Origin of the sequence: Sphingobacterium sp. Lzh-3, from assembly GCF_046764375.1 — a bacterium.
Taxonomy (GTDB): Bacteria; Bacteroidota; Bacteroidia; order Sphingobacteriales; family Sphingobacteriaceae; genus Sphingobacterium.
On the sequence record NZ_CP177226.1, the window covers coordinates 5475985 to 5706670 of the forward strand.

Annotated in this window: 152 protein-coding genes and 5 tRNA genes (1 of these 157 cut by a window edge); 54 read left to right on the forward strand and 103 right to left on the reverse strand. The window is 40.6% G+C overall.

The features are described 5' to 3' along the window. Positions 1-567 precede the first annotated feature (567 nt). The 18 genes from ACLCDV_RS23145 to ACLCDV_RS23230 form a co-directional block, all read right to left on the reverse strand. Complete coding sequence (locus ACLCDV_RS23145; RefSeq protein ID WP_411972342.1) at positions 568-1572, reverse strand: hypothetical protein; 1005 nt, start codon at positions 1570-1572, stop codon at positions 568-570. 42 nt (positions 1573-1614) lie between these two features. After that, entirely contained in the window at positions 1615-2145 is a 531-nt protein-coding gene (locus tag ACLCDV_RS23150) for a hypothetical protein (RefSeq protein ID WP_411972343.1), read from the reverse strand. A 477-nt stretch (positions 2146-2622) separates the two neighbouring features. Then, positions 2623-3285, reverse strand: a complete 663-nt coding sequence (locus ACLCDV_RS23155) for a hypothetical protein (protein WP_317669444.1) — start codon at positions 3283-3285, stop codon at positions 2623-2625. Between the two features lie 193 nt (positions 3286-3478). Beyond that, positions 3479-4342: a DUF4302 domain-containing protein gene (locus ACLCDV_RS23160; protein WP_341831223.1), complete on the reverse strand. Its 864-nt coding sequence runs from the start codon at positions 4340-4342 to the stop codon at positions 3479-3481. Positions 4343-4348: 6 nt separating this feature from the next. Further along, on the reverse strand, positions 4349-5263 hold the full coding sequence (locus ACLCDV_RS23165; RefSeq protein ID WP_313185170.1) for a putative zinc-binding metallopeptidase: 915 nt from the start codon (positions 5261-5263) through the stop codon (positions 4349-4351). Further along, on the reverse strand, positions 5250-6863 hold the full coding sequence (locus ACLCDV_RS23170; protein ID WP_341831222.1) for a RagB/SusD family nutrient uptake outer membrane protein: 1614 nt from the start codon (positions 6861-6863) through the stop codon (positions 5250-5252). The genes ACLCDV_RS23165 and ACLCDV_RS23170 overlap by 14 nt, the downstream gene beginning before the upstream one ends. A gap of 3 nt (positions 6864-6866) precedes the next feature. Beyond that, positions 6867-10445: a SusC/RagA family TonB-linked outer membrane protein gene (locus ACLCDV_RS23175; protein WP_411972344.1), complete on the reverse strand. Its 3579-nt coding sequence runs from the start codon at positions 10443-10445 to the stop codon at positions 6867-6869. Positions 10446-10703: 258 nt separating this feature from the next. Further along, positions 10704-11855, reverse strand: coding sequence for a FecR domain-containing protein (locus ACLCDV_RS23180; protein WP_411972345.1), 1152 nt, complete (start codon positions 11853-11855; stop codon positions 10704-10706). 46 nt (positions 11856-11901) lie between these two features. Continuing rightward, positions 11902-12429, reverse strand: coding sequence for an RNA polymerase sigma-70 factor (locus tag ACLCDV_RS23185; RefSeq protein ID WP_317669439.1), 528 nt, complete (start codon positions 12427-12429; stop codon positions 11902-11904). A gap of 493 nt (positions 12430-12922) precedes the next feature. Further along, positions 12923-13363, reverse strand: a complete 441-nt coding sequence (locus tag ACLCDV_RS23190; protein ID WP_411972346.1) for a PH domain-containing protein — start codon at positions 13361-13363, stop codon at positions 12923-12925. A 30-nt stretch (positions 13364-13393) separates the two neighbouring features. Further along, entirely contained in the window at positions 13394-14206 is an 813-nt protein-coding gene (locus tag ACLCDV_RS23195) for a hypothetical protein (RefSeq protein ID WP_411972347.1), read from the reverse strand. A 30-nt stretch (positions 14207-14236) separates the two neighbouring features. Continuing rightward, complete coding sequence (locus ACLCDV_RS23200; protein WP_411972348.1) at positions 14237-15280, reverse strand: hypothetical protein; 1044 nt, start codon at positions 15278-15280, stop codon at positions 14237-14239. A 71-nt stretch (positions 15281-15351) separates the two neighbouring features. Beyond that, positions 15352-16683, reverse strand: coding sequence for a DUF4302 domain-containing protein (locus tag ACLCDV_RS23205; protein WP_411972349.1), 1332 nt, complete (start codon positions 16681-16683; stop codon positions 15352-15354). A 3-nt stretch (positions 16684-16686) separates the two neighbouring features. Continuing rightward, positions 16687-18057 (reverse strand): substrate import-associated zinc metallohydrolase lipoprotein, encoded by a 1371-nt coding sequence (locus tag ACLCDV_RS23210; protein ID WP_317669434.1) that lies wholly within the window; start codon positions 18055-18057, stop codon positions 16687-16689. A 4-nt stretch (positions 18058-18061) separates the two neighbouring features. Then, the gene (locus ACLCDV_RS23215; RefSeq protein WP_411972350.1) at positions 18062-19534 is read right to left on the reverse strand and encodes a RagB/SusD family nutrient uptake outer membrane protein; all 1473 of its coding nucleotides are present in this window, start codon (positions 19532-19534) and stop codon (positions 18062-18064) included. Positions 19535-19545: 11 nt separating this feature from the next. Beyond that, entirely contained in the window at positions 19546-23166 is a 3621-nt protein-coding gene (locus ACLCDV_RS23220; protein ID WP_411972351.1) for a SusC/RagA family TonB-linked outer membrane protein, read from the reverse strand. A 233-nt stretch (positions 23167-23399) separates the two neighbouring features. Beyond that, entirely contained in the window at positions 23400-24551 is a 1152-nt protein-coding gene (locus tag ACLCDV_RS23225; protein ID WP_411972352.1) for a FecR family protein, read from the reverse strand. 52 nt (positions 24552-24603) lie between these two features. Further along, positions 24604-25125 (reverse strand): RNA polymerase sigma-70 factor, encoded by a 522-nt coding sequence (locus ACLCDV_RS23230; protein WP_411972353.1) that lies wholly within the window; start codon positions 25123-25125, stop codon positions 24604-24606. A gap of 412 nt (positions 25126-25537) precedes the next feature. On the opposite strand from ACLCDV_RS23230, the gene ACLCDV_RS23235 reads away from it, so the two are divergent. Genes ACLCDV_RS23235 through mnhG form a run of 7 tightly spaced genes read left to right on the forward strand, consistent with a single transcriptional unit; the run spans position 25538 to position 31280 of the window. After that, entirely contained in the window at positions 25538-27847 is a 2310-nt protein-coding gene (locus ACLCDV_RS23235) for a putative monovalent cation/H+ antiporter subunit A (RefSeq protein WP_411972354.1), read from the forward strand. A gap of 56 nt (positions 27848-27903) precedes the next feature. Beyond that, the gene (locus ACLCDV_RS23240) at positions 27904-28326 is read left to right on the forward strand and encodes a Na+/H+ antiporter subunit B (protein ID WP_046671608.1); all 423 of its coding nucleotides are present in this window, start codon (positions 27904-27906) and stop codon (positions 28324-28326) included. Further along, entirely contained in the window at positions 28326-28682 is a 357-nt protein-coding gene (locus ACLCDV_RS23245; RefSeq protein WP_046671609.1) for a Na+/H+ antiporter subunit C, read from the forward strand. Before ACLCDV_RS23240 ends, ACLCDV_RS23245 begins: the two co-directional genes overlap by 1 nt. Beyond that, the gene (locus ACLCDV_RS23250) at positions 28679-30187 is read left to right on the forward strand and encodes a proton-conducting transporter membrane subunit (protein ID WP_411972355.1); all 1509 of its coding nucleotides are present in this window, start codon (positions 28679-28681) and stop codon (positions 30185-30187) included. Before ACLCDV_RS23245 ends, ACLCDV_RS23250 begins: the two co-directional genes overlap by 4 nt. A gap of 19 nt (positions 30188-30206) precedes the next feature. Beyond that, positions 30207-30665, forward strand: coding sequence for a Na+/H+ antiporter subunit E (locus ACLCDV_RS23255; RefSeq protein ID WP_227550155.1), 459 nt, complete (start codon positions 30207-30209; stop codon positions 30663-30665). Then, entirely contained in the window at positions 30662-30937 is a 276-nt protein-coding gene (locus ACLCDV_RS23260) for a monovalent cation/H+ antiporter complex subunit F (RefSeq protein WP_046671612.1), read from the forward strand. The genes ACLCDV_RS23255 and ACLCDV_RS23260 overlap by 4 nt, the downstream gene beginning before the upstream one ends. After that, positions 30930-31280, forward strand: a complete 351-nt coding sequence (gene mnhG, locus ACLCDV_RS23265) for a monovalent cation/H(+) antiporter subunit G (protein WP_317669427.1) — start codon at positions 30930-30932, stop codon at positions 31278-31280. Before ACLCDV_RS23260 ends, mnhG begins: the two co-directional genes overlap by 8 nt. A gap of 60 nt (positions 31281-31340) precedes the next feature. On the opposite strand, the gene ACLCDV_RS23270 is transcribed toward mnhG, so the two are convergent. Beyond that, positions 31341-32432 (reverse strand): lactonase family protein, encoded by a 1092-nt coding sequence (locus tag ACLCDV_RS23270; protein ID WP_411972356.1) that lies wholly within the window; start codon positions 32430-32432, stop codon positions 31341-31343. 482 nt (positions 32433-32914) lie between these two features. Here ACLCDV_RS23270 and ACLCDV_RS23275 point away from each other — a divergent pair, with 482 nt between their 5' ends. After that, entirely contained in the window at positions 32915-34264 is a 1350-nt protein-coding gene (locus ACLCDV_RS23275) for a peptidylprolyl isomerase (protein WP_317669425.1), read from the forward strand. 78 nt (positions 34265-34342) lie between these two features. Here ACLCDV_RS23275 and ACLCDV_RS23280 read toward each other — a convergent pair whose 3' ends face one another. The 12 genes from ACLCDV_RS23280 to ACLCDV_RS23335 form a co-directional block, all read right to left on the reverse strand. Beyond that, entirely contained in the window at positions 34343-35227 is an 885-nt protein-coding gene (locus ACLCDV_RS23280; RefSeq protein WP_317669424.1) for a DUF4440 domain-containing protein, read from the reverse strand. 120 nt (positions 35228-35347) lie between these two features. Continuing rightward, positions 35348-36814 carry a cysteine--tRNA ligase gene (gene cysS, locus ACLCDV_RS23285; RefSeq protein WP_070569119.1) on the reverse strand — a complete coding sequence of 489 codons (1467 nt, stop codon included), beginning with the start codon at positions 36812-36814 and terminating at the stop codon, positions 35348-35350. A gap of 21 nt (positions 36815-36835) precedes the next feature. Continuing rightward, on the reverse strand, positions 36836-38137 hold the full coding sequence (gene der, locus ACLCDV_RS23290; RefSeq protein ID WP_070569188.1) for a ribosome biogenesis GTPase Der: 1302 nt from the start codon (positions 38135-38137) through the stop codon (positions 36836-36838). 169 nt (positions 38138-38306) lie between these two features. Next, positions 38307-40052 carry a RagB/SusD family nutrient uptake outer membrane protein gene (locus ACLCDV_RS23295; protein ID WP_411972357.1) on the reverse strand — a complete coding sequence of 582 codons (1746 nt, stop codon included), beginning with the start codon at positions 40050-40052 and terminating at the stop codon, positions 38307-38309. Between the two features lie 23 nt (positions 40053-40075). Continuing rightward, positions 40076-43165, reverse strand: a complete 3090-nt coding sequence (locus ACLCDV_RS23300; RefSeq protein WP_411972358.1) for a SusC/RagA family TonB-linked outer membrane protein — start codon at positions 43163-43165, stop codon at positions 40076-40078. A gap of 257 nt (positions 43166-43422) precedes the next feature. After that, positions 43423-45057: a RagB/SusD family nutrient uptake outer membrane protein gene (locus ACLCDV_RS23305; protein WP_411972359.1), complete on the reverse strand. Its 1635-nt coding sequence runs from the start codon at positions 45055-45057 to the stop codon at positions 43423-43425. Between the two features lie 17 nt (positions 45058-45074). After that, complete coding sequence (locus ACLCDV_RS23310) at positions 45075-48248, reverse strand: SusC/RagA family TonB-linked outer membrane protein (protein ID WP_411972360.1); 3174 nt, start codon at positions 48246-48248, stop codon at positions 45075-45077. Positions 48249-48595: 347 nt separating this feature from the next. Further along, positions 48596-48668: transfer RNA gene (locus tag ACLCDV_RS23315), tRNA-Met, on the reverse strand. Positions 48669-48723: 55 nt separating this feature from the next. Beyond that, positions 48724-48796, reverse strand: a tRNA-Met gene (locus ACLCDV_RS23320). A gap of 55 nt (positions 48797-48851) precedes the next feature. After that, positions 48852-48924: transfer RNA gene (locus tag ACLCDV_RS23325), tRNA-Met, on the reverse strand. A gap of 57 nt (positions 48925-48981) precedes the next feature. Further along, positions 48982-49054, reverse strand: a tRNA-Met gene (locus ACLCDV_RS23330). Positions 49055-49110: 56 nt separating this feature from the next. Then, positions 49111-49183: transfer RNA gene (locus tag ACLCDV_RS23335), tRNA-Met, on the reverse strand. Between the two features lie 115 nt (positions 49184-49298). On the opposite strand from ACLCDV_RS23335, the gene era reads away from it, so the two are divergent. Continuing rightward, complete coding sequence (gene era / locus ACLCDV_RS23340) at positions 49299-50177, forward strand: GTPase Era (protein ID WP_070570335.1); 879 nt, start codon at positions 49299-49301, stop codon at positions 50175-50177. A gap of 74 nt (positions 50178-50251) precedes the next feature. Here the strand turns inward: era and uvrC are convergent, their stop codons facing one another. From uvrC to ACLCDV_RS23360, 4 genes are all read right to left on the reverse strand, one after another. Beyond that, entirely contained in the window at positions 50252-52051 is a 1800-nt protein-coding gene (gene uvrC / locus ACLCDV_RS23345; protein WP_411972361.1) for an excinuclease ABC subunit UvrC, read from the reverse strand. Between the two features lie 93 nt (positions 52052-52144). After that, positions 52145-54415, reverse strand: coding sequence for a transglycosylase domain-containing protein (locus ACLCDV_RS23350; protein ID WP_120334967.1), 2271 nt, complete (start codon positions 54413-54415; stop codon positions 52145-52147). A gap of 240 nt (positions 54416-54655) precedes the next feature. Continuing rightward, complete coding sequence (gene ispF, locus ACLCDV_RS23355) at positions 54656-55135, reverse strand: 2-C-methyl-D-erythritol 2,4-cyclodiphosphate synthase (protein ID WP_411972362.1); 480 nt, start codon at positions 55133-55135, stop codon at positions 54656-54658. Between the two features lie 371 nt (positions 55136-55506). After that, positions 55507-56325 carry a glycogen/starch synthase gene (locus ACLCDV_RS23360; protein WP_333625723.1) on the reverse strand — a complete coding sequence of 273 codons (819 nt, stop codon included), beginning with the start codon at positions 56323-56325 and terminating at the stop codon, positions 55507-55509. Between the two features lie 148 nt (positions 56326-56473). On the opposite strand from ACLCDV_RS23360, the gene panC reads away from it, so the two are divergent. The 9 genes from panC (at position 56474) to ACLCDV_RS23405 (ending at position 66477) form a co-directional block, all read left to right on the forward strand. Further along, positions 56474-57334, forward strand: coding sequence for a pantoate--beta-alanine ligase (gene panC, locus ACLCDV_RS23365; protein WP_411972363.1), 861 nt, complete (start codon positions 56474-56476; stop codon positions 57332-57334). A gap of 44 nt (positions 57335-57378) precedes the next feature. Then, positions 57379-57729: an aspartate 1-decarboxylase gene (gene panD / locus ACLCDV_RS23370; protein ID WP_088163054.1), complete on the forward strand. Its 351-nt coding sequence runs from the start codon at positions 57379-57381 to the stop codon at positions 57727-57729. Positions 57730-57848: 119 nt separating this feature from the next. Next, positions 57849-58211: a hypothetical protein gene (locus ACLCDV_RS23375; protein ID WP_411972364.1), complete on the forward strand. Its 363-nt coding sequence runs from the start codon at positions 57849-57851 to the stop codon at positions 58209-58211. 376 nt (positions 58212-58587) lie between these two features. Beyond that, positions 58588-60924, forward strand: coding sequence for a TonB-dependent receptor (locus ACLCDV_RS23380; protein ID WP_411972365.1), 2337 nt, complete (start codon positions 58588-58590; stop codon positions 60922-60924). 14 nt (positions 60925-60938) lie between these two features. After that, on the forward strand, positions 60939-61406 hold the full coding sequence (locus ACLCDV_RS23385; RefSeq protein ID WP_317669413.1) for a thioredoxin family protein: 468 nt from the start codon (positions 60939-60941) through the stop codon (positions 61404-61406). Between the two features lie 75 nt (positions 61407-61481). Then, the gene (locus ACLCDV_RS23390; protein ID WP_411972366.1) at positions 61482-62168 is read left to right on the forward strand and encodes an FKBP-type peptidyl-prolyl cis-trans isomerase; all 687 of its coding nucleotides are present in this window, start codon (positions 61482-61484) and stop codon (positions 62166-62168) included. A gap of 200 nt (positions 62169-62368) precedes the next feature. Beyond that, entirely contained in the window at positions 62369-62965 is a 597-nt protein-coding gene (locus tag ACLCDV_RS23395) for an FKBP-type peptidyl-prolyl cis-trans isomerase (RefSeq protein ID WP_411972367.1), read from the forward strand. 1014 nt (positions 62966-63979) lie between these two features. Beyond that, the gene (locus tag ACLCDV_RS23400; protein ID WP_286850870.1) at positions 63980-65623 is read left to right on the forward strand and encodes an NAD+ synthase; all 1644 of its coding nucleotides are present in this window, start codon (positions 63980-63982) and stop codon (positions 65621-65623) included. Positions 65624-65904: 281 nt separating this feature from the next. Next, positions 65905-66477, forward strand: coding sequence for a DUF4136 domain-containing protein (locus tag ACLCDV_RS23405; protein ID WP_317669409.1), 573 nt, complete (start codon positions 65905-65907; stop codon positions 66475-66477). 198 nt (positions 66478-66675) lie between these two features. Here the strand turns inward: ACLCDV_RS23405 and ACLCDV_RS23410 are convergent, their stop codons facing one another. The 18 genes from ACLCDV_RS23410 to ACLCDV_RS23495 form a co-directional block, all read right to left on the reverse strand. After that, on the reverse strand, positions 66676-67713 hold the full coding sequence (locus ACLCDV_RS23410) for a GntR family transcriptional regulator (RefSeq protein WP_317669408.1): 1038 nt from the start codon (positions 67711-67713) through the stop codon (positions 66676-66678). Between the two features lie 252 nt (positions 67714-67965). Beyond that, positions 67966-70122, reverse strand: coding sequence for a hypothetical protein (locus tag ACLCDV_RS23415; protein ID WP_411972368.1), 2157 nt, complete (start codon positions 70120-70122; stop codon positions 67966-67968). A 76-nt stretch (positions 70123-70198) separates the two neighbouring features. Next, positions 70199-73786, reverse strand: a complete 3588-nt coding sequence (locus tag ACLCDV_RS23420) for a DUF4450 domain-containing protein (protein ID WP_411972369.1) — start codon at positions 73784-73786, stop codon at positions 70199-70201. A 117-nt stretch (positions 73787-73903) separates the two neighbouring features. Then, positions 73904-75304: a glycoside hydrolase family 28 protein gene (locus ACLCDV_RS23425; RefSeq protein ID WP_411972370.1), complete on the reverse strand. Its 1401-nt coding sequence runs from the start codon at positions 75302-75304 to the stop codon at positions 73904-73906. Positions 75305-75436: 132 nt separating this feature from the next. After that, positions 75437-76498, reverse strand: a complete 1062-nt coding sequence (locus tag ACLCDV_RS23430; RefSeq protein ID WP_411972371.1) for a glycoside hydrolase family protein — start codon at positions 76496-76498, stop codon at positions 75437-75439. Between the two features lie 198 nt (positions 76499-76696). After that, positions 76697-78775 carry a RagB/SusD family nutrient uptake outer membrane protein gene (locus ACLCDV_RS23435; protein WP_411972372.1) on the reverse strand — a complete coding sequence of 693 codons (2079 nt, stop codon included), beginning with the start codon at positions 78773-78775 and terminating at the stop codon, positions 76697-76699. Positions 78776-78805: 30 nt separating this feature from the next. Then, positions 78806-81934: a SusC/RagA family TonB-linked outer membrane protein gene (locus ACLCDV_RS23440; RefSeq protein WP_411972373.1), complete on the reverse strand. Its 3129-nt coding sequence runs from the start codon at positions 81932-81934 to the stop codon at positions 78806-78808. A gap of 284 nt (positions 81935-82218) precedes the next feature. After that, positions 82219-83724 (reverse strand): RagB/SusD family nutrient uptake outer membrane protein, encoded by a 1506-nt coding sequence (locus tag ACLCDV_RS23445; RefSeq protein WP_411972374.1) that lies wholly within the window; start codon positions 83722-83724, stop codon positions 82219-82221. Between the two features lie 4 nt (positions 83725-83728). Then, complete coding sequence (locus ACLCDV_RS23450) at positions 83729-86902, reverse strand: SusC/RagA family TonB-linked outer membrane protein (RefSeq protein WP_411972375.1); 3174 nt, start codon at positions 86900-86902, stop codon at positions 83729-83731. Positions 86903-87130: 228 nt separating this feature from the next. Continuing rightward, on the reverse strand, positions 87131-89872 hold the full coding sequence (locus ACLCDV_RS23455; protein WP_411972376.1) for a glycosyl hydrolase: 2742 nt from the start codon (positions 89870-89872) through the stop codon (positions 87131-87133). Between the two features lie 12 nt (positions 89873-89884). Beyond that, positions 89885-90196 carry an L-rhamnose mutarotase gene (gene rhaM / locus ACLCDV_RS23460; RefSeq protein ID WP_159727303.1) on the reverse strand — a complete coding sequence of 104 codons (312 nt, stop codon included), beginning with the start codon at positions 90194-90196 and terminating at the stop codon, positions 89885-89887. A gap of 41 nt (positions 90197-90237) precedes the next feature. Then, positions 90238-93195 carry a glycoside hydrolase family 2 protein gene (locus ACLCDV_RS23465; protein ID WP_411972377.1) on the reverse strand — a complete coding sequence of 986 codons (2958 nt, stop codon included), beginning with the start codon at positions 93193-93195 and terminating at the stop codon, positions 90238-90240. A gap of 1 nt (position 93196) precedes the next feature. Beyond that, a complete protein-coding gene (locus ACLCDV_RS23470; protein WP_317669397.1) occupies positions 93197-94351 on the reverse strand; it encodes a glycoside hydrolase family 88 protein in 1155 nt (384 codons plus the stop codon). A gap of 118 nt (positions 94352-94469) precedes the next feature. Continuing rightward, a complete protein-coding gene (locus ACLCDV_RS23475) occupies positions 94470-96065 on the reverse strand; it encodes an arylsulfatase (protein ID WP_411972378.1) in 1596 nt (531 codons plus the stop codon). A gap of 1 nt (position 96066) precedes the next feature. Beyond that, the gene (locus ACLCDV_RS23480; protein ID WP_411972379.1) at positions 96067-96846 is read right to left on the reverse strand and encodes a rhamnogalacturonan acetylesterase; all 780 of its coding nucleotides are present in this window, start codon (positions 96844-96846) and stop codon (positions 96067-96069) included. A gap of 8 nt (positions 96847-96854) precedes the next feature. Continuing rightward, complete coding sequence (locus ACLCDV_RS23485) at positions 96855-97625, reverse strand: rhamnogalacturonan acetylesterase (RefSeq protein WP_159727312.1); 771 nt, start codon at positions 97623-97625, stop codon at positions 96855-96857. A gap of 55 nt (positions 97626-97680) precedes the next feature. Continuing rightward, on the reverse strand, positions 97681-99528 hold the full coding sequence (locus ACLCDV_RS23490; RefSeq protein WP_411972380.1) for a rhamnogalacturonan lyase: 1848 nt from the start codon (positions 99526-99528) through the stop codon (positions 97681-97683). A 41-nt stretch (positions 99529-99569) separates the two neighbouring features. Then, positions 99570-100895 carry a glycoside hydrolase family 28 protein gene (locus tag ACLCDV_RS23495; RefSeq protein WP_411972381.1) on the reverse strand — a complete coding sequence of 442 codons (1326 nt, stop codon included), beginning with the start codon at positions 100893-100895 and terminating at the stop codon, positions 99570-99572. A gap of 623 nt (positions 100896-101518) precedes the next feature. Between ACLCDV_RS23495 and ACLCDV_RS23500 the strand changes: the two genes are divergently transcribed. Next, positions 101519-102904 (forward strand): glycoside hydrolase family 28 protein, encoded by a 1386-nt coding sequence (locus tag ACLCDV_RS23500; protein WP_411972382.1) that lies wholly within the window; start codon positions 101519-101521, stop codon positions 102902-102904. Positions 102905-103032: 128 nt separating this feature from the next. Here ACLCDV_RS23500 and ACLCDV_RS23505 read toward each other — a convergent pair whose 3' ends face one another. The 17 genes from ACLCDV_RS23505 to rhaT all read right to left on the reverse strand — a co-directional run bounded on the left by ACLCDV_RS23505 (position 103033) and on the right by rhaT (position 137482). Continuing rightward, positions 103033-105822 carry a glycoside hydrolase family 2 protein gene (locus ACLCDV_RS23505; RefSeq protein ID WP_411972383.1) on the reverse strand — a complete coding sequence of 930 codons (2790 nt, stop codon included), beginning with the start codon at positions 105820-105822 and terminating at the stop codon, positions 103033-103035. A gap of 508 nt (positions 105823-106330) precedes the next feature. Continuing rightward, a complete protein-coding gene (locus ACLCDV_RS23510; protein ID WP_411972384.1) occupies positions 106331-107755 on the reverse strand; it encodes a sialate O-acetylesterase in 1425 nt (474 codons plus the stop codon). A gap of 237 nt (positions 107756-107992) precedes the next feature. Then, entirely contained in the window at positions 107993-108931 is a 939-nt protein-coding gene (locus tag ACLCDV_RS23515) for a glycoside hydrolase family 43 protein (RefSeq protein ID WP_088163783.1), read from the reverse strand. Positions 108932-108992: 61 nt separating this feature from the next. Further along, entirely contained in the window at positions 108993-111407 is a 2415-nt protein-coding gene (locus tag ACLCDV_RS23520) for a glycosyl hydrolase 115 family protein (protein ID WP_411972385.1), read from the reverse strand. A 15-nt stretch (positions 111408-111422) separates the two neighbouring features. Then, complete coding sequence (locus ACLCDV_RS23525; RefSeq protein WP_411972386.1) at positions 111423-113951, reverse strand: alpha-L-arabinofuranosidase C-terminal domain-containing protein; 2529 nt, start codon at positions 113949-113951, stop codon at positions 111423-111425. A 313-nt stretch (positions 113952-114264) separates the two neighbouring features. Beyond that, positions 114265-116100, reverse strand: coding sequence for a RagB/SusD family nutrient uptake outer membrane protein (locus ACLCDV_RS23530; RefSeq protein WP_411972387.1), 1836 nt, complete (start codon positions 116098-116100; stop codon positions 114265-114267). A 14-nt stretch (positions 116101-116114) separates the two neighbouring features. Then, complete coding sequence (locus ACLCDV_RS23535; RefSeq protein WP_411972388.1) at positions 116115-119300, reverse strand: SusC/RagA family TonB-linked outer membrane protein; 3186 nt, start codon at positions 119298-119300, stop codon at positions 116115-116117. Between the two features lie 14 nt (positions 119301-119314). Continuing rightward, positions 119315-120781, reverse strand: coding sequence for a fasciclin domain-containing protein (locus ACLCDV_RS23540; RefSeq protein ID WP_411972389.1), 1467 nt, complete (start codon positions 120779-120781; stop codon positions 119315-119317). 14 nt (positions 120782-120795) lie between these two features. Then, positions 120796-122601 (reverse strand): fasciclin domain-containing protein, encoded by a 1806-nt coding sequence (locus ACLCDV_RS23545; protein WP_333577136.1) that lies wholly within the window; start codon positions 122599-122601, stop codon positions 120796-120798. A gap of 6 nt (positions 122602-122607) precedes the next feature. Continuing rightward, entirely contained in the window at positions 122608-124065 is a 1458-nt protein-coding gene (locus ACLCDV_RS23550; RefSeq protein ID WP_145327541.1) for a RagB/SusD family nutrient uptake outer membrane protein, read from the reverse strand. Between the two features lie 9 nt (positions 124066-124074). Beyond that, positions 124075-127335: a SusC/RagA family TonB-linked outer membrane protein gene (locus ACLCDV_RS23555; RefSeq protein WP_317669383.1), complete on the reverse strand. Its 3261-nt coding sequence runs from the start codon at positions 127333-127335 to the stop codon at positions 124075-124077. A gap of 13 nt (positions 127336-127348) precedes the next feature. After that, positions 127349-129562: a fasciclin domain-containing protein gene (locus ACLCDV_RS23560; RefSeq protein WP_088163086.1), complete on the reverse strand. Its 2214-nt coding sequence runs from the start codon at positions 129560-129562 to the stop codon at positions 127349-127351. 240 nt (positions 129563-129802) lie between these two features. Next, positions 129803-131113: a rhamnogalacturonan acetylesterase gene (locus ACLCDV_RS23565; RefSeq protein ID WP_411972390.1), complete on the reverse strand. Its 1311-nt coding sequence runs from the start codon at positions 131111-131113 to the stop codon at positions 129803-129805. Positions 131114-131535: 422 nt separating this feature from the next. Further along, positions 131536-132903 carry an FGGY-family carbohydrate kinase gene (locus ACLCDV_RS23570; RefSeq protein ID WP_145327539.1) on the reverse strand — a complete coding sequence of 456 codons (1368 nt, stop codon included), beginning with the start codon at positions 132901-132903 and terminating at the stop codon, positions 131536-131538. Between the two features lie 12 nt (positions 132904-132915). After that, positions 132916-134190 (reverse strand): TIM barrel protein, encoded by a 1275-nt coding sequence (locus ACLCDV_RS23575; protein ID WP_317669380.1) that lies wholly within the window; start codon positions 134188-134190, stop codon positions 132916-132918. Between the two features lie 84 nt (positions 134191-134274). Continuing rightward, positions 134275-136383: a bifunctional aldolase/short-chain dehydrogenase gene (locus ACLCDV_RS23580; protein WP_088163090.1), complete on the reverse strand. Its 2109-nt coding sequence runs from the start codon at positions 136381-136383 to the stop codon at positions 134275-134277. A gap of 22 nt (positions 136384-136405) precedes the next feature. Beyond that, entirely contained in the window at positions 136406-137482 is a 1077-nt protein-coding gene (gene rhaT / locus ACLCDV_RS23585) for an L-rhamnose/proton symporter RhaT (RefSeq protein ID WP_411972391.1), read from the reverse strand. Between the two features lie 177 nt (positions 137483-137659). Between rhaT and ACLCDV_RS23590 the strand changes: the two genes are divergently transcribed. Both ACLCDV_RS23590 and ACLCDV_RS23595 read left to right on the forward strand, forming a co-directional pair. Next, a complete protein-coding gene (locus ACLCDV_RS23590) occupies positions 137660-138280 on the forward strand; it encodes a 3'-5' exonuclease (protein ID WP_157698585.1) in 621 nt (206 codons plus the stop codon). 10 nt (positions 138281-138290) lie between these two features. After that, on the forward strand, positions 138291-140204 hold the full coding sequence (locus ACLCDV_RS23595) for a DUF294 nucleotidyltransferase-like domain-containing protein (RefSeq protein ID WP_088163093.1): 1914 nt from the start codon (positions 138291-138293) through the stop codon (positions 140202-140204). 9 nt (positions 140205-140213) lie between these two features. Here the strand turns inward: ACLCDV_RS23595 and ACLCDV_RS23600 are convergent, their stop codons facing one another. The 8 genes from ACLCDV_RS23600 to ACLCDV_RS23635 form a co-directional block, all read right to left on the reverse strand. Beyond that, a complete protein-coding gene (locus ACLCDV_RS23600; protein ID WP_411972392.1) occupies positions 140214-142133 on the reverse strand; it encodes a family 43 glycosylhydrolase in 1920 nt (639 codons plus the stop codon). Between the two features lie 158 nt (positions 142134-142291). Beyond that, the gene (locus ACLCDV_RS23605) at positions 142292-144253 is read right to left on the reverse strand and encodes an alpha-L-arabinofuranosidase C-terminal domain-containing protein (protein ID WP_411972393.1); all 1962 of its coding nucleotides are present in this window, start codon (positions 144251-144253) and stop codon (positions 142292-142294) included. 106 nt (positions 144254-144359) lie between these two features. Next, on the reverse strand, positions 144360-145904 hold the full coding sequence (locus tag ACLCDV_RS23610) for an alpha-N-arabinofuranosidase (protein WP_411972394.1): 1545 nt from the start codon (positions 145902-145904) through the stop codon (positions 144360-144362). A gap of 10 nt (positions 145905-145914) precedes the next feature. Then, the gene (locus ACLCDV_RS23615; RefSeq protein ID WP_411972395.1) at positions 145915-147063 is read right to left on the reverse strand and encodes an aldose epimerase family protein; all 1149 of its coding nucleotides are present in this window, start codon (positions 147061-147063) and stop codon (positions 145915-145917) included. Positions 147064-147158: 95 nt separating this feature from the next. Next, positions 147159-148859, reverse strand: a complete 1701-nt coding sequence (locus tag ACLCDV_RS23620; RefSeq protein WP_112374965.1) for a sodium:solute symporter family transporter — start codon at positions 148857-148859, stop codon at positions 147159-147161. A 68-nt stretch (positions 148860-148927) separates the two neighbouring features. Further along, positions 148928-150430, reverse strand: coding sequence for an L-arabinose isomerase (gene araA / locus ACLCDV_RS23625; protein WP_317669373.1), 1503 nt, complete (start codon positions 150428-150430; stop codon positions 148928-148930). A 43-nt stretch (positions 150431-150473) separates the two neighbouring features. Further along, complete coding sequence (locus ACLCDV_RS23630; RefSeq protein ID WP_411972396.1) at positions 150474-151166, reverse strand: L-ribulose-5-phosphate 4-epimerase; 693 nt, start codon at positions 151164-151166, stop codon at positions 150474-150476. Between the two features lie 17 nt (positions 151167-151183). Then, positions 151184-152872, reverse strand: a complete 1689-nt coding sequence (locus ACLCDV_RS23635) for a ribulokinase (protein ID WP_411972397.1) — start codon at positions 152870-152872, stop codon at positions 151184-151186. A gap of 333 nt (positions 152873-153205) precedes the next feature. On the opposite strand from ACLCDV_RS23635, the gene ACLCDV_RS23640 reads away from it, so the two are divergent. From ACLCDV_RS23640 to ACLCDV_RS23720, 17 genes are all read left to right on the forward strand, one after another. Beyond that, positions 153206-153910 (forward strand): NUDIX hydrolase, encoded by a 705-nt coding sequence (locus ACLCDV_RS23640; RefSeq protein ID WP_201669665.1) that lies wholly within the window; start codon positions 153206-153208, stop codon positions 153908-153910. Positions 153911-154057: 147 nt separating this feature from the next. Next, on the forward strand, positions 154058-154708 hold the full coding sequence (locus ACLCDV_RS23645) for a hypothetical protein (protein ID WP_088163102.1): 651 nt from the start codon (positions 154058-154060) through the stop codon (positions 154706-154708). A 367-nt stretch (positions 154709-155075) separates the two neighbouring features. Next, complete coding sequence (atpD, locus tag ACLCDV_RS23650) at positions 155076-156578, forward strand: F0F1 ATP synthase subunit beta (RefSeq protein WP_201669666.1); 1503 nt, start codon at positions 155076-155078, stop codon at positions 156576-156578. 21 nt (positions 156579-156599) lie between these two features. Beyond that, the gene (gene atpC / locus ACLCDV_RS23655; RefSeq protein ID WP_120335003.1) at positions 156600-156848 is read left to right on the forward strand and encodes an ATP synthase F1 subunit epsilon; all 249 of its coding nucleotides are present in this window, start codon (positions 156600-156602) and stop codon (positions 156846-156848) included. 398 nt (positions 156849-157246) lie between these two features. Beyond that, positions 157247-158137, forward strand: coding sequence for a branched-chain amino acid transaminase (locus ACLCDV_RS23660; RefSeq protein ID WP_333577140.1), 891 nt, complete (start codon positions 157247-157249; stop codon positions 158135-158137). Then, positions 158121-159821, forward strand: a complete 1701-nt coding sequence (ilvD, locus tag ACLCDV_RS23665) for a dihydroxy-acid dehydratase (protein ID WP_088163104.1) — start codon at positions 158121-158123, stop codon at positions 159819-159821. The genes ACLCDV_RS23660 and ilvD overlap by 17 nt, the downstream gene beginning before the upstream one ends. A gap of 117 nt (positions 159822-159938) precedes the next feature. Beyond that, on the forward strand, positions 159939-161681 hold the full coding sequence (gene ilvB, locus ACLCDV_RS23670; RefSeq protein ID WP_411972398.1) for a biosynthetic-type acetolactate synthase large subunit: 1743 nt from the start codon (positions 159939-159941) through the stop codon (positions 161679-161681). Positions 161682-161689: 8 nt separating this feature from the next. Beyond that, entirely contained in the window at positions 161690-162280 is a 591-nt protein-coding gene (ilvN, locus tag ACLCDV_RS23675; protein WP_070570155.1) for an acetolactate synthase small subunit, read from the forward strand. A 14-nt stretch (positions 162281-162294) separates the two neighbouring features. Continuing rightward, a complete protein-coding gene (locus ACLCDV_RS23680; protein ID WP_317669366.1) occupies positions 162295-162759 on the forward strand; it encodes a DinB family protein in 465 nt (154 codons plus the stop codon). Between the two features lie 45 nt (positions 162760-162804). Further along, on the forward strand, positions 162805-164286 hold the full coding sequence (gene ilvC, locus ACLCDV_RS23685; protein WP_201669670.1) for a ketol-acid reductoisomerase: 1482 nt from the start codon (positions 162805-162807) through the stop codon (positions 164284-164286). A 134-nt stretch (positions 164287-164420) separates the two neighbouring features. Further along, positions 164421-165818 (forward strand): 3-isopropylmalate dehydratase large subunit, encoded by a 1398-nt coding sequence (leuC, locus tag ACLCDV_RS23690; protein WP_313267485.1) that lies wholly within the window; start codon positions 164421-164423, stop codon positions 165816-165818. A gap of 10 nt (positions 165819-165828) precedes the next feature. Then, positions 165829-166419 carry a 3-isopropylmalate dehydratase small subunit gene (leuD, locus tag ACLCDV_RS23695; protein ID WP_333625789.1) on the forward strand — a complete coding sequence of 197 codons (591 nt, stop codon included), beginning with the start codon at positions 165829-165831 and terminating at the stop codon, positions 166417-166419. Beyond that, the gene (locus ACLCDV_RS23700; protein WP_411972399.1) at positions 166413-167891 is read left to right on the forward strand and encodes an ATP-binding cassette domain-containing protein; all 1479 of its coding nucleotides are present in this window, start codon (positions 166413-166415) and stop codon (positions 167889-167891) included. The genes leuD and ACLCDV_RS23700 overlap by 7 nt, the downstream gene beginning before the upstream one ends. Positions 167892-168068: 177 nt before the next feature. Beyond that, complete coding sequence (gene leuB, locus ACLCDV_RS23705) at positions 168069-169142, forward strand: 3-isopropylmalate dehydrogenase (RefSeq protein WP_088163110.1); 1074 nt, start codon at positions 168069-168071, stop codon at positions 169140-169142. A gap of 41 nt (positions 169143-169183) precedes the next feature. Further along, positions 169184-170347, forward strand: coding sequence for a 2-isopropylmalate synthase (locus tag ACLCDV_RS23710; RefSeq protein ID WP_286832229.1), 1164 nt, complete (start codon positions 169184-169186; stop codon positions 170345-170347). 213 nt (positions 170348-170560) lie between these two features. Further along, positions 170561-171808, forward strand: coding sequence for a threonine ammonia-lyase IlvA (gene ilvA / locus ACLCDV_RS23715; protein ID WP_075994373.1), 1248 nt, complete (start codon positions 170561-170563; stop codon positions 171806-171808). A gap of 153 nt (positions 171809-171961) precedes the next feature. Then, on the forward strand, positions 171962-172477 hold the full coding sequence (locus ACLCDV_RS23720) for a DUF2911 domain-containing protein (RefSeq protein WP_317669363.1): 516 nt from the start codon (positions 171962-171964) through the stop codon (positions 172475-172477). A 131-nt stretch (positions 172478-172608) separates the two neighbouring features. Here the strand turns inward: ACLCDV_RS23720 and ACLCDV_RS23725 are convergent, their stop codons facing one another. From ACLCDV_RS23725 to ACLCDV_RS23765, 9 genes are all read right to left on the reverse strand, one after another. Beyond that, the gene (locus tag ACLCDV_RS23725) at positions 172609-174492 is read right to left on the reverse strand and encodes a sodium:solute symporter family protein (RefSeq protein ID WP_411972400.1); all 1884 of its coding nucleotides are present in this window, start codon (positions 174490-174492) and stop codon (positions 172609-172611) included. 42 nt (positions 174493-174534) lie between these two features. Continuing rightward, on the reverse strand, positions 174535-175434 hold the full coding sequence (locus ACLCDV_RS23730) for an endonuclease/exonuclease/phosphatase family protein (protein ID WP_411972401.1): 900 nt from the start codon (positions 175432-175434) through the stop codon (positions 174535-174537). Between the two features lie 113 nt (positions 175435-175547). Next, complete coding sequence (locus ACLCDV_RS23735) at positions 175548-176762, reverse strand: glycosidase (RefSeq protein WP_411972402.1); 1215 nt, start codon at positions 176760-176762, stop codon at positions 175548-175550. A gap of 31 nt (positions 176763-176793) precedes the next feature. Then, a complete protein-coding gene (locus ACLCDV_RS23740; protein WP_317669359.1) occupies positions 176794-178614 on the reverse strand; it encodes an aryl-sulfate sulfotransferase in 1821 nt (606 codons plus the stop codon). A gap of 139 nt (positions 178615-178753) precedes the next feature. Next, a complete protein-coding gene (locus ACLCDV_RS23745) occupies positions 178754-180382 on the reverse strand; it encodes a RagB/SusD family nutrient uptake outer membrane protein (protein ID WP_317669358.1) in 1629 nt (542 codons plus the stop codon). Between the two features lie 41 nt (positions 180383-180423). After that, positions 180424-183438: a TonB-dependent receptor gene (locus ACLCDV_RS23750; RefSeq protein ID WP_317669357.1), complete on the reverse strand. Its 3015-nt coding sequence runs from the start codon at positions 183436-183438 to the stop codon at positions 180424-180426. A 388-nt stretch (positions 183439-183826) separates the two neighbouring features. Then, positions 183827-184867: an RNA ligase family protein gene (locus ACLCDV_RS23755; protein ID WP_411972403.1), complete on the reverse strand. Its 1041-nt coding sequence runs from the start codon at positions 184865-184867 to the stop codon at positions 183827-183829. A gap of 53 nt (positions 184868-184920) precedes the next feature. Continuing rightward, positions 184921-185790 (reverse strand): AraC family transcriptional regulator, encoded by an 870-nt coding sequence (locus ACLCDV_RS23760; protein ID WP_317669355.1) that lies wholly within the window; start codon positions 185788-185790, stop codon positions 184921-184923. 244 nt (positions 185791-186034) lie between these two features. Then, positions 186035-188437 carry a prolyl oligopeptidase family serine peptidase gene (locus ACLCDV_RS23765; protein WP_317669354.1) on the reverse strand — a complete coding sequence of 801 codons (2403 nt, stop codon included), beginning with the start codon at positions 188435-188437 and terminating at the stop codon, positions 186035-186037. 460 nt (positions 188438-188897) lie between these two features. On the opposite strand from ACLCDV_RS23765, the gene ACLCDV_RS23770 reads away from it, so the two are divergent. From ACLCDV_RS23770 to nrdF, 4 genes are all read left to right on the forward strand, one after another. Continuing rightward, the gene (locus ACLCDV_RS23770; protein WP_046673718.1) at positions 188898-189131 is read left to right on the forward strand and encodes a thioredoxin family protein; all 234 of its coding nucleotides are present in this window, start codon (positions 188898-188900) and stop codon (positions 189129-189131) included. Positions 189132-189165: 34 nt separating this feature from the next. Then, entirely contained in the window at positions 189166-189573 is a 408-nt protein-coding gene (gene nrdI / locus ACLCDV_RS23775) for a class Ib ribonucleoside-diphosphate reductase assembly flavoprotein NrdI (RefSeq protein WP_317669353.1), read from the forward strand. Beyond that, positions 189533-191638 carry a class 1b ribonucleoside-diphosphate reductase subunit alpha gene (gene nrdE / locus ACLCDV_RS23780; protein WP_070570178.1) on the forward strand — a complete coding sequence of 702 codons (2106 nt, stop codon included), beginning with the start codon at positions 189533-189535 and terminating at the stop codon, positions 191636-191638. Before nrdI ends, nrdE begins: the two co-directional genes overlap by 41 nt. 132 nt (positions 191639-191770) lie before the next feature. Continuing rightward, entirely contained in the window at positions 191771-192757 is a 987-nt protein-coding gene (nrdF, locus tag ACLCDV_RS23785) for a class 1b ribonucleoside-diphosphate reductase subunit beta (protein WP_286769100.1), read from the forward strand. 73 nt (positions 192758-192830) lie between these two features. On the opposite strand, the gene ACLCDV_RS23790 is transcribed toward nrdF, so the two are convergent. The 7 genes from ACLCDV_RS23790 to ACLCDV_RS23820 form a co-directional block, all read right to left on the reverse strand. Beyond that, positions 192831-193724: an alkaline phosphatase gene (locus ACLCDV_RS23790; RefSeq protein WP_411972404.1), complete on the reverse strand. Its 894-nt coding sequence runs from the start codon at positions 193722-193724 to the stop codon at positions 192831-192833. 512 nt (positions 193725-194236) lie between these two features. Next, on the reverse strand, positions 194237-195799 hold the full coding sequence (locus ACLCDV_RS23795; RefSeq protein ID WP_411972405.1) for a RagB/SusD family nutrient uptake outer membrane protein: 1563 nt from the start codon (positions 195797-195799) through the stop codon (positions 194237-194239). A gap of 18 nt (positions 195800-195817) precedes the next feature. Continuing rightward, on the reverse strand, positions 195818-198964 hold the full coding sequence (locus ACLCDV_RS23800; protein ID WP_333577159.1) for a TonB-dependent receptor: 3147 nt from the start codon (positions 198962-198964) through the stop codon (positions 195818-195820). A 422-nt stretch (positions 198965-199386) separates the two neighbouring features. Further along, on the reverse strand, positions 199387-201102 hold the full coding sequence (locus tag ACLCDV_RS23805; protein WP_088163121.1) for a GMC oxidoreductase: 1716 nt from the start codon (positions 201100-201102) through the stop codon (positions 199387-199389). 7 nt (positions 201103-201109) lie between these two features. After that, entirely contained in the window at positions 201110-201598 is a 489-nt protein-coding gene (locus ACLCDV_RS23810; RefSeq protein WP_317669348.1) for a gluconate 2-dehydrogenase subunit 3 family protein, read from the reverse strand. A gap of 87 nt (positions 201599-201685) precedes the next feature. Next, the gene (locus ACLCDV_RS23815) at positions 201686-202345 is read right to left on the reverse strand and encodes an HAD family hydrolase (RefSeq protein ID WP_411972406.1); all 660 of its coding nucleotides are present in this window, start codon (positions 202343-202345) and stop codon (positions 201686-201688) included. A 36-nt stretch (positions 202346-202381) separates the two neighbouring features. Continuing rightward, positions 202382-203017 carry a DUF6266 family protein gene (locus ACLCDV_RS23820; protein ID WP_411972407.1) on the reverse strand — a complete coding sequence of 212 codons (636 nt, stop codon included), beginning with the start codon at positions 203015-203017 and terminating at the stop codon, positions 202382-202384. Positions 203018-203513: 496 nt separating this feature from the next. Between ACLCDV_RS23820 and ACLCDV_RS23825 the strand changes: the two genes are divergently transcribed. The 4 genes from ACLCDV_RS23825 to ACLCDV_RS23840 all read left to right on the forward strand — a co-directional run bounded on the left by ACLCDV_RS23825 (position 203514) and on the right by ACLCDV_RS23840 (position 207902). Beyond that, a complete protein-coding gene (locus tag ACLCDV_RS23825; protein ID WP_317669346.1) occupies positions 203514-204125 on the forward strand; it encodes a fumarylacetoacetate hydrolase family protein in 612 nt (203 codons plus the stop codon). Positions 204126-204138: 13 nt separating this feature from the next. Next, the gene (locus ACLCDV_RS23830; protein WP_411972408.1) at positions 204139-205863 is read left to right on the forward strand and encodes a M23 family metallopeptidase; all 1725 of its coding nucleotides are present in this window, start codon (positions 204139-204141) and stop codon (positions 205861-205863) included. Positions 205864-205938: 75 nt separating this feature from the next. Continuing rightward, positions 205939-206400: a thioredoxin-dependent thiol peroxidase gene (bcp, locus tag ACLCDV_RS23835; RefSeq protein ID WP_411972409.1), complete on the forward strand. Its 462-nt coding sequence runs from the start codon at positions 205939-205941 to the stop codon at positions 206398-206400. A 32-nt stretch (positions 206401-206432) separates the two neighbouring features. Continuing rightward, positions 206433-207902: a glycine--tRNA ligase gene (locus tag ACLCDV_RS23840; RefSeq protein WP_201640057.1), complete on the forward strand. Its 1470-nt coding sequence runs from the start codon at positions 206433-206435 to the stop codon at positions 207900-207902. 94 nt (positions 207903-207996) lie between these two features. Here the strand turns inward: ACLCDV_RS23840 and ACLCDV_RS23845 are convergent, their stop codons facing one another. The 6 genes from ACLCDV_RS23845 to ACLCDV_RS23870 all read right to left on the reverse strand — a co-directional run bounded on the left by ACLCDV_RS23845 (position 207997) and on the right by ACLCDV_RS23870 (position 217774). Beyond that, positions 207997-209436 carry a hypothetical protein gene (locus tag ACLCDV_RS23845; protein WP_411972410.1) on the reverse strand — a complete coding sequence of 480 codons (1440 nt, stop codon included), beginning with the start codon at positions 209434-209436 and terminating at the stop codon, positions 207997-207999. A gap of 75 nt (positions 209437-209511) precedes the next feature. Further along, the gene (locus tag ACLCDV_RS23850; protein ID WP_411972411.1) at positions 209512-211230 is read right to left on the reverse strand and encodes a M64 family metallopeptidase; all 1719 of its coding nucleotides are present in this window, start codon (positions 211228-211230) and stop codon (positions 209512-209514) included. A 216-nt stretch (positions 211231-211446) separates the two neighbouring features. Then, positions 211447-212307, reverse strand: coding sequence for an AraC family transcriptional regulator (locus ACLCDV_RS23855; RefSeq protein WP_317669340.1), 861 nt, complete (start codon positions 212305-212307; stop codon positions 211447-211449). Between the two features lie 65 nt (positions 212308-212372). Next, the gene (locus ACLCDV_RS23860) at positions 212373-213575 is read right to left on the reverse strand and encodes a DUF4369 domain-containing protein (protein ID WP_411972412.1); all 1203 of its coding nucleotides are present in this window, start codon (positions 213573-213575) and stop codon (positions 212373-212375) included. Next, positions 213562-215901: a glycosyl hydrolase family 95 catalytic domain-containing protein gene (locus ACLCDV_RS23865; RefSeq protein ID WP_411972413.1), complete on the reverse strand. Its 2340-nt coding sequence runs from the start codon at positions 215899-215901 to the stop codon at positions 213562-213564. The genes ACLCDV_RS23860 and ACLCDV_RS23865 overlap by 14 nt, the downstream gene beginning before the upstream one ends. Then, positions 215891-217774: an alpha-L-fucosidase gene (locus ACLCDV_RS23870; protein WP_333577167.1), complete on the reverse strand. Its 1884-nt coding sequence runs from the start codon at positions 217772-217774 to the stop codon at positions 215891-215893. The genes ACLCDV_RS23865 and ACLCDV_RS23870 overlap by 11 nt, the downstream gene beginning before the upstream one ends. Before the next feature lie 644 nt (positions 217775-218418). Between ACLCDV_RS23870 and ACLCDV_RS23875 the strand changes: the two genes are divergently transcribed. Continuing rightward, on the forward strand, positions 218419-218907 hold the full coding sequence (locus ACLCDV_RS23875; RefSeq protein ID WP_046673701.1) for an META domain-containing protein: 489 nt from the start codon (positions 218419-218421) through the stop codon (positions 218905-218907). Positions 218908-219134: 227 nt separating this feature from the next. After that, on the forward strand, positions 219135-220307 hold the full coding sequence (locus ACLCDV_RS23880) for a trans-sulfuration enzyme family protein (RefSeq protein WP_309365703.1): 1173 nt from the start codon (positions 219135-219137) through the stop codon (positions 220305-220307). Between the two features lie 88 nt (positions 220308-220395). Here the strand turns inward: ACLCDV_RS23880 and tpx are convergent, their stop codons facing one another. Next, positions 220396-220896 carry a thiol peroxidase gene (tpx, locus tag ACLCDV_RS23885; RefSeq protein ID WP_333577169.1) on the reverse strand — a complete coding sequence of 167 codons (501 nt, stop codon included), beginning with the start codon at positions 220894-220896 and terminating at the stop codon, positions 220396-220398. 148 nt (positions 220897-221044) lie between these two features. Between tpx and ACLCDV_RS23890 the strand changes: the two genes are divergently transcribed. The 3 genes from ACLCDV_RS23890 to ACLCDV_RS23900 all read left to right on the forward strand — a co-directional run bounded on the left by ACLCDV_RS23890 (position 221045) and on the right by ACLCDV_RS23900 (position 224208). Then, positions 221045-222271, forward strand: a complete 1227-nt coding sequence (locus ACLCDV_RS23890; RefSeq protein ID WP_411972414.1) for an OmpP1/FadL family transporter — start codon at positions 221045-221047, stop codon at positions 222269-222271. A gap of 22 nt (positions 222272-222293) precedes the next feature. Next, a complete protein-coding gene (locus ACLCDV_RS23895) occupies positions 222294-223622 on the forward strand; it encodes an SGNH/GDSL hydrolase family protein (RefSeq protein WP_317669333.1) in 1329 nt (442 codons plus the stop codon). A 169-nt stretch (positions 223623-223791) separates the two neighbouring features. Then, positions 223792-224208, forward strand: coding sequence for an OsmC family protein (locus ACLCDV_RS23900; protein WP_070570243.1), 417 nt, complete (start codon positions 223792-223794; stop codon positions 224206-224208). Positions 224209-224361: 153 nt separating this feature from the next. On the opposite strand, the gene ACLCDV_RS23905 is transcribed toward ACLCDV_RS23900, so the two are convergent. Continuing rightward, the gene (locus ACLCDV_RS23905) at positions 224362-226734 is read right to left on the reverse strand and encodes an outer membrane beta-barrel family protein (protein ID WP_411972415.1); all 2373 of its coding nucleotides are present in this window, start codon (positions 226732-226734) and stop codon (positions 224362-224364) included. A gap of 242 nt (positions 226735-226976) precedes the next feature. Here ACLCDV_RS23905 and ACLCDV_RS23910 point away from each other — a divergent pair, with 242 nt between their 5' ends. Both ACLCDV_RS23910 and ACLCDV_RS23915 read left to right on the forward strand, forming a co-directional pair. Next, positions 226977-228320: a sensor histidine kinase gene (locus tag ACLCDV_RS23910; protein ID WP_411972416.1), complete on the forward strand. Its 1344-nt coding sequence runs from the start codon at positions 226977-226979 to the stop codon at positions 228318-228320. Between the two features lie 71 nt (positions 228321-228391). Next, a complete protein-coding gene (locus ACLCDV_RS23915) occupies positions 228392-229066 on the forward strand; it encodes a response regulator transcription factor (RefSeq protein ID WP_333577173.1) in 675 nt (224 codons plus the stop codon). Positions 229067-229069: 3 nt separating this feature from the next. Here ACLCDV_RS23915 and ACLCDV_RS23920 read toward each other — a convergent pair whose 3' ends face one another. Next, entirely contained in the window at positions 229070-230125 is a 1056-nt protein-coding gene (locus tag ACLCDV_RS23920) for a DUF2157 domain-containing protein (RefSeq protein WP_411972417.1), read from the reverse strand. Between the two features lie 157 nt (positions 230126-230282). On the opposite strand from ACLCDV_RS23920, the gene uvrA reads away from it, so the two are divergent. After that, on the forward strand, positions 230283-230686 hold the start of the coding sequence (gene uvrA / locus ACLCDV_RS23925) for an excinuclease ABC subunit UvrA (RefSeq protein WP_411972418.1). Its footprint extends 2437 nt past the window's final position; the window shows 404 of its 2841 coding nt (coding positions 1-404); it begins with the start codon at positions 230283-230285; its stop codon lies off the right edge, out of view.

The following is a 230686-nucleotide window of genomic DNA, read 5'->3' on the forward strand; positions in this document are numbered from 1 at the left end:
CAAACAGGATGTCTGTACAGTGAAGGCACCCTTAAAAGGTGGACTCAACGTGGACTCACTGTGCACACAAGGCGGTTACAGTACGGAGTTGACCACTAGTTGGTATGGAGTTGGTGCCAAGAAAATATAATTATTTACGTCGAGCGGCTGTGTTAAACTTTGAGAATAATGTAATCACGATAGAGCTTGATATAGACGCCACGAACAAGGAATCGGGAATAGACGATTTCTCATCCAAGAAATAGTATACAGCAGCTGCTATGGAGAAGCAGACGATGAAGGACAATATTAAAACAAGTATAAATTTGGTTTTCATTAGTCAAGGGTTAATATATTGCATTTAATATACATGATTATTTAATAAATAAAGAATAAATAATTTATAGCGTCAATACATTTCAGCAACAAAGAACCTGTTTCACAACTCTGGAGTAACAACGTTTTCCACAATGTTATTAACAAATTATGGAAAACTGCGAACGCATCAAATTTTACACAAAATATAAGACGATATACTAGATTCGACCAAAAGTTTTTTACGATGTAAATAAGAGATACATATTATCTTTAATTCAGCATTCGAATAAAGCTACCATTTGCATAGTCGAGTTTCTGCGTATAGTAATTTGTTTCAGGGCCTGCTACCAACACACCTCCTATTGCACCTAGCAACACCGAAGCTACAACAACATTGGTTGCAGATGCAGTTTCCACAACGGGGCCCACAAAAATAAAATCATCATCTTCCTTGATTAAAGCATAAAACTGATCCTGACTTGAAATAAAAGGATTACCAGCATGCACTACTGCATAATAATCTTTCGGGTTTACCTTTTTCAGTTTCCCTTTTTCATTCTCCTTAAAGAAGCCTAAGTTTAAATCGCCCTCTCTTAATTGGGCCTGCCCTCCTGATGGTGTTTGAAGGGCAAATTCTTCGTAGGTCAGATATAACCCATCTTTATATGTTTCCGTGTTATAAAGTGCCAATTGTTTCTTTTGAATATCGTCGTAATGTTCGATTTCACTGAGACTATAGCTCTTTGTGGTATCACCGTTTTTGGTTAATGCATCAAAGATCAGGTTATTGACAACATCGCTGGCACGTGCCAAAGTCGCTTTGGTTACATCCATCCCTTTAACAACGATAGCTGTATCAGCTCGGGCTAGCTGTAAATATTCTCCATTAGCCTCTTTTGAGAATAAGATTGCTCTAAAATCCAAAAATCCCTTTTCAGAAAAAGCTCCCGTCAATTCCGCTATGCAGAATTTTTCCAACCGAATCAGCAATTCACCATTGCCTTTACGACCGGTTATTTGTTCCAATTGGCTCTGTAACTGTTTTTCCAATGATGGCTCCGCCACCAACAACCGGTTTGCGTTCATCATACCTACTTGTATGACACCCAGATTATCTTTTATCTCCCTTGCGTCGTATAGGCTTATTTTACCAAACTTCGCATGTTCAACTACTTGATTTGGTTTCTTAAATTGAAATGGTCTCGTCTTTGGCTGCGCTTGCACGGCAACTTTATTTATAAGAATAATGAATAGGAGGAAAATAATCCGTTTCATGGTAAATAAATTTCAGAAAATAGGTTACGCTAAGTTATCGCATTATTTGCTTTTCTGCAATGTCCATACTTCTTTATGGATCACAGGCCTTCCTTCCAGCTCACTTTCTAGATCTTTTACAGTAAGTTCAAGAAAACCATTTACAAAAGCATAACGATAAGTTAACTTCTGTGAGAATGGTAATGGTTCCAATTGAAGAGTGATGGTATTGCCATCGACCTTATAGCTCGCTCTTATCCTATCGGCCGTTTTGCTTTCGCTATCAGGTTTGTCCGGATCCTCATATAGGTGCCCATCATCGTTGGGCAGCGCGAATATCTCCGATGTTATCAATGCGGCACTATCAACAGCATAAAACAGCAGTCCTTTATAGGTCGATGGGGAATAGCCATTCTTTGCCAAAAATGTTTTCACGTCCGTTGTTTCCTCTTTTAGTCCAGCAACCGGGTCGGTATACCTTGTATAGATGGTCTTGATTTCCCATTCTCCTAAGAAAGGATTAGCATCGTCTTTTTCTTTCTTACATTCTAGAAAGAAAACAACAAAGGGAATAATAAACAATAATCTTTTCATAACTTATTTTAGCTTAATAAGCGGCTTTTCTACATTTCCCTAAATGTAACTTCTTGCAGTCAGATCAGATAATTAGAGATTCTTTAATTTACTTAAGCTTTTTAGTCTTTATTTCCACAAATGTAAGTATCCATGCTCCAACAATTAGATACACAACTACTCTAATTATTCTATCCGCAGTGAATTCCACTGCTTCACCCCGAAAGTGAACGTCTATAAGTTGCTGACTTAATATAATCACTAGCATAATAAGGCAGTAAAGAAAAAATAACTTGCGGTGTGTTTTAAAAATTTCCATAAACGGCATATGACATGATCACTAGTAATTTGGTTAAAGAAACTTAAATAAAATTAATAAAAATATAATAAAAAATTACACCTGAGGTAGCTTAATATCAAGAAAATTAATAAAACTAAAAAGAAATCAATTAAAGAATGTCGATATTTTGGAGCACTATAAACCTTGATATCGCATTATTATCGTCCAATACCCCAAGCTAACTGAACATAAAAATGTCCCAGTCTGTCCTTCGGACCATTTGCAACGGCAGCATTCACTACTTTCCATTCATTCTGTGTAATAGAAGATTTATAACCTATTCTACATTCGGGGCGAAAGCTCGTTCGTTCGGAATTGGATGTTTTCAACGTAACACTTAAATCGACAATAGCAGCATCATGCTCCATTTTAGTTTGGTTGGACTGCGTGGTCAAAAAGTCTCTAAATTCTCCATTCAGATTTTTCTTTTGAACCGTAAAAGTAGTAGACTGCGTACCGACTCCCAGCTGCGGACTAAAGATCAATCTGCCTGTACGTATCGCATTGGTAGATACATAAACCGTAAAATCTCCTGTGTTCATCGTATTGTCGTTTTTACTGCTTGTCGACAGGCTAAAATTCACGCCAATAAGGGTTTGTTTCGTCCTGTATGCCAGTCCGGCGCCTGCATTCCAACCAAACCCAGGCACCTTTCCGGAATCATATTCTTTCAAAATCCTATTCAGATTGCTGGCGTTGTTAAATTGAACACCGGCAAAATAGATCGTCTCAAATGGCAGATGTTTCGTCTGATTGGTTTTTTGTTGCGCAAATAACTGAGCTGCAAAAACAAGTAAAAGGGCACTAAAAAAATACTTCATAAAATTTACACTTTGGTTTATATCAATTAAACTAACTATGGCAAAGGCCTACATCATTATGACAACTAAATCAATAGATCCATTACATGGAAAAAAATATTTGCAAAAAAGCCCCTCCAAAAAATATTCTGAAAGGGCCACTAAATAAACATATGAAACTTTCTCCCTGATTTCGCAGGGAGAAAATTGCTTTTTAACTTTGTGGGACTAACTTGATCGTTCCTGCATCGTTGGTAAAATAACCTTTGGTATACGCTCCTGTTGGTTCTACATACTTCAATTCTCTAAACTTCACTCCATTTACGTCATATTCCGTATAAAATTCAAGTCCAGTAGGCGTATAACGATAAGCATATGGTTTAGTATTACCTGCAATCAATAATGCTCGTTTCGTTGCTGCGGTTGAAAATGTTGCTGCGAAGGATTCTGTCCCAACTTCAAATTTGTAATTTGAAAATGCATGGAATTTTGTAAGCGCAGCGCGGTAGGTCGCTATAATTGTAGAAGCCTCTGAAGATTTAATCGGGACCATCACAACCTTATTGTACGATTTTCTACCTTCCATGACAATGGAATCAGCTGATGCCTTTGTTACCAAGAAATCATTTTCACCTTTCATCCCCTCGTTACTCGCACCAATTGATGCTGTAAGGAAACCGGGTAATTGATATGCAGGCTCTCTATTAAAGACTGCAGGCAATGCAAAATAATGAAATATGCGATTATAGGTATCGAAGGTCAAAATTGCGCCAGCACCAGGTGCGACAGTATAAGTACTTACCTGTGCAGCAAGTGTTGTAAAATCACCTTCAATGCTAACGTCAGTGGTATTATTAAATTTGGCAAATAAGGTATATCCTCCAAATTCTAATCCGCTGCTTGGAAAATACTTGATTATCCAGCCATCTTTATTCGCTTGTAAAGTAGAATATACATTAGCCACGCTCGCGTTTAGACGGTCACTCGGACTGTCTTCAAAAATACGATCCATCTTCTTCTCACAACTTGCGCCCAAAGACAAAATGGTTATTCCTAAAATAAATAGTTTAAATTTCATTTTTTCTTAATTTAAAGTTGTTTGATCAAATGTGCTAAGATTAGGATAACGAGCAAGAATATTGGCTCTTAAGAGATCCATATCAATTCCCCACTCAGATTTCATATAGTTTTTCACAATTGCTAATTTTGAAAGGATCAAAGCCCTTCCCGCTGCCGTAGAATTTTCAACATTCAGCATGGCATCAAAATCAGCTTGACTCCGCGTAACATAGAACGAATACAGTTCAGCAAAATCCTCAGTATCGGCCTTAGAAGCATACGGTGAGATAAAGCCTGCTGCGATCGCGGCTCCTATACCTGTAGCATTGGCAGGATATTTCGCATTCCAGTCATCCTCCACGTAACTAGTACCTGTGATCTCCTTAAAATTACTTGGATAAGGCTTATTCTGATTTAGAATATGTTGAAACTCATGGTGAACTGTTTTGAAAAATCGGCCCGTCAGAAAAGCCGGGTTTTTACCATTGGTTTCATTTAATTCCAACAAATTATACAAAGATACTTTTGTACCTGATTCTGCTGTTCCCAAAATCATGACACCGTTTGTTTGAATTGGAGCTGAACCAGTAAACGTAATTAATTTTGGAAAGTTGTTTTTAAGGAACTCCTTCCCTCCAGTCACTTCTGAATATGGCTCCATAACAAGATAAAGCATAAGCTTGGACAATCTTATAGAAGATTCAAAAGGTGCAGGTACCAATCGATAGCTCATATCAGATTCTTTATCGACGTACTTGTACAGTATCTCGACATTGTAGGGTAGAATATAGTTTTTATAGAGGTAATTGTCCAAAGCGTTCTTTGGTATTGTTGAATCTACAAAAACACTATTGGGATTTAATTTATCCTCTTTGTTACATGCAGAAAACAACACTCCGCATGAAGCTAATAACATAAATAGTTTATTACTTAATTTCATTTGATCTAGGATTTGGTGTTAAACCTGCACTTACTACATCTTGAGGTAATTGAATTGCACGACGAGGATCTCGGATCGATAGCGTATTATCGGTAACCGTAAAAGTCATCGTTCCATTGTTGACCGCAGGAGCGACCCTTCTGGTTATTTCAATGCCATAACGTTTTACATCGAACCATCTTAAGCCAGTATGAAGAAACTGAAGGCGTTTAAGCGATAATACTGCATGGATCATATTTTCCTGTGTACCGCTTTCAATCTGAAAATCTGGGTTCAATTTCTTTTTCGGTGTTGGAGCTGTAGGAGTAAAATATGTAAATGAATTCGCCCAATTGTTAATCGAAGCTTCACTTATTGTCCCAGGCTTGCTAATGGTATTGTTATTAATATGGATTTGCATATCAGTAATGGCTGCCGCATAATTCTTAAGATGAATATTTGCTTCCGCCCTATTCAATAAAGCTTCTTCCGACGTGATCGGCGTATAGACTCCTCGTGAAAATCCAATTCCCGCAACTTGATCAGTATACTCAAAAATGTAGGCAACATGTGGAAAAATCACTTTATTTGCCGTCGTACTCGTATAGGAAAATGCACGAATTCTATAATCCGTTGATGTCGTAGCTTTCCCAAAAGGCTGAGCAGCAAACGCTGTCTCCGTCATTGCAATAGATCCACCGTGACTGATTCTGTTGTTGGTTGAATACCCCCCAAAAGTTGTCCCCATCGCCGAATAAGCCGTAGCTACTAAGAAATTAGCTTTCACTGAGCTCGCATTATACTCTCTCGTTGTATTATTGATCGCAGCAGAAAAAGAGGCAATCGTTGCATAATCACGTAAAGTCGCTGTTGGATTGTTTCCTAACGCTTCGGTGGAATACTCCACTGCCTTTGTCCAATCTTCCATAAATAATGCAACACGCGATGCAAAGGTATAAGCTGCCGCTCGGTTAAAGTGATATTTTGCAACACTAGAGTTGGCGTAAGAAGCGTCATTGATTAATGGTAAACCTTCTTCTATATCCTTTTTAATAAAATCGTAAACTTCCTGAACAGTATTACGTTCATATTTTGGATTTAGGGTAGTTTCTCCTTTCGTCATATAAGTAACACCCAAATCTGTTGTTGAATACTTTTTCGAATAATTCTGTGCAAACATATTTACAAGAATCCAATGGTTATAAGCCCGTGCCAACAACGCTTCACCACGCTGTGCTTTTAAGCTCGCTGGATTCCCCTGTTCATCAATAGCTTGCAATGCAGCATTTGCATTAGCAATCGCTCCATAACACGCTCCCCAAATACGATCGATTCCATCATTACTCGTTTCAGTAATATCTTGCCATTTGTATATTTGTTCTATGAAGCGTGCGTAGTTTAAGTAAACTGGCCCAACATCATCCACATTGTCAGAAGATAACTCAGCTACCATAACATAAGCATTCTCTGGATAAGCCCCAACGAGCATTTTCCCAATTTTGTCTGTTGTATTTAGTTCAGCCCTATTATCGGGCAATTCATCCAAATATTTCTTACAGGAAGAAAAGCTTGTCGCTATTATTCCCGCTGCAATTAATATATATGATAATCTCTTTTTCATATGCTAGAATCCCATTTTTAAGGTTAATGTATATTGTTTCGCAATTGGTAATGCCACACCTCCTGAATTAACAAATTCTGGATCTTGCCCATTAAGGCGCTTATCCGCATAAATTAACCAAGGATTGATCACATTGAACCGTACACCAAGATTACTCATCTTAAGAGATTGCACAAAATATTTTGGCAGCTCATAAGACAAGGAAATGTCCTTCAAACGAATAAAATCACCTTTTGCAACAGTTTCCGTTGAATAATTGTAGGCATTATAAGCATAATCGTATTGACTATTGTTTCGGATAAAACGTCTATCCAAAATCACAGGAATATTCGTAAATGCTTCCTCTCCAGGAACAGTCCAGGCATCCCAAAATTCCCTTGGTGTAGCATTTAAGTCGGAATAACCTGTTTTGTATGCTGGATCCAATCGAACTACATTTCCAAAAGAATAGGTGATAAATACATTGAGCTTAAAATTCTTATATGAAAATACGTTCCCAAAACTTCCCATATCGGTCGGTTCAGTTGGCCCCTCATACTTCAACCAGTCAATTTGCTTGCGTTCCTGAAAATAAACCCCCGTTGTTGTCTCTGCTCCATCGATGTAATTGTAGACGGGCAGACCATTCGGAAGAAGTCTATTAAATGGAATGGAAAATAGCGGTCTTACGGGATAACCAACCCGTCCATATCCGCCAGCAGCAATTAAGTCTGCAACTCGACTATTGTTTTCCAAAGCCGTAATCTTGTTTTTCGCTTTGGTGTAAATAAAGCTAGAAACCCACGAAAAATCTTGCTTTTTCAATATTGTTGCGGAAAGACTAAATTCCAATCCATGAGATTCCATATTGGCAACATTCCCGTACTTTGAAATCTCGCCACCAAGTCCCTGTGTATTGACAATACCGATTAAGTCGAAGTTCTTACGTTTATAGTAATCAACATCCAATGCGATCTTGTTCTTAAATAAACCAATGGAAGTACCTATATTTAACTCATGTTTCTTTTCATAGGTAAGTTCCGAATTTTCTAAATCAGAAATATTAAGACCTGTTTCTTTATCTGCGGTATTAGGACGCCATGGGTTATAACTTTGAATAATAATCTTCGAATTGGTAACGAAATCCGGCCCTCTATCTGCCGTTAAGCTATAAGACCCCTTAAAACTTAAATTCGAAAATGGCGTATTCAATTTTTTAAAGAAATCTTCTTCCATGACATTCCACATTCCTGAAACGTTCCATGTAGGCATCCAACGTGCAGAGGTTGTACGACCTAAACGGTTGGTCCCTTCGTAGCGTAATGTACCATTAATAGTATATCGGTTGTCAAACGTATAATTTGCGGTTCCATAAAATGCTACTTGTCTGTTACGAGCAGGAGCTATATCACCATTTTTTCTTCTATCAATAGAATAATAATCAGCATTTTCTTCCTGGCTTTTCTTAAACAGCTTATAATCTATAAATGGAATTTCCCCTAAATCATATTGCAAACCCCAACCTCTAAACCAGTTCTGATTTCGATCCACAGAATTCGTTTCAGCACCGGCAAATGCGTATATCTTATGGATCTCTTTAAAAGTTTTGTCGAAAGCTGCTGTAAAACGGAAATCCTTTGTCAACATCTTATTGTCTGTACGATTATAGATACCGCCATATGGTAAGACAGAAACTGGCACTGCATAAGGATCACTCGGATCAGTATATAAGAAAGGATTCGCATCACGAATAAACGTAGTAGGCATCCAACGATAAGCTAATGCCTGATTTGACTGATCTTTAATATAGTGCTGTTGCGATGTTTGCTGATATCTTGTAGCGGCCAATAACCCCAATTCCAATGCCTTGATCGGCTTCCATCGCAATTCTCCTTGAAATTTAATATCGGCAGCATTTATATCCATGTAATTGTTATCCAATTCATGCAGGATATTAAATGGTGCATAATTCCGTGTATAGAATTCATTAGGGTCAAGTGTCCGTGAAGTATTTAATGCATAACTATAAGGGTTAATGTCGAAATCCCGTTTAATTTCCATGGAAACTCGATCTACAGAAGAACCTAATGTACCTGGAGCCCGCTGATCACGATAGGATCCATTTGTTCGCAAATCTAATTTAAGATTATCAAATAAATCATAGGAAGCATTAAACATCCCTGTATAGCGTTTCACATCTGATTTACGCGCCCAGCCATTATCAAAAACACCACTAATGGATGTATAATATTGTGCTCTTTCTGTACCTGATGAAAGACTGACTGAGTGGTTCTGCATGATTGTCCGGCTGAACAATTGTTTAAACCAATCTGTATTTCGGTATTCTGCTTTCCTTAAATAAGCGTTTCTCGCTTCTTGTGTATTTTCTAATTGACCTGCCTTGATTAATTCATACATTTTCCCATAGACACCCGATTCGGATCTACTTGCCACATCTGCCATTGTCAACCATCCCCTTTGTTCAAGAACTTGATTAAATGCCATCTGCTCCTGAGAATTCATGATATTGAAATTATTATAAGAAGGAATCGCTCTTGAAGTAAACTCACCCACATAATTGGCGGAGTTCCGACCAGCTTTTCCTTTCTTTGTTGTAATAACAATAACACCTCCCATAGCCCTAGCACCATATATTGAAGTCGCAGAACCATCTTTCAGTACAGTAAATGACTCAATATCATTGGCATTTAAGCCGGCGACAGCAGAACTGATTAGGGTCAATGCATCTCCCGAAGACAGATCATCTGAAGAGACGTTTGACACATCTTCTATGATAATCCCATCAATTACCCAAAGCGGTTTTGAACTACCATAAATTGACGTTGCACCACGGACTCTAATTTTTGGAGCTGTACCAAAAGTACCTGTCGTATTTTGAACCGAAACCCCAGCAACACGGCCTTCCAAAGCTCTTGATGGATCAGGAAGTCCACCAAGTTCAATATCTTTCATATCGACCTTAGATGTAGCCCCTGTAAATGTTCTTTTGTCTATTTTAGCTCCAAGTCCTGTTACAACAACTTCGTCGATTTGATTTTGGTTAGAATCCAATACGATCGCGATGGAACTTCTATTATTGACACTAACTTCAAGATTGCTATAACCCACATATCGGACAACCAATACCGCATTTCCTCCAGCATTTATCTTAAAATGTCCGTTTGCATCGGTTTGCGTGGAAATGGAAGTTCCCTTGACCGTGATTGTAGCACCGGCCAACGGATTCCCCTCAGCATTTTTAACTGTTCCAGCGATCGACTGTTGTGTCCCCTCGACAACTACGTCATTCTTTCCATTACTATTGACAGAAATTGTATTTGCAATAATTTTGTACTCGATATTTTTATCTCTTAAAATCGAGTTTAATGCCTCTTCTACAGACGCATTTTTTAGATTGACTGTAACACGAGATTTAGCGTTTAAGTTTTCGCTATAGAGAACACGCAAGTTGGATTGTTTAGAAATCGCAGAAAGCGCTTCCTCAATCCGTGCATTCCTCATTTTCAAGGTAACTTTTTGGGCTGTTCCTTTAGCATGAACACCGGTTACAAATGCGAATAAAAGGCATGTACTAATTTTCATAATACGTAAGGGTTTGCAAAACCTATGATCTTGGGGTAACAAGGACCAGGCTTTGCTAAATGGTAAGTTATTCATACATTTACATTTTGTGGTTAATTAGGTAATTAATAGTTCACTTTTAAGTTATGAGCCCTTTGATCACATTTCTGAACAGGGATGCGCCAACATTCCTGTTCTCTTTTTTTGGGGCACTTTAATGATTGGATAGTAATATTATATCATAAGCCTTGCTGAATTAGTTTTATGTTTTAAAATAAGTTAGCTTTTGTTCTCAATAATCAATTCCTTACCGTGAACCTCAAATCGAAGGTCACTGACATACGATAACATCTCCAACACTTGAGAAAGTTTTACATCGCGCTGTATACTACCGCTATATTCTTTGCTGAGTTGCACATTGCCCCTAAATTTCACATCCAGATCGTACCATCGGGACAGTTGATGAGCAATATTTACAATCGTTTCCTTTTTAAAGTAAAATTCATTGTTATGCCAAGCTAAATCCTGCTGAATATCAGCATTCCCCTTTATCAAATTATTTTTCGAAAGGGAAGCAAATTCACCTGGATTCAATTCTAATTTATTTTCCTTTTGTCGCACCTCTACTTTACCTTCAACTAGCGTTGCTCGGATATCATCGTGGTAGGCGAATACATTGAAATGCGTCCCCAAAACCTTGATTTCTCCAGCTTTTGAATCAACGTAAAAAGGCTTTTTAGCATCATGTGCCACTTCAAAATAGGCCTCTCCCTCTAAACTCACCCTTCTTTCATCTGCTGAAAATTGCGCCGGAAAATTTAATTTCGACTGTGCATTAACCCAAACTTTGGTACCATCACTCAAAGTGATTTTATAATAACTTGCACGTGGCACTATGAGCGAGTTCAGACGAGATATTTGCTGGCTTTTATCGTTTTTAACGATTAATTCCGCGCCATTTCCAACAAATGTCTTGTTTGTATGGTAGGTTTTGGACGTCTTGTTATTAAGCACAACTTTTTCACCATTGGACAACTGTAAAATAGCCCCACTCTGTGCCGGCTCGACATCCTGCTCCAAATTCAAAGTTAGATTATGTACAGCATCTTCATCTGTCTTCAAATAACTGCTCTGCCATAGATAGAAAAAAGTGGCCAATAGAAGTAACGATGCGGCAATACTGATAAACCACTTATAATTAGATCTATCATTCTTGCTGTTAAGCTTTTCCCAAGCTCTATTTGCATCCAATTGCTTAACAACAGCTAAATCTTGTTCAATATTCTTTGCTTTTCGAAATGATTCTAAAAGCCGTCTGTTTTGGTCACTAGCTTGTAGCCACTCTTCAAATTGTTTTTGTTCTATTTCGGTCAATTGACCAAATAAAAATTTTTGAAGCAGCTGAGAGATATGCCCTGAGTTTTCTTCCATATTGTACAGTAAAGAAACTTAAGGCAGGAAAAGGGGTGACAAGAATTTAAATATTTTTTAACAAAAATATAATAAGGGGTAAAAACTCAGGATTTAGTCGTTTTAAAAGCATTTTCATACCGCGCTGTTTTTGGGTTTTTACGGTATTGATGCTAATTTTCAATTCCTGGGTTATTTCAAGATTAGACAAACCATCTAAATAGCCCAGGCGAAAGACCTGTTGACAAGAGGTCGGCATCTGTTCGATAATTTTGTAAATTTCCTGAATGGCCTCACTATGAATCATATTCAATTCAAGGGCTATATTATCCTCTTCTGTAAAACCGACGACATTCCAATATCTTTGTTGTACTTTTTCGTGGCGAATATGATTATAACAGGCGAAACGAACCGAACTATACAAGTAATTTTTAACGGCAATCTCATTGTCGCTGACCTGCTCGGTGTTTTTAAAATAAGCGACAAATGAATCTTGAACTAGGTCTTCAGCCACAGCTAAATCACCAACAATTTTCCAAGCAAAGTGGCACAATCCGTTATAGTGTGTTTTAAATAATACTTCTTCCTTCTGCATCGTTAAAGATCCCGCGACTACAAATTGTACTTCGTAGCGGATATTTTAGGACATGTATGTGCACTTACATGTAAGTGCTTAATAATTGTTTGGTAAAAATGCTAAATATTTTTTATTATTCACACAAAAAAGTTACCAAGCGGAATCTCATATGCTTTTTTGCACTTATAAACTTAGAAAATCGGCAGTAAAAAAATAAAAGATAACTTCTTTAAGGGGGGTAAATATAAAAAAGAGGAACGGCTCAAAAAAAAGAACTTATTGTCAAAAAGTCAATTTTAATTGTAACAAGAGATGCCACCGTCCATATTTATTAGCGAAAATTCCAAATGAATATCGCCAATTTAATGTATAAGGAAGTCTCATATTTATTTCGAATTATCTTCTATATCAGAGGAGAACCTCCTATTGGCATAAAGTTAGAGTCGTCCAGTATAAACAACTCTAGGTTTAACAACTGAGATAGTTCTAAAAGTAGACTTAAAACTCCAGCCTATTTACCTGCTATGACATCGATATTCGGTGCAATCTGTTTTAATTTTTCGATAAACTCAGTAGGACTTTCTGGATCGACGAATATATCGTCAATCTTATTATAATGCAGTACCAATCCTTTTCTATAGGGTCTTAAAATTGTAAGTCTCATTGTACCAAGCCAGTCTACCTTATCTGTTTCTAATTTTCGTATAGAAGTAATATCAACAGATTTCGTACCGGAGACTGTCTTAATAAAAAGCTTATCACCTTCAATCCAATACCTTTTATAAAAGAATGTAAAATACCAAGTTATTGCGAATATACCAAATAACAATAGTGTCCCCAGATACAGTCCTTTTTCAAGACCTTTATAAGATAACATCACGATGAATATAGTCATCGCAACTCCCCAGATATAACTACCGAAACTTATGTGTGTTTTAAAGACTTCTCTCATAATCAATGATTTTTTAATAGTTCAATAATTTTAATTTTTTAAAGCCAGATTTTGCCTCACTTTCAATGGAAATAAGCTATATACTTCATGATATCGTTCAACGTTATCTTTATTATTTAGCTGAATTTTATAAATACGGGGAATAACCTCAGCGTCAATATTCCTTTTCATAAAATCGATTTCATCTGCTAACAATTCATTCTCCACATTCACCAACCAGTCTTTTGATAAGAGCTTTTGTATCCGACCTACTTCTTGCAAGAATTTATGATCACTATAACGTATTGCTACTTGCTGAAGACTATCTTTTTGATGTCTGTTTTTATCCTTAAAACGATCCACCAGTGTTAAGTATTCATTATATAACTTGTTGTTTTTCCCACCTGATACAACCGCCATTTTAATAGATTCGCTTTCATTTTTAGCCAACAATAGTTCTTCTAACTCGGCTTGTTTACCAGGACTTTCAAGCAAGAACTTATATTTCCCAGACTCATTGGGATCGAGCCAAAATGTAGTTGAAATATAATACTTTGGTGTACCAAGTTCAGGCTGACGGGCAAATCGCTCAATCTCCTGCGGCTTCACCACATTCCGCTCCCACGAAAAAACCAATTGATAAATCCCCTTTGGAAGCGATTTACTAGTTAAAACAAAATCTTCTTGATCTAATGTATCAGACACCATCTTTTCACCTGTCTCGAAACTATATAAATCGATATAGAAGGGAGCTGATACGGGAAGCTTTCCCATAATTTCAGTCTTTATCACATGAGTATGCCTATAACAAGCACAAAAAATAAGAACTGAAAAAAAGATAATTAGGTTAGGAATTTTTATCATAATCTTGCTCACTTGGCTTAGCCATATTATCTAGGATTTTCCAAACTGCTTATAGATCTCACCATTTTTTATTTCAACAATAAAATGATTCTTCTCATACAAACTTTGATGCTCCGCTGGCAATCTATATAAGCCATCTGGTACATATTGGGTAAGGCTGCTATTGGAGTACAGTTTATTGTTAACACTATTAAAATATATGCTAGTACTAGGCATAGGCTCTATTCGCGGATCTTGATAAATCTTTTCCCAAGTTGGTGCATATAAAGCGAAGTTAGAATTATAATTTATCTGTACAGTTTTTGGAACCTCAGGAAGAATATTTTCCTGGTTCGCCCCACCAGTGTTACCTATATATATCCAACCAATATTTTGAACAACAGGATAAACAATAGTTTCATTTGAATTACCAGCAAAATATTGATTATAGATCTGTTCGCTAATGTCTCTTGTTCCTACCAAGGTCTGTATCGCTGCTAAAAGATAAAATCCACTCCAAGGATCATAATGTGGTAAAGGATTAATATAGACATTCTCATAGCCATCATTTACGACCTGTTTAGAAAACAACAAAGTTCTTTCATTGATATCACTTACAATCGGGTTCTGAGCTATGAGAGATTTGTACGAAGAAATCAAACATTTCATTGTCGTCAAATTGGAAGAACCGATATAATGCGAAGGATTATCTAAATAAGTATAAATTACGTCAGGAGTATAATCTATATTCACGTCGATTGGCTTGGGAGTCCATGGCTGAGGTCCAACAGGTGTATTCGGTGATGTTGAAGCTGAGCATGCCAAACTTGATTGAATTAGCTGCGACATTTTCGTTGCAAAGTCGTAATTTGACACATCATGTGTACCAGCATATCTCATATATCGCATCGTAGAATCATTGTATTTTTCTGCACAAGAATTAAATTCTGTAGCTGAAACAACTACCTCCTCAATAAACTCGTTGTCTTTACTAGCAGCAAATTTTTGCGACCTATTTGGTTCTAATGAATTTTTACCACATCCCCCAATAAACAGTAATCCAAGAATTAAAATACTTTTATAAAATTCTTTCATAGCAACATCATTATAAATAGAAATATCAGTATCGACCAAGGCCATCGCCCGATCGATACTGAATTAAAATATTAATTATTTTGGCCTGTAAAATAAAAATCAGGATGCTCAACGCTCTTAAATTGGGACATGACTTCTCCGGTTTCGGAATTTACAAAGTATCCCAGTTCAAACGTATCAACATTGATCCGCTCCTGCAGTAAATAGCGAACATCGTTGTAAAGTGCTCCATCATTTCCCGTAGGTGTTCCGCTTAATGTAAATTTAAATTTACCATTTTCAATGGCGTAGGTATAGTTATACGTTAGGGTGAATGTTTTAGAACCTTCGTATGTCGTATTAAACACAATAGTCATTCTTTTATTAACAGATTGGAACTTAAAATCTATAGTCCTTAAAATAAAGAAATTAACCCCGTCAAATCCCCATCTATTAATTCCCGCTTTTGCTTGCGCTTTACGTGTCGCAAAATTTGTACTCCACCCATTATACGTGGTCACATCCGGAATTGTAATCACAGAGAAACTTGCTCCTAAAGCTGTAAGATACGGAACAACTGAAGAAGCATTAATTTTCAACGGATATTCCTTGCCATCTTTGTCAAGTCCAATAAGAGAATTCTCATCCTTCCATATGAAACGTTTTAGTTGAACATTATTTATTAGGACGCCACCAACGATTTCAAGTCCATCTATTGTATTACAGAATTCAACAAAGGAAGAAGAAAAACTTCCATCTGCATTGGCAGTAATAATAGACATCCTTTTGGTTCGAAAACCAAATGCCAATTCTGCTTCCACATTGCCCACAACAATCGAGGTTAACGGGTTTTTCTTAAAAAATGCTCTATTTTTGTTAATTACATCAAGATAGCCCTTTGAAGTATATTTTTTTGCTTCATCTTCTTTTGCTTTAACCAGAATAAGCGGTTTAATAAACTTACGTCCCTGAAAGAACAAGGTATCGCCATGAGTCTTCACGTAATCGTATTCATTGTCACTACCATGCCCTTTCCCAGCTGTTCCACCAAAAACACTAGGATCTGGATCTTGCAACATAGTAATATAGTTATACGTATCAAAAGAAAGCGTAGCATACATTATCTGACGTATGCGATAGGTGGACTCCTTTATTACGGAAGATGTATTCTCGTTCAAATCCGCAACCATCTTTAATCGATCATTTTCACCAAACTGCATATAGAAGCCATATCCCCCTTTGGATATCTCCGTGGTTGTATAAGCTTTCCACCCGTATGGTGCATCTACCAATGTCTTTTTAACATACAATAATGTATCGGAAATCCTATCATCGGGATTACCGAATATGGGATCCATTTCTTTTGGTTTGCTACAACTGAAAGCCAATAGGACCAAAAACATTAAATAAAATATCTTTTTCATAATCTAATACTTCCTCAAATTTACTTTGCCCATAAATGTTGCATTTGGATCCTTTATATCTTTTAAGATCAAAAATTGCAGATAATCGCTCGGATTGACCGACAAATCGACTTGTTTCCAGTCGGCTGAAAAACTAGTACTGCCCAAATAATCTATCAGGGGTTGCGTATCTTCTAATACCCAATCGATGGTACCGTTACCATAATTATTGCCTGTCCCTTGGGTCGCCGACTTAGCGATTTTAAATGTATTGTCTGCGTTTTTAACAATATCAAAGTCATAGGATGCCGTGTAGGTTACATTATTATCGCCAAATCCAATGTTTAATGTTGCCTTTGTAGCGGAGACAAACTGGAAGGTCATTGATTTGGTGGTCCAGCCTCCGAGCTCATCCAAAATTGCCATAAATAGTGATCTTTGCTTGCTGGAAATCGTGTTTTCTAATCCCCAGGTGTTTCGGATATCCCAGTCCAACGAACCAACATAGTCATTGCTCAATGCCGTTGTAGCGGAATAACGTGTAGATTTGTATTTTTCCGACATGACGCGCTGAAATTCAATCTGCAATTGCGTTACATCAATGTTAAAATTCTGCATCATGTAATCCCGTACAATCGCCTCCTTTTGCTTAAACTTGGGATAAGCATCCTTTCCACTATCGTAAGCAAAATCGTCATAATATAATTGACCAGCGACAATTAAATGTGATAAGACTTCGGCAAAATCTTCCCCGATCGACTTTCTCGAATAAGGTGTAATGAAGCCCAATGATCTTGCTTTTGCCTGGTCATTCTCCTGTGCAGTCCAATTCGAGTAATAATCACCTGCACATATTTTTCCAAACTCAGCAGGGATAAATCTCATCTGATTTAGGATATGGGTAAATTCATGGTGAATAACCTGAAGGTTACCGGTTACAGAATTTGAATTCGCAATGTCAAAATTATTAATCCCATACAAAGTGATCCTTCTACCTCCGTCTGCAGTTCCTCCTTTTACTGAGCCATCCACATCGTAATCACCTGATCCAAATAAAGCAAACTGTTTGGGTGTGTATGTTTTTATAAAAGGTACTCCCCCGATTTTCTTATAAACATCCAAAAATCCATTAATTACCACATCCATTTGTGGAATAACCTTGGATTCGTCTGCCGGTGCTATATTTTTATTAATATCATGCATATTTCGCTGATACCGGTAGACTACTTCAATATTATAGGGATCGGTCAGATTCTTTGTAATCCATTCGTCAATAGCTCCTGGAACAAAGGTATCGTAATTTTCAATTTTAGTATTCAGCTTCTCCTCTTTTACACAGGAATATAAACTGGCGAACAGACCGACTATTATACATGTTTTTATTATCGTTTTCATAAAATTACCTTGGATTTTGTTCAACACCTGACAACTTCGCTTCTTGTGGGATCTGGAAAACACGTCGTGGATCCTCAGGTTTTAATTCGATATAAGACTCACTCTCATCGTTGGCAATAATAAGATGTTTTACTGTTATGCCTTTACGAATAATATCGAACCAACGTAAACCCATCGACATAAATCCAACTTGTTTAAATTGTAGAACCGTTTGAATAAGTGCTTCCTTATCATCTTGAACACCAAAAAATGCTTTGGATTTTGCAGCCGTTACAGCATGGTTTGTAGGATTGTAACCATCTATTCGATTACTTGCCATTAAATTCATATCTGCAATACCAGCTGCATTATTTCCCAATTCCAAATAAGCCTCTGCCCGATTCATTAGTGCCTCATCTGTAATTAATACCGGGACCATAAGCATAGGAAATCCCGTATTTGCGGTTGCATTTGTTACATACCAAAATTCCTTCCAGATATAAGTAGTATAGTGTGGAGCACCATAGGAGACACCGAAATTATAAAACTTCGCTCCTGCAGCAGTAGTACCATTATAAATCTTTTGAAACACATTGATCCCCATAGCATAACGATTATCCCACCAGCGTTGATAACCACTATAAGTTTCATTAATCAACAAACTATAAGGTTGATCGGCCTTGGAAAAGACCGTATGTACCTCCTCGAAGGTCATTTTCTTGAATGTGGAATTATAAGGAATTAATTTTCCTGCAAAATTTCCTCCCGCAAAAATTTTGTTAGCATTGTCAACCACTTTTTGCCACTCACCAGTAAACAGATAAAAGCGTGTTGCAAAAGCATGCGCAGCAGCTGGTGTAAAATGGTATTTAGGTACATTCCATTCTGCTGGATTCCCGTCTAAAAGCGCTAATCCTTCTTCCAGATCCTTCCGAATATTATCATAAACAGACTTCACCGTTCCACGATCATATTTTTTGATCACCACGGTCTCCGGTTCTGTCACATATGGAATTCCGGGAGAGGTATTACCCTGCGGATTTTTATAGTCATAAACTTTCGCAAAGAAATTGACGAGCATAAAATGCGCATACGCCCTTGCAACCAAAGCTTCACCTTTGAATGCGGAAATTTCCTTTCCGAAATTATTTGTTTCGATTGCAGCCAAAGCATGGTTCGCAGCTGCAATAGCTTCGTAACAATTATTCCAGTAGCTATTGGGGCTATCCGTATCACTGTTGTTGATGTCTTGCCAACGATATAGGGAAGGAACTGGCTGATATAGTCCACCTACGCCTTTATCTTCCACATTATCTGAATAGGTTTCGGCCATTGCAAGATAATTACCAAAAGGGTAAGCTGACGTAATAAGTCGTTTGACTTTATCTACCGTATTGATCTCGGCGCGCATATCCGGTTGCTGATCAAGATATTTGTTACAACTGCTGAGTAGCAGCGTAGAAGAAATGAATAAATATTTAAGATGTGTAAGTTTCATAATTTAGTCGTTTAAAATCCCAATTTTACAGATAGAGTTACTTGCTTCGGAACGGGTAAGGCTACCCCTCCATTGTTATAGAACTCAGGATCGACTCCATTTAATTTTTTATCTGAATAAATCAACCATAGGTTATTCCCCACCAAATTTACTTGCGCAGTTCTAAATTTAATTTTACTGACAACAGATTTGGGAATATTATATCCCACTGAAATTTGCGATAAACGTAGGTAATCACCTTTTGCAACACGTTCTGATGAATAATTGTAAGCATTATAAGAATAAACAGATGCCGTACGGTTACCGGCAGCATTCTGGACATCAAATTCTGCTGTTAACCCATCGAGTGTAGAAGGAATTACTGTTAAATATTCGTCGCCTTTGTAAATAAAACGATTGATCAGTTCCCTTGATACATTATACATATCTAGATACACAGGAGAATAATTAGGCTGTAGACGAACCATATTGCCCAGACCAAACTTCAACAAAAAGGAAAAACTAAAGTTCTTATATTCCAATCGGTTGTAGTAACCTCCGGCAAGCGTCGGATCCACAGGACCTTCATATTTAAGAAACTCCGTTTGATTGTCCTGAAACCAGAAATAAGTTTCACCCGGAGTACCATCTGTACCGATATAAGTCGGATAACCTCCATTGGCGGCCAATTTATCAAAGTCCAGAGAATACAAACCCCTATGAGGTTTGCCGACCATTGCTCCACCCTCGCCGGAAATCAAATCCCAGATATTGCGAGTTACATTTAATTTGGTAATTTTCGTTTTGTTAAAACCAAGTGTAAGCTGTGTACGCCAAGTAAAACCATTCGGGTCTTTAAATGGATATCCGCCAACCTGAATATCAACCCCATGACCTTTCATATCAGCGTAGTTTGCTAATTTCTCAAATTGTCCACCAATCCCTGAAGTACGAATTGGCCCAATTAAATCAAATATATTACGCCTGTAATAATCAAAGTTCAGATCGATTCGATCGTTCAAGAATCCTAAATCTGTACCAATATTAAGTTCGTACATTTTCTCCCAGGTTAGCTCGGAGTTTTCTAGGCCACTTATACTAATCTTGCCTTCTTTTTCTCCGTCGTAAGGTCTATAAGTAATAGCATTATAGAAAACAGCCGAAGAATTGGAAGCATTCCCCATATTAGCAACCAGACCATAAGTTCCCCTTAACCTAGCACGTGACAAGATCTTATTATCTCTATTAAAGAAATTCTCTTGATCGATATCCCATGCTGCCGATACGTTCCAGGTCGGTAACCACCTTGCAACATTCGTCCGCCCCATTTTATTGGCTCCGTCATAACGTGTTGTAAAGTTAAATGAGTATTTATCTTTATAATTATAAGCGCCGCGCAATGCATAAGCTAATTTGCGGTCATAAGTATAGTTCATCGCAAATGGTGAATCGCCAGATTCAATCTGTTTTTTATAATACCGATAGGCAGGTAAAACCAGATTGCCATTTCCATATTCGATTCCTGGCCCATTAAAATCGTGGCTCTGCTTATCCGCATATTGGAGTTCATAGGTTCCAAACAAGTTCATGGTATGGTCATTCCACTTTTTGTTGAATTCTAAATTATGCCGCATATAATAACTAATCATATTGTTATTGGCAACATTAAAAAATCCCCCATTGGGAAGAATAACATATTTATCGGTATTTGGAAAATCGGGATCAGCATAGAGAAAGCGATTTCCGCTATTGACAGTTTGGTCTTGATTTGCCCGATAGGCTTTAGAAAGGTTGGCATTCTCCGTGATCATATGTTGCCTTTCAGAATTATAATAACGATACATTCCGGTTGCTGAATAGGTCAAAGAGGGCAAAATCTTATACGTTAAACCAGCCTGAACTTTAATATCCATCAATTTTAGTTTGATATAGTTATTATCAAGTTCATTGAAGATATTAAATGGTGCATAATCTCGCGTGAAATACTCTAAGTCACCATTTTCATCGTACGGTGTAATAATACGACTGGTATTTAGCGCATAGGAATATGGGTTAATGTCAAAGTCCCGGGAATAACTACCATAAACAGCATCGGAGTTACGATTTAGAGTTCCAGGCGTACGTTGATCACGAATATTTCCCTGAAAAATAAACTCTGTACTCAATTTATCATTGATTTTATAGTTATTACGGATATTAGCCGTAAAACGTTTTGCCTGATTACCAAGCGTATAACCGGGGTCATTCATAAAACTCGTTGAAGCATAGGTCTGTGCCTTTGCAGTCCCAGTACTCATACTCAACGAATGGTCATGTACAAAACTATTTCTAAACAATAAGTCAAACCAATCTGTATTCACGTTTGCATAACGTTGTAAAAAATTATAGCGAGAAGGAGCATCATTTCTGAGTTTGAAAGAATCGGTGTTTGGATCATACTCATACATGAGATTATACATTTTGGTAAATACCCCTCCTGTTCCTGCTCTCGAAACCTGAGAGTGATTGAGATAACCTTTGTTTTCCATATCAATTACCAACTGCATCTGCTCAGCAGAATTCATGATATCGAATTGATTATAGTTGGGTTTAATATAAGTCGTAAAGTTTCCGGAATAATTAAAATGTACCTGCCCATCTGTATTTTTACCTTTTTTTGTATTCACGACGACCACTCCATTCATCGCAGCAGCACCATACATCGCAGTTGCGGCAGCATCTTTCAAAACGGTAATCGATTCGATGTCGTCGGGATTTAGCCCAGCTACAGAAGAGCCTAAAAGTGTATTTGCGTCTCCTGTAGACAATGCTTCGTTGGAGATATTGACAGCCTCATCTAGGATGACACCATCAATTACCCATAAAGGTTTATTATCCCCAGTTAATGAGGTTGCGCCCCGTACCCGAATTTTTGGTGCTGCACCAAATGTCCCAGATACGTTTTGAACAGAGACACCCGCTGCTTGGCCTTCCAACATCCGGGAAACATCAGGAACCCCAGCTCGTTCGGCTTCTTTCGCATCAATTTTCGTGGATGCACCCGTGAAAAACTTACGATCAAGATTCTGATATCCAGTCGCAACCACGTTGACTTCGTCTAATTTTAAATCATTAGCTGTAAGTGTAATATTTACGGTTGACTTACCCTCCATAGAGACTTCCCGTGTGCCAAATCCTACATACCGTACAACCAAAACAGCCGATGTAGAAGCATTGATTTTAAAATGGCCCAAGTCGTCAGTCTGTGTTGAAATAGAGGTTCCTTTTACGGTTACTGTCGCTCCGCTCAACCCTTTTCCGTCCTGACTCTTAACAGTTCCAGAGATACCCTGTTGCAGCGCATTTCGATCCGAACGACTGCCTTCCTCGCCATTAACTGAAATCGTATTTGCTATAATCTTATAGTCTATATGATTATTGCGTAGGACAGAATTCAATGCCTCTTCTACTGAAGCATTTTTTAAGTTCACATTGACCCTCACCTTAGAATCAACATTCTCCCCATAAAATAATTGCAAATTGGATTGTTTGGAAATCGCATTCAATGCTTCTTCAATTCTTGCATTTTTCATCTTCAAAGTAACTTTCTGTGCAAGGCCATTGGCTTGAACTCCGGTCACAAAGGCGAAAAGAAGGCAGGTACTAATTTTCATAATACGTAAAGGTTTACAAAACCGTGGGTCATGAGGTATCAGTCGCCACGTTTTGCCAAATGGTAAGTTATTCATACATTTACTTTTTGTGGTTAATTGGGTTTACTTAATTCGCTTTAAAAATTTCTAGGCCTTTTGATCATTTCGGAACAGGGATGCTGCAACATTCCTGTTCTACTTTTTATGTAAGACCTTTAGGTTAGGTATTATTTTTCTTACATAAGCACTCCTTTTTATTTGTTTTCGACAATTAATTCTTTTCCTTGAAGCTCAAATTTCAAATCACAGACGTAAGTCAACATTTCCAAAACTTCGGACAGCTTAACATCGCGTTTAAAATTACCATTATACACCTTATCCAGCGCCACATCTTTTTTAAATCGAACCTGAACATCGTACCATTTAGATAGTGTAGAGGCAATCTCTACAATCGTTTCTTTCTTAAAATAAAACTGATTATTATGCCAGGAAAGATCGTGATCTAAGTCTGCCTTCCCTTTGCTGAGAAGTTCACCTTTGAGATTCGCATACTCTCCGGGCTCAAGAACAATAACATTTCCTGAATGGCTAACTTGAACCCTTCCCGAGGATAATGTCGTACGGACATTACTACTATAAGCGTTAATATTGAAATGCGTTCCCAACACCTTCACTTCGCTTCCTCTAGATTCCACAACAAAAGGACGCTCAGCTTCATGAGCGACCTCGAAGTAAGCCTCCCCCTCCAAGATAACGCGACGCTCATTTTCTTTAAACTTTACAGGAAATTTAAGCTGAGAGTTGGCATTTACCCAAACCTGAGTACCATCTTCTAAATTTAATTTATAAAAATTCCCTTTTGGAACAACCAGCGTATTAAATTGTATTCGAGTCTCAGCTTTCGGATTATTCAGTTGATCAACACTATCTTTATGTGTTAAGGCAACTATTTTCGGATCAACAGCTTTGTTAGATTTCTCCAAAGGCATAATCGATCCATCCGCCAGGACGAGTAAAGCTCCAGATTGCGCCGGTGAAATATCCCCTTTTACAGGATGTACAATTGCTACTTTCTCTAAAACTCTCCCTTTCTGCTGAAGGATATAAAAGAGCGCTGTTCCCAGCAATATCACGAGAATGGCTGCCGCACGAAGAAGTGGTCTATAATTTCTCTTTGCTTTAGCGGAAACATGTTGAATTTTATGCCAAGCACGATCTTCATCCAAATTGTCCAAAAAGATAAGATCCTCCTCAATATTTTTTGCGTCCCGAAAGCTTTCTAGCAAATCATCGTTAGTTTTGTCCGATTTCCGCCACTGCTCAATAGCATTACGCTCCGTCATGGTTTCTTGACCACGAAGTAACTTATTGATGAGTTTGGCTATGTAATTGGTATTAGCTTTCATATCCATAGGTTAGAAACCCTATAGAATCGTCAAGGGTGACAAGAAATTAAAATTATTTGAATAAAAAAATAACAAGGGGTAAAAATTCGGGATGCAGCTTATCCAGTAAAATCTTCATGCCTCGCTGTTTTTGCGTTTTAACGGTATTTACGCTGATCTGAAGTTTTTCGGTAATTTCAAGATTCGACAAGCCTTCTAAATAGCCCATCTTAAAAATTTGCTGACACGCAGTAGGCATTTCGGCGATAATTCGATAGACTTCATTGATCACTTCGGTATGAATCACGGACAGTTCAACAGAATGCGCGTCTTCTTCATTGAACTTTACTCGGGTCCAATATTTTTCTTTTACTTTTTCATGTCTTAAATGCTTCAGACAAGAAAATCGCACCGCAGTATATAAATAGTTTCGTACAAACGTTTCCGACTCATCCATTCGTTGTTGCTCCTTAAAGAATGTTATAAAAGCTTCCTGCACCAAATCTTCTGCAACGGAAGATTCTCCCACAAATTTCCATGCAAAGTGGCATAAATTTTTATAATACCTTCTAAATAACTTCTCTTCAGAGCCCATAATTCCAACGGGTATAACAAAATTGATTAGAAACAGTCCTTGGCGGCTGATTAACTACTCTAAGATAGAGTTTTTTAATATTGTTTAACAAAATTTAACATTTTTATTACATAAAATATTAATGTCTAGGCTTAAAAATTCTATTTCTCAATAAATTAACTTCTCTTGACCCTTTTTTGCAAGCTTATTCTCTCATTAAAAATTTATTCTCACGTCAAAACAAAATCCCTGTTTTTATCATTTATTCATAGGAAAAACAGCTGAAAAAACACCATTTTCCGCTTTTTTTTACTATATTGTAAACTTTCAAAAAACCTTCATCGCTATATAAGCGTTGGCAACGATGAACTGTAGAAGGTTCTTATTGACAAGTAAAACAAACACTTCAATAAAAAATTAAAACAAAGACTAAATGCTATTTACTGTTCTATCAGGATTAATAACATCGAGCCTTATTGTTCCATTTGGTCGATTCCTAAAAACCAAATGGGGTTTTATTCTCGCATTCTTACCGGTACTTCTATTTCTATACTTTACGCAATATATTGTACCAATTAGTCAAGGCTCCTATTTCGTACAGTCGACGTCATGGGTACCCTCTTTAGGTATCAATCTGGATTTTAAATTAGATGGACTATCATTACTTTTCTCCTTATTGATTACTGGAATCGGAGCTTGCATCTTTTTCTACGCCAATGCCTATCTTAAAGGGCATCGGTATATCGATCGGTTCTTTGGCTACCTCTGTCTCTTTATGTCGGCGATGCTGGGACTTGTCCTGTCGGACAATATGTTATTATTGTTTATCTTCTGGGAACTGACCTCGATCAGTTCGTTTTTTCTCATAGGATTTAACAATGACAACAAGGACTCACGAAAAAGCGCATTGACCGCGTTATCTATTACCGGTTTAGGCGGCTTTTTCCTTTTGGCAGGTTTTATTTTACTCGGTAATATTGCCGGCACCTATCATATTACGGCACTCATTGGTAAAGTATCACTCATTCAGCAGCATCCATTGTTCCCGCTGGTCTTTGGCCTGATAGCACTTGGTGCTATTACGAAATCGGCACAATTTCCTTTTCATTTTTGGCTACCCGGTGCCATGAAAGCGCCAACGCCTGTATCGGCCTACTTACATTCCGCAACCATGGTGAAGGCCGGAATCTACCTTTTGGCCCGTTTTTCACCAATACTTGGGGGCAACCCAATCTGGATGTATTCTCTCATGGCCATTGGTGTCTTCACGATGCTTTATGCCGCATTCCATTCCCTTTTCAGAACCGACTTAAAGGGAGTTCTAGCCTACTCAACGATATCCGCACTAGGTATTTTGGTTTTCTTATTGGGCCTCGGCACAAAGGACGCCATTATTGCAGCAAGTGTCTTTATACTCGTACATGCCTTATATAAAGCCGCATTATTCTTGATTACGGGGATTATAGACCATGAAACCGGAACGCGGGATCTTACAGTCTTGCGGGGGCTACGCAAGGTATTAATGCCTGTCGCTATGGCTGGTTTCCTAGCGGCACTTTCCAGTGCCGGTATTCCACTTACATTTGGATTTATTGGAAAGGATCTGATTTACGAGGCAACACTGCATGCCACACCCGATTTATTTCTCTATTTGACCGTCGCTGCAGTAATAACAAATATACTCTTGGTCTCTGCTGGATTTATGGCCGGTATCAAACCTTTTATGGGTAAGCTACCCGAGCAATTTAATACAATCCACCTGCCCTATAAAGCCATGTGGATCCCACCTTTACTTTTAGCTATATTAGGAGTTGTCTTTGGATGCATCCCAGGACTTGTCGGCGAATGGATTGCCGGACCTACCGCAACAAGTATACTCGCAAAACCCGAAACATTTCACCTGAAAATCTGGCATGGCTTTAATTTAATCCTCCTATTAAGCGCCATTACAATTGCCGCTGGTACGTTACTTTATTTCACAAACAGGCCCAGCGAGAAAAAATTGGCTTGGATTGCAAATTTCAATAAGATTTCTCCTGAATATATCATTCAATTATGTGCGCAGGAAATTGTTTTATTCTCTACTTTCTTCACCAACAAAATGCACAACGGCTATTTGCGTTCGTATCTGTTGAAAATTATCTTATTTGCCGAATTATTGATCGCCTACCAGTTATACCTGGGGGGACCACTCCATATCAAATGGGAAACCCTATCGCCAGTGAGTTTCTACGAAGTCACCACAGTCTGCATTTTGATCGGTGCCATTGTACTTACCATCCGCACCTCATCCCGTTTAACTGCGGTAGTAGCCACCAGTGTGGTAGGTTATGCCATATGTCTTATTTTCGTATTTTACAGCGCCCCAGATCTAGCGATGACGCAATTCACCATCGATACACTCACGGTGGTACTCTTCGTATTGGTACTCTTTAAGCTCCCTTCTTTTCTGAATTTGGCCAACCGACGCACCATCATTCGCGACGCCGTGGTCGCTATCGTTTTTGGCATTCTGCTATCCATGGTTGCACTGCGTGTACTCCATGAACCAACGACAACCAATATCAGTGATTTCTATGGCGATTATGCTTATGTGCTTGCTAAAGGAAAAAATGTTGTCAATGTATTGCTTGTCGATTTCAGAGGTTTTGACACCATGTTTGAAATTGTGGTATTGAGTATTGCTGCATTAGGGGTATACAGCTTATTAAAATTACGTTTAAAATCCTCGGATAAAGAATAATGATAGATAAAGGTTATGCACAAATGAGCTGATAGCTCCTTGCTAAATAGTAACAAATGAACAGTACAATATTACAGACCGCTACGCGGTATTTATTACCGATACTTTTACTTTTCTCGGTGTTCCTTCTACTCAGGGGGCATTATTACCCAGGCGGAGGTTTCGTTGGCGGCTTAGTTGCTTCGATTGCCTTTGTGCTGCATAGTTTTGCCTTTGGCCCTCAAAACACCATGAAACTGATTCAGTACAAACCGCTGTCACTTATTCCCATAGGATTGGGGATTTCGGCCATAAGCATGTTCTTACCTGCATTTTTTGGCTACCCTGTCATGACCGGGCTTTGGCTGGAAGAGAAAATTCCCGTTATCGGGATGATAGGAACCGCCTTATTTTTTGACCTTGGTGTATACTTTGTTGTCATCGGTGTCGTCCTGACGATTTTATTTACAATTGCTTTAACTACTGAAGAAGAAGAATAATGGAACTGATACTCGTGTTATTGATCGGCATCCTTTATGCTGCCGGAATATACCTCATCTTGCGTCGAAGCATGGTGAAATTGTTGCTGGGTATCATGTTACTGGGCAATGGTACCAATATATTGATCTTCTTATTGGGAAACATTATTAAAGGTAAACCACCTATCATTGGACCCGATCTGAAGGTATTCACCGATATTTATGCGGACCCGATTCCGCAAGCACTTATTTTAACGGCCATCGTGATCAGCTTTGGCCTAACCTCCTTTGCCATCGTTTTACTCAAGCGTGTATATGCATTGCTTGGTACTGATGATTTGGATGATTTGAACACGCCTGAGGAAGAAGATATATGATAGACAACCACATTATAGCCACGATCATCGTGCATTTATTTATTGCTATTGTCCAACTAATGTTTTGGCGCAAATCCACTGCACAACGTTTTCTGAGTGTCGGTGGAAGCTTGCTTGCGCTCATTCTTGCCTTTAAACTATTCTTCAAGGTTTATGATGGTGGTATTTTAACCATGAATGCGGCCAATTGGAAAGCTCCTTTTGGAATTGTCTTTGTTGCCGATCTTTTCAGCAGTACCCTTGTTCTCCTAACTTCAATCGCAGGGCTGGCGGTCTCCATCTTTTCCTGTGTCGGCGTAGGGCGCCAGCGTATTCTCTACGGTTACTTCCCGATCTTTCACTTTTTGATGATGGGGCTCAATGGGGCTTTTCTAACCGGTGACATCTTCAATCTGTATGTATGGTTTGAAGTTATTATTATTTCCTCTTTTGTATTGATGACTTTGGGGGGCAGAAAATCCCAATTGGAAGGTGCCGTAAAATATATGGCCATGAATATCCTGGCTTCCACATTTTTCTTAACAGGAATAGGTATACTTTATGGCATTTCGGGCTCGTTAAACATGGCCGACCTGGCCCTCCGTATTCCTAAAATACAAAATCAGGCATTAGTAGAAATTACAGCAACATTTTTCCTGATCGGTTTTGGGATTAAATCCGCCGTATTTCCACTCTATTTTTGGTTACCGTCCTCTTACCATACGCCACCTTCGGCCGTAGCAGCGACATTTGGAGGCTTATTGACCAAGGTTGGGATTTACGCCTTGTTCCGCGTATTTTCCTTACTATTTATTCCCAATCATTTTACCAAGGAACTGCTTATCGTCTTAGCCATATTGACTATTCTGACGGGTGCGTTTGGCGCACTGATCAAAACCAATATCCGAAGGTTGTTTTCTTATTTGATCGTTTGTCATATCGGTTTTATGATTGGTGGACTGGGCTTATATAGCAAATGGGCTTTATTAGGCGCAGTATTCTACCTGATCCATGATATCATGGTCAAAACGAACTTATTCCTCATCGCTGGTGTTATACGACAACTCCGCGGCACCATGGATATGACCAAACTGGGTGGACTTTATGCCCAATATCCAAAGATTTCATTACTTTTTGCCATTGTTCTATTTTCATTGGTGGGCATTCCACCACTATCGGGCTTCTGGCCAAAAATATATCTTTTCAAAGACGCTTTCCAGTTAGAAAAATATGCTTTCGCGGGTGCCCTGATTATCGGCAGCTTTATCACCTTGTTTGTCATCGCCAAAATGTGGGCGCAGGTATTCTGGAAAGATGCGCCTGATCCGGAAATCATTGATGATAAATTTGCGGGTATGATCGGCTATAAGAGAACAATGCTTATACTTCCAGTTGTTATTTTGGCGTCGGCGTCTCTCTATATTGGACTCAATGCCGAAGCTATCATCCATGTTGCGGATCGGATCGCGACACAATTATTGGATCCATCACCTTACATAAACGCTGTATTAGGAGGGCAGAAATGATATGATAAAACAGTTTTTAATGAACCTCATGTTATCCTTCATCTGGGTCGCATTGACGGGATCGATGTATTACACCAACTTCCTATTCGGCTTTATGCTGGGATTTGGTATCCTCTGGCTTATGAACAGGAATGAAGTAGATCAACGCTACTTTTATCGGGTCCCCAAAACCTTGAGTTTTATTCTTTTTTTCCTGTGGGAAATGATTGTCGCCAATGTGCAGGTTGCCTACGACGTGATAACCCCCAAGTTTTTTATCAAACCTGCGATTGTCAAGTATCCCATGGATGCAAAAACCGATTTGGAAATTAACCTGCTTTCAACCTTTATCTCGTTGACACCCGGCACACTTATCCTCGACGTAAGTGAAGATAAGAAAACGCTCTTTATTCACGTCATGTACATGAAAAGCAAGGAACAGTTTGTTTCTACCCTTAAAAATAATGTTGAACGAAGACTTTTAGAACTCTTAAGATGACTTTAAATAGCTATTTTGACTATGTGATCCTTCCGATCTTGACTATTTCAGTCATATTGGCTTTTATTCGGCTGTATAAGGGCCCTCAGATATTTGATCGTGTAATCGCCTTAGACCTTATTATCACCATTGGAATCGGCATTATTACCGTTTATAGTATACGAACTTCCCAGGAGGTGTTTTTAGACATTGCCATGATCTTGGCGCTTATCGCATTTCTTGGTACGATCGCATTTTCATTTTATTTAGAAAAACAAAGCAAAGATGATTGATATTACTTTAGCCATTCTCAGTACCATCGGGGCATTGGCCATACTATTTGCATCTATTGGCATCTTGCGGATGCCCGATTTTTATTTGCGCCTTTCAGTTACCGTAAAAGCAGCAACATTGGGCGTCGGGCTATTGCTCATTTGTGCAGCCATGACCTTCCCGGATGTGTCCGTAACGACCAAGGCTATAGCCATTGGATTTTTCCTAATCCTAACGGCTCCGGTTGCAGCACACATGATTGGTAGGGCGGCTTATATACAGCGGGTAAAAACATGGAAGGGAACCACCTTAAATGACCTCGAAAAGGAAGGTGAATTAGATTGCAGAAAAGAAGATTTTTAAGAAAAACGTGTACTGTTTTTCTTAAAAATCTTCTTTTCTTATTCGGATTTCTGGTCTTGATTAGAATATAACACAAACAGGCGATGGTACAGCAATTTCTTTCCCAGTATCGGTCAACAAACCCGTTTTAGCATCCCGGCTAAACAAAACAATGTTGTTGGTATACTGATTTGCTACCAAAAGGTACTTACCATCCGGAGAGAGGTTGAAATTGCGCGGTCCTTTACCTTTTACCGAAAGATTGGAAAGCTTCTTCAGTTCCCCATCCTTCTCCACCGAAAAGGTAGCAATTGTATTGGCATCGCCACGATTGGTTGCATACAGAAATTTGCCATCAGCCGACATCTTAATATCCGCACCACCATTATTCCCTTTAAAACCTTCTGGATTGATTTCAAATGTGCTTTGATACATCCATGCATCACCATCCTTCTTATACGATGCTATTTGCCCCGTCATTTCCAATACGACATATAGAAATTTCTCTTTCTTATCAAATATGATATGTCTCGGCCCCCCTCCAGCAGGCGTAAAGATATCTTCTGATTCATCTGCAAGACTATAGGCATTTCCCGTTTTACTCACCGGATAAATAGAAATCTCATCCAAACCAAGATCTTGGACGTACAACTTATCTCCTTTATTGGAGAAAAACGTAGAGTGCACATGTGGTTTTTCTTGGCGTACGGGGTCCACTCCCTTGCCCTCATGTTGGATCAATCGCGCTCTTTTGCTTAAAACACCATTACTTTCCAAATCAAACAACGCCGCAGATCCGCCTGTATAATTTGCCACGGCGAGCAAGCTACCCTTAGGATGTACCTCAACAAAACATGGCGACTCTCCTCCGGAAGGAAGTGAATTTAAAAAAGTTAAATGACCGTCCTTAAAAGAATAGGCAGAAACAGTGCCCTCTTGATTTGGAACCTCATTAACCGCATAAATAAAGTTATTATTCCGCGCCAAAAAGGATGGATCTTTACTTTCTTGCGTGCTCGACAAAGTTGTTTCACCAGTTTTAACATCAAAATTATAAATATAGATGCCTTTGCTCGCGGTTTTGCTCGTATATGTGCCCACAAACATAGGAATCTGTTGCGCAAAACTAGTCAGCGGTAAAATTGTCATCAAATAAATAAATGCTTTTTTCATTGAAATTATTTTATAAATGTAGATACTCATTTGTTGAATGAGACCATTACATCAAGTTTGTTTCTAAATTATACGGGACCCCGATTAAATTCCTCCATTCATTCCTCGTGTGAGGATCAAAAAATCCCTCCATTTTACAGGTGTAAATATCGTCAATAGACTTGTTAAATTTGGTTAAAACCGTCCTTTCTAATAGGCAAATGCGTATTTTAGCACATCAATTTTAACAATTCTAAAATCACCCATTTAAAATATTGGGAATACAAAAATATTGTTAAATAAAAGTACGAATAATTCATATAATCTGATAATTTTGTGCTGTTGTTCAAAAAAGTATATATTGAACACAATTACTACGCATACCGCCGAAGGCAGCGTGAATGCTTGTGACAAAAAAATAAATCATGAACAAATAAACGAGTGAAAGAAGTTCATTTATACAAATGAAGATCACTCATAAATATCATAAATAATTTATACGGATGAAAAAAAACATTTATATATTGTTTTTATTGCTGTTTGCATCAATTCAGGCCAGTCTTGCGCAACGTCAAGTTATTGATCGCGTTGTAGCAACGGTTGGATCGGGCATTATCTTACAGTCCGACGTGGATATGCAATATTCTCAATGGTTAGCACAAGGGAATAAACCAGATGAAAACTATAAAGATGGTATATTGGAACAGTTAATTGTCCAAAAATTATTATCTCAACAAGCCGTAATTGACTCCATCGATGTAACCGAGACGGAAGTTGATGACAACCTCAATGCACGCCTTCGCCATATGTCCCAACAGGCTGGAGGGCAAGAACGTCTTGAAAAATTCCTTAACCGCTCTTTATTGCAATACAAAGAAGAAATGCGCCCGAGTGTTTTCGAACAATTAAAAGCGCAAAAAATGAGACAAAACATCGTTTCCAAAATAGATGTAACTCCGTTGGAAGTAAAACGTTATTTTGAAGGCTTGAATAAAGACAGTCTGCCTTACTTCAATACCGAGGTAGAAATCGGTGAGATTGTCATGATGCCCAAATTGACAGATGCAGAGAAAAAAGAGCAGCGAGATAAGATTGAAGGTATCCGCAAGCAGATCATAGATGGCTCCGACTTTGGAACTATGGCACGCATATACTCTCAAGATCCCGGATCTGCCCCTTATGGTGGTGATTTAGGTTTTGGTACACGTGACAACTACGTCAAAGAATTCTCTGCCATGGCTTTTAAATTAAAACCGGGAGAAATATCACCTATTGTAGAATCCAAATATGGCTTTCATATTATTCAGGTGCTCGAAAGACGTGGCGAAGAGGTACACACACGCCATATCCTGATGAAGATCAATCCTGGGCCTGCAGCATTGGAGAGAACCAAAAATAAATTGGACAGTATCTATAAACTGGTGGTTGACAAAAAGATGGATTTCTATCATGCCGCTACAAATTTTTCAGATGCAGAGGAAAGTAAATTCAATGGGGGTATGATCCTAAATCAAGAGGGATCGAGCCGCACGACGGTAATCCCTATGGATGGTTTGGAGAAATCAGTATTTACCGCAATCGATCCGCTAAAACCAGGAGAATACTCGAAACCAGAGCAATTTACAGACAAAATGGGCGATGTTGGCTACCGTTTCAATTACTTAAAAACACGTATCCCGCCTCACAAAGCAAATTTGGACGAGGATTTCACAAAGATCAAAGAAGCCGCCGTTCAGGACAAAACCAACCGTAATCTGAGCAAATGGTTCGATGATAAATTGAAGACCACCTACATCAATATCAGTGATGACTTCGGTCACAGTGAAGGATTGAAAAAATGGAAAAAACAATAAGTGTACAACACACTTATCCTATAAAAAAGGGCTTGAATAGTTTATATTCAAGCCCTTTTTTATTTCGCTATCATTCTGTTATTTTTCAAACATCATCTCGATCAGAATATTCCAGTTCGCTTTCTTCACATCATCTTTCGCCAATTCACTCAGTTGCCAGATACGAATATAATTATACTTCACCACCTTATCCTTTTGTCGCACCGTTGCAGTTCCCTTGGTATAGGCAAAATCGCCACTATACGAACGTTTTACTTCTTCGGGCACTGTTTCTACCGTCATCCGTTGTTTTTTGAGATAAGCCATCATTTCGGCCTTTCCTTCCATCGGACTGGTCCAAGGGAACAAAAACCGGACATCCTCACTTAAAAACTCCTTATATGCGGTTGGGTTATCGGCTTTCAAAACTGTTGACATCAATTTGTCTGTCTCCAGGACAATATCTTCACGTTGATTCAATCGCACTTTAGATCGATGCTTCAGATACCACGAATCGGTAGGTTCGATATATTCAAGATCAAATTCTCCATCCTTCCCGTTGTTTTCAACTTCAGCCCGGATATCGACCAACCACTTACCCTTCTTATTGCGTTTCCACACAGTCAGGTATTCCCCATGACGCAATCTTGCACCTACTTTCTGAAAGTCCATAGACCCCGAAGTCACACCAAACTCCTGACTTTTAGCAATCAACGCAAACGTTGGCTGCCAATTTAAAACATCGGGAATATTTGGTCTATTATTAAGATAGTTATAAGCATTTACTGCCGATGGGACGTAAAACGTAGATTCCTTATCAATGATCGAAAGAAACGCCTGGTGCGGCGTAGAGGCCTTAGCCAATGCAGCAGCATCCTTATCGGCCTGCAATAGGCTTCCAACTTTCTCAGGTATCTGCGCATATAGCGTTGTACCAGCAACACTCATGAATGCGACGACGGATAGCCTATTCCAAAAATTCATATGCAAAATGATCTTTCTTTTAAAGGTTATATGGAATATTGATTGGTTTCCACGATAATGTGTTTTTCCAATAGAAATATTCCATTTTACTCCTCTTTTATAAATTCGATTTCTTATCTATCAAATCTTATTCCAAAGTGTTCCTTCTTTGCTATCTTTCAATTGAATTCCAATAGAATTAAGCTCATCACGAATACGATCTGAGGTGACGAAGTCTTTATTTGCTTTGGCTTCGTTACGTAGTTTAATGACTAGATTCATGACGTCATCGATATCATCGGATGCTGAAGTCTGATCGTTTCTAAGCCCTAGGATATCCTCAACAAATTCTTTCATGAATACTTGAAGACCTTCCAATCCTTCTGCCGTTACTTTCGCTTTACCATCATAAATCGAGTTGATGATACGTACAATTTCAAACAGTTCGGCAATGAGTACAGGGCTATTAAAGTCGTCATCCATAGCTGCGTAACACTTGCGGCGGATTTCAGCTAAATTGAATGAATCAGCACCTTTAGACACCTTCAATTTGTCTAAAAGACTGATCGCAGTCATGAGTCTTTTATATCCCTTGTCGGCCGCATCCAATGCCTCATTGGAGAAATCCAACGTACTTCTATAATGTGCCTGCAGCATAAAGAAGCGTACGGCCATCGGCGAATAACCTCTATTCAATAAGGGATGATTTCCAGTAAACAACTCGCCCGGTAAAAATCCATTTCCGGCTGATTTGGACATACGCGCACCATTTACAGTCAACATATTCGTATGCATCCAATATTTGGCAGGGCTCGTATGGTTACATGCTTCAGACTGTGCAATTTCATTGGTATGATGTGTCGCTGCCAAATCCATTCCACCGCCATGAATATCGAATTGATCACCTAAGTACTTTCTGCTCATGGCCGAACATTCAATATGCCAACCCGGAAAGCCAACGCTCCAAGGTGCAGGCCAACGCATAATCGTTTCAGGTTTTGCTTTGATCCATAAGGCAAAATCCAAACGTCCCTTTTTCTCATCCTGACCGCTCAATTCACGGGTATTATTGAGCATATCCTCCAATTTACGATTGGTCAATATCGTATAATCGTATGTTTCAACGTATTTTTCAACATCAAAATAGACTGTACCGTTCCGCTCATAGGCATAGCCATTCGCTATAATCTGTTCGATCATTTCGATCTGCTCGGAAATATGACCTGTCGCAGTAGGCTCAATACTGGGCGGCAATGTATTGAAAAGACGCAATACGTCATGAAAACCTATCGTATACTTTTGAACGATTTCCATCGGTTCCAATTGTTCCAACTTTGCTTTTTTTGCAAATTTGTCATCCCCTTCATCACGATCGCCTTCCAAGTGTCCTGCATCGGTAATATTGCGCACATAACGCACTTTATAACCAAGGTGACGCAAGTATCTAAAAATCAAATCAAAAGACACAAACGTCCGACAGTTTCCCAAATGCACATCACTGTATACTGTGGGCCCACATACGTACATACCAACGAGATTGGGATGAATAGGTTCGAATTTTTCTTTTGTTCGCGAAAGCGTATTGTATAAATAGAGATTATGGTCCATGTTTAATCGCTGCTTGGAAAGCTATTTTTGTCTGAAATATATTTGAATTGGCACACCTGTAAAGTCAAAGTTCTCACGCAATTTGTTTTCAATAAAACGTTTGTACGGATCTTTGATGTATTGTGGCAGATTACAGAAGAATGCAAACATCGGTGTCCGTCCTGGCAACTGTGTTGCATATTTAATTTTGATATATTTACCCTTTAAGGATGGCGGTGGATAATTCTCGATAATATCCAGCATCACTTCATTCAACTTGGACGTAGGGATCTTTTTGGTTTTGTTGGCATATACCTTGTCGGCAACTTCCAACACCTTAAGAACACGTTGTTTTTCGGTTACGGAAGTAAAGATAATAGGCACATCTGTAAAAGGTGCTATTTTCTCTTTGATGCGATCTTCAAAAGCCTTCATTGTTTTGTTGTCCTTTTCGATCAAATCCCACTTGTTGACAACAATTACGATACCTTTACGGTTCTTCTCGGCCAGGTTGAAAATATTAACATCCTGCGCTTCTAATCCATCCTGTGCGTCCAACATTAAAATCGTCACATCAGAATCTTCCAAGGCTTTGATGGTACGCATCACCGAATAAAACTCAATATCTTCATTTACTTTGGACTTACGACGAAGACCTGCAGTATCGATCAGTAAAAAGTTATGTCCATATTGATTGTAATGTATACGGATTGAATCACGTGTTGTCCCGGCCATTGGCGTTACAATATTGCGATCTTTACCGATCAATGCATTTGTCAGGGAAGATTTACCCACATTCGGGCGGCCCACGATGGTATATTTCGGTAAGGATTCTTCTTCTTCCTCCTCCACTTCAAAATGAGAAACCACAGCATCCAACAGTTCACCTGTACCCGATCCTGTAGCCGACGAGATATTGAAGACCTCTCCTAAACCAAAGGCATAAAACTCTGCCGATTCATGGTGCAATTTTGCGTGATCGACTTTATTGGCCACGACATACACAGGTTTGGAGCTTCTTCTCAGAATATCAGCGATTTCGTCATCCAGGTCGGTAATGCCAGTTGTGACATCCACCATGAATATAACGACTGAAGCTTCTTCAATAGCGATATAGACCTGATCGCGAATAGCCTCTTCAAAGACATCATCCGAACCATGTACAAAACCACCTGTATCAATTACTGTAAATTTCTTTCCGATCCACTCGGCTGTTTCATAATGACGGTCGCGCGTCACTCCGCTAAAGTCATCAACAATCGCCTTTCTACTTTCTGTAAGACGATTGAATAAGGTAGATTTACCAACATTTGGACGACCAACAATTGCAACAATATTTGCCATATTTATTTTATTTGATCCACCCGCTCTCACAGCAGATGGCACTTTTATGCTAAAAATATACTTAAGGGAACAAAGATACGGATTCGAAAGGGATTATCGCGACACAAAAACAAAAATGGCTTTACCGTGAAGTAAAGCCATTTATCGGGTTTAAATTATAAATATTCGTCTAATTAGACGTTGGATTCTGCGTCAATTTACCTGGATAAGAATTTATTGCGTTCTGTGGAATAAAATAAGTCACTCTAAAATCTGTTGGTAGAATATCTTCAAATTGTTTTTGTGGTCCAGGATAAGTTCTATTCAACGGTAACCCATTACGGAACACATCATAGCTGCGTTCGGCCTGATAGGCCAATTCCAACTGACGCTCTTTATCGATCAGTTTGCTTGCGTTGGCCGCATCAATCGAAGTATATCCTCCATTGACGATAGAACGATTTCTGATGGTATTCAAATCATTTAATGCAGCACCATAGTTACCTAATTTTGCATTAGCTTCGGCACGGTTTAAATAAATTTCACCCAAGCGACTGATTACAGGCGAGTGCAGTTGAGACTCCTCCCCTTCACGTGAACATTTCACAATATAGAATTGGGGATAAGCACGGTTTAAGGAAATATAGTAATCTATCATACCCGCATAGGTATTGCCATCCTCATAGGTAATTGAATAGGTCTGTTGATTAGCATTAATTGCTGTCAATGTATATTCTTTAACAACCTCCTTATCACCGACCTTTTTGACTTCTCTTGCAATAACATTATTTCCACTAATTATAACTGGAATCTGTACATAGCTCACTGTTTTAGGGTCGCCGGCCTTCGCTGGGACGTCCTGCTTGATAAATCGAATTACTGTTGAATAGTTGTCCTTATCATCTTTGGCATATGTTGGTTCAATAAATGCAGCACGTGCATCGACAATGTTGTAATGATCAGGTCTCCAATCATTACGACCAGTTTCATTCAATAGATCAATGTACTTGGCGCTGGAATACATCTCACCCCAGCCCATACCACCGATATTGGAGTACATACCACCAATACCATAATAGTGATCATCGCCCGAAAATTCAGAAGCGACACGTTTCACCGCAAAGATGGTCTCTTTGTTATCTTCTGGTCTAAAGGTATTGTATTTCATGAATTGCTCACGGGCCAACAGCACATATTTACCTGAATTAATCACCTTATCTGCATATTCAACCGAAAGACGAGCATATGTTGCATTTGGATTTTTATAGGTACCACTCATATACAGATATATACGGGAAAGCATCGCTTGCGCCGCACCTTTGGATGCATATGTAGCCCCTTTATCAAGTGTCAGTAAACCTTCTGCCTTTTTTAGATCGCTGATTGCCTGTGCATACGTATCTTTGACAGAAGAACGGTCCGGCAGATTCAAATTATTGAAAACATCATCAGGTGTACCATTGACAATAGGAACACCTAAGTTTGTTTCTGGGCTTTGATAGTATGGCTTTCCAAATGCACGACAAAGGTAAAAGTACATCATTCCACGGATGTAATAACACTCCCCCAGTTTGTTGTCCATTTCTTTGCTTTGACCTTCTGGAAACATCTTGATGACGTTCGAGGATTGTGCAATAGCTTTATAGCCGCTGTCCCAAAAATCCTGTAAACGATAATTGTTGGGAGTTCTCGCATAGGAGATAAATTCGTAAAACGCATCTGTCGATGAACCGCGGATCATCATATTATCACCAGCGTATTCACCTAAACGGTGCATAGGGTCGGACCAAGCTTTTAACTGTGCATAAGTACCGGTTACCATTGCATCAGGATTAGTTACAATATTATCTTCGTCCATTGAAGTATAAGGAAGTCGATCTATATCGCAAGAGGATACTGCCGTTGCGATTAAAAGTCCGATTAATATCTTTTTCATTATTGATTTTCTAAACGTTAAAATTAAAATGTCACACTTGCGCCGAACATGTATTTGCGAACCATAGGATATACAGAAACACCTGTAGATCTGATCATTTGACCGCCTCCACCTTTGCCATCTGGCTCAGTCAACGGAAGTTCCGGATCAACACCTGAGTAGTTCGTAATTGTAAACAAGTTCTCTCCAGCTAAGAATACGCGTAAATTTTTGATGTTATACTTTTTCAGATCGAAGTTGTAGCCAAAAGTCAACGACCTCATCTTTAAAAAATTGTTACTTTCCAAGTAGCGTGTTGACGGCGAATTACCTTTATCTTGATTATCATATTTCGCTATCGGGTGAGTAGCTACATCGCCCGGTTTTTCCCAACGACTCCATCCATCTTGTAATTTCATCTGATTACGATCTGTATATGTTCCGTCCGAATCAAATTCCTGACGTGAGTAATTATACAATTTCCCGCCCAACGAGAAACCAAAGACAGCATTTAAGTCAAACTGTTTATAATTTAAGGACGTACTGAAACCTCCAAAAAGATCTGGGTTTCCCTTCCCTACATTACGGAATGTGGCATCTGAATAATTAGATGTTGCTGTTCGCGTTTCGTTACCATCCGCATCTGTCGAATATTGATACCACATAGGTGCCCCATTATCTACGTTAACGCCAGCCCATTCTTTTAAGTAATAGGTATCTACCGGATAACCAGGTTGAAGCAGGCGTTGCGCCGATCCAGCGATTCCTGAACCATCTCCCGCTATAATTCGTTTAGATACAAGATTGCCATCAGCATCTTTTGTGGCGAAAAGTTCTGTCAGTTTATTCACATTGTGACTTAAATTAACATCCAGACTCCATTGCACATTGTCATTTCGAACGATGTCGCCACCGATGGTCAATTCAATCCCCCGGTTTTGCATCTTACCAATATTTTTCCAAATAGAGGTAACACCTGTCAGACCGCTGATGGGAACTTGATAAAGTACATTGTCAGTTTTCTTGTCGTAATAATCAACGTTAAATCTTAGTCGATTTTTTAACAAGGCTGCATCCACCCCAAAACCTGTTGTGTATGTTTTTTCCCAAGTCAGATTTTTATTACCGATTTGACTAATTAACGCCCCTGGTATACCATTATAACTTGATGATGCCGATACAGAATAAAGGCTATACTGTGGATATAATGAGCTCGGTCTATTACCGACCGATCCATATGCAACTCTCAATTTCAAGTTATCCACCCAATCAGCCTTAAACCAGTTTTCCTTATTGATATTCCAACCACCACTGACTGAAAAGAAATTTCCATATTTTGCATTCGTACCAAAATTGGATGCTCCATCACGGCGGAACGATACCTGTGCCAAATATTTATTATCGTATGCATAGTTTGCATTAGACAAAAATGATTGTACTGCCCATTCGGAAATTCCACCTCTGGTCCGCTCTGGTTTTGCAACAACATCCAATACCTCGAAACCATTTACAATACCCGTCCCATAAGCATCTAAGGTTTTTGTCCAATAGTCGTTAAATTCGTATGCAGCCAATCCATTCAGGCTATGTTTATCCCAAGTCTTGTTGAAACGTAAAATCTGGTTGGTATATCGACGGGCAAATTCCATGCGATAATCTGTCACACGACCAATTACACTTTCGCCACTGTTTGATCGTGGATCTTGATACCCGCTATCGGAATAACTATTGTAACGATAATTGTTGACTGAGGAGAAGGTCAACCAATCTGTTAATTTGACATCGAAATCTAAGTTACCCATAAATTCATAATTGGTATTGGCACTATGATTCCATTGCAAGTCATACAAGTAGTTTGTGCTCGCGTTGTTGACCCAGCCACTGTAGCGGTGTGGCACTAAATTTCCATTAGCATCGTAAGGGCTATCCCATGGTAGATTACCATACATCGCATTGACATCATATTGACGATCATCAACAGAACGTTTAGAACCGACAATTGATGGTTTAATGGTCAACCAGTCAAAAGGTTTATAATTGGTACGCAATCTAAAGTTATAACGATCATAGTCATACCCCTTTACTGCACCAGCTTCATTATAATACCCCACAGACAAATAAGATTGCAATTTATCGGTACCACCTTGAATAGAAAGATTATGATTCTGTACAAATCCAGTTTTAGTAGCCAGCTTCCACCAGTCGAAATTACTATTGCGTAAGTCCGAATTCCAACGTGGAAATTTGATATCAGCTGGATTTGAGAATGAAGCAAAGTAGTCATAAAGTTCAGCTCCATCCATCATCTTCATGTGTCCATTAGAAAGTTGGTTAACCCCCATTTTGGTAGAAAAACTAATACTGGTCTTGGAAGCTGAAGGATTTTTTGTTGTGACGACAACAACACCATTTGCACCTTGAGAACCATAAATAGATGTTGAGGCAGCATCCTTTAATATCGTTAAAGATTCAATATCGTTAGGGTTGATATCACCTGGACTTGAACCAACAATGACGCCGTCAATAACCCATAGTGGACTTGTTGTACCACTTATTGTTGCCTGACCACGAATCACAACTCCACCATTTGATCCCGGTTTACCAGCTCCTGGTGCCACATAGACACCTGCGGCCTTACCATTTAACATATTCTCGACAGACGGAGTTGTTACGTCACGCAATTTGTCACCTTTCACAGCCTGAAGAGCACCGGTCAAACTTTCTTTTTTCTGTTGTGTTCCATAACCAACTATGACAACTTCCTGGAGTGCTTCGCTATTGGACTCAAGATTAATGTTAACAACCGACCCTGTCACCGTCACTTCTTGCGCCTTATATCCAACACTTGTAATGACCAATACATCGCCATTCTTAGCATCAATGTTAAATTTTCCTGTCGCATCAGTCGATGTAGATTTAGCACTACCTTTCACACTAATGGTAGCACCTGCCAAGGGTCCGTCTACAGACCGCACTGTTCCGCTCACTTTTTGTTGATAAACAGCGCTATTCAACAATATGTTGTCGCCTGTAAATGTAAGACCATTAGCATTAGCTGAGTTATGTGTACTTGTAATGAGTAAAGCTAATGATAACAGGCTCAACTTGTGATTGTCGAGAATCTTTGAAATCATAATATTTAATAGTTAGTTTAAAAATTGATTAGCTTGCTAATCAAAATTTAGGTACATGAATGCTAAAACTAAAAGAAGATCACGCTATCTCAAAATTTAGCAGCAACGAAATCGATTGCGCCAATTAGACAAACGATTGCATAAACACATATTTATAACATTCAAAAATCCGGAGGTAATTATCTGGAAGGTGCATCCAATAAAACGGGCTCTTCAAATAATTGAGGAGCCCGTTTTCATTTGTTTTATGGGAAATACTAATAACCTTTGTTTTGGGTTAGCACACCATAAGATAAGTCAATTTGACCTTGTGGAATTGGCATCAAATATAACTTATCATTCCAAGCACGTTCTTGCGCTAATCCATTGGATACATTGTATATATTCTTCATCACATCGGGTGCTGTCTTCCAACGACGGATATCATAGTAACGTGTACCTTCTAAGATCAGTTCTATCGCCCGCTCGTTACGAATCAATTCTCTCAATTTAGCTTGAGACGCGTAAACAGTACGATCAACTTTAGGCATACCGGCTCTCTCTCGAAGTTGATCCAGTGCATCATACACAGAAGCATCCGGCCCTGACTTTTCGTTCTGCGCTTCAGCATAAGTAAGCAAGATTTCAGCATAACGTATTAGGATAATATTTGCATAGGAATCGACTTGTGCTCTACTGGATGTAGGATCAACCAGTTTTCTAAAATTGTATCCTGTTTGCGACATATTTGATTTACCACTCTGCCAAGCAAATTCATACCCACCTTCTTCTGTCAAAGCATTCCAAGGTGCTGTTTCAAACAAAACAGAAGCATAAAAACGTGGATCTCTATTTTTAAACTCTTTTACAAAATCTGATTTATCCGCTTTCGCATAATTGGCGGCCCGAGTAGCAGCCGAAACTTTTTCAACTGGCTGACCTGTTTTATAACTTGGATACAAATCAACTAGATTTTGCGTAGGCGTTAGGGAACTCCATCCACCAACACTTCCTTCCATTAAAAGAGTGTTATTGAACTGTGTTTGTGTCACAGGAATATACTGTCTGTCCAGAATGACTTCACTATTTCCTTCGTTTTCGACTTCAAATAGGCCTTCATAACTCCTTAATCCTAGTCTGAATTTAGTTTCGTCAGCTGCACTGCTAAAATCAACAAATTGACCATAGTTATCTTTTTTATCTCTTTCGGATTCACTACTTACTTTAAACAATGAATAACCTAAGCCCATAACTTCTTTTGCTGTTGAAGCTGCTTTCTCCCAATTGTTTTCATATAAATAAAGACGGGCTTTCAATGCAAGAGCTGCTCCTTTGGTGATTCTACCTTTTTCAGATGCATAGGAAGTAGGTAATTTTGTGGAGACTTCCTGTAGTTCATTGTATAAAAATTCCAACACCTCACTTTTCTTCGTACGGGGCACATTAGCATTTTCCTTTGTTAATACTGTTGTGACTAAAGGAATATCCCCGAACTTTTCTACCATAGGAATATATAAAAATGCACGGATAAATCTTACCTCAGCTTTATAGCGCTCTTTCAATTCAGCGTCCATTGTTGCCTTATCTACATTTTCCAAAAAGTAGTTACAGGAACGAATAGAGATGTAATCCCATCCCGCGTCCAAATCAGTTGCAACGGAACCGGAAGAGATATCCGTAGATGCACTTTCCCATGGATATTGAGCGTGTACTAAATCGGATGCTCCATCCATGTACATCGCGTCTGAAAGCTTTGCATAAATTGCATTTGCTGCCAATTTAACATCATTTTCGGTTTTCCAATAATCATCCTCGGCGATCTTATTCACAGGCGTGCGATCCAAAAAATCTTTGGAACATGCTCCCATTAAAAGGGTCGCTGCCAACATTGGATATAATATGTTTCTTTTCATTTCTCTTCGTTAAAAAATTAAAATTTAGCTGTCAATCCTACGGAAATAGTCTTCACCCCCGGATAACTTGCTCTTCCAGAACCTGTTTCAGGATCATAATCTCCAAGACGTTTGTCTGCCATGAACGTAAATGGATTAGTCGAAGATGCAAACAAACGCAACTGCGACATCTTCATATGACTTAATACTTCTTTAGGGAAAGTATAACCAACCGTAATTGCTCGAATTCTAAAATAGTTTCCGCTAAATAACCAGAAATCCGAGGTTCTGTAATTTTGTGGCGCATCTCCTGTCAATGTAATCCGTGGAAATGGCGCATCAGCCTTATTATTTTCCTCTGACCAGCCATTTATCCAATTCTTTTTAATATTGGCTCCGTTAAAAAATGGCGCGGAAGCCTCATTTTCCAAATATGTTTTCACCCCACCAACACCATAAGTCAAGACATCTAAATCAAAGTTCTTATAGGCCGCACGGAAGTTAAAACCATAATTGAACCAAGGAACATCATTCCCCAAAATACTACGGTCTTCAGGGCCTATCACTTTATCGCCATTGGTATCAACATATTTAATATCACCTATTTTAGTCGTTGCTCCAAGACTGCTTTGGTCAGCATGGTCATTTATTTCTGTCTGACTGGTAAATACACCCGCTGTCTTATAACCAAAATAGTCACCAACAGACCCACCTACGCGATTGATATAATATCCGTCAATAATCTCGTTCACACTACCCAACGTGATAATCTTATTTTTGATTTTTGAAATATTACCTGATAGGGAATAGGTAAATTCATCACCAATTTTCCCGTTGTAAGTCAGGGAAATCTCAATACCTTTATTTTGTGTTGTTCCCTGATTGTAATATGGAGAGTGTTTTTTATCAAATCCTCCAGTCAGTAGTGGCGCTGGTTGCAATAAGATATCCTCTGTTCTTTTAACAAAATAATCAGCAACCAAATTGAATTTTCCTCCTAAAAATGTCGCGTCAATTCCAACATTACTCATTGACACCTTTTCCCATAAAGCCAAACGATTAGCTCCGTAAAGTTGCTCCATACCATCCACAGCCGTACCATCAAAACTGTAGGCAGAAAAACGATCCAAAAGGTTATAATAGTTTCCAATCGGAACAGCATCCTGGTTACCCAATGAACCGTAAGATCCACGGAGTTTTAATAGATCAACCCATTTAACATTCTCCATAAAGGATTCTTTATTGATGTTCCAGCCAGCTGAGAACGAAGGAAAAGTCGCTTTTCTAACCTCCGATGCAAAACGCGAAGAATAGTCCATACGCAAGTTTGCTTCTAACAGATATTTATCTTTATAAGAATAATTAAAACGTCCAAAAAAGGAACGTAGTGCCCATTCGTCTTGTGTTGTACGGTTTGCTAAACCTGTATCATCCGAGCTGGGTGTTCCTGAATCACCATTAATAATCGTTGATGCATCATTGGTGACAAAATTTTTCCTTCCCAAAAATGCTTCGCGATACACATTAGACTCCTGGGATGCACCAACAGTCACTTTTCCAAAGTGGTCGCCAAATGTCCGTTCGTAGTTTACCGTACCTTGCAAGAGAAGTTCCTGACGTTTCCCCCAATATTCCTTCAATTCGTTGATCGTATTTGCGGTGGATGGCATAGGTTCCTTAGTTACGAAATTAGTAACAGGATCCGTACGGTTGATAAAATCGAAGGAGTTTGTATTCGTATATTTCAAAGACATCGCCCCATCTATCGACAGCCCTTTCAACGGTGTTAAAGATGCATTCGCGGCCAATTGCAAATAATTATCCCGATTGTTTCCTCTTCCGCCTTCGGTAATGGCACGTAATTGATTATTTTTTGCAATCGTTGCATTTGGTTTTCCATTTGAAATAGATCCCCATGAACCATCAGATTGACGAATCACCGTAAACGGCAAAGCTCTTCCCATTTCGACCCAGCTAATTGCACTCCCTTTGCGATCGAAATCCTGCTTAAGGAATGACATATTGGTATTAAATGTCAATAGATCCTTGATAACAGTGGTATTCGTATTGAGCTTCATATTAACGCGATCTTGTTTACGCCCCGGCACTAACGATTGCTGGTCAAAATAATTTAAGCCCAAGTAGTAATTGGTGATCTTGCCTGGGGCATTCACATTAAGTCCGACTTCACGCTGTGGAGCAGAGTGTCTTAGGACCTCATCGTACCAATTATTATTTGGGTAAAAATCGGGTTCAGATTGGTTCTTATATTTCTCGATAACCTCAGGAGTAAAAGTTGCGGTTTTCCCAACATTAAGCATTGCTTTGTTATACAGCTCTGCATACGTTACAGCATCGGCATATTCCGGTAAAAACGTTGCACTTTGAAATCCGTAATTTGCATTGAAACCGATAACTGCACGCTCTCCGCCCCCGCGCTTGGTTGTCACCAAAATAACGCCATTTGCTGCTCGGGATCCATACAATGAAGCCGAAGCTGCATCTTTCAATACCGACATACTCGAGATATCGTTCGGGCTTAATGCCGAGAATTCTGCGCTAGTTGCTGGTATACCATCTATAATAAACATAGGTGATGGTGATCCCAAATTTGACCTACCGCGCACGGTTATTGACCCTGCATTGGAAGCTGCTCCGGAAGAGCTTCGTCCAACCTCCGCCGGACGACTCAATACCGTAACACCAGGACTAATCCCCTGCAAAGCATTTTGAAGAGATGTAACTGGTCGATCAGCCAATTGTTTTGGTGTAATCGTTGCGACTGAACCCGTCATGTTCACTTTCTTTTGTGTCCCGTATGCGACAACAACAACCTCTTCCAAAGCCTCATTTGCAGACTCCAAGTTGATGTTGACAACTGGGCTTGTGACAACGATTTCCTGTGGCTGATAACCTATACTATTGATTAATAGCACATCTCCATTTTTAGCCTCAATACTAAATTGCCCATCGGCGCCAGACGACGTGGACTTAGCAGTCCCTTTAACACGAATGGTGACACCTGCTTTGGGACCGTCTGAAGCTGAGATTTTACCTGTTACTTTCTGCTGAAATAGTACATTGTTGAACAAAGCACTGTTTTCCGAGAAATTGAGACTGTTCGCATTAGCCATATTATGTGCACTTGTAACAAGTAGGGCTAAAGACAATAAGCTCAATTTTTGATTACCAAGAATCTTTGAAATGATCATATTTAATAGTTAGTTTAAAGATTGATTAGCGTTCTAATCAAAATTTAGGTAAATGAATGCTAAAACTAGAAGAAGATATGACGATATCAAAATATGGAATCAACGAAATCGATTGCGCAAACTAGACAAACGATTGCATAAACACACATTTTACAGTGCAATCCAATATCAAAAAAGTAGAACGATTAAATAACAGCAAAAGACAGTTTTTTAGCAACCTTACGACAATCGATAAAAAGAAATTTAGAAGAGTAGGAAAAAAGATGATCCTGAAAAACAGGCGGTATTATAGCGTAAATTAGGACACAAAAAAAGCCAAGATATTCACCTCGGCTTTTTTCTTTTAGTAGCGGGGACTAGACTCGAACTAGTGACCTTCGGGTTATGAGCCCGACGAGCTACCAACTGCTCCACCCCGCAATGTATTTTAAATTTCTTTAAAAGAACCGGTCATTGCAACCGGCTCTCCCTTTAGTAGCGGGGACCAGACTCGAACTAGTGACCTTCGGGTTATGAGCCCGACGAGCTACCAACTGCTCCACCCCGCAATGTATTTTAAATTTCTTTAAAAGAACCGATCATTGCAACCGGCTCTTTCTTTAGTAGCGGGGACCAGACTCGAACTAGTGACCTTCGGGTTATGAGCCCGACGAGCTACCAACTGCTCCACCCCGCAATGTATTTTAAATTTCTTTTAAAAGAACCGATCATTGCAACCGGCTCTTTCTTTTAGTAGCGGGGACCAGACTCGAACTAGTGACCTTCGGGTTATGAGCCCGACGAGCTACCAACTGCTCCACCCCGCAATGTATTTTAAATTTCTTGAAAAGAACCGATCATTGCAACCGGCTCTTTCTTTTAGTAGCGGGGACCAGACTCGAACTAGTGACCTTCGGGTTATGAGCCCGACGAGCTACCAACTGCTCCACCCCGCAATATATTTTTGAACAAAATTGCTTTTTTCTTTTGAAAAAACAAGATTATGATCCTTCCGAATTGGAGTACAAAGATATATTTTGTTTCTTTGTAATCCTAATAAAATTTAGAAAAATGTCACATAAAGCAGGATTCGTAAGTATCATCGGAAAGCCAAATGCTGGTAAGTCCACCCTAATGAACGCTTTAGTGGGTGAAAAAATGTCTATCATTACACCCAAAGCGCAAACGACAAGACACCGCATTATCGGTATTGTAAACGATGAAGACCATCAGATTGTGTTTTCGGACACCCCTGGTGTTATCAAACCAAACTATTCTTTGCAAGAATCCATGATGAATTTTGTCCAAGGATCGTTGATCGATGCAGACATTATTTTATTTGTGACAGATATCCACGAAAAATACGATGAGAACGATGTCCTGGAGAAATTGCGTAAAACAAATTCCCCTGTTGCCGTGCTTATCAACAAAATTGATAAATCTTCGGAAGAAGAGGTCAAGGCTAAGATTGAATTTTGGCAAGAAAAATTAAATCCGGATACCGTTTTTGCGATTTCAGCAAAATTAAATCATAATGTTGCTGCCGTGATGCACTACATTAAGGACAAGTTACCTATTCACGAAGCCTATTATGAAAAGGATGAGTTAACGGACAAATCCATGCGTTTTTTTGTCTCTGAGATGATTCGTGAAAAAGTATTCAAACTATACGATAAAGAGATTCCTTACAGTACAGAAGTAATTGTTACATCTTACAAAGAAGAAGCAAATATCACACGTATTGCTGCCGAAATTATTGTTGAGCGCGACTCTCAAAAAAATATTATCATTGGAAAAGCAGGAGCCATGATCAAAAAAGTCGGCACCTATGCGCGCCAGGATATTGAAGAGTTTATCGACGGAAAAGTATTCCTCGAGCTTTTTGTTAAGGTAATTCCTGACTGGAGAAGTAAAAAGAACTACCTTAAACGTTTCGGCTACGACGATTAATTCGCATTGAAAAGTTCGTACGGAGATCTTTTTATACCGACCTCCCCTGCACGAACTGTTCTTCCTGTAAATTTTTATTTTGCAAAATATTCACGAAGTGCTTTAATCTGTTTCAGATTAAGCACTTTTTTTAGCTCTTCATCTGAGGCTTCTTTCGCTTTTTTCACTGATTTAAATTCAGTTAATACTTTCTCAACGGTTGTTTTACCTATACCCGGAATGTTTTCCAGCTCTGAAACGAAGGTCTTCCGGCTCCGTTGATTCCTGTGGAAGGTGATTCCGAAGCGGTGTGCCTCATCCCGAAGATGTTGAATGACCTTGAGGGTTTCAGATTTTTTATCTAAATAAAGTGGATATTGATCACCAGGATAAAAAAGCTCCTCCAGTCTTTTGGCAATACCGATAACGGTTACTTTTCGCTCGATCCCCAACAAGCGCAAACTCTTTAAGGCTGCGCCTAGCTGCCCTTTTCCGCCATCGATAATGATCAACTGCGGCAAAGGTTGATCCTCATCCAATAATCGCCTATAGCGTCTAAAAACAGCCTCCTCCATCGTGGCAAAATCGTTGGGTCCCTCAACCGTTTTCACATTAAAGTGTCGGTAATCCTTCTTCGAAGGTTTTGCATCCTTAAAGACAACAATAGCCGATACGGGATAATTCCCCTGAATATTCGAGTTATCAAAACATTCAATATGCTGTGGGAGCACGTTCATGCGAAGATCTTTTTGCATCTGCTTTAAGATACGCTCGGTCCGAATGTCAGGATTAAGCTTTTCATATTGCAACAGACGCTCTTTTCTAAAAAATGCCACGTTCTTTTGAGACAGCTCCAGCAATTTTTTCTTTTCGCCCAGCTTCGGAATCGTAAATCGAATCCGTTCGTTCTCTTCAATATCTAATTCAAAGGGTACGATAATTTCCCGCGAAAGGCTCTTGAAGCGTTCCCGAATCTCCGGTATCGCCAAGGCCAAAAGCTCCTGTTCACTCTCATCCAGACGCCGCTTCATTTCGAGCGTCTGTGTCTGAATAATAACACCATTCATGACTTTCAGGTAATTGACAAAAGCGTAGCCCTCGTCTGAAGCAATACTAAATACATCCACATTTGTAATGGATGAGTTGACCACTGTAGACTTGCTCTGGTAATTGTCCAGCTTATCCAGCTTCGCCTTAATTAACTGCGCTCTTTCAAAATCCAGAGCGGCTGCTGCGGCAGCAATACTCTCCTTTAAACGATTGGTCACCACAGCAATCTTTCCGTTCAGAATATCCTTAATATCACTCAGGTTCTGATCGTAGTCGTCTTCGGACTGATACCCTTCACAGGGCCCCTTGCAATTTCCAATTTGATACTCGAGACAGATCTTAAACTTACCTTTCCGTATATTTTCCTGTGTTAGGGCCAAATTGCAGGTACGGAGGGGAAACAATTCACGGATCAGATCCAATACAATATGCATCATTCCCACGGAAGGATAGGGGCCATAATAACGGGACCCATCCTTAATATATTGTCTGGTCCAAAAAACCCGCGGAAAAGGTTCGTTCTTGATGACAATCCAGGGATAGGTTTTATCATCCTTCAACAGAACATTATACTTGGGCTTGTGTTTTTTGATCAATGAATTCTCAAGTAACCAAGCATCAATCTCCGTGTCAACGATAGTAAAAGATATGCGGTTGATCTTCCGAACCAAAACACGGGTTTTGCCATTCAGCTGATTTTCATTAACGAAATACGAGCCGACCCGGTTACGCAAATCCTTCGCTTTACCGATATAGATCAGTTCGTTATTTTTATCAAAATACTGATAGACTCCCGGTCGATGCGGTATCTTCTTTAATTCTTCTCTATAGTCAAATACGTCCATTATGTTCCAATATCAAACACCGTCAGCAAAAAAGCCAGACAACAAATCTCGAAAAAATTTATTGTCTGGCCCAATGGTATTCGTTAAAATAACTTAGAAACCTAAGCGATCATCTTTTAGTTTAGTCGCATCTTTGCCGCTTGAATCCGTAGACCCATCTTCGACATCAGAGCCACCACCGCCCCAATACTGATTACAGTCAATGACGCGGGTAAGCCCACCCTGCGGTTGCTCAAAATCACCCTTGGTGTACTTCAAATTTGAATCTTTATACACTTTCTGCATGTAGTAGGCGAATACTGGCATCGCTGCTGCGGCCCCTTGTCCATACTCCATCCTATCGAAACTAATGCCTCGATCTTCTGCACCAGTCCAAACACCTGTAACCAGTTCCGGTGTAATACCAATAAACCAGGCATCTGAGTTGTCGTTGGTTGTACCTGTTTTACCGCCAATTGGATTTGTGAGCTTATACATCCATTGAATACGTCGCGCCGTACCCTGGGATACCACCTTTTTCAGCATATCAACAATAATATAAGCCGATTCACTATTTAAGGCTTTTACGACCTTTGGTGCTTTATCATAGATTGGTGTACCATTTTTATCTTCAATACGTAAGATCGCTGTTGGCTCAATCCAAGTTCCTTGATTCACAAACGCCGAATAGGCACCCACCATATCAAAGACCGACGCTTCATAAGCCCCTAATGAGATCGATGGATAATTAGGCACATCACTTGTTATACCCATCCGTTTTGTCAATGCAGCTACTTCCGCAGCGCCAACTTCGTGTACCAGATAGGCCGTCGCATAGTTTTGCGAATAAGCCAATGCTTTCGCTAAGGTAATCGGGTTTCCACCTTGTGCATTTCCTCTTGGTGTCCATCCGTTATAAGTTTGTTGGTAATTGGGAATACTGTAACATGGTGAATAACCATTATCAATCGCCACCGCGTACGTAAATGGTTTGGCCGTTGATCCGACTTGACGTGTACCCATTTTTACCTGATCATATTTGAAGTGGTCAAAGTCTATACCTCCAACCCAGGCTTTGATATGTCCGGTCTTCGGCTCCATAGACATCATCGCATTGCGCAACATGAGTTTATTGTACTTAATGGAGTCCATTGGCGTCATCATCGTATCAACACTTCCCTTCCATGTAAATATATTCATCGGAACCTTGACATTGAAGGCCTTCTTGATCTCGTCTTCATTCAAGCCCTCTTCTTTCAAAATACGGTAACGGTCTGAGCGCTTCATTCCACTAATGAGCAGCTTTGCCTTATCCCCTTTAAAAGGATCCCTATTTTTCCATTGCGCGGCAAATTTAGACTGCAGTTGCTTCATCCACTCTTTTTGCGAATCTTCGGCATATTGCTGCATAGACATATTGATCGTCGTATAGATTTTCAATCCATCGCGATCGAGGTCATAAGGTGTGCCATCTGGTTTGGTGATGGACAATTTTGCAAATTCCTTTTTGATTTCATCCTTTAATACCGCTCTAAAATATGGCGCCAAACCCTCACCATAATTTGCGATTTTAAGTTCTAAACCAAGTGGTTTTTCTTTCGCTTTTGTAGCCTCCTCTGCCGAAATAAAATTGGCAGCAACCATATTGTTCAACACCGTATTACGGCGAGTACGTGATTTTTCGGGATACCGCACCGGAGAATAGGCTCCCGGGCCTTTAAGCATCCCCACCAAAAGGGCCGCTTGGTCTGCTGTCAGTTTATCCGGAGTCGTATTGAAATAAGTCCGCGCGGCGGATTTGATTCCGTATGTATTGTAAGCACCAAAGTCTACCGTGTTGAAATACATGGTAATAATCTCATCTTTGGTATAATTTCTTTCCAAGCGAACAGCTGTAATCCATTCCTGAAATTTCTGGATGACACGCTTCAGAAAATTCTTTTGCCGTCCATCCGAAAATAGATTAAGTGCCAGCTGCTGTGTAATTGTACTTCCCCCCTGTTTGTTACCGGTCAGCGTGTGAAAGATAACTGTAAATGTACGTGAGTAGTCGATCCCAGAGTGATCATAAAAGCGTTTATCCTCTGTCGAAACCAATGCTTTGACCAAATAAGGTGACAATTCACTATACTTTACATTGGAGCGGTTTTGGACATAATAGGTTCCCAATACCTTATGATCTTCCGTGATAACTTCGGAAGCTAAATTACTTTTGGGGTTTTCCAAATCACTGAAGGAGGGTAATTTTCCAAATACGCCAAGACGTATACTCAATATAAAGAGGAAACCTATCGCGACGATCCCGACGATAATTTTCCAAAAATTGAACGTATACCGTTTGACATCAGCCTCAGTAAGTTGATTTTTTTTTGATACTCGTTTCATCTATTTACTAAATTTCAGACGTAAATATTATTCATTGTAAAGACCACAATAGAGAGCCCGTTTTTCCAGCTACAGTTATGTTCTGCAACCTTGGATACTGCTTTATTTCGATCTTTAAAGACTTCAATTAAGACATTAATGCTCACTCTATCAGATAGTGTGCCAAGAATCCCTACTTTGGCAAAGGTATTACTAATTGGGCCAAAAGCAAGAATTTAAACGCGAAAATATTGAGGCGAACTACGCGCGTTCAATCAAACAAACCGCATAGGCGACCACCCCTTCCTGACGACCGATAAATCCCATCGTTTCATTTGTTGTTGCTTTAATAGAGATGTCGTCGATATCCAAACCCGTTGCTTCAGCCAGTTCAACTTTCATTTGTGGAATATAGGGTTTGATCTTAGGAGCTTCCAGACACAGCATCGCATCAATATTGCCAAGCGTATATCCCTTCGCAGCAATCAGCGCCATACATTCTTTTAACAACAATAAACTGCTAATGCCTTTCCAACGCATATCTGTATTTGGAAAGTGGTAGCCAATATCTTCTAAATTGGCAGCGCCCAAAATGGCATCGCATATCGCATGGACCAACACATCGGCATCAGAATGCCCAAAGGCACCAGCATGATGCTCCAATTGCACTCCACCGACAATAAATGGATGACCTTCTTTCATCTGATGGACATCAAACCCAAATCCTACCTTAATTTTCATTACACGATTATAGCTATGGTGTCTGTTCATATCCTAGAAACATGCCCAAACACCCGATTTAAATACAATAAAATACAGCCTATGTATGCTATTTGACAACCTAGCCTATTAGGTCTAGATCAAACCCGAATCATCTTTGCAGAGATCCCCAATATGAACATCTAAACACAATGACAGATTACTGCGAAGATAACAATTCGCAGCTATATTTACCGAGACAAAAGGTTTCTAGCAGGCAGCGCAACGAAAATCATTGAAATAACGGTTCGACCGGATGAAAAAAGAGACGCATAAAAAAAGGCTATCCTTGAGAATAGCCTTTTTTTATATTATTGTCTGTTTGTTTTTCGAAACGCTTCGAAAAGTAAAGCTTACGCTTCTACTTCTTCAGGCGCAAACTGATCATACACTTCTCCAAAAGCATCGTAGTCCTGATCGCCATTAGGCTCAAAAACCTGAATATCTTTTGAGCGAGCAAAGTCAACGATTTCAGTGTTGACATTTTCGTCAGCGACAACCACCATATCGGTAAAATGCAAAGCACCTTTGTAGATAGCCTCATAACTACCATCACCGTACACCTGCGCATCCGAAGCTTTAAAGGAACCTTCTGGCGCCATTTCAGCATACTTCGTACCTAATGTGCCTTTAAATTCTTCATTGAACAAAGAGTACATCACTTTTGCATCCTTGAATGTAGGATCGTCTTTATAAGTTGTCTTCACGTAAGCCGGTACCAAAGCAGAGAACCATCCATGACAGTGTACTACATCAGGGGACCATCCTAATTTCTTCACAGTTTCCAACGCTCCTTTACAGAAGAACACCGAACGCTCATTATTGTCTGCAAAGAATTCGCCATGCTCATCACTAAAAACTTTTTTACGCTGAAAGTAGTCTTCATTATCCAAGAAATACACCTGCATACGGGCCGCAGGTAATGAAGCAACTTTAATAATTAGCGGATTATCATTATTATCCACAACAATGTTCAAGCCTGAAAGACGAATAACCTCATGTAATCTATTTCTACGCTCATTGATATTCCCAAAACGCGGCATTAAGATCCGGATCTCAAAACCCTTTTCTTGCATCGCTTGCGGAAGTTGACGTGTAATTTCAGAAATTTTAGTTAATTCGAGGAAAGGCGACATCTCGTGAGTAATAAACAATATCTTCGTTTTTGCCATCTCCAGTTATTTTTATTTATTATTTTCGAACAGTAAAATCGGTCTACAAAGGTACGAAAAAAATACTTACTATGCAATTTACTATTAATCATCGTTTTATATTCCCAAAATATTATGCACCTTTGCCAACAAAAAACTAAATAGCAAAGTGGAAATTTTCAAAACGAAAGCATCTCTCCAAGCATACCTGCAAGAAGCCCGATCAACAGGTCAAAAAATCGCCCTAATCCCTACGATGGGCGCTTTACATGAAGGACATTTATCCTTATTAAATTATGCAAAACCAATCAGTGATATTCGTGTTTGCAGCATTTTTGTTAACCCCACACAATTTAACGATCCGAAAGATCTCGAAAAATATCCTCGGCCCATCGAAAACGACATCAGGTTACTGGAATCCGTCGATTGCGACATCCTTTTCTTACCAAGCGTTGATGAGATGTACCCCGACAAAAATGAGGCCTGGCATCTCGATCTCGGCGAACTGGACCAAATTTGGGAAGGTGAAAAACGCCCTGGCCATTTCCAAGGTGTCACCCAGGTCGTCTATAAATTATTTACATTGGTACAACCGGATATTGCGTGTTTCGGACAAAAAGATTTTCAACAGGTCATGGTTATCAAACGCATGATAGCCATGAAGGATCTCCCGATTCAATTGGCGATATGTCCTATCATTAGAGATCAAGACGGCCTAGCACTGAGCTCTAGAAACGCGCGCTTAAGTGAAGCTGGGAAAAGAACGGCTTTGGCACTCTCCCGTTCCCTGCAATATGTAAAAGATCATATACATGACCCTATCCCGCTAGCGGAAATAAAAGACAAAGCCCTACAGATTTTAACAGACACCGATGGGCTTAGCGTTGAATACTTTGCGCTATGTGAAAGTTCAACGTTAAAAGAAATCAACCACATCGATTTCAGCAAGCAGCATGTCGCACTTGTCACGGCCTGGGTTGAAGGTGTCCGTTTGATTGATAATATGATTCTGAATAATTTGTCAAATTAATTGACAAATCTTTCAAATTCAGCAGAAAGCCCTACCTTTGCGCCATGGTAATAGAAGTAATGAAATCCAAGATTCACCGCGTTAAAGTCACACAAGCGGAATTGAATTATGTGGGTAGTATCACAATAGATGAAGATTTGATGGATGCCGCAAATATCATCGCTAACGAGAAAGTTCAAATCGTAAACAACAATAATGGAGCCCGTCTTGAAACATACGTCATCCCAGGTCAACGTGGATCAGGTATTATCTGTTTGAATGGTGCTGCGGCTCGCCTGGTTCAAGTTGGCGATATCGTCATCATTATTTCCTACGCGACCATGGATTTCGAGGAGGCTAAGCAGTTCAAACCTTCCGTTGTATTTCCGGACGATAACAATCATCTGATTAAATAATCAGGAAGATCTGTAAACTTCACAACTAGATACTTTATATTTTTTTAATAGGTATTTCACCTATACTCAACAATAAAATCGTATTTTTGAAGCGTTACCCTAAAAAGTAGCGCTTTTTTATGTACCGAAAAACAACGAAATCCCCACGTCAGCTTATCGCATTATGCCAATTGGTATTAATGTCGCTGATTATTATTTCGGGTGTTGTTTTCATGCACAAAGAGGTAAAATCGACTGGTGAAATTGTCATGCACACCCACCCTTATGATTTTACAAAAAAACAAAAGCCGCAAGAAACAGATGACCAAATCGAATACCTCAATGTCATCTATCACAATACCTACGTACAAACTGAATTTACCGTCCTTGAACTTCCTCTTCCGCGTGAAGTAAAAGAAGAGTATTATAATTCATTTTGTCCGGAGGCGATCAGCACAACGATCGATCATTACCACTTACGTGGTCCCCCCAGCTTAGCATAAACCAAAAATCAAAGATTTCGAAAGCCTGTTTCTAGTTCCATAACGATCAAACGAACTTGGCGCAAACAAGTAGAAATTACGCATGTGCTAAATCGCTTGGCTCCAGAACGACAGCATGAAACACCGCTATCGATAATCATCTTTGATCCCATTTTTTTATTTGCCTCTACTTTGAGAATTGTCCCTGTTACAATAGCGAAAACCTTCGCTGAATACTGTCATTATGGTTTCAGTGAGCTCATTGGCATACATTAACTTGTCGGAAACAAGCTATTATCCTGCTTTCGATAAGACGCAATGCCTTGAGCGCCGTTCATAACGAGGAACAGACCATGCTATACGAGGCTTGTATTTTTAAAATTTTCATAAAATTACGATGCTAAAGCACTACACGCTATTGGCCACATTACTGGCTGGTACATCCACTATATACGCCCAATCAAAACTTGAAGGCTACTTATTCAACAAAAACCATGAGGCGGTTCCTTCTGGTACTCTGACTTTAAAAAACAGCAAGCTCGCAACTACATCTGATCCAGATGGGTACTTTAAGCTGTCTGCAATACAAACGCAAAAAGTAACCTTAAATATATCGGCAGTGGGCTATCGCTCCATCAGCAAAGTCGTCTCTTTAGACACGTTGAAGTCGCCTTTGCAAATTCAACTGGAAGAAGACAACCTCAATTTGGATGAGGTTGTTGTTTCGGCTACACGCTATGGCGTCAAACGTAAGGACGCCCCCGTGGTTGTCAATGTCATCGGTCCAAAATTATTTAATGCGACACAATCTGTTGCTATGTCGGAAACATTGAATTATCAGCCTGGTGTACGGGTAGAAAACAATTGCCAGAATTGCGGCTTTTCACAAGTCCGCCTGAATGGCCTCGAAGGCCCCTATTCACAGATATTGATCAACAGTAGAGCGGTATTTTCCGCATTAAATAGCGTGTACGGACTGGATCAGATCCCAACCAGTATGATCGATCGTATTGAGGTTGTGCGAAGCGGTGGTTCGGCATTATTTGGTGCCAATGCGATCGCTGGAACCATCAATATTATTACAAAAGATCCTGTAGAAAACGACTGGCAGGTAAAATCCACCAATTCACTCATTGGCGGCAAAAGCTGGGATAATACAGTGGATTTTAATACCTCCACCGTTTCGGAAGACCTCAAAAGAGGAGCCACATTCTACGGTATGCACCGTAATCGGGAAGCCTATGATGCCAATGGCGATGGATTTTCGGAAATAACCAAACTTCGTAACACCACCTTCGGCACAAAATTATTTTATAAACCGAGTGACCTGGATAAGATAACGGTTGATTTTAGTACCGTAAATGAGTTTCGCCGCGGTGGTGATCAACTCGATAAAGTACCGCATCTGACGCAGATTACCGAGCAATTGGAAACCAGTTCGCTTGTTGGCGGAATCACATACGATCACTATTCCACAGATTATAAGCAAAAAATATCGTTGTATGGTTCTGTGCAGAAAACTGTTCGCGACAGCTACTATGGCGGTCTTGGAGGTGGAACAACACTTGCCGACAGCACATTAGCCGCAAATGCTTATGGCAAAACAAATGATATTGCGCTAGTCGCCGGAGGACAATATACCTACAACTTTGAAAGAGATGTATTTACTGCCGGAGTGGAGTTTTCATACAACAATACCCAGGATGAAATACCGGGATATAAACGAACCATTGATCAGCAGAACAAAGGGTTAGGCAGTTATGCCCAATACGAATGGAAGCCTTTAAGCAATTTTAAAACGTTAATCGGAGCACGATATGATTATACCTACGTTGACGGTAAATATAGTCTTGCAGGTATAGACCGAAATTCGGATCAGCGCTTCGGCACTTTTAGCCCACGGTTGACCATCTTATACGATATCACAAAAGACCTTCAATTTAGAGGCGGTTATGCACGGGGCTTCCGTGCACCCCAGGCATTTAATGAGGACATGCACGTCACTTCCATTGGTGGAAACCAAGTATTTGTATTGATCGGTGAAAATCTGAAAACAGAATACTCCAATGCATATACAGGCTCTTTTAGCTACAATAAAAATTTTGGAAATGTACAAACAAGTTTGCTCGTGGAGGGATTTTACACGGATCTAAACAATCAGTTTGTCAACGTCATGGCGTCCGAAAAAGATGGATTGATTATCCAGGAAATGCAAAATGGTGAAGGAGCCAGGGTGTACGGTTCCAATATTGAAATCAATATCGCGCCATCCTCCTGGTTTTCTTTTCAAACCGGGGGGACGATCCAGCGCTCTCGCTATAAGAAAGACCAGCTCATCTATGAGGGAAAAGAAGATGGACAGGATATCCTCACTAAGAAATATGTCCGTACGCCAAATATCTATGGTTATATGAATAGCAACCTGAAAGCGACCAAGCAATTTGCAATCGATCTGACAGGGGTATACACGGGAAAGATGATTGTTCCACACATCCAAAATGATGTAATGACCCTTAAAAATGCCCGGGACTTTGTGGAGCTGAACCTCCGCTTAGGGTATACCTTTCCAATACATAAAGATTTCAGCATTGAGATTTTTGGTGGTGTACAAAACATGTTCAATGCTTTCCAAAAAGATTTTGACAAGGGAGCACTCCGCGATTCAGACTATATCTATGGTCCAACACGCCCGCGAACTTATACATTTGGCCTTCGTGTTGGTCATTTTCATTAACATGGATTTGGGATATGAAGCATTTCCAAAAAATATATGTGCTATTGATCCTATTCTTTTATCCGCTCTGTTCTCAAGGACAGGAGCGGATAAATTGGATTGATTTTACGGAACTGGACTCACTCTTGGCCGTTTCCCCTCGCGAAACACTCCTCTTTATTCATACAGATTGGTGCAGCTATTGCCGGAAAATGGAACAGGAAATCTTTACAAAAAAGGAGATTGCCCAATTAATCAACAAGCGCTATTACGCCGTTCATTTAGATGCAGAATCTATCCAAGACATTGCTTTTGACCTTAGTATATGGAAGCCCTTAAGCAAAAGAAAAAAAACAGGACAATACCATCCTTTAGCTTTGCAATTGCTACAAGGGAGAAAAATGATCTTCCCAACTCTCCTACGTTTTGATCGTGAATTCCGCCTAAAAAGTATACAACAAAAATACCTGAATTCAAAGGAGTTAGCTGTTTTTTTAGAATAATTTAACATTTACTTGTAGCGAATTCCATCATTCCTGCGTTTTGGATTTTATAATTAATACACACTTTAAGAAATTATGAAAAATATCACGAAATTATTAATGGCGTTTTTGTGTCTGGGGGTTCTTTTTACGGCTTGTAATAAAGATAATTTTGATTGGGATGCTTATTACAAACAACAAGAGGAAGCCATAAAAAAAGAAAAGGCAAGACAGGATTCTTTATACAAAGATCAAGCACCAATTTTAGAGGCATACGCAAAACAAAAATGGGGTGATGCTGCTATGCGTTCGGACTCTTCACTTTCCAAAGGGATCTGGTATAAAATAGAATATGCTAAAGAAACAGCTACACCCTATACATACGGCATTACTTTAACAAATAACGGTCCTATGATTACACCATTTTCAGCAACTTTCAACTTTAAAGGAGAGCTAATGGATGGAACAGTTTTTGATAAAAATCCAGCAGGAACACCGGCTGTTTATACAAACATATATAAAGCGATCGATATTTATAATGTTGGATGGATGAGAGCTTTTACTCCTCCAGTAATTAAACAGGACGGAAGAGATTACTACCCACACGGCTTACTTCCAAAAGGGCTTCAAAAGGGAGATAAAATCACTTTCATTGCACCTTCTTATTATACTTTTGATCAAACTGAATACACAAAAGGAAGCGAGAAAGTAACTGTACCTAAAAACACACCTGTCGTATATACAATCGAATTGTTAACTATTGGAGCCGCTACTTCCAACTAAGAAATACAAACAATGCATTCATCGAAGCCATTTTCCTCGTGAGAATGGCTTTTTTGTAAGTACACGTTCAGAAGTGTAAATTACTGTATCAAAATGTTAATTGTTATAGCGAAAACCTTTAACGAAGAAAAAATAATATACATTTGCAAAGCTACTTTCATAAAGAAAATAGCTTCCTTGAAAAACCAATAAAAAATATAATGAAAAAACTGTTATCACCACTATTCATGGGATTTGCAGCAATCGCTTTCCTTATTGTCAGCTGTAACAAAAGCGACGATGCGCCGGTTTATGATGCGAATGCACAATTTAAAACGGATTCTGTAACACTTAAAAATTATGTTAGCCAAAATTACCCTGCTGCGCAATACAACAGCGAAACGGGAATTTGGTATGAAATTCTTGCCGAAGGAACAGGAGAATATGTTTATAAACTGACTGATACATTAAATGGCAAATATTTAAAATATAAACCGACTGTAAAATATGTCGGAAAATTATTGAACGGAAATGTATTTGACAAAACTGACACAGCGATAGAATTTGAGATTAGAACAAACACAGGTTATCAATATCCATTTTATGACTCGAATATTATTCCTGCTTGGACCTTCGCATTTGCACCGCAAAAAATCGGTGACATGAAATTAGGCGGCTTAACGGAAAAAGGTCTACAAAAGGGCAGTAAAATTCACATCATGGCACCTTCCCTTTATGGATACCAAAACCAGGCTGTGGGAACTATTCCGGCAAACTCGCCATTGGATTTTGTCATTGAAGTAACGGATATCAAATAATTATCGCTCCTTTTGAAGCAATAAAGCATAAAAGCTCCTAAAATGACGTCATTTTAGGAGTTTTTAGTTTAATGAGGTTTTCAACTAAAGACCTTCACAGTATCACACATCACATCGACTCGGCCCTTCTCTACAGGGAAATATGCTCCCGCAATCTCTTCAAAATAATAAATAACGATTATATGTTCGATAGTATTAATGCTAGCAAAATGATCTAAAAACTTAAAAGTAAGTTGACAATTAAAACGGAAATATTTTAACATCCTCTTTTACCTAATAACAATTTTTAACCAATTTTTAGACAGTGATCAGTCACTAGTTGTTCAGTCTTCACTGAGCAAGCACTGAACGAGCACTGAACAAGCACTGTCTAAAGGATTAATTTGATCACTATTTAATCCTAATGTTCTGCAAAAAAAAATAAAAGAGAAAAAAGGAAAGGAGTTAGACTTATGGAACAAAAAGATCGCTGTTATGTGGCAATAGTATAATGCCTAAACAACACTTTAAATTAATTAAATACAGAAGGAAATTGATACATGACTTGAAACAGGTTGCTAGAAAAAATAAAAGCTCGAAGTGGGGAACTCCGAGCTTTACCTAACCAATTATTAACCTAAATTATGAAAAGTTCTTTATATATTGTTTTTAATATCTTTCGTTTCTTTTGATATATCAAAGGTACTACAGATCTGCTTTCATGTCAAGAAATTTAACAGCATTTAACGTTGTTAAAATTATGTTAAAACAATTTAGCACATTCAATATCTTTCACCGTTGTAAAAATATGCGTCTACAATGAGAGCAGCTCAAAAGATGAACTCAACATGGACTCACTTTGCATTCATTCCACTTACAGGCCATAGCTGGTAATACAATGTCCTTCAATTGATCGGAAGATAATTTAGCGCTTTTATTCGACTAAGGGCGGTCTGAGTATCAAAAAAAAGAAATAAATTTGTGAGAAGATCCTATAGCAATTGGTATCTTATTTAGTTAGACGATTAATAGCATATGAAAATAGCTTTAGCACAATTGAATTACCATATCGGTAATTTTGAAGCAAATACCAAAAAAATAATTAGCGCGATCCAACAGGCCAAAGAAGCAACAGCCGACCTTATTATTTTCGCCGAACTCGCCATCGGTGGTTATCCTGCCAAGGATCTTTTGCGAAGTAAGGCCTTTAAACGTCAATGCGATGAAGCTATTCATCAAATCGCTGCTCATTGTCAGGATATCGCCTGTATCATCGGAGCACCGGTCAAAAACAGTGATCCTGAGGGCAAAGAGCTTTATAATACGGCCGTATTTATTGAGCATGGGGAAGTCCGAAACATTGTTAAAAAAGGCCTCTTGCCCGATTATGATGTATTTGATGAATATCGTTATTTTGAGCCTAGCAGACGTTTTGATTGTATCGAGTTGAACGGTGTAAAAATTGCCTTAACCATTTGCGAAGATTTGTGGGATGATGACGAAGGGGGCAATTCTTACGTTGGTGACCCCATGGCAGAGTTGAGAAAAGAAAATCCAGACCTTCTCATCAACATTGCGGCATCCCCTTTTTCCTATACGCATTTTGATGAACGGATCAAGGTCCTCAGCCAACAGGTAAAAAAGTCTGGAAGACCGCTAATTTATGTCAATCAAATTGGCGCTCACATGGATATTATCTTTGACGGCCGCTCAATCGCCCTGAATAATGAAGGAACAAAAATTGCTGAGCTAAAAAGCTTTGAAGAAGATCTTCAATTTGTCACCTATCATCAACAAAATATAACCTCCACCACAGCATCTTCGAAAGAGTCTATTGCTGAGATGGCTCTTATACATGATGCATTGATCCTTGGACTACGTGATTATTTTCAAAAATCCGGTTTCAAGAAGGCGGTTTTAGGTCTGTCCGGCGGGCTAGATTCGGCCTTAGTTGCCGCTTTAGCCTGTGAAGCGCTAGGTGCTGATAATGTATTAGCCATACTGATGCCATCGGTTTACTCTTCCGACCATTCGATAAAAGATGCAATGGATCTCGTCAACAATACCGGTTGCAAACATTATATCGTTCCGATCAAAGATATTGCCAATGCCTTCGAACATAGTTTAGCTCCTCTTTTTGAAGGGCTACAGCCAGATACGACTGAAGAGAATATTCAAGCGCGCGCACGTGCGGTAATTCTGATGGCCGCTTCCAATAAATTCGGCAATATTTTACTCAATACATCCAACAAAAGTGAGGCTGCTGTAGGATATGGTACACTCTATGGTGATATGGCAGGTTCCATCTCTGTAATCGGTGATGTCTACAAATCCAAAGCCTATGATTTAGCGCGCTACATCAATCGAGAAAGGGAGATCATTCCAGTCAATACCATTGAAAAAGCGCCTTCTGCAGAACTTCGACCCGATCAGAAAGATTCGGACTCGCTACCGGAATACGATCTATTGGATCAAATCCTCTTTGAACTCATCGAAAATGAGAAAGCAGGATCTGAGGTTGTAGCAATGGGCTTTGAAAAATCGTTAGTAGAAAGGGTATGTAAATTGGTTAATAATGCTGAATTCAAACGTTTTCAAGCTCCTCCGATCCTGCGTATTAGTCCAAAAGCATTCGGTCCGGGAAGACAGATTCCGTTAGTGGCAAAATATCCCTATTAATTTTACAATTCGGATTAAACCATATTTATAGTTTTTTGTCTAAGTATTAGATTGTAAAATTAAAGCGGATGGTAGCATCCCGGACGGTGAAAAACAATTGCCATGAAGACCGTCAACTGTACTATTTTTACAATTGAAAGGTATGCGGATAAAGAATAAAAACAAATTAGTTAAATAAATATAAGTTCCATATAGGCCATGAACCATCATGAGTGTACTGCTGAATGTAGCGACAATATACTCATGGTAGATTCATCACAGTTGATAAATAAATTACTACGATGAAAAAGATTCTATTATTTTTGGTGCTTTGCGTTGCACTCGCATCATGTTCGTCTTATCAATACAATACCACTCGGGTAGAAAAGATGGATTTTACTCCTTTCAAGACCTATGCTTGGCTACCTCCGGTAGACTCGCTTTCGAAGTCTTATTTTGACAACGATATCGCTAAAACCAATATCCTGGATGCCGCGAATACTGCATTGGAGGCAAAGGGCTTACAATATTCTAAAGATAATCCTGATTTACTATTTCGATATATTACCATTGTCAATAATAAAAGCCGTCTGGTCTATGGCGGCGGTGGTTATTACGGATGGGGAGGCCCTTGGGGCTGGTACCGTCCATGGTTTTCACCATATTACTATGGCGGCGGTTATTATCCAGTTGCAAAAGAACGCTATCGCTACGGCCATTTGATCATCGAAGCCATCGATCGTAAAACAAATTCAGTAATTTGGCAGGCACGTGGTTCGGGCGATGTTGATAACCCAGAAAAAGCAATTAATAATATCAGCAAAGTTGCAAAAGGTGTTATTGATCTGTTTCCTGTGAAGACCTTAAAGAAATAAACGAAGTTTTCAATAGTAATTATACAAGCAAAAGGCTGATTTATTTAAGTAGATCAGCCTTTTGCTTTTTCTATTAGCCTGTTCCTCAAGTAAAAGAATCGTCTTTTCCGTTCACTACCGCCCGCTCGCCTGCTGAAACATGAAGAACCAATATGCGCTTCATGATCATCTGTACCTTGACATAGGAGCGCATTAGCATTAAACAGAAGGTCTTAGTTTCAAGTAGAATGGCACTTCAACGCGATCTTTAGATTTATTGATAATCAACTCAGCAGCCATTCTTCCCATCATTTCAAAATCAGTTGATATTGTTGTAATACCATTCAGGATAAACTTTTTCAATGGAGTTTCATTATAGGAAATGATACCAACATCTTTTCCTATAACCAGTTTTTTCTGAATAACCTTGTTCAACAATTTCACCAGATCATCTTCAATAATATTGATGTAACATGTTCCTTTCTCTACTTTCTCTTCATCAATGTCGGATACGAGCTCGTGTTCAAAAGCATATTGTTGACAAAACTTATAAAAGCCCTTAATAATAGCTTTTGGAAAATCACTATAGTCAGGAAATACAAGTTTTAAGTTTTTGTACTTACTCAGCACTTCATTAGCTTCCTCCAATGCGGAGTAAATATCATGTTCGTAATTTTCGTAGACTGCAGGAAAATCTCCGGGCACATCTTCGATGAACTTACCCAATAACATGAGTTTCTCTGCTGGAATCTTACGAATGATATCCGGCGCTTTGTCCCTTCCCTCTTTGAAATGGGGGAATAGAACATAGTGGTCATATGTTTTCGTTAAGCTTCCCAACAATGTATTCAGATACGATAGGTCTGAATTGTATACAAATAGATCCAGGTTGGCATAATCACTCAGCTCTTTTGCAAAGGAATCATATACTATCTTTTTATGGGCACTTAGTTTGTTTAGAAAGAGTGCTATCTTAAGTTTGGATTCGACATCCGTTTTATTCACATAATACCCCTTTCCGGGGTTAGATGCTATAATTTCATTTTTCTTAAGGTAGCGGTATGCTTTTTCTACAGTGTCACGTGATATTTCCAGATATGCACTGAGCTCATTAATAGAAGGGAGCATATCATCTCTGACCAATGTTTCATTTTTAACAGCATCGATAATTGTATTTGCTAATTGCAAATACTTAGGTGTGGCAGAAAAATCGCTAATTTCTAAAGTTTTTAAAAATTGATTTACGGAATTGGTCATTGTTAGATTTTATTAATTATAAAATTAACGATTTGTTTATAAATATTTAATAGGAAAGAGCGAATACCAAAAAACATAAATGATATATATATTCATAACAATGATCAAGCTCATGAACAAAAGCTGGGGTTATACCTGTTTATATTGGTTATTACAATACTATAAAATGTGTCCGATTTCATCATCCTGTACTGTACTGCTATTTTTCAATGGACAGTTCAATTTTAGGATGAGGGTGTTCGGTTGCCTATATTAGGGCATTTTTTTAAATCCTTCTTTTTTTATAACCCATGAGCCATCTTTTGGAAACCCTGGTAAATCACTGTTGGAAGCGTCCCACCCTTCAAGCATCATCGCTACGGTCGTGAGCACACCACCATTGCCTGGTAAATAGATCCGCAGGCGTTCATCTTGATAATTATGTCCATTTTTGAGATAGGTATTGGTTTGGACATTCATAAATAATGCATCCAGCGCTTTATGGGGAAGATTCAGACGAGCAGCATTCATAGCCGTCATGGGAAAATCCCACCCCCAGGTCTTTTCCCAATGCCATTTCTCCCAAACGACATCCAGTGTGTTTTTCATCACCGCTTTATTTAGCTTCGGTGATTCAGGAACCATCCCTAATGCACCGAGTACCGCGGGATGGTCCGTCATCCAACGATCGTACGTATAAGAATCGGGAGCAGTTTCAGTGGCCAAGTAGATGTTGTCCTTACTTGGTAAGGGGGCCAGTTTTTCAATAACTTGATCCCATTTGGTCACTCTTGGTTCTCCCAGACGCTCCTTCCATTGTTGCGCTATACGAAGTGCCCAATCCCAATAGGCGACCTCATACGTCGGGTTCATCGTCTCGGAAGCCTTGAAAACTTCTTGTGCAGGAATAACTCCCTTGCCTACATTATAGCGACCGGTTGCCTGATCATAATGTGCAAAGTCGGCCATGAAATCAGCTGTGGCAAATACGAGATCCTTATATTTTTTTAAGACAGCGAGATCCTTTTTGTCCCGATAGGCCAGTTCGGTCATATAGATAATATGTGGCTGTTGCCAAACTAAAAATGCAGCTACCGATGAGGGGCTTTCATTCCCTTCGTTATCGGACATTTTGATCCATCTAACCCCTTGATAGCCCTGTCGTTTTGCGAGTTCTCTCGCTTTTTCAAAGGTCCTAAAATAATAATCCAATGTTTTTTCCATAATTTCAGGACGTCCCCATAATGCAAAATGCACAGCATGCCACCAATGCATTTCCGTATGTGGCTTTCCATACCAACTATTAAAAGTGAGACCTGTTTCCTGGGGTGGATTACTTCCTCCGCATTGCACTTTTGTCAGATATTGAGAGAGTACAACTCTTCTTTCCAACTCACTGGCTCTTGGATCTGTGCTACCCGCAAAGTCAACCGCAGCACCACTTTCCCAAAAATGCTTCCAGGACCTTGCACTTTCACCTGCTGCATCCATATACTGGATCCTCTTCTTATCAAAGTTGTTTGTGGGCGCAAATGCAAATGAAAAATCAAACTCTTTGACCTCAGGAGCTGGTTGGTACACAAAATAGTGTGAAGCCGTATTTTTTAAAGTTCCCTGTGAGTAATCCAATTGTGTAAAGTAACTGGCTCCCTGCAACTGATGATTTATCACTGCAACATGTGCAGATTGAGCTACGATCGTTGTTTTATGATCATTCACCTGATCATAGTTGGTACCTTCATCCAAAAATTTTCCGCTTGGGTAAGGATAGTGTACAAATATTTTCAGCCTTTGCTGTGCAATCAATGGTGAAGCGACATGTACTGCAACGCGGTCACTGCTTTGATACGATGTGGTTTTTACAGAGACAGGTTCTCCTTCAATTTGAAATTCACTTGTGATAATACCCGTCCAAAGGTTCAGCTCCTGTCGAATAGCCTGGATATGTTGTGCCGTTGCCCGTTGCCCGTTTTTCAAATAAAGTTCCAAGCCCACATTACCCAATTGCAGACGGTGTTTATTTTCCCTAAAATAGTTTACAGCTTCTGCATTGCGTTCCGGTTCTTTCAATTGGATACTATATTGCGCGTTCCGCCCTTCGCTGTTAAAGTCGTAGGATTTTAATGTTTCTTCGAATTTATAGTTCTTTGTATTGGGGAAGGAATCCCATCCCCACTCTGACTGTGTTCCCAAGGAAATCCCATTTTTATAATAAATGGGAAAAGACTGCATTCCTGTAGCATCGACCGTATAGGCAAAGGTACCATTACCGACTGTGAGCGAAGCTAATGTATCCATGGTGTGATTGGAGACATTGTGCCTTTTAACGACATTTTCCCGATTAATTTTGGCTCCTTGTTGCGCTAGGACTAACATAGGACTTAAAACACTTACAAGGAAAGTGAAAATAATACTAAACTTCTTTTTCATCTATATTGGATTTTTATGCATACTATATTCGTGTTCAAGATTCCTCCGGAAATTCCGGAGTACATTCTCAATTTATCTATCGCATTAAAGTGAGACCTATCAGACCGATGACCGCATCGTTTGCTACGGCGATAAGCTCTACTGATTGAAGTTTCTTTTTATTGTTTAGAGGCAAATCCAATAATGAAGCTGCTCCACCATCAAGGGCACGATTGCTATACCCCTTGATATTGGTATAATGACTCCAGGTTCCGCCCTTATAAAGCTCTCCAGACTTCAGACTGATTCGGTAAGGAATTCGTTCATCGGGGAGTTCAAAAGCGTGATTATCATCGAGGTAATCCTGTTCGATAGGCCACCAGTTGAAAGGGTTAATGAGGTCTAACGTATCAAAAGTTCCATCAGTATAATTGACCTTAATCTTGGCGTTGATAAGCTGGGATTGCATCGGATTTGTTGAACCGGCGACCAAGAGATACATTTTGCTGGCCTGGCCGGCTAAAGGTATTTTGACGCTTTTTGGATAATTATCCCACTGACTGACAAAGACCACATTTTTGGAGTCATTTTTTAGCTGAAACGGAATACCTAGGTATATTAGATCCCCTTGCTTGCCTTTTTTCATGATTCCCCTGTCGTCAATATTTGCCGTCGTCAATGGATAACACCAATTGCCTATTCCCTGCCAAGGCAGCTGCAAGGTTGGCCCTTCCGGTCTTGGCGAAAGGTATTTCTGTTGGAAGATATCCGTCAAACGCGCGTTGTAATAACTCGATAAATTTTCCGCTAAAAAATCAGGTTTATCATCGATATTCCAATCGATATAATCTACTGTTTGGCGATAAGTTCCCACAACCAGATTAACGCGATTTGTTCCCTTTGAAAAGATATTGATGGGAAGTTCCAATTTCTTTATTTCTCCTGATCTCAAGCTGAAGGCTGTTTGAAAATCCTGATGATCAATTACCAGTTGTTGTGGCTGAGCAGAACGGTTTTCCACCGTCAAAAAATAGTTTAGCTCTTTACGCAGAATAGTTGAATTTACAGGCGGTAATAGCCGAATATCAACTGCCTGCCACCAAACCATAGCTCCCTGTTGAAGCTTCACGAAAAAGGTTCCTACCCGCTCATGCTGGACAAAAGAAAATTTGTGACCGGCTTTCTTTTGGATAATTCCTTGAGGATCGTAGCTTTCCAACAATTGGGTATTAGCAGGTAAGGGGAAAGCCCATTGATCGGTGTAAACTTGCTCCACATTTTTGGTATCCATCTTTTCGAGTTTACCATCCCCTATTATCCTGATGTCGAAATTCCGCTCAGCTTCAGATTCAACAACAATACATGCCCCATTTATAGCGGAAGATTTTAATGACCACTTGACTTCTTTTCCATTGACTTTAACAGCACTCACCTGGGTAAAATCTACGGGAACTTCCAAAGCAAGTTTTACGGGCATCGCATAACGCGTGTTAATCTGAAATGTAACAGCAGTTTTAGTTTTCTTATACGTATAACTCCATTCCGGCATTTCAATCTGTGCAAAATTCCATGTCGATGGGAAACCAGGTTTAAGAAACAATTGTTTGTCCAGTAGACGTGGATGCACGCCAAATAATCCTTCGACTAATGTACGAGATGCTACACCGATCGGGTCGGCAAAATCACGGTATAATTCGCCTCTAAATGCATCATAGTGGGAAAGCTGCTGAAAGTTGGCGGGACTGATCCCATGATACATACTTTCCATGAGGTTACTTTTCCAGAGCTGATAGGCATCATCCGCCCGACCAGATTGCCAATAGGCCAATGCTGTCTGTAGATTCTCTGCCAAAGCAACATTATTGACCGACCAAGTGTAAGGCTGCCATGTCGTCGTCGGCAATGTATACAGGTCATGCTGTTCCTGTCCTTTGACACGAATAGGAATCTTTGGCAAATAGTTAGTTACATATTGGAGATTTTGGTAGCTTTCAAAATCATCCAGGATAGCAGCGTCTGCGGCATGATAAATGGTCCACAAACCCGCATTTTCGTGTATAAGCTGATTGCCAAGCGCATCCTGGAACTCGGCAAAATGACCTTTCTTTTGCAACCAAAGTCGATCTTTTAGCGCTTTTTGAATCTTATTTGCTTCTTGTTGGTAGGGCGTCGCATCCTCACCTATTACCTTTGTGAGTTTGGCCATCATTTGATTGGCACGGTACATATAGGCGGTTGTGTGCGTGACCGCGCCACCGGAATATTGTAAACCATCACTTGCCCATATTGCACAATAGGCATCGTATAAGCCATCATTGTCCTGATCGAAATTTCGCTTTTCCCAGTTGAGATGCCGAGTCAGCGTTGGCCACATCTCTTTGATATAAGCAACATCCCCTGTATAATTAAAATGTGACAACAATTGATCGATAAAGACCAAGTTCATATCGTAGTGATGGGGTACCGTATTATTATTTGGATTCCGAGAAATGTAGCCGCTTGAAAACATAGAAGTACCCATTTTTTCCAAATGTCGAGCTAAGTGCAAAGTTGTATCCATCACCACCCGTCCAGCAGCGGGTTCTCTAACCTGCGAATTTGCATAACTCGAAAAATGTTCTTTCGCTCTGTCATGCCATCCCAATACATCTGCGGTGTAAGCTCCCCGCCAAGCATTCAAACGCATACGCCATGCCACAGCTCCATGCAAGAAAGTAGGCGATTCCCAAATTCCATCAGCAGCTGCCGAAAGCGCTGCCCCCAAATTATTGATGTATCGATCCGGTGTGTTTATTTTAACCCGACTAGCCAGCGAAACCCTTTTCTGATCCGCTAGCTCATAAATCTTTTCCAATGAGCCTTCAGAAAATTCCGCAGCAGAACGCTTCCCTTTAGCGATTTGAATATAACTTGATTTTTTAGTCAGCATAAATTTCCCGACAAGGATAGGACTACCCTTATTCTCCGTTTTCGTCAGATTAGAGAGATCATCCAAAACGGTAGCATCTGACATCCGTAGTGCTGAGAGTCCTGAAAAACTACCCTGAATAAATTGGGGCTCATTTTTCTTATTTTGATACTTAAGTCCAAAACTATTTTTTTCCAGTGTATATTGATTCTGTTCACAATATGCAGGAAGAAGATAAAACCCCGATTCTGGATCTGCGCCTATGTCGCCATTTCTACTGAATGTTTTTCCGCTAGCTCCCCCATAGACAGCGTAAAGATGTGTATCCGGTTTAGTATTCGCCGCCTGTAATTTTACGATCATCCCTTCGGCATCGGCCTGCGCCATCACAACGATATCGATATAACCATTTCCAAGTAAGGCATCTTTGATGCGATAATACATCGCTCCGGGTCGATACCTTGTCTCAATATGATCGGCATCAATCACTTTTTTTCGCTGCTGCTTATTGCTGAGAACAAACTGTAAGTTCCCTGCCATCCCCGGCATGTACAATGCAAATTCAGGTAAATCGCCTGCTTCTACTCGGGATGCCAGGTTATTACCATAAAGAGCACGATTAAATCGATATCTTCCATTCACCAGTAAGAAATCTCCTTTATCCTCGGTATAATGCAGTACACGGTCGTTATCTTGCAAATGTTTTGACTGGGCAACAGCTATCTCCAGGATAGTCCCAACTAGCAAGCCGCAAAAAATCAAATACTTTCGTATCATATCAATAATTAGTTCATGAATTAGCTATGTGCAGATCTTTTTAATGACCGGTAGCTACTTCTTAGTCACTGGAGTTTATACTTTCCATCGATGGTTACCATCGATGGTTGTGTTACGTTAATCGAAAGACTTGATTTCTTTTCCATTGACAATAACATTTTTTAGCAAGACATTCTTGAGGTAATCAACTTTAAACGCTTCTTTTACACCATCAATTTTACAATTGACCATCGTAAAATCGGTTATAGGTGAAGATTCGTATGCCGTGGAGAGCACAGCATACTTTCCACCACCTTTAACATGGAGATTTTCGACCCAGATATTGCGAATCGTTGGAATATGTTTTCCGGGTTTTTCATAAAACATATTAAATCGTACAGCCGCTTCCTTATATTGCCCCACTTCCGTGTTATAAAAAAAAACGTTCTCAATGATCCCACCTCGGCTCGAACTGGTTTTTATCCGTAGCGCCCGATCCAAATTTGGACTGTCCATGACATTGTTGAGTGCATAGATATTTCTGGCTCCGCCTGCAATTTCGCTACCGATAACGACGCCGCCATGACCATCTTTCATTTCACAATTTTCGATGATATGATTCTCCGCAGGTCGACCAATATTGCGGCCATCTTCATCTCTTCCCGATTTAATAGCTATACAGTCATCGCCGGTATCAAAATAACAATTTCTGATCCATACATTTTTACTTGCTTCAGGATCGCAGCCGTCATTATTAGGTCCATGACTCACCACTTTCACACCTTCAATCAATACATTCTCACATAGGACAGGATTAAGATTCCACATCGGAGAATTAATCAGCTTGACGTCAGCAATCCAGACATTTTTGCATAAATAAGGCTGCACAAAATTGGGGCGAAGAAAATTGCCCTCGCCAAATACTCTTTTATACGGGTCCATCTCTTCAGCCATCTGCTGATGCAAAATTGCCCGGGCAGGCTTTTGTTCTCCAGGGCGGCCTTCGTGCCATCCATATTTTCGGGCACCACACCAATACCACCAATGATCATTATCGGCATTTCCATCCAGCAATCCTTTTCCTGTGATGGCAATATTCTCTTCTTTGTACGCATAGATGAAAGGAGAAAAATTGATGCATTCCATGCCCTCCCAACGCGTGAATACTATCGGATAATCAGCACTATCACGACTAAAGCGTACGGTTGCCCCTTCGCTGACATGAAGGTTGACGTTGCTTTTCAAATAGATTGCACCGGTCAGATAGACTCCCTTCGGGACTATTACGCGCCCTCCACCCTGCCTATTGCACGTTTCAATTGCTTTTCTAAAGGCTACAGTATTTTTTGTCCTGCCATCTCCAATAGCACCGAAATCGTCGATGGAATAATCTTTCTTTTCAAATGTAGGAGCAACAATGATCTTTTTAAGCTGTTCAATTTCCTTTAAGGGTTGCTTTGCACTGGTCCAGGATGTTTGTTGCGCTTGACTTGCTACGCATGCAAAAATGACGAGGAGCATACTAAAAATCTTTTTCATTGGCTTATAATTGTTTCTGGTTGTACTTGTTTATATCAGCTGCCAAATTCAGCTCACTTGTATCGATCTTCCCAATACAGAAGCAAAACTTGCAGTTATTTTCTCAGAATAAACATGATTATGGCATTCTCTTCACACGATCTCAAATACAAAGGCTGTCGAGGTTTCGGCTGTACCACCCTGCGTTGCCCCAAAAAGAAAACGCGGTTTATCCGTTATTTCATCCATCAGGATCATAGGTCTTTCAAGCCTGCCAAAGCGCTTCAAGTTGGCTGGTGGGGGCGGTTCCTGAATATAGGTCGATAAACCTAGATAAGCCACTTGCGGTTCAGACCATTTAACGCCATCTGATGATTTTAAGATCAATCCATCTTCGTGATTGTAAAACCCCATATCCCTTGCTAATAAACAATACTGTTCATCCTGTTTCCATACGAAAGCATCTTCAAGCTGTGCATTATGCGGACGATCAGAAAAATCAATGACCGGATGCTCTGATACTTTCACATATGGTCCCAAGGGATGTTCAGCTTTGGCCAATCCATACTTTCGATTTCCTCTAACAGGACCTTTATCCCGCAGATATTCAGCAGTATTCCAAGATTTATAATACAACCAAAATTTACCATCGTTACCTTTTAGAAATGCAGGATTTGTGGTACAATGATCATCCCATGCCCCCTCCACGCCAGGCAATAAGATTGGATTATCCTGCCGTTTCCATGGTCCATCCAGGTTTTTCGCCGTTGCTACGCCTATCCTTTTGGTATCTGTCTTTCCGTTGGAATTTCCCATATAAAAAAGATAATACGTATCCGCTATCTTTTTTATCAGTGGATTATGACAGGTGGTACTATCCCAAAATCCTTCTCGAGGTTGTAGAACAACATCTTTATGTTGGAATGTTTTATAGGGAGAATCAGCAACTGCGTGCGCTATCTCGGAACCTTTGATCCAGCCACCCATCCCTTTTTCCTTTCGCCAACGTGAATAAAAAAGATGAACCTTACCATCGTCGCCCCAAATCGGAGATGAGCACCAAATAAAGTAATCTACCAATTGTAAGGATCTTCCAATCGGTTTCAATTTAAAATAAGGAGACTCCAGTATACCCTTTTTAGCTGCCGTATCTAAAGGTAACACCATCATCGCCCACAAAAATGCATTTGATTTTAAGAAGACTCTTCTATCCATGTGAACATTTCCCTTCCGTTGATCTATAATTTGGTTTATTCCGATTCCCAATGTAATGAGAATCAAACCGAAAGATACCAAAACTAGCAATATTCCCTATCCTGCGCTATCCTGCAATCGCTTACATTTTGATAAAAAAAAACCTACCCATTCCATTCAGAACAGGTAGGTCAGGTTCACGTTTATTACCATCAAAAATTAATAGCCTGGATTTTGCATAGCCTGTTTTTCTGCAGGCGTCAATGCGGCACCGCTTTCATTGGTTGTTGCATCCAAGAAAGATTGCGGAATCGGTCGATAGTAATGTGTATTTGGACTAAAGACTGTATTCCCGCGTACATAACCATCATTAAAGGCTTTCCATCTCGCTTCCAATGTTTTGGTGCGCGCCAAATCTTCCCATCTGTAAAGTTCACCGCACAATTCACGTGTGCGTTCATTCAACAAAAATGCCATCATTTTCTGTGCATTGCTTGTTGCCCCCAATTTCTCGTAGATCGGCGCATCAACTGCTGAATTATAAATGTCAGCGACAGAATTGATCAGCATCTGTGTTTCGGAAGAGGCCGTAGTTTTCGCAATATCATTATTGGATTCGTAGTATGAGTTTCCTTCCCAATAGATTGCTCCTTCCGCAGAAAAGCCGCCGCCCTTTCCAACAGCATAGGAATTATTCTTGTAGGCTTGTCCGCCGTCGACATTCTTCGCTCGGTCTTCACCATTTTTATAGCCAGCACGACTGCGCAATTTATTGATCCACTGTATAGCATTGGCATATTGGCCCTCCCCCTTGCGGATATAGGCTTCGGCCACCATTAAGACATCTTCCGCCGAGCGCGCCATAATAACATCTCGCGTACCATTGGCAGACGCTATACTAACCCGATAGCCATCTCTGAACTTCGAAAGCGCCACATAACGTGATTGAACACCAAAGTATCCGTTATTTCCATGTTGACCCACCCAAGCTTGAGGTTCTCCCTGAAAGTAACGTACAAAAGTATGCGGGTTCTGCATCACGCCATTTTTAAGAACTCCTGTTGCATCACCGGCCACTGCTTTGTAACGTGTATCACCAGCGTTGTTGACAATGTATTTAATACCCAGCTCTCCACCTTTAAATCGCTTCGTTCCAACAACAGTTCCTTCAGGCCCAAGCGATGCATTAGCTGCAGTCCAGACAGGGGCATTAGCGGTATTATTGGCACCATACATCGTAATAAAGGATTTCCAGAAACGTGAATCATTCACCCTGTCAAATACATCCAGCGTATAATTTGTGGTACGTGCATAAGAAAATTCACGGTCGCCGGAGATATCGCGGCTTGTTCCGCCTAAATCTTGATAAACAGCAGGGTAGTAAAGATGGATCTGATTTCCATAACGTCCCCAGGTTGCCTGGTCGTCCGAAAACTGTGCCGACAGAACAACCTCCGAGACTTTTTCGTTAGCACTATTGGCCTTTTGATAATCCCATAGTTTTACGTAATCATCTACCAGGGGGTGTGCCGCCACGACCTCCGTTCCATATTTGATGACAGCATCTAAGTCTTCCGCGGTATATTTTGAATTCCAAGCGGCATATAGCTCACTCGATCGAGTCAATCGTGCTTTAGCAATGTAGTGTGCTGCAGCTGATTTTGTTACACGCCCAAATTCTGTCGCCGAAGCCGGCAACAACGTATAAGCCTGCTCAAGATCCGCTATGGCCTGTGCAAAACAAGCATCTTCAGAAGCTCTAGTAAAATAGGATTCAACCTTTTCGGTCGGGGTCAATTTCAGGGGGACACCTCCAAACTGTACAATCAACTGTAAGTAGAAATATCCCCGCATAAAGTATCCCTCGCCAAGACGTGTATTATAATTGGCATTGGATTTATCATAATATAAGGGTACGTTTTGAATCAGGGTATTGGCCGATTCGATACCGCTATACATGTTATCAAACACCGGCTGAATATTTCCACCTCCATAAGTTGATTCAGCAGGATTAAGATCCATACTATAACTATTAAAGCTTGGGGAAGCATTATTTGCATCCGTAAACTCATCTACACCTAGATTGAACAGGGCCATCCCCCAGGTATAATTATATTTAAATTTCAATTTGGAGTAAACACCTGTTGCTAAATCATCTAGCCCTGCCTGAGTTTTAAAATAGTCTGTATCCGGTATGGTAATCTGCTCCTCTTTCAAAAAGTCTTTACTACAGGCGTTCAATACTAATAATCCTGCCGCACCTAACATTGAAGCAACTAATATTTTATAATTTTTCATGAGAGTCAATTTTTTAAATCCTTTTGCTGCTTAAAATCCTATGTTCACGCCGATCACAGCTCCTCTTGTGGTGATGGCGGAGCCGGCTTGCGTTGTATTATTATTATAACTTGCTAAGTCTGGATCTAGAAAATCCACTTTTGAATACAACATCGCCGGGTTCATGATCTGTGCATAAACCTTAAAATTACTGATGCCAAGTTTTTGTAATTTTGTTTTCGGAAAATTATAACCTAAACTTACATTTCTTAGTTTGATAAATGATCCGTCACGGTAATTCATGGAAGAGTTCCAAGGATCTGCCGCTTCACCATTTGAGCCTGGCTGATAATATTCAGCATCTTCATGAACGCCCGGAATAAAGTAGTCCAATTTGCGCTGCATATAACGACCATCCAAAGTAGCAGCTCCGGCGTTTATGGTCTGTCCCCAACGCGAGAAAATAAAGAAAGATAAGTCAAAGTTTTTGTAGGTGAATGTATTCATAATCCCGCCAGACCATTTTGGACGATAGGATCCCAACACTTGTCGATCATAATTGCGATCGACTTTGCCATCAGGCACACCATCGGGACCACTAATATCCTTCACACGAATCTGTCCGGGTTTAGCGCCATATTTTTTAGCCTCCTCTGCTTCTGAGGTTTTCCAAATACCATCGTAAACCACATCATAAGGGACTTGAATCTCCTGACCAACAATCCAGTTATTGGTTAAATCTTCTTTTCGTCCGTTATTTAATTCGAGTATTTTATTCTTGTCTTTGGACCAAGTTAAAGTCGTATTCCACTGGAAGTTATCATTCTTAACATTGACAGTATTGATCTGAAGGTCAATCCCCCAGCCTGAAGTCTTACCAACATTTGCCATTGTGGCCCCATAGCCTAAAACAGAGTTTAGCGTCATGGCCAATAACAGATCATTCGTCTTCGTTTTATACATGTCTAAAGCACCGCTGATTCGGTTATTTAGAAAGCCATAATCTATACCCAAATTATATTGGGTCGTACGCTCCCAGCCTAATTCTGGATTGGCCATTTTTTGCGGATTAGCAGCTGAAGGATCAGAGGCAACATATCCTGGTGTTGAATTCGTCGCGCTCCAGTTGTAAAAATTTTGGGTCAATAATCCTTTCGTTTGATAAGGTCCAATTGCGGCATTACCAACAATACCAGCTCCCAAACGCAATTTTAGTGTATTGACAAAGCGAGCGTCTTTCATAAAATTTTCTTGGTCAATGCGCCATGATGCAGCTACGGAAGGAAATGAGCTCCATTGATGCCCCGGTGCCAATACCGAAGATCCATCCCAACGCACAAAAGCAGTCAACATATAACGGTCCTTATAGCTATAATTTACACGTGCCATATAGGATTCCATTTGTCGCTCAGATAAGCCCGTTCCCCAACTGCCGATAAAACCTCCTGAATTTATATTATACCATAATTCTTCTGCGCTATACACATCCGTGGCTTTCATATTACTTGATTCAGAATTATACTTGGAAGAACTCTGCAACAAGGTTATACCAAGGTGGTGATCCGTTCCAAAATCGCGGTCGTAATAGATCAAATTGTCTAAAGTCCAAGCTAAATTGCGGTTTGTTGAATAAGTCACCGCATTATTTCCATCACCATTTATTCCCTCGGCTGCATTTGCTAAACCCAACCGGTAATATCTAAATTCAGGTCCAAATTGCACCCGATATTTTAAACCTTTCAATGGTTCATAAATCTGCCCAAAATCCAATTGGCTAAAGAAACTACCATTCGCACCAAAAGTCTGACGTTGATTGGTATTATATTCCAATTCATTAATTGGATTGATGATATTGATATCACCCGCAGCAGGATTTCTCAGATAGTTTCCGTTGTCATCATAAGGAACTGTCCAAGGTAACATACCTCGTAAAGCACTGTAATAGTCACCTGCACCTGTTACAGATTTAGAGAAATTATAGCCATAATCTTGATCGGAGAAGAATGTGTTTATTGAAGCTCCCATGGTAAACCATTTTGTTGGTGTAGCTTCAAAACTTACTTTTGAAGTATAGCGATTAAATTTCTGACCGGGTTGTGTAGCATCTTGCTTGAGATAACCAAAAGAACCATAACCTTTGGAGTTTTCCCCTCCACCTGAGACGCTTAAAGTATGTTCGGTAGATAAGGCATTTTTACGTCCAAGATCTGCCCAATCGTAATTACCGACTAAGCTTGGATCCCATACGGTATTGTTATTAGTCCAACCTTTAGCAATATTTGCCCATGAGGCAGCTACAGATCCCCATCTAGAAAAATCCTTTGCATAATCTGGTGTCGTCGTTCCGAATTTCGCCAAACGCGCATAATCCAACCACTCCGCAGCATCCATGTACTCTGTGACATCATACATTTTTTCAAATGTCGCTGTACCTGCATAATTCAACATTAGGCGACCTTTTTTACCCTGCTTGGTCGTCACCAAAACAACGCCGTTTGCACCACGCGAACCATACACAGCGGTTGCAGAAGCATCTTTTAAGACATCAATGGTCTCTATATCACTCGGATTAATATTGTCAATGCCACCGGCCTGTAATACCATCCCATCGACTACATACAGTGGTCCCTGATCTGCAGTGATCGATCGTACACCTCTTATCGTTATACTACCGGTTGTTCCCGGACGTTGGTTCGAAGTGATATCAACACCAGCCACCTTACCCTGCATTGCCTGCAATGCATCTTTCACAGGCATTGCCTTCAGTTCTTTCTCACCCACACTGGCAATTGAACCCGTCACATCCTTCTTTTTCATCGTGCCATAACCAACCACCACGACTTCGTCCATGACATCAACCTTTTGTGCAAGAACTATATTGAAGTTATTTTGACTGCCCACAGAAATTTCTTGGGATTCGAAACCAAGGCTTCTGAAGGCCAATACATCCGATGGCAGTGCATTGATGGTAAATGACCCATCGGCATTGGTCTTTGCCGTCATAGTTTTGCCTTTTACCTGTACAGTTACACCTTGGATAGGCAAACCTTTTTCATCGTTTACTTTTCCAGTCCTAGCGGTTTGAGCAAATAAATTCAAGGTGCACAGCATCGCCATAAATAGCAAAAAAGTGTACTTCTTTACATGATGATCAAACCTAATTGTTAAATAGTTTATCATTAAAGTATTATTTAGGTATTATTTTATTCTTTCCCTTGTTGATCTTCGGTAGTGAAAATCGGTTTTCATTATACGAGATAATGAAAATGTTGTATGATCTTTACTTATTGCTTTATAGGACGACTGGCTTAAAAAAATAATCAGATTTCCCCTTAGGCTTATAATGTTGGTTAAAAGTAACAGGATGATTTGTAATAACCATCCTGTTCAATCCTGTCATTAGCTGGCGCCAAAAATAAAAAAATCGCCCTTAAATGCTAAAGGCGATTAAATCAATTAAGATATTAATATCCGGGATTCTGTGTATACAAGCCCGGACTATTGTCCAGTTCTGACTGTGGCACCGGATATAGGACATAATTGACTTGAAAATCCAACATCTGCTTTGCGGCGTCCTCTTTCCTGATCCAAGCTTTCATGACCGATTCGACACTACCACTGCGGATAAGATCAAACCATCGCACCCCTTCGCCAATAAACTCTCTTCTGCGTTCATCCATCAGCTGTGATTTAGTGACATTCGTCAGCTCAGTTGTCAATCCGGCGCGTTTTCTGATTTGATTGACGACCGCATCTACATCCGTTTGAACGTTCCCAGAGGCGCCATTCAATATGCATTCCGCCTTTAACAACAGTAAATCGCTATAACGGAATACAATATAATTGATCGGCCAATCCATTCGGTTTGCAGGCACTTTGGTAAGGTCCACAAACTTCTTAACAAATGATCTTGTCTCAGCAACATTGCCATAAATATAGCCTTGCTGAATACTGAACGTCTTTCTGCTGTCACCTGTATCATACAGCTTAAGCAGGTCGTCAGATACTGGCCTGATTGTTAAGCCTCCTTGCGTAGCTAGCCCGAGTGAATTGAACCAATTATCAGGTACAAGCACCCAAGGAAATGTTGCCCCAACAACAGGATTAGCGCCACTTGAATATTCGATATTAAAAATCACCTCTTTGTTGCGCTCATTACCGTAATCAAAAATGCTATTATAGCTGGTCAGCAAACTAAATTCATTGCTGTTGATCACCTCGTTGAACTGCTCCACCGCTGTCCCCCATTCGTTGCTGTTCAAACCCGCACCTTCAACGCCCAATGTGGGCCCCGATCGTGTCATGTAGACCAAGCCAAGCAACATTCTTGCAGCGTATTTATTGACACGGCCTTTATCTGCTGCAGCGTACGCACTAGGTGCAGGTAGTGCATTAATAGCTTTGTTCAGATCTTCAATAATCAAAGCATACAACTCCTCCACGTTACTCCGACCAATGCTTTTAGCTTGGCTGGCGGATACCACCTTGTCTATCCGTGGCACTTTGCCAAAGTATCGGATCAAATCAAAATAAAAAAATGCACGTAAGAACCGGGCTTCGCCTTCCATTCTATTGCGAAGGCTTTCATCAATAATAGCCGTGGAACCATTCGCCGCAAGTTGTTCCAAATAATTGTTTACACGAAAGATGCCGTTAAAATTTGTTTGCCAAGCTTCTATCACATAGGGGTTACTGGCAATCGTTTTATGAAAACTGTTGATCCCTTCCCAATCACGCACTCCGCCGTCCGACACTGCGTACAAATTATCCGACCGTGTTTCCGAGAGATTCATCAGGCGATCAGGATATCCTCGTGTACTGTTATATATAGCGTTCAATCCTTGAATAAAATCATTTGCTGTCTTAAAGTAGGTATCTGAAGTAGCACTCGAAATTGGTTGCTGGTTCAGATCCATTTTGCAAGATCCCAATAGACCTGCTATCAAAAAAAATAGGCTCAATTTTTTCATCGTTCTAAAAATTTACGTTTAAACCAAATGTCATTGTCTTTGGAATAGCCAGGCCTCCATAATCACCTGCCTCGGGATAATCAGAGCTTCCGCTTAGATTTGTGTTTGAAGATTCCGGATTTACACCCCCGTCATATTTGTCCTTTCCCCAAAAATTCTCCAATGTCACGAATAAACGGACTAAACTAAGCTTGGACTGACTCCCCAATTTCAGGTCTTTGATATTATAACCAAGCGTGACGTTGCGTAAACGCCAATAATCCGACGAATACAGCCAATCTGTATTTTTAATCCGTCCAAACGTCGAATAAGCTTTTCCAACACGACCTTCTCCTTGATCCTCTTCTGAACGCCATCTATCCCGATAAAATCCAAGCGCATTGTCTGATGATCCTTGACCGGTGCGTCCCAAGGCACGTCCTAATAAAGAATAGATATGACCACCATTCTGGCCTTGGAACATAAAACTCAAATCAAAATTTTTATACTTAAAGTTGTTGGTTATCCCCCATACATAGCTTGGGTTTGGATGCCCCACAATCACACGGTCATTCGCATCAATCACACCATCTCCATTGGCATCCACATATTTTGGATCACCTGCCTTTTGGCTACCATACAACGCAGCCCCAGCATCAATGTCTGCTTGAGTCAATATGCCGTCTTGTTTAACGACATAAATGCTATACATCGGCTCGCCAATCCGTAGAAGACTATGCTGGATATCAAATGAGGACGGTATTAAAATCTCCTTTTGCTCACCATCAAGTTTTGTTACTTTATTGGAATTATGACTAATATTAAAAGAGGTAGACCATGAAAAATCTGCTTTTCTGACCTGATGGGAAGTGATCTCTAAATCCCAGCCTTTACTTTTAACCTCTCCTGCATTATCCAAATAGGAAGAAAAACCTGTCGAAAGCATGGAAGGAACATTTAGCAATAAATCACTGCTCTTCCGGGTATACCAGTCAAATGATCCTGTAATGCGGGAACCCAAAAGGCCAAAATCCAATCCCACATCATAAGTCCGCGATTTTTCCCATCTTAGATCCGGATTAATGATATTGCTTGGTGCCTGTCCAGAAACGGAAAGGCCATTTGACGAATAATTATAAAAGCCCAACAAGGCAATGCTACTGTAATCACCTATATTGTTATTCCCTGATTCACCATAGCTTCCGCGTAATTTCAGCTCATTGATAAAGGTAACTGGTTTCATAAAACGCTCCTGTGACAGACGCCAGCCCATGGACAACGATGGGAACCAACCCCATTTTGTATTGGATCCAAAACGCGATGAGCCGTCCCGACGAATACTTCCAGAAAGCAAATACTTACCGTCATAGGCATATTGTACACGCCCAAAATAAGAAAGCAAGACACTTTGCGTTGCGCCTGTTGAGGCAACTGTAGCAACGGCACCGTTCAAAGTTGTTATCGAACTATTGGTATAACCTCCCTGCGAGGTGATGGAAGAAGTTTCAAGTTTATCAAAATTATAGGCTTGCCCCAGCAAAGCGGTAATATCATGTTTGTCAAAATTGAGATGATAATTTAACGTATTCTCGTTTACAAAAGTTTGCTTTCGATACACACTGTTGGAGCCATAGGTTGCTTGATTCGGGTTGTTGGTTCGGTTAGCCAAAGTTCCGCCTACAGTGTAGGGCTGAAATCTATTACTTCTGCTATCGGTTTGATCCAAATTAACTGTAGTCTTAAAATTGAAGTTATCAAGAATATTGTACTGTCCGTAAACTGTCCCCAGTAAACGTGAAATTTTGTTTTCCCCGATATAATAATTCAATTTGGCAATGGGATCATTTGTTGAAGTACTCCAAGGATATTTTTCATTGTCAAAAACGTTTACTGTTCCAGCAGGATGGTCCTGAACAGGTGACATCGAATAAATCTGATGCATAATATTATCCTTTCCTTCCACTCCGGGGTCATTTCCGATAGAATAGGTAGGTGCTAGGTTTAAACCAAATGCGAATTTTTTATTCGGTTTTACTTCAACGTTAGCTCTGGCAGTATAATTTTTATAATCCAAGCCTTTCACAATACCTTGTTGATTGAGGTAATTCCCCGAGACATAATAATTGACAAATTCTGTCGCTCCCGAAGCCGCAACCTGGTAGTTTTGGATCACTCCTTTTCGATACGCTTCGTCTTGCCAATTAATAAGGTAAAGCCCGGGACGTCCGGGTTCCAACCAACGCTCATCATACATATAAGATGTATTATATGTCCCCTCGGCGAGTCCCAATATTTTCCGTCGTTCGGCATTGCTTTGGCTTGCCAGCCTTCCGGTACCCGAGGCTTCCCATTGTGCATTGATCATCTCCACCGCTCTATCTATCCACTCTTCACCATTTAACATATCCAATTTTTTATAAGCCTCGGAAATGCCTATGTATGAATTGAGACTTACTTTAGCCTGGCCGCTCTTCCCGCGTTTTGTGGTGATCAAAACAACTCCGTTTGCTGCCCGGGATCCATAAATTGCAGCTGCAGATGCATCTTTTAGGACTTCCACAGATTCAATATCGTTTGGGTTCATATTATCCAGCGGATTTCCTGAGGCATAGTTTCCCGAGCCGTTTTGTGAGGCCGTTGACAGTGGGAAACCGTCAATGACATACAAGGGTTCACTCCCAGCGGTAATAGAGCCCGATCCCCTGACCTGAACACTTAACCCTTTTCCGGGAACACCTGTAGATTGCTTAACCCGTACACCGGACATCTGTCCGATCAGGGCTTGATCAACCCGTGCAATAGGGCGCTCATCGAGATTCTCAGCATTAAACTTTGAAACCGGAGCTATAAGGTTAGTTCGTTTTTGGGATCCATAGCCAATGACGACAACCTCATCCAATGCTTCTTGTTTCGGCAACAACTCGACACGTAGAAATGCTAATGTTGATACGCGGACTTCTTTCTGCTGGTATTCCACAGAACGAAATACAATATTGTCACCAGATTTTGCATGAATACTGAAATCACCATTTTGACTGCTTGCCCCTTCATTTTTGCCATTTACCTGGATTGTAACACCACTGATCGGCTGATTTTTATTATCAACAACTTTTCCCGTCAGTGTCCCCTGTGCGTACAATACATGTGTAAAAGCCATTTGAGCCACAACAATGGCTCCATATCGCATTATGTTTTTCATGGATTGAGTTTTTTAATTATTAATCTGATTTATATTGGTAAATCAATTTAAAAGAACTCATTTGATTAACTGTCCTGAACTTACATGATAACCAAACAATTGCAAATTTTAAAAACTTAAAGCGCACTTTGTTTTGTATATTTTAACCATCAAAATTGTAAAAAGTAATGCCCCAAAAAAAGCCTCGTTTTATACGAGGCTTTCAATAGTGCTTACTGCTTTTTGCTTTTAATAACTCCAAATGGTAACAGGTCCAATCAAACCGCTTTCCATGGGTTTCCAGCCGCTTGCATCAAAATCTTTATAATTGATATTGACAAAATTGATTTCGTGATAATTTCGCCAGGCAACTTTTTTACGGTCCAAATAGCTGATTCGGTTTGCCATTAAATTGGCAACCTCTATGCGAATCTTGTTTTCACCATTTACCAACAGGGTTGTAATATCTAGCTGAAACGGAATCGACCATAACACACCGGCCTCCTTTCCGTTGACATAGACCTTTGCACTTTCAGCAACACGGCCCAATTTCAACAGATAAGATTTTGATTGATCCTTATTGATCGAAATTGTTGTTTCATAAGCTCCTGTTCCGGAAAAATTGACAGCATCTTGGTCTCCCCAATCTGTCCAGGAGGAGAGTTGATCGAGCTTTTTAGCCTTTGGTAAAACAGGTCCACCAGCCATAAAACTCACTTTCCAATCGCGATCCAATTGCGCCACCTGGTTTAACTCGTCCTGATAGCGAAAGGGTTCTCCGGCCTGTTGCGCTGAGGCAAGGACTATCCAGGAATAGCCAGATGGAATCTGCACCCGTATTTTGCCGTTAGCTGACGGCAACTGATATGTCTGCCCAGTTTGAGGATCCAACAGCGAATAATGTGAAGCCTGTGCATTTAATGTAATGCTACGATCAACAGTCTGTCCACTATGATTGACCAAATAATAATACGTGTCCTTACCAGCGGCTCTGCGTGAAAACTTCAACCCTGTTTGGTTAATCCGTTCTGCTGCGATCTCTTCTGTTTCGAGTGCCGAATTGACATCTGTCGTAAGATAGATTTTGCCTCTTCCAAAAGCTGTGTACTGATTCGCTTTATCCTTTTCGAAACCCAGCGATGCAATTAATTTATTGAACAGTGTACGGCGTTCCTCTAATTGGCTATATCCAGGAATCTCTTGCGGTAATTGCTGGAAGATGACAGTTGCGCCTTGGTTGGCCATTTCCAGGATTTTCTGCAGTGTCACTTCAGAAAAATAATGACAGGCAGGTATATAAATTGCCCGATAAGGGATCGCATCCTTTGAGGTTTGTAATTTCCCGTCGTTTACTGTAGTTCCTGCCAGAATTTTATCTGTTGCAAAATCAAAGCTATAGCCCCGTTTCTGCAGCTGAACACTTTGTTTATAAAATTGCGTCGGATGTAACCACTCGTCAACATCATGAACCTTTAATGCCTTATCCATTCCCTTGGCATTATTCCAAATATCATAAATGGGCCAATATACCAGCAGTTCGTTGTCAGCACGCGTAGATTGCAAGATAGATTGCACACGTGTAATATATTGATTCAAACCGGTAAGGTGGTCCCAGAACGAATTTTGTGGAACAAAATTAACGGAAGCATAGAACAACCATCCTGGAAAAGGGACATTTTTCGGCGAATAGGTTGTCCCATGATAGAATACATGATTCACTCCAGCAAGGAATAGTTGTTCGACTTCTGGTTTCGTTTGTGATAAAGAAGTTTTAAAATGTTCGGTCAGCCAGGTGAATGTTTCCGAAGAAGTATATTTTTTACCGTATACATTTGTCGCCGACGTCGCAAATTTCGCCATCATGGGGTCTGGATCCACATTACGGATATCAGCAGTATCCCGTCTTAATCCGGGAATACCAAAACTACTGGATCCAAAGGTTTCACACTCCGCAATATCTGTATCCGCATACAAATCAATCAGATTTCCTGGAGATCCATGGGCTTGATTTTTTGAGACTGCACTAAAACGATGGGCAAAATCCGTAAATGGGGTCAAAAAATTCTGGGCAAGCAGTATATCCACAACCTCACGATAATCCGATTTAAGGCCTGCTGTTTTAGCTTCATTCTTTCCCTTACCTACAAAATCCAGGAGATGATCCTGTAACCTATATCCCTTTATCCGGTCGAATGATTGCAAAAACTCATCCGTCCAATTCGCACCGTATACTTCGTAGCTATCGTTAAAAAAAGCACGTACATGCAATGGTTTGTCCTGAAAAGCTTCGGCAAATCTATTGAAATAAGATGCGACAGAACGCTTCCCCAGGTGATCCAACGTATATCCTTCTCCGCCCGGAGCGGCACGTTTGACTTTCTGTCCTGTTCTACCAGAAAAGACAGCTATTAAATGAATATCGGTAGGGGCTTCCCATGTTCCAGCAGTCTTTGAAATATGATCATCCAGATTAATCTCGCTATTGTCGGCTCTAAATGCCCGTAATGCCTGCAAAAAGAAATAATGTTGTTTAGGATCCTTTGGCTTTAAGGGAAAGGTGACTTTTTCACCTTTTTTTAATTCAAATTCATCTAGGATCAATTTGGTAGCGGCATCCTTTTCTTTGATTTGAGGTCCCCCAAATGGCCAACCAGTTCCCAAATTAATATCCACTCCCATGCCCAAGGCATTGGCCTTATCCGTTGTTACCCCCAACATATTCATCCATTGTGGTGAAAGAAAGTTCAGGTAGCTGGATTCAAATCCCTTAGCGCCATAAATAGGTGTTACCTCAACTCCACCAAAACCACTTTTTTCAAATAAGGTTAATTCGCGTTCGAGATTAGGTCGGTCCACAGCCGAACCGAGCCACCACCAACGCGTCCAAGGCCTCATTTCTTTGGTAACTGCTGGCCATAAATCCTGCGCCATCGTTCGACCGACAGCCAACAGATTACAGGCAAGCACTAATGATATATAAATTTTCTTCATGTTACAATTGGCCTAATCCATGTGAAATACTTTTTTCAAACTGACCGATACTGGAGAATGATCGGCATGTACTTCCATGATATCATACATATAATCCCACCATTGCTGAACAATAGCTTCCTTACCCAACTCTTGTGACGAATGTCCTGCTAAATATTGAACAGCAAATAGAGTGTCTGTCTCCTCATCCAAAAAAATGGAATAATCAGACACCCCATTTTCGCGTAATAAGGTTATTAATTCTGGCCAGATCGCGTCATGTCTCCGCTTATATTCCGCAGACATTCCCGGTTTCAATTTCATTTTAAATGCTATTTTCTCCATTTCTTTTCAGTCTTCAACTATTTTATGATCGGCAAATTTTCTTAATTGGCCACTACCTGATGTATGTCAGCTTCGATAATGCTCAAGGTGCCTTTGGCATTCACGTCATTACGGGCCACACCATCATCAAGTTTCTTGCCCCCCATTTCAACCTGATTGTTTTCCCTCGTGGTAAAAGGTGCATTTTTAAGTTTTATTGTTATTTTTTCACCTCTTGTACGCGGAAATGACAAGGTACAATAGCCTAATGTCACATCGGTATTGCCGTCGAAAACAAGTTTTTCGTCCACAAAAATCTGCAATGGATAAGATCTTGATCTAAAATTATTCAGTTTCAGGTCAACTTCATCGATATCGGATTTTTCCTGCAAAGTATATGTAATCCAGGCGGTACCTAGTTGTCCGTCATTGACCCAATCCGACAGTTCATTGTCGTCGTAAGAGTGTGATGCTTTCTCTTGATTGGCGCCAGCAGCAACTGCACGGATTTTGAGACTTTTTTTCAGCTGCACCAAGGTGGGGTTCGCAGGACTTGGTCCACGCGCTAAAAATGAAGGCAAATTTTCATTGGATTCCTTGACGAAATAATCCGCCATGGTTTTGAGCGGTTGCACCGTCCAGACGGTTGAATCTGACAGCAGACCACTTGATGTCGCCTTCAACATCACACGCCCCGATTTATCGTACTTTGTGCGAAGCAATACACGATTTACACCAGCCTCCACAGGAAGTGAGGTAGCTAAAATATAGTTATCAGGCCCCTGGGCGATACCCCCGCGCCAATCCATCGGTCCATCCAACTTAAAGTCAATCGTATTAGAAGCCAATGGGCAACGTAATCCGTTTTTGTCAAGCACTTCGACTTCTACCAATACCATATCGTTACCATCAGCAAATAAGCCATTTTTACCATGTTGCGCCGTCAAACGGATTTTGTAAGGCTCACCTGTTGTTTTTAGTTCTTTCTTATTTAACAACTTTCCATCTTTTGTGAATGATTTTGCCGTCAATACGCCGGCCTCAAAATCAACGGATGGAAATCGGTATAGGAAGTCGTATAGCTTTTCCGCTTCTTTCTGTACTTTTCCGTTCACAGCTAATTCGACCCGGTCAGCGGCCGAAACGACCAATACATCTTTTTTCGTTCCGGGCGCATAGTTCCAGTGCCCTACAAGGTACAAGCCTTTTGGATCAGGAGCGATCCAGCCATCCCACATCACCTGGTGGGCAAAGTAAGCATCTTTGGGAATACGCATGGCGTCTACTTCGCCACTTCTTCTGTAATTCTCTTTTCCCCTAAAATGGGTATTGGAATCCGAGAAAATAATATTGACACCGCCCGAATTTACGCGGTCACCAGTGCCCGGACGCATCTTCCAATATTCCCACCAACGGTGTACCGCTTCAACAACATAAGTATCTTGATTCCTGTTATAATCACTGGCATCTACACCTTTATAAAGCGGGCCTTCACCATCCTTATGAAAAGGATAACTCAATTCGTCCCAATATTTACGTAAGGCCTCATCTCGCATATATTCGGTTGCGATCATAGGATGACGCGCACTTTTATTGATATACAACATTTCCCCCCCATACTCAGCTAACTTACTATCCAGCATTTCACGTGAGCCAATTGCCCGTCCGCCAGCTGGATCGTATTGATCACGAATGGTCTTCATCTCGGCCATATGTTCCTCCGAAATCGATTCGTTTCCACATTCATAAAACAAGACACTTGGGTTATTCCGATAATAAATAATTGCATCACGCATAAGCTCCGTTCGCTGTTCCCAACGTCTACCTTGGACATCTTTTTCGGCATCTCCTGCGGGTAGCATTTGCATCAGTCCCACGCGGTCGCAGGATTCAACATCCTGTCTCCAAGGTGTTACGTGCATCCAACGAACCAAATTGGCATTGCTCTTGACCATGAGTCCATTGCTAAAATCACTTAACCAAGGTGCTACAGACAAACCAACAGCAGGCCATTCATTACTTGTACGCTGTGCATAGCCCTTCATCATCAAAACCTGATCATTCAGATAGACCATGCCGTCTTTAAAAGCCGTTTTTCGAAATCCTGTTTTCGTCTTTACAGCGTCTATAGTTTTGTTGTCCTGTACAATTTTTGTCGTAACCGTATAGAGATAGCCATAACCCCAGCTCCAAAAATTAACCTGATTCATCGTCGAGTTCATGGTCAATTGTTGTGTTTGATTGGCAGGAAGATTGAACTTTTTTGAAAATGTTTTCACTAATTTTCCTTCGGCATTATGTACTTCGGCAACAAAGTTGACCAGACGCGATTGCAGGGTTTCATTCTTTACCTCCGAAGAAACAAAAAGATCCATTGTCTTTTCAGGGATATTTATGTTTTTCGCATACACATAAACACCTGTAGTCTTCAAATTGGAATACAATGGTAAAGTCTGATAAATTTTGGAAGTAAAGTGGATCCATACATTTTTTGGAATTCCACCATAGTTTGCATTAAAGTTTTTATCGTTCCATTGATACGTGCTATTTGTTGCCTTTTCACGATAGCTCCAACTATTGTCTATACGTATAGCCAAGATATTTTCGTGATCGCGATCAATCAGGTCCGAAATATCAAGTCCTGCTGCCATAACGCCATTTTCATGACGACCAATAAATTTTCCATTGAGATAAAATTCTCCGCCAAAGCGAATCCCTTCAAATTCCAAAAAGACCTTATCGGAAGTAATTCCCTTGGGAATACTAAACTTTTTTCGATACCAAACAATAGTTGTCGAAAGGTCATGTATCGCTTTTGCGAAAGCTTCATCTTCATTCCAGGCTTGAGGCAAGGCAACCTGCTTCCATGCCCGATCATCGAAGCTCACAGCATAAGCATCGCTTACATCGCCAATATGGTAACGCCAGCCAGCGTTGAAACTAAAAGTAGTCCTCCCTGCCTGAGCATATGTACCGAATGAAAGCAGTAGGCAACAAAAAATAAACAGGGACCTTTTCATCTTATCTTGACAACATTTTATAGACTTCTGTTCCTCCTAATAAGAAACAACCCAAACCGTAATCTTCAAAATCCGGTTGACTTGAAAAACTGACGGGCTGACCATCCTTAGGTTCTTTCCCTGTTCCTTGCAAATAGCCCAAAAAACCAGAAGGGTGTACCGCTTCTGCTGTCATTGCTTTCCATGCCTTTTCTACAACAGGGCGATATATTTTAGCATCCAGGAAACCATTATTGATACCCCAGGCCATACCATAGGCAAATAATGCTGTGCCTGAAGTTTCACGTCCGCCAAAATTAGTCGGATCGTGTAGACTGACATTCCAAAATCCATCCGGTCTTTGAATAGGAACAAGCGCTTCCATCATAGCTTTATAATCCGACATGTACTCGGCACGATGTGCTTCGTTCTCCGGAATTAAATCAAGTACCCTGACCAAAGCTGCCACAACCCATCCATTGCCACGTGACCAATAGCAATCCTCACCATTCGGCTCCTTGTAGGGAGGAACAAAATCTTTATCGCGCCACCAAAGTTTATCGGCCTTGTTATACAGGCCTCCACCTTCCTGTGTTTTTGAATGATGATACATTTTATACATGTAATCAAAGTAAGTTTGATCCTTGGTCATTACTCCCAATTTAGCATAAATTGGCATGGCCATTTGTATGGCATCAATCCAGGTCCAATCGTCTACTTTTCCAGATTTGATAATGTAATCTATATTGGCTTTAATCTTTTGGATACGCTCAGGCTTTGCTTCAATCTCATAGAGATCCAGATAGGTCTGCCCACAAGCTTGGTCATCGGCATTTCGAGTTTCCAAACCGTTGCGCATACCCCAGTCATGTTTATTTCCCCAATCCACAGCATAATTGTAGTATTCGTTGTTTTTATCAATCTGATAAAGTGCCATGAGCCCTTCGTAATAAACGGCCCGGGTCCAGATATTGCTCGGCCGCCAACGGTTGGTATAGATCGGTTTACCGGTGTCTGTCCATTTGTTCATGAAATAACGATTGGTCAGCTGCAACGATCGGAGTACATCTACAGCGGTTAATTCCTGCCTCTGTTCGACAACCTTCTTCGTCGATGAACATGCTGAAAGGAAAAACGCAATCATCAAAGTGGCCGTATAAGTATTAAATATTTTCATGTTTTTCTTTATATAATTATTCATAACGGGAATTCCTTTTTTTCAGAAAGTGTCTGATCTTATTGGCCAGAGAGAACCTTCTTTTGCTTTCATTGCTGTTGGTGTGGTGCCTGCGAAATCATGAAGGTTTTTGAGCGAGCTGCTCGTAGGGTATCACACCAACCCTTTTCGCCCAGTTTTCATAGATCTTAACCATTTCTCGGTATATTTTCGGAAAAGAGGCTGATAAGTCTACTGTTTCACTTCTATCTTTTTCTATATCATATAAATACCACCTATTTTCAGGATAGGAAGAGACCAATTTCCATTTACCTTTGCGCACAGCTTTGTTACCCTCGTGCTCAAAACAAATTTCCCGATCCATATCCTTCTGTTGCTCATTCCATAGCGGAAGCAAGGAGGCCCCTTCCATCGGTTTAATCGTATTACCGGCATAATTTTCAGGATAGTTTGCTCCCGACCATTGTGCTAAGGTTGGCATGATATCGATCAAATGGGCTGGCCTATCAAACTGTTTTCCTTGCGGCAGAAACTTGGGCCCATAAGCGATAAAACTGGTTGCATTGCCACCCTCAAACTCCCAATGCTTGAACTTTTTGAAAGGCGTATTGCTCACTGCAGCGCCTTCAATTCCATAAGCTGTAAAAGAACGTGGATGACTAGCAGGAAATTCATTCGCAGCTCTAATTTCTGCTGTAAATCCCGCATTGGTTATGGTCTCATTGCTCGCCCCGTTATCAGAGAGAAAAATAAAAACAGTGTTGTCCAATTGCCCTTTTGATTGGAGATAATCAACCAGTCGGCCAACATTCTGATCCAATTCGTCTACCATCGCCGCGTAGACAGCCATCTTTTCATCCCATTTTACTTTTTCTTCCCAGCTGCAATCATTCCAATTTCGCAAGGTGGTATCCATTGGAGACAATTTGGTCGTTGGTGGCACTATCCCTAACTGCTGCTGTTTTTGAAAACGCTTTTCACGGATAGCCTCCCAGCCTTCCATATATTTACCCCGATACTTTGCAATATCCTGCGGTTTGGCATGTATAGGCCAGTGGGGCGCCTGAAAAGCGAGGTATAGAAAAAAAGGATCCTCTTTTTTCGTTTCCAAATGCTCGCCAATGAAAGCCATCGCATAATCCGTATAGGCATCCGAGCTATAGTAATCTTTTGGCGGAACGATCGTCTCATTGTCCAAAGCTATCGTCAATGTTTGTTTGGGACGATAAGGCCGGTTTTCAAAGTAGCTGTTTGCTCCATCAATTAGCCCATAGTAGCGCTGAAATCCACGCTGCCGAGGCCAATTTTCTTTTTCCTGTCCAACATGCCATTTCCCAGCCATATAAGTTCCATAACCTGCGCTTTTCAATAGTTCGGCCAATGTGACCGAGTTTCGATTTAAATAGCCCTGATAGGCAGGAAAAGGACGCTTGTTCATCATATCACCCACACCTGCCTGATGCGGATACAATCCGGTCAATAGAGAAGCACGTGATGGACAACAACGCGAAGCATTATAAAAGTTAGTCATCTTAATACCTTCCTTTGCCATTTTATCCAAATGTGGGGTCTGAATTTCGGAACCAAAACAACCTAAATCAGCATAGCCCATGTCATCGGCCAGAATCAACACAATATTGGGCCGTTGCTGTGCACGGACTATAAATACTGTGAGCAGAAAGAAGATCGCCAGCGGAAAGGTAGATTTTATCATACTACATAAATTTCTTTAGTCCGATTTTGGTTTGTGCTTTCAATTGTTCAGCAACGAGTTTAGCATTTAGCAAAGCACCTGCTTTAATTGTATGGGTCGCATCTTTAGGATCAAAAAATTCTGTTTCTACTTTCTTTTTCCCCAATGTTTCATACTGGGCTATCACTTGATCCTGCAAGGAGATAAAAAACGCATTAGCCTGTTGTGCAGCTTCTTTTGCCCATGTTGCATAATCCGATTTACGCACTTGGTTTCCTTCCCAGGCATTGCGCGGAATAGGTGAACAAATAATTGCTGTGGCTCCTTTATCTTGAATATTTTTCACAAATCGACGTAAGTAAAAACCATAACTATAGACAACTTCATGTTGCTTCAGCAATGGATTATACACTTCTTGGTAATCGTCGCCATTTCCTTTTATCGTTCCACGAGCACGTAACGTATCCACAATAGGACTTGAATCATTATGTCCAAATTGCATAAGGACAAAATCGCCCGGCTGTATGCTATCTAGTACCCTCTGCCAAAGCTTTGGATTGTTATAAAATGTCCGGGTACTTGTTCCCCCTAAAGCACGATTCTTGACATTGATCTTATCTAATTTAAAATACTGACCGATCAAACTTCCCCAGCCCCACTGTCCATTGGCCCCATTTCCCTGTCCGTTTTTTACGGTGGAATCACCAATAATAAATAAGGTCGGTTTATGCTGTTTTTCCAAAAAAGACATACTGATTACAGCGAAAAGGACCACAGCCCAAGGCAACAATTTCAATTTCATCTTCATTTTTATTTAATGTATTGTACTAATTGGCTTTTAATCCTCCGAAATCCTTCGATAACAGACAATGCATTTTCTCTTGCTCCAGCTTTATTCGTATGTGTATGGTCACCTGGAAAATAATTGGATTTTACCCGTTCAGCACCAAGCTGATCATATTTATCTGCGGTAATACTATTCAGATCCAAAAAAGGAACGCCCTGTTCTTCTGCAATCTGCCTAGCCCACAAGCCAAAGTCGTTGTCGGCCCGTTTCACCTTACCTTGATTATCCCATTGGTTGCGCGGAATCATGGATAACAAAATTGGTGTTACCCCCTTTTTCTTTGCTTCAATCACAAAACGACGCAGGTTTTCACCGTAAGTGTGTACGGTCTCCTTCTTTCCATTTCCCCAATCCAGCACAACGGAGTCCTGGCCGATGCCCCGTAGCACACCCCGATAGCCTTGTTTGCTGGTATCGGGCTTACTGCCCTCGTTATGGCCAAACTGAATCAATAAGAAATCTCCCGGCTTGAACAAAGAATCAACTTTTGCCCATCTTCCTTCTTTGACAAATGTTCGTGTACTACGCCCCGCCATCGCATGATTGTCTACACGGATTCGTGTCGTATCCAATAATTCAGGAAGCAGGGTACCCCAGCCCCAATATTCCTTATTGCTGTTCTTAACGGTCGAATCACCGATAAGATAAATCGTAGGTCTATCTTGCTGTTTCGCAAAGGATATCAAAAGAACGGCTGTCAGTGCCATCCCTATCCATTTTATTGTATGCTTCATTTGCTAACTTATCTATTTCTTTTAGTCAAAAAATCCAAATCGCGCTTCCAAATTACTATTTTTTATGGCCATACTTAACCAGCTGAATGTTCGGCTTGACTGGACGATCCATACCTGCACCGAGATAATACCCCGTATGTGGCGGTTGATTGTAAGCCACATTCTGCCATGCTATGCTCAAGCGATACTGTGGATCATGCATCAACGTATATACCCTTTGCGTTGTAGGGATCGTTGTTGTATAGATACGTAGGCTTTGGTTGTCATCTGCACGTAGGATCAATTCTTCACGCCAATCGCCAAAGATATCCGCGCTCAGGTTAGGTGTACTTTTAGTTCCATTGATCGATGATGCTCCAATCGCCGTAAAGATTCGTTCTATTTTCCCATTTTTATATTTTTCAATATAGTTACTGTTTAAAAGTTCCCGGCTCAAATCGGCATCCCACCAGATCAGAAAATTGGTCGATCTCGGCGCCGGCCCTACACGATTACCTTTGGTATCGTACATATCTCTAGATCCCAGCCACCACAGATACGCCCCTTTATGATCGGGATCTATATTTGCAGCAACACCGCGGGGAATATCTTGGTCTATTGCACTTTTAAACAATATTGCGCCAGTTTTGGCATCCAATAAAGCCACGCCGGTCCCTTTCCGCCCTCCTTTCAGTTCATGGATTCCAAAGATCTCCAGGCCGGGTCTTTCAGGATCTAGGTCACCGACATGCAGCGCATCACCATGTCCCAGTCCTGTACTGTATAGACCTTTGCCATTATCATCAATAACCATCGAACCAAACACAATTTCATCTTTGCCATCCTGGTCAACATCCGCGACCGTAAGATTATGATATCCCTGTCCGGAATAAGGATCTTTACGAACTTTGCTATCAAATACCCAGCGGTTCACTAATTTTTTATCTTTAAAGTCCCACGCTGCCAAAGCTGTCCGTTCATAATATCCCCGCGTCATCACAACACTTGGATGTACACCATCCAAATAGGCTACACAAGCTAAAAATCGATCGCTGCGATTAGCATTTGTATCTCCCCATGAACTTAGCTCTCCACGTTCTGGTAAATAATTTACAGAGCTTAGGGCTTTGCCCGTCAATCCATCAAATACGGTTAAATATTCAGGTCCTTTCAATATGCGACCAACAGTCCGCGAATTTAATACAGTATCACGCCAATCGGCCTGGGCATCACCAATGACATTTCCCAGTCCATCTTTCGTACCGTCGGCCGTTTTGCAGACCAGCTCTGCACGGCCGTCACTATCGAGGTCGTATACCATAAATTGGGTATAATGTGCTCCTTCCCGGATATTTTTACCCAAATTGATTTCCCAAAGAAAAGTACCATCTAGTTTATATGCCTGAAAAATAGGTTCCGAAGTAATCCCATTGTGTGCATTGTCATGTCCAACACCCGTCTGATGAACAATCAGTTCGTAAGTCCCGTCTCCATCCAAATCACCTACAGAAATATCACCCGGAGTGTACCCTTTGGGAGTACGTAAGGGAATATTTAAGTATTGCTGTACTTTTTGATCTTTCGATAAGGTCAATTTAGCGACTTCTTTTTCTTTACCTCCGGCTACTATATCCAAAATGTAAGTAACATCTTGATTCAAATCGACATGATCGTCCAAAAAATTAGTCCCTCCGGTCAAAGGTGAAGTATTTAGTCTTTTCTGCTTGCCATTCCCATCCTTTCTATAAATTGCAAAAGCCGTATCAAAATCGTCAGTGCCAAGCAGACGCCAGCTTAAAAAAACAGCGTTGTCCGTCGTTTTTACACCCACCATCCCCCGATCCAAAAACTCCATTTTACGTTGGCCTGAAACGGCTAGGGAACCGATCAGCGCCCCGGTCAAAAGAATAAGTTTTGTCTTCATAATTCAAGGTCTAAGCCACAGCAATATGCTGGTACATATTATTATTGCTTTTTATTATTAACAGTTACATTATTTAGGACAAAGTTTTTAATATATTCCCTGTGAATCGCTGGATCTTTGGCTGCACGGACGTGCATATTTTGAAATGTAAAATCCGACAGCACATATTGTTCCGAATTGAGGACATCGAATACGATGTCGCAGTCCAGATCTATATTGCGTAGGACAATATTTCTTGCATAGGACATTTTAATATCTTTCTCGCCCTTCAAATCAAAAAATTGGGTCCAAGGTTTAATAAACAACATGCTATTGACATTTCCCTTTACATTTTCGATCAAAATGTTTTCATATTCTTGTGGCGTATCTGGCCGCATCTTTAACTGCAACAGCTTGCGTGCTTTATCTAAGGTATTGTTCCTAAAAATCACATTATAGCTATGAATAGATTCACTACCACAAGTCAGTGCACTATGACAAAATCCAAAGAAACAGTTCTCAATAATAATATTTGAATTAGGTCCATTATTAGGATCTTTGTCGGACTTAGGCCCTTTACCTCCTTTTAATGCGATCGCATCATCGTTAACGAATAAGTAACAATCCTTAATCAATACATTGCGGCAGACATCCAAATCAATCGCATCTGAACTAGGCGCTTTCACAGGTTCCTTGGGCGCCGAGATGTGCAAACCGATCAATTTTAGATTTTCACATTTATAATAATGTGAGGTCCAAAACGGTGAATTGATCAAACGAATGCCCGATATTTGTACGTCCTTGCTATTGGAAACATAAAGTAAGCGTGGGCGCATCTCGTCCATATTTGTGCATTGTGGATTAAACTGTCTTCGAAGCCAAAAAGATCGCCAGTAGCGCAACCCGTTTCCATCGAGTGTGCCTTTGCCCGAAATTGTAAATCCATCCACCTGATCCGCATTGACAAGCGCCAAAAAATATTTCACTGTCTGACCTTCCATTCGAGTCTCCGCTAGCGCAAATTCTGCGATATCATCACTTCCTTTTAACACAGCCCCTTCTTCCAAGTGCAAGTGTGTCTTTGGTTTAAAAAATAATGAGCCACTCAGATAGATCCCTTTAGGTACGACGACAACACCGCCTCCACTTTCATATGCTTTATCAATTGCTTGTTGGATTTTGGCAGTTTGCACGATGGTGCTATCTGCGACCACACCAAAATCGGTGATGAGAAATTTCTTTCCGAGCGATCCGATCTCAGTCGATTTTACAGTCTCGAACCATTTTGAGATTGCTGTTCCGTCCGGAAACTTTCCTTGCGCATGTGCATTGGACAAGATCGCAATTGATGTAAGCAGGAGTAAAAATCGAAAGAATTTTTTCATCATATTTAGTTTTATTAAGTCTTGTTTCCCCGCTTGTCTACAGCTTATTTAAAAAGTGTAGACAATGCCTTCGAATTGATTAGCGTATTTAAGGATACTTAAATAAGTAGCTAGTTTTAAAAGTATCAACATTTTTAACAAGAGCCGTCCTGTAGTATCCTGAACAAACCAGACAATACAGTCAGAAAGTGCTCGTTTTCATGTATAATAAGGTTAAAAATAGGGATTCAACGTCATTCGTAATATATTTGTTATAGAATTCTCAACTCCAACCCCACACCAACTTATGACCAACTCCTCACTGTAACCACGTTGAGTGCACAGTGAGTCCACGTTGAGCCCACCTTTTAGAGGTTGATTCACCATGCACTCACCTTTTTAACAATCCGCTTGCAGTCAGGAGTTGATATGGATTTGGTGATACCTTATCCTTAAGAAAATATATCCAAACCACCTTGTACTGTCCTGCTTGGTAAAATTAGGTTCCCCCTTGATTGTTCCTTATTTTTAGTCTTTATTGTTTTTAACCAATTGCTTAGGACCTCCTGATGAAAAATAAACTGGATATTCCATATGGCCTTAAAAAACACAAACCGAGCTTGCGTGCTCATGAAATAATTATTAACATGAAATATAAATCAATCTTCACCCTTATTTTACTATGGATCGCTTTTACTCGATTTAGCGTCGCACAGATCAGCAAGATCAACCAAGACGATATTAAAATCAAAGCTCCTTTTGAAATCCCAGTATTTAAGGTCCCAAATTTCGAGCATTGTAAAAACTACGATATCCGCGATTTTGGTGCACGTCAGGGTGATAAGGAAAGTACTACCACAGCAATCGCGAAGGCAATTGCGCTAGCGACAACATCGGGTGGCAATATCATTATTCCTCCTGGAGAATGGTCAACAAAGGCAATACACCTAAAGAGCAATGTTAACTTACATGTCAGTGCAGGGGCAACCTTATTATTTTCGGGCGACCCGAAAGACTATTTGCCTGCTGTTCACAGTAGTTGGGAAGGACTTGAGTGCTATAATTATTCGCCATTGATCTATGCATACGAAGCGACAAATGTTGCCATTACCGGTAAGGGAACCATAAAAGCAGATCTGACTGTTTGGGAGAAATGGTTTCCGAGACCAAAGCCGCACATGGAAAGCATCAAAAATCTCTATAATTGGGCACAAGAAGGGAGGCCTGTGGAACAGCGTATCATGGTCAACGACACATCTAACCTTAGACCTCAGTTTATTCAATTTAACCGTTGCCAACATGTTAGGGTCGAAGATATCAAGATCCGAAACAGTCCTTTTTGGACCTTGCATCTCTACCTAACGAAAGATGCGCTTATCCGTGGCATCGACATCTACGCCCATGGGCATAACAATGATGGAATTGACCCAGAAATGAGTCAGAATGTATTGATTGAAAATTGTGTATTTGACCAGGGGGATGATGCTATTGCCTTGAAGTCCGGTAGAAATCCCGAAGGCTGGCGGTTGAAAACACCAACAAAGAATATTGTGATCCGCAATTGCGAGATCCGTGACGGTCATCAGCTCCTTGCCGTTGGGAGTGAACTCTCGGGAGGGATTGAAAATATTTACGTAAACAATTGCACGGTACTGCCGAATGAGAAGCTCATGCATCTACTTTTCATCAAAACCAATGAACGTATGGGCGGTTATGTCAAAAACATTTATTTTTCAAATATCAAAGCCCAAAACGTAAAGGAAGGTATACTTGGAATAGATACGGATGTGCTCTATCAATGGCGCAACCTGGTACCAACCAAAGTAAAAAAACTGACTCCAATAACGAATGTCTATCTTTCCCACATTAAAGCTGAAGAAGGGCAGTTTGTCTCGAAGATCAATGGCAATCCCGAACTTCCAATTCAGACCGTACAATTGAAGGATGTACATCTTAAAAAAACAACATCAACTGCTATTCAAAATAAATACGTCAATGATTTTTCCTACACGAATAGCGATAAAAGTGAATAAAGCACAACCTTTTTGGGTTCAAGCAACCTAAATAAGCATTATTGAAATGAATACTTACTATTAGGGTTACACCATAAAGAAGGGCTTTTCTATTAACATAGAAAAGCCCTTCTTTAAGCATTATTCTTTTAATCTGTCAACACATTAACCTTAGGCATCACAAATTGTGTATTTTCTTTTTCGCCTTTTGGGGTTCCAAAGTAAAAATAGAGTGTCCGGTTAATCCTTTTATCCATTTGATTAAGCTCACCCGCGGGTCCATTCACGGCAGCATTTCCATTAATTCCCAATGCCAGTTTTGTTCCAATAGGGGGAATAGCATCTAAAAAGGAAATATCTCCAGACGGCAATTGCGGATATCCTTTAGGACCGGAAATTCCGTAAAACTCAAACAATCGCACAAATAAATCGTCCTGATCTGTTGCGACCAAAAACTTGCCTTGCACTGTATTGAATTGTACCCAGCTTACATCGGAGAAGTAGCCTTTAAATTCAGGAAATGCCCATGGACCAATACCGGCTTTTCCATCATTGTACATTTTTTCCCATGTATTTAGGGTGACACCTTGCATCCTATTCTTCCATACGCGATACGGTCCATTACCGAGCCATTTGGCCCCAATAATATAGTTTTCAGGAAAGTTGAAGCTTACTCCGGCATAAGGCACCGTTTTTTTCATATTGTAAGCATAATCAAGTTTCAACCAGCCGTCTGGCCGCATCGTCCAACGGATAAAACTTAGATTGCCATCAAACATAAACTCAACAACTTCATTTTTTCCATCCTGCCAACGTTTAGCACTTTTCAGCTCCGACTGTCCATCAATAAGCACCGGGCCATTATTAAAAGCTAATTTCATGCTATAATCATTGGCCAGATCAACTAATAATCCTGTTTTTTTGGAGATAAAAGCTGTTATTCCGTTTGCCTTGAGGATATAATTCACACTGTCCTCTTTCGCTTCAACATCGGTAGAAGATTTTAAAGGTAGAATTTCAGCTGTAAGAGCCTGATTGGATTTTACACGCCATGTCCAAGTATAAATTTCCTCCCCATGTGAGTCAGTTGCCGTTAATATTAGTGCATCATATTGTTTCCAATCGCTCGGTAAATTCAACTGCACGTTTCCTTTTTGAGTCGGAGCCAATACAGGACTATTTATCTTTAGATTCAACACCGAGTCCACCCCCGCTTCTTCGGCATAGGGCTGTTTATAAGTAATCAATTTACCCTCAAACCTACAATCTTTTAGGTTGGTAAAGTGATAACGATTTTCCACCGGAATAGTTCCATTGAAGTCGGCAGGTAATTTCTTCATCGTAATATGTACAGGTGAATAGATTTCCCGAATAGCATAGAAACTTCCCTCTTTTTCGCGATGTGGCCCAAGGATTCCATCGGGGGCATTTACGCGGTTGACATCAATCACATTGTTGAAATCTGTACGCACGATACCTTCATCTGCAAAATCCCAAATAAATCCGCCTGCACCTAATTTGGCATTCCAGTGCAACTCCCATATATCTGCTAATCCCGCTGCTGCGTCGCCATCGTCCTGTGCATGGAGAAATTCAGTCGGCATGTAAATGTTTGGCCCTTCCAGAATTTTTTTTGTTGAATAAAAGTCTTCATAATGGTTGCAATCGATTCCATTGATGGCGTTCCCAGGTCTATGATGTGCATGGATTACCGTTCTTGCCGAAAGATCATATTTTTTATACTCATCAACAAGTTCTTTATTATGCCCGCCTTCATTGCCATTGCTCCAAAGTATAATGGAAGGATGATTGGCATCTCGAATAACCATTTCTCGCACTAGCTTTTTACCCACAACAGTGCTATATGCCTTCTGCCATCCGGCCAATTCATCCAAAACATATAAGCCCAATGAATCGCAATAGGCCAAAAACGATCTATCTGGCGGATAATGTGAACAGCGTACCGCATTCATGTTCATTTCTTTGATCAGTTTAACATCATTCAGATCCAATTGTGCGTTCACAGATCGTCCAGTTTCGGGCCACCATACATGACGGTTGACACCTTTCATCTTCACTTTTACACCATTGACATAAATACCATCTCCTTCTCGAACTTCGATCGTCCTGAAACCAAAACGATCTTGAGATTGATATCCTTTATTCTTCCCATCCCATAGGGTGTACGTGACCTGATACAAGTTTGGCGTCTCCGCTGTCCACAATAACGGTTTTTCCACTTTCATTTCGATCAATTTTACCGAATCTTTCGCCATAATCGGGAACTTCTGATTTGCGATCAGGTTGCCCTTCAGATCTTTGATCTCCACCTGTAGATTTGTGGCTTTAGACAAACTTTCTAAATGCACGTTGCTTCGAAAAGTTCCATCTGCTTTGGCGTCGATAGCTGTCCAACTGATATGCTCTTGTGGTGTCGCCTCGAGGTATACAGGTCTATAAATACCGCCTAAAATCCAATAATCTGCAAGGCGCTCCGCATTGTTAACAGATTTATCAGAAGACATTTTTGATACAGTCGCTTCCAATATATTGGCCTTGTCAAAGCTGATCTTGTCGGTGACATCGTACTTAAACTGATAGAAAGCACCTTGGTGGATATCTCCAGCCAGCTTACCGTTGATCTTAACTTCGGTATCTGTCATCGAACCTTCAAACACAAGGCTTATTTTTTTACCTTTCCAGTTTTTTGGAACAGTAAATTGATGCCGGTACAAACCTTTCTCATCGTGAAAGATGAAATTCTTGCCATAGGTCACATAGTCCCGACCATAGTTATAAGCCCCAAATCCCTGTTGTTCCCAATGACTGGGAACCGCAATCTTATCCCATTTTCCAGCCTTACGTCCCCCAGTTACCCAGAAGTCCCAATTGACCGTATGAACGTTGTCTGTTCCTGAGAGATAGTGTATTTGCTTCATCGTTTGTGCTGAGGCACTATGTGCCATCATAACGTATATCAAAGCAAAGAAGACAATTCGAATTTTAAGCATAGGTTTATTCATTGAATTAGCAAACCTCTAAAATAAAAAGTTCAGGACACTTAAGTATCCTGAACTTACCTGTATGGTTTTGTTGCCAATATCGGCATTCACCCCCTGCGATACTGTTGAGACAGAACAGCACAGGATGACAAATTCATTCGGTATACCTAAACTTGCTGTATTAAATTGGTTATTTCCCAATTTAGACGGTGCCTACTTTTGGTATGATTTAGATAAAAAAAGCTATTATAGCAAAGGAAAGCCAGTAAAATAGTATCATATTTTTTATCATAAATTTAGGATTAATTGGTTATTTTAAAGGTTTTCATTCTCCCCGTTTGAAAACCTTTTTTTATAACAATCACTTTTATTAAGATGGCAACAGCATTACAATTTGATCATTATAAAAGCGTGAATATTTCGAAAGAAAGATCTCAGAAATACACTACTCCGTTCTAAAAGGTAAAGTAGGCAATCCTTCCTTATTAAAAAAATTGGGACGCGCTGTTTCATGCCAACCAAAGCGAACCTGTTTTGGTGACCTTACCGAAGCAGCGGATACAACGACATGATCACCTTCAATTTTTGCTTCTGCAGGTACAAATTTACCATCTGCTCCAGCAACCTCAAACCAGGTCAATTGATCGCCTTTACATTGCAATCCGCTGCCAACATGCTTAAAGTTCAGGATTACGTTATTTCCGACTATCTTTTTACTTTTATATTGTGGTCCTGAAAAAACAATATTCTTTTGACCATAGTCAAATGCCAGTGGCCATAATGCCAAGCGACGTCCTACTTCCCATTTATAGGAGGGGTGTATGTCAGAAAGGTCGTCGACCAAATCAGTGACTACAGCCATTCCCGAATTTTTAATGTCCATGCATTTTGTCTGAATCTCCCAAAACCAAGGCAACGCCTCTACATTATGCTGTGTTTTATCCTTTCTTTTACTATAATAATAAGGGGCAATCTGAACATAGTAAAAAGGCATATTTTTGTCCTTCCAGTTTTTACGCCAGGTATCGATCAGCAATTTTTGTTTTGCATAGTAACGAGCATCCTCAAACATCAGATTGCTTTCACCTTGATACCAGATAAATCCTTTCATCGCAAAAGGCGCCAGTGGACGGATCATCGCTTCATACATTTCTCCGGCAACAGCATGCTCAATTTTCGTTTCCCCATTTCGGGTTTCCTGTTTAAAAGTGCTGGAGTTTTGATAGGCTTCCAAGGGTGTCCAGGGCTCTATCCTACTACCTCCCCAAGATGAACTGATCAATCCCACGGGAACGTTCAGCTGTTGTTGCAGGGTCTTTCCAAAGAAATAACCCGGAGCCGAAAATTGCGCGAGGGAATTCGGATCCGCTACTTCCCACCCTTTAGTTTCCACATCGTCCTGCTGCCCTTTCTTTTTGGCAACAAGGAATAACCGAATTTTCGGATTTCCAGGTTGTCGCAATTCTTCCTCAGCCCGATCAACTCCAACAGCAGGCTTCTTATACCCCTTATGTAACTGCATCGTATACTCCATATTAGACTGCCCCGAACATAGCCAAACTTCACCCACAACAACATTTTTCAGCAAAATGGTATTATCTCCCTTTACTTCCATAGTAAATGCATCAAAACTTGCTTTTTGAGCAGTAAAGGTAACACGCCATGCTCCTTTTTGATCGGCCACTGTTTTCCTTATCAAACCTTTCAATCTGACTTCAATCTTCTCCTGAGGATCCGCATGCCCCCATACCACCACTGGTTTTCCTTGCTGAAGGACCATATTCGACCCAAAAACATGTGGTAATGTGACTTTAGCTTGTGTGCTGAACGCAATACCTGCCAAAATAAAGGAAAAGAGGATTTTCTTCATGCTATTTTTATTGAATTGTCTATTCTTAAAACCAAGAGGAACGTTCAATCAGCGGCTTGGCATAGAAAAACCGTCATGACTATCCCTTAAATAATATTTATCTATGTCTGCATATATTCAGATTCAGTGCCGAACTCATGCAATGAAATTAAGCATCTATTTATCGATATGCAACCTGTACTTCACTGTTTCACCCTATAGCATAATACGATAGCCTGTCAATAATTAACAAGGCTATCAGTTTGCTTTTAACAGATTTGATAAAACCGTTTGATTTATCGTAAAAGCTGTTCCATGACGTACTCCCTTCGGAAAGCTCACCCGATCGGAGACATCTTCCCAGTTGATGCCGTCTTTGCTTCGTACAGCTCCATATTTGTGGTCGCGGTATTTATCAAAATATACATAGATATACTCCCCAACCTGCAGCGGAGCAGGCCCCTCCGCCCAATAATTTCCTGTAATCGGCTTAGAGACAGTCGTCGGAAATCCTTTCGCTAAACGCTTTGTTGTTGTGATCCGAATATTTTTCTCAGGTGGGTTAGAATTTTCATTTTTCAACACCATCATGTATTCCTTATTGCCTTTTTGTATAATAGCCGCATCGATGACACTAAATTCGGGATCAAAATATAACTTGGTTTTTGAAAAACGTTTAAAATCCTTTGTCGTGACGTTATACATCCGATGGTTTAAGCCTTTCTCACTGTCGCTGGTCTGTACCTCTTTATGTCGACCAGGGATCGTCGTGGCCCAAATGATATAATATTCCTTCGTCGCCTTGTCGTAAAAAAGCTCTGGAGCCCATGCATTTTTCGCATCAGGTTCATCTACCATGACTGGAATTTCTTTTTGTTCGGTCCAATGTACAAGATCTTTGGAAGAAGAATATCCGATAATTTTATCCCACCAACCCGTTGTCCATACAAGGTGAAAGGTGCCATCAGGGCCTTGGCAAATACTGGGATCACGCATCAGCCTATCTTTTCCCACCGTTGGTATTAAGAAAGGTTTTCCCTGATTCAAGGGTTCCCATTTCAGACCATCCAAACTATAAGCAAGATGCAGTCCGTCAGCACCATTACCTATAAAATAAGAGAAAAGGTAGACAGAAGATTGTGCCTTAACGAGGCAAGTTAAAATAACGAGGAGCGTGACTAGAAATTGTTTTTTCATTTTTATAATCTTATGAATAAGTCTATAACGAGTTTCCATTATAGAGCAGGAAACGAATACTTTAATCCAAATATAGTGTTACTTCATCGACCACTACGCCCTCATCAAGCGCTTTGATACGCAATATGTCCTGTTGCAATGAAGCTATCTTAAATTTAATCGTTCGAATGGCCTGGTTGCGCAAGACATTCTCTTTCCACTCCTCACTTCGTCCAATTGTTTTATAAGAAATGGCAGGCGAACGCTGTTGCCCCAAAGAAACTTCAAAACGCAAATCATCTGAAGAGACCGGGTGTGTAGGCAGTAAGTGGATGACAACGGTAACAGAATCGCCCTTGAGCCCTTTGAGCGGATAACTGGCTTCTACATCCAATGGGATAGCTCCGGCCTGCCCTTCATACCCCAAACCTTCATATCCTATTGAGCCTTTTAGATCTCTACCAGGAATCCGCTTGACGGGCTGATCATTATTGGCCAGTGGAGCAACTGCTTTCTCTTCTATAATCTTATCGAAAACGGCAAGGTTTCTGGGTTTATAATCTATTATCCCCTTCCACTTTCCTTTATTCAAGGCATTGTATTGCGCAGTTAAGGAAACGATTTTATCATACGCATCGTGGCTTTTTTGCCATTCAGCTTTGCCATGACGTGCCAACTGCGCATAAAGGTGCTTTTCATTCATCTTTGCCGCTGCAACAACCGGATACAGCACTAATTCAAAATATGCATCCTTGCGATCCAACGGGATTGAAGCCTCAATTGCGGTGGCTGCATCTTGAATATGTTTATACTGCACCAATCGCTTTTTAATCTGCTGTTCGGACCAAGGTAGGTCTTTCACAATTTTATAGGCTGGATCTTTTTCTTCCGTACGTGTATTTCCCATAAACTCAGGTTTTCGAATATGAGCCAACCGATAATGTTCCTGCATAATCGGCACGATCTTCTTCGCCAAACGATGTCCAAATTCCCGTTGCAAAAATTGATTCAGATGCTGGTAGATGCCTATTTTTTTTACCCGGTCCATATCCCAGGCCATGTCCATCAGGAGTTCAATCTGATATTCAGCAGGCTTAATATCCCCAACATTGACAATCCACATTTTTTTAACATCATGTTGATAAGCTGTATTAAGCTGCTGGTAAATCAGCGCCGGACTCATGGTCGACAACCAAAGATAATCATGTGGTCGTCCCCAATAGGAGACATGATAATACAGTCCATTACCACCCGATCTTTTTCTTTCTATCGGATTTGGGAAGTGGGTGATATAACCATAATTATCGTCACACCACATCAGTGTTGTATAGTCAGGAAGATCCATACCGGCCCTATACACGTCCAATACCTCTTTATAAGGTATAACAACCTGAGGAATCTGCGCGGGGTCTGCATTGACATATTTTTTCAACAGATCCGTTTGATCTTTAATGACCTTATTGATCGCATCTTTATAAGCTGCAGTTGTTTTGACGCCTTCCATTGCTCCATCATGTTTCCCACGCATACCCAGTGTAAATATGTTATGGGATTGCCCCAGTGTTTTGAGTCGATTGGACCAATAATCAACAATCTCATTTTTATTTGTCAAATAATTATAGGGCCCCCGACCTACGATATCCCATTCCGTCGCACTGTTTCGAGCGAGGGGTTCACAATGAGATGAGCCGATATATATTCCATATTTTTCGGCCATTTCGCGATTTCCCCGGACAAAATAGAAAGGAACAGTTACTTCATGCATTGCTGGCCAAATTGAATTAGCCCGCAGCCTTAATAACAGCTCAAAAATACGTGCATAGGTCTTAGGCCCTATCGTCGCCATTTTTTTTGTTTTGGATGGATCAATTCCTGCATCTAACTTTGCTTCGGGTTCATAGGTTTTGCTGCTCCAAGGTGTCAATCCCCAGTCCTCATCATTTAAAAAAATTCCCCGGAATTGCACTTTAGGAAATTGCTTGTCTTCAAAATCGACGGGCAGAGAAATTGTTGATTTTTTAAGGGGAACCACATCTGCCCACCAACTCCATGGAGAAACTCCCAATTTTCTAGAAATTTCCATCACTCCATATGCCGTACCTCTAGCATCAGATCCTATCACTAAAAGTGTCGGCACTTTTTCTATCGGAATCACCTTCAAACAAAACATTTCCCATTGACCTTCCATTTCAGGAAGACGGATATGATAATCTTTTATCAATTTGCCAATTATTGGATCATGCAATTCTCCAACGATAATCGCCCCAGGATCAGCATTGTCGATTCGTTTAAATGCAGATTGACCAACTTGTTGTGCATCTGCATCCAAAAGTTCCAAAGCGGTTTCAATGATAGGATTTCTTCCACCATAATAAACATCCGCAGCCCGATTATTTTTGATCAGATTGAAGCCTGAGCCGGCAAACAAGGGCCCAATTGTCAAACAGAGGTTTATAAAAACTAAAATAGACTTCTTCTGCAAAGCTGGATATATCATATGAATTGAATGAGGCTATTTTGCACCCGACTGAATTCGGATCACAGTTAACGAATAGGGCGGTAATTGTTGATTTTTAAGCTTGTCAACGGACACGGTCTTTTCTTCGGGTTTTGCCGTTTTACTGTCCAATTTCCCCGCCAACTGAGCGACAAGAGCTGTATCACCCTTCAAATGGAGTTGATCCAATTCCAATTGTATATTGACCGCAACTGGCAAAATATTAACCAGTTTTACAATGAGCGATTGATCTTTCGGATCTTTAACAATAGAAAATGCCATACGCTTATGTACCTCAACGTCAGCATTGGCATAAACTGCTTCTACTGGAATATATTCGGTTCCGTTATTACGCCCAAATAATTGCTGTACATAATAGGATGGTGTTAAATTTATATCGGTATTGCAGAAATAAATAAGATCGGGGCGCCATTGCGTATAGCCATCTTTGGCTAACAATGGCGCATAAGAAGCCATCTTAACTACGTCACCATTTCTTTCCAATGCCGTGAGATATGCCGCTTCAGCCAATGCAACTTCCAAGGTACTCGCCCGTCCATGAATATGGGCAGCGTATTCGCCCAAATACACCTGTGATTTGCTGCGATCATATTTATCATAGAAGTCTTGATTATGAATAAACCAGCCCGGTGTCTGATAATAGTGTTCGTCCATAATGGGTACATTCAATTTATCGGCAATTTTCCAACCTTCTACATAGTCTGTTCCCTCAAAAAATGGCCCTGCCGTTCCAATGACCTGTATTTCGGGATATTTTGCACGGATAGCGTTATAGATCATGGTAAAACGCTCCTCAAAAACATTCGATATTAAATCTTCGTTACCAACACCAATGTATTTTAGATGAAATGGCTTGGGGTGCCCCGCGGCAGCTCGTACCTTTCCCCAGGTACTATTTTTATCGCCATTGGCCCATTCAATCAGATTCAGTACTTCCTGGATATAGTCATCCATATCTTCCATTGGGATACCACATTGTTGTCCACCCAATGGATGACCATGAGCACCCGAATTTTGGCAGGGTACACCGGCCGCCACTACTGGAACAGCATAGGCACCTATGTCTTCACAAAATTGAAAATACTCGTAATACCCCAAGCCCACGGTTTGATGATATCCCCACAAGTTACGCTGTGGCATACGGCTTTCCAACGGCCCTACAGTATTAGACCAATGGTAGATATTTTCAATTCCATCCCCATGTGCTAAACAGCCACCCGGGAAACGGACAAAACGGGGATTCAATGCAGCTATAGCCTCGGCCAGATCCTTCCGTAATCCATTTTTTCGTCCTTTAAATGTATGCTGAGGGAATAAAGAAATCAGATCCAGATCCAATTGTTGTCGGTCTGTAAATACAAATTCCAATACGGCATCCTTACAAGTGGCATTAGATGTCAATACCAATTGATATTTTTTCCAGTTTTTACCGTCAACAATTACGGATTTCTCATCGAGGATTTTTCCGTCTTTTGTACTTATCCGGATCTTTAGTTTAGGTACTTTACCAACAGTGCCCCTTCCGAAAAACGAAAGATCATAGCGTTCGTTCTTATTCAAGGCAATGCCATCGTAGCCTATATTTCTGAGGATGCCTTCACCCTGCAATCTCGCATAATGTTTATTATTAGGATGAATTGGATTGATGCTGTCAATATGAAATTGTCCCGAGCCATCCATACGCCAAGCAGTTTTCGCGTTCCAATTTTTATCATGGCCTTGTTTATCGCTCAATTTATATTCAAAGTCTCTATTTTGAATCAATTCCGCATAAAGGCCTCCGTCTGCGGCATAATTAATATCTTCAAAAAAAACACCCACCAACATATCACTGATGGACTTGGTTTGCCCAACCTTCGGCGTTAATTTGACATCCAATGGCTTTAGGCCAGGGAAGCGGGCGTCATCGTCAACGCTTCGTTCGGACCATTGTTTTTGCTTAAGCAGCGCGAGATCATAATGCTTGATTAATTCTTTGATAACAGACCATGAAACTTTCAACTTGGTTCCACGTAAACTTTCGCCATTTATGGAGATATTCTCACGAGTCAATAAACTGTTTTTTACAAAAGATACCACTGATTTATCCAAATCATTTAAAGCAACAAAATAATCTTGTCTGCCCCAATTGAAAAAATCGGATGTAAAAGTATATGCATAAGGACCGTCACTTTCAGGACTTAATTGCCACGCACAAGACCAGCCGCCTCCGGTTCGAGGAAACAATACAGGATTTATCATCCGTTTTTCTGATCCCCAGCGTCCATAATCTGACTTTACAAAGGCAAGTTCTGTCCCGATGGAGTTCCATTGCTTACCATCCAAACTCCAGGCATATAATAGCCCTTCTCTGCCAGCATTCTTTTCTTTCGCATAAGCAAAAAAATAAGCCGAATCCGGTTCAGAAGTCCCGCTGCTATAGGCATATGCAGGGGTAGTGAAAATCCAAAATAGACAAAAAAAGCAGATCGCTTTTGCTAGGAAAAAATAATCGGCTCTTGGCTGAAAGATAGCTTGTTTCATTGGTTATAATTAATCAGAAGTACACATAAATGTAAAAATTACATTTATAAAACACAAATGGCATTATCAAAAGATTGCACTGTCATTGACATGTTACGATTCTATCCACCTCCCGTAATCAGCACTCGATTTGCATGAGGCCTTTACGGAGCAGAGCAAATATCGATTACTGTTAACAAGGAGTATCTGCTTACAATGATATCAAAGAGTTTCGAATTCACTATCCTGCTGTCTCATGGTCAACATCAAAGAAAAAGGTCTGCACAAAGCAGACCTTTAACCATTAAATCAATAATCCAAACGTATATCAGGTTTACCGCAATTTAAAAGGTAAGTACCAATTGTTCATATCCATTAACTTGCTACGTACTGCTCCAGCTTTCGGGTTATTTGCTTTCAGCAATTTCTCATAGACTTTATCGGCTAGGAAAGCGGGGTCATGACGGCGTTTTGCTATACGCATCAGATCTGACCAACGTTCGCCTTCGAAGGCTAACTCAAGAGCAGATTCTTCGACAATCTTATCCTCCAGATCAGCTTGCGGTACATTAAAAGCGGTCATCATGCTTCCGTAACCACTTACTGTACCCGGACCATATTCAATGCCTGAGAATTGCCAACGCGGCATGGTAGCCCGTCCACGGATTCCCGAATTCCGATACCAAACCCCACGTACGATACTCGCATTGTCGCGTGCATCAAAATAATAGGGCGAGGATTCGGCAAAAGTGGTCCGATTCGTCCCAAATCCTTCATAAGTTATTTCGGATTCCAATTCAAAAAAATTGCCAGGTATAATACCACCGTCTTTCGTAAAAGCGCCATAATAGAAGGTACTGATTAGCCCCCAGTTTGCCAATGCATAAGCCAAGCGTCCCTGACCATCACGATTAGCAGCTTCTGCAAAGCGAAGATGCGCCCCTGCGGCTCGATTGATATTCCAACGACCGCCTTTATTTAACAAGCTCAATAAATCCCCTGAATTATCCGTAAATTTTGTAATCACAGGATCACCATTTGCAGCAACTTCATAAGATAGCTTACTCCGGGGATCCCAGGGAATACCCGCATTATTGATCTGTGAATTCCATAAATCAATCACCTTTTGAGAGGGCTTAAGTGCATAGTTACCTGACTTAGAAAATAAATCTATAAAAGGATTTCCAGGAGCAAAAGAGTTATGGTATGGAATAGACCAGTTCCATTCGGAATTCCATTCCCGTACCGTGTTCGATAGCGCAAACATACTTCGCCACCCGGCTGTTAAGGAATTTACCAAAGATGACCCCTCCTGGGCTCTTGCAAAACTCACATTAAAGTAGCTCCAGCCAATACGGTTGAAATTGAACAGATAATCAATATTACTGTTATTGTCTTCAGCAGACAGCAATCGCTTATAACTCTTTGCCGCTTCATAGTAGTTTCCTTTCCAAAGATAAAGTTCGCCCAGGACATGAGCCTTGCTGATAAACACCTTCTGTGTGCTCGCTCCATCTGTCGTAAAAACCAATGTGCTACCTGTTGGGTAGGCATACGGATCCTGATAAGGCAGGTCTTTTGTGTCACTAATGAGAGAATCAACCAAATTATCGAAAGTTGTTTTCGGATAGTTCTCCAAACTTTTAATCTCGTCAACACTTTCAATGGTATTTTTGACATAGGGGACATTTCCAAAGTGAATCCCTAATTGTAAATACAACCATGCACGTAGCATAGCGAGGTCAGAATAACGCTGATTGAATTCGGTATTGCTCAGCTTCCCCTGCCGCTCCATCACCTTGAAGTTCTTCAAGGCATCATTACAATTGAAGATAATTTTATAAAAAGCAGATGGATCGGCATATGGATTATCTTCTGCTACTTCATGATTGGAAACTTGCTGCAAATAGGGATTTGCATTTTGTGTGACGTCCATGAGATCGGCCCTTAATTCGTTCAGGACAATATAACGTTCACCTAATCCTGCTACTTGTCCATAAATCCCAAGCACTACCGCATCAGCATCGGCAAGCGTATTGTACATTTTTGAACTGTCCAATTTATCCTCGGGCGAGAAATCCAAAGCTTTCTTACAAGATGTAAAAGAGAGGCTACAGGCCAATAAGGCCCAGAGTGAATATTTCGAATATTTTCTGTATGTGATAAACATAGTATATTAAATTTTTATAAACCGATCCTCAATCCCAGCTGCACAGAGCGAACAATGGGTTCCAACGTCACATCAATCCCCTGATGAAAAACATCAGCAGACTGTGCAAATTCAGGATCATAACCTAAATACTTACTAAAAGTCAACACGTTATTGGCAGTACCATATAGACGGACATATTTGATGATACGTTTATTTACTGGAATACCGTACTCAACGGAAAGCTGACGAAGCCGAACATATGAACCATCTTCTATCCATCGATTTGAAAATCGACTATTTCCCATTGGATCGTTGAGTGCAACGCGAGGCACATCAGTTTCCTGGCCTTCCGCCCGCCATCTATTTTGTAATAGTTCTGTCTGGTTATAAAATGTACTTCCCGACTCTAGTTGTGCCCGTGTATAGTTATAAATGTCATTGCCTACGCTGAATGTCACCAATGCACCGAATTTCCAATTTTTATAGGTCAGGCTGTTATTCAATCCGCCCACCAAATCTGGATTGGGATCCCCTATGATCATTCGATCACCATCATCAATGATCTTGTCGCCGTTACGATCGGTAAACTTCCCATCTCCTGCCTGGAAAGGTATTTTATGACCTGTTGCATCTAAAATTGCTAGTCCAGAAGCGGCAGCTTCGGCACTGGTACGATAGACACCGTTGAACTGGTACCCATAAAAGGCATTGGGGGCGCCACCTTTCTCGCTCACAAAAGTTCCACCGGCATATTGTGTATAGGATGTTTCGGGGAGATCTGTGATCGTACTTTTATAGTGACTTAGTGTCAATGAGGCATCCCATTTGACCGGACCGGTCAGAATACGTCCAAACAAGGAGAAGTCAATACCGCGCGTACGCATTGAACCATTATTATAGAGGTAGTAACTAATTCCCGAAACAGTATTCCCCGAATTATAAGCCAGCATATCACTTGTCCTATTTTGATAGATATCAACGCCTAAATTGATGCGTTCATTCAACAACGAAAGATCTGTCCCAACGTTTATTTTTTCTACTTTCTCCCATTTTAGATAAGGATTGGCAACACCATCGCGCACAAGTCCCTGGACACCTAAGAAGTTCTGGGAGATATAATTCTGCCGCGCATCATAATTTCCAATATCATCATTGCCTGTAATTCCATAACTCGCCCGAAGTTTCCATAATGAAATCGTACTATTTCCTTTTAAAAAATCCTCATTGGACAATAACCATGCAGCTCCAACTGCCGGGAATACGGCATATACCTTATCTGCAAGCTTTAAGCCTCCTTTTGCTTTTTCTCCAAAACGGGAAGATCCATCCATCGATATGGATGCATTTAAGATATAAGTATTCTTCCAGCTAAAATTACCCATAGCATAGGCCGTCATATTTGCCCATTTACCGATATGCCCTCCATAAACCCGAGATGCCGGTGTTGAGTTACCAATACTGACCAACTGATCGGTCGCCGAATTATAGCCTAGTGCATAGTCTTGTTCCGAATCATGCTTGTGGTACCGGACTCCACCAATAGCTTCCACTCGGCCCTGAGTTCCTAGATCCTGATTATATTGCAGACGCAAATCATTTGAAATCGAATAATAACGTGCCACCTGCGTACCGAGACGACTATAAACTTCCATATTATTTACCGTGTCCTTTGCGACTCCTTTTTTAGGAATAAAGAAATCCTCTTGCGCTTTATCATAGGTTACGGTAGACAGGTTACTTAACTTAAAATTTGTATTGAATGCATAGTTGAACACCAAAGAACCTAAAAACCGATAGGCCTTTTTATTATTAATCCCATTTTGTGTGATTTGCATCGGATTGGAATAGCCGAAATAATCAGCTTCAGCATAATTCGGTGAAATGCTGCCGTCTGGAGCAATATCATGCGTATTTAAAAATGGAGACTTAATCAGCGAAAGAAACAAAGGGTTGGTCTTTGGTGATAAGCCCTGATCCTTCAAGCTTTGCTGTCCATAACCCATGGAGATATTGGTCTGAGCAGTTAATTTTTTGGTCAGGTTCATGTCGCCGTTAAAACGTGCCGTATAGCGATTTTGCTTCGTGTTATCCAAAACCCCCTGTTCATTGTTATAACCTACCGACAAGGCATACCGTGCTATATTATCTCCCCCTGTAACCCGAAGAAAATAATTCTGGTCGACCGTATTATTAAGCACATCTTTCTGCCAATCCGTTTCATTATGATATTTCGCATATTCTTCGAATTTTGAATTATCATTATTGAAGGGCATATTCGCAATTTCCTCACCACTGTACGTACTCGTTGCTAACAAATCATTCAAATAACTTCGGTAAGCATAAGACTTCATGACGGGAATACGTTGCGGACGGAAATTATATCCCGTTGTTGCCTGCAAATCGATCTGTGTAGCCAACTCTTTTGAATGGTTTGTATTAATGACCACGACTCCATTGGAGGATTTGGCTCCATAAATATTAGCAGATACAGCATCTTTCAATACCGTAATATCTTGAATGTCGCGCACATCAATATGCTGCAATGCATTATTGAGATGTCCTGTCGTTATAGAAGGACTCAAATGCTCCGCATTATACACAATACCGTCTACAATATATAAGGGCTGATTATTGGAATACAGCGATTGCAAGCCGCGAATGTTGAGATTTCCGCCAATAGAAGGTGTTCCTGAATGGCGGGTTACTTGTACTCCGGCTAGCTTGCCCTGTAGATAGCTAACGACCGTCTCAGAATTCTGTTCCCAGGCATTGAGTTCCAATTTATCGACTGCGCCAGTATTGTTTAAAACTCCATTATCACCAAATACTGTCTCTGTTTTTTTATAGAAAGAACGATACCCTTCAGGGTACAGGACCACTTTCATTGATTTATCCAGCAGTACCGGTACCTGCTTAGCTATATATCCATCCAAAGAAACTTCAACAATTGCATTGGAAACCGGTAGCTCCAAGCGGAAATTTCCTTTACTATCCGTCAATTTTGCAACGTTACTGCCGTAAGTTATACGAGCACCTGCGATGGGTTTATTGGTTTGGCTGTCATAGACAGTACCTTTAACCGAATAAGCAGAAGTAACTTGTCCTTGTTGTTGTATATTGCGGGCGACAGTATCTTGTTGCGCCCAACTGCTGTGCGCTCCCAAAGTGGAAATAAACAAGATAATACCCAATTTATAATTTATGTTGATCGAACTCATTTCGTTTTGCTTAGTTATTGAATAATCGGGACGAATCGGAGATATTCTAAAATAATAGGACCAGTACCATTGCTCATAACAAGCAAAGGCAGATTCCCATATTGGTCTTGCGTCACCTCACCTAAATAAACTTCTCCGTGATTGAGCGGCTGTACATCAAATGTCATTCGCGTATCGTTTGCACCCAAGTTATTGACGACTGAACGTTTGTATAAATCCACCTCATTCACCGAGATAAGTTTCGGATCAAAAAAGTAGACATATTGGATAAACGCTGCTGTTTGCGGATCACCAGCCAATCCCATAATTGCTCGTCCGTATACTTTATATTTAGCGACGTTCATACCTGTAGCGCGATACTTTACATAAAAGGAAGTAACTTTATGATCATATACTTCAATGTCATTGTATAAATTTCCTTCATTATCTCGCTTTTCCCTGAAAAAGGTATTTGATCGCTTATCCGTTTGCTTGTAACCGATGGGCCTTGCCCCCAATACCTTGATTTCCTTGATCTGATCCGCTAGTGCAAACTCAAGTCGCTTCACACGATAAACAACTCCATTACTGGCCTTTGTCCGCGAGATAATATTTGTGGGGTCAAGACTAAATTTTGTTCCCGCTATTGAAATCAGATTATTTGTAAGTTGATCCGTTGCCAATTCCCCCTCTACAATAAAATCGCGCAACAAAGCCTTTTTAGCAAAAAACGTAGTCGTACTGTCGGGACGGAGCGTATTCCCTTCCTCATAGGCTGTCGTATAGAAAGGTCTTAACTTAGCATACTCGGTCTCAAAATTTTCGTCGTCTACGACGAAATAGGTGTGTTTCTTATTTTCAGTCGTCATATTGCGACGTACTTCCGTATACCATACCGGACTATACCTGTAATATATAATATCACCCTCTGTGGACACTGTATCAAAGGAATTTACAGCCTCAATTTGCTTGGTGTCGGCAAAAAAGGTGCGTACTAGATTAAATATATTCTGAAGAGGCTTTAGGGGACGACCTACCACATGGTACAGTCCATTGCTCGCCACCAGATTCCCCTGAAGAGGTTCAACACCGTCAAATGCGCCATGCGTAAACTCCACATATTTATTGCGAAAGTTTAATGCCTTTACGGTATCAGCTCCTGAATTCACATTATAGACCGAATTGATAATATGGTAGCCTACAAAACTCCTGATCACCGCAGTATCGGAAAAATTATATTGATCCTGTACAGCAGCAATGGCATCATTAGTTGGTACAATCAAGGTATAATTTTTCGATGCTTTCAACGATTCACCATAGCCCGATTTATTGAGTAGGTCCATAAAAGTTGAAAACTCAGCATGCTCGGAAATAATGGTGTACAAGTTTTTTTGAGCATCGGCATCACCTCCTCCAAAATGATCCTCCCAATTTTTGGAACAAGCAGACAATAAACACATGCCCAATACGACTAGGTAAATTTTATAAATTATAGCTTTCATAATTGTGTATCCTGTTATTTTGGTCTATAAAAAAGTTCACCTGAAATCTGATGAAATCTAGGGTAGTTCTGCTCAAGATCATCTGCGGGGATAAATTGGATCATATCCAGATAGACGGTATTGCTACCACACTTCTTATCTTTGATCGCTTCAAAACGGATGACATGTCGATCAGTCGTCTCGACATTGATAATACCGGCCAAACGGCCAACATTCAATGGCGCTTCACTACCCGATTTTGCCTTGAGTCCACCGGTAATATTATTTGCATTGTAATCGCCTACTGTTGCCATGTAACGTTTGTAACCCTGTGCCAGCATCAGATTATCCGCATTTGCATTCGCGAGGTCGCTAACGCCCGAAGCGGTCAGACTTTGATTCAATATGATCGTATTGGGCAGGATTTGTTCATCCCCTTTTCCAGGATTAAACGTCGCCTGAATCTCTGGGGCATCGCCATGCTGGGCATAACAGATCCAGACTTTATACCGTCCTTTTACGAGATATGGCGTCTTAAATTCAATCCATTTTGCCCGCGCACTATTGTTCGCGCAAAGCGACAGACTTAAGAGGTCTCCATTTGCATAAGGGCGCTTCGTTTCTAAGGCTTTATAATAGTAATATCCGTTCGTACCAATGGTCGAAACCGTCAAACTATTAAAGGCAAAAGAATTGGCAATGGTCGCACCATTTGCCACCAATGCCTTGGAACTATTAAAATAGGCGCTTCCCAGAGCATTGACTAATTCGGGAGAGGTCGCTATATCAAAATACACGGGCACCTGCTGGCGGACCTTAATCTTAAATGGCTGTTTCGCTTCATGCAGCACACCATTGGACGCCAATACATCGCTTTGTGATCTGTTGATTTCAGCACCCGCTTCATGAACCCCATTAAACACGTCATCATTCAATAAGATCTGCGCACCTAATAATTTGGTTGAAATAATCTCTTTTGGAGCCAAAGTATAGATCGTATTTGCGGCAACGATGTCTTCCAAGAATTTGATATCGTTGCTTAAATGGTAGGCCACATATAACCACAAACTATCCTTATGGCTTTTTACATCACCAGTCTGTGAATAGGCTGCTTTCATATCCGCATAACTTTTGATTCCCTGTAGCTGCAAAACGGAGTCTGACTCAACAATAGCGGTCTGAAAACGTTTAGCATCCGCCACAGCTACACCGCGTTGATAATATAAAGTATCATAAAACCCAGTCTCTTTTAAAGCCTCGGCAAAAATGGAATAACGAGGATTATTGCCTATCAATTCAGCAAGACTCTGTGCTGGTGGAACTAATACTTTATTTATGGAATGAATAATGCCGTTACCACAGCTAATATTGGATCTAATAATTTTTGCCGATTTATTAATTCGGTAAATCCCATTTTGCACATCTGTGTATAAATATTCGCCTAATAAGCTCGCTGTTTTGATTTTCCCATCTGTAAAACGTGTGCTGCCTACCGTATCCCTAACCACGTGATATTTGACAAAATCCAATAGCTGCGCATCTGTAAAATCATTCAATCCTGTTTTTCCATTATCTTTGATCCAGGCATTAATACTCTCATTATTGGGAGCAAACAATGTGTAGGTACCATAAGCACCTAGATAGCCCGCCGTTTTCGAGCGGTATAAGATTTCGGTCAATAAGGAATAATCAGTTTCATGTGCTTCCAAATAACCTGTAATATTCATTTCATCTGAAGTTGAAATTCGATATTTCTCTTTTTGACAGGAAAATATAAGCGCAACAGATAGGACAAACCATGTCCCTATCAGCCAATATTGTTTTCTAAAATTTCTTTTCATAACGATCTATTTTAGGTAAAATGGGTTTTGCTTCAACTGTTTGTCTTTGAAGAGTTCCGTTTCCAAAATGGGAAGATAATGGCTGTCCACATCGCGCACTTTATTAATTGCCGATTGGCGTACATTAGCGTCTACAACTTTCGTTACAAGATCTACTAGCACATTGATGTTCGCATAATTATCTTTCTTTGCCAAGCGCAAAAGGTCAAACCAACGTTTACCTTCAAAAGTAAGTTCACGTGCACGCTCAGCGAAGACGAAAAGGATGATTCCTTCTAAATCTGTCGCTTCAATATTCGGATCCGTAGCTCTTATGGCTTTACGCTTGGTTCGCAAATCCTCCAGAAGTGCCAATGCTTCCGTCCCTCGCCCAAGCTCTGCCAGAGCTTCAGCACGCATCAACATGACGTCAGATACGCGGTAGAGCTGAAAATTGTAGTAGTCAGGGGATTCCGTACCGTATTTTCTCAGATCTCCCGACATACCATACAGAATTCCTTCTCCACGACTATCGAATAAATCTATATCTGTCCCTTCGTTGGAGGGAAAAATCTCATTATTCAAGATATCCACATTGGCTGTGAATGGTCTACGTGCAGTCACGCCAATATTATACATCGGATTTTCACTGGAGTTTTTATGGCTCAACTCCCAAATCGTTTCCATCGTGCCACCATCAAAAATTTCGGGTAGTGCTGCGCCAATTAAACTATATCGTCCAGTTTCTAAAATTTTTGTGGTCTGCTCTTCCACTTTATCGTATTGTTCCAGCCACAGATATACATCGGCCAACATCGCTCGTACCGCGGGTCTTGTCACCCGACCGGTATTTGTCGCATTGTAACCCGAAGTATTGACATGGTATTCGGGTATCCAATCCAAAGCCTGCAAGAGATCTTTCTCGATTTGCTTGAGCACTTCATCGCCAGTGGACTGCCCTACAGAAACAATATCGGTGTCTTTGGAGGTGCCTTTTAATTTTAAAGGGATATCTCGAAAAGTGCGAACTAAATAGAAATACAAAAAGCTGCGGACAGCTAAAGCTTCCCCCAAATCTGTATTGTATTCGGCCTCTGTAAAGGTAGGATCTGCTTGCTTTGCCTGACCTGCATAATCAATCAGCAGATTACAATTATTTATCGCGGTATAAATAGCACTCCAGTCCGCAATTACATTTGTACTTAAAATATTGTAATTTTTTACCAGGCGATTGTCGTCTGTCGCATAACTTGTCAACCCAACTAGATCGGCCCTAAGTTCGCCCCACGTGAACAATTGCTGTTCAACAGGTCCTGAATTAAGGGAAGAATAGATACCGATTAAGGCGGCATGGACATCCTCCTTTGTTTTCCAAAATTCTGCACGGGTTATTCCATCCTGCGGCTGTAAATCCAGCCATTTATTACAAGAATTGAGTAAAATGCTTCCCGCAGCAACTAAACTCCATAAAATTGTTCTTTTCATAACCTTGTTTTAAAAACGTGCTGTAATACCTAGTGTGACTGTTTTTAATGGCGGTGTCATTGAATTATCCATTAACACCGTAAATGCATCCTTTAACTTTACGGCAACATCAGGGTCTTGACCGGTATACTTCGTCAGCGTAAATATGTTTTCTACGGTCAAATAAGCGCCAAGCCCCTCGATGTGAAACCGCTGCAAGAACTCTTTCGCAAAGTCATACTTTAAGGTGACTGTACGCAAACGTAAAAAAGAAGCGTCCTCGACATAGCGGCTGGATCCCAAAGAATTATATCCGGTTCCAAACAATGCACGCGGGATATCTGTAATGTCACCATCCTTACGCCATCTGCGCAACACGGCCGTGCTTTGATTGTTATACCCAAGCATATCAGTCGTATTCATTTTGGTTCCATTAATAATTTGAGATCCTTGTCTGTAGTTAAAGAAGGCGCTTAATTTCAAACGTTTATTATATCCCACATTAAATCCAAACCCACCCGTAAGCTTCGGATTACTATTGCCCAAATACACAATATCCTTTTGATCAATCACACCGTCGTGGTTGATATCTTCATACATCGCATCGCCCGCCTGGAATACATAATCTACCGTAGGATAATTAAAACGCATATAAATCGTCTCGCCGTCTGGGCTCACGATGGCATTTCCCTGTGCATCTTTTGCTATGGTAGCTTCCTGATCTTTGTAAACGCCCAAATAGCGAAATCCATAGAAAGATCCATACGGATTATTTTCCTGGAAATAGGTAAAGAATGTTTTATTCTTTAATGATGATCTAGCATTTTCGCGCGGATAAAGCGGTGATATCTCGCGGATCACATTTTGATTGTGTGCAATATTGAACGTAAAACTGACATCCCATTTTTTATTACGAATGGGCACCACGGTAAAATTTGCTTCCCAGCCATCATTATCCATTGTACCAACATTCATAGCCAGTCCACTATATCCAGTATAGGTCGGAATCTGAATATTGTCCATCATCAAATCCGTTGTTCTATTTTTATAAATCTCTCCACCAAACATCAAACGGTAGTCGAACATCTCTACATCCATACCCAAATTCTGCTGTGTCACCGTTTCCCATTTTAAGTCGGACAACTCTATATTTTTTGAATAGACACCGTTTTCATCCAAATAAGCATAATCATTGGTGCTATATACATTGATATAAGTATAATCACGTCGGGGAGCATTACCACTGCGTCCCCAGCTTGCTCTTAGCTTAATATCTTTTATGGCGTTAATATCTTTCAAGAAATTTTCCCTTCCGATCTGCCAAGCGGCGGAGAAAGCAGGAAATAATCCATAACGATTATCAGGACCAAATTTTGAGTTGCCATCACCACGCAGACTTGCGGCAAAAACATACTTTTTGTTGAGCATATAATTTGCCTGGATTAAGGCTCCGATTGATCGCGATTGTGTCGTTACAGATTTAGCGTCGCCGGTCAATGTGCGCGACGCAACACTTGGATCCTGCAGATAGGAAGATGCCGTATTTGTTGAACTGAGCCCTTGGATCGTATACCGATAATCTGATGTTAAAAAGGATAGATTGGCCGTCAGTTGGTGATTGTCGCCCAATGCAGGGGTAAACAAAAGCCGGGTATTTGTACTCAATGAAAATTCATCCAAATCGGAATCCGATGCTTTATTCACCGTATTTTCCGTAAAAGGCCGACCTGTTGCCAACTGAGGTAAAAAGAGTTTGGTTTTGTTGTTTCTAATATTTAACGCCAGTGTACTTACAAATCGCAAGGTATTGGGTATCAATTTATAATCCACATTAAAACGGGTTCCCAAAATATCACCCAACTGTTTACCAATCGCATTTTGAACCATAGAGAGCGGATTATATGTCCCTGGATAAAATCCTTGCGCCGAAGAAGCAGGATTAAATAGATTACCTGTTAGGTTCCCATATTCATCGTATTCCCAAATGGCCTGATTGGGCATCTTTCGATAAGCAATATCCCGTACATTAGCATGATAAAGATTATCATTGTCGACGTGGGTATATGAAACGTCCGACTGAAAGCCGATGCGCTCAGAAACCACATAATCTAGATTGATACGAGCAGATAGGCGATTTAACCCTGTTCCAATGGTCGTTCCTTCTTGATTAAAATAACCTATTGAGGCCAGATAGCGTGCTTTTTCACCGCCACCACGTACCTGGAGATTATGATCTTGAAAATACCCCAACTGTGTAATGGCATCTACCCAGTTGGAATTGTTACTATAATTGTGATATATATAGGTGTTATTCGGGTCGTACTGGAACTGCTGCGCATTGTCTGTCGTTGAAAAGACCCTACCCGCATTATAGAATTCTTCAGACAACAAGGTCGAGTACTGATCGCCATTCAATAGCGGAATAGATTCAGGTTGCTTTGAAATAGATCCTTTGAAAGTGTATCCCAACGTGGGAGCACTAACAGTTCCGCGTTTCGTTGTGATAACCAACACCCCATTTGCTCCACGCGACCCCCAAACAGCAGTTGCAGCAGCATCTTTCAATACCGAGATATCCTGAATATCAGATGGCGCAATATTTAAAAGCTGCCCATACGCATTATCATCAGAAGTTGCAAAGTTGAAATCGTCCGGAATGGTAATATCATAAGGCATTCCGTCAACTACAATAAGCGGGTCAGTTGCTCCATTTAGAGACGACGTACCACGAATCCGGATCTGCATTCCAGCCCCCGGATCGCCCGATACCGTCGTGATATCCACTCCTGGTAACCTTCCCTGCAACGCTTGATCGACAGACACTGATTGCATTTCGGACAGCTCATCCATGCTAATCGTTGAGATCGCTGCTGTATTGCGTTCTTTCGAAATCCCCATACCCGTACCGTCATTGACAGGTTTTGACTTTGAGATAACAACCTCATCAATCACATTATTTGTCGATTCAATCTGTACATTGATTGTTTTCCTATCCCCTACAGCAATCGCACCCGAAGATTTATAACCCGTGTAGGAGACCGCCAGTTTCAAGCCTTGCATTCGAGCTCTAAGACTATAGTTCCCCTCAACATCTGTAGTCGTTCCGACAATTGTGCGGTTATCATTATCTTTTAAGACAACTGTTGCTCCGGCGATGGGTTGTTTTGTTCCCTTTTCTGTTACCTTTCCGGTGAGCAAAGCCGCATTATTTTGCGCGTAAACTCCTCCTCCCCAGAAAGTCATCCATACGATGCACCCTATTAATATCAAATAGTTTATCTGTTTCATCATGTTTTCGGTTAGATTACAGGCCATGCTTTAAATATCCTTTGAGCGAATGTATCAATACGCGCTGTCCAAGTTGATTACTCTGCACGACATCAGCTTCAACGGTTCGGTTAAGATTATCCATCACCTGCAACTTATTAACCTGGTTGACAGCAACCTGTATCGATTGGGCATCCCCGTCTACATTTTTACAAAGCGACTGAAAGAATCCCGTCTTCTTTCCATCGATCGCAAATGAATTGCGCGCAATATGGTATTGGATAAATCGTGTTACCTTATCAATATCCGCTTGCGCCGTAGGAGCTGTAGCGGTTGGCAAATCACCGTTTGCAACTGCATTAGCGATTGCCTCATTATTAGGAATCAACAAAGTATAATTCAATCCGAGTTCTATTCCTTTGACAACTCCATCTGTAGCCGAATAAAGTGTGCTTGCAATGAGATATTTATAAAATGAATTGAATGGAGAGGAGGTCTGATCCGCTCCAATATTTTTAAGATAAAATCCAATATTGGTATTCGATGAAGTCAATCCTCCGTTAAGATAGACCGCAACTCCATTTAATGGCCCCGAAAGGTTATTTCCAATGCTGATTGAATCAATACGGATTTGCTGTGTTTCCGTTGGTCCATCCAAAGTTCCGCTAGAAGACATTTTCATCTGGTTAAACTTTACATACTCACCTGCATAGCTTTCCAATATTCCCTTTCCCGTTAAATCAGGCAAGGGATCGTTTCCTAATGGAATAATATGAGCCATCAGCACCTCTCGCATTTCTGGGGTGCCATTTCCGCCATTAAAACGGATCGGGTCTGAGGTATTATAGGCATCATAGTCAAAGCCCATTTCATATAACTTCTGATCCGATACAAGGATCAACATATAACGAATGGTTGGAATCTTTAAGGTCAAATTCATGCTCATGCGTTCCAATGCGCGACGCATGAAGCTATATTTAGGATCCAATAAAACATTGCCATAGACGGAGTGGAAGACATTGGCCTGTTGACACGCGTCTATACCATAAAATGCACCATTGCTCAATAATTTTGTCTCTTTGATATTGGCCTTTGTCACCTTAGGTAGTTCACCGACAAAGTTTTGCGCTTGGGAGAACTGGGATGGCCACACCTGTGTATTATACAGATGAGAATTTACAAATTCTGTTAAGACAGCAGGATTTGTATAAAAAAGATCTTTTAACGTGGTGCCTTGGGGGTAATACTTTAACAATACACGTTTAGCGTAATTACTTACAGCCTCATTGGTAGGTACCGTGATCGAAAAATTATTGGTTTGGGCATCGTTGGGATCTTCCTTTGCATAATTTTCATTGTTGAGCGCCAAACCAATCCCTGCATATCCTTTAACAAATACAGAATCCTTTTCCCCGGTAAGCACCTCATTCTTCCGTGTTATCTCCGCATTATATGTATAAGAGGCAAAAAAATCCAGAATTGATTTGAATGTGGAGTAACTCGTATTATCGCGGAGGTATTGATCGATACTCTTCTCCGCAATCAAAACTTTATTCACAACATGGATATAGCCATTCTCTGCGGAGATATTGCTTCTTGCAGGATCAATTTCAGCTGATCCAACGTTCAACCCCGTATAGCTGCTGTTAGGATAAAATGACTGATAATCTATAGCCCCCAAACCACGCTGGTTCATGTAAGCATCAAAAAAATAGCTAATGTGTTTATTATTGTTATCCGTAGCTGCATAAGCTACATTAGGGCCGCGATTTGCTGAGACAAACCGTCTAATCTTGCCATTCCCTAAATCCTCTTTTTCAACAAAGTCATAGTATACAGATCGACGCCGAAAAGCAAAACCTTGCTGCCAACCTTTTGCTGAAAAATAATCGTTCAGCTTTTCAAGTCGCTCACCGTCATAAATCATTGAAGAACGCACAATCTTCTCGGCCAGTTTCGCATCGATCTTTGATACATCACTAATACCATTTTCCTTCATAAATTGATCAAAGGCCTGATCAGTGGGTGCAAATACTGTCCAAGAACCCGCAGTCCCGAGTGTATTTTTATAGCCGGACAGTTCAATGCAGCTCAGGTACTTCTTAAAGTCGCCCATTGAATCGAGCTGCTGGTAAATTGGGCTTGCCAGCCATTCGGGTCTACCATAGTAGGCGTCAAAGGCTTCCTTCCTACATGACACTACCGTAATCAATAGTGCAATCCAAAATAGGTTAAATTTGGATGATAACATAGTAAATGTATTAGGTCAATAATTTGGTTAATAATAAATTACGGCAAGTGCTCGTTGAGATACTTCAAATAATACGTTTTATGAAGCGAAAGTTTGTCCTTTTGCGGTTCATAATTGGTGTGACAAATATATGTCTAAAAGACATTTGCACCAACCTGCACTATCCTGTCTAAATGAGCAAATAGAACATAAAAAAGGTCGGACAAATACTGCCCGACCGTAACATTATATCAATACAAATTAATTGCCATCTGGTTTGATAACACTATTGATCAAACTTGGCGGCCAATACCAAGTTTTAAAATCATCTGGTTGCTGCGGATCAAAGTCCTGAAAATCGACGATATGGTCTGCTATCTTCAAGTTGTTTTCTTTAATTCCTGTGAGCACCATTTTAGCGATCTCATAGGCACCATAGGGATTGAAATGGGTATTATCGGCCAAATCATTTTTTTGATTTGGAAAAGTATGCGCAGGATAGTGAACAAATGCTTGTTTAGACTGCTCAACTCCTAATGCCTCGTAAAACAAACTCGTTTTCTGATTAAGATCTATCAAAGGCACCTGAAGTTCTACTGCGACCTTCCGAGCCGCATCGGGAAAATCACCTAATGTCTGCAACAGTTTTCCTTGTCCATCAAATGCTCGTCGTGCTGTGGAGGTTAAGATAACTGGCAGGCCACCTTTTGCCCGAAATTCACGTACAAAATAACGTAAACGATCACTATAGCCCTTATAAGCACCTGCATTTTCTCCTTTTTCCTTTTGATCATTGTGCCCAAATTCAATAAATAAATAATCTCCAGGCTTGGCAACAGAGAGAATTTTTTCCAATCTTTTTGAGGACAAAAACGAACTTAGTGCCAGTCCAGATTCCGCATGATTAGCAATGGCCACACCTGCATCAAAAAATCGAGGAATCATTTGTCCCCAGGACGCCCAGGGCTCATCCTCTTGATTAACTACCGTCGAGTTCCCTGCTAAAAATACAGTCGCGACATTGCTTACCGACTCGATTCGAATGGTCGAAATACAATTTGTTTGCTGGAACTCCAAAGTCAACTTATTATCCCAGTCGAGTTTTTGCAGCTCCCTTGGCTTCTTCAATGCTACAGTTTCGCCAGAAGCAATCTTTGGATCTTTGATATGTACAATAAAGGTCCTATCGAAAGATTTATTAGGTAATACCTCTTGGTTTTCGATCTGCAGCCTCCGGGATTCAGAACGTACGGTACTGCGGTAAGGCTTATCGTTCAAACCCTGATAGGTAATCGTAATTTTATAATTGCCTTCAGGAACTCTTACCGAAAAATAAAATGGCTTTTCGCTGAAAAGGCTTTTGTTCTTTGAATCAATCCTGACATCTTGTTCTGTTGAAAATTCAAAACCATACCCTTGCTTATCCTTATAGGCTTGTGCTTCCCTTAAAGAAATTACAGTCTGGTTTTTCTTAGTACCACCAAAGCGAAATTCCCTGACAATCTGTTCGGCAAATAAAACATGGCAACAGACCTGTATAAAAAATGTGATCGTTAAGATTAATCTCTTCATCTCTAAGTTTTATTAATTTAGGAGACTCAAATATAATTTTTCCAATTGGCCAGACCACCCTGCGCTTACCTGTGCCTCCCTTTCGCCAACAGTTCAGGACAGCTAATCGCCTAATTTTCCGCACCTTTAATCATCATATAATAATTGGTATAATTATTCTTAATTTTAGGTTTTTAATAAAAGGTTTCCTCACCCCCGTTTGGAAACTTTTTATTTTTTAAAACTGGTGGTAACCATATAAATACACTCCTACCGATATATTAGAAAATGACTTCACAGGTACCGACAGCAATGAAAGCGAACAGAAGGTTCTTTCTAGCCAATAACATCAGACACTTTCAAAAAAAATAGGCCAGGCAAAAATCGCCTGACCTCTCACGATAACTAATAAAAAAACTAAATTCTTATTCCTATTATTGAAATTAATGTATTTTTTTGCCTGCCCTAAAATAACGGAGTTCAATAATGTCATTTGGAATAGGCTGCTTATTCCAATGATCGTGAATAACCAGAGCTGCACCAAGTGCCGTAGCTTGTGCCATTGATGCACCAAAAACTTCACTATTTGGAAAAGCTTGCGCTAATAACGTCATATAAATTACATTACGGCTAAATCCACCATCTACAAATATCCGTTGTACACCATTCTTTTGAAGAATCAAAGAAGTCGCTTTTATCTGAGCCTTTACGAGATGCATCATCAAGACATGATACGCCTCAATATGAGTATTGAAATGTGTCAAATCTATCGAAGCAAATGCATCCAATTGGTCCGACACCTCCATCACTTGATATTTTTCAATAATTTCCCAATCGAGGCCAATCTGTTTGAATTTTCCAGTTGACACTTGAAAAAATTGAGCAATACGTTTGACTTGCTCTTCATGCTCATAACCGGCAAATAACCGCGATGCTTTTACAGACCGACCTGTATAGGTCATATACATCAAGCAATCTTGATTCAATTCATCTTTTGTCAAAGATTCTGTATTAAATGGATTGAATGAAATGCACCAAGTCCCCGTTGAAATCAATACAAAAGGTTCATGAAAATTGAGCAGGTAAGGAATCAAAGCCGAAGAACTATCGTGTAGCCCACTTCCAACTAGATAACCACTTCCTGGAAAAGTTGCCCTGAAGAGCTGATCTCCTTGAACGATAGGTGCCATTTTTTGTAAAATGCCTGTATCAAAAACCCACTGATGGTAATTATTTTTCTTAAAATCCCACAATGCTGTATGGCAACCTATACTTGTCATATCGGCATAGGGTTGTCCTGAAATTAAATAACTCAAATATTGTGGAAGATGTAACGCCCATTTGACTTCCTTAAACAGCGCTGGCTTTAATTTAAACAAACGATAGATCTGTAGCCCAGAATTAAGACTTCCCAAACTCGGAGACGAAGTTTCCAATGCGAATCTATCTTTTCCACCATATTGTGCATAGAAAGACTCCAGCAGTTTTTTGGGATATTCCTTTAAATAGTTATATAATGGTGTTAAAGGCCGCCCATCTTTATCAATGTAGACAAAACTCGCCCCATATGAAGTAAAATTAATCGCCTTAATCTCAAACTCACCTTTCCGAAAGACTTCATGTAATGAGTCAAAAACAGACAAACGTAAACTTTCTAAATTTTCACAGCTATCGCCATCTTCATCGGTAGTTTCTAAAAAACGAGCCGACCTCTCAAAAACAATCTGGTAATGCTCATTAAAGAGAAATAATTTCTTATTCGTCTTCCCGACGTCGAATATTGCAACTACTGGTATTGGTTTCCCCTTCATTCTTTTCCCTTGTTACAAACCAGTAGCTACAGAATTTATTCCGCGTTCTTCGATAAGTTTACTTCGTAAGTTTTCTTCGTTGAATAATCGAACTGGATTTAGTGCAGCACCACTTCTTAACCTTGCTTCTGCAACAAGCGGTCTGACATCAGTTCGAAACGCATCTTGCAAGATTTCCTGAGCTTTCACGATATCATTTGTCTGCTGTGCCTGTTTCAATGCTTTGCGATCAACTAACAAAGCCTGTGCATAGGCGATCTTAATCGCTTCAACTGATTGTAACAAATCGACCAAGGGATCTTTCAGGTTATGAGAAGCGTCAATCATCCAACCCAACCCTGTCGCATGGTCTATCCCATTCAAATCCATTCCATCGACCAATTCGTTGAATATCAGAAATAACTGATATGGCTTAATGCTGCCCGCTGTTAGATCGTCGTCAGCGTACTTACTATCGTTAAAATGAAAACCACCAAGCTTGCCCTCCATAAGCAATAGAGAAACAATCTGTTCAATGTTAGCATTGGGTAAATGGTGTCCCAAATCAACCAAAGTATAAGCTTTAGGACCTAATTTATTGGCCAATAGTAAGGATTGCCCCCAGTCTCCAATAGTTGTAGAATAGAAATATGGTTCAAAAGCTTTGTATTCCACAAACAATTTCCAATCGTCTGGTAGGTGCTTATAAATTTCACTTAAGCTAGACAATGTATTTTGAAATGCCTCTCTAAAACTCAACTGCCCTGGAAAAGATGAACCGTCAGCGAGCCAAACTGTAAGAGATTTAGATCCCAAAGCTTTTCCATAATTGATAACTTCAATATTGTGGGCAATAGCCTGTTCACGTACTTTAGGATTGACATGGTGAAGCGAACCAAATTTATAGCTGTATTCTTGTCCAGTCTGATCTTGAAATGTATTGGAATTCACTGCGTCAAATGCAATACCGAGTTTAGATGCCAATGATTTGATTTTTTCTGCATCCGAAGGGATATCCCAAGGTATATGTAAGGAAATAGCACCGCTTGATTTGTTGAGCGCGTGTAATAAGCCTACATCCTCTAACTTTTGTTCCAAAGTTCCGGGCTCACCCGCTCCGGAAAACCGCCCAAATCGAGTACCACCTGTTCCTAATGCCCAGCTTGGGATAGCAATTTGAAATTTCTGGAGTTTGTCCAAGATTTCCTCTGTGTCTGAAATATCTGCCGATACATAGTCAAAAGCTCGTGTATGTTTCTCCGCTAATTGGTTATTGTGCTGATCTATAATTTGTTTATCAAGAATCATAATATTATTGGTTATCGTCTAAAAATTCTTTAGGTGCCGTCTTAATTTTTCCCTTTCTGAACACGACACCTAAAGATATAAAAATTAGCGTACAAACGCCATTGCAACGCCTCCGTCAACGTTTAACACATTCCCAGTAGACTTGCTCAGCAATCCACCCACAAAAGCAAAACATGCATTCGCAATATCTTGTGGAAGGATAATCTCATTTAACAAGGTTCTCTTTGCATAGTATGCAGGAAGTTCCGCAACAGTAATGCCATAGGCTTTAGCACGACCTTCTGCCCAACCCCCAGCCCAGATATTGCTATCTGAAATAACCGCATCGGGATTGACAACGTTTACACGCACTCCCACAGGACCCAATTCTGCTGCACATAAACGGCTCAAATGCAACTGGGCACCTTTTGCGCTTCCATACCCCGTATTGTTTGGTCCGCTAACCAAAGCATTTTTACTGACAATATTGATGATATCGCCACCGATTGCCTGCCCTTTTAATATTGACGTCACTCCTTGCGTAACCAAAAACTGGCCCTTTACCAATACATCGTACAATAAATCCCAATCCTTCTCCGTGTGGTCTTCGATTGTTTTTGAAATCGACAATCCAGCATTATTAACGACGATATCAATACCACCGAATGCTAAAGCCGCATCTTTCAAAGCACCTTTGATAGAATCTGCATTGGTTACATCAAGAATTGTAGCGATGACCGAGTCTGTTCCAAATTCGCCTACAAATTCGGCCTTACTCGATTCCAACCGTTCTGCGTTAATATCATTTAAGACAATCACAGCGCCTTCTTGAGCCATCTTTTTAGCGATTGCTTTTCCAATACCACCACCACTGCCAGTAACCAAAGCAATTTTTCCAGAAAGTGCCTTGGGTTTTGGCATGCGCTGCAACTTTGCTTCTTCTAGCAACCAATACTCAATATCAAATGCCTCTTGACGAGGTAATGCGGTATATTCGCTTACAGCCTCAGCGCCTTTCATTACATTGATTGCATTGGTATAGAATTCCGCTGCCACCCGTGCAGTCTGTTTGTCTTTCGCAAATGCGAACATACCTACACCTGGATACAGAACAATTACCGGGTTTTTATCTCGGACCGCTGGACTGTTTTCATGTTTGCAGTTTTCATAATACTGTGCATACATTTCACGGTACTCTTCAAATAATGGCGTCAATTTCGCTTTGAGCTCTTCAACGTTGTCTAAATCTTCTGATTTATCCAAATTCAACACCAATGGTTGGATTTTGGTCCTCAAGAAGTGGTCCGGGCAACTGGTACCAAGTGGAGCTAAACGTGCTAAATCATTGGAATTGATAAATTCCAATACGCGTTCATCGTCTGTGAAATGCCCTATCATATGGCGCTCACTGGAACAGAAACCTCTTAAAACCGGCGCCAGTTTGGCCGCTTGTGCAGTTCTTTCTTCCTTGCCCAAGCTAATCACTTTTTGTCCACCAAAGACAGGTGCTTTTTTACCATAATTCTGCTCAAGATATGCTGCACAGGCTTCAATGACATCCAACGAATTAACATAACATTCGTATGCTGTATCGCCCCAGGTAAATAAACCATGAGAGCCTAACATGATACCTCGGATTCCTGGATTCTCTTCCAAGCAAGCTCTTAACTGCAGGCCTAAATCAAATCCCGGTCGTTGCCAGTCTACCCAGCCGATGGTCCCATTAAAAAGCTCTTGCGTGATTGTCTTTCCATCTTTGGCCGCGGCAATGGCAATTGCCGCATCGGGATGTAAGTGGTCGATATGTTTGAATGGCAGGAATCCATGCAGTGGTGTATCAATAGATGGAGCTTTAGACGCTAGATCATAGATACAGTGGTTAAATAATTCAACCATTTCATCTTCATGATCTAATCCACGATAGACATTTTCCAAATTACGTAGACGTTGGAGATACAAAGCCGCCAAACCGGATTTTTTCAAAGTTCCGATATCACCTCCTGAGCCTTTGATCCACATCACCTCCACTTCTTCACCTGTCAAAGGATCTTTTTCAGGAACTTTGCACGAGGTATTTCCCCCGCCATAATTTGTGATCCTTAAATCTGCACCTAAAATATTCGAACGATATAACAGTAAAGCTACTTCATCACCGCTTAGTGCCTGAGCTTTCTCATCGTCCCATAAGTAATTGACATGTTTGTACGTTTTCACTTCTTCTATATTTATTTAAATATTAATTTTCTAATGTCTTTGCAAACCCTACGATGCAAATAGAGATGATAATGGTTACAATTCCTCCGATTATAGAACGATAAGTCGCACGATCCACACCTTTCCATTCCTTGAGTGCAACACCCCAAGCATTTGAAATGAGAATGATAAATGCCATATGCAAGATCCAGGAGCTGGCTCCATTTCCTAAACGGCTTTCGCCCATACCATAAAAGAAAAACTGCAGATACCAAGTCGTTCCCGCTATCGCACATAAAAGGAAGTTTTTGCCTTTTGGCACATCGGACTTTGTATAATCCCCAAAAGTTCTATTCTTAAACAATAAGTAAAGGCACCAAAGAAAGTTCGTCACAAAACCACCCCAAAGGATTACAATATAGGTGACGTTATTTTGATAGAGAAATTCTCCTTGATTTGGATGAGTAGCCTTCCATAAGATGTTAGCCACATCAGCCATCGGCTTTCCTGCCTCTATTCCAAAATTGAAACAAGCACTTAATATCCCCGATATAATAGCCACAACGATACCCAACCCAAAATTGTAATCAGACTTGCTTTCAGATGATAATGCAGATAAATGCTTCTCCTTTGACACTCCAGCCTTCCCACATAAAAACACACCAAGCACACACACCAAAAGTCCTATGAGAATACAAATACCGGAATGTGTTGTAAAAAAATAGTCTATACCATGTTTGCCTGCAGTCTTATTGAAAAAATAATAAATACTTGGCATCAAGGATCCAAAAACCATGCTAAGTCCCAAAATGATACTACTTCCCAAAGATACCCCGAGGTAACGTACACCAAGTCCATAGGTCAGTCCCCCAATCCCCCAGAGTAATCCAAATAAAAAAGTGTAGCCTACAATGGAACTATTCGTATCTTGGATAATTTCCACAAAATTTGGAATCGTCAACATTGCCGCTATCGGCGGAACGATCACCCATGAAAAAAGTCCCCCTAATATCCACATGGATTCCCAGGACCAGCCTTTCACTTTCTTATACGGCACATAAAAACTACCAGACGCGAAACCGCCTATAAAATGGAATATAACTCCGAAAACAGCATTCATTGTGTATCTTTTTAGGTATTACAAAAACTAAATTAAATGATTTGATGGGAGGAACTGTTATGCACTGTTATGCCACATAACCAAGACAGTTGCCCTTTACAAGATAATTTATTTAAACGGCATCTACAGCTTACAGTAAATTTTGATTACTTTTAATTACTTATTATAAATACTTCCTTGAAAAAATATTTGTTATTCATAGATACCGAAACATCCGGGCTGCCGAAAAAATGGAATAAAAAGTACACCGACAGCGACAACTGGCCGCATATATTGCAATTGGCTTGGATTATTTTTGACGAAGAACGCAATGAAGTTAAACGTACGAATAAATATATTTATGAACCGCTAATACCAATCAGTCCCGCTTCAGAGCAAATACACGGATTGACTCCCCCCTTTTTAATGAAGCACGGCGAAAAGAAAAAAGAGGTGTTGCGTAAACTGAGTCATGACATTAAAAAATATAAACCGCAAATCGTTGGACATTTTCTTTCATTTGATTTGCAGGTATTATCTGCTGAATTCTATCGTTCCAATCTTCCGCTCCCATTTTGCGACTTAAAATACTTTTGCACCTTGCTGCATAGCAAAAGGTATGTTAGAAACCCACATATGGTCCATCTTCCGCTTTCATTATTACATGAATCGCTTTTCCTGGCTCTTCCCGAAAATATACACGATGCGGAGAAAGATGCTGAGATCACAGCGAAATGTTATTTTGAAATGATCCAACGAAAAGATCTCTCCGATCAAGAAATTCTAAACCAACAAACTGAGTTCGATAATCTTTTTTAATGCCGTATTCATGGAAAAAAACGAATCCCTCCTATCCTTGCTGAAATCGACCCAACCATTTCAGGTATTGCCCGAAACCCTTCAGCTAAGTATTGTCGATATACTCTATGAACATCGTTTCTCCAAAGACACCTTGGTCTATCGACAGAATATTACCGATATGGACGGAGTAGACTTAATCTTCGAAGGAGAATACGAAACATTTTTTTTAGATGCTTCAGATAATAAACGATTAGTCGAAATCCATCATATGCCTTATTGCTTTGGCGGTATTTCAGTCTTATTGAATCGAACAAAAGCGTTAAAATCTGTCATCGCTAAAAAAGGTACAATCATCTATCGATTACCGCGGAAAAATTTTATTGAGCTTTGTAATGCCAATGAAGAGTTCTTTCATTTTTTCACCAATTCTTTTGGAAAAAGGATGTTAGATGAGGAGTTTTCACACTTTGTAAAATCCCCAGCTTCTTTTGAGGAGAGCTACTTTGCTGCGGATCAATTGTACTCGCGAAAGATAGAACATATCACTTACAAAGATATTGTTGCCTGTACCGCTGAAACCCCCATTTTTGAGGTTGCAAAGATGATGGCCAAACAAAAGGTAAGTTGTGTGTTTATCAAAGACAAAAATGGTATCATCGGCTATGCTACTGATATGACCTTGCGGGATAATGTCGTGGCGCAACAAATCGCTGTCGACCGCGCGATTATCGAAGTGATGGACAACCCAATTGTTAGTATCTCTGATCAAGCTTACCTGTATGAGGCTGTACTAAAAATGTTCCGAACGAAATCAAGATACCTGCTCGTTGAAAAAGAAGGGAATTACGTTGGATTCCTAAGCCGTAACAGATTATTGAGTGAGCAAGGGCAATCGCCACTCGTATTTATTCAATCGGTCAAACTAGCAGAAACTTTTGACGAATTGCGTGAAAAGTGGAACAACGTTCCAGAAATTATCCATCAACTGCTCGGCAGAGGAGTAAATGCCGAAATTGCCAATCAGGTGATTACAACTGTAGCGGACAGTATTGCACTGAAAGTAATCGAAAAAGTAATCGAAGAGATGGGCGAACCGCCGGCAAAATTTGTCTTCATGGTGACTGGTAGTGAAGGAAGAAAAGAACAGACGCTGATGACAGATCAGGATAATGCGATTATTTATGAAGATAAAGCCAATGAACAGCGCGAGCTCGTCCGAGCGTATTTTTTGAATTTTGCAAGTCGTGTGTCTGATCATTTAAATACAATAGGTTTCAGTTATTGTACAGGAGGATATATGGCCAGCAATCCTGAATGGACACATTCACTATCACATTGGAAAAACAATTATAAAAAATGGATCGAGGAAAGTATTCCCGAAAATGCAATTAAGTTTTCTACATTCTTTGACTGCCGACGATTATATGGCGACCAAGATATTATAGATCAGCTTAAAGAGTTCCTCAATGTCGAATTACAAAAACCTAATGAGCGCTTTTTTACATTTATCGCAAAAAATGCCCTACAGTATGAACCTCCCTTGACATTTTTTAAGGCGATCAAAACGCAAACCATCGGATCGTCTGAAGTCTTCAACATCAAAAAAGCTATGACACCTATTGTCGATTTGGTTCGTGTATATGCCCTGAAAAACCGAATTTATGAAGAAAATACTGGTGGAAGACTCAAGCAGTTACTCGAATTGGGGATTTTCACGCAGGAACAATATGAAGAATTACATCAATCTTACTATTATCTGATGTCGATTCGCCTGAAAAATCAAGCGAATCAGATTCGGATAGCCAAACTTAGCCCAAACAATTATGTACCGATGGACAGCTTGACAAATATTGAAAAGGCAACCATTAAGGAAATATTTAAAACGATCAATAACTTTCAGCTGGGGATTAAAGTAAAATTCACCAGTAACCTCTTTGGGTAATGGCCCATTTTAATGACTCGGCACGACTGGAAGAATTTTCCCATCTGGACCAAACTGCAATTTGTCCATACACACTTCGCGGTTATACCCAGCAGCTTCGCCCATCGTAATTCCTTTGGGATAGTTAAATCGATGATAAACAATGTACCATTCATCTTTTCCAGGCAGCTGCAACACCGAATTGTGTCCAGTCCCGTAAATTCCAAGAGCAACATCTTTCTGCAAGATAAGATTATCTTCGGGGATTTGAATGGGTCCCAAAGGAGAGGTTGAAGTTCCATAACGAACCCGATAATTTTCGCTACGTGTATCATTTTCCGACCATAGGAAATAATAAATCCCTTTCCGGAAAAAGACATAAGTTCCTTCACGGAATGTTCTATCGGGGGTCAATAATTTGATCGTATTTTCCTTGATTGTCACCATGTCCTTATTAAGTTCGGCTACAGCAAGATGACCATTTCCCCAATAAAGATAACTCTTATTGGTTTTGGGATCAGTGAAAACAGCTGGATCGATCTCTTGGCCTCCCTTTACGCCATTTGGTTTGAAGTCTATCAGCGGTTTACCTGAATCTTTAAAAGGACCGGTTGGTGAGTCTGCTACTGCAACACCGATTTTCTGAGCTGCTGTAAAATAATAATAATATTTATACCCACCCTTGACTTTCTTCTCTGCGATCGTCGGCGCCCAGGCATGGTGGTTGCCCCATAGGACATCTTTTTTTAAATCTAATATTACTCCCTCATCTTTCCATGCTATCAAATCAGTGGAAGAAAAGGTTTTGAAGTAGTATCCCCCCCAACCGTCAAAGCCATCACTCGTTGGATAGATATAATATTTCTTTGTCTTATTAGAGTACAATACATCTGGATCCGCATAAAATCCCTCCAATATAGGATTTTTCACATTGTTCAATGTGATATCAGCTGGTTTTCCCCAATGTTGAATCAATTTATTCAACTCATTTCTTGAAAGCGGTAAAATAGTGCCATGTCTAGGATGAAAATCCATATCAATCTGTTGATCTATTGCTTTAAAATGATCTAGATCCTGAGATTCACAAAATTGGTACTTCCCCTTTTTATAAACGTCATACATCAAGATATAAGTATCGGATTGATTACGTTTAAAAATTCCAGATCCTTCCACATCGTCTGCAGTTACCTGTTTATAACCCTGTTGTTCAACCCATTTCCCTGACGTCAATGAATCTGTGATCGCCTGTTTTATTCCTTTCCCATTCCCCTCAGTTTTATAAAACAAATGGAATACGCCGTTTTTAACAATAATATCCCCATCTATACAGGATTGACCATTTTTAGGCAAAAACAACACCTTAGGTTCGCCCTCCAGATCCGTAAAATCACGATTAGCATAAGCATAATAAATCACGTCAGGTTGATCTCCATATTTCATGGACCAGTAAACCATATATTTACCGACACCTGGATCAAATATAGTCTGGGGCGCCCAAACCCTTTTTAAGTCTTTCTGCCCTTGATAACGTTGTTGGATGTTAATCACATGATGCTCCCAGTGGATCAAATCTGTAGATTTTAACAAAACCATGGCTCGGTTAGAATCCCATCCTTTGGATGCCGTCATATCCGTTAGCACCATATAAAATGATTTGCCGTCCTCGGTCCGTAAAATATGTGGATCCCTTACGCCACCTGTACTGCTGATGCGTTTAGAATCCAATATGGGCTGATTATTGTTCAGTGCCCTGAATGTATAACCGTCAGTACTAATCGCAAAACATACGGCCTCATCCGCAATTGCATTACCTTTAAAATAGGTAAATAGATAACCCGCAAAATCTTTTTCCGATGGTCCAGCTTTATATTCCTGTGCCGATACGGAACACAAGGCAGCCATCATCAAACCAACAACTCCCATGAGGGATATCAACTTTCTTTTATTCATAAAAAGGTTATTTCATTTGTAAATAGCACATTACTATACCGCGGTTGTTACCCCACCCAAATGCGACCGTAACGCTCCCATTTTGTTTTTTTACCTGTGCAAACACGTTATGTGCAAATAGAATCAGGGTAGTAAAATAGAGTCTACGGATATTCATCTTATTTAACGGACATTTTAATCAAGGTAAAGGAATAGGGTTCAAATGTTTCAACAATCGTCTTTCCCTTATAAGTTACCGTATTTTGTTTTGGACGGATGTTCAATGGTTCCTCGATACTGTTACTCAGGTTTAGGTTGGCGTTTGCCAACGTGATTTTCTCTGCTGTCGCAGCAGGCTTTTTCTTCGAATCTATGTCGAGGTTCACTTTCATCGGCTTACTATTGTAATTAACGACTTTCACGATAAGTTGTCGCGCCTCGGCATCAAATACTGCAGAAGCGTATAGGCTATCTTTGCCAGCAACGAATTCACCATCCCGTTTGATCGGAACAATGCCTGTCCCTTTATTGGTAGCATATAATTTTTGCACTTGGTAGCTCGGTGTTCCATATACCTGCAAGTTATCCACCCAAATTAAATCCGGTGACCACTGCCATCCATCGACATGGCCGAATAATGGCGCATAAGATGCCATCTCCACCACGTCGCCATTTCGTTCCAGGCCTGTCATGAAGGCGGCTTCCGAGAGGGCCGCCTCCCAGGTACTTTTCCCTGGACCATTTGGTCGGGTCGTATGCGAAGCGTATTCCCCAGCGAAAATTTTCACCCCATTTCTAGCGTAATTATCATAGCGATTGGCGCTCGAAAGAAACCAGGATGGTGGACGGTAATAATGTTCATCAATGATATTGATATTCATCGCCCGCAGTTGATCATTTAAGAAGTCAAAACGATCTCCTTCGGGATCAGTGCCCGAACTGGCAATAATTTTGATCTCTGGATGCTTTTCGTTTAATGCTTTCTTGAAGACGGCCAACCGTTCGATATATTGCGGGCCCCAATTTTCATTGCCAACCCCCAGCATTTTGAGGTGAAAAGGCTCAGGGTGCCCCATATCCGCCCGTAATTTCCCCCATTTTGTATCTGTTGTACCATTAGCAAATTCAATCAGATCCAAAGCGTCTTGCACATAGGTATCAAGTTCGTCCAATGGGACAAGTTCTCCGGTATTAAATTGGCAGGCCATACCGCAATTGAGAATGGGAACTGGGGAGGCTCCAATATCTTCTGCCAGTAAAAAGTATTCATAAAATCCTAAACCAAAGGTCTGAAAATAATCAGGTGTAAGCCGATGGCTGAATTCGGTATTCCACCGGTTGATAATCAATTCCCTTTCCGTTATTGGTCCAACAGTTTTTTTCCATTGAAAGCGATTAGCCAAATCTTTCCCTTCAACAATACAGCCTCCAGGAAAACGGATAAAGCCGGGTTTCATATCGGCAAGCATCTGAACCATATCTTTACGTAAACCCTTCGGTCTTCCTTTCCAGGTGTCTACTGGAAATAACGAAAGCATATCCACGTCTAAGGTACCCGCCCCTGTAAACCAAACATTTAATTTGGCTTTATCTGTCGTTTGGTTGACAGGAAATTTGACTGCAGCTTCAGACCATGATCCGACGGGTTCAAGAGGAAGCTCAGCTGCGCCAATAACTTTATTCTGTTGATCGAGCAGCTCAACATGGATTTTCATCCCCTTAGCTGCACTTTGGTATTGTACAGAGAACTCATATGCTGCCCCCGCTTTCACCCCCATTCCTCTAAAGCCTTCATTTTGTAGTCCTAATTTCAGATTAGCCGCATTGTTTATCCTTAAATAACGTTTGTTCCCTTTACGTTTGCTATCGTTTAGCAGGAGGTAGGTTCCCTCAGGACCATTTTCGAGCTTTTTCCATCCCATCCAAGGCTGATCAAACTCAAATGATCTATTCTTTACTAATTCAGCGTAAATTCCCCCATCGGCACCAAGATTGATATCTTCAAAAAAGACACCCCACATATGTGGCGATATTTTGCCTGTAGGTTTATCCAACGCTATATTTAATGTTATCGGTGACTGTGCCATTGCTGAAGAGCTCAAGCTCGCTAACAGTAACAGTATTGACACTACTCTTTTCATCCCTATATGTATTTGTTCATCAATAATTTATTATTTCAGGTTTTTACACTAACTCTAACAGCATAAATAGGGTAGCACGACATGACAACCCTATCAAAATTGGCTGTTATATTAATTCCAATACAATAACTGAAAATGCCGGAATGTCCACTTCAATGGTACCATTCACTACCTTTGCCCTATTGTACACAACAGGTTTAATTGTTGTGGGTTTCTTGAAGGAATTATAATCGCGTAGATTCTCCGCGGTAAGGATTCGGCCTGAAATTTTTGCAGCTTTCACTGAACCGAGATCCACACGTACCTTATTATTCTTTTTCGGATCAATATTTACCAAGGAGATATGAGTACGGCCCTGCTTGTCTTGTGACGCTGAAACCGAAACGGCCGGAATTTTTTCCTGGTTAAATTCAAAATCCGTTGATTGAAGGGAAATAGGAATCAACTTGGCATCCTGATGTACCTTATACATTTCCATCACATGATAAGTCGGCGTCAAAATCATATTCTTTCCTTCTGTTAGAATAACCGCCTGCAATACATTCACAGCCTGCGCTAGATTGGCCATCTTCACCCGACGAGCATGATTGTTAAAGATATTGAGCGTCATTCCCGCAATCATGGCATCACGCATGGTATTTTGTTGGTAGAGAAAACCAGGGTTCGTACCGGGCTCTACCGCATACCAGCCCCCCCATTCGTCTACGATCAGATCCACAAGTCCTTTCGGATCGTATTTGTCCATAATGGCGATATTCTTCTCCACCAGCTCATTCATAAACCAAGCTGATTTCATGGTTCTAAAATATTCCTCTTCCGAATATTGAGTTGCTGAGCCCTTGTTATCCCAGTTGATCACCGCATAGTGATGAAGCCCCATGCCTTTCATCAAACCACTCGGAATTTTCTTCATGAGAGTCTCCGTCCAATTATAATCTGCACTATTGGCTCCTGATGCTATCCGATACAAACCACTTCCATTGGTCCAATCCGACATAAAAGTGGCGTATTTGCGATAAATGTCGGTATAGTAATCGGCGGTCATATTTCCGCCACAGCCCCAAGCTTCATTTCCTACGCCCCAGAATTTTACCTTCCAAGGTTCCTGTCGACCATTTTTTCGTCGCCAATCCGACATGGGGCTTTCTCCTTTAAAATTCACATATTGGACCCAGTCGGCAAGCTCCTGTACCTCGCCGCTACCCACATTACCCGCCAGATAAGGTTCCGCACCAAGCAATTCACACATATTGAGAAAATCGTGTGTGCCATAAGAATTATCCTCTGTCACGCCACCCCACCAGTTGTTTACGATAGCAGGCCGTTGCGCTTTGGGCCCAACTCCATCCTTCCAATGATAGGTATCGGCAAAACATCCACCCGGCCAACGTAAATTGGGAATGTTCAAATTCTTAAGGGCTTCAATAACATCTTTCCGGACACCATCAGCATGCGGAATTGAATCATTTTTCTCACCGACATAAAATCCATCATAAATACAGCGTCCCAAGTGCTCGGCGAAATGTCCATAGATATGTCGACTTATAATCTGCTCCTGTTGCGGCGTTTCTAATCTTACACTACTCTGTCCATACAGTAATCCAGTGGCCAGCGTAAAAACAACGCCTAATTTTAATCTTAGCTTCATCATATAGATTTTATTATTTCACACTGAATTGGTAGGTTGTTTTTGAACTATATTTTTCTCCAGGTTTTAACACCGTTGATGTAAAATTGGGGTGATTTGGTGCATCTGGAAAATGTTGTGTCTCCAAACAGAAAGCAGAACGGAATGGATACACTTTTCCCTCTTTCCCTTTAGGGTCAGAATCTTTCATAAAATTACCACTGTAAAACTGTAAACCAGGTTCGGTTGTGTAGATGTCCATTTCAATACCCGTTTTCGCGGCATACACCTGTGCGACCTTCTGGAAACCATCCTTCTTGTTTAGTTCAAAATTATGGTCATAGCCTTTTCCGATCTTCAGCTGTGCATTTTCATCTTCAATACGAGCACCAATACGTGTAGGTTTTGTAAAATCGAATGCTGTGCCCGCTACAGGCAAACTCTTTCCAGTTGGAATCAAGGTATTGTCAACTTCGGTAATTGCCTTTGCATCAATTTGAAGTTCATGATCCAGAATAGAAGAATCTCCTGCCCCATTGAGGTTAAAATAAGCATGGTTGGTCAGATTTAAGACCGTCTCTTTATCTGTTGTCGCCTGATAGGCGATGGCCAAAGCACCGTTGTCCTCCAGGGTATAGGTAACTTCCATCTTGACCGTTCCCGGATAACCCGCTTCTTTATCAGGTGAGGTATAGGCTAATGTGATTGATGTCGAAGTGCTACTGACTACATCCCACACTTTATTGTAAACGCCATTGGTACCGCCATGAAGTGAATTCTCGCCATCATTCTTTTCTAAAGAATAAACCTCTCCATTCAGTTTAAATGATGCTTTGCCAATCCGATTCCCGTAACGCCCTACAATTGCGCCGTAAAAATTATTATAGTTATCCTTGTATTCTTTGGCCGAATCATAGCCCAAAATCACATCAGTCAATTTACCGTCTTTATCTGGCACCTTTAAACTTACCAAGCGTGCGCCATAATTTGTCAATGTAATAGCGAGTTTGTCATTCTTGAGCTGGAGTAGTTTAACTTCTTTACCATCAATCTGGCTATCAAAAGCTTGGTTGGAGGTAGAGTCAGCCAAGGTCGCTGCTTGCTTACTTTGAGTTGATGAAGACTGGCAGCCATAAGCCAATGAAGCACAAGTCAACAAACCAATAATAATTTTCTTATTCATCTGCAATTAAGTTTTACCCCATCGGTCTGATGGAGGCTTCCTATTTTTAATTAGGAATGGTTCATAATTAGTTAATTATTCAAATGGCAACAATTCTACCAAAAACGCACATAAATAGCAGTCACCAACAATAAAGTCACAACAATTAATGCCAATACGGACGGTTCCACTTTAAACATTGATCGATCCAATACAAAAGCTTTTGGATTAACTTTTGGTCCAAATAAACTGACAGCAATCATAGCGATCATCGTAAACACAAATGCTAGTCCCATACATATCTGAAATGGAATTTCATAAACACCCGCCTTGTTAAGATATGCCGTATAGATCCATGTTTCTGGCCCGAAAACTTTTGTTGCAAACTCATTGAAAAATATCGACAATGCAAATCCCGTAACAAGGCCTGTAATGGCAGCTGCACCCGTAGTCCTTTTCCAGAACATACCGAGCAAAAACATCGCAAAAACACCCGGACTGATAAAACCTGTATATTTTTGGATAAAAGTAAATCCTCCGGCGCCACCGATGCCCAGTGCATCATTCCAGGTAAATAAAACAGAAAGTAGAATAGAGATCACAATTGTTATCTTTCCAACCCAGACCATTTTTGCCTCGCTCGCATCTTTATTAATGTATTTTTTAAAGATATCCAGTGTGAAGATCGTTGCGATACTATTTGCCTTTCCGGCCAATCCGGCCACAATAGCTGCTGTAAGCGCCGCCAGTGCTAGCCCTTTCATTCCATTTGGCAGATAGCCCAATATTGCCGAGTACGCATTATCGGCATGAAACACCCCTCCAGGAGCCATTTCGTGTTGCAACGCACCATTTTTATAAAGCACATAAGCAGCTATTCCTGGAAGCATGACGATAATCGGCATAAACAATTTTAGAAATCCTGCAAAAAGAATCCCTGTGCGTGCCGTCTTTAAATCAGCTCCCAGAGCGCGTTGTGTGATGTATTGGTTACAGCCCCAGTAATTTAGGTTGACAATCCAGATCCCGGCAAGGTACATCCCTATTCCAGGCAGCATCAGATATTTATTGATATCTTCCTGACTGGCACCCGGCCCTGGCTTATCGACAAATAGGTTAAAATGCTCCGGCGAATCTTCCATCAGTTTATTGAATCCCGCTAAGGCATCTTGGCCCAAACCAAAATGTTCACTGACCAGAGTCAATGCCACATAGGTCGTCGCTATACCACCAATAATTAATACAACAACCTGAATAACATCTGTAAAGCCAATAACACGCATTCCGCCCAAAGTAATAATGACGGCAAATACGGCTAGAGCAACTGTAATGGTGTGGAAGCTGTCGCCACCTCCGGCCATGCTGGAGATTGCAATGGCGCCTAAATATAAAATGGAGGTCAGATTGACAAAAACGTACAAAAACAACCAGAAGATTGCCATAATGAGACTCGTTGTTTCATTGTATCGGTTGTTCAAAAACTGAGGCATCGTGAAAATTTTGTTTTTCAGATAGACCGGAATAAACCAAACCGCAACAATAATTAGCGCTACCGCAGCAATGAGCTCATAAGCGGCTACAGCAATACCGACCTCAAATCCATTACCGCTCATACCAATAAACTGCTCAGCAGAAATATTCGATGCGATCAACGAAGAGCCTATGGCCCACCAGGTCAGTGATCCCTCCGCCAGAAAGTAGTCCTTGCTACTGCTTAAACTATTCGTCTTTTTACGATAAATCCAGTAGCCATAACCGGCTACAATAAAGAAGTAAATTACGAAGATGATGTAATCTACCGTTGCAAATTTTTCCATATTTCCCAAATTGGTTATTATCAATAAGCCATCTATACCCGAAGAGCAGGTATAAATGGCTTAGGCTATTATTTACTGAGTAAATAATATAGTTCATTCCATTTCAATTGATCTTCGAGCTTCGCTACCGTAGTATCCTCGTCGATCAATACATATTCCAGTCCGGCAATACGTGCAAAATCTTCCAGGTATTCGGGTGTTAAGCTCAAGCTGTAGGCTGTATGATGTGCCCCCCCTGCCACAATCCAGGCACTGCAACCTGTTTTCATATCAGGAAGCGGTTTCCATAACACACGCGCAACAGGAAGCTTAGGTAACTCTTCTTCCACAGCAACACCTTGTACTTTATTCACGATCAAACGAAAACGCGTTCCCATATCGACCAAAGAGGCATTCAATGCATCTCCGCTCTGCCCATTGAAAACCAAACGGGCAGGATCTGCCTTGCCGCCAATTCCTAGCGGATGTACTTCTATACGTGGTTTTCCAGTTGCTAAAGCTGGGTCCACTTCTAACATATGTGAGCCAAGTACCATGGGATTCTGCGGATCAAAATGGTAGGTGTAGTCCTCCATAAATGCGGTCGTTCCCGCTAATCCTGCTCCCATCACTTTGCAAGCGCGCACCAAAGCCGGGGTCTTCCAATCCCCTTCGCCGGCAAAACCATATCCCTCAGCCATTAAACGTTGTACCGCCAAGCCCGGAAGTTGTACCATCCCATGCAGATCCTCAAAAGTATCCGTAAAACCTTTAAAGTTTCCTTGTTCCAAAAATTTCCGTAGGCCAATTTCTATTTTAGCAGCCTCGATGAGGTTATCGTGATATTCACCACCAGCTTTCACATTTTCGGCTAGTTCATAAGTCGCTTCGTACTCGGCTAATAATGCCGCGATTTCCGCTTCCGTGCTCGCATTGATAACCGCTACCAGATCACCAATGGCATAGGTGTTTACTGCGAAACCAAATTGCGACTCTGCCTCTACTTTATCGCCGTCCGTAACAGCCACATAACGCATGTTATCGCCAAATCGTGCAAATTTAGCACCTTGCCAGTCGTGCCATCCTGCGGCTGCACGCGCCCAAACATTAATCCGTTCCAGCACTTCCGCATCTTGCCAATGCCCGGTTACAACTTTACGACCTATTTTTAAGCGGCTAACGATATGTCCAAATTCGCGATCCCCATGCGCACTTTGGTTGAGATTCATAAAATCCATATCGATACTATTCCATGGGATATCCTGGTTATACTGCGTATGCAGATGCAACAATGGCTTTTGCAAGGCTTTTAATCCTCTGATCCACATCTTTGCAGGTGAAAATGTGTGCATCCAGGTAATAACCCCGATACAGTTTTTTTCATTGTTGGCGGCTGCCAACGTTGCATAAATCTCGTCCGTATTTTTTACGATCGGTTTATATTTTACCGCTACTGGAATCGCTGCTTGGCTATGTAAATAATTGGCTATTTCCTCAGCATGTAGGGCAACTTGTCGCAAGGTTTCTTCACCGTATAGGTCTTGGCTTCCCACGACAAACCAGACCTCAAGCTCTTTTAAATTGATATTCATGTTAAATTGTAGTTTTTGCTATAGATTTTTTTATTACCGAAAATTATTGACCATAATAGGCGTTGGCCCCATGCTTCCGTTCGTAATGCTTTTTGATCAGTGCAGGCTTTAATCGAGGCGCATTCGGATTGATCTGTTCTGTCAACCAAGCCATTTTAGCAACCTGTTCCAGGACTGCACTGTTATAAACAGACTTTGTCCCAGTTTTACCCCAGGCAAACGGCGCGTGGTTACCAACGAGAATCATCTCCACTTCTTTATAGTCCAGCTTATTTTCGACAAAGTGATTGATAATCTGAAACCCCGTTTCATGTTCGTAGTTTCCGGCGATCACCTCATCGTGCATTGGTGGAGCACAGGGAATATCGGCCGTCAAATGATCGGCATGTGTCGTTCCGAAAATGGGAATATCCCGTTGCGCCTGTGCCCATGCTGTCGCATAGGTGGAGTGTGTGTGGGTGATCCCACCGATTTCCTTCCAATGTTTATACAGTAGCGCATGAGTTTTCGTATCAGATGATGGCCTAAGATTCCCCTCAACCACCTGACCATCGAAGTCTACAATCACCATATGTTCCGGTGAGAGCTCTTCATATGGAACCCCACTTGGTTTAATCGCAAAAACTTCCTGACGGCGATCGACAACACTCACATTTCCAAATGTAAAAAGCACCAATCCCAGCTGGGGCAATTGCATATTGCAATGGTAGGCTTCTTCTTTAATTGAATTATACATGATTAAAATTTGAATGGTTAAACAGTAATGGCTAGCGATTCCTTTCCTTCGATGAAAGCTCCCAAAGCCTTGTAATGTTCATAGCGTTCGGCGTAGATGGTTACCCATTTTTCCTCAGGTATATAAGTTCGTTCAAAACCTTGCCCCATTGCCTTCATGGCATCCTCGACCCGGTCATATAAACCTGCCGCTGTTGCGGCGAACATTGCGGCGCCAATGGCACAAGTCTGTTCACTTTTATGAATACGAATAGGCATATTCATCACATTGGCCATCATTTGCATAATAAAGGGGGATTTCTTAGCAACTCCGCCTAAACCGATCAAGCCTTTTACCGGAATACCCTGTTCCACGAAACGGTCAACAATAGCCTTTGCGCCAAAACAAGTTGCTTCGACAATTGCTCTGAAGATCCGAGGAGCATCTGTTCCGAGGTGCAAACCTGTAATCGCTCCTTTCAAGGATTGATCCGCATCCGGAGTTCGACGACCATTGAGCCAGTCCAATGCTAATTCAGATGTTGCCGTTACGGGAAGTAATGCAGCCTGCTCACTTAGACTGAACAAGAGTTTCTCCTCCAGGGTTGCCATCAACTGTTCACGCGTATGCGCTTCGATCTCTTCAATATCTTGTATCAAATTTTTCGTTGGCCACAGTAACACCTGTTTCAGCCAAGCGTAAGCATCTCCAAATGCCGATTGCCCAGCTTCCATACCGATCATTCCCGGTATAATTGAACCGTCTACCTGACCGCAGATTCCCCTGACCAACGTATGCTGAACCTCCTCCTTCGGGGCAACTAGCATATCGCAGGTCGATGTCCCCATTACCTTACTCAGATAATATGGCTCTATTTGTCCCCCTACTGCCCCCATATGACAGTCAAATGCACCTACTCCGACAACGACCGAGGTTGTAAGACCTAATCGTTGCGCCCATTCTTCCGAAAGCTGACCAGCAGATTGATCAGCAGTGTATGTTTCGGAAAACAAACGATCAACCAAACCATCCAGCAATGGATCAAGTGTTGAAAAGAAAGAATTTGGCGGTAGGCCATCAAATTCTTCGGCCCAAAGCGATTTATGCCCCGCTGAACAAACCCCACGCTTCATCGCAGACACCTGTTTTCCTCCCGTCAATAGAAATGGAATATAATCGCAATGCTCAACCCAGCTATATGTGGCGGCACGGACTTTTTCATCTGCTCTAAAAACATGAAGTAATTTGGCCCAGAACCATTCCGAAGAGTATACTCCGCCCACATACTTCAAATAATCCACCGAACTATTTTGATTGTGCAGGTTAATTTCTTTGGCCTCTCCAACAGCTGTATGATCTTTCCATAAAACAAACATGGCATTGGGGTTGTCTTTAAACTCGTCCAACAACGCCAATGGAACCCCGGCTGCGTTTACGGCAACTGGAGTAGATCCCGTTGTATCCACAGAAATTGCTTTTACAGCTGCGCCAATATTGTCGATTTCCGATTTGAGCAAACAATCTTTTATTGTTGCTTCCAAGCCTTCGATATAATCCAAGGGGTGCTGCCTAAACTGACTTAAAGCAGCATCGCAATACTCCCCTCTTTTCCAACGCGGGTAGTAAAATACAGAAGAAGCTATCTCCTCGCCATTGTTAGCATCAACCAATACCGACCGGACCGAATCACTTCCATAGTCCACCCCAATGACATACGATTTATTCATTTTTGCTGAATTTGGTTTATAACTTATAATTGTCTCTAAAGCCTTATTTTTCAATCCCCTCCTTTCTGAAGTTCGCCTTGAAAAAATAATTAGTGTCAAATAAACATTTATTTTTTTAAATATGAAAGAAAATTTTCATATTTAAAAAATAGAGCTAACTTCATAGCAGCAAATTATGGTTAACCCAAATTCCTGACATAGGCGTATAAAAGCCTTTTAAAGGGATGTATCAGACAATTATTATACTTATTTTTAGCTATTTACTTTTTTACATAGTTTTGCTCGTGGAATAAATGGGGTGATGTCAGATAAAAAAAGATAAAACGATAGACGATGGAATATTATAAAAAAGATTCAGGGATCCTTTTGGCAGTAGACTGTATCATATTTGGATTTAACGGCGAATCCCTTGAAGTACTTTTAATTAAACGTGATTTCGAACCCGAACGAAATAAATGGAGTCTGATGGGTGGTTTCGTTCAATCTGACGAAAGCCCGGAAGAGGCGGCGAGCCGGGTGCTCAAACAGTTAACAGGGCTTGAAAATGTATACATGGAGCAATGTAGTGTATTCGGTGAACCTAAGCGTGAACCTAGCGACCGGGTTGTCAGTATCTGTTATTTTGCGCTGATTGATACGCAGCAATATCAACATATCCTCAGTGACGATTACGAAGCCCAATGGTTTCCATTACAGGAGCACCCAACACTGATCTTCGATCATGATCAGATGATCGCTTCGGCACAGCACCGTCTACGCATGAAAGCAGCTTTGTATCCGATATTATTTGAACTGCTGCCTGAGAAATTCACAATTCCCCAGATTGCAGCACTCTATGAGGGTGTTTACAATATCGAGTTGGATAAGCGCAATTTCAGCCGAAAACTGCTTTCCTCAGACCTCATCATCAAACTGGAAGAAAAAGATAAGGAAAACTCAAAAAAAGGAGCCTACTATTTCAAACTAAATACGGCAATCTATAAGGAAAAGATCATGTCCTTTTTACGGTATTTGCCAAGTTGGTCTATCGAATCATGATAAAGTAACGGGAAATGACCTACGAGAATTGGAATATATTTCACTTAACATTTTCGTTTTTTCAATAATTCCTTATATTTATCACAGGTATATCCTAGTTTTACAATTAGGATAAGCTAGATTAACGCATTTTATAAAATAAACAACATGAGCAAATTGAGATTAGCATTTATATTCTTTACGATTTTATTTATTTCATCACATACGCTATTGAAGGCACAAACTCCCGCTGCGGCTCCCGCTACTACAGCAGCACAACAGGATAATGCCTTCAAATACAGCCCGGATGGATTAAAAAAAGGAAGTTTGGCAAATCAATTTGACCACCTGAATTATATTTCGAAAAACAACTATGATTTCAAGATGGTACGAAAAACCAATCTTGATATTGTGAAACGAAATGTAATTGATACCGTAGCAAAACTCCACAAGGAAATCAGCTCTTTAAAATCATCTTCAAGCAACTATACATCCAATACCAAAACTTTACAAGATTCAATTCAGGTTTTAAAGGATCAGCTGGCACAGGAGAAGGAAAAAACAGAAAGTTTCTCTTTCTTGGGAATCAATACATCTAAAACTTTTTACAATACTGTTGTCTGGACGATCATTGCGGTATTGGCAGTAGCAGCATTTATCTTTTTATTTTCTTACCGGAAAGCGAAAGTGGACACGGTGGAATTCCAAAAAACGGCCGAACAGTCGCAAGAGGAATTCGCTACCTTCCGCAAAAAATCGATGGAAAAGGAACAACTGCTCAAGCGCCAGTTGCAGGACGAACTAAACAAAAAAATCTAGTCCTGCTTTCATAAAATAGCAGCTTTATTGTGACCGACCTGTAACGAATCCTAGAGACACTCCGTTACAGGTCGGTTTTATTTAATCAGGTTTCACTCCTAAATACGAACAAAAGATTCAGTGAAGTAAAGCTGTAAATTTCAAAAATACCTAGCCGGATAAAAGAGAAAAACTATATTTGCAGGTATAGAAATCGAAACGTACAGAATTACAATCGATAACATTTTGACCTACATTAATAAAATTGTAATTTAATTGCAAATTCTATTTGTTTTTAAAAACGAATAACCTTATTTTTGCTGACCAAAAAAGAGGCCTTTTATGTCTCTTATATAAAATTGATTAATAAATATTTAGTCCCTATAATATGCCCAAGATTGGTAAAATAGCGCAGATTATCGGCCCAGTTGTTGACGTCAACTTCGCCGACAGTGAAAATCTACCTAAAATTTACGATGCATTGTACATTCAAAAAGAAAATGGACAACGTGTTGTATTAGAAGTTCAACAACACTTAGGTCAGGATCGTGTACGTACAATTGCCATGGACGCAACTGAAGGTTTAGTTCGCGGAATGGAAGTTGTCGATACTGGTGCTCCTATCAAAATGCCTGTTGGTGAAGAAATCAAAGGTCGTGTATTCAATGTAGTTGGTGATGCCATAGACGGGATCCAAAATTTGAATAAAGAGAATGGTCGTCCTATCCACAACGTACCTCCTAAATTCGAAGATTTGTCAACTGAATCCGAAGTACTTTTTACTGGTATCAAAGTTATTGACCTTTTAGAGCCATATGCTAAAGGTGGTAAAATTGGTTTATTCGGTGGTGCCGGTGTAGGTAAAACTGTATTAATCCAAGAATTAATCAACAATATCGCAAAAGGCCACGGTGGTCTTTCTGTATTTGCCGGTGTAGGTGAACGTACACGTGAAGGTAATGACTTATTGCGCGAGATGTTGGAGTCTGGTATCATCAAATATGGTGAGCACTTTATGGAAGGCATGGAAAAAGGCGAATGGCCTTTGGATACTGTTGACCACGAGTTGATGAAAGATTCTAAATGTACTTTCGTATTCGGTCAAATGAACGAGCCTCCTGGTGCACGTGCACGTGTTGCTTTATCAGGTTTGACAATTGCGGAATACTTCCGTGACGGTGATGGCGAAGGTCAAGGCCGTGACGTATTATTCTTCATCGATAATATCTTCCGTTTTACACAAGCAGGTTCTGAAGTATCTGCCCTTTTGGGTCGTATGCCTTCAGCCGTAGGTTACCAACCAACATTGGCAACTGAGATGGGTTTAATGCAAGAGCGTATTACATCAACTAAAAACGGTTCTATCACTTCAGTACAAGCAGTCTATGTACCTGCCGATGACTTAACTGACCCTGCGCCAGCGACAACTTTCGCTCACTTGGACGCAACTACAGTATTGTCCCGTAAAATCGCTGAGCTAGGTATCTACCCTGCTGTGGATCCTTTGGATTCTACATCACGTATCCTTTCTCCTGCCGTTTTAGGTAACGAACACTATAATACTGCACAACGTGTAAAAGAAATTCTTCAACGTTATAAAGAATTGCAAGATATCATCGCCATCTTAGGTATGGACGAATTATCTGAAGAAGATAAATTGACAGTACACCGCGCACGTCGTGTTCAACGTTTCTTATCACAACCTTTCCACGTTGCAGAACAATTTACAGGTTTAAAAGGTGTATTGGTAGACATCAAAGATACCATCAAAGGTTTCAATATGATCATTGACGGTGAAGTAGATGAGTACCCTGAAGCTGCCTTCAACTTAGTAGGTAACATCGATGATGCTATCGAAAAAGGTAAAAAATTATTAGCAGAAGCAGTTTAATCTAGATTATATCTAAGAATAATGAAATTAACAATTATCACTCCAGACAAATTAGCATTCGAAGGCGAAGTAACATCCGTTACTGTACCGGGCACTGCGGGTTCTTTTCAAATTTTGAAAGACCACGCTGCCATCGTTTCTACTTTGGAAGATGGAAAAGTAATTATTCAACAAGGTAAAGGTGGACAAGAAGTGTTCATTAAAGGTGGTGTTGTGGAAGCAAAAGACAATGTCATTACCGTGCTTGCTGAAGGAATTATCGGAGATTAAATCAAATCGATTTTATAAAATCTAAAAAGCTTCCGATATTTCTATCGGAAGCTTTTTTTTTAAAGTTTTTTTGACATTTTCTTCATTTTAGGAAGAAAATTGGCCATTGTAACAAAAAATAATTTTTTGCACCTGTAGACCAATTTTAAATATGGTATACGACTAACAAAATATAAAACCGAATAAAACGAATTTTTGTAAAATAAAATTTCACAAAAATAGATTTAATGAAATTTTATTCTAAATACAAAATTAGCACTTTACCTATTGCCAATTATTGTAATTCCTGCTACCTTGAGGAAATGAAAATCGAAAGTTTTTATAGAAGCTTGAGATAGCATGATTTACCACCAATATTACAACAAAGGGAACTATTATACTTAGGTAAATTTTGGGTTATGAAATATTACGACAAAAACACATTGATCTATTTGGACGGAGCTTTTGTAAAAGCTTCCGAAGCAGCATTGGATCCCTTTGCACAGTCACTGCATTATGGGTATGCGGTGTTCGATGGTTTACGTGCGTATAATACCCACAATGGCCCCCGTATATTTAAAGCTGACATGCATTTCGATCGCTTAAAGAGATCGTGTGAAGCAGTTAATATTCCCTATCGTTGGAGCAACCGAGAGCTGATCGACATCTGTTATGAGCTCCTGGCCAACAACAACCTAAGAGAAGCTTATATACGTCCATTGGTATTGACCGGTTCAAATATGCACCTAACCTCATCAACCGAAGCAAGCATCATGATGGCAGCATGGGAATGGGGACCCTATCTTGGTCAAAACCTATTAAAGGTATGTATCTCTGATATCAAAAGACCTAATCCAAAGTCGTTTAAAATTGACTCGAAGATCTCTGGGCAATATGTAAACTCCATCCTTGCGACAACAGAAGCCATCAGGAAGGGTTACGACGAAGCGTTAATGCTCGACCACGAAGGCTACGTTGCCCAAGCATCCAGTGAAAATATTTTCATCGAAAAGGATTTCAAAATCTATACGCCGCCAGCGAAGAATATCTTCCCGGGCATTACACGCCAGACTGTAAAAAACATCTGTAAAAAATTAAACTTCGAAGTCATTGAAAAGCAATTGACAGTAGAAGACATTTACACTGCTGACAGCGCTTTCTTATGCGGGACTGCGGCAGAAATTATCGGAATCAAACAAGTCGATGATGTCATCTACAAAGAAGCCTGGGAACACAGCATAGGTGCATCAATCCAAAGAAGATATAAAAATTTAGTATTAGAGAACGAAAATTATGAAGTCATCATCTAACGGCGAAAACGCAATGAACAAATACAGCCGTACATTTACACAAGACGAAACGCAACCTGCTGCAAAAGCAATGCTTTATGGTATCGGTCTTACGGATGCCGACATGGACAAAGCACAGGTCGGTATTGCCAGCATGGGATATGATGGTAATACGTGTAATATGCACTTAAATGATTTGGCACAAATCGTCAAGAAGGGCGTTTGGAACAATGATTTAGTGGGTTTGACCTTTGGAACCATTGGCGTCAGTGACGGTATGAGTAACGGTACCGATGGGATGCGTTATTCGTTGGTAAGTCGTGATGTGATCGCGGATAGTATCGAAACGATCTGTGGTGGACAATATTATGATGGCCTGATCTCTATTCCTGGCTGTGACAAAAACATGCCCGGTGCTATTATGGCAATGGCCCGTTTGGACCGTCCTTCGTTAATGGTATATGGCGGTACTATCGCTCCAGGCCACTATAAAGGTGAAGAATTAAACATTGTGTCCGCATTTGAAGCATTGGGACAACGCATCTGCGGCAATCTTTCCGATGAAGACTATGAAGGCATTATCAAACATACCTGCCCTGGTGCTGGTGCTTGTGGCGGTATGTATACAGCAAATACCATGGCTTCGGCAATTGAAGCCTTGGGAATGAGCTTACCATACTCATCTTCCAACCCTGCGATCTCGGAAGAAAAGAAAAATGAATGTTTAGAGGCAGGTCAACATATCCGCACACTACTTGAGAAAGATATCAAGCCCTCTGATATCATGACACGTAAAGCATTTGAGAATGCGCTACGTACCATTGTTATCTTGGGCGGTAGCACCAATGCTGTACTTCACTTTATCGCAATAGGCAAAGCCGTAGGCGTAGATATCACGCAAGACGACTTTCAACGCATGAGTGACGAAACCCCTGTATTAGCTGACTTCAAACCATCCGGTAAATACTTGATGCAAGATCTGCAGCAATTTGGCGGAACTCCTGCTGTCATGAAATATCTTTTAAATGAAGGTTTGCTTCATGGCGACTGTATTACGGTAACAGGAAAAACGGTCGCTGAGAACTTGGCTGATGTTAAATCAATCATGGAATATGACCAACCGATTATCAAACCATTGAGCGATCCAATCAAGGCTACTGGACACTTACAGATTCTTTACGGGAACTTAGCAGAGAAAGGCTCTGTTGCCAAGATTTCCGGTAAAGAAGGTGAAAAATTCACTGGTCCTGCACGCGTATTCGATGGAGAGCATGATTTAGTGGCCGGTATTGCATCTGGTAGAATCAAACCAGGCGATGTTGTCGTGATCAAAAATGAAGGTCCTGTTGGAGCACCAGGCATGCCTGAAATGCTTAAACCAACCTCCTTGATTATTGGTGCCGGTCTTGGTAAATCTGTTGCTTTAATTACCGATGGTCGTTTCTCAGGTGGAACACATGGTTTTGTCGTAGGGCATATCACACCAGAATCTTACAAAGGCGGATTAATCGGTCTTGTACATGATGATGACATTATCGAGATCGATGCAGTGAATAACAGCATCAATGTGCTGCTTTCCGATGAAGAGATCGCGCAACGCCGTGCCGCTTGGGTACAACCAGCGTTAAAAGTTAACAAAGGAGTTTTATACAAATACGCTAAAACTGTTGCCGATGCCTCAGAAGGCTGTGTAACGGATCAGTAGAAAATAAAAACAGAGACATTAAGCAAATAGAGACCTAAACAATCGATGCTTAATGTCTCAGATCAAATATCTAAATACTAAAAAGACTGAATAATCAACAATAAAAAAATCAACGTAATGAGTACACTGGAAATAACAGAAAATAAGGCCGCTACAGCGCAGGAAACTCCGACACAAATTTCGGGATCGAAAGCTGTATTGGAGGCCTTATTGAGCGAAGGAGTTGATACCGTATTTGGTTATCCTGGAGGCGCAATTATGCCGATCTATGATGCCCTTTATGATTATACGGATCGTCTGAAGCATATTTTAGTGCGCCATGAACAAGGTGGAATCCACGCGGCGCAAGGTTATGCAAGAACTTCAGGTCGTACAGGCGTCGTCTTTGCGACAAGTGGTCCTGGAGCAACAAACCTAGTTACTGGACTGGCTGATGCCATGATCGATAGTAACCCTATCGTCTGTGTCACAGGTCAGGTCTTTGCTTCACTCTTGGGAACAGATGCTTTTCAGGAAACAGATGTCATCAATATCACGGCACCGGTCACCAAATGGAACTACCAAGTCACCGACGCAACTGAAATTCCAGCTGCACTCGCAAAAGCATTTTATATTGCCAGCACAGGTCGTCCAGGACCGGTATTGATCGATATCACTAAAAATGCACAAATGCAATTGTTCGATTACTTCGGTTATGAAAAATGCAACCACGTACGTAGCTATAGACCTGCACCACAAGTTCGTAAAGAATATGTTGAGCAGGCAGCCGAGTTAATCAACAATGCAAAAAAACCATTTGTTCTTTTTGGACAAGGCATCATTCTTGGAAAAGCAGAGGAAGAATTCAAAGCTTTTATTGAGAAAACCGGCATTCCTTCGGCATCGACTGTCATGGGGTTAAGTGCACTTCCAACGGATCACAAACTTCACGTAGGGATGTTGGGTATGCATGGTAACTATGCACCAAATGTCATGACCAATGAATGTGATGTTTTAATAGCCATCGGTATGCGTTTCGATGACCGTGTAACAGGTCGTTTGGACAAATATGCCAAACAGGCAAAAGTAATCCATTTGGATATAGACCCGGCAGAGATTGACAAAAACGTACAGACAACCGTACCTGTATGGGGCGACTGTAAGGAGTCACTTCCAATGCTGACGGAATTGGTAAACGCTACAGATCACTCCGCATGGCTTGCACAATTCCGTGAACTTGAAAAAGAAGAAATCAAAGAAGTCATCCAAAATGAACTTCACCCACAAACCGATATTATGACCATGGGTGAGGTCATCAATGTGTTGAATGAATTGACAGGCGGTGATGCGATCATTACAACGGACGTCGGTCAACACCAAATGGTAACTTGTCGCTATGCTAAATTCAACAACAGCAAATCGAATGTAACCTCAGGGGGCTTAGGAACGATGGGCTTTGGTCTTCCGGCCGCAATCGGTGCCTGGTATGGCGCGCCAGAGAAAACTGTCGTAGCAATCATCGGTGATGGTGGTATACAAATGACGATCCAGGAGCTAGGAACGATAATGCAATTTGGCGCAAAAGTCAAAATCATGATCCTCAATAATGAATTCTTGGGCATGGTACGTCAGTGGCAGCAATTGTTCCACGACAGACGTTATTCATTCGTGAATATCACGAGTCCTGACTTTGTTGCTGTAGCGAAAGGCTATTACATCGACGGTCAGAAGATTTCGGAACGTAAAGACCTACGTAATGCCCTGAAAACCATGATTGATCACGACGGAGCATATCTATTGGAAGTGATGGTAGGTAAGGAAAACAATGTATTTCCAATGGTTGCACAAGGAACATCGGTATCTGAGATACGTTTAAAGTAGAATTTAACATGGAAAAACAAGAATATACCATCACCCTATATACAGAGAATTCAATCGGTCTTATCGGTCGGATCTCAACAATCTTTTCAAGAAGAAAAATCAATATTGAAAGCTTGAATACTTCCCCTTCTGAAGTAGAAGGAATACATCGATTTACCATTGTCATTACAGAGGCAGAGGATGTACTGCGTAAGCTTTGCCGTCAGTTAGAAAAACAAATTGACATTCTTAAAGCCTACTACAATACCAATGATGAAGTAATATGGCAAGAACAAGCCTTATATAAGGTCCCTGCCGATGTTGTCAATGAAAAGGTATATGTAGAGCGTTTGCTACGTCAATATGGTGCCAACGTCGTTGTGATCCGCAACGACTATATCGTATTTGAAACTGCAGGTCACCGCGAGGAGATCGATAAGTTGACAGAAGAATTGACCAAATATGGTTTGATCGAATTTGTCCGTGGCGCACGTATCGCCATCATTAAAGATAGTGCGGGCTTCCATTCCAAATTGGTTCAGTTTGAAGCCAAGGAACCATCGATAGAAATTGTAGAAAACGAGTATCTCGACAAAAGAGATGACGTATTTACGATGTAAGCTTTAATAGTATTATGCAAGAGACATTTAAATTTATCTTAAAGTCACGTCAGAAATTCATTGAATTACTTGACGGCCTTTCCATTGAACAACTTAACAAAATTCCAGCGGGATTTAACAACAATATCATCTGGAATTTTGCGCACATTGTTGTCAGTACACAGACCTTGATCTATGTCCGTACTGGAATTAAAGCTGATACGACTTGGGTAAAATATAACGAAGATTATAAAAAAGACACCAAGCCAACCCGCTTTGTTGAACAAGCAGAGGTTGATGAATTGAAAGAAATCGCAATCCGCAGTATTGAGCAAATTGCAGCTGATTATGAAAATGGTGTTTTCGGAGAAATCACTTCCTTTTCAACAGCAACCTATGGTTATCCGATGGAGAGTATTGAAGAAGTGATTGCCCTGACATCAGGACACGATAACGTTCATTTCGGTTACGCAATGGCTCAACGCAGATTAGTACAATAATTAAAATAAATAATCAACAACCAATAACAGAAAGAAAGTAAAACAATGGCAAATTATTTCAACACCTTACCGCTTAGAGAGCAGTTAGAACAATTAAGTCACGCTGAATTCATGGACAACACCGAATTCACGGATGGTGTAAACGCTTTAAAAGGTAAAAAAATCGTAATCGTAGGATGTGGTGCGCAAGGCTTGAACCAAGGTTTAAACTTAAGAGATAGCGGACTGGACGTTTCTTATGCATTACGTAAAGAGGCTATTGAACAAAAAAGAGATTCTTGGAAAAATGCTACAGACAATAACTTTAACGTAGGCACTTATGAAGAATTGATCCCTACTGCGGATGTGGTTATCAACTTGACACCAGATAAGCAACACACTTCAGTAATCAATGCGGTAATGCCCTTGATGAAAGAAGGCGCTACGTTATCGTATTCACACGGTTTCAACATCGTTGAAGAAGGTATGCAGATCCGTAAAGATATTACGGTTATCATGGTTGCTCCAAAATGTCCGGGTTCTGAGGTTCGTGCAGAATACCTTCGTGGTTTTGGTGTTCCGACTTTGATCGCCGTTCACCCGGAGAATGATCCACAAGGAAAAGGCTGGGCAGAAGCAAAAGCATATTGTGTGGGAACAGGTGGCCATAAAGCAGGTGTATTGAAGTCTTCATTCGTAGCTGAAGTAAAATCAGATTTGATGGGTGAACAAACGATTCTTTGTGGATTGTTACAAACAGGTTCCATCTTATCTTTTGACAAAATGGTCGAAAAAGGAATTGAGGCTGGTTATGCATCCAAATTGGTACAATATGGTGTAGAAGTTATCACGGAAGCCTTGAAACATGGTGGTGTAAGCGGTATGATGGATCGTTTGAGCAATCCTGCGAAAGTGAAAGCTTTTGAGATCTCCGAAGAACTGAAAGACATCATGCGTCCTTTATTCCAAAAACACCAAGATGATATCATGTCAGGCCACTTTAGCAAGACGATGATGGAAGACTGGGCAAACGGTGATGCTAACCTATTGAAATGGAGAGCTGAAACGGGCGAAACTGCATTTGAAAAAACGCCAGCTGGTGATGTTAAAATCAACGAGCAAGAATATTTCGATAACTATACATTAATGGTTGCATTTATCCGTGCAGGTGTTGAATTGGCATTCGAAACAATGGTTGAAGCGGGTATCAAACCTGAGTCAGCGTATTATGAATCATTGCACGAAACACCATTGATCGCTAACACAATCGCACGTAAGAAATTGTTCGAGATGAACCGTGTGATTTCTGATACAGCTGAATATGGTTGTTACTTATTCGATCAGGCTTGTAAACCGTTATTAGCAGACTTCATGAAAACTGTTGACACGGACTTAGTAGGTAAAAACTTCAACGAGGGCAGAGACGCTGCAGTTGACAACGCACAATTGGTTGCTATCAATGAAATTTTGCGCGATCACCCTGTAGAAATCGTTGGTCGCAAATTGCGTAAAGCGATGACCGCAATGAAAGCGATCAAAACTGTTTAAAAGTTCATACGAGATTATACATGCTCCAAAAATCATGAATATTTCGTAATTTAGTATATTGAAACCAAGGTGATATTGAGACATTTGCAATATCACCTTGGTTCATATAAAAATAACATAAGAGAGAATAAAAAATGTCAAAAACATTAGTAGAAAAGATTTGGGATGCGCACGTCGTCAAGCGTGAAGAAGGTTTTCCGGATATTATATATATCGATACCCACTTGATTCATGAAGTTACTTCACCTCAAGCTTTCGATGGCTTGCGTAAAAGAGGAATCCCAGTTTTTCGTCCAAAACAAACGGTAGCTACTGCCGACCACAACGTACCGACCCTCAATCAACATTTACCGATCAAAGAAGAGCTATCCCGTTATCAAGTTGATATGCTCACCAAAAATTGTGCTGAATTTGGTATTGAGTTATATGGTTTGGGGCATCCATACCAAGGGATTGTACACGTTATTGGTCCGGAGCTGGGGATCACCCTACCAGGTAAAACGATGGTCTGTGGCGATAGTCATACCTCAACACATGGTGCATTTGGAGCTATTGCTTTTGGTATTGGAACCTCTCAGGTTGAACAGGTCTTCGCAACGCAATGTTTATTGCAGTCGAAGCCAAAAACAATGAAAATTGAAGTCAACGGTACCCTTCAAAAAGGCGTTGGGGCAAAAGATATCATCCTATATATCATCTCCAAGATCTCTGCTGCGGGTGGTACGGGTTACTTTATTGAATATGCTGGTTCAGCGATCCGCTCATTAAGCATGGAAGCACGTATGACCATTTGTAACATGAGTATCGAAATGGGTGCACGTGGAGGCTTAATTGCTCCGGATCAGATCACTTTCGACTATGTAGAAGGCCGTGAATTCGCACCGAAAGGTGAGGAATGGGATAAAGCCCTAGCGTACTGGAAAACATTGTATTCTGACGAAGATGCCATTTTTGATAAAGTGTTGACTTTTGATGCTGCAGACATTGCGCCAATGATTACTTATGGTACCAACCCAGGCATGGGTATGGGTATCGCGGAGCATATTCCAGCAACTAATGCACAACCGGAATCAGAAAGGCCATCGTACCAAAAAGCATTGGATTACATGGGCTTTAAAGATGACTCAACAGTCTTAGGCAACCGTGTTGATTATGTTTTCATCGGAAGTTGTACCAATTCCCGTATTGAAGATTTACGTGAAGTAGCTTCATTCGTTAAAGGCAAGCAAAAAGCACAAGACGTGGAAGTATGGATTGTACCGGGCTCAAAACAAGTAGAAAAACAAGCTAAAGAAGAAGGCTTGGATAAAATATTTGAAGCGGCAGGATTCCAGTTACGTGAACCAGGATGTTCCGCATGTTTAGGTATGAACGAAGATAAAATCCCTGCTGGTAAATATTGCGTTTCGACTTCAAATAGAAATTTCGAAGGGCGTCAGGGACCGAATGCCCGCACCATGCTGGTATCTCCTTTGACAGCAGCAGCAGCGGCAGTAACAGGTAAAGTAACAGATGTAAGAGAGTTGATCTAAGCAGAAAAAAATGAAAAAATTTGAAACTTTAACGTCACCGGTAGTCCCTCTACCTATCGAAAATATTGATACCGATCAAATTATTCCCGCACGCTTTCTAAAAGCAACCACGCGTGAAGGTTTTGGTGATAATTTATTCCGCGACTGGCGTTTTGATACAGACAATCAGCCCAAAACTGACTTTGTACTGAACAACCCGACCTATACAGGGAAAATATTGGTTGCCGGTAAAAACTTTGGTTGTGGTTCAAGCCGCGAGCATGCTGCATGGGCTATTCAAGACTATGGTTTTGACGTGGTCATCAGCTCATTCTTTGCCGATATATTCAAAGGAAATGCCCTTAACAATGGTGTATTACCGATTCAGGTACCCGAAGAGTTTTTGGCAAAAATTTTCGAATTGGTGCACCAAAATCCTAAAACTGAAATAATCGTCGATCTGGAGAAACAAACAGTCATGTTGACAGAGACAGGTGATCAATTTGAGTTTGAAATCAATCCATACAAAAAATCATGTTTGATCAATGGATATGATGACATTGATTTTATCCTTAACCAGAAAGATTCAATCGAAGCATTTGAAGCAAACAGACAATGGTAGATCCTGTCGTCCATATTGCCAATTTAACCATTCAGTACGGTAAAGATACCGTACTGCACGACTTAAATTGGCAAATTTTTCCTGGCGAACAATGGATCTTAGGCGGTCCGAGCGGTACAGGAAAAACCACCCTTGCAAAAGCGATTGCCGGGCAATTGAAGTATGAAGGCGAGATTACATTCCACCTTGATCCAACAAGCCCACTGCCGGCAAAAATTCACTACGTTTCCAATTGGTTTCAATTTACCAATCTTGAAGGCGATCGCAATTTCTATTACCAACAACGCTACAACAAATTTGCAAAAAACGATACATTAACGGTTTTTGCTGAGTTGAAACATTTTGCGCAAGAAGAACAGCTTTCTTTTGAAAACGTACGTTCTTACCTGAACATTTTTGGATTCGAAAATTTCAAAGATCAGCAGTTGATTGAACTTTCGAGTGGCGAACACAAGAGGCTGCAATTGGTCAAAGCGCTGTGGCTTCAACCTCAGGTGCTCATTATCGACCAGCCTTATACAGGACTAGATGCACAGTCTCGGGAAGATCTTAATCAGATTTTTGATCAACTTGCAGATAAAGGCGTTTCTTTGTTGCTCATTAGTAATGATGATGAACAACCAAGCTGCATCAATCGTTTTGCGGAGATCCAACATGGGAAGATTGTTATTCGCCAAAATAGCAATGCGCTATCCAGAGGATTGCCCCGCACAAGAAAAGCACTCCCTTATTTTTTGCAACGCGCCCCAGAAGTAACTTCTCCGATCATGGTAAAAATGAACAAGATCAATATTTCTTACGGCGAAAAACAAGTCTTAAAGAATATTGACTGGGAAGTAAAAGCCGGCGAAAAATGGTTGTTACAAGGGCATAATGGCTCTGGAAAATCCACGTTGCTCAGCCTCATCAACGGCGATCATCCACAGGCCTATGCCAATGATATCCATCTTTTTGGCAAAAAAAGAGGATCTGGAGAAAGCATTTGGGATATCAAAGAACATTTGGGTATTATATCGCCAGAATTGCATTGGTACTATGATATGAATGCCAACGTTGGGCAGACTATTGCTTCTGGATTTTTTGACTCCATGAGCTTATACCAACGATTAGGATTTGAACAACAGCAAAAGCTCGAGCAAATTCTCCATTTTTTTGACCTTAAAGAGGTCAAACACAAAACCTTGGGGTCGTTACCATTAGGCCAACAACGTTTGGCCCTATTGGCCCGCACGATCGTGAAGCATCCAGAATTACTGATTTTGGACGAACCTTGTCAAGGCTTAGATAAAGAGCAGACCCAGTATTTCAACGATGTCATTGATGACCTCAGTAAAAGTGGCCAAACGCTCATTTATGTAGGACACTTCCAGACACAACTTCCAACCTGCATTGACAATAAAATCGTGTTGGAAAAAGGAGAAGTAAAGGCTGTATCCAAAGTTATCCACAAAAAAGAGCCTTTATCAACATAAAAAATGTGGATAACTTCAATTAATTCGAAAACAAGAACAAAAAAATAAAAAGAGAATCAAGCTATCGGCAAAACACTGGGAATCAAAAGTCAAAAATAAAGACAATACAATTGGGCTTAGGCCTATCTTCCAAAGTTTCAATATACATATCGCTGATAGCTCAATACTAAAAATACAATGAAGAAAAATATTTTAATCATACCTGGAGATGGCATCGGCCAAGAAGTAACAACTTGGGGTAAAAAAGTTTTAGAAAAAATCGGTGAAAATTATGGTCATGAATTCAGCTTTGATGAAGCTATCATGGGTCATACTGCAATTGAAGCTACGGGCAATCCTCTTCCTGATGAAACATTAGCGAAAGCAAAAGCTTCTGATGCGATCCTTTTCGGCGCCATTGGCCATATCAAGTATGATAATGATCCTTCTGCTAAAGTAAGACCTGAACAAGGCTTGTTGAAAATCCGTAAAGAACTAGGTCTTTATGCAAATCTTCGTCCAATCCTTTTATTCGACGAGTTATTGGATGCTTCGAGTTTAAAGCCTGAAATTCTTCAAGGTACAGATATCCTTTTCTTCCGTGAATTGACAGGTGATGTGTATTTTGGTGAAAAAAACCGCAATGAGGACAACACCTTTGCGTCAGATCTGATGAACTACCACCGTTACGAGGTTGAACGTATCGCGCGTAAAGCTTATGATGCAGCACGCACACGTAACAAAAGATTATGCTCTGTTGATAAGGCCAATGTATTGGAAACATCCCGTCTGTGGAGAGAAGTGGTCCAGGAAATCGCAAAAGAATATCCGGATGTTGAAACCGAGCACATGTTTATCGATAATGCAGCCATGCAATTGGTTAAAAATCCGAAGAAATTCGATGTGGTATTGACAGCCAACCTTTTTGGTGATATCTTGACGGACGAAGCCTCACAGATCGCAGGCTCTATGGGCATGTTGGCCTCTGCCTCTGTAGGTGATGGTACAGGCTTCTTCGAGCCTATTCATGGTTCCGCTCATGACATCGCTGGTCAAAACAAAGCAAATCCACTTGCTTCGATTTTATCTGCAGCCTTGATGCTTGATATTAGCTTTGGTTTACAGGAAGAAGCAAAAGCTGTTACCAACGCTGTAGCTGAAACATTAAAAGCGGGTTGGAGAACCGGTGATATTGCCAACAGCAGCACAGAAGCTTCAAAAATCTTAGGTACTCAGGAAATGGGTGAAAAAGTATTGGAGTTTATTAAATAGTATACCCTTTTTAATTTGTAAATCTTTTGAATTAAGAAATTATGTTACACGATCCTAATCATCTTTACATTTTCGACACCACCTTACGTGATGGCGAACAGGTACCAGGCTGCCAATTAACCACTCCGGAGAAAATTGAGATTGCTAAAGACCTGGAAAAACTAGGGGTAGATATTATCGAAGCCGGTTTCCCAGTGTCTAGCCCTGGTGATTTTCAATCGGTGGTAGAATTATCTAAAGCGGTGAACGATGTTATTATATGTGCATTGACCCGTGCCAATCAAAACGATATTGACGTAGCTGCCGAGGCATTAAAATATGCCAAACGCCCACGCATCCATACCGGTATTGGTTCTTCGGACATGCATATCAAATATAAATTCAACAGCACAAGAGAAGAAATTTTAGAACGTGCTGTTGCGGCTGTAAAACATGCCAAATCCTATGTGGAAGATGTCGAGTTTTATGCAGAAGATGCTGGTCGCGCAGACTTGGAATTTCTAGCTAAAATGGTTGAGTCGGTCATTGCGGCTGGTGCTACGGTGGTCAACATCCCTGATACAAACGGTTATTGTTTACCGGATCAGTATGGGTCAAAAATCAAGTATCTCAAGGAGAATGTGCGCAATATCGATCAGGCAATTATTTCCGCACATTGTCACAATGACCTAGGACTTGCAACAGCAAATTCTATCGCTGCCATTCAAAATGGAGCCCGCCAGGTAGAATGTACAATCAACGGTATCGGTGAACGTGCCGGAAACACGTCGCTTGAAGAAGTAGCCATGATCCTTAAAGTACACAACCAGTCGTTTGGAAGCTTAACATCAAACATCGATAGCCGCATGTTTACGTACTTATCGCGCAAGGTAAGTGAAATGATGAACATGCCTGTCCAACCGAATAAAGCAATCGTTGGCCGTAATGCCTTCGCGCATAGCTCGGGTATTCACCAAGATGGTTTCCTAAAACACCGCGAAAACTATGAGATCATCAGACCAGAAGATGTTGGTTTGGATGAAGCTGATATTATCCTGACAGCTCGTTCAGGTAGACATGCCCTTAAGCACCATTTGGAGCGTTTAGGTTTCCATCTTGAAAAAGATGATTTAGCAGATTGCTATCAACGTTTCCTGGTTTTAGCCGACGAAAAGAAAAATATTTGTGATGATGACCTAAAAAGCCTCATCCAGGAAAAAATATAAAAAAAGGAAGGCTGCAGATGCAGCCTTTTTTTATCATAAGTACATTTTTTTAAAAGGATCCACATGACACATAGCTGATTATTATTTTAGCATGTGTTCAGACGGTCTTCCATTCAAAATCAACTAAATTTAAACACTGTATAGGTAGAATCTCTCATATAACAGCGAATATCTGCGTTTTATTTGCTACCTTAACTAGGCAATCATCTAACAATGAATCTATCAACCTTAAACATCAATTCAGAAGCTACACTTGACCGCATCAAGTCTGTGGTCAACAGAACACCGCTTCAATATAATCGGCATCTGTCCGAAAAATACGGTGCCGAAGTCTATCTCAAACGGGAAGATTTACAAGTCGTACGTTCCTATAAATTACGCGGTGCCTACAATAAAATTATCTCCTTAACAGCGGAAGAGCGACAACGCGGCGTTGTATGTGCGAGTGCAGGTAACCACGCCCAAGGCGTTGCTTTCTCCTGCAATAAACTCGACATCAAAGGTGTGATATTTATGCCGGGTCCGACACCACGCCAAAAGATCTCACAAACGGAAATGTGGGGTAACGGTAATGTAGAGATTATCTTGACCGGAGACACTTTTGATGACTGTCAAAAAGCGGCGCTGGCCTACACAGAAGAGCATGGCATGACTTTCATCCCGCCATTTGATGATCTCAAAGTTGTGGAAGGACAGGGTACTGTGGCCGTTGAAGCTTTACAAGATCTTCCCGATATGGATGCCATATTTATCCCAATTGGTGGCGGTGGACTTGCCGCGGGAGCAAGCTATTACCTGAAGAGTAAAAACAAAGCGATCAAATGTTATGGCGTTGAACCCGAAGGAGCTCCTTCTATGCAAGCGGCTTTGACACATGGCGCACCGATCGAGCTCGAGCATATCAACAAATTTGTTGATGGGGCCGCCGTTAAAAAGATCGGTGCAACGACATTTGAAATTGCCAAACAATTGTTGGATGATACACGCTCTATTCCTGAAGGAAAGATCTGTACCTGTATCCTAGAGCTGTATAATAAGGATGCCATTGTCGTTGAGCCCGCGGGTGCTTTATCGGTAGCTGCTCTTGAATTTCACAAAGATGAAATTAAAGGCAAGAAAGTCGTCTGTATCATATCCGGTGGAAACAACGATATCGACCGCATGAGTGAAATCAAAGAATTGTCTCTGCTTTACGAAGGATACAAACATTATTTTATCGTTCGTTTCCCACAACGCCCAGGTGCATTGAAACTCTTCGTTTCTGAAGTATTGGGACCTAAGGATGATATTACCCGTTTTGAGTTTATCAAAAAAACAGAACGCGAAAGAGGTCCAGCGCTAGTCGGCATTGAGCTCAACAAGCCTGAGGATTACGAAACATTGATTGAACGCATGAAAGAATACAAGTTTGATGTCATTGAAATCAACAAAGACCAGACACTATTTGAATATCTTGTTTAAATAATAGGTATAAATGAAAAGAGCCAGTGATTCATATCCTGGCTTTTCCCGTTTATATAACCAAAACACCTCACCCAAAGTCTTCAAAAAAAACTAACAATTCCATAATTTAAAAACCTTATATTTAATTGTTTAATCAATAATATACGCAAAATGAGAGTACTAATTTTAACAATCCTGACCTTAATAGGTCAACTTACCTTTGCTCAGACCGACAAAAGTAAACGCCCGAGTCCTCCAGACAACACCAAAGTAACCACCACCGATGGTGTCACGATCGACATTAATTATAGCCGCCCTTCTTTGAAAGGCCGTCAGCTTGGTGTTGATATCGCCCCTGTCGGCATTGTATGGCGTACTGGAGCGAATGAAGCGACCACCATCGAATTTAATAAAGATGTATTGGTTGAAGGCAAGAAATTAGCCGCTGGAAAATATGGTCTTTACAGTATCCCTGGGGAACACGAAACAACAATTATGTTTAATAAAGTGTGGAATCAGTGGGGAACAAAATATGATGCCAACGAAGATGCGCTCCGCGTTTCCGTAAGCAACGCAACTGCAAGTACCTCACAGGAACAATTTAAGATCAACGCTACTCCGCAAGGCACTATCTCCTTGGAATGGGGACAGTATGTTGTTCCATTTACGGTTAAAGCGAGCAACTAAATTAAAAACGCATTATCAATGTAATCGGTACGGTACGATCGAACGATTTTTTAATCAAACAACAGACCGTCCGATTACATCATTCTTCGCTTTTTTCAGCCTTATTTTTTTAAAAAAAACTTATTTGCTTATCAATCCGCTTTATTCATCCCATATTTTGTCATAAAAGCATCGTATTCGGCCTCATCGCGGCACATCTTATCATACCAGTTCTTTTTAAGAATCAGTGTGGTAATACCTAATATCAGTATACTAGTTAGTAAGCCCTGTCCCTGTTGAATAACAATATACATCGGAATTAAGGTCAAACAGCATTGCCATACAATCCCCACCCCAACATTAAATAGATCGCGCTTAAAGTGATTGTTCGCTTTAAGATCGGGGTATTTCTCCAACGCTTTTTGGTGAATTGGCCCCCAAAATCCCCAGGGGCGAACACGAACATAAAAATCGACCAACACCGATTCCGCTGTTGGCTTAGATAACCAAGTTCCAAGTAGGCAGCCCAGTAAGGATAGGACAAATAAAAAGGGGAAATAATAAAGCGGCAAAGTATGTGGGAAAAACTGAGGCAGAATAATTGCGCCGAATATGCCTGTCAACATTCCCCAAAAAAATCCGGTCCCATTAAATCGCCACCAATGCCACTTAAGCACATTCGCGGCAATATATCCACCATAGAGTGCCGAAACGATCCACTGTAGTACCGAATTGATGTTTTGGACATATAATCCGATGATCGTGCTACAGACAACCACAGAAACAGAAACAATATAACTCAAACGAATCTGTTTTTTAGACGAAGCCGAACGATAAAAAAATTTCAGCAAGACATCATTGACCAAATACGCTTGTGCTGCATTTATCGTTGAAGCAAAAGAAGACATAAAAGCAGCCAGCAGTCCAGCCAATAATAAACCTGTCAATCCAACCTTCCCAAAACGACTAATTGCTTTGGGTAATATGATCTCAAAATCCATATGGCTTCCCATTGCTGTAAATTCGTCCCGAAAGAACACAAGCGCTAACACCGTAAAACCCATGATCATCAGATAACGTGGGATCAGCAAGATAACAGATACCGAACCGCTCATTAACGCGGCCTCTTTTGGTGACCGACAAGCAAGAATCTTTTGCATATCGTAGTTGGCCGCGGGCCCGGCCATACTCATGAAAATACCTTTGAAAAGCATCATCATCACAAATATGGTAAACAGATTGTATTGATCATGGGCTATTCTGTCCATAATAGAAGGGAGTACCTTACTCCAGTCCATGTCCAAATGCCAGCCAAAGAAGGGAGAGTCCCATCCCGCGGGTGTATTGGCGGCCAACAACTCAGGACTTACCTGCTGTATTGCGATCACTGCGATTGCAATGCCGGATACAATCATGATTCCGAACTTCACCATATCTGCCCAAACGATACTATGCATGCCGCCAAGCATGACATAAAATGTCGTAATAGCGGTAAAAAATATGCCATACAACTGGGGAACATTCATTGGGTCAATAGTTAACGGAATGAAGCGCGAAAGCTGTTCCCAGGGGAAGAATACCTCCATAAATTTACCGATTCCGATAAATCCATAACATAGAAAACCCAATACCGCTACAATGGCGTATAGAATGACGATGGTGTAAGCTCCATCTGCACCCTTACCATGCCCAAAACGGGTCCGGATCCATTCAGCACCTGTCAACACATTTGAACGCCGCAGCCATACCGAAAGGTAAACCATCAGGAAAATCTGATTAAAGACAGGCCATAACCAAGGAATCCACATACTCTTAAGGCCATAGACAAAGGCAAGATAAACCATCCACATCGTGCCCGAAATATCGAACATCCCCGATGCATCAGAAATACCAAGCATATAGTAAGGAAGTGACTTCCCTCCCAAGAAATAAGAGTCGAGATCCTTAGAAGCTCGCTTTTTAAGAATCAGGCCAATGACAATCATCGTCAGCAAATAACAGACAATGATCACTATATCTATTACGGAAAGTTCCATGAATATTCTTCTCGTGGTCAACCGCAATCTACAATTATATTTCTACATCTCCAATTGGCCAATCACGACCGAAACTGGGTAATGATCTGATATTCCTTCGAGATCAGGACCATTGTGCACTTCGACCTGCTGAACCAAAGGCGACAATCGTTCCGACAATAAGATATAATCTAGCCTTTCCGACACTTCAGCTAATCGGCTGTCACCCCAATTCCAGCCATATAGTGTTGCTGTTGGAAAACTGACCCGCTTATTTTCCGGAAATACAGTACGTCCGATACAATCATCAAAGCCTGCTGCAATAAAAGTCGACAGCACACTATAATCAAAACGCTGGCCACGCATATTGCCATATTCTGGATGCGCTTGATCCCAATTCGATAAATTCTTTCTTAGTGGTGCTTTGTGTTCCAGCCAAATTGCATCCAATGGGGAATAAGCATTGAGATCACCCAGGATCATACAGTTATTCAAGGAATTACTTTTGATATAATCCACAATCTGCTGTGCTTCTTTTAATCGATACTTCCAGGAAAAAGGGCTGAGATGTGTGACTATAATGTCAATATCTTTAATTTTAACATGCAGCATACCATGCCAAAACCCATCCACCTGAGCTTTGATCAGGGTAATCGGATAGCGAGATGTAATTCCTACCGGATAGCCCTTCTCCTTGAGTAAGACCCTGTAATGATGTCCGTAGGATTCGGCCAGCTGTTGAAGATCGGCCTGTTTAAAATCAACCAGTTCTTCTAAAGCAACAATATCCGGTTGCTGTCGTTCCATCCAATGGACAAATTTATCCGCTTTTGTTTTCGTATGTTCAAATCCATTCCAGATATTGTAAGAAATTATCTTTAGCGGTTGATCGGCCTGAGATTTCACCGTCAAACACAGCAAGAGTAAAGTAATCACCCCATAAAACTTGATCAGATTTTTCATTTTTACACTCCTAAATATCGATTTTATAACTAACAATAAGCTTTATATAACTAACGACAAGCCGGGCTATGCGATCTAAAATAGAAGGTCGGCTTTCAATTTCACATCTATTATCAGGCTCGTTTCACATCATTTCGGGAACAAATTTCAGATTCCATGGTATATAGCGCATTGCGACCAATAAGCTGGAGGACATTGTCAACCGAGGTTGCCGAGCGAAGGCCGTCGGGTGCTGTATTAAGGCAATAATCCAAAAGCCGGTCAACCGAGGATACCGCAACATGCATTCGTGTATCACTCGATGCGTAGTAGATATAAACCATACCATTGGCATTCATGATCCAACCATTAGAAAACAACACATTGGAAACATCACCGATCCGTTCTTCTCCCTCCGGAGCCATCAGATACCCCGCAGGCTCGGCGATCAATTGGCTTGGATCGTCCAGACTTGTCAGATAAATATAGAGCACATAGCGTAAGCCCGCAGCCGTGCCACGCACGCCATGGGCAAGGTGCAGCCACCCTTTCGCCGTTTTTAAAGGTGCAGGTCCCTCACCATTTTTCAGTTCTTTAATGGTATGATAAAAACGTTTGTTGATAATTTGTTCTTCAACAACAACGGCATTTTTAATATCATCAATCAATGACCATCCAATTCCGCCACCACGTTTTGCTAGGATAAAATCATCTTGTGGCCGTGTATAGAGGGCATATTTCCCCTGTACAAATTCGGGGTGCAAAACGACATTTCGCTGTTGACTGCTCGCTTTCAGATTGGGTAAACGCTCCCAGTGCTTCAAATCTTTGGATCGAATAATGCCTGCTGAAGCAACGGCACTGGAGAGATCCCCGGGAGCAGCTGCTACATCGCGTTTTTCACTGCAAAAAATACCATACACCCAACCGTCTTCATGAGCGGTCAGCCGGATATCATATACATTTGTTTCCTCTTGATCCAAATCCGGAAGAACCAATGGCTGATCCCAAAAACGGAAATTATCCACTCCATTTTCACTTTCTGCTATTGCAAAAAATGATTTCCGATCTGCCCCTTCCACACGAACAAACAACAGATACTTTCCTTGCCAGTAGAGTGCCCCCGCATTCATTGTTGAATTGAAGGCGATTCGCTCTAGAAAAAGTGGGTTTGTCAATGGATTAAAATCATAACGCCAGGTCAAGGGGATATGTTCTTTGGTAATAACAGGGTATAAATAACGCTTAACAATTTTTCCTGGATTAGACAGTTCAACATTGACTCTTTCCAGTAATAAGCGTTGTGATTCGATAATATAAGCTTGCTGACGTTCAAATGATTCGGCCATAAATTTAGTTCAGTTCAAAAATATAGTTACTTTACAAGTTTTCGGGATAAAGTGGCATCCGTGTCACACGATGGAATGCTGTACCGCTACCGGTAGCGACCTCAAGATCGAATATCACTTCCTTTGTTTTTGGATCAATTTCTACAACACGTCCGCCTATCCCTATACTTGTTTTGACTCCCATCCCTGGACAAAACGACACATGTCCCGTCTTTGGCAGATATTGTACCCCTGATATGGCCTGTGAAAATCCCTCTTCTCCACGATCCTTTCCATAAGACCATACTTGCTGTACTGTTTTATTGGTCAGGTCAACCTTGTATTCCACGACCCGGCTATAGCTGATCACACCGGGAGCAAAATTTGATTTCCATTGCCGATTATATCCATTATCAAAGACTAAAATACGATCATTGGCCAACGCGACAGGTGTATGCGGCCCCCACGGCCAATCAAAACCTGCAACTGCAGCATCCCCATTGATCACTGCTGGGTCTGTAATTGCTGTACCATCTTCGGCAATTGGCTTCAGCAACAAGGTCTGGTATTTAGCTCCCCAATTTTTATGGGGGGATATAATCCATTGCGTCACTCCCGAATGGTTAAAACTGAAAATCCCCTGATAGCGTGCTGTAGCCAATAAATTCTCTCCAATTTCTGTAATTGAATTGTTATGGACCCAGTTGTTTGGACTCTGTGAGAATGCCGGTGGTGTAATACCATCTGGCCTGATATAACGCGTTGTATCGAGCTGCTTGGCAAGATCCCATTCATTTACCAAACTACCTGTTTGAGGATTCAGTTCAATGATATGATCGTTAACGCGCGGCTCTCCATTATTTAGATGGGCTGCAACTTTGGTTACATTGATCAGGAAATTTCCATTAGCAGATTCGGTAATTTCATGATGGAATCCATAGCCTAGTCTTGCGAGATCCCATTGATTGATCAAATTACCAAACATGTCCATTTCAACCACACGTTGTACAGATTGATCGCCGGCGATGAAGGTTCCTTTTTTTGTTCGCTTAAGACCTATAGATCCAGCAAATTTTTGTAAATCAGGTGATTTCTTCAACAGCAACAACCAACGTATCTCACCCTCACTATCAATCATATAAGGCAGAGAAGTATCTAGCTCACTCTGGCCAGGATAACTCACCAAATTTAAACCAGGTTCCATTTTTTCCGTTTGACTCTTCACAATCTTCCATCTTGGAAAATCTGCTACCTTAAGTGGCTGAGTACGGATATGAACAGTAGTACTTCCTCGCTCATTACCTGCGAAATCAGTAAAAGTAAGATCAACGACATTATCATAATCTGCGTACAACCCGAATATAGGAACACTTTGACGTTGTGTTTCACTCGTGCAAAGATGTGTGATGTTGCCTAGTTCACCATGTTTACCATGTACTTGCACCCTTACACGACCAAAGGTTGGCAATCCAACATCTACTAAGGCCGATAAGGGGTTGTATCCTGAAGGATCGAGCCGGATTGCTTCAACCATAAAATCGAGTGAAGTTCCTTTTGTAGGCACAGTCAGTTCCGAACCGTCACTGAATGTGAGATTAGTAACCCATCGATCCGGATTAGGAGTCATCTTGACGATATCTTGGACAGGAATATTTATGGCTCCTTTTTCAAAATTGAAGATATATTCCTGTGTATTCTGATTGACTTTGATTAAGAGTTCGCCTGTTTCAATCTTTGATGTCAACGCCAGCTTAGTAGGCAATTCGGGTGCATTTCCCTGGTCCTTTTTACAGGAAAACAACAACAGAACCAAGCACATACCAGACAAAATCGAAGCAGTATAAATGCTACATATTCGCTGTATTGCAATCATATTTTATTAGATTTAAAAGAAATTTAAAAAAATATTCCGGCAGAGGGCGTCTACCCTCCACCGGAAAAACTAACACTCAACTGTGGAATCGAGAAGAAATTTTTCAGTGTCAATCAAGCTTTCGAAAGCATTGCCGAGCCTATCGCCACAACGGATGCTGTTGGATCTTCGAGTTTGTATTTATTTCTCCCTCTGGAATAGGCAAGTAATAATGCTTAGGTTGGAAATTATCTGCCCCTTGCTTTTTATTATCCACAAAGATCTGTTTCATTTCTGTCGGTGTATACCAACGTTTCAAATCAAAGAAACGATGACCTTCGAAGAAAAACTCCAATTCATTTTGCTTCACAACTTCCTTCATTAGTGCATCCGCATTTGCCCAAGTTTTATTAGCCAATCCAGCTCGATCACGAATGCGTTTTAAGCTAGATGCTGCTCCGGCCAAATTCCCATTTTTCACACAAGCCTCAGCGTGAAGCAACAATACTTCTGCAAAACGAAACACACGAAGATTGTTATTTCGATTTGCGGCATCATACATACTATTAGAGCCAGATTTATTGATATAAAAATTAGTATATTTTTTAAGTAGGAAGCGCCCTGCCTTTCCATTAATAGTCGGATATACAAGTCCAGCGTTAACTGAAATTTTACTCAAAGATTCTTTCCAAAGATCATCAAAAGAAAGATTACCATACCATGCGCCGTCGGTTAGGCCCGTTTCATAATCAGAATATTTCCAGTAAAAACTGCCGTACATACGCTTGTCAAAACGAGTATCCGACCCTGCTGGACGTTCTTCTGAGATAAAGTCGCGGACAACAGAAATACCAGGCACCAGTTTGAACCAAGCACCGCTGGCACCAGGTCCAGCAAAATTAGGTAATACAAATCCTAGCTGACAGGAAGCACAATCGTCTCCCCAAACGCCACCGGCACTGAGACGCCCATCATAAGCTAGTTCCCAAACCGATTCCTTATTGAACTTAGTTGTCTCCTTATAATTATCCTCAAAATTGTCCACCAAATCATAATTATATGGTGCCGTCAACAAGGCCTTCAACTCTGTCTCAGCTTCTCCGTATTGTTTGTTATAGACCAACGTTTTCCCCAGGTAAGCGATAGCAGCGCCTTTGGTTACCCTTCCTGATTCTGAGGAAGGCCTACTGACCGGCAACCCATCTTTGGCAGCCTTAAAATCAGAGATCACCTGTTTCCAAATCTCCGCTTCAGGTGACGATGCAATATTCTCACCATTAGGTTCATCTGTAGCTGGTGTTAAACGCAAGGGAACATCACCATAATTAGCCGCCAATAAAAAATAGTACATCCCTCGTAGAAAACGAACTTCACCGATCAGCTGCTTCTTTTTTTCGGAATCCATTGTCACCCGGTCTATATTTTTCATAAATACGTTGGCTCTGTTAATACCATTGTATAGACTCCCGAAATCACTCCCCCCCGTTCCAGGTGTATTAATAAAATTGATTAGCTGCCAAGTATGAGGTTCTTCGCCAACCAAAAACCACATATCGTCAGCGCGGTTCATTGTCTGATAGCCTGTAAATGCGCCATAATAACCATACATTTGATTACGGATGGGAGAATAGATTGTTGGAATCGCAGCCACCGCATCTGCCTCTGTTGTCCAATAAGTTGCCTCAACAGGGAGATTCGGATTGGTACGATTTAGAAAATCCTTGCTACAGCTTCCCATAAACAAAAGAACTGCTGCAGCTACCGTATATCTTTTTATCGAAATTTTCATTTTTGTCATTTTAAATTTTTTACTATTAAACCAACCGCCTATTAAAAGTTAGCTTGTATACCAAACATAATAGTACGCGCTAAGGGGAAACGACCATAATCGGTACCAGCAGTCATAGGTCCTGATCCGCCACCATTCTCATCAGAATTCATCCCTACATCAGGTGTGTATCCCTTATATTTTGTTACAGTAAATAGATTTTCTCCTGCCACAAAAACACGAGCATTCTTCAGGCTTGCTTTGCTTAGCCACTCAGAAGGCAAAGTATAGCCAAACTCTATTGTTTTTAAACGGAAAAAAGCCCCACTTTCCAACCAACGATCACTTACGCGTCGTTTATTATCATTCAAATCCTGCCGAGTATAACGTGGAATATCGGTATTGGTATTACTTGGTGTCCACGAATTTAAAAGATCTATGGAGTAATTATTAATATCACTGGTTCCTTCCATCCGAGCACGGGTATAGTTATAAACCTTGTTACCATACATGCCATCAAAGAAAAACGCAAAATCAAAACCTTTATAATCTAACCCTCCTCTGATACCATAAGCTAATTTCGGATAAGGACTTCCAGCATATTGACGGTCATCATTATTAATCTGCCCATCGCCGTTATAGTCAACAAACTTGATATCTCCAGCTTTGGCTGTAGATTGAATCACCTTACCATCAGCCGATTTATAGGCCTGAACTTCAGCATCTGACTGGAACAATCCATCAGTCTGGATAAGCCAAAAACCTCCAATTGGATAGCCCACCTTCGCCCATGTAATCGTACCATCGTTATTTGGGTTAAATCCGCCAAATTCCTGAACTGTACCAATTGTTACGGCTTTCATCTCATTCTTCACTGTAGAAGCATTTACCCCGATGTTATAATTCACTTCGCCAACCTTGTCTCTATAGGTAGCTAAAAACTCGAATCCTTTATTTCGAATTGTACCTGCATTCATAATAGGTGATCCCTGAAGTCCGGCTGAAGAGGGCCGATTGATTCCCAACAGAATGCCCTTCGTATCACGCACATAATAATCAGTACTAATGCTCAACTTATTTTGCAAGAAGGCCAAGTCCAGACCAACGTTGCTAGTTTCAGTTTCCTCCCAAGTTAGATTCACTGGCGATGTCCAGCCGATACCTGTACTAGATCCCAACCATAAGGCTCCTCCCTGTATGTAGTTAAAGCCATATGAAGTAAGACTTTGTGTTGTATAATTGGCGATATTTTGATTCCCTAATCGACCATAAGTTGCACGAACTTTCAATTCATTGATTGTATTTTTTGCCTTTTCAAAGAAATGCTCGTTCATCACATTCCATCCTAAAGCCACCGAAGGGAACACACCATAACGATAACCATCTGCAAATTTGGAAGAGCCATCACGACGAACAGTTGCTGTCAACATATAACGGCTATCGTAACTGTACATAGCACGGCCAAACTGTGAAATTAGTGCCTCTTCCTGCAAGCTTCCAGATGTCGTTTGACCATCCAATCCACCCGCATTAATTGCATCGGTACCAAAAGGAATATTGAGCCTAGAAGCTCCAAATCCTCTATTGGTATTTTCTTGAGCGGAATAACCCGCCAACAAAGAAATCGTGTGCTTATCAAAAGTATTATCATAATGCAATGTATTTTCGATCAACCACTGATTATTGAAGAAAGCACTTTCATTGAGTGAAGATTGTAATATGGCCGTACCATCGGGACGTCTATCCGCTTTGGCATAATTTCTTCCAGAAGTTCTATTAACCCCAACGTTTAACCTATATTTTAAACCCTTAACAAATAAATCTACTTCTGCATATCCATTCAACATAATATCCGTCTGGTAGACGTGATTATTATTCAAGTTTAAGTTACCTACTGGATTATCCAAGTTTTTCATCCATGGGGCATAGGTTGAATAGCCTCCAACAATATTGGAATCATAAATCGGTAACAGTGGATTTTGACGAAGTGCATCTGTGATGACCAAATGTGAAAATTTACGATCACCCGATTTCACCAAAAAAGTATTTCCTACCCTAAGATGTTCATTAAAAAAACTGAATGTATTTTTACTACGTATGTTAAACGCCTTATAACCTGTTGTTTTCAGAATACCTTCCTGATCCAAATAGCCCGCAGACACGTTATAAGTAGATCTTTCACCACCACCGGCGATATCTAGATTAATTTTATTGACGGGAGCAACATGATATATTTCATCTTGCCAATTGGTATTCGCATTAAAACTTTCCGCTTGAACTGGTAGCTCTTTTTGATCCGTCATAAATTGTTTCCATTGTGGACCATCCATTACTTTTAATTTCTTAGGAATACTTTGGACCCCCGTATAGGCATTTATACCAACAGTAGCGGGTGATGCTCTATGCCCACCTTTAGTCGTGATAAGGACGACACCATTGGCTGCCCTAGATCCATAGATGGCAGCTGCTGACGCATCCTTCAATACTTCCAAGGAAGCAATATCATTTGGATCCACCAAATTGATGTCACCGAATACGCCATCAATAACATAAAGCGGTGTATTGTTGCCCAAAGAGCTTATACCACGGATATTGATACTCATACCAGCGCCCGGCGTTCCACCGGCATTTGATACAGTCACCCCGGCAACGCGGCCCTGTAATGCACCCGCAGCACTTTTAGCTAAATTAGATTGTAGATCCTTGCCCGTCACGGATGCCACTGCACCGGTCAAATCACTTTTTTTCACCGTACCATAGCCGATCACCACCACTTCATCTAACTCCGTGCCCGACTGAAGTACAATACTATAGGTTGATGCATCATTGACAAGCACCTCTTGCTCCTTCATCCCCACGTAGGTAATTTTTAAGGTTTTGCCTTTCGCAACATCAAGTGTAAAAGAACCATCGGCATCTGTTTTCGTTCCGCTGGCGCTCCCCTTGATATTGACCGTAGCTCCTGCCACTGGCTTATTATCCGCATCGAGGACTTTGCCCCTCACCTTTTGGGATTGCTGTGCAAAAGCTAAGCTCCCATAAGTGGAAAGTAAGAGTAGTAAAGCTGTTTTTCTCATATTGTGTGTATTTAAGGTTTACAATAAATAGATGGTTTGTATAATATGTCTATACTTAATTGGTATTCTTCTATTGGTTTGTTTGACGAAATTAGAGAAAAGGAGATGCCGTAAATAGCAAGATCAACTCATTTGTATTGTACTTTTCATTCATATTTCCGTTGGAAAAAACACGAAAAAGTCAACACAAACGATTGCGCAAAATAGAAGGGAAAACTAAGGAGATAAAAAAAACAGTAAACAGAAATCAAATAATAGACTAAAATACAGTCAATTACGAAACAAAGAAGTTATTTCATTGAACTTTGGACTCACTTACATTGAATTATCTAGTAAGGAGACCAATAAAAATCAGTAACAAAATAGCGTTGAGACCGTTGAAAAAAAATTATAAGCCCGACGAACGTGCTTTTTGCATTTCTTTATCAATATCGGACTTCAACCTTTCGTCAATCCATTCACGGTCTTCTGACGTCAAATCATCCAAAATATATTGATTTTGTTCGTTAAAATCGATAAAAATATCCGCAAGAAACTCTGACTGAAGGTCGCGAACCCGGTCGACATTGCTTAGATCTAGGGCCCCAATTTTAGAAATCACGCTATTGAGCCGGTTTTGCGTCACATATGTCCGCATGGCCGCCACAAGGAAAGAAAGATTTTCGCTCTTCGAACTGACATCCGGAATAAAAGACCATTTTTCAGCCTCATGGAATTTTAATTGCTCATTGAATTCAGGATTCTTGAGTTTGATAATTGGACGTTCTTGTTCCAACTGCATTTTTTCGGAATCATAAGGTTTAATTACAACGCCTTCAATGAGGTTGTCTTTCAGTTCTGGCAAGCCCAAACGTCCAGGGATACTAGAATTCATTCGAAGATTAAAATTTAGTGCCTCATTCATCTTCCCTATAAATAGCGGTTTAGCATAAAAAAGGTCAAACTCCTCAAAATAGCTGATTGAAGTTTGATAATCTAAATAGTGTTTCTGGCCGAACTTATCAATAATAGCAATATCAAAGGCATAGAAATGAATATCAGGGCTATAATATACACCTGTTTGAATAGCTTGCAGGTGTGGCACTACGGCAACCTCCTTATGGGGGTAAACACCACCGAACAACTCGCCGTATACAATATAATGCGCTTCGGGATAAGATAAACTTAGGCGTTCAAACAAACACATCATATTGCTTTCCAAACGCGCTACGACAAGCTGATATCCAAAGAAATCGGATGCCCACTCCAGGTATTCTCTTCTTTTTGCAAATTTTAATTCTCCCAGTTGATAGGAAAAACTAAAATTGGCGCCATGTACTTTTTCTGTAACTACCCATTTTATTTTACCGAGCTGGGACATTGCTTTCTCACTGAGCCCAATTTTCTTAATTTTATCGGGCATCTTTTCGTATCCTGAAAAAATAGACATATAGAATCGTTTTCGCTTTCTCGCCTTAAAAATAAGAAATAAATAACGGTAAACTAGATGATCATCTGTTGCTTGCGGAGGCTATTTCTATACTCGACGGGAGTGAGGCCTTTTTTCTTTTTAAATACACGGTAGAAATACGAAACGCTGTTAAAGCCGCATTGTTCGACAATATCGGCAATCAAGGTCTCTTCTTTCAGTAATCGCACAGCCATATTGATCCTAAAATCGAGCAGATAATCTGTAAAATTCATTCCTGTAGTCGATTTCAGAAAACGGGAAAATGTTGATTTGCTCATATTCATTACGGCCGCAACCATCGGCAGGCTCAATTCTCTATTTACATGGGTAACGATATATTCTTGTAGTCGTCCCATCATCAATTCGCTATTGCTCAATACCGTATTGGTCGCCGTGGATAATACACGGATATCTTCACCCTTAGACAATTCATACAGCAACACCAAAAGTTTCATAACCGAATAGAATCCGTCTCTTTCCAAAGTCAATATGCGTAACAGCGGTAATACCCGATCTACTGTGTCTTTCCCAAAAACTACACCACGCGAAGCTTTGGATAATAACTGCTGTATACTTGCAAACTGTTTTTTATCCAGATACTGTTCAATTAATGAAGGGTGAAACTGAATCGTAATCTCATGAATATCATTCGATTGGCAATCGCCATCTTTCCAGGCGTGTTCAAGCTCAGGACTTGCAATGAGTACCAGATCCCGCTCGCCAATAGACTCTATCGAGTTGCCAATGATACGTTGTGCCCCCACTGCCCCCTCAACATAATTGAGCTCATATTCTGGGTGAATATGTACAGGAAACGTAAAGGAAGATTTTCTCCGATCGAAGACCACAAAGCAGTCATCGGAAGATAATGGCGATTTCTCTCTAAATATATCAGGTCTCATAATTGGATTTTCCCCTCCAGTAAATTACCCAAACTTAAAAAATAATATGTATAATCCACTGAACCTTCAGCACATTTACTAGCGGTTCAGTAGGAGCCCACCTAGGTTCAATACTGACTTCACAGGGTCCGTATCGGATTAACGCTTATCAAGGGGGAGGGTAGCGATCCATTTACGCGAAACTTGCGCAACAAAAAAGGTTGCTTTGTACAGCAACCTTTTTTTATTCATGTTGATTTTCACCTTATTTCTTAAGGTATTTTTCCAAAAATTGATCCTGCTCCCAAAGTAAATGGAAGATATTTTCTTTGGCGACATATCCATGTGCTTCGCGTGGTAAAATGACCATACGCACGGGAGCTCCCAAGTTTTTCAGGGCCTGAAAATAGCGTTCTGTCTGCAGGGTGAATGTTCCGGGATTATTATCGGCTCCACCATGAACCAACAAAAGTGGGGTTTTCATCCGATCAGCACTCACAAATGGAGACATGGTCATATACAGGGCTGGATCATCCCAGAAGTTACGTTGTTCACTCTGAAAACCAAATGGTGTTAAGGTCCGATTGTATGCTCCAGAACGCGCTATTCCTGCGGCAAACAATTTTGAATTGGACAACAGATGTGCTGTCATAAACGCACCATAGGAATGCCCACCCACAGCAACTTTTTTCCGATCGATATAACCCAAATGATCTACCGCATCAATTGCAGCTTCGGCATTTGCCACAAGTTGTTCAATAAAGGTATCATTTGGTTCTTTTGTTCCCTCTCCAACAATAGGGAAGGCCGCATTATCCAATACAGCATACCCCTTCGATACCCAGTAGATAAAAGAACCATAACTTGGGAAGGTAAACTCCTTCGGATTGGCCGTGCTTTGTCCAGCCGTATTTTTATCTTTGTACTCCCTTGGATAAGCCCACATTAGCAGAGGCAACTTCTCTTTCTTCGTAAAATCATAACCGGCAGGTAAATATAATGTTCCGGAAAGTTCGACTCCATCCTTTCGCTTGTACTTTAAAATCTCTTTATGAACTTTTTCCAAAGACTTAAACGGGTTTTCCAACGTGGTGAGTGTCACCTGTTTCCCCGATTTCATATTTTTCATGAAATAATTCGGATAAGTCGATGCTGACTGAAGCGAAATCAACAAATCCCCAGTTTTAGGGTTCACTAATTGGGTGATACGTTCCTGCAGTTCAGATGCTGGAGCAATATAAATGCGTTTTTTCTTCAGCGAATGCAGATCAAGCTCATCCACAAAAGGAAACTCACCATTTTTAGTAAACCCCTTACCTACAAACAGTACTTTATCCTTATCTATATACATCGAATAAGTGCCTAAACTATTTTTTTCCATATATACATCTCCCGGATCGTTATAGACATCCTGACTGTTCCGGTCATGCAATAGTTTAGATTCTCCCGAGGAAGGATTCACCACAAAAGTTTTTGCATTTCTCGTATCATACCATTGCGAATTGATCAATGCATATTTATCATTCCCCCATGTTACACCAGCGTAACGGTCTTTGATTTTAAAAATAAGCTTTCCCGCACCATCGTAAGGGTACGATAAAGTATATAAGGCATCACGAAACTCCGCAGGTTTATTCGCATCCCCGCCATCCAAGGCTTCTACATAAGCCAACGTCGCTGGCTGATCACTCCGCCAATGCCAGGCACGTTTTCCCGATCGTGTCGACGAAAAACCTTTCGGCATCACCTCTGTCAAGGCTGTCTCATTCACCAGTGCTATTTCCTTGCCCGATCGATCATAAATACGAACCTGCTGTGGAAAAGACGAGACCGGAACCACGTAGGAATAAGGTTTTGTGATCGTCGTGATCATCACATACTCACCATCCGGAGAGAAACTGATCCCCGTATAAATGGCTTTATCTTTAAAGGAAGAAATCTTGCCGTCCAGATCTACAAGTTCAAGGTTGGATTGCACCAATGTTTCAAAATTCACTTCATCCTGCGGATTTTTAAGCAGGTCCTGGTATGTCCTCAACTGAGACACCTTCCCATCACTTGTTGAGACAATAGGTCCTGTCGGCAAATCTTTTGAAGGATCCAACAGTGCAGCCCTATCCTTTGGCAGGCTTGTTATTATTAAACCGGAAGAATTTCTCAGCCACTGAAATGGTGCTGTCAATGTTCCATTCAAATTGTAGGCAGTCAGCTGTTTGACATTTCGCGTTGCAAGATCAATGACAAATAAGGCCGTTCCACTCTCATTTGTATTGCTGAATGCCAAACGCTTATTGTCTGGAGAGAACACAAAATTGGCCATTGCGGCTTTTTCGGGCATCCCCGTGAAGTCGGAAAATTCCATATTTTGTCCAATTTTTTTCAAGGCAATCTTATCGAAAAAGATTGTCGAACTTTCCATGTTCGTCTTCGGATTAATCCGCAATCCAGCCAGTTTCATTTCTTCCTGGCCTAAGTCTGCCAGGCTTTTGTATGTAGGCCGGAACGTAAATAACATCCAATTTTTATCGCTTGAAATCTTTATCTGAGGGGGGCGTACATAATCGGCTAAGGCCAAAATTTCAGTAGAGGGTTTTTGAAAGGTAATGTTTTCCTGCGCTTGCGTCTGTAGCGACGCTAGAAGCAAGAGACCATAGAATAGTTTCTTCATAAATTTATTTTTCAAATTAGGGCAAAATAAAGTAATAAAATTTTCATAAAAAAGCAAGCTTTGTAGCTTTTTTATGACACTAAAATTAAACTTAAATCATTTGTAAAATAGTGGTAAAATTTACTAATTTAAAGTTATCCACATTCGCAAAAATAAGATAATCAACAATTTACAAACACTAATCTGCAGCAAACGCATTCTCTGACAAACTTTTGCCCAAAATGTGGAAAAGTCAAACTACCGCATCGAAAGAAAATATAAGATATTTGTTAAGCTAATGAAAGAATTGGCAACTCAACGAAGTTTTTAAGTATCGAAACACAGACATTTCTTTTTGATGAATTGTCTATTTTAAATGGCCAGATGAACTTAAATCTGGTCTCCCCGATTAAAATTGATACCATTAACTCCGTACCGGGTTTTTCTATAAAGATTGGAATAAAAAAATAAACAAGTAAACATGGCAAGAATTATCAAATTTGAGAAAAACGATTGTGCTCCTTGTGCACAAGTATCGGCTTATTTGGATCAAAAAGGTATCCAATATGAAACGGTTAATCCTTTTGATGAACCAGACTTGGCCGCAAGATTCAAAATCCGCACAGTTCCTACGGTAATTGTGTTGGAAAATGAAGAGATTCAACACCGTATCATTGGCTTTAAACCAGAGGAATTGGCTGCCATTGCACTTTAATAAATTCAGCGTATCATTAAAATGAAACAGTGACATGATACACATTTATTATGATTCCAGAACGGGGAACGTACAACGTTTTATGGATAAAGTAGCTCAGATAACGGGTTGGCAAATCCATAAGATCACCGCCGATTTAACGGTAGAAGACCCTGGGCATTTGGTCACTTTCACCACAAATTTTGGACAGGTGCCCGAAAACACAAAAGAATTCATGAAACGCGAAGCTAAAAATATCTATTCTGTTACTTCCAGTGGCAACCGCAACTGGGGACCGAATTTTGGTCTAGCAGCTGATCGCATTTCACAGGATTTCGACATTCCACTGGCGTTCAAATTTGAACTGTCCGGAACAATGGAAGATATTAATCAATTTATTGACATCTTAAAGAACTTTTGCGATGGTAGCAAACGAAGTAGCAAAAAACTGGATATTGCTTAATAATGAAATCATGATTAAGCATGATGACGAATTCAGCTTACATAAAGATAAGGAAGCGGTTCGTGCATATTTCTTGGAATATGTAAATAAGAACACAGTGTTCTTTTATACATTAAAAGAAAAAATAGACTATTTGGTAGAAAACAACTATTATATTGACTTTTACCAATGGTTTACATTTGAAGAAATGGAAACGGTATTCAACTATGTGTATGCGAAGAAATTCCGTTTCGAATCTTTTATGGCGGCATTCAAATTCTTCCAGAGCTACGCTTTACGTGACGATTCTGGCGAGAAGTTTTTAGAGCGTTATGAAGACCGTGTAGTTGCTGTTTCCTTGTTCTTAGCAAGAGAAGAAGGTGTTCAAAAAGCAATTGAATATGCAGAAATCATGATCAATCAAGAATATCAGCCAGCGACCCCTACATTCTTGAATGCAGGAAAGAAACGCTCGGGTGAATTAGTATCTTGTTTCCTGGATGAAATCGGCGACAACTTAAATGGTATCGGTTATGCTGTTGATTCCGCAATGAAGTTGTCTTCTATCGGTGGTGGTGTATCGTTCAATATCTCCAAAATCCGTGCTCGCGGAGAAGCTATCAAAGGTGTTGAAGGCCGTGCCGGCGGTGTACTTCCAATCATGAAGATTATGGAAGATACATTTTCATATGCGAACCAGTTGGGACAACGTCCGGGTGCTGGTGCAGTATACCTCAATATTTTCCACTCCGACATCGAAGAATTTTTAGATTGTAAAAAAATCAACGTTGACGAGAAAGTACGTATCAAATCATTGTCTATCGGTATCATCGTTCCTGATAAATTCATGGAATTGGCAGAAAAAGATGAACCCTGCTATTTGATCTACCCACATACGGTAATGCAAGAGTATGGACAATTCTTGGATGAGATGGATATGGACAAGATGTACGACGAATTGATCACGAATCCAAACGTGAAAAAGAAAAAAATCAATGCCCGTCACCTTTTAGTTAAAATTGCACAGACACAAAAAGAATCAGGATATCCTTATATTTTCTTCAAAGAGAACACCAACCGTGTCCATGCATTGAATGAAATCGGTCAGGTGAAATTCTCAAACTTGTGTACTGAAATTATGCAAGTATCCCAAGTATCCGATATTGAGATCTATGGCAAACAGGATACGATCCGGTATGGTATCTCCTGTAACTTAGGCTCCTTAAATATTGCGACTGTAATGGACAACAAACGTATCAAAGAGACCGTAAAAACGGCTATGCGTGCTTTGACTGTCGTTACAGACGTGACCAATATCGACATGGTTCCTTCTATTGCAAAAGCAAACCGTGAGTTACATTCTGTAGGGCTAGGTGCAATGAACCTCCATGGTTACCTTGCAAAAAGCTTCATCATGTATGAATCTAACGAAGCGTTGGATTTTGCCAATACCTTCTTTATGATGATGAACTATTATTCATTGGAAGCATCGATGGAAATTGCCAAAGAACGTGGTAAAACATTTGTTGGATTTGAAAAATCAGCCTACGCCGATGGTACGTATTTCAACAATTACATAAACCGCGATTACATGCCTAAAACAGCTAAGGTAACGGAGTTATTTGAAGGAATACATATTCCAACAGTAGAAGATTGGTTGGAATTAAAAGCAAAAATCAAAGAACATGGTATTTACCATGCTTACCGTTTGGCTATTGCTCCAAATCAATCGACTTCATATATCATGAATGCAACCGCATCAGTTATGCCAATTGTAGATATCATTGAGGTGCGTGAGTATGGAGATAGTACAACTTACTATCCAATGCCATACTTGACAAACGATAATTATTTCTATTTCAAATCGGCTTATGATATGGATCAATTCAAGGTCTTGAAATTGATCTCGGTTATCCAACGCCATATTGATCAGGGTGTATCTACAATTTTGCATACAAACTCAAAGGATTCGACGAGAGATTTGTCTAGATATTATATCTATGCACACAAATTGGGATTGAAATCCCTTTATTATACACGGACAAGAAAATCGACCATCGACGAATGTGTCTCTTGTTCAGCTTAATTCTGAGATTTTAGTATTTGGATATATAATGGGAGAAAGTCAAAAGTTGCCTACGCCATTGGCGGCTTTTGGCTTATCTAAAATCAACAATCCAAATACGAGATAATAAATGCCTAATACTTTAAACTAAAAATGAGTAAAACATATAAAGCTGTCAACTGGAATACCCCTGAGAACGATTATGTATTGATGTTCTGGGAACAAAATATCCGTCAATTCTGGATCGATACGGAATACATTCCTTCAAAAGATATCGATAGCTGGAAACGTATCAGCCCAGAAATGAAAGATGCGTATAAAAAAGCTTTAGGAGGATTAACCTTGTTGGATACCCTTCAAAGCCATACTGGTATGCCTAAAATCATCGATCATATCGATACATTACAGAATAAAGCTGTATTGTCGTATATGTGTATGATGGAAGCTATCCACGCAAAATCGTATTCCACTATTTTCACGACAGTTTCTACAACCGCGGAAATAAACGACATTTTCGAATGGGTTCAACAAAATAAATACCTTCAATACAAAGCAGAAACAATTGATGGCTACTACCGTGCAATCGATAAAGAGGAGGCTTCGGACGAAGAGATTTATATGGCGATGGCTGCATCCGTATTATTGGAATCATTCTTATTCTATTCTGGATTCTTCTTGCCATTATGGTTATGTGGACAAGGTGAAATGGTTGCTTCTGCCGATATCATCAAGAAAATTATCGCAGACGAATCTATTCACGGTGTATTCGTTGGATTAATAGCCCAAGATCAATTCAAAAAATTAAAAAATCAAGATCAGGTAAAAGCTCGTTTCCTGGCCCTGCTTTACAATTTGTATGAAAATGAGCTGAAATATACGGAAGAGATCTATACTGAAGTTGGTTTAACTGCAGAGGTAAAAGAATATGTTCGTTACAATGCCAACAAAGCATTGATGAATTTGGGCTTTGATCCGATCTTCGAAGTAAAACAAGTCAACCCAATCGTATTGAATGGCTTGAATACTGAAACGACACAACATGACTTCTTCTCCAAGAAATCAACTAACTACGAAAAAGCAACGGAAATTGTCCATCTAAAAGATGACGACTTCAAAATGGATGTGGTCGTAGATATATAATATTGACGATTTGTCAAACAAAAAGCCCCAAAGAAAATTCTTTGGGGCTTTTTGTTTGACTGACGAGCAACAACTATTGTTGGAATGCTTTGATGGCCTGTCCGCGCCAAGCGGCATCAAGCGGTGCACCAAGCAACCAAGTTAACGTAGGCGCGATATCATAAATCATCAAAGTTTCCTTGATTTCTTTTCCTTTTGGCACACCAGGTCCGGTCATTACCCAAGGAATCTCCACCTCCGCCAGCGATTTACCACCGTGTCCTTTTCCGGTACCGCCATGATCCGCAGCAACAACGAAAATCGTTTCATCTGCGATTCCCGCATCCTTTACTGCCTGCTGCAAAGTACCAATACGTCTGTCGACCTGTTTTAGTTCGGCATAATATTCCGGTGTGTTGTGCCCGATATTATGACCTACACCATCAGGTTGGTCAAAATGTACAAACATAATTGTCGGTTTCTCCTTTTTTATGATATCCACAGTGGTATTCAACGCTGCTTCATCATCATCCTTGGTGTTAATGATTTCTTGCACGACTTTGTTGTCGATCAAATAGCCTATACCCGGCCAGCTATGTACCACAGCAAACTGTGCCTTGGGATTTTTGCTGGCAACAGCATTAAATAAGGAAGGAAACATGCCGTTTGCTGTTTTGGTCGTAGAAGGGATCTCGGGGACTTTGCTATCCCACTCGGTATATCCATGTGCGGTAGGACCAGCACCCATAATCATGGAGGCCCAGTTTACAGCACTGGAAGAAGGTAAAACGGTGCGTACATGTGTACTATAAGTCCCCTCCTGCATCATCTTTTTGAGATTTGGCATCTCTGCTTTTGGTAGAGCATAAGCTCCAAAACCGTCAAAACCAACTAAAACAACGTGTTTGATCTTTTTGCTCTGTGCCGACACAGCACTTGTGGACAGCCCCAGTACGATCAATGGTAAGAATAGATTTTTAATTTTCATCTGTATAAATTTGTTTTTCAGTTGCGATGAAGCTATCAGATTTATTCATCCCCAAATGTGATTGAATAAATCATGATGGTTTCATAATATAATAACTTGGTATTCAACTCCTACACAACCTCCTCAAACTTTCATGTACCCACAATAAGATAGCCTTAACGCCTCCACGGCTAACAATATCGTGTTAGCGCCCGTTCAGAGACTGTGTATTACAAATCATTCAATATTAGAAGTTGATTTCTTCAAAAATAGAAATTTTACGTTATCTATTATGTTAAGTAAACATTATTTAATCTCTCTAACCAACATGTTACAAGAACAAAAAAATCTGCTAAAATTACTTTTAGCAGATTTTTCATTAAGCCTACGATGAGGTGCTACACAGTTGCTCTAGAACCCCGCTTTTGCCAATCGTGCATACATCTCAACAAAAGCACTTTGATCAAGCAGCCATTTCGATTTATGTTGCTCTTTTAGGCTCCAGTATACGCTTCATCATAATAAATTAAAGACTATTGATATCCTGGATTCTGAGTCAGTTTATTATTACGCTGTATCTCATCAGGAGAAATCGGCCATAATAAATCGGATTCTTTAAATGTTGCTCCAGAGCCATTCTTTGCACCAATTAATGGTACGAAATCGACTTTACCAGCCTCAGTCGTTGAAATTACAGGGAACATTTTTGTACGCACAATATCATCCCACATTTTGAATTCTAATGGGAACTCACGTAGACGCTCTTTCCAGCATTCTTTCACGAAATTGTCTGCTGATAATGTTTGTAATTCGGCCGTATAAGTAGCAACTGATTTTCCTTCGGTATTTGCCCGTGCTTTTACCTGAGCTAAATAACCTGCAGCCTCGGCACTTACACCAGATGTTTTAGCAATTCCTTCTGCAGCTATAAGCAAGGCCTCAGGATAACGGTAGAAGTTCCAGTCTTTCGTTGCTTTACCTGTTGTCAACAGAGCTTCTTCATCCACAAAATACCATATTCCCGCATCCGTTGATTCCCATACTTTTCCATTTTTTGGATTTGTATACTTCCAATGATAGAATTGATTCGGCTGGATACGGAGATCCTTGCTCTCGTAGACATTCAAAAATTGCTTGGTTGGTCCATAGATTCTTTCAAAGATCGAATAGGATGTAAATAACGATACGGCTGACGAATTGAAAGCATAAGTCGGCCACCAGCTACCATCGCGGATAGTCGCATTATACTCCTGTGCATAAATTACTTCATCCAGATCATCCGTCGTACGTAATTTATTATAGGCACTGTTCATCGCCAAATTGGTGTTTGTGGTCATACTATGACCTGAGCCGATGACAAGTTTTGCCGCTGCCGCAGCGTCAGCATACTTACCCTGTTGCAAGTAAACGTTGGCCAAGGTCATGGCCGCTACATATTTGGTTATCCGGTGTCCATTTGCCGCAAACGTTGCAGCAGGAAGAACTTCCACTGCAGACTTCAAATCAGATTCTATTAATTCATATACTTTTGCCGCATCTGTACGTCCTAGATAAAGATCATCTTTTAATGATTCATTTGCGTTAGTATAAAAAGGAATAGCGCCGAAAGTCTTTACCAAATAGAAGTAATTAAATGCCCGAAAGAACTTTGCCTCGGCAACTAATGTATTCTTTACCCCATCTGGCATCGTGATTTGGGGAATATATTGAATAGCAGCGTTGGATGTGTTGATTGCTTTATAGCCCTCATCCCAAATGGTATTCATTGTATTAGAGATGATGCTCGTATTGTTTTGACGGGTCAATTCTCTGGCAAATAAACAGATCCGCTCCTGTCCTTCATAGCTGCTTGTAAAATAGCCGGTCAGCATCGAATTGATAGAGGCTGTAGGGCCAAGATAAGCACTTGAGGCATAGGAGTAGCGCTGAGGAGCTCCATTACGGTACAGATAATTAACATTTTCCCGAGCCTGAGACTCTGTTTTATAGAAACTCGCCAAAATAATTCCTGACTTGGGATCCTCCTCCAAAAATTTATTACAAGAAGTTGTTAATGCCAGTCCGGCCAATAACAACATACATAATTTATTCTTCATTTTACTAAGTTCTAAGAGTTAAAAGGTAACATTCACACCAACAGAAAAGGTTTTTGCTCTTGGATAAGAGAAAAAAGTCATATTCTGACCAAATTTATTCTCTCCCTGAGAGGTACTTTCAGGATCATAACCCAAGAACTCCTTCGATGTAAATAAGAATGGATTATTCGCCGATGCATAAACACGTAATCTAGACATACCGACACGTTTTAGCACATCAGGATTAAAGGTATACCCCAACTGGATCAAATTAACACGAAGGTAAGATCCATCAGCCACCCAAGCATCATCTACGTTTGTATCTTGTCCAGCATGTCCACCATTCGTTAAATAAATAGCCTGTTGCATGGTATTTGGATTCGAGCCATTGTACGCGTCTGTCAGGATATTTTTCAAACCATTGGTAATACCAAAGCGGTCGTAGGTTGAATGGAAGAACTGTTGCATCACATCTACACCTTTTACAAACTGCAGATCCAACGTAAAATCAAAGTTCTTGTAGCGCAAATTGTTGATAAAACTACCGGTCCAATCTGGCAATCCTTTTCCAATGACCTCTTTTTCTGCCGTTCTCTTCGCCCGCCCAATTTGGTTCACTGTAGCATTTCCGGCATCCACATCAGCCTGCGTATAGACACCCAATCGACGGTAACCGTAGAAGCTGTTTAGATTCTCGCCTACACGAACAATACTATTGGCACCCCCAACCCAGCTATTCATCAGGATATCTTCGTTATTCTCACCTAGTTTTACGACTTTATTCTGGTTATAGTTGGCATTTAAGGAAGCTTTCCAGCTAAAATCCTCGTGATTGAAGATCGTTCCATTGATCATCAAATCCAGACCTTGGTTCTTTACAGATCCAATATTTTTATAGACGGAACTAAAACCTGAAGAGGTTGGTAACGGTGCTTCCAATAGGAGGTCATTGGTCTTTTTATGGTAATAAGAGACATCAAAATTCAATCGGTTCTGAAATAAGCCTAATTCGACGCCGACGTCATATTGGGCAGTTTTCTCCCATTTTAGATCCGGGTTTGCAATAGATGCTACATAAGACCAAGAAGCGCGTTGCCCGTTTAATAGTGTTGTTCCCGTCTCAACATTCGCCAGTGAGCTATACGGGTCAATCTCCGAATTACCTGTTAGACCGTAACTTGTATGTAATTTCAGGTTGCTGATCTTTTCGTTCCCTTTCAAGAAATCTTCATTACTCACGTTCCATGCTAAACCAGCAGATGGGAAGAAGGCATACTTCTTATCCAAACCAAATTTGGACGCACCATCATAACGGCTTGTAAATACCACTGAATAACGGTCATCATAAGAATAGTTGGCGCGTAAGAAATAGGAGTTCATCGCCCATTTGTCGTAGGCTGAATACGGTGGATCAGGAATTGTTCCCGCTCCCATATTATTGTATTCAAAGAAATCGTCAGAAAATCCTGTTGTACGGCTTCCATCATAATCATTGGTCCTTGCCTGCCAGGATAGACCTGCCATCGCATTGATCCGATGCTTGTCAATTTTTTTATTATAAGTCAGGTAAGTTTCTTCTTGCCAGTAAAGTGTATTACGGTGATTAATTTCCGCCCAACCATTTGGTCTGGAAATGTTATTTAGTGTTACAGAAGAATAGCCACGGTAGGTCTTCTGATGATTATCAATACCCAATTGGGTTTTCAAATCCAAACCTTCTGCCAAGTGGAAGGTTAATGCAGCATTTCCAAAAATCTGGGTATTATAACGCATGCGTTTTTGCTTGTCTAAAATAGCGACCGGATTAGACATCCCCTCAAAACCCAATGTTTCTGCTACTTTTGAAGAAGAGGAATTGGTATAAGTACCGTCCTTTTCGTAGACTGGATACCAAGGAATCATCTCGATCATGGTACGACGCGCTTCTTGCCCACCACCATCTTCTGGTGTATAACGTCCCCAAGTATGGTTTACAGTCAAGTTAATTGCTGTAGATAACCAAGAAGTTGGTTTGGCATCATAAGCTAGCTTTCCATTGATACGCTTATTCCAGGTATTATTAACAACACCTTGCTGATCGGTATAATTCAAAAATGCCCCGACAGAAGATTTGTCATCACCCTGTTGTACGTTCAACTGATGGTTGTGCGAAATTGCTGTACGTGTTGCTTCACGTTGCCAATCTGTATTATAAAGTGGGTTACCATTGGCATCGAAATAATTGGCATCATTAAACCAGGTCTTTTTATCCAAAGACCAGGATTTTCCCTGATATTTATTTTCATTTTGTAAGCCGATCATAAAGGCATCTACCCATTCCTGTGCATTCAATACATCCATGTAGCGTTGAACCGAGCTCACACCAGCAGATCCTTGATAACTAATTGTTTTGGACCCATCTTTGTTTCCTCGTTTTGTCGTTACCAAGATAACCCCGTTTGCACCACGTGCACCGTAGATTGCTGCCGAAGAAGCATCTTTCAATACCTCAATATTCTCGATATCATTCGGATTCAACAATTGAAAGTCTTCCATCACAACCCCATCCACAACATAGAGTGGATTGGATGATGAATTGATCGTAGCCACACCACGAATAACCACACGGTTAGCATAAGCACCGGGTTGGCTCGAGTTGGAAAAGATATTCACACCCGAAGCCTTACCTCTTAAGTTATCCAGCGGACTAAAGTTCTGATCTTTGATCATGTCAGCTCCTTTAACCATCGCAATAGAACCTGTTACATCCGATTTACGCATGGTACCGTAACCTACAACGACAACCTCATCCAATTGGCTTTGATCATCGTCCAATTGTACTGAAACAGTCGCTCCGGAAACAGTGACTTCTTTGGCTTTGTAACCAATGGAAGAAACCACCAATACATCCCCCGATTTAGCATCCAATGTAAAATTACCCAAGGCATCGGATTGTGTGCCCTTCGAAGTACCTTTAACGGCGATGTTAACTCCTGAAATTGGTTTTCCAGTAGCATCCAATACTTTTCCTTTAACTTGTTGCTGCAAATGGTTTACTTCTTTTACGAAGGATTTGACTTCGTAATTGGCAGAAGTTCCGACTGCGGCATTGACTTGTTGGAAAGTACCAGCAATGACAGCCAATGAGAAAAATAACTTTGATTTTTTCCCAAGCTGCGCAAGTGATTTTACGTCAACTTTGCTCATATTAATAGTGATTTGGTTTATAAAAACGTTTTAGCAAAAAGATGCTTAGAACGTCTAGTTTAATTTAGTTTCCCTTAATTGATCGTTTTAAAATCGATCCGCTTTCTTAAAATTGCTTGTTAAACTCCCCTGCTTTCATTTAACAGAAAACATCAGGTCTCAAAATGCTTATGGGATTATTACCAGATAGCATTTGCAATAAAATAAGCTAAATCGCTTTTGCATTTGTTGTAAAATTTTTTGGTTTCCCTATTTTGGTTTTTTAATTGTCTTTTTTTATTACTTATTGGTTCTTTAATTGTTTATTCGTTGTTATTCCCCTTTTGGTTTTTATTTCTTGGTTTAGGGTGTTATTAAGTTGGAAAGATAACACTTTAATTTTACTGGGGAAAGATTTATTTTCAAAACCTTTCCCCAGCACATTAGATATTTCCTTTCTTCATTTCGCTAATCGCATAATCGACAGATCGAGCCGAAAATGCCATATAGGTCAATGAAGGATTTTGTGTTGATGTCGAGGTCATACTTGCACCATCGGTGACAAAAACGTTTTTCACCGCATGCATCTGATTCCATTTATTCAATACCGAAGTTTTTGGATCATGCCCCATACGTGCACCGCCCATTTCATGGATATCCAAACCTGGAGCCTGCCAGTGTGTATCCGGGCGAATGTTTGTGAAGCCAGCATCTGTAAACATCTCCGTCATGACAGCAATGTAATCCTTTTTCATTTTTTCATCATTCTCATCATAATCGACAGCAATTTTCAACAAAGGAATACCCCAGTCATCTTTTTTACTGCTATCCAATGAAACCATTCCCGATTCTTTTGGTATCGTTTCACCCATCATGTGAGATCCAACCTGCCAAACACCTAATTTAGGATTCAACAAATTGTTTTTCAGATCTAACCCTAAGCCCGAACGATCGGACTCTTTACTACGCGAAGCTCCGAACCCGGCAGCATAGCCCCTTAAAAAGTCCGTTTCCTGTTTGTGCAAGTTTCGGAAACGTGGAATATACCCTCCACCTGCGGGATTCCGTCCTTCGGCCGTAAAATCCAACATTCCTTCATACTCCGCATAAATGCGTGCACTATAGTTGTGAAAGGCCACATATTTTCCGAGCACACCGCTATCATTACCCAAACCATTTGGAAAACGGTTCGATTTAGAATTCAATAAGATCAAATTAGTATTGATTGCAGCCGCATTAACAAAAATCAATTTGGCATAAAAATCAATTTCCTCTTTTGTATTGGTATCAATAACACGTACACCCACTGCTTTTCCCTTTTGTTCATCATAAAGGATCGAATGAACAACCGAAAATGGGCGTAAAGTCATATTTCCAGTCTTGGCGGCCCAAGGAATTGTCGTTGCATTGGAGCTGAAATATCCACCAAAAGGACATCCGCGCTGACAAAGTACCCGATTCTGACATTGTACACGTCCTTGCTCGATGTGAATCTGATTTGGCTTAGACAGGTGTGCACAACGTGCTGAAATCACTTTGCGCTCCGGAAATTTCTTTTGAACGCTTTCTTTAAAATACTTCTCGACAATATTTAAGGGGTATCCAGGCAGAAACTCGCCGTCGGGCAATTCAGGAAGTCCATCATGATTACCGGCAATACCGGCAAATTTCTCGACATAAGCATACCAGGGTGCTAAATCAGCATAACGTATCGGCCAATCTACAGCAAAACCATCTCTCGCAGGGCCTTCGAAATCAAAGTCAGACCAACGTTGCGTCTGTCTCGCCCATAATAAGGACTTCCCACCAACTTGATAGCCTCTGATCCAGTCAAAAGGTTTCTCCTGAATATAAGGGTGCTCCTTGTCCTTTACAAAAAAATGTGCCGCATCTTCGTGAAATGCGTAACATTTACTGACAATCGGATTTTCTTCCTTTACTTTGAAAGGCATTTCATTCCGATGTTCAAACTCCCAAGGCATCATATTGGTGGTTGGGTAATCCTTGATATGTTGTACATCACGTCCACGTTCCAAAACCAATGTTTTCAAACCCTTCTCACACAACTCTTTTGCGGACCAACCGCCACTAATTCCCGAACCGATCACGATCGCATCGTAGGTTCTGTTTTTTTCACTGTCAATATTTAAATTTGCCATGTGCTATTTACGCCTTAACTTTTACCGCACCATTGTACGGGCCTGGAATAAGTTTATAGATCACCTTATTCTTCATCACGAATTCTGAGTTCATATACCCCTGAATTGCACGCGATTTGAAGGTCTCAAAAAAAGCCTTCTCGTCAGTTTGGTCTTTTAATCCCGCCAAAGTGGTCTCCGTCTCTTTGCTATTTTTTAAATTCAACTGTTTTCTCAATTTGTTGAAACCAGCGACAAATTTAGCCTGATTTTCTGGCGACTCACAATCATCCACCATTTTGATAACGAAAAGATGCAGGTTCAATTCCTTTCCTCCTGGTGTATCCGATTTCGGAATCAGGATATCAGCCAGATCGCCCAAAAATTGCTCATCCTCCGCCGAAATCTTCAGCTTATTTAATACAATTGATGCACCTCCATCATTCAGACAGGATGACAAAATTGTCAGTCCGCCAGCTATAATGAAAAATTGCTTTATTGCGGTTCTACGGTTCATAATCAGAGTTCCCTTTACAATTCGGTAATATTACATATATCCGAATAAAAATACAAATGCTAAATCGATTAAATTATTTTACACCCCTCAAATCCATTGCGCCAACAGGGCTTTTGCCTCAGATAAGTTTTCCACAATGTTATCAACAGCTGTTAGTCTAGCGCGCTCTACCTCCTGTTTCGTAACTGCAATCAACTGCGTCCCTGCTCCCAATGCCGATGTACTTCCTGTCGATGTATCTTCGATAGCCACACAGCGGTCTGCTGGTAGACCCAGATTTTTCAAGGCCAAACGATAGGGTTCCGGATTGGGTTTTGGCAACTCCACACACTCACGCGTGACAAAAAACTCAAAATAATCCAAAAGCTCATGCTTGCCCAAAACAGTATCGACCGTACTTCTATAACTCGAGGTTACAAGCCCGATACGGATATCTTCTGCTTTCAAAAAAGCTAAAATTTCTCGCGCTCCAGGCATCAATTCTATATCGCTCATATTAGAATCGGCATAAGCAGCACGTGTACGCTTCCACATATGTTCTTCCGTCACGTCGTAGCCATAGTCCTCGGTAAGACGCTTGACATTATGTGCTAAAGTATGTCCAGCAAAATCGCGAATCCAATCTTCATAGTTGATCTGAAGGTTAAATTCCTGTTTTAAGATAGGTGCCCAGTTTTTGAAATAGAAATATTCCGAATCAATTAACGTACCGTCCAGATCGAACAATACCGCCTGTATTTTATTCATAGTGTTAAAGATACACAAGTAGGTGGAAAAATCCTATTAAATGACGCCACAATAGGTAGAATTTGAGAATGCACCATGATAGGTATCCCAAAAACCGATGTAGACATGATAATCAAATTTATCCTTTCTAAATGTCGCGATGTCAACCGTACATTCCCCCTGCGCCGCGTCCGCGATGGCCATTTTGAGGTCGGCCTCCCGATCTAAACTGACTAAGGCCAGATTTAATTTAAATATGCTATCCCCGTATTTCGGATTCGGTATCCACGATAATTTCAACAGATCATTTTCCCAACGAGCCTGAACACCTTCGGGTGAGACGAGCTCCCCGACAAATACCTGCACTTTTTCCATATTAATAACTGGTTTATTTTCGACATCCACGTCAATCGCATTTTTGAAAATATGCTGCTGTGCAAGTTGAAATTTCCCTCGTCCGGAGTTTTTAGTTTCTTCAAATTGATACCCAAAGTTAACAATAGGCTTTATCCAGCCACAAAACTCACTTACCAATTTTATTTTCTGACGATGCGCCAATTGCGCGGCAGTTGGTGGTTTCGTACTTTTCTTCCTCGCCCCCCGGATAACACATTTTCCATTGAGATTGTAGCCATATACTGAACCTACTTTGCCTCGAAAACCACCATTTGGACCATCTTCTAATATTGCCATTTTTAAACCTTTTTATTGTAATTGCGGGATCTATTTTACACCCTAACAAATAATAGTTATCAATGTTTGACTTAGTTTAGCAATAAATTAGAATTTAGCTAGGTTTAAGTTAGGGTTTATTTAGGTTATACCTAAACAAACCCTAACTAAACCATAAGCTAACCCTAACTAAACCCTATGTAAATAGTTAATTTGATAATATGTATAAAAACAGTTGTTTTCCTTCATTTTTGGATAAGCTTTAGACATTTATTAAGTTTGTTGTGGTAAACGAAAACTAAAGTATACCGAGTATGGATGCACGACAAGCTTTTAGAAGATAGCCATATCGTTCCTCACATGACGTTCGTTAGCATTGCGCATTCCGGCCAAGTGAAGGTCGCTCACAAATGGCCTATAGTACTTTCGAATACCGCCTCAAACGTACACGCAATGAAAACCGAACTCATGAGTTCGCAAGAAATCTGAAAGCTTCATTGCCTTAAAAATTTATATCATGAAAATAATTGCAATCGGTCGCAATTACATCGACCACGCGAAAGAGCTCAATAATCCTGTTCCTGAAAATCCCATTATATTTTTAAAACCTGATACTGCGGTATTAAAGGATAACAAAGATTTCTATTACCCGGAATTCTCCAAAAATATTCAGTTCGAAACCGAAGTTGTCCTCCGGATCTGTAAAGAGGGAAAACATGTGACACCAAAATTTGCATCAACTTACTTCGATGCTGTCGGCCTGGGAATTGACTTCACCGCGAGAGATGTCCAACAAGAACTAAAAGCAAAAAGCCTTCCTTGGGAACTGGCAAAAGCATTTGACCATTCTGCAGTGATCAGCAACTTAATTCCTAAAGAGGAGCTAACAGATGTGAATTCGATTGATTTCTCCCTGCAGCAAAATGGACAAACAGTCCAGCAGGGAAATACCAAGGACATGATTTTCTCCTACGAAGACCTGATTGTGTATACCTCCAAATTTATTACCCTCCGCAAAGGGGACCTCATTTACACAGGTACGCCTGTTGGTGTCGGCTCTGTAGCCATCGGCGATTTATTGGAAGGGTTCATCGGCGAACAGAAGATGTTTAGCTGTAAAATTAAATAAGCTGCAACATCCTATGACAAAAAAAAGAATTGCATTACTGGCTCTCCTCACTGGTATGGCAGGTTTGAGCCAGGGACAAGATATTATCAAAAGCCGTAATTATCCACAAAATTATTTTGTACGGCCCATGGACATAGCGCCGCAGGCTTCAGGATCGTTCGGCGAATTGCGGGCAACGCACTTCCACGGCGGAGACGACTATCGGACACAACAACGTATCAATATTCCCGTGCATGCGGCGGCGGAAGGTTTTGTATCCCGCGTCAGGGTGCAGATAGGTGGTGGTGGTAATTACGTTTATATTGATCACCCCAATGGTTATACCTCGGTATACATGCACCTAGAAAGTTTCAACTCGGATCTTGCTAAAATCATCAAAGATGAGCAGTACAAGCAGAAACGTTTTGATGTCGATGTATTCCTCAAACCGAACCAGGTCCCGGTGAAAAAAGGCGAGTTTATTGCAAATTCGGGCAATACAGGTGGATCTGCAGGTCCGCATCTTCATTTTGAAATCCGTGACACAAAAGCGCAGCTACCACTCAATCCACAATTGTTCGGACTGCTTTTTCCGGATGGTGTAAAACCGATCATCCGCGGCGTGACGGTCTATGATTTAGGCTCCGAGCTATTTGATGAAAATACGCCCCGTAGACATCAAACCATCAAATCCGTTGGTAGCGGCAATTATAGCTTAGCAACAAACGCCCCCATCTCTGTGAATGGCACCTTTGGGCTAGGCATTAACACTGTCGATAAACGTAGCGGTATCTCATTTACGTATGGTGTCTACTCGATCGAACTTTTCTTGGACAACAAAAACATCAGTACGGTGCTGTTTGAATCAATCCCTTTTGATCAAACCCGTGCGATCCAGTCTTACGTCGACTACCCCTACTTAAAAAAATCCGGTGTACGCGTTCAAAAAAGTTTCAAAGATCCAAACAATCCGATCAACATCTATAAACACCTGGACAACCTGGGGAAAATCGAATTGAAGGACAATGAGGTCCATGACGTCAAATATGTTGTCAAGGATGTGCAAGGGAATACGAGCGAATTGAATTTTAAAGTCCAAAATAATCCTTCACTTTCAATTAGTCGCACAAATGCGGTCGGCTTAAAAATGTTCCACTATGCTGACGAGAACAAATATGAAGCGGAGAATGCCCGGGTTTATATGAGCAAAAATATATTGTATGACGACCTTTACTTCAACTATTCGCAGGGAGCAAAACCTGCAAAAGGCTACTCGGCAATACACTATATCCACAATGCTTATACACCGGTCTTTGGATATTACAAGCTCATGATCAAACCAGACTACAGCTTGTCTGAAAATCTTTATGACAAGGCTTTGATTGTTTCTTCCGACGGTGGAGCACAGGGAGGTAAATATGAGAACGGTTGGGTCGTGGCCAATGTACGCGAGTTTGGCGGTTTTTATGTTGCTGTTGACACCATTGCACCGAATATTGTGGCACGGAACCTCACCGACGGAAAGAATGTGAGTGGACAGCAATCCATTGACTTTACAATCAGCGACAATCTCTCAGGAATAGATACTTTTGACGCTTATATTGATGGAAAATGGGCCTTGATGAAATATGATCCTAAAACGAGACATATCTGGCACGAATTCGAACCCGACTTAAGCAGTGGCCGACATGCGTTTAAACTCGAAGTGAAAGACAACAAAGGGAATTTAAAGACATACGAAGCTTCTTTTATAAGGTAGACCCTTAATTTTTGGCAATAAATCAGGCGGTTCAAGAGATTAATCGTATCTTAATCAAACTAAATAAAAGGTAATATGGCAACACTAGAAATAGGACAAAAAGCACCGGATTTCAGTGCAAAAAATCAAAATGGTGAAACAGTCCATCTTTCAGATTTTAAAGGGAAAAAAGTTATTTTATATTTTTATCCAAAAGACAATACACCGGGCTGCACCACGGAGGCCTGCAATTTCAGAGACAATTATCAGTCTTTGAAAAAAGATGGTTTTGAAATCATAGGCGTAAGTGTGGACGGTGCGGCATCGCACCAAAAATTCATCAGTAAACATGAGCTTCCTTTTCAGCTGCTTGTAGATGAAGACAAGAGCCTTGTAGAGGCCTATGGCGTATGGGTCGAAAAGAACATGTATGGCAAAAAGTATATGGGCACAGCACGTACTACTTTTGTGATTGATGCAGATGGCATTATCCAGCATATCATCAAAAAAGTAGATAACAAAAATGCTTCCCAGCAGATCCGTGATTTAGGCGTTTAAAATCTAAATACTAATATCTATATTTGCCACTTATGAGCAAACAAACAGACGACTTTTTCAAAAGTGTAGTATCACACGCGAAGGAATACGGTTTTGTATTTCAATCGAGCGAAATATATGACGGATTAAGTGCCGTCTACGATTACGGGCAATTAGGTTCGGAATTAAAAAACAACCTAAAGACTTATTGGTGGAAATCCATGGTGCAATTGCACGAAAACATTGTTGGTATTGATGCCGCAATTTTCATGCACCCGACAACATGGAAAGCCTCTGGTCACGTTGATGGATTTAATGATCCGATGATCGACAATAAGGATTCAAAAAAACGCTACCGTGCCGATCAATTGATCGAAGATAAAATTGCACGTTATGAAGCAGATGGTAAGACAGCGGAAGCTGCTGCATTATTAGACGCTTTGAATACCGCATTGAATGCAGACGATTTAGCTGGACTAAAAACCATCATCGAAGAACATAATATTGTCTGTCCGGTTTCAGGTACCAAAAACTGGACTGAAGTACGTCAATTCAATTTGATGTTTGCAACTCAGATGGGTGCTATGGCCGATGGCGCAGATCAAGTTTATCTTCGCCCCGAAACTGCACAAGGTATTTTCGTCAACTTCCTGAACGTTCAAAAAACAGGACGTATGAAAATTCCTTTCGGTATCGCCCAAATTGGTAAAGCTTTCCGTAACGAAGTAATTGCACGTCAGTTTATCATGCGTATGCGTGAATTCGAGCAAATGGAAATGCAATTTTTCTGCCGCCCGGGTACTGAATTGGAATGGTATAACAAATGGAAAGAGACACGCTTGAAATGGCATTTGGCATTGGGCTTCGATCCTTCAAACTACCGTTACCACGATCACGACAAATTAGCGCATTACGCAAATGCTGCAGTTGATATTGAATTCAACTTCCCATTCGGATTCAAAGAAGTTGAAGGTATCCACTCGCGTACAGATTTTGACTTGAAACAACATCAGGAATTTTCTAAAAAGAAAATGCAATATTTTGATCCTGAAATCAATCAAAACTACATTCCATATGTAATCGAAACGTCAATTGGATTGGATCGTCTTTTCTTAACTGTATTATGTAACGCTCTGGTAACAGAGGATCTTTCTACAGCAGAAAAACAAGATTCTCGTGTCGTATTGAAGTTCCCACCAGCATTGGCACCGGTAAAAGCTGCAATTTTACCATTGACCAAAAAAGATGGTTTACCAGAAAAAGCACGTGAAATCCTAAATACGCTAAAATTGGATTACAACGTTCAATATGACGAAAAAGATGCAATCGGAAAACGATACCGCCGTCAAGACGCAATCGGAACACCAATCTGTATCACAGTTGATTACGATTCACTGGAAGATAATACCGTTACCATCCGTCACCGTGATACAATGGCACAGGAACGTGTCGCCATTGCCGATCTTGAAAAAATATTGAATGACTTGGCTGGTTGGAATACCCTGCTTAAAAAATTAATATAGTCAAAATCGCTATAAAAGAAAAAGGTGTCCAGCAGTGGACACCTTTTTTGTGTTGATAGATGTAGGAGGCTAGATGCTGTATGAAAAGCTTCGACTAGTATTCTATCACAATATTGTCGTCCCAATGCTCGTTCTTCACGACCTGAAAACCTAGATTTCCGTTGGCGGTTTCCAGCAATTTGCCCTTAAACTGTATTTGGACATTATTTCGGATTTCACTCCCCAATTCAAATGTGCGCAGCAATTTACCCTCCCTGAAAACACGGAACTGATATTTAATCGCGGTATTATCGCGATAATAGCCCATAAATTGATTAAAAGTAAAGCTTTGATTCGCCGCTGTAAAATGTGGGAAAACCGTCAGCACACTTTTATCGAACTGATCGCTACTTCGCGTCATAAAAGGATAATAATGAAATACCGGATGAAGCTGCTCCACCTGAATACTATCGATCACGCTCAGGTCTTCGCTGTCTGTAAAGGTCAATTTGACCTCGCTATAGATCCGGTTTAAGTTCAATACCCGTTCTGTAGCCCCTTTAACCTCAAAGGTATCCCGACCGGCAAATAGCTCCGCAGCTCGTTCCGCAAAAGAATTCGTAACATAAAAGTGTTCAAAGTCCGTAGCCTCAGCCATAATCAGCGGCAATGTTGAGTTTTTAGCAATCAGACTCAGGTAATAGCTTCCATTTGGCAATTCGACATCAAAAGCTTCCTGCGAATCTAGCACCCCTGATTTGACCATCGCCTTGGATTTTGCATCGAATACATGGTAGTAAAATTTGCTGGGTAAAGCCGCAGGGTTTACTTGTCCATAAATCATCAGGTTATCCATCTTAAAAGTACCTGTCGTTGGACTGTAGCCTGCTCCCCCATCCCTGCTACCCGCAAATAATGAGATTTTCAACCAAAGCTCTTTACTGTTACCGAGTGAAATATTGCCCAATGATGCGCTCACAGGGATTTTAGCTGACTGGGTCAGATTCGGCGGATATTTAATTGTGTCTGAGAGTTCCGAAAAACTATTCCCCTTATCCAGCGAGTAACTCAGGAGCAGTGCTCTTGGCCCCGTATTCGAACTATTGCAATCAAATACCCAACTGCCTAAGGATTGGATACCTGTAGCAGGAATTTTGACCAGGATCTCCTTACCGCCTTTGAAACTAATGGCCTTTCCCGTTGCAGGCCAGCCGCCCAAAAAATCATAGTTCTTTTTTCCATTGTCATAGTCGATAACGACAGCTTCATCAAGGGCGTTTTCTGGAACGGCATTGCCGTTGTCAAAGGTCCAATGATACAGCAGCTGGTCTTCGGATGTAGCTCCACTAAGGGCAGCTCGTTTTGCATTGGATGATTGTTTTTTTAGGGGAGTAACAATCGCTTCAAAATCCTTGATTTTGAATTTTACCGCATGAATTGTTTCATTGTTTTCATCGGGAAGTTTTGCGTGTTTTTTGCACGAAGGCATTGCGGCTAAAACCAGGATGAATACACATGAAAAAATACACCAAGTCGACTTGGATTTTTTCTTCATAAATATAAATGATTATAAGTTAATTAACCGGCAGACTAAAATTAACTTATAAATCATTTAACTACAACCGTACAACTAAAAAGTTACAATTGTTTTTTCGCTTTTACAGGTGGTTTCTTTGTCGATTTTTTGGACGTATACCTTTCTCGATGAGCTTGCTAATTTGATGGTAAGTACATTATTGACTCCTGTTGGGCGTACGTACTCACCATTGAATTCATCCCATTCATAGATCGGACTGCCATCTTCATTCAACCAGATGTAGTTATAACGCGTATCGACTTTATCCTTTACCGTCAACTGTACTGTATTTTTTTTCTTATCGATTTTAACGGCAATACGCTTTGGTTTATCGATTTTACTCAGTGTATTGATATTAATTTTTGTCTTCTCGGAGACCCGGTCATCCCAAATTCCACGGACGAGGTACACTTTTGACTCCACAATATCCTGCAGAAAAATATTACGGCCCGTCTCTTCCCAATATCCTGTAGCAGCATCATACCATCGGTATTGAAGTCCGGCAACAGGATGCTTTACAGTAAGTACCTGAGCTCCTCCATAACAGGTTTCCAGTGTATCGCCCCATGTTACCTGTGGTTTCGCCAAATCAATCAACTTGCTCTGATTAAAGGTCCATACAACGGAATCCTTATAATTAAGATACAAGGGGTTGCGCAACAAATTGGTTGTATCCTGAATCATTACCTTTAATGTATTTGTTCCCACGTTTAACATACCAGGATCGAGATAAATAGAATCAATGTCGGTTGCAATTGTCTCGTCATTGAACAACCAGCATAACTTAAAGGTGTTTGGAGAAGGTTTTGCCAATCGTAGCGAAAATTTCTGAACACTATCCAAAGTAAGTGTCTGGTCTACCCCTGGCTTTACTTGAATAAATGGACTTGATTTTTTCTTGATGGAAGCCACAAATTGTTCTTGACAGACAGGGCAAAATGGAGCTACCAAATACTGCATTTTACAATACTCATGTGGTCTAAACCAGTTTGAAGGCGAACCTTTACCACCATACGAGTAAATCCCTACCCCATCTTTTCCGAGCCAGTATTTCCAGGGAACATGATCTGCATCTGCCGACTGTGAGCGGTTCGTAGACTCAATAGCATATTGATTTCCAGCCCAATACTCATCCGCAAGCTGGGCAAAAGAATGTCCAATTTCGTGTACCGCGATATCATTGCTCTTAAAATTAACAGTAGAAGTTGCCCATTTACCTCCTGAACCACCATAAAATGGGGAATTGACCAACACAACAACCTGTGTATAATTGGGGGTATGTGTCTTCAATACCTCTTCAATACGATCATTTTTCTGAGGTACAACCAAACGATGTAAACCACCATTGTCAAAGCTGCTTCCAAAAATCGTGTTCGGATGAGCAACCGGAACAGCATGATCCCGTTTAAACTTATTGTAACGTGGCGGATATTTACTCAAATCGGTTTCACCATGTACACAGTCACCCGCTTTGCAATCGTGTGTTGCGCCAGATTCTTCGGAGATCGTACGAATTGCAAACACATTAAAAAAACTACTGTATTGTTTAAAAGGTTCGATCGAGAAAAAATAGTTGGTAAATTGCTTGGCATCGGCAGCATAATCATCCAGCTCTGCTTTGGTGTAACCGTCCCCCAAAATGACCAAATTGACAATATGCTTATCCGTTCCTTGGTATTGCAGCGTATCGATCTTAAAAAGAGAAGATTGGGCCCGGAGCTGCAGGGCAGATATACATAAAACTATGAGTGCAATAAATAGATTTTTATTCATCGGAATGGTTATCGTTAGAACTCAAAAATACCATTTTAGCACCTGCTATTTTTAAATTTTATTGACGAGTCTTTCTCCGATATTGTCAACAAAACCATTCTTCCAATTTCCGGGGAGGGGAGCCTACCAAAAATCAACGGGATGAGGATACTGCTATAGCTTGGAAAGCTCCATAGACTTTTCAATTAAACAGCATAGTAACATCCGCCAAACAGCCTAGTCGCGCATACGATGTTCCTGTACATATTCACTGGGTGAAAGTTTAGTTATTTTTTTGAATACCCGATTGAAATTGACAACATTATTAAATCCCGTTTTAAAAGCGATATTAGAAACACTTTCCGAAGATTCGTCAATCAACATTTTGCAGGCCCGTTCTATCCGGATTTCATTGAGAAAGGTTACATAGGTTTTCCGGGTATGCTTCTTAAAATATTTACAAAAGGCATGTGGCGTCATGTGCGCCACCGCAGCAATGTCTTCCAGAGAAATCTTGTCTCCAAAATGCTGAAAGGTATATTGGAATATTTCGTTGATTCGCAATCCCTCGGCATCTGAAAACTTCTTCTGTGGAATGCCTGTATAGAGCGAAGTCCATTGTTCTACTTTTTTACTTAGAAAATTAATCAGCTTCACAAAAGAGAGGAGACGATCTATGCCCGCACTCACGTTAATCTGTACAAACTTTTCTTTCAGCGCGACGGAGTGTTCCGCATCCAATTTTTTACTGACGTTGATGTGTTCCAGAAAATACTTGACATCATCGAATTCAGGGAAATCCAGAAAGGGTTTAAAATGTTCGTAGTCGAAAAAAATATGGATGGCATGAATGCCATCCCTTATATCCTCGCCAGTCTTGAACATATGCGGTTCATCCGCGTCAACGATATAGATCTCGTCCTCTTCAAAACTATGTGTAAAGTTGCCAATCATAAAGGTTCCTCTACCCTTTAAGATATAGGTCAGCTGGATTTCCTTGTGCCGGTGGTAATTGCTGTAAAATGAAGGCAGAATGTCTTCCTGCACACAAATAGATCCTTGGTAAACCACCGGAACTGTAAATTGAACAACTTTCATTACGTATTGAAATAACAAATATTAAACAGTTAATTCAAATGTAAGGTTTTTTAAGACAATAAACGTTAATTTTTAGCAACAAATTCCTTCACTTTCCCTAAAAACTGTGGCATCGCTGGATCTTCACCACTTAAGGATAAAATTTTTAGGGTCTGTGGGTTTATCCAGAGATAACTTGGTGTACGATCTATACCAAAGTCATTTTCCATCGTTGCCTGGTCGTTATAATTCAAAAAGTAACTCTGCTTACCTAAGGCCAGGTCCTTGCTTGATTTACTCCATTTATCCAGATCCTTATCCAGCGAAAAATAGATAACCCTTACCCCCATAGCGTTCAACTGAGATTCTTTTTTCCGTAACATTCCAATATCGGCCTTGCTATTGGTATTGGAAGCTTTCCAAAATGCGGCAATCAGCATTTTAGCTTTTGAAATATCCTTTAGCGCTAAGGTATCCCTTTCTACATTCATTGGTGTAATCGAAGGAAATACAGGCATATTTTCATAAAAATCTTTCACCCGATCGACTTTTTCGCGGGCAAATTTAAAATAGGGATGCTTCTGCAGATCCGTATTAAAACCCTGCAATGCTGCATCGAACTTTTTATAATTCGTCTGATCTAGGGAGACGTATTTAAAAAAATAAGGCAATACCAAAGATGATCGGTGGGTACTATCGAGAATAAAATCGGCGTATAGCGTGCGTGGATTAAATGCGGCATTGCCGTTTAAGCGCTGTATTTCGTCTACTGCTTTTTCATAGGAACCATCATTTCTTGCAGCCATCGAAGGCAACTGACTCTCCAGCTGCCTTACTCGTTGGCTTTTATTTGCCGTTTTATTTTTTTCCTCCTGCTCCCGCTGTTTGTAGTTCGCATTGAACTGTATGAAATCCTTGGCGTTCTGCGAAGAGGTTGTCAAGGTAAACTTACCCTGATCTTCACTTAAATCATAGTCACTTCCGCCTTCGACAAATAATGTATAGGGCTCCATACCCTTAATCTGAATATCGTAAAATCCGGCCATGGCAAGTTCGCCTTCCAAAACAAATTGCCCATTAGCAACTTGCGTTTTTACAAATTGCTGCATTTTATTATCGTGATCGACGAGGCTCACCTGAGTACCATCCCCGGCAGTGGTTTTTCCAGTTATCTTATAGCTAAAGCTATTCAACAAGGCGGCTGTCTTCGCCGATTCGGACTTTTGTGTACAGGCTGTCGTCCCCAAGGCCAGCACAGAAATCAAGCAAAAATAGTTAACGAACTTCATAATCTTTATAGTTTCCGTTTTCAAATAGACGAATCTTTCCTTTTTTACCTTTAATCTGGAGGTCGGAAACCTTTCCATTCTCCCATTTCATATCCACAGTGTAGTTTCCTCTGGTTTTGAGACCGCTAACTTCGCCTTTAGACCAGGCTTTAGGTAACGCAGGCAACAGGTGAATATAACCATTGTGACTCTGTATCAACATCTCGGCAATCCCGGCTGCACCACCAAAGTTTCCGTCAATCTGAAAAGGTGGATGTGCACAGAACAAATTGGGGTAAGTGCCAGCTCCGACTCCCTGATAGGTTGTTTCATTGGTAAAAGCAGGTTTAAGCAACTGCCTTAGAATTTCGAGTGCATGATCACCATCCTGTAATCTGGCCCAAAACAATATTTTCCAGGCTCTAGACCAGCCCGTTCCTTCATCGCCACGTACCGCTAAAGTCTTACGTGCAGCCTCAGCCCATTCAGGTGTCGTCTGTGGCGAGATAAATGCCGCAGGATACAGACCATATAAATGCGATACATGCCGATGTTTAGGTTCAACTTCCTGATAGTCCTCGAGCCATTCCATCACACGCCCGGATGGACTAACGACTACCGGCGGAGGGATATCCTTCAGCCTCGCTTTCAAGGCACCAACAAAACTATCTTTCGTCGCAAGGATAGAATCAGCTTGGATCACCGCCCGGTATAACTCCCTTACGATTTGGTTATCAATGGTAGGCCCCATCACAACCGCAGCAACTTTTCCATTCGCCATTCGGAAAGCATTTTCCGGCGACACCGACGGTGAAGTGACACACCATCCTGTTTTAGGGTCCTGAACCAATGTATGATCGTAAAACTCGGCTGCTCCTTTGAGTATCGGATAAATCTCTTTGAGGTAATCTTTATCCCCGGTGAATAGATAATGCTCCCAGAGATGGTTACATAACCATCCTGATGCCGTACTGGCTCCCCAGGAAGCCTGCTCACCCGGAGCGGAATACCCCCAGATATTCGTCATCATATAGACCACCCAACCCGGTACATTATAGTAAGCCTTTGCAGTCTGCTCGCCAGTTTTTGCAATCCGCTTTATCATTTCGATAAAAGGCTTGTGATATTCGCTCAGGTTATTGACCTCCACGCCCCAATGATTCATCTGTGCATTGATGTTGAGATGATAATCACCGTTCCAAGGGGTATTGATCTGATTGGCCCATAGTCCCTGCAGATTTGGCGGTAGAGAATTTGTATTTTTAGGAGCAGCACTTGAAATATTCAAATACCTTCCGTACTGATAATAAATTGTGGCCAGATCAGGGTCCTGAACTGGATTTTTATAGAAATTGGCAATCCGTTCATTGGTTGGGATAGCGTTATTCGCCGTATTTCCAAACAAATTAAGATTTACCCGATTAAAGATTTTTTGATAGGCAGCAAGATGGTTTTTATATATTTTCTGTTCGTCAGCAGTTTTTGCGGCTGCAACAGCCGCTTTGACAACAGGTAACGGATCCTTCCCATAATAGGAAGTACTTGCTGAGAAATAGACCGTGAGACCACCTTTCGCAGACACCTCTAAGGTTTTATCCTTTTTGCTGATCTGCAGATTTTTACCTTTAACCTGAATTAATCCAACGAATTTCAGATTTTTACCTCCCTTTCCATCAGGCAAAGATCCCTCGATCAGAATCCCGTCGTCCAACAAGGTATAACGGTCAATATTTTCCTGGCGCTGGAATGATATGCCTAATTGCTGTACCTCATCCTTAGGTTGGCTCAATTGGATAATACCTACATTCTTATCAAAAGAAGTATAATAACGACGTTGGAACTGTTGCCCGTTGATCTTGAATGAAGTCTGTGCCGAGGCAGTCGCTAAGTCCAAGGAACGCTTGTAATCTTCGATCGTACCCGCGGGAAATTTGTAATCCAGTAAAAGGTCGCCGAATAGCTGATAACAGCCATAGGGAACCTTTGCACCATTACCAAAACCAGACCCCTTGCCTTTGGTCACAAAAGTTTCATTGACCAGTTTTTCGGCTTCATCATTTTTACCGCCCTTAAGCAGTGCCTGAATAGCGTCAACATTTTTGTAGGCTTCATAATTATTGGGATCCTCTGGACTGCCCGACCACATACTAATCTCGTTGAGTACGATCTTTTCCTGACTAGGATTTCCATCTGGCATCATGCCGATAAGTCCGTTTCCCATTGGTAAAGTCTCTTCCCAGACCTTCGCAGGCTTATTATACCAAAGTACGAGTGGATTTTGTTGAGCAAAAAGCAAGGTGGTATGACATATACATACCACAATAAGCATTAAAAATCTATTTGCCATACAATTCAAGTTCTGCTATGGTTAATTCATTGCCGTCGATAAATTGTTTTGGTTCAAATTTGATAAACTTGGTTGCGCTGTTCGTATCAAAAAATACCTGTTGCAAAATTGGATTTGCCTTAATATTGGAAAACTCGCCCTCTTTAGCAAGGCTCCATGTTTTCCCGTCGGTGCTGGTTGATATTTTATAATGTGTTGGTGTCCCTATGTTCTTTCCATCCTGACGAGGCAGGAAGCCGATACCAGAAACAGGTTTGTCTGTAGCCACAACAATTACACCTTGATCGGCAACAGTCGCAAAAGTACTTGGTTTTCCGTCAGATATATAAGCATTATTATTGGATCTACCTGTCGAAATCTTAAATCCAGTCAGCTTTTTCACCTCTTTGGTATTAAATGCAAAGGGCTCGTTATACTCCTTGAACAATCCAAAATCACTGAGCGTGATTGCTACCGGAGCATAAACATGAAGACGTAGTTTACTTGCAGTTTGAGGTTGCTCGAGTTTGATGAGGCGGTTTGCACCGATGCTTGTTGCTTTGGCCAAAGGCTTCCAGCTGTTATTTTCCCAACGTTCAATCGAAACACTATCGATACGTTGTCCCAACTTAATATTCTCTCTTAATTGAATAAGGTCAAACTTAGCGGGGGATTTTAATTTTATTTCCAATGTAGCCGATGTTTTGGAATCGTCTGTTGCCCAATAGCTGTAGCGGTCGTTATCGGTAATCAATGAAGTACCATAGGATTTTGAATCACCATTACGGACATTGGATGCCGTGATGGTCGCTCCTTTGGCTAAATTGGTGCGGAAAGTTTCTTTCACTTTTTTTCCAAAAGCCTCTAACGACTTCACATCATTCTCATGTAATGTACCGGAAGGCATCGGTGCTAAGCCAAGATTCATGCATGCTCCTCTCCCAACTGATTTTAAATAGATCTCAAAAAGCTGGTTTGGTGTTTTTACACGACTATCTTGTTCTTCATGATAAAACCATCCCGGTCGTTGTGGCACGTCACATTCAGCCGGTATCCAATATTTACCATTACGGTCACCTGTTTCGGCATTATGTGATTCTGTCGCTCCGGGTACAGCGACTTTTCCGTTTAAGCCAATCGGCGTAAATGTTGCCCATGATGTTTCAGCAGCAAATCCTTTTTCATTACCCACCCAACGCATATCCGGACCGATATCTGAGAAAATAACCGCTTCAGGTTGTAATTTTCGTACAATTGGCCAGGTTTTTTCATGCCACTCATAGTACGTTGTTCGATCGATGATACGCTTTCCTTCATGGCCACCATAAAAGCCATCACCACCATTTGCTCCATCATGCCAGGATGTAAACAAAGGGCCATAATTGCTCATCAATTCAGTCAGTTGCTGTCTGTAGGCTTCAGCATAGGCCGGCGTACCGTAACGTTCATCGTGACGATCCCAAGCTGAAAGATATACACCAAATTTCATCCCATTTCGATGGGTCGCTTGCATAAAATCTTTGACCATATCACCTTTTCCATTTTCCCATGGTGAAGAAGCGATACTATAGGATGTTGTCTTGGTTGGCCACAAACAGAATCCATCATGGTGCTTTGCCACACTAATTAAGCCCCTGAAACCACCTGCTGCGGCTGCCTTAGCAATTTGATTTGCATCAAAAGCCGAAGGATTAAACAATGCGGGCTGTGCGTCACCATAACCCCACTCCTTATTTTGGAAAGTTGTCGGCGTATAATGAATCAAACAATACGTTTCCATCTCCTGCCACTTTAATTGACGCTCAGTTGGCAGAGCCCCGTAAGCTTTTAAAGTATCTGATTTGGCTACAGGCCCGCTGGAAAGTAAAATGGAAGATAACAAGATTGTCAACATAGTCTTTATTTATGTGCTAGAAAATTAGGTTGTAAAGCCCTAAGATAAGAAGTTTTGCAAAATGCTGTATGTAACATTTGCGTACAAAACCGACCGATGCTCAGCTCCAATAGGATTTACCTCTGGGTCAAATCGTATTTTTTGTTCAAATCAATCGATTGATTAAAACAAGAATTCCAATTTATCAATGGTGCTATTTACAGCCAGTTATTTAACTTTTTGTATATCTGCATAAGCGATTTTTTACTTTCAACACCTAAGAAAAACATGCTTTACCTCGATTGATATGCTATATCAACCTAAAACTGTCCTTTTTTCACCCTAATTTCCCCAAAAATCAGATTCTTTATCTTGTCGGTCAAACAAAAATCATCCATCCGTTATTAATAGAGGATAAAGTGGTTAACAGCATTCAAATAGATGCTCCATTGGGCTATACTTGAGATTGGCATGATAATTATAAGTATAGGGCAGAAAAAGGAATGTTTTTTCTGAAAGTGTCTGTCTTTATGGATTTGTATTTTTTTATTAAGGTATCAATGAGCTCGCTACGCTAGCGTATTGACCAGAAAGAACTTTCGGGTTGCTTTCATGAATATAGATACTGACGAAATAACAAAAGTTTTATATTATTAAAAATGATTATGAGAGGAAATTTAATGATTTTAGCGGTTGCATTGGCGTTTTCAACAATCGCATGTAACACAACTGGAAAAAAAGCTGAGGCAACCGGTAGCGGCGACACGGCTACTACGGTCCAAAAACCAAGCACAGTGGACAATGCGTCTTTGGAAGGCACCTGGGAACTCAAATCCCTGACCACAGCAGAGACAGCAGGCAAACAACTTAAGGATTTATTTAAGGACAAAATTCCAACATTGACTTTCAATACAAAAGACCACAAAGTAGATGGTAACAACGGTTGTAATGGTATTGGTGGAACCTACGAAAGCGAAAAAGGCAATTCGATCAAGATTGGTGATAAATTGGTTTCAACCATGATGCACTGTGAGAACGCAGCTTACAACGAATTTATGAATGGTCTAAAGTCTACGACAAACTTTGATGTACGAGATAATGAATTGACATTTATTTCTGGAGATATCGTCGTGATGCAATTCGTCAAAAAGTAAGTTAATCTTATGATAAAAGAAAAGCCGGTACATGTACCGGCTTTTTTTATTCAAGAGTCTGTTATTTTTTTTACCTCTTCTTCGCATCATGTCTATGTCCTTTGAACAGGAAAAGCAAAGCACTAGGGATATAGTATAAGGCAAAAGCCATATTTTTTTCATAAAAAGGGGTTATTTCATTGCTAATTATATGAATATAAAAATTTCATCTCGTACCTTTACACATCATGAAACAAGATCAATCTAAAATCATACGTGAACAGGTCGATCGTTCAGCACTTCGCGAACATTCGACTCCTTTATACCTTACATCAAGTTTTATCTTCGACAGCGCTGAACAAGGTCGGGCGGTCTTTGCTGGCGAAGAGGATGCAATGATTTACTCCCGCTATGCCAATCCAAATACCTCTGAGTTCATCAACAAAGTCTGTATTCTTGAAGGCGCCGAAGCAGGATTGTCTTTTGCATCAGGTATGGCAGCAGTATTTGCCTCCTTTGCAGGAATTATCGAAAGTGGAGACCATATCGTTTCTTCACGTGCAATATTCGGCTCTACACATCAGTTATTTACGGAACTCTTCCCACGTTGGGGTGTTACAACAACTTACGTAGACGCAGCTAATCCGGAAGAATGGGAAAAAGCAATCCAGCCGAATACGAAAATCATCTTTTTAGAGTCGCCTTCTAACCCCGGCTTGGAACTGGTTGATTTGGAATGGCTGGGTAAATTCAAGGAGAAATATCCAAATATCATCCTTTCAATTGATAATTGCTTTGCCACACCTTATCTCCAGAAGCCAATTCAGTATGGATTTGACCTCGTGATCCATTCGGCAACAAAATATATGGATGGACAAGGTCGTGTTTTGGGCGGTATTGTTGTCGGAAAACAAGAGCTTATCGATAAATTGATGTTCTTTATCCGTCATACAGGCCCCGCATTATCGCCATTCAATGCCTGGATCATATCGAAAAGTTTAGACACGTTGGGCATCCGTATGGACCGCCATTGTTCTAACGCATTGGCTTTGGCCGAGGCCTTGGAAAATCATGCGGAAATTGAGGATGTAAAATATCCATTTTTACCAAGCCATCCACAATACGAGCTGGCCAAGAAACAAATGAAAGCTGGTGGCGGTATTGTAACCTTTGTTGTCAAAGGTGGTTTTGAGCGCGCAAAAGCCTTTGTAGATCATTTGGAAATGATTTTATATACCTCTAATTTAGGAGATTCAAGATCAATCGCAACGCATCCAGCCTCCACCACACACTCAAAATTGTCGGAAGATGAACGCCTGAACTTAGGCATCAAACCGGGCAGTATCCGTCTGTCTGTGGGTCTGGAAGATCAACAAGATATCATCAACGATATCTTGCAGGCTTTAGAGAAAACGAAATAAACGTTCGCTTTGTCATAGTTAACGAATATACATCAACTAAAAAAGCCTTTGCATAAGCAAAGGCTTTTTTTATTCACTCGCAGCCTTCTTAATTCAACGATGCGATCGCTGCAGCATAATTTGGCTCATCAGCAATTTCTGCGACTTGCTCTTCGTACAATACTTTTCCAGTTTCATCCAATGTGATGACAACACGGCTTAATAAACCTGCCAAAGGTCCATCAGCGATAGCCAATTGATAAGCATCTGAAAAGTTTGAATCTTTATACTCTGATAATGTCACTACGTTATTTAGCCCCTCTGCTGCACAAAAGCGTCCTTGTGCAAAAGGCAAATCTTTCGATATACATAACACAACAGTGTTATCCAACTGAGAAGCCTCTTTATTAAATGCACGTACGGAAGCAGCACAAGTTCCGGTATCTACACTAGGAAAAATATTTAATACAACTTTTTTTCCTTTGAAATCTGTAAGAGACTTATCGGAAAGATCGCCTGCAGTTAATTTAAAATCAGGAGCTTGCTCGCCAACCTGTGGTAAACTGCCTTTCGTGTTTACTGGATTGCCTTTAAAAGTGATTGTAGCCATATAATATGATCGTTTAATTTTTAGTATCCTTGCACTTAAAGGTACGAGCAAAAAAAATATTACACAACATTTATTAATTTTAGTCAAACATTTATTATGTTAGCATTGTATTTGAAAGAGGAATGTTAACCAAACAATAAACACTAGTATGAAGAAACTACTATTCTCAATACTTTGTGCAAGTCCGTCACTCTTGTTTGCACAAGGATCACAAGTGAATCTACAAAGTCCCAAGGCAGTGGGAATGGGAGGAGCAGGCTCTGCTTACTTTTTAGATGAATCTTCCATTTTCTATAGCCCGGGTGCCTTAGCAAAAATGGACCATAATGCTATTTCAGTTGCCGGCAATGCCGTAATGTACAAATCGGCATTTCAAGAGGTTGGAAGTACAGTTGTTTATCATACTAGAAATCAGATTTCAACTCCTTTTTCATTATTTGCCGCATTCGGCCCCAAAAATTCCTGGTGGAAAGCCGGTATTGGAGTCTACACACCGTATGGTGGTGCCGTCGATTGGGGGAAAGATTGGGTAGGTAAATTCAGTTTGGTCAGCCTTTCGCTACGTGCAATCTATATTCAGCCCACATTAAGTTTCAAACTGACTGAAAATTTTAGTGTTGGGGGTGGTTTTGTATACAATGTTGGTACCGTAGACCTCGAAAATTCTGTTCCGGTATTCTATCCGGATGGTCACGCCGGACTGGCAACCTTAAAAGGAACCGGAACTGGCACGGGGTATAACGTGGGTATTCATTATAACTTAGAAGACGAGTTTGCCATATCGGTAAGTTACCGCTCTAAAGTTGTCACCAAACTTAAAAATGGCGATGCAACTTTTGACGTACCTGAATCCGTCGCAAGCAACTTCCCTGCGGGCAACAAATTCAGTGCTGAATTACCGCTACCATCCACATTTGCCGCAGGCATCGCCTTCCCTATTTCGGAGAAATTGAAGATGGCTCTTGATGCAACGCTCATCAATTATGACATCTATAAGGCGCTAGATTTCGATTACAAAGAAAACACGCCCGTATTGCAAGATACGCATTCACCAAAAAAATACGATAAAGCAGGATCCGTCAAAGCAGGATTGGAATACCTTGCTTCCGACCGCTTGCAATTACGTATAGGTGGTGGTGTAATCGCAACACCGGTACAGCAGAGTGCCTATGTTTATCCCGAGACGCCAGACAACACCAGATACTTAATATCGGGAGGTTTTACTATAAAACCATCACCAAAATTTGATGTCACAGGTTCCTTTGCGTACCAACGGATTGTGGCTCGCCAGTCAACCAACGTGGAGAGCCATCTATCAGGTACGTATGCAACAAATATTTTTGCTCCTGGTATTGGTGTAAGCTATAAATGGTAATTAACAGCCAAATTTGACTAAGATGAAAAAAAACAAACTTTATATAGCTGCGGCGTTAGCACTTTTAGCGATCGCCTCATGTAAACCGACCTTGGACGAATATACGCCTTCGGCTGGTTCGGTGAATTTTTCAAAATATGTTGCCATCGGTAATTCATTGGCAGCAGGTTATGCAGATGGCGGACTGTACTTGGAAGGCCAAAAAGTAGCCTATCCCAATTTAATTGCGGAGCAATTAAAACAAGTGGGTGGTGGTGAGTTCAAATCGCCATTTTTCAGTGAAGATCAAGCCAATGGCTCTGGCTATATTACGCTTACAGCACTTGTCAATGGACAGCCTGTGACAGCACAGGTAACCGATAAATTAGCTTATCGCTCAGCTTCACCAAAATTATTGACCAAATATACAGATCCGATCAATAACCTTGGTGTACCGGGCATGCGTATGGACCTTTCTATGGTAGCAGGCATGGGGTCGCCCGCCGGAAACATGTATTTTGAGCGCTTGCTGCCAGATGCGGATATGATGAAAACCTATTTCACCTATTCCACCACGCAAAATCACACCTTCTTTAGTTTTGCGCTGGGCAATAATGATGCGCTCGGCTGGGCAACTAACGGTGGTGTGGTGAACATTAACCCAATAACAAATAAACCGGATCCGACAACTGTGTTGACAGAAACAGCTCAGTTTACTGCGATTCTCAATGGTTATGTACAGGCATTGACTCAAGGGGATAGAAAAGGAGTATTGGCCACAATTCCAGATGTAACAGCAACACCTTATTTCACAACGGTCACCCGTGCAGCCTTACTGGCAGCCGTGAATGCAACAAATCCGCCGACACCGGTAACAAATATCTACATTGCAACAAAGTCAGGTTCTCGTGCAGCTACCGATCAAGATTATTTTGTTCTACCATTCTCCTCAACGGGATTATTGGGAAAACCTAATGCCGCACAAATTCCGTACGGCTTACACCCACTGAACCCCGTGGAAGACAAATACGTACTTGATGTAAGCGAAACGGCAACAGTGGTACAACGCATCAATGAGTTTAATACCGCCATCAAAGCTGCTGCAAATTCAAAAGGCTTGGCCTTAGCTGATGTGCATGAATTCTTGAACAATGTAAAAGATGGTGTTCGTATCAACGGATTAGCGGTGAGCGCCAAATACATTACCGGAAATGCATTCTCGCTGGATGGAATACACCTTACACCAATTGGAAATGCGTTGATGGCCAATATCTTTATCAGTGCGATCAATTCAAAATATGGATCGAAGATCCCACAAGTTGACGTAGCCAAATATCGCGGTGTTAAACTGCCAGATACCGTCACAAAATAAACAGTGACCAACATACTGACAAAAGGCAGACGAATAATCGTCTGCCTTTTTTGTATATTTGTTTAGTATAGATTGAACTACAAAGCTCTCGTATGGTTTGAAAAAGGAAGTGAAGTATCATATCATGTCCCCACAGCCTAAACGAGCAAAAAGAATAAAATAAAATAAGATGAAAATCAAATTAAACCGTGTCAACCAAGCTGTGCATTTCGAAGCCAGCAGTGAATTATCCCCCGTCAAAGTCAACATCGATGGTTCAGAAGCCATCGGCGGTGAAGGAAAAGGTGTTCGTCCAATGGAATTGGTTTTAATGGCACTGGGATCTTGCAGCGTCTTTGACCTCCATAGTATACTGGTAAAACAACGCCAGCAAATTGACGATATCCAGGTTGAGGTGGAAGGAAAACGCCGCGAAGAAATTCCACAAGTATTTACAGATATTCACATTAATTTTTTCCTAAAAGGTGAAATTGATGAGGTAAAAGCAGCCAAAGCGGCTGAATTAGCCGTTAAAAAGTATTGCTCAGTACACGATATGCTTGCCGCTGGCGGTATCAATATCACGTATTCTTTAAAGATAAACTAAGAAAATACTTTCTTGGCATCTGATAATCCTCCACATGCGATGTGGAGGATTATTGTTTTTAATGTATGCTACATCCATTTCCTTTACCAATGTATTATGAATAAAATAGGTACAGGGAATCGGAAGGATTTAACTTTACTAAGGTTAACTGATTTACAAACGATTCTGCTCTTCTGTTCTAGTGGGCTGATTACTGCTTTTGACTTTCTGATTTCCAAAATGATACCGCAGCGTCAGATTTACTTTTCTGGTATCCCGATAGTCCCTATAAAAATTATTTTGATCGCCGTACTTGGATGATATCGTCATTTTCTCTGTTTTGAAAATATCCATAAATGATAGATTTACTTCAAATTTCTTTTTAAAGAATTTTCGATTTGTCATCACATAGGCACTTGAATACCCTGTAATATGAAATGGCCCCTGTATCGTGGGCGATGTAAATGCATTACCCAGTTCAAGATTCCAACCGGCATCCTTATTCAGCACATAGTTGGTGCTTATGTTTCCGTTGCCGATATACACATCATTCTTGTGCAATACGTCATCAGTACCCATAAAGTAATTCTCGTTATACATCCCCTCTAGCTGCAGATTCAATCCCCAGCGTCCGGTCAGCTGAAAACTCGTTCCTAAGTCTATCCCCGCCCCTTGTCCTTTCTTGATATTGGTATATTGGAAAATCAGTTGGTGATTGTTGTTATCTTGGCGGGAAATTTCCATATTGGGCCACTTTTCAAATCGGTAGAAGAGATCGATATTCCAGTTGTTTTTTGTCCAGGTCAGATTCAGATTATGAACGATCGTCGCCCTTAAACGTGGATCTCCCTGAAAATAAGAAAAACGATTGTAATAGGATTTTGCAGGATTAAGCCAGGAGTAAGAAGGTCGGCTGATACGCTTTCCATAGGAAAAACCAAACTGCTGATCGTCAGTCAAGGCATATTGCATGTAAAATGTCGGAAAGAGCACAAAATAATTACGCTTATTGATATCAGCTGGTTCGGATACAATACCTTCCAAATCGGTATATTCTCCTCTTAGACCTGCTTTCCAGCTCCATTTTTTCCAGGCATAGTCCAATGAGCCATACAAAGCCACATTACGTTCTTTGTAATCAAACACACTACTCTTATCAGGCCTTTGCTCGAGCTCCCCTGATTCATCATCAAAGAAAGCAAGGGTGCTCGTCGTTTTCACGTCGCTAAATTTTCCACCAAACTCCAGCCCCAGCTTCTTTATCTTTCCGGTGAAATCTATCTGCGAAGAAAAAAGCCGATTTTTATTTCCATTATTACTGATAAATCGGGTATCTGTCGGTTCTTCCCCCTTAAATCGCAGCGCTGTCAGTACATCCTGATCATTTGTCGAATGATTGTCAGTGAAGTAGGATGACCAATTTATGCTCCACCTGGAATTAAGCTTCTTTGCTACCTGAAGGTAGAGGTTATTCGTTTTTGTCGATCGTTGATGATCATTGGTGGTAAAATAACTTGACTCCTGTACATGATTTTTATCGTATATAATGGTGGGCACTTCATAAATACCATAGGTTTTCGGTCCGAAATAACCATTTAGTCCAGCATTAACCGTCCAGGTTGTATCGGGTGTATAGTCTATCGAAAACACATAGCTGTTCTGACTGTTATTGGTATCAAATCGATCCATGACACCTTCCCATGAGGTTTGATCATTCGGATAATAAACATAATTCGTTTCATAACGTGCGTAAGTCCCTCGTCCGAAATTATACGTACCACGAAGATTGAATTTTTCATTTTTATAGTACTGGGTCAGTCCAAACAGTTGCTTCCAGGTACTGCTTTTTTCGGCCAATGCAACCACCGTGCCTCTATAGCCATATAGGTTGGATTTGGAAAGTTTAATATTGATAATCGTGCTTCCCTCAGCTTCATATTTTGCAGGTGGATTGGTAATAACCTCTATCGACTGCACGTCGCTACCTGCTGTGTTCTCCAGATAGGTTTTCAGTTCATCCCCCGTGAGCATCACTTTTCGGTCATTAATGAGAACAACAATATTTTTGTTCCCACGGACCATTAAATCTGCACCATTCACCATCACCAAGGGCGTACGCTTCAAAATATCCCAGCTATTCAGTGCTGAAAGATTGGAATTCTGAACGTTAAATTCCAAGCGATCCAATTTACGGATCAATCGGGGCGCTCGACCCACGACCTGTGCTTCTTCGAGTACCTTTGCTTCGGGAAGAAGTTCAAGTAACAAAGGGCCCGAAATGGTATCGCTGCGAAAAAAAAGTTCCTGAGACTTGAAGTTCAGATAGCTTGTCCGAAGATAGTATCCACTCGGATGATCCAGCGTAAGTAAGAATTTTCCAAAATGGTCAGTCTTTACATCACGGATTTCTTGATAGTTGCTATCCAATAGCATAACGGTCGCTCCTGCCAGCACAATTTTGTTTGCATCCTGTACTTGTCCCCCGATTTGTTTGGTCTGTGCCGAAATCAACAAGGGGAAAGCCAGAAAAAATAGGATCAATTTCATGTAAAAATAATTAGTCTTTTAATTCGAGTATAGCTTATCCTCATTATTCTATTTGTTAGAATCTATGTGTTGTTACACGTAGGCCCGTTTGCGGTCGTGCCTATTTGACAATCGCGGCCATTTCATACGCTGATATTCTACTATGCTTCAAAAGTGTCTATAGTTGCGCCAAATAATGGTTAATGAAGGGTTAATAGTACGTTAAGGTATATTATCTTAGCCCTCAGCAGTTATATTTGTGTATGGAATTGAAACCCAAAAGTTATATCGTCCTCTTTACGTTATTTTTTGCCGTACTAATCGGCATACAGGGGTATCAATTGTACAATACCTATCAGCTCAAACAGCGTGATATTTTTGCCACTGTGAAAAGTAAGCTGGGCAAGCTTCATGACGATGACAAGCTTTTTGATGATGATCTAATGAGCAAAGATATTGCTAGAGACTATTACATCAAATTGGTCAAACATGAGATAACGGCCGAAAAATTAAAGGAGTTATACCACGCAAACGCCCATAAAACATCCCAAAGGCTCACGCGATATGTCGACAGCTTATTTAAACCCTTGGGAATGGATGTTATCCTGAAAAAGGAAATCTTGGGTATTTACTTCAAGAATATAGAAAAACAGATCGTGGCCGGCCCAATCACGGTCTACTTAACGAATGGGACATTTCGTAAGCCTGTAGAACTCTCTTCGAGCGAGTGGATAACTGAAAAAACAGAAACACAGAAAGTCAAAGACATTATCCAAAGCCGGGAGATCCTATACACCTTTTTTGTTCACCGAAAAACTTCCTTTGAGGTAACGAATCTCAACTGGATATTGTTCAAAGAACTTACTTCGCTCCTACTGAGCACCCTATTTATTCTGGTTGCGTTTCTTTGGCTTTTTTATAGAACCATTCAGAATCTCAGAAAACAGCAGAAACAGATCACCGTACTGCACGATGTCGTCGACAATATTTCACATGAACTCAAAACACCTATTGCAACCCTGAAAATTGCCGCTAAAACACTTCGGAAATCAACAGACGAAAGCATTATAACGGTCATTGAGCGACAAGTAAACCGCTTGGAACAGACACTCGATCCGCTTCATGAAAATCTTCAAACAATTGATCAGCCTCCTGTTACCAATACAGAACTTCAAGCTATTTTCGACGATTTTCAATTGACCAATCCAACTATCGCATTCCAATTAAGTCCTTTGCCTGACGGCAAATTATGCCTGAGTCCAAATGATGCGACAACACTATTTCAGAATCTGATGAACAATGCCGTAAAATATGGCGCAACTTGGATTAATATCTCTTTTGAGGATCAGAAAGGTAAATGCTCCGTTTATATACAGGATAACGGTTATGGCATGGCGGAGTCCGAGTTACCTTATATCTTCGACAAGTTTTACCGCATCCAAAAAGACAATGTTCACGACACCAGAGGCTTGGGAATCGGTCTTTTCCTTGTAAAAAAAATCGTCGATCGTTATCACGGACAGCTTACCGTAACCAGCAAGCCCGATGTAGGGACTATATTTAAAATTCAGCTGCCGCATACGCTTGTTCCATCATCGGAAATATGAATGAGGGTAAGCCGTGTAAAGGAAATAGCGGCCATAGACAAACGCATTTATATTAACTACTGAAGACAAAAATGAATAAAATATTACTCGTGGAAGATGACCCAGATTTTGGCTTTATGCTTAAGCAGTACCTTGAGCTATCCGCATTTGCCATAGACTGGATAGCGCAGCCCAATGATCTGACGGAAAATTTCCAGCAGCTAGCCGATTACGATCTGGTGATACTGGATGTTATGCTTCCTCAAATCAGTGGTTTTAGCCTCGCCAAAGAAATCAATGCACGATACCCTGCTTTACCCTTTATCTTTTTAACAGCCAAGGAGCAAAAAATAGATAAACTCACGGGACTAAAAATCGGTGCCGATGATTATGTCACTAAACCTTGTGATCCCGAGGAACTATTGCTTCGCATACAAAATATATTAAAGCGGAATCAGAAAAATAGTACTCCAAAATCGATCGCCATCGGGAGCTATCTATTCCATCCCGAACAATTATTATTAAGCCATACTTTGGAACAATTTAAGCTCACTGAACGTGAAGCCCAACTTCTCCTCTTTCTATGGCAACACAATGGCCAGCTTGTCACGCGTGAAGAAATCCTTGAAAAGGTATGGGGAACTGCAGATTTCTTTACAGGAAGGAGCATGGATGTCTTTATAACCCGAATCCGCAAATACTTAAGCCTGGATCCCAATCTGAGCATCAGTTCAAATAGAGGTGTTGGATTTAGGATCCAATTTTAAGGGTTATCCAGCAACCTCTTCTTTCCGTTTGTTCCATAATTTCTCTGCCCAACGGCCGACAAACCAAAAGGACACGGCCAAAATCAAAAAGAATACTGCTCGATTGATATTATCCCAGAGATACTCGACATAGCGGGTATAGATATTGAGCACTAAAAATACAAAACCTACTTCCCTGCTGACATTATCTTTCGCTTTTAAGCCGTAGACAACCAGGAATACCGACACGGCAGTGGATAAAATACCCCAGTAGAACATATGGTATTGACGTACAGTCGTCCATTCATAGAAATCAGCATAATTCCCAAAAATAGAAAGGGTCCACAAGGATACCATCAGATAGATCAATCCCACAATATAACTGATGGGCTGAAAGATTTGTAGCCTTTCAAACCTGGGTTGAATCCAAACAGCCAACGCGGTTATCAGTGCCCCAAAAATGGTAAAACGCAGCGGGTAGTTCATCCCCCAAAACTTAAATCCCCAATTGCTGTGGTAGGCGGTCTCGGTCGCAAACCATACGCCCAAGGCCAAAAGCATAAACGTCCAAATCAGCTTACTCTCAAGCTTAATGGCGAGAAAGCCATAAATCGCCACGGAGAGCAAAAATAACAGGGAATAGTGCATCGTATCTTTATCCAGTACTTTACCCATAAACCCGATGCAGGCCGCAGTTCCGAAAACCCCAATCAGCATCATGGTTTCCGTGGATAGATTTTTATAAGGATAGCGTTTCTTATACCGAAAACCCAGCGTATAGAATAATACAGCCACGGCAGCGAAAAAGAAGCAAAATAGGATATTAGGTGCTTCGTAGAGTGTATCCACAAAGGCCAGGAATGATGCATCTGTAAACAACGAAAAAACAGCGAAGACCAGAGATGCCAAGGCAATCCAAAAGGCATATCTAGCCAATTGTCCCCAATCAAAACTTTTCACGTCTAAACTATCCATCAACTCGTTCGCTTTTTGTTCATCCAATAAGTTCTCTTTCTTCCAAAACTGGACAATATCGTCGATCGATTGTTTCTCTTGTTTGCTGACGTCGTATTTTCGCATAAATTTAGATTTACTGTGCAAGGTACATTATTTTTTTAAATCACGTGTATATCACATTTTGTTCCAAAAGTCAGATAGGCTCGCATAATTCCTTTAAAATCTGTAATTTTGCATGTTTTGCATTTAATCCCTCACACGGGGACCTTAAGGAGTTTTCATGGCAGTAAAAAGAAGCCCAGATTTGGGCGAACAAAGTGAAGTTCAGGTATTTGGAGCGCGTGCGCATAATCTTAAAAATATAGATGTTTCTTTTCCGAGAAATGAATTGGTTGTTATCACAGGGCTAAGTGGCAGTGGAAAGTCTTCTCTGGCTTTTGACACCATTTATGCCGAAGGACAACGTCGGTATATGGAGACATTCAGTGCCTACAGCCGTCAGTTTTTGGGTGGCATGGAACGTCCGGATGTGGACAAGATATCGGGCTTAAGCCCAGTGATCTCCATTGAGCAGAAAACCACTAGCAAAAACCCAAGATCCACTGTTGGAACCATTACTGAGGTGTATGATTTTATGCGTCTACTATTTGCCCGAGCAGGAGAAGCTTTCTCTTATGTGACTGG

Coding starts and splice junctions, on each gene's coding strand:
- ACLCDV_RS23145 (WP_411972342.1), bottom strand. CDS start 1,572: ATGAAACGGATTATTTTCCTCCTATTCATTATTCTTATAAATAAAGTT.
- ACLCDV_RS23150 (WP_411972343.1), bottom strand. CDS start 2,145: ATGAAAAGATTATTGTTTATTATTCCCTTTGTTGTTTTCTTTCTAGAA.
- ACLCDV_RS23155 (WP_317669444.1), bottom strand. CDS start 3,285: ATGAAGTATTTTTTTAGTGCCCTTTTACTTGTTTTTGCAGCTCAGTTA.
- ACLCDV_RS23160 (WP_341831223.1), bottom strand. CDS start 4,342: ATGAAATTTAAACTATTTATTTTAGGAATAACCATTTTGTCTTTGGGC.
- ACLCDV_RS23165 (WP_313185170.1), bottom strand. CDS start 5,263: ATGAAATTAAGTAATAAACTATTTATGTTATTAGCTTCATGCGGAGTG.
- ACLCDV_RS23170 (WP_341831222.1), bottom strand. CDS start 6,863: ATGAAAAAGAGATTATCATATATATTAATTGCAGCGGGAATAATAGCG.
- ACLCDV_RS23175 (WP_411972344.1), bottom strand. CDS start 10,445: ATGAAAATTAGTACATGCCTTTTATTCGCATTTGTAACCGGTGTTCAT.
- ACLCDV_RS23180 (WP_411972345.1), bottom strand. CDS start 11,855: ATGGAAGAAAACTCAGGGCATATCTCTCAGCTGCTTCAAAAATTTTTA.
- ACLCDV_RS23185 (WP_317669439.1), bottom strand. CDS start 12,429: ATGCAGAAGGAAGAAGTATTATTTAAAACACACTATAACGGATTGTGC.
- ACLCDV_RS23190 (WP_411972346.1), bottom strand. CDS start 13,363: ATGAGAGAAGTCTTTAAAACACACATAAGTTTCGGTAGTTATATCTGG.
- ACLCDV_RS23195 (WP_411972347.1), bottom strand. CDS start 14,206: ATGATAAAAATTCCTAACCTAATTATCTTTTTTTCAGTTCTTATTTTT.
- ACLCDV_RS23200 (WP_411972348.1), bottom strand. CDS start 15,280: ATGAAAGAATTTTATAAAAGTATTTTAATTCTTGGATTACTGTTTATT.
- ACLCDV_RS23205 (WP_411972349.1), bottom strand. CDS start 16,683: ATGAAAAAGATATTTTATTTAATGTTTTTGGTCCTATTGGCTTTCAGT.
- ACLCDV_RS23210 (WP_317669434.1), bottom strand. CDS start 18,057: ATGAAAACGATAATAAAAACATGTATAATAGTCGGTCTGTTCGCCAGT.
- ACLCDV_RS23215 (WP_411972350.1), bottom strand. CDS start 19,534: ATGAAACTTACACATCTTAAATATTTATTCATTTCTTCTACGCTGCTA.
- ACLCDV_RS23220 (WP_411972351.1), bottom strand. CDS start 23,166: ATGAAAATTAGTACCTGCCTTCTTTTCGCCTTTGTGACCGGAGTTCAA.
- ACLCDV_RS23225 (WP_411972352.1), bottom strand. CDS start 24,551: ATGAAAGCTAATACCAATTACATAGCCAAACTCATCAATAAGTTACTT.
- ACLCDV_RS23230 (WP_411972353.1), bottom strand. CDS start 25,125: ATGGGCTCTGAAGAGAAGTTATTTAGAAGGTATTATAAAAATTTATGC.
- ACLCDV_RS23235 (WP_411972354.1), top strand. CDS start 25,538: ATGCTATTTACTGTTCTATCAGGATTAATAACATCGAGCCTTATTGTT.
- ACLCDV_RS23240 (WP_046671608.1), top strand. CDS start 27,904: ATGAACAGTACAATATTACAGACCGCTACGCGGTATTTATTACCGATA.
- ACLCDV_RS23245 (WP_046671609.1), top strand. CDS start 28,326: ATGGAACTGATACTCGTGTTATTGATCGGCATCCTTTATGCTGCCGGA.
- ACLCDV_RS23250 (WP_411972355.1), top strand. CDS start 28,679: ATGATAGACAACCACATTATAGCCACGATCATCGTGCATTTATTTATT.
- ACLCDV_RS23255 (WP_227550155.1), top strand. CDS start 30,207: ATGAACCTCATGTTATCCTTCATCTGGGTCGCATTGACGGGATCGATG.
- ACLCDV_RS23260 (WP_046671612.1), top strand. CDS start 30,662: ATGACTTTAAATAGCTATTTTGACTATGTGATCCTTCCGATCTTGACT.
- mnhG (WP_317669427.1), top strand. CDS start 30,930: ATGATTGATATTACTTTAGCCATTCTCAGTACCATCGGGGCATTGGCC.
- ACLCDV_RS23270 (WP_411972356.1), bottom strand. CDS start 32,432: ATGAAAAAAGCATTTATTTATTTGATGACAATTTTACCGCTGACTAGT.
- ACLCDV_RS23275 (WP_317669425.1), top strand. CDS start 32,915: ATGAAAAAAAACATTTATATATTGTTTTTATTGCTGTTTGCATCAATT.
- ACLCDV_RS23280 (WP_317669424.1), bottom strand. CDS start 35,227: ATGAATTTTTGGAATAGGCTATCCGTCGTCGCATTCATGAGTGTTGCT.
- cysS (WP_070569119.1), bottom strand. CDS start 36,814: ATGGACCATAATCTCTATTTATACAATACGCTTTCGCGAACAAAAGAA.
- der (WP_070569188.1), bottom strand. CDS start 38,137: ATGGCAAATATTGTTGCAATTGTTGGTCGTCCAAATGTTGGTAAATCT.
- ACLCDV_RS23295 (WP_411972357.1), bottom strand. CDS start 40,052: ATGAAAAAGATATTAATCGGACTTTTAATCGCAACGGCAGTATCCTCT.
- ACLCDV_RS23300 (WP_411972358.1), bottom strand. CDS start 43,165: ATGATTTCAAAGATTCTCGACAATCACAAGTTGAGCCTGTTATCATTA.
- ACLCDV_RS23305 (WP_411972359.1), bottom strand. CDS start 45,057: ATGAAAAGAAACATATTATATCCAATGTTGGCAGCGACCCTTTTAATG.
- ACLCDV_RS23310 (WP_411972360.1), bottom strand. CDS start 48,248: ATGATCATTTCAAAGATTCTTGGTAATCAAAAATTGAGCTTATTGTCT.
- era (WP_070570335.1), top strand. CDS start 49,299: ATGTCACATAAAGCAGGATTCGTAAGTATCATCGGAAAGCCAAATGCT.
- uvrC (WP_411972361.1), bottom strand. CDS start 52,051: ATGGACGTATTTGACTATAGAGAAGAATTAAAGAAGATACCGCATCGA.
- ACLCDV_RS23350 (WP_120334967.1), bottom strand. CDS start 54,415: ATGAAACGAGTATCAAAAAAAAATCAACTTACTGAGGCTGATGTCAAA.
- ispF (WP_411972362.1), bottom strand. CDS start 55,135: ATGAAAATTAAGGTAGGATTTGGGTTTGATGTCCATCAGATGAAAGAA.
- ACLCDV_RS23360 (WP_333625723.1), bottom strand. CDS start 56,325: ATGGCAAAAACGAAGATATTGTTTATTACTCACGAGATGTCGCCTTTC.
- panD (WP_088163054.1), top strand. CDS start 57,379: ATGGTAATAGAAGTAATGAAATCCAAGATTCACCGCGTTAAAGTCACA.
- ACLCDV_RS23375 (WP_411972364.1), top strand. CDS start 57,849: ATGTACCGAAAAACAACGAAATCCCCACGTCAGCTTATCGCATTATGC.
- ACLCDV_RS23380 (WP_411972365.1), top strand. CDS start 58,588: ATGCTAAAGCACTACACGCTATTGGCCACATTACTGGCTGGTACATCC.
- ACLCDV_RS23385 (WP_317669413.1), top strand. CDS start 60,939: ATGAAGCATTTCCAAAAAATATATGTGCTATTGATCCTATTCTTTTAT.
- ACLCDV_RS23390 (WP_411972366.1), top strand. CDS start 61,482: ATGAAAAATATCACGAAATTATTAATGGCGTTTTTGTGTCTGGGGGTT.
- ACLCDV_RS23395 (WP_411972367.1), top strand. CDS start 62,369: ATGAAAAAACTGTTATCACCACTATTCATGGGATTTGCAGCAATCGCT.
- ACLCDV_RS23400 (WP_286850870.1), top strand. CDS start 63,980: ATGAAAATAGCTTTAGCACAATTGAATTACCATATCGGTAATTTTGAA.
- ACLCDV_RS23405 (WP_317669409.1), top strand. CDS start 65,905: ATGAAAAAGATTCTATTATTTTTGGTGCTTTGCGTTGCACTCGCATCA.
- ACLCDV_RS23410 (WP_317669408.1), bottom strand. CDS start 67,713: ATGACCAATTCCGTAAATCAATTTTTAAAAACTTTAGAAATTAGCGAT.
- ACLCDV_RS23415 (WP_411972368.1), bottom strand. CDS start 70,122: ATGAAAAAGAAGTTTAGTATTATTTTCACTTTCCTTGTAAGTGTTTTA.
- ACLCDV_RS23420 (WP_411972369.1), bottom strand. CDS start 73,786: ATGATACGAAAGTATTTGATTTTTTGCGGCTTGCTAGTTGGGACTATC.
- ACLCDV_RS23425 (WP_411972370.1), bottom strand. CDS start 75,304: ATGAAAAAGATTTTTAGTATGCTCCTCGTCATTTTTGCATGCGTAGCA.
- ACLCDV_RS23430 (WP_411972371.1), bottom strand. CDS start 76,498: ATGGATAGAAGAGTCTTCTTAAAATCAAATGCATTTTTGTGGGCGATG.
- ACLCDV_RS23435 (WP_411972372.1), bottom strand. CDS start 78,775: ATGAAAAATTATAAAATATTAGTTGCTTCAATGTTAGGTGCGGCAGGA.
- ACLCDV_RS23440 (WP_411972373.1), bottom strand. CDS start 81,934: ATGATAAACTATTTAACAATTAGGTTTGATCATCATGTAAAGAAGTAC.
- ACLCDV_RS23445 (WP_411972374.1), bottom strand. CDS start 83,724: ATGAAAAAATTGAGCCTATTTTTTTTGATAGCAGGTCTATTGGGATCT.
- ACLCDV_RS23450 (WP_411972375.1), bottom strand. CDS start 86,902: ATGAAAAACATAATGCGATATGGAGCCATTGTTGTGGCTCAAATGGCT.
- ACLCDV_RS23455 (WP_411972376.1), bottom strand. CDS start 89,872: ATGAAGAAAATTTATATATCATTAGTGCTTGCCTGTAATCTGTTGGCT.
- rhaM (WP_159727303.1), bottom strand. CDS start 90,196: ATGGAGAAAATAGCATTTAAAATGAAATTGAAACCGGGAATGTCTGCG.
- ACLCDV_RS23465 (WP_411972377.1), bottom strand. CDS start 93,195: ATGAAAAGGTCCCTGTTTATTTTTTGTTGCCTACTGCTTTCATTCGGT.
- ACLCDV_RS23470 (WP_317669397.1), bottom strand. CDS start 94,351: ATGAAAATATTTAATACTTATACGGCCACTTTGATGATTGCGTTTTTC.
- ACLCDV_RS23475 (WP_411972378.1), bottom strand. CDS start 96,065: ATGATAAAATCTACCTTTCCGCTGGCGATCTTCTTTCTGCTCACAGTA.
- ACLCDV_RS23480 (WP_411972379.1), bottom strand. CDS start 96,846: ATGAAATTGAAATTGTTGCCTTGGGCTGTGGTCCTTTTCGCTGTAATC.
- ACLCDV_RS23485 (WP_159727312.1), bottom strand. CDS start 97,625: ATGAAGCATACAATAAAATGGATAGGGATGGCACTGACAGCCGTTCTT.
- ACLCDV_RS23490 (WP_411972380.1), bottom strand. CDS start 99,528: ATGAAGACAAAACTTATTCTTTTGACCGGGGCGCTGATCGGTTCCCTA.
- ACLCDV_RS23495 (WP_411972381.1), bottom strand. CDS start 100,895: ATGATGAAAAAATTCTTTCGATTTTTACTCCTGCTTACATCAATTGCG.
- ACLCDV_RS23500 (WP_411972382.1), top strand. CDS start 101,519: ATGAAATATAAATCAATCTTCACCCTTATTTTACTATGGATCGCTTTT.
- ACLCDV_RS23505 (WP_411972383.1), bottom strand. CDS start 105,822: ATGAAGCAAATACACTATCTCTCAGGAACAGACAACGTTCATACGGTC.
- ACLCDV_RS23510 (WP_411972384.1), bottom strand. CDS start 107,755: ATGAAGAAAATCCTCTTTTCCTTTATTTTGGCAGGTATTGCGTTCAGC.
- ACLCDV_RS23515 (WP_088163783.1), bottom strand. CDS start 108,931: ATGAAAAAACAATTTCTAGTCACGCTCCTCGTTATTTTAACTTGCCTC.
- ACLCDV_RS23520 (WP_411972385.1), bottom strand. CDS start 111,407: ATGATATATCCAGCTTTGCAGAAGAAGTCTATTTTAGTTTTTATAAAC.
- ACLCDV_RS23525 (WP_411972386.1), bottom strand. CDS start 113,951: ATGAAACAAGCTATCTTTCAGCCAAGAGCCGATTATTTTTTCCTAGCA.
- ACLCDV_RS23530 (WP_411972387.1), bottom strand. CDS start 116,100: ATGTTTATCACATACAGAAAATATTCGAAATATTCACTCTGGGCCTTA.
- ACLCDV_RS23535 (WP_411972388.1), bottom strand. CDS start 119,300: ATGAGTTCGATCAACATAAATTATAAATTGGGTATTATCTTGTTTATT.
- ACLCDV_RS23540 (WP_411972389.1), bottom strand. CDS start 120,781: ATGAAAGCTATAATTTATAAAATTTACCTAGTCGTATTGGGCATGTGT.
- ACLCDV_RS23545 (WP_333577136.1), bottom strand. CDS start 122,601: ATGAAAAGAAATTTTAGAAAACAATATTGGCTGATAGGGACATGGTTT.
- ACLCDV_RS23550 (WP_145327541.1), bottom strand. CDS start 124,065: ATGAAAAGAACAATTTTATGGAGTTTAGTTGCTGCGGGAAGCATTTTA.
- ACLCDV_RS23555 (WP_317669383.1), bottom strand. CDS start 127,335: ATGATGAAACAGATAAACTATTTGATATTAATAGGGTGCATCGTATGG.
- ACLCDV_RS23560 (WP_088163086.1), bottom strand. CDS start 129,562: ATGTTATCATCCAAATTTAACCTATTTTGGATTGCACTATTGATTACG.
- ACLCDV_RS23565 (WP_411972390.1), bottom strand. CDS start 131,113: ATGAAGAGATTAATCTTAACGATCACATTTTTTATACAGGTCTGTTGC.
- ACLCDV_RS23570 (WP_145327539.1), bottom strand. CDS start 132,903: ATGAAGGGGAAACCAATACCAGTAGTTGCAATATTCGACGTCGGGAAG.
- ACLCDV_RS23575 (WP_317669380.1), bottom strand. CDS start 134,190: ATGATTCTTGATAAACAAATTATAGATCAGCACAATAACCAATTAGCG.
- rhaT (WP_411972391.1), bottom strand. CDS start 137,482: ATGAATGCTGTTTTCGGAGTTATATTCCATTTTATAGGCGGTTTCGCG.
- ACLCDV_RS23595 (WP_088163093.1), top strand. CDS start 138,291: ATGGAAAAAAACGAATCCCTCCTATCCTTGCTGAAATCGACCCAACCA.
- ACLCDV_RS23600 (WP_411972392.1), bottom strand. CDS start 142,133: ATGAATAAAAGAAAGTTGATATCCCTCATGGGAGTTGTTGGTTTGATG.
- ACLCDV_RS23605 (WP_411972393.1), bottom strand. CDS start 144,253: ATGAAAAGAGTAGTGTCAATACTGTTACTGTTAGCGAGCTTGAGCTCT.
- ACLCDV_RS23610 (WP_411972394.1), bottom strand. CDS start 145,904: ATGATGAAGCTAAGATTAAAATTAGGCGTTGTTTTTACGCTGGCCACT.
- ACLCDV_RS23615 (WP_411972395.1), bottom strand. CDS start 147,063: ATGAATAAGAAAATTATTATTGGTTTGTTGACTTGTGCTTCATTGGCT.
- ACLCDV_RS23620 (WP_112374965.1), bottom strand. CDS start 148,859: ATGGAAAAATTTGCAACGGTAGATTACATCATCTTCGTAATTTACTTC.
- araA (WP_317669373.1), bottom strand. CDS start 150,430: ATGAATATCAATTTAAAAGAGCTTGAGGTCTGGTTTGTCGTGGGAAGC.
- ACLCDV_RS23630 (WP_411972396.1), bottom strand. CDS start 151,166: ATGTATAATTCAATTAAAGAAGAAGCCTACCATTGCAATATGCAATTG.
- ACLCDV_RS23635 (WP_411972397.1), bottom strand. CDS start 152,872: ATGAATAAATCGTATGTCATTGGGGTGGACTATGGAAGTGATTCGGTC.
- ACLCDV_RS23640 (WP_201669665.1), top strand. CDS start 153,206: ATGGAATATTATAAAAAAGATTCAGGGATCCTTTTGGCAGTAGACTGT.
- ACLCDV_RS23645 (WP_088163102.1), top strand. CDS start 154,058: ATGAGCAAATTGAGATTAGCATTTATATTCTTTACGATTTTATTTATT.
- atpD (WP_201669666.1), top strand. CDS start 155,076: ATGCCCAAGATTGGTAAAATAGCGCAGATTATCGGCCCAGTTGTTGAC.
- atpC (WP_120335003.1), top strand. CDS start 156,600: ATGAAATTAACAATTATCACTCCAGACAAATTAGCATTCGAAGGCGAA.
- ACLCDV_RS23660 (WP_333577140.1), top strand. CDS start 157,247: ATGAAATATTACGACAAAAACACATTGATCTATTTGGACGGAGCTTTT.
- ilvD (WP_088163104.1), top strand. CDS start 158,121: ATGAAGTCATCATCTAACGGCGAAAACGCAATGAACAAATACAGCCGT.
- ilvB (WP_411972398.1), top strand. CDS start 159,939: ATGAGTACACTGGAAATAACAGAAAATAAGGCCGCTACAGCGCAGGAA.
- ilvN (WP_070570155.1), top strand. CDS start 161,690: ATGGAAAAACAAGAATATACCATCACCCTATATACAGAGAATTCAATC.
- ACLCDV_RS23680 (WP_317669366.1), top strand. CDS start 162,295: ATGCAAGAGACATTTAAATTTATCTTAAAGTCACGTCAGAAATTCATT.
- ilvC (WP_201669670.1), top strand. CDS start 162,805: ATGGCAAATTATTTCAACACCTTACCGCTTAGAGAGCAGTTAGAACAA.
- leuC (WP_313267485.1), top strand. CDS start 164,421: ATGTCAAAAACATTAGTAGAAAAGATTTGGGATGCGCACGTCGTCAAG.
- leuD (WP_333625789.1), top strand. CDS start 165,829: ATGAAAAAATTTGAAACTTTAACGTCACCGGTAGTCCCTCTACCTATC.
- ACLCDV_RS23700 (WP_411972399.1), top strand. CDS start 166,413: ATGGTAGATCCTGTCGTCCATATTGCCAATTTAACCATTCAGTACGGT.
- leuB (WP_088163110.1), top strand. CDS start 168,069: ATGAAGAAAAATATTTTAATCATACCTGGAGATGGCATCGGCCAAGAA.
- ACLCDV_RS23710 (WP_286832229.1), top strand. CDS start 169,184: ATGTTACACGATCCTAATCATCTTTACATTTTCGACACCACCTTACGT.
- ilvA (WP_075994373.1), top strand. CDS start 170,561: ATGAATCTATCAACCTTAAACATCAATTCAGAAGCTACACTTGACCGC.
- ACLCDV_RS23720 (WP_317669363.1), top strand. CDS start 171,962: ATGAGAGTACTAATTTTAACAATCCTGACCTTAATAGGTCAACTTACC.
- ACLCDV_RS23725 (WP_411972400.1), bottom strand. CDS start 174,492: ATGGAACTTTCCGTAATAGATATAGTGATCATTGTCTGTTATTTGCTG.
- ACLCDV_RS23730 (WP_411972401.1), bottom strand. CDS start 175,434: ATGAAAAATCTGATCAAGTTTTATGGGGTGATTACTTTACTCTTGCTG.
- ACLCDV_RS23735 (WP_411972402.1), bottom strand. CDS start 176,762: ATGGCCGAATCATTTGAACGTCAGCAAGCTTATATTATCGAATCACAA.
- ACLCDV_RS23740 (WP_317669359.1), bottom strand. CDS start 178,614: ATGATTGCAATACAGCGAATATGTAGCATTTATACTGCTTCGATTTTG.
- ACLCDV_RS23745 (WP_317669358.1), bottom strand. CDS start 180,382: ATGAAAATTTCGATAAAAAGATATACGGTAGCTGCAGCAGTTCTTTTG.
- ACLCDV_RS23750 (WP_317669357.1), bottom strand. CDS start 183,438: ATGAGAAAAACAGCTTTACTACTCTTACTTTCCACTTATGGGAGCTTA.
- ACLCDV_RS23755 (WP_411972403.1), bottom strand. CDS start 184,867: ATGTCTATTTTTTCAGGATACGAAAAGATGCCCGATAAAATTAAGAAA.
- ACLCDV_RS23760 (WP_317669355.1), bottom strand. CDS start 185,790: ATGAGACCTGATATATTTAGAGAGAAATCGCCATTATCTTCCGATGAC.
- ACLCDV_RS23765 (WP_317669354.1), bottom strand. CDS start 188,437: ATGAAGAAACTATTCTATGGTCTCTTGCTTCTAGCGTCGCTACAGACG.
- ACLCDV_RS23770 (WP_046673718.1), top strand. CDS start 188,898: ATGGCAAGAATTATCAAATTTGAGAAAAACGATTGTGCTCCTTGTGCA.
- nrdI (WP_317669353.1), top strand. CDS start 189,166: ATGATACACATTTATTATGATTCCAGAACGGGGAACGTACAACGTTTT.
- nrdE (WP_070570178.1), top strand. CDS start 189,533: ATGGTAGCAAACGAAGTAGCAAAAAACTGGATATTGCTTAATAATGAA.
- nrdF (WP_286769100.1), top strand. CDS start 191,771: ATGAGTAAAACATATAAAGCTGTCAACTGGAATACCCCTGAGAACGAT.
- ACLCDV_RS23790 (WP_411972404.1), bottom strand. CDS start 193,724: ATGAAAATTAAAAATCTATTCTTACCATTGATCGTACTGGGGCTGTCC.
- ACLCDV_RS23795 (WP_411972405.1), bottom strand. CDS start 195,799: ATGAAGAATAAATTATGTATGTTGTTATTGGCCGGACTGGCATTAACA.
- ACLCDV_RS23800 (WP_333577159.1), bottom strand. CDS start 198,964: ATGAGCAAAGTTGACGTAAAATCACTTGCGCAGCTTGGGAAAAAATCA.
- ACLCDV_RS23805 (WP_088163121.1), bottom strand. CDS start 201,102: ATGGCAAATTTAAATATTGACAGTGAAAAAAACAGAACCTACGATGCG.
- ACLCDV_RS23810 (WP_317669348.1), bottom strand. CDS start 201,598: ATGAACCGTAGAACCGCAATAAAGCAATTTTTCATTATAGCTGGCGGA.
- ACLCDV_RS23815 (WP_411972406.1), bottom strand. CDS start 202,345: ATGAATAAAATACAGGCGGTATTGTTCGATCTGGACGGTACGTTAATT.
- ACLCDV_RS23820 (WP_411972407.1), bottom strand. CDS start 203,017: ATGGCAATATTAGAAGATGGTCCAAATGGTGGTTTTCGAGGCAAAGTA.
- ACLCDV_RS23825 (WP_317669346.1), top strand. CDS start 203,514: ATGAAAATAATTGCAATCGGTCGCAATTACATCGACCACGCGAAAGAG.
- ACLCDV_RS23830 (WP_411972408.1), top strand. CDS start 204,139: ATGACAAAAAAAAGAATTGCATTACTGGCTCTCCTCACTGGTATGGCA.
- bcp (WP_411972409.1), top strand. CDS start 205,939: ATGGCAACACTAGAAATAGGACAAAAAGCACCGGATTTCAGTGCAAAA.
- ACLCDV_RS23840 (WP_201640057.1), top strand. CDS start 206,433: ATGAGCAAACAAACAGACGACTTTTTCAAAAGTGTAGTATCACACGCG.
- ACLCDV_RS23845 (WP_411972410.1), bottom strand. CDS start 209,436: ATGAAGAAAAAATCCAAGTCGACTTGGTGTATTTTTTCATGTGTATTC.
- ACLCDV_RS23850 (WP_411972411.1), bottom strand. CDS start 211,230: ATGAATAAAAATCTATTTATTGCACTCATAGTTTTATGTATATCTGCC.
- ACLCDV_RS23855 (WP_317669340.1), bottom strand. CDS start 212,307: ATGAAAGTTGTTCAATTTACAGTTCCGGTGGTTTACCAAGGATCTATT.
- ACLCDV_RS23860 (WP_411972412.1), bottom strand. CDS start 213,575: ATGAAGTTCGTTAACTATTTTTGCTTGATTTCTGTGCTGGCCTTGGGG.
- ACLCDV_RS23865 (WP_411972413.1), bottom strand. CDS start 215,901: ATGGCAAATAGATTTTTAATGCTTATTGTGGTATGTATATGTCATACC.
- ACLCDV_RS23870 (WP_333577167.1), bottom strand. CDS start 217,774: ATGTTGACAATCTTGTTATCTTCCATTTTACTTTCCAGCGGGCCTGTA.
- ACLCDV_RS23875 (WP_046673701.1), top strand. CDS start 218,419: ATGAGAGGAAATTTAATGATTTTAGCGGTTGCATTGGCGTTTTCAACA.
- ACLCDV_RS23880 (WP_309365703.1), top strand. CDS start 219,135: ATGAAACAAGATCAATCTAAAATCATACGTGAACAGGTCGATCGTTCA.
- tpx (WP_333577169.1), bottom strand. CDS start 220,896: ATGGCTACAATCACTTTTAAAGGCAATCCAGTAAACACGAAAGGCAGT.
- ACLCDV_RS23890 (WP_411972414.1), top strand. CDS start 221,045: ATGAAGAAACTACTATTCTCAATACTTTGTGCAAGTCCGTCACTCTTG.
- ACLCDV_RS23895 (WP_317669333.1), top strand. CDS start 222,294: ATGAAAAAAAACAAACTTTATATAGCTGCGGCGTTAGCACTTTTAGCG.
- ACLCDV_RS23900 (WP_070570243.1), top strand. CDS start 223,792: ATGAAAATCAAATTAAACCGTGTCAACCAAGCTGTGCATTTCGAAGCC.
- ACLCDV_RS23905 (WP_411972415.1), bottom strand. CDS start 226,734: ATGAAATTGATCCTATTTTTTCTGGCTTTCCCCTTGTTGATTTCGGCA.
- ACLCDV_RS23910 (WP_411972416.1), top strand. CDS start 226,977: ATGGAATTGAAACCCAAAAGTTATATCGTCCTCTTTACGTTATTTTTT.
- ACLCDV_RS23915 (WP_333577173.1), top strand. CDS start 228,392: ATGAATAAAATATTACTCGTGGAAGATGACCCAGATTTTGGCTTTATG.
- ACLCDV_RS23920 (WP_411972417.1), bottom strand. CDS start 230,125: ATGCGAAAATACGACGTCAGCAAACAAGAGAAACAATCGATCGACGAT.